Origin of the sequence: Nocardioides rubriscoriae (assembly GCF_008087085.1) — a bacterium.
Lineage (GTDB): Bacteria > Actinomycetota > Actinomycetes > Propionibacteriales > Nocardioidaceae > Nocardioides > Nocardioides rubriscoriae.
Genome location: NZ_VIYJ01000002.1, coordinates 343383 through 568456 on the forward strand (window position 1 = coordinate 343383; position 225074 = coordinate 568456).

Annotated in this window: 227 protein-coding genes and 1 tRNA gene (2 of these 228 cut by a window edge); 132 read left to right on the top strand and 96 right to left on the bottom strand. The window is 72.7% G+C overall.

The window, feature by feature from the left end; genetic code table 11:
* The 3 genes in view from FZC61_RS04945 to FZC61_RS04955 are tightly spaced (at most 40 nt apart) and all read left to right on the top strand, a layout consistent with a single transcriptional unit that may run on beyond the window.
* Positions 1-1332 carry the 3' portion of an MFS transporter gene (locus FZC61_RS04945; RefSeq protein ID WP_148613026.1) on the top strand. The gene continues 21 nt to the left of window position 1, outside the view, so the window shows 1332 of its 1353 coding nt (coding positions 22-1353); its start codon lies off the left edge, out of view; the stop codon is at positions 1330-1332.
* Positions 1329-1940 carry a hypothetical protein gene (locus tag FZC61_RS04950; protein ID WP_246142534.1) on the top strand — a complete coding sequence of 204 codons (612 nt, stop codon included), beginning with the start codon at positions 1329-1331 and terminating at the stop codon, positions 1938-1940. Before FZC61_RS04945 ends, FZC61_RS04950 begins: the two co-directional genes overlap by 4 nt.
* Positions 1941-1980: 40 nt before the next feature.
* The gene (locus FZC61_RS04955) at positions 1981-3213 is read left to right on the top strand and encodes a DUF480 domain-containing protein (protein ID WP_246142535.1); all 1233 of its coding nucleotides are present in this window, start codon (positions 1981-1983) and stop codon (positions 3211-3213) included.
* A 61-nt stretch (positions 3214-3274) separates the two neighbouring features.
* Here FZC61_RS04955 and FZC61_RS04960 read toward each other — a convergent pair whose 3' ends face one another.
* Positions 3275-3718 carry an OsmC family protein gene (locus tag FZC61_RS04960; protein ID WP_148613027.1) on the bottom strand — a complete coding sequence of 148 codons (444 nt, stop codon included), beginning with the start codon at positions 3716-3718 and terminating at the stop codon, positions 3275-3277.
* Between the two features lie 69 nt (positions 3719-3787).
* Here FZC61_RS04960 and FZC61_RS04965 point away from each other — a divergent pair, with 69 nt between their 5' ends.
* Positions 3788-4252 carry a MarR family winged helix-turn-helix transcriptional regulator gene (locus FZC61_RS04965; RefSeq protein WP_148613028.1) on the top strand — a complete coding sequence of 155 codons (465 nt, stop codon included), beginning with the start codon at positions 3788-3790 and terminating at the stop codon, positions 4250-4252.
* Positions 4253-4264: 12 nt separating this feature from the next.
* Here FZC61_RS04965 and FZC61_RS04970 read toward each other — a convergent pair whose 3' ends face one another.
* Positions 4265-5062: an aminoglycoside adenylyltransferase domain-containing protein gene (locus FZC61_RS04970; RefSeq protein ID WP_148613029.1), complete on the bottom strand. Its 798-nt coding sequence runs from the start codon at positions 5060-5062 to the stop codon at positions 4265-4267.
* Positions 5063-5166: 104 nt separating this feature from the next.
* On the opposite strand from FZC61_RS04970, the gene FZC61_RS04975 reads away from it, so the two are divergent.
* The 4 genes from FZC61_RS04975 (at position 5167) to cofC (ending at position 8839) form a co-directional block, all read left to right on the top strand.
* On the top strand, positions 5167-5901 hold the full coding sequence (locus tag FZC61_RS04975) for a response regulator (RefSeq protein WP_246142536.1): 735 nt from the start codon (positions 5167-5169) through the stop codon (positions 5899-5901).
* Positions 5898-7649 carry a sensor histidine kinase gene (locus FZC61_RS04980; RefSeq protein WP_211357096.1) on the top strand — a complete coding sequence of 584 codons (1752 nt, stop codon included), beginning with the start codon at positions 5898-5900 and terminating at the stop codon, positions 7647-7649. The genes FZC61_RS04975 and FZC61_RS04980 overlap by 4 nt, the downstream gene beginning before the upstream one ends.
* A gap of 85 nt (positions 7650-7734) precedes the next feature.
* The gene (locus tag FZC61_RS04985) at positions 7735-8049 is read left to right on the top strand and encodes an EthD family reductase (protein WP_148613030.1); all 315 of its coding nucleotides are present in this window, start codon (positions 7735-7737) and stop codon (positions 8047-8049) included.
* A 22-nt stretch (positions 8050-8071) separates the two neighbouring features.
* Complete coding sequence (cofC, locus tag FZC61_RS04990) at positions 8072-8839, top strand: 2-phospho-L-lactate guanylyltransferase (protein WP_211357097.1); 768 nt, start codon at positions 8072-8074, stop codon at positions 8837-8839.
* Here cofC and FZC61_RS04995 read toward each other — a convergent pair.
* Entirely contained in the window at positions 8799-9239 is a 441-nt protein-coding gene (locus tag FZC61_RS04995) for a PNPOx family protein (RefSeq protein WP_170285985.1), read from the bottom strand. The genes cofC and FZC61_RS04995 overlap by 41 nt on opposite strands.
* A gap of 138 nt (positions 9240-9377) precedes the next feature.
* Here FZC61_RS04995 and FZC61_RS05000 point away from each other — a divergent pair, with 138 nt between their 5' ends.
* Together FZC61_RS05000 and FZC61_RS05005 are read left to right on the top strand one after the other, a co-directional pair.
* Positions 9378-10916 (top strand): AMP-binding protein, encoded by a 1539-nt coding sequence (locus tag FZC61_RS05000; protein WP_148613031.1) that lies wholly within the window; start codon positions 9378-9380, stop codon positions 10914-10916.
* Positions 10917-11084: 168 nt separating this feature from the next.
* Complete coding sequence (locus FZC61_RS05005) at positions 11085-12071, top strand: LLM class flavin-dependent oxidoreductase (protein ID WP_148613032.1); 987 nt, start codon at positions 11085-11087, stop codon at positions 12069-12071.
* Between the two features lie 23 nt (positions 12072-12094).
* On the opposite strand, the gene FZC61_RS05010 is transcribed toward FZC61_RS05005, so the two are convergent.
* Positions 12095-13078, bottom strand: coding sequence for a TIGR03619 family F420-dependent LLM class oxidoreductase (locus FZC61_RS05010; protein WP_148613033.1), 984 nt, complete (start codon positions 13076-13078; stop codon positions 12095-12097).
* Between the two features lie 122 nt (positions 13079-13200).
* Between FZC61_RS05010 and FZC61_RS05015 the strand changes: the two genes are divergently transcribed.
* Positions 13201-13860: a Type 1 glutamine amidotransferase-like domain-containing protein gene (locus FZC61_RS05015; protein ID WP_148613034.1), complete on the top strand. Its 660-nt coding sequence runs from the start codon at positions 13201-13203 to the stop codon at positions 13858-13860.
* Between the two features lie 16 nt (positions 13861-13876).
* On the opposite strand, the gene FZC61_RS05020 is transcribed toward FZC61_RS05015, so the two are convergent.
* Both FZC61_RS05020 and kstD read right to left on the bottom strand, forming a co-directional pair.
* Positions 13877-14755: a MaoC/PaaZ C-terminal domain-containing protein gene (locus FZC61_RS05020; RefSeq protein WP_148613035.1), complete on the bottom strand. Its 879-nt coding sequence runs from the start codon at positions 14753-14755 to the stop codon at positions 13877-13879.
* Positions 14755-16461, bottom strand: a complete 1707-nt coding sequence (kstD, locus tag FZC61_RS05025) for a 3-oxosteroid 1-dehydrogenase (RefSeq protein WP_148613036.1) — start codon at positions 16459-16461, stop codon at positions 14755-14757. The genes FZC61_RS05020 and kstD overlap by 1 nt, the downstream gene beginning before the upstream one ends.
* Positions 16462-16495: 34 nt before the next feature.
* Here kstD and FZC61_RS05030 point away from each other — a divergent pair, with 34 nt between their 5' ends.
* Genes FZC61_RS05030 through dmpG form a run of 3 tightly spaced genes read left to right on the top strand, consistent with a single transcriptional unit; the run spans position 16496 to position 19313 of the window.
* A complete protein-coding gene (locus FZC61_RS05030) occupies positions 16496-17329 on the top strand; it encodes a 2-keto-4-pentenoate hydratase (protein ID WP_148613037.1) in 834 nt (277 codons plus the stop codon).
* A 2-nt stretch (positions 17330-17331) separates the two neighbouring features.
* Positions 17332-18237 carry an acetaldehyde dehydrogenase (acetylating) gene (locus FZC61_RS05035; protein WP_148613038.1) on the top strand — a complete coding sequence of 302 codons (906 nt, stop codon included), beginning with the start codon at positions 17332-17334 and terminating at the stop codon, positions 18235-18237.
* Positions 18234-19313 carry a 4-hydroxy-2-oxovalerate aldolase gene (gene dmpG / locus FZC61_RS05040; protein ID WP_148613039.1) on the top strand — a complete coding sequence of 360 codons (1080 nt, stop codon included), beginning with the start codon at positions 18234-18236 and terminating at the stop codon, positions 19311-19313. Before FZC61_RS05035 ends, dmpG begins: the two co-directional genes overlap by 4 nt.
* A gap of 9 nt (positions 19314-19322) precedes the next feature.
* On the opposite strand, the gene FZC61_RS05045 is transcribed toward dmpG, so the two are convergent.
* The gene (locus FZC61_RS05045; RefSeq protein ID WP_170285986.1) at positions 19323-20150 is read right to left on the bottom strand and encodes an alpha/beta fold hydrolase; all 828 of its coding nucleotides are present in this window, start codon (positions 20148-20150) and stop codon (positions 19323-19325) included.
* A gap of 20 nt (positions 20151-20170) precedes the next feature.
* On the bottom strand, positions 20171-21220 hold the full coding sequence (locus tag FZC61_RS05050; RefSeq protein WP_148613041.1) for a glycosyltransferase family 61 protein: 1050 nt from the start codon (positions 21218-21220) through the stop codon (positions 20171-20173).
* 93 nt (positions 21221-21313) lie between these two features.
* Here FZC61_RS05050 and FZC61_RS05055 point away from each other — a divergent pair, with 93 nt between their 5' ends.
* The 6 genes from FZC61_RS05055 (at position 21314) to FZC61_RS05080 (ending at position 26885) form a co-directional block, all read left to right on the top strand.
* Complete coding sequence (locus FZC61_RS05055) at positions 21314-22204, top strand: alpha/beta fold hydrolase (protein ID WP_148613042.1); 891 nt, start codon at positions 21314-21316, stop codon at positions 22202-22204.
* Between the two features lie 115 nt (positions 22205-22319).
* Positions 22320-23486, top strand: a complete 1167-nt coding sequence (gene hsaA / locus FZC61_RS05060) for a 3-hydroxy-9,10-secoandrosta-1,3,5(10)-triene-9,17-dione monooxygenase oxygenase subunit (protein WP_148613043.1) — start codon at positions 22320-22322, stop codon at positions 23484-23486.
* Between the two features lie 4 nt (positions 23487-23490).
* Positions 23491-24408 (top strand): 4,5:9,10-diseco-3-hydroxy-5,9,17-trioxoandrosta-1(10),2-diene-4-oate hydrolase, encoded by a 918-nt coding sequence (gene hsaD, locus FZC61_RS05065; RefSeq protein ID WP_148613044.1) that lies wholly within the window; start codon positions 23491-23493, stop codon positions 24406-24408.
* A complete protein-coding gene (gene hsaC / locus FZC61_RS05070) occupies positions 24405-25304 on the top strand; it encodes an iron-dependent extradiol dioxygenase HsaC (protein WP_148613045.1) in 900 nt (299 codons plus the stop codon). The genes hsaD and hsaC overlap by 4 nt, the downstream gene beginning before the upstream one ends.
* A gap of 17 nt (positions 25305-25321) precedes the next feature.
* A complete protein-coding gene (locus FZC61_RS05075; protein ID WP_246142537.1) occupies positions 25322-25966 on the top strand; it encodes a flavin reductase family protein in 645 nt (214 codons plus the stop codon).
* A gap of 1 nt (position 25967) precedes the next feature.
* A complete protein-coding gene (locus FZC61_RS05080) occupies positions 25968-26885 on the top strand; it encodes an alpha/beta hydrolase (protein ID WP_170285987.1) in 918 nt (305 codons plus the stop codon).
* A gap of 19 nt (positions 26886-26904) precedes the next feature.
* On the opposite strand, the gene FZC61_RS05085 is transcribed toward FZC61_RS05080, so the two are convergent.
* Positions 26905-28389 carry a methyl-accepting chemotaxis protein gene (locus FZC61_RS05085; protein WP_148613047.1) on the bottom strand — a complete coding sequence of 495 codons (1485 nt, stop codon included), beginning with the start codon at positions 28387-28389 and terminating at the stop codon, positions 26905-26907.
* Positions 28390-28524: 135 nt separating this feature from the next.
* Between FZC61_RS05085 and FZC61_RS05090 the strand changes: the two genes are divergently transcribed.
* From FZC61_RS05090 to FZC61_RS05105, 4 genes are all read left to right on the top strand, one after another.
* Complete coding sequence (locus FZC61_RS05090) at positions 28525-28911, top strand: cupin domain-containing protein (RefSeq protein ID WP_211357098.1); 387 nt, start codon at positions 28525-28527, stop codon at positions 28909-28911.
* Between the two features lie 673 nt (positions 28912-29584).
* Positions 29585-29908: a hypothetical protein gene (locus tag FZC61_RS05095; RefSeq protein ID WP_148613049.1), complete on the top strand. Its 324-nt coding sequence runs from the start codon at positions 29585-29587 to the stop codon at positions 29906-29908.
* Positions 29909-30928: 1020 nt separating this feature from the next.
* Positions 30929-32266, top strand: a complete 1338-nt coding sequence (locus tag FZC61_RS05100) for an HNH endonuclease (protein ID WP_148613050.1) — start codon at positions 30929-30931, stop codon at positions 32264-32266.
* A gap of 261 nt (positions 32267-32527) precedes the next feature.
* Positions 32528-32800, top strand: coding sequence for a hypothetical protein (locus FZC61_RS05105; RefSeq protein ID WP_211357099.1), 273 nt, complete (start codon positions 32528-32530; stop codon positions 32798-32800).
* On the opposite strand, the gene FZC61_RS05110 is transcribed toward FZC61_RS05105, so the two are convergent.
* Genes FZC61_RS05110 through FZC61_RS05125 form a run of 4 tightly spaced genes read right to left on the bottom strand, consistent with a single transcriptional unit; the run spans position 32797 to position 37366 of the window.
* Positions 32797-33798 carry an acyl-CoA dehydrogenase family protein gene (locus FZC61_RS05110; protein WP_148613051.1) on the bottom strand — a complete coding sequence of 334 codons (1002 nt, stop codon included), beginning with the start codon at positions 33796-33798 and terminating at the stop codon, positions 32797-32799. The genes FZC61_RS05105 and FZC61_RS05110 overlap by 4 nt on opposite strands.
* On the bottom strand, positions 33798-34685 hold the full coding sequence (locus FZC61_RS05115) for an acyl-CoA dehydrogenase family protein (protein ID WP_148613052.1): 888 nt from the start codon (positions 34683-34685) through the stop codon (positions 33798-33800). The genes FZC61_RS05110 and FZC61_RS05115 overlap by 1 nt, the downstream gene beginning before the upstream one ends.
* On the bottom strand, positions 34682-35842 hold the full coding sequence (locus FZC61_RS05120; protein ID WP_148613053.1) for an acyl-CoA dehydrogenase family protein: 1161 nt from the start codon (positions 35840-35842) through the stop codon (positions 34682-34684). Before FZC61_RS05120 ends, FZC61_RS05115 begins: the two co-directional genes overlap by 4 nt.
* A gap of 3 nt (positions 35843-35845) precedes the next feature.
* Positions 35846-37366: a FadD3 family acyl-CoA ligase gene (locus FZC61_RS05125; RefSeq protein ID WP_148613054.1), complete on the bottom strand. Its 1521-nt coding sequence runs from the start codon at positions 37364-37366 to the stop codon at positions 35846-35848.
* A gap of 21 nt (positions 37367-37387) precedes the next feature.
* Here FZC61_RS05125 and FZC61_RS05130 point away from each other — a divergent pair, with 21 nt between their 5' ends.
* Genes FZC61_RS05130 through FZC61_RS05145 form a run of 4 tightly spaced genes read left to right on the top strand, consistent with a single transcriptional unit; the run spans position 37388 to position 41170 of the window.
* Entirely contained in the window at positions 37388-38602 is a 1215-nt protein-coding gene (locus FZC61_RS05130) for an acyl-CoA dehydrogenase family protein (RefSeq protein WP_148613055.1), read from the top strand.
* Entirely contained in the window at positions 38603-39406 is an 804-nt protein-coding gene (locus FZC61_RS05135; RefSeq protein WP_148613056.1) for an SDR family oxidoreductase, read from the top strand.
* Positions 39406-40005: a TetR/AcrR family transcriptional regulator gene (locus FZC61_RS05140; RefSeq protein WP_148613057.1), complete on the top strand. Its 600-nt coding sequence runs from the start codon at positions 39406-39408 to the stop codon at positions 40003-40005. Before FZC61_RS05135 ends, FZC61_RS05140 begins: the two co-directional genes overlap by 1 nt.
* Before the next feature lies 1 nt (position 40006).
* A complete protein-coding gene (locus FZC61_RS05145; protein WP_148613058.1) occupies positions 40007-41170 on the top strand; it encodes an acetyl-CoA C-acetyltransferase in 1164 nt (387 codons plus the stop codon).
* 85 nt (positions 41171-41255) lie between these two features.
* On the opposite strand, the gene FZC61_RS05150 is transcribed toward FZC61_RS05145, so the two are convergent.
* Positions 41256-42590, bottom strand: a complete 1335-nt coding sequence (locus tag FZC61_RS05150) for a CehA/McbA family metallohydrolase (RefSeq protein ID WP_246142538.1) — start codon at positions 42588-42590, stop codon at positions 41256-41258.
* 75 nt (positions 42591-42665) lie between these two features.
* On the opposite strand from FZC61_RS05150, the gene FZC61_RS05155 reads away from it, so the two are divergent.
* On the top strand, positions 42666-43325 hold the full coding sequence (locus tag FZC61_RS05155; protein WP_148613059.1) for a sulfotransferase family protein: 660 nt from the start codon (positions 42666-42668) through the stop codon (positions 43323-43325).
* Positions 43326-43341: 16 nt separating this feature from the next.
* Here FZC61_RS05155 and FZC61_RS23615 read toward each other — a convergent pair whose 3' ends face one another.
* The 3 genes from FZC61_RS23615 to FZC61_RS05170 form a co-directional block, all read right to left on the bottom strand.
* Positions 43342-45078, bottom strand: a complete 1737-nt coding sequence (locus FZC61_RS23615) for a hypothetical protein (protein WP_246142539.1) — start codon at positions 45076-45078, stop codon at positions 43342-43344.
* Between the two features lie 165 nt (positions 45079-45243).
* Positions 45244-46314: a hypothetical protein gene (locus FZC61_RS05165; RefSeq protein WP_148613060.1), complete on the bottom strand. Its 1071-nt coding sequence runs from the start codon at positions 46312-46314 to the stop codon at positions 45244-45246.
* Positions 46315-46421: 107 nt separating this feature from the next.
* Positions 46422-46607: a hypothetical protein gene (locus FZC61_RS05170; RefSeq protein WP_148613061.1), complete on the bottom strand. Its 186-nt coding sequence runs from the start codon at positions 46605-46607 to the stop codon at positions 46422-46424.
* Positions 46608-46788: 181 nt separating this feature from the next.
* Here FZC61_RS05170 and FZC61_RS05175 point away from each other — a divergent pair, with 181 nt between their 5' ends.
* Positions 46789-47895: a hypothetical protein gene (locus FZC61_RS05175; RefSeq protein ID WP_148613062.1), complete on the top strand. Its 1107-nt coding sequence runs from the start codon at positions 46789-46791 to the stop codon at positions 47893-47895.
* Here the strand turns inward: FZC61_RS05175 and FZC61_RS05180 are convergent.
* Genes FZC61_RS05180 through FZC61_RS05195 form a run of 4 tightly spaced genes read right to left on the bottom strand, consistent with a single transcriptional unit; the run spans position 47892 to position 51389 of the window.
* Positions 47892-48995, bottom strand: a complete 1104-nt coding sequence (locus FZC61_RS05180; RefSeq protein WP_211357100.1) for an NAD(P)H-dependent flavin oxidoreductase — start codon at positions 48993-48995, stop codon at positions 47892-47894. The two genes, FZC61_RS05175 and FZC61_RS05180, sit on opposite strands and share 4 nt — an antisense overlap.
* Positions 48992-49759: a CoA-transferase subunit beta gene (locus tag FZC61_RS05185; RefSeq protein ID WP_148613063.1), complete on the bottom strand. Its 768-nt coding sequence runs from the start codon at positions 49757-49759 to the stop codon at positions 48992-48994. Before FZC61_RS05185 ends, FZC61_RS05180 begins: the two co-directional genes overlap by 4 nt.
* Positions 49756-50637: a CoA transferase subunit A gene (locus FZC61_RS05190; protein WP_246142540.1), complete on the bottom strand. Its 882-nt coding sequence runs from the start codon at positions 50635-50637 to the stop codon at positions 49756-49758. Before FZC61_RS05190 ends, FZC61_RS05185 begins: the two co-directional genes overlap by 4 nt.
* On the bottom strand, positions 50634-51389 hold the full coding sequence (locus FZC61_RS05195) for an enoyl-CoA hydratase family protein (protein ID WP_148613064.1): 756 nt from the start codon (positions 51387-51389) through the stop codon (positions 50634-50636). The genes FZC61_RS05190 and FZC61_RS05195 overlap by 4 nt, the downstream gene beginning before the upstream one ends.
* A 49-nt stretch (positions 51390-51438) precedes the next feature.
* Between FZC61_RS05195 and FZC61_RS05200 the strand changes: the two genes are divergently transcribed.
* The 3 genes from FZC61_RS05200 (at position 51439) to FZC61_RS05210 (ending at position 53540) form a co-directional block, all read left to right on the top strand.
* Positions 51439-52188, top strand: coding sequence for an SDR family oxidoreductase (locus tag FZC61_RS05200; RefSeq protein ID WP_148613065.1), 750 nt, complete (start codon positions 51439-51441; stop codon positions 52186-52188).
* A gap of 33 nt (positions 52189-52221) precedes the next feature.
* Positions 52222-53103 carry an SDR family oxidoreductase gene (locus FZC61_RS05205; protein WP_148613066.1) on the top strand — a complete coding sequence of 294 codons (882 nt, stop codon included), beginning with the start codon at positions 52222-52224 and terminating at the stop codon, positions 53101-53103.
* 119 nt (positions 53104-53222) lie between these two features.
* Positions 53223-53540 (top strand): hypothetical protein, encoded by a 318-nt coding sequence (locus FZC61_RS05210; protein WP_148613067.1) that lies wholly within the window; start codon positions 53223-53225, stop codon positions 53538-53540.
* Here the strand turns inward: FZC61_RS05210 and FZC61_RS05215 are convergent.
* Complete coding sequence (locus tag FZC61_RS05215; protein ID WP_148613068.1) at positions 53524-54687, bottom strand: steroid 3-ketoacyl-CoA thiolase; 1164 nt, start codon at positions 54685-54687, stop codon at positions 53524-53526. The two genes, FZC61_RS05210 and FZC61_RS05215, sit on opposite strands and share 17 nt — an antisense overlap.
* Before the next feature lie 165 nt (positions 54688-54852).
* Between FZC61_RS05215 and FZC61_RS05220 the strand changes: the two genes are divergently transcribed.
* Positions 54853-56088, top strand: coding sequence for a cytochrome P450 (locus tag FZC61_RS05220; protein WP_148613347.1), 1236 nt, complete (start codon positions 54853-54855; stop codon positions 56086-56088).
* A 29-nt stretch (positions 56089-56117) separates the two neighbouring features.
* Here the strand turns inward: FZC61_RS05220 and map are convergent, their stop codons facing one another.
* Positions 56118-56885, bottom strand: coding sequence for a type I methionyl aminopeptidase (map, locus tag FZC61_RS05225; protein WP_148613069.1), 768 nt, complete (start codon positions 56883-56885; stop codon positions 56118-56120).
* Positions 56886-56983: 98 nt separating this feature from the next.
* On the opposite strand from map, the gene FZC61_RS05230 reads away from it, so the two are divergent.
* Genes FZC61_RS05230 through FZC61_RS05240 form a run of 3 tightly spaced genes read left to right on the top strand, consistent with a single transcriptional unit; the run spans position 56984 to position 58971 of the window.
* On the top strand, positions 56984-57577 hold the full coding sequence (locus FZC61_RS05230; protein ID WP_148613070.1) for a ClpP family protease: 594 nt from the start codon (positions 56984-56986) through the stop codon (positions 57575-57577).
* On the top strand, positions 57577-58182 hold the full coding sequence (locus tag FZC61_RS05235; RefSeq protein WP_148613071.1) for a ClpP family protease: 606 nt from the start codon (positions 57577-57579) through the stop codon (positions 58180-58182). The genes FZC61_RS05230 and FZC61_RS05235 overlap by 1 nt, the downstream gene beginning before the upstream one ends.
* Before the next feature lie 9 nt (positions 58183-58191).
* Positions 58192-58971 (top strand): maleylpyruvate isomerase family mycothiol-dependent enzyme, encoded by a 780-nt coding sequence (locus FZC61_RS05240; protein WP_148613072.1) that lies wholly within the window; start codon positions 58192-58194, stop codon positions 58969-58971.
* A gap of 18 nt (positions 58972-58989) precedes the next feature.
* Here FZC61_RS05240 and FZC61_RS05245 read toward each other — a convergent pair whose 3' ends face one another.
* Positions 58990-59316: a helix-turn-helix domain-containing protein gene (locus tag FZC61_RS05245; RefSeq protein WP_148613073.1), complete on the bottom strand. Its 327-nt coding sequence runs from the start codon at positions 59314-59316 to the stop codon at positions 58990-58992.
* A 75-nt stretch (positions 59317-59391) separates the two neighbouring features.
* Between FZC61_RS05245 and FZC61_RS05250 the strand changes: the two genes are divergently transcribed.
* Together FZC61_RS05250 and FZC61_RS05255 are read left to right on the top strand one after the other, a co-directional pair.
* Entirely contained in the window at positions 59392-59814 is a 423-nt protein-coding gene (locus FZC61_RS05250) for a VOC family protein (protein WP_148613074.1), read from the top strand.
* A 43-nt stretch (positions 59815-59857) separates the two neighbouring features.
* Positions 59858-60268, top strand: a complete 411-nt coding sequence (locus tag FZC61_RS05255; protein ID WP_148613075.1) for a DUF4259 domain-containing protein — start codon at positions 59858-59860, stop codon at positions 60266-60268.
* Here the strand turns inward: FZC61_RS05255 and FZC61_RS05260 are convergent.
* The 3 genes from FZC61_RS05260 to FZC61_RS05270 are packed head-to-tail and all read right to left on the bottom strand — an operon-like array spanning position 60265 to position 63462.
* Positions 60265-61422 carry a thiolase domain-containing protein gene (locus tag FZC61_RS05260; protein WP_148613076.1) on the bottom strand — a complete coding sequence of 386 codons (1158 nt, stop codon included), beginning with the start codon at positions 61420-61422 and terminating at the stop codon, positions 60265-60267. The genes FZC61_RS05255 and FZC61_RS05260 overlap by 4 nt on opposite strands.
* Positions 61422-62486 (bottom strand): thiolase domain-containing protein, encoded by a 1065-nt coding sequence (locus FZC61_RS05265; protein ID WP_148613077.1) that lies wholly within the window; start codon positions 62484-62486, stop codon positions 61422-61424. The genes FZC61_RS05260 and FZC61_RS05265 overlap by 1 nt, the downstream gene beginning before the upstream one ends.
* A 10-nt stretch (positions 62487-62496) precedes the next feature.
* Entirely contained in the window at positions 62497-63462 is a 966-nt protein-coding gene (locus tag FZC61_RS05270; protein ID WP_148613078.1) for a Zn-ribbon domain-containing OB-fold protein, read from the bottom strand.
* 57 nt (positions 63463-63519) lie between these two features.
* Between FZC61_RS05270 and FZC61_RS05275 the strand changes: the two genes are divergently transcribed.
* Positions 63520-64563 carry an LLM class F420-dependent oxidoreductase gene (locus FZC61_RS05275; RefSeq protein ID WP_148613079.1) on the top strand — a complete coding sequence of 348 codons (1044 nt, stop codon included), beginning with the start codon at positions 63520-63522 and terminating at the stop codon, positions 64561-64563.
* Here FZC61_RS05275 and yidC read toward each other — a convergent pair.
* Both yidC and FZC61_RS05285 read right to left on the bottom strand, forming a co-directional pair.
* Positions 64560-65360, bottom strand: coding sequence for a membrane protein insertase YidC (yidC, locus tag FZC61_RS05280; RefSeq protein ID WP_148613080.1), 801 nt, complete (start codon positions 65358-65360; stop codon positions 64560-64562). The two genes, FZC61_RS05275 and yidC, sit on opposite strands and share 4 nt — an antisense overlap.
* Before the next feature lie 72 nt (positions 65361-65432).
* Positions 65433-65744 (bottom strand): hypothetical protein, encoded by a 312-nt coding sequence (locus tag FZC61_RS05285; RefSeq protein ID WP_148613081.1) that lies wholly within the window; start codon positions 65742-65744, stop codon positions 65433-65435.
* Between the two features lie 77 nt (positions 65745-65821).
* Here FZC61_RS05285 and fadD8 point away from each other — a divergent pair, with 77 nt between their 5' ends.
* Positions 65822-67426 (top strand): fatty-acid--CoA ligase FadD8, encoded by a 1605-nt coding sequence (fadD8, locus tag FZC61_RS05290; protein ID WP_148613082.1) that lies wholly within the window; start codon positions 65822-65824, stop codon positions 67424-67426.
* A 137-nt stretch (positions 67427-67563) separates the two neighbouring features.
* A complete protein-coding gene (locus tag FZC61_RS05295; protein WP_211357101.1) occupies positions 67564-69621 on the top strand; it encodes a hypothetical protein in 2058 nt (685 codons plus the stop codon).
* Positions 69622-69680: 59 nt separating this feature from the next.
* Here FZC61_RS05295 and FZC61_RS05300 read toward each other — a convergent pair whose 3' ends face one another.
* On the bottom strand, positions 69681-70082 hold the full coding sequence (locus tag FZC61_RS05300) for a lycopene cyclase domain-containing protein (RefSeq protein WP_148613083.1): 402 nt from the start codon (positions 70080-70082) through the stop codon (positions 69681-69683).
* Positions 70079-70441 carry a lycopene cyclase domain-containing protein gene (locus FZC61_RS05305; RefSeq protein ID WP_148613084.1) on the bottom strand — a complete coding sequence of 121 codons (363 nt, stop codon included), beginning with the start codon at positions 70439-70441 and terminating at the stop codon, positions 70079-70081. The genes FZC61_RS05300 and FZC61_RS05305 overlap by 4 nt, the downstream gene beginning before the upstream one ends.
* Positions 70442-70513: 72 nt before the next feature.
* Here FZC61_RS05305 and FZC61_RS05310 point away from each other — a divergent pair, with 72 nt between their 5' ends.
* The 4 genes from FZC61_RS05310 to FZC61_RS05325 are packed head-to-tail and all read left to right on the top strand — an operon-like array spanning position 70514 to position 74629.
* Entirely contained in the window at positions 70514-71200 is a 687-nt protein-coding gene (locus FZC61_RS05310; protein WP_148613085.1) for a monooxygenase, read from the top strand.
* Positions 71197-72033: a carotenoid biosynthesis protein gene (locus FZC61_RS05315; RefSeq protein WP_211357102.1), complete on the top strand. Its 837-nt coding sequence runs from the start codon at positions 71197-71199 to the stop codon at positions 72031-72033. Before FZC61_RS05310 ends, FZC61_RS05315 begins: the two co-directional genes overlap by 4 nt.
* Positions 72030-73148 carry a glycosyltransferase family 2 protein gene (locus FZC61_RS05320; RefSeq protein WP_148613086.1) on the top strand — a complete coding sequence of 373 codons (1119 nt, stop codon included), beginning with the start codon at positions 72030-72032 and terminating at the stop codon, positions 73146-73148. Before FZC61_RS05315 ends, FZC61_RS05320 begins: the two co-directional genes overlap by 4 nt.
* Positions 73145-74629, top strand: coding sequence for a phytoene desaturase family protein (locus FZC61_RS05325; protein WP_148613087.1), 1485 nt, complete (start codon positions 73145-73147; stop codon positions 74627-74629). Before FZC61_RS05320 ends, FZC61_RS05325 begins: the two co-directional genes overlap by 4 nt.
* Here the strand turns inward: FZC61_RS05325 and FZC61_RS05330 are convergent.
* The 3 genes from FZC61_RS05330 to FZC61_RS05340 are packed head-to-tail and all read right to left on the bottom strand — an operon-like array spanning position 74536 to position 77823.
* Entirely contained in the window at positions 74536-75303 is a 768-nt protein-coding gene (locus FZC61_RS05330) for a CDP-alcohol phosphatidyltransferase family protein (protein ID WP_211357103.1), read from the bottom strand. The two genes, FZC61_RS05325 and FZC61_RS05330, sit on opposite strands and share 94 nt — an antisense overlap.
* 1 nt (position 75304) lies before the next feature.
* On the bottom strand, positions 75305-76906 hold the full coding sequence (gene crtI, locus FZC61_RS05335; RefSeq protein WP_148613088.1) for a phytoene desaturase family protein: 1602 nt from the start codon (positions 76904-76906) through the stop codon (positions 75305-75307).
* On the bottom strand, positions 76903-77823 hold the full coding sequence (locus FZC61_RS05340) for a phytoene/squalene synthase family protein (RefSeq protein WP_148613089.1): 921 nt from the start codon (positions 77821-77823) through the stop codon (positions 76903-76905). Before FZC61_RS05340 ends, crtI begins: the two co-directional genes overlap by 4 nt.
* Positions 77824-77929: 106 nt before the next feature.
* Between FZC61_RS05340 and arr the strand changes: the two genes are divergently transcribed.
* Both arr and FZC61_RS05350 read left to right on the top strand, forming a co-directional pair.
* Positions 77930-78364, top strand: a complete 435-nt coding sequence (gene arr / locus FZC61_RS05345; RefSeq protein WP_148613090.1) for an NAD(+)--rifampin ADP-ribosyltransferase — start codon at positions 77930-77932, stop codon at positions 78362-78364.
* Between the two features lie 39 nt (positions 78365-78403).
* On the top strand, positions 78404-79408 hold the full coding sequence (locus FZC61_RS05350) for an alpha/beta fold hydrolase (RefSeq protein WP_148613091.1): 1005 nt from the start codon (positions 78404-78406) through the stop codon (positions 79406-79408).
* 19 nt (positions 79409-79427) lie between these two features.
* Here the strand turns inward: FZC61_RS05350 and FZC61_RS05355 are convergent, their stop codons facing one another.
* Together FZC61_RS05355 and FZC61_RS05360 are read right to left on the bottom strand one after the other, a co-directional pair.
* The gene (locus FZC61_RS05355; protein ID WP_148613092.1) at positions 79428-80129 is read right to left on the bottom strand and encodes a type III secretion system chaperone family protein; all 702 of its coding nucleotides are present in this window, start codon (positions 80127-80129) and stop codon (positions 79428-79430) included.
* A 61-nt stretch (positions 80130-80190) separates the two neighbouring features.
* Complete coding sequence (locus tag FZC61_RS05360) at positions 80191-81012, bottom strand: crotonase/enoyl-CoA hydratase family protein (protein WP_148613093.1); 822 nt, start codon at positions 81010-81012, stop codon at positions 80191-80193.
* A gap of 47 nt (positions 81013-81059) precedes the next feature.
* Here FZC61_RS05360 and FZC61_RS05365 point away from each other — a divergent pair, with 47 nt between their 5' ends.
* The 3 genes from FZC61_RS05365 (at position 81060) to FZC61_RS05375 (ending at position 84885) form a co-directional block, all read left to right on the top strand.
* On the top strand, positions 81060-82700 hold the full coding sequence (locus FZC61_RS05365; protein WP_148613094.1) for an acyl-CoA synthetase: 1641 nt from the start codon (positions 81060-81062) through the stop codon (positions 82698-82700).
* Positions 82700-83803 carry an NAD(P)H-dependent flavin oxidoreductase gene (locus FZC61_RS05370; protein WP_148613095.1) on the top strand — a complete coding sequence of 368 codons (1104 nt, stop codon included), beginning with the start codon at positions 82700-82702 and terminating at the stop codon, positions 83801-83803. Before FZC61_RS05365 ends, FZC61_RS05370 begins: the two co-directional genes overlap by 1 nt.
* An 86-nt stretch (positions 83804-83889) precedes the next feature.
* Entirely contained in the window at positions 83890-84885 is a 996-nt protein-coding gene (locus FZC61_RS05375) for a beta-carotene 15,15'-dioxygenase, Brp/Blh family (RefSeq protein ID WP_148613096.1), read from the top strand.
* Here the strand turns inward: FZC61_RS05375 and FZC61_RS05380 are convergent.
* From FZC61_RS05380 to FZC61_RS05395, 4 genes are all read right to left on the bottom strand, one after another.
* Complete coding sequence (locus FZC61_RS05380; protein WP_148613097.1) at positions 84838-85173, bottom strand: lycopene cyclase domain-containing protein; 336 nt, start codon at positions 85171-85173, stop codon at positions 84838-84840. The genes FZC61_RS05375 and FZC61_RS05380 overlap by 48 nt on opposite strands.
* Positions 85170-85568, bottom strand: a complete 399-nt coding sequence (locus FZC61_RS05385) for a lycopene cyclase domain-containing protein (RefSeq protein WP_211357104.1) — start codon at positions 85566-85568, stop codon at positions 85170-85172. Before FZC61_RS05385 ends, FZC61_RS05380 begins: the two co-directional genes overlap by 4 nt.
* Before the next feature lie 34 nt (positions 85569-85602).
* Positions 85603-86646 carry a polyprenyl synthetase family protein gene (locus FZC61_RS05390; protein ID WP_148613098.1) on the bottom strand — a complete coding sequence of 348 codons (1044 nt, stop codon included), beginning with the start codon at positions 86644-86646 and terminating at the stop codon, positions 85603-85605.
* A 124-nt stretch (positions 86647-86770) separates the two neighbouring features.
* Complete coding sequence (locus FZC61_RS05395) at positions 86771-87589, bottom strand: alpha/beta fold hydrolase (protein ID WP_246142541.1); 819 nt, start codon at positions 87587-87589, stop codon at positions 86771-86773.
* Between the two features lie 34 nt (positions 87590-87623).
* On the opposite strand from FZC61_RS05395, the gene FZC61_RS05400 reads away from it, so the two are divergent.
* On the top strand, positions 87624-88289 hold the full coding sequence (locus FZC61_RS05400; RefSeq protein ID WP_148613100.1) for an SDR family oxidoreductase: 666 nt from the start codon (positions 87624-87626) through the stop codon (positions 88287-88289).
* A complete protein-coding gene (locus FZC61_RS05405) occupies positions 88286-88849 on the top strand; it encodes a GNAT family N-acetyltransferase (RefSeq protein WP_211357105.1) in 564 nt (187 codons plus the stop codon). Before FZC61_RS05400 ends, FZC61_RS05405 begins: the two co-directional genes overlap by 4 nt.
* Positions 88850-89004: 155 nt before the next feature.
* On the opposite strand, the gene FZC61_RS05410 is transcribed toward FZC61_RS05405, so the two are convergent.
* Entirely contained in the window at positions 89005-90078 is a 1074-nt protein-coding gene (locus tag FZC61_RS05410) for an acyl-CoA dehydrogenase family protein (RefSeq protein ID WP_148613101.1), read from the bottom strand.
* 82 nt (positions 90079-90160) lie between these two features.
* Complete coding sequence (locus FZC61_RS05415; protein WP_148613102.1) at positions 90161-91357, bottom strand: acyl-CoA dehydrogenase family protein; 1197 nt, start codon at positions 91355-91357, stop codon at positions 90161-90163.
* Between the two features lie 46 nt (positions 91358-91403).
* On the opposite strand from FZC61_RS05415, the gene FZC61_RS05420 reads away from it, so the two are divergent.
* The 4 genes from FZC61_RS05420 (at position 91404) to FZC61_RS05435 (ending at position 94861) form a co-directional block, all read left to right on the top strand.
* Complete coding sequence (locus tag FZC61_RS05420) at positions 91404-92549, top strand: 3-ketosteroid-9-alpha-monooxygenase, oxygenase component (RefSeq protein ID WP_148613103.1); 1146 nt, start codon at positions 91404-91406, stop codon at positions 92547-92549.
* 2 nt (positions 92550-92551) lie between these two features.
* Positions 92552-92851 (top strand): hypothetical protein, encoded by a 300-nt coding sequence (locus FZC61_RS05425; RefSeq protein ID WP_148613104.1) that lies wholly within the window; start codon positions 92552-92554, stop codon positions 92849-92851.
* Positions 92852-92897: 46 nt separating this feature from the next.
* Complete coding sequence (locus FZC61_RS05430) at positions 92898-93998, top strand: ferredoxin--NADP reductase (RefSeq protein WP_148613105.1); 1101 nt, start codon at positions 92898-92900, stop codon at positions 93996-93998.
* Between the two features lie 293 nt (positions 93999-94291).
* Entirely contained in the window at positions 94292-94861 is a 570-nt protein-coding gene (locus FZC61_RS05435; protein ID WP_148613106.1) for a hypothetical protein, read from the top strand.
* A gap of 13 nt (positions 94862-94874) precedes the next feature.
* Here the strand turns inward: FZC61_RS05435 and FZC61_RS05440 are convergent, their stop codons facing one another.
* Entirely contained in the window at positions 94875-95558 is a 684-nt protein-coding gene (locus FZC61_RS05440) for an MBL fold metallo-hydrolase (RefSeq protein ID WP_148613107.1), read from the bottom strand.
* Positions 95552-96262 carry a maleylpyruvate isomerase family mycothiol-dependent enzyme gene (locus tag FZC61_RS05445; RefSeq protein ID WP_170285988.1) on the bottom strand — a complete coding sequence of 237 codons (711 nt, stop codon included), beginning with the start codon at positions 96260-96262 and terminating at the stop codon, positions 95552-95554. The genes FZC61_RS05440 and FZC61_RS05445 overlap by 7 nt, the downstream gene beginning before the upstream one ends.
* Positions 96263-96423: 161 nt before the next feature.
* Here FZC61_RS05445 and uvrA point away from each other — a divergent pair, with 161 nt between their 5' ends.
* The 5 genes from uvrA to FZC61_RS05470 all read left to right on the top strand — a co-directional run bounded on the left by uvrA (position 96424) and on the right by FZC61_RS05470 (position 103063).
* A complete protein-coding gene (gene uvrA, locus FZC61_RS05450) occupies positions 96424-99504 on the top strand; it encodes an excinuclease ABC subunit UvrA (protein ID WP_148613109.1) in 3081 nt (1026 codons plus the stop codon).
* A gap of 86 nt (positions 99505-99590) precedes the next feature.
* Positions 99591-100064: a Rieske (2Fe-2S) protein gene (locus tag FZC61_RS05455; protein ID WP_246142542.1), complete on the top strand. Its 474-nt coding sequence runs from the start codon at positions 99591-99593 to the stop codon at positions 100062-100064.
* Positions 100061-100489, top strand: a complete 429-nt coding sequence (locus FZC61_RS05460; RefSeq protein ID WP_148613111.1) for a Rieske (2Fe-2S) protein — start codon at positions 100061-100063, stop codon at positions 100487-100489. The genes FZC61_RS05455 and FZC61_RS05460 overlap by 4 nt, the downstream gene beginning before the upstream one ends.
* Before the next feature lie 72 nt (positions 100490-100561).
* Positions 100562-102031 carry an LVIVD repeat-containing protein gene (locus tag FZC61_RS05465; RefSeq protein WP_148613112.1) on the top strand — a complete coding sequence of 490 codons (1470 nt, stop codon included), beginning with the start codon at positions 100562-100564 and terminating at the stop codon, positions 102029-102031.
* Positions 102032-102040: 9 nt separating this feature from the next.
* Entirely contained in the window at positions 102041-103063 is a 1023-nt protein-coding gene (locus FZC61_RS05470; RefSeq protein ID WP_148613113.1) for a glycosyltransferase family 61 protein, read from the top strand.
* On the opposite strand, the gene FZC61_RS05475 is transcribed toward FZC61_RS05470, so the two are convergent.
* The gene (locus FZC61_RS05475) at positions 103018-104349 is read right to left on the bottom strand and encodes a tetratricopeptide repeat protein (protein WP_211357106.1); all 1332 of its coding nucleotides are present in this window, start codon (positions 104347-104349) and stop codon (positions 103018-103020) included. The two genes, FZC61_RS05470 and FZC61_RS05475, sit on opposite strands and share 46 nt — an antisense overlap.
* A 113-nt stretch (positions 104350-104462) precedes the next feature.
* On the opposite strand from FZC61_RS05475, the gene uvrC reads away from it, so the two are divergent.
* From uvrC to FZC61_RS22950, 11 genes are all read left to right on the top strand, one after another.
* Positions 104463-106484, top strand: a complete 2022-nt coding sequence (uvrC, locus tag FZC61_RS05480; RefSeq protein WP_148613114.1) for an excinuclease ABC subunit UvrC — start codon at positions 104463-104465, stop codon at positions 106482-106484.
* 2 nt (positions 106485-106486) lie between these two features.
* The gene (rapZ, locus tag FZC61_RS05485; protein ID WP_281289795.1) at positions 106487-107383 is read left to right on the top strand and encodes an RNase adapter RapZ; all 897 of its coding nucleotides are present in this window, start codon (positions 106487-106489) and stop codon (positions 107381-107383) included.
* A gap of 20 nt (positions 107384-107403) precedes the next feature.
* Positions 107404-108375 (top strand): gluconeogenesis factor YvcK family protein, encoded by a 972-nt coding sequence (locus tag FZC61_RS05490; protein ID WP_211357107.1) that lies wholly within the window; start codon positions 107404-107406, stop codon positions 108373-108375.
* 87 nt (positions 108376-108462) lie between these two features.
* A complete protein-coding gene (whiA, locus tag FZC61_RS05495) occupies positions 108463-109449 on the top strand; it encodes a DNA-binding protein WhiA (protein ID WP_148613115.1) in 987 nt (328 codons plus the stop codon).
* A gap of 262 nt (positions 109450-109711) precedes the next feature.
* Positions 109712-110290, top strand: a complete 579-nt coding sequence (locus tag FZC61_RS05500) for a putative glycolipid-binding domain-containing protein (RefSeq protein WP_170285989.1) — start codon at positions 109712-109714, stop codon at positions 110288-110290.
* A gap of 123 nt (positions 110291-110413) precedes the next feature.
* Positions 110414-111409 (top strand): type I glyceraldehyde-3-phosphate dehydrogenase, encoded by a 996-nt coding sequence (gap, locus tag FZC61_RS05505; RefSeq protein ID WP_148613117.1) that lies wholly within the window; start codon positions 110414-110416, stop codon positions 111407-111409.
* 2 nt (positions 111410-111411) lie between these two features.
* On the top strand, positions 111412-112620 hold the full coding sequence (locus FZC61_RS05510) for a phosphoglycerate kinase (RefSeq protein ID WP_148613118.1): 1209 nt from the start codon (positions 111412-111414) through the stop codon (positions 112618-112620).
* Between the two features lie 13 nt (positions 112621-112633).
* A complete protein-coding gene (gene tpiA, locus FZC61_RS05515; protein WP_148613119.1) occupies positions 112634-113431 on the top strand; it encodes a triose-phosphate isomerase in 798 nt (265 codons plus the stop codon).
* A gap of 50 nt (positions 113432-113481) precedes the next feature.
* Positions 113482-113718 carry a preprotein translocase subunit SecG gene (gene secG / locus FZC61_RS05520; RefSeq protein ID WP_281289796.1) on the top strand — a complete coding sequence of 79 codons (237 nt, stop codon included), beginning with the start codon at positions 113482-113484 and terminating at the stop codon, positions 113716-113718.
* Positions 113719-113770: 52 nt separating this feature from the next.
* Positions 113771-114130: an RNA polymerase-binding protein RbpA gene (locus FZC61_RS05525; RefSeq protein ID WP_148613120.1), complete on the top strand. Its 360-nt coding sequence runs from the start codon at positions 113771-113773 to the stop codon at positions 114128-114130.
* Between the two features lie 104 nt (positions 114131-114234).
* Positions 114235-114393 carry a hypothetical protein gene (locus FZC61_RS22950; protein WP_170285990.1) on the top strand — a complete coding sequence of 53 codons (159 nt, stop codon included), beginning with the start codon at positions 114235-114237 and terminating at the stop codon, positions 114391-114393.
* 17 nt (positions 114394-114410) lie between these two features.
* Here FZC61_RS22950 and pgl read toward each other — a convergent pair whose 3' ends face one another.
* The 6 genes from pgl to tkt are packed head-to-tail and all read right to left on the bottom strand — an operon-like array spanning position 114411 to position 122542.
* Positions 114411-115130, bottom strand: coding sequence for a 6-phosphogluconolactonase (gene pgl / locus FZC61_RS05530; protein ID WP_148613121.1), 720 nt, complete (start codon positions 115128-115130; stop codon positions 114411-114413).
* The gene (locus FZC61_RS05535; RefSeq protein ID WP_148613122.1) at positions 115127-116068 is read right to left on the bottom strand and encodes a glucose-6-phosphate dehydrogenase assembly protein OpcA; all 942 of its coding nucleotides are present in this window, start codon (positions 116066-116068) and stop codon (positions 115127-115129) included. The genes pgl and FZC61_RS05535 overlap by 4 nt, the downstream gene beginning before the upstream one ends.
* A 3-nt stretch (positions 116069-116071) precedes the next feature.
* Positions 116072-117610 carry a glucose-6-phosphate dehydrogenase gene (zwf, locus tag FZC61_RS05540; RefSeq protein ID WP_148613123.1) on the bottom strand — a complete coding sequence of 513 codons (1539 nt, stop codon included), beginning with the start codon at positions 117608-117610 and terminating at the stop codon, positions 116072-116074.
* Positions 117607-119283, bottom strand: a complete 1677-nt coding sequence (gene pgi / locus FZC61_RS05545) for a glucose-6-phosphate isomerase (RefSeq protein WP_148613124.1) — start codon at positions 119281-119283, stop codon at positions 117607-117609. Before pgi ends, zwf begins: the two co-directional genes overlap by 4 nt.
* Positions 119280-120386, bottom strand: coding sequence for a transaldolase (gene tal / locus FZC61_RS05550; protein ID WP_148613125.1), 1107 nt, complete (start codon positions 120384-120386; stop codon positions 119280-119282). Before tal ends, pgi begins: the two co-directional genes overlap by 4 nt.
* Positions 120387-120445: 59 nt before the next feature.
* Positions 120446-122542 carry a transketolase gene (gene tkt / locus FZC61_RS05555; protein ID WP_281289797.1) on the bottom strand — a complete coding sequence of 699 codons (2097 nt, stop codon included), beginning with the start codon at positions 122540-122542 and terminating at the stop codon, positions 120446-120448.
* Between the two features lie 190 nt (positions 122543-122732).
* Between tkt and FZC61_RS05560 the strand changes: the two genes are divergently transcribed.
* Entirely contained in the window at positions 122733-123680 is a 948-nt protein-coding gene (locus FZC61_RS05560; RefSeq protein ID WP_148613127.1) for a heme o synthase, read from the top strand.
* 134 nt (positions 123681-123814) lie between these two features.
* Entirely contained in the window at positions 123815-124570 is a 756-nt protein-coding gene (locus FZC61_RS05565; RefSeq protein ID WP_148613128.1) for an SDR family NAD(P)-dependent oxidoreductase, read from the top strand.
* An 18-nt stretch (positions 124571-124588) separates the two neighbouring features.
* Here FZC61_RS05565 and FZC61_RS05570 read toward each other — a convergent pair whose 3' ends face one another.
* From FZC61_RS05570 to FZC61_RS05585, 4 genes are read right to left on the bottom strand one after another with little or no spacing between them, the layout of a single operon-like run.
* Positions 124589-125431, bottom strand: a complete 843-nt coding sequence (locus FZC61_RS05570; RefSeq protein WP_148613129.1) for a helix-turn-helix transcriptional regulator — start codon at positions 125429-125431, stop codon at positions 124589-124591.
* Positions 125432-125477: 46 nt separating this feature from the next.
* Positions 125478-126398 carry a COX15/CtaA family protein gene (locus tag FZC61_RS05575; RefSeq protein ID WP_246142544.1) on the bottom strand — a complete coding sequence of 307 codons (921 nt, stop codon included), beginning with the start codon at positions 126396-126398 and terminating at the stop codon, positions 125478-125480.
* A complete protein-coding gene (locus FZC61_RS05580) occupies positions 126389-127141 on the bottom strand; it encodes an ABC transporter permease (protein ID WP_148613130.1) in 753 nt (250 codons plus the stop codon). Before FZC61_RS05580 ends, FZC61_RS05575 begins: the two co-directional genes overlap by 10 nt.
* Positions 127138-128094, bottom strand: a complete 957-nt coding sequence (locus FZC61_RS05585; RefSeq protein ID WP_148613131.1) for an ABC transporter ATP-binding protein — start codon at positions 128092-128094, stop codon at positions 127138-127140. Before FZC61_RS05585 ends, FZC61_RS05580 begins: the two co-directional genes overlap by 4 nt.
* A 23-nt stretch (positions 128095-128117) precedes the next feature.
* Between FZC61_RS05585 and FZC61_RS05590 the strand changes: the two genes are divergently transcribed.
* Together FZC61_RS05590 and FZC61_RS05595 are read left to right on the top strand one after the other, a co-directional pair.
* A complete protein-coding gene (locus tag FZC61_RS05590; protein WP_148613132.1) occupies positions 128118-128483 on the top strand; it encodes a hypothetical protein in 366 nt (121 codons plus the stop codon).
* Positions 128476-128931, top strand: coding sequence for a hypothetical protein (locus tag FZC61_RS05595; protein ID WP_246142545.1), 456 nt, complete (start codon positions 128476-128478; stop codon positions 128929-128931). The genes FZC61_RS05590 and FZC61_RS05595 overlap by 8 nt, the downstream gene beginning before the upstream one ends.
* Here the strand turns inward: FZC61_RS05595 and FZC61_RS05600 are convergent.
* Complete coding sequence (locus FZC61_RS05600) at positions 128916-130181, bottom strand: cytochrome P450 family protein (RefSeq protein WP_170285991.1); 1266 nt, start codon at positions 130179-130181, stop codon at positions 128916-128918. The two genes, FZC61_RS05595 and FZC61_RS05600, sit on opposite strands and share 16 nt — an antisense overlap.
* A 91-nt stretch (positions 130182-130272) precedes the next feature.
* Here FZC61_RS05600 and FZC61_RS05605 point away from each other — a divergent pair, with 91 nt between their 5' ends.
* From FZC61_RS05605 to FZC61_RS05655, 11 genes are all read left to right on the top strand, one after another.
* Positions 130273-130968 (top strand): helix-turn-helix transcriptional regulator, encoded by a 696-nt coding sequence (locus FZC61_RS05605; RefSeq protein ID WP_148613134.1) that lies wholly within the window; start codon positions 130273-130275, stop codon positions 130966-130968.
* Positions 130965-132383, top strand: coding sequence for a Fe-S cluster assembly protein SufB (gene sufB, locus FZC61_RS05610; protein ID WP_148613135.1), 1419 nt, complete (start codon positions 130965-130967; stop codon positions 132381-132383). The genes FZC61_RS05605 and sufB overlap by 4 nt, the downstream gene beginning before the upstream one ends.
* 49 nt (positions 132384-132432) lie before the next feature.
* Positions 132433-133617 carry a Fe-S cluster assembly protein SufD gene (gene sufD / locus FZC61_RS05615; protein ID WP_148613136.1) on the top strand — a complete coding sequence of 395 codons (1185 nt, stop codon included), beginning with the start codon at positions 132433-132435 and terminating at the stop codon, positions 133615-133617.
* Positions 133617-133964, top strand: coding sequence for a non-heme iron oxygenase ferredoxin subunit (locus FZC61_RS05620; protein ID WP_148613137.1), 348 nt, complete (start codon positions 133617-133619; stop codon positions 133962-133964). Before sufD ends, FZC61_RS05620 begins: the two co-directional genes overlap by 1 nt.
* On the top strand, positions 133961-134719 hold the full coding sequence (gene sufC / locus FZC61_RS05625) for a Fe-S cluster assembly ATPase SufC (RefSeq protein ID WP_148613138.1): 759 nt from the start codon (positions 133961-133963) through the stop codon (positions 134717-134719). The genes FZC61_RS05620 and sufC overlap by 4 nt, the downstream gene beginning before the upstream one ends.
* A 113-nt stretch (positions 134720-134832) precedes the next feature.
* Positions 134833-136098: a cysteine desulfurase gene (locus tag FZC61_RS05630; protein WP_148613139.1), complete on the top strand. Its 1266-nt coding sequence runs from the start codon at positions 134833-134835 to the stop codon at positions 136096-136098.
* Between the two features lie 4 nt (positions 136099-136102).
* Positions 136103-136549, top strand: a complete 447-nt coding sequence (gene sufU / locus FZC61_RS05635) for a Fe-S cluster assembly sulfur transfer protein SufU (RefSeq protein WP_148613140.1) — start codon at positions 136103-136105, stop codon at positions 136547-136549.
* On the top strand, positions 136546-136932 hold the full coding sequence (locus FZC61_RS05640; protein ID WP_148613141.1) for a metal-sulfur cluster assembly factor: 387 nt from the start codon (positions 136546-136548) through the stop codon (positions 136930-136932). The genes sufU and FZC61_RS05640 overlap by 4 nt, the downstream gene beginning before the upstream one ends.
* Positions 136933-137124: 192 nt before the next feature.
* Positions 137125-137742, top strand: coding sequence for an acVLRF1 family peptidyl-tRNA hydrolase (locus tag FZC61_RS05645; protein WP_148613142.1), 618 nt, complete (start codon positions 137125-137127; stop codon positions 137740-137742).
* Positions 137739-138248, top strand: a complete 510-nt coding sequence (locus FZC61_RS05650) for a metallophosphoesterase family protein (RefSeq protein ID WP_148613143.1) — start codon at positions 137739-137741, stop codon at positions 138246-138248. The genes FZC61_RS05645 and FZC61_RS05650 overlap by 4 nt, the downstream gene beginning before the upstream one ends.
* Positions 138249-138258: 10 nt before the next feature.
* Positions 138259-139167, top strand: coding sequence for a phosphotransferase (locus tag FZC61_RS05655; RefSeq protein WP_148613144.1), 909 nt, complete (start codon positions 138259-138261; stop codon positions 139165-139167).
* A gap of 15 nt (positions 139168-139182) precedes the next feature.
* Here the strand turns inward: FZC61_RS05655 and ypfJ are convergent, their stop codons facing one another.
* Positions 139183-140124 carry a KPN_02809 family neutral zinc metallopeptidase gene (gene ypfJ, locus FZC61_RS05660; protein WP_148613145.1) on the bottom strand — a complete coding sequence of 314 codons (942 nt, stop codon included), beginning with the start codon at positions 140122-140124 and terminating at the stop codon, positions 139183-139185.
* 83 nt (positions 140125-140207) lie between these two features.
* Between ypfJ and FZC61_RS05665 the strand changes: the two genes are divergently transcribed.
* Genes FZC61_RS05665 through FZC61_RS05675 form a run of 3 tightly spaced genes read left to right on the top strand, consistent with a single transcriptional unit; the run spans position 140208 to position 144593 of the window.
* Positions 140208-141806 carry an ABC-F family ATP-binding cassette domain-containing protein gene (locus tag FZC61_RS05665; protein WP_148613146.1) on the top strand — a complete coding sequence of 533 codons (1599 nt, stop codon included), beginning with the start codon at positions 140208-140210 and terminating at the stop codon, positions 141804-141806.
* Positions 141807-141844: 38 nt separating this feature from the next.
* The gene (locus FZC61_RS05670; RefSeq protein ID WP_148613147.1) at positions 141845-142669 is read left to right on the top strand and encodes an enoyl-CoA hydratase/isomerase family protein; all 825 of its coding nucleotides are present in this window, start codon (positions 141845-141847) and stop codon (positions 142667-142669) included.
* Positions 142670-142715: 46 nt separating this feature from the next.
* Positions 142716-144593: an ABC transporter ATP-binding protein gene (locus FZC61_RS05675; protein WP_148613357.1), complete on the top strand. Its 1878-nt coding sequence runs from the start codon at positions 142716-142718 to the stop codon at positions 144591-144593.
* On the opposite strand, the gene FZC61_RS05680 is transcribed toward FZC61_RS05675, so the two are convergent.
* Positions 144545-144925: a hypothetical protein gene (locus FZC61_RS05680; protein ID WP_148613148.1), complete on the bottom strand. Its 381-nt coding sequence runs from the start codon at positions 144923-144925 to the stop codon at positions 144545-144547. The two genes, FZC61_RS05675 and FZC61_RS05680, sit on opposite strands and share 49 nt — an antisense overlap.
* 189 nt (positions 144926-145114) lie before the next feature.
* Positions 145115-145942: an SURF1 family cytochrome oxidase biogenesis protein gene (locus tag FZC61_RS05685; protein ID WP_148613149.1), complete on the bottom strand. Its 828-nt coding sequence runs from the start codon at positions 145940-145942 to the stop codon at positions 145115-145117.
* 110 nt (positions 145943-146052) lie between these two features.
* Here FZC61_RS05685 and moaA point away from each other — a divergent pair, with 110 nt between their 5' ends.
* Positions 146053-147057, top strand: a complete 1005-nt coding sequence (moaA, locus tag FZC61_RS05690) for a GTP 3',8-cyclase MoaA (RefSeq protein ID WP_246142546.1) — start codon at positions 146053-146055, stop codon at positions 147055-147057.
* A gap of 2 nt (positions 147058-147059) precedes the next feature.
* Complete coding sequence (locus tag FZC61_RS05695; protein ID WP_148613150.1) at positions 147060-147272, top strand: acetone carboxylase; 213 nt, start codon at positions 147060-147062, stop codon at positions 147270-147272.
* A 4-nt stretch (positions 147273-147276) separates the two neighbouring features.
* Here FZC61_RS05695 and FZC61_RS05700 read toward each other — a convergent pair whose 3' ends face one another.
* Positions 147277-147594, bottom strand: coding sequence for a DUF3099 domain-containing protein (locus FZC61_RS05700; RefSeq protein ID WP_148613151.1), 318 nt, complete (start codon positions 147592-147594; stop codon positions 147277-147279).
* A 54-nt stretch (positions 147595-147648) separates the two neighbouring features.
* Here FZC61_RS05700 and FZC61_RS05705 point away from each other — a divergent pair, with 54 nt between their 5' ends.
* The 3 genes from FZC61_RS05705 to fabI are packed head-to-tail and all read left to right on the top strand — an operon-like array spanning position 147649 to position 149430.
* A complete protein-coding gene (locus tag FZC61_RS05705) occupies positions 147649-147864 on the top strand; it encodes a dodecin (RefSeq protein ID WP_148613152.1) in 216 nt (71 codons plus the stop codon).
* Between the two features lie 43 nt (positions 147865-147907).
* Positions 147908-148636: a beta-ketoacyl-ACP reductase gene (locus FZC61_RS05710; protein ID WP_148613153.1), complete on the top strand. Its 729-nt coding sequence runs from the start codon at positions 147908-147910 to the stop codon at positions 148634-148636.
* An 11-nt stretch (positions 148637-148647) separates the two neighbouring features.
* Positions 148648-149430 (top strand): enoyl-ACP reductase FabI, encoded by a 783-nt coding sequence (gene fabI / locus FZC61_RS05715; protein ID WP_148613154.1) that lies wholly within the window; start codon positions 148648-148650, stop codon positions 149428-149430.
* 26 nt (positions 149431-149456) lie between these two features.
* Here the strand turns inward: fabI and FZC61_RS05720 are convergent, their stop codons facing one another.
* The gene (locus tag FZC61_RS05720) at positions 149457-149954 is read right to left on the bottom strand and encodes a mycothiol transferase (protein WP_148613155.1); all 498 of its coding nucleotides are present in this window, start codon (positions 149952-149954) and stop codon (positions 149457-149459) included.
* Between the two features lie 60 nt (positions 149955-150014).
* Here FZC61_RS05720 and FZC61_RS05725 point away from each other — a divergent pair, with 60 nt between their 5' ends.
* On the top strand, positions 150015-151712 hold the full coding sequence (locus tag FZC61_RS05725) for a Mur ligase family protein (RefSeq protein ID WP_148613156.1): 1698 nt from the start codon (positions 150015-150017) through the stop codon (positions 151710-151712).
* Positions 151713-151722: 10 nt separating this feature from the next.
* On the opposite strand, the gene FZC61_RS05730 is transcribed toward FZC61_RS05725, so the two are convergent.
* The 4 genes from FZC61_RS05730 to FZC61_RS05745 are packed head-to-tail and all read right to left on the bottom strand — an operon-like array spanning position 151723 to position 156577.
* Positions 151723-152418 carry a YwaF family protein gene (locus tag FZC61_RS05730; protein ID WP_148613157.1) on the bottom strand — a complete coding sequence of 232 codons (696 nt, stop codon included), beginning with the start codon at positions 152416-152418 and terminating at the stop codon, positions 151723-151725.
* Between the two features lie 19 nt (positions 152419-152437).
* Positions 152438-152803 (bottom strand): cupin domain-containing protein, encoded by a 366-nt coding sequence (locus FZC61_RS05735; protein WP_148613158.1) that lies wholly within the window; start codon positions 152801-152803, stop codon positions 152438-152440.
* A gap of 1 nt (position 152804) precedes the next feature.
* Positions 152805-155579 (bottom strand): cyanophycin synthetase, encoded by a 2775-nt coding sequence (gene cphA / locus FZC61_RS05740; protein WP_148613159.1) that lies wholly within the window; start codon positions 155577-155579, stop codon positions 152805-152807.
* A complete protein-coding gene (locus FZC61_RS05745) occupies positions 155576-156577 on the bottom strand; it encodes a cyanophycinase (protein ID WP_148613160.1) in 1002 nt (333 codons plus the stop codon). Before FZC61_RS05745 ends, cphA begins: the two co-directional genes overlap by 4 nt.
* A 115-nt stretch (positions 156578-156692) precedes the next feature.
* On the opposite strand from FZC61_RS05745, the gene FZC61_RS05750 reads away from it, so the two are divergent.
* Together FZC61_RS05750 and FZC61_RS05755 are read left to right on the top strand one after the other, a co-directional pair.
* Complete coding sequence (locus FZC61_RS05750) at positions 156693-157193, top strand: SixA phosphatase family protein (protein WP_246142547.1); 501 nt, start codon at positions 156693-156695, stop codon at positions 157191-157193.
* Positions 157194-157235: 42 nt separating this feature from the next.
* Positions 157236-158018: an MBL fold metallo-hydrolase gene (locus FZC61_RS05755; protein ID WP_148613162.1), complete on the top strand. Its 783-nt coding sequence runs from the start codon at positions 157236-157238 to the stop codon at positions 158016-158018.
* Between the two features lie 4 nt (positions 158019-158022).
* On the opposite strand, the gene serB is transcribed toward FZC61_RS05755, so the two are convergent.
* Positions 158023-159255, bottom strand: a complete 1233-nt coding sequence (gene serB / locus FZC61_RS05760) for a phosphoserine phosphatase SerB (protein WP_148613163.1) — start codon at positions 159253-159255, stop codon at positions 158023-158025.
* A gap of 84 nt (positions 159256-159339) precedes the next feature.
* On the opposite strand from serB, the gene FZC61_RS05765 reads away from it, so the two are divergent.
* The gene (locus tag FZC61_RS05765) at positions 159340-159717 is read left to right on the top strand and encodes a VOC family protein (RefSeq protein ID WP_148613164.1); all 378 of its coding nucleotides are present in this window, start codon (positions 159340-159342) and stop codon (positions 159715-159717) included.
* Positions 159718-159771: 54 nt separating this feature from the next.
* Here FZC61_RS05765 and FZC61_RS05770 read toward each other — a convergent pair whose 3' ends face one another.
* The gene (locus tag FZC61_RS05770) at positions 159772-160503 is read right to left on the bottom strand and encodes a hypothetical protein (RefSeq protein WP_148613165.1); all 732 of its coding nucleotides are present in this window, start codon (positions 160501-160503) and stop codon (positions 159772-159774) included.
* 56 nt (positions 160504-160559) lie between these two features.
* Here FZC61_RS05770 and FZC61_RS05775 point away from each other — a divergent pair, with 56 nt between their 5' ends.
* The 4 genes from FZC61_RS05775 to FZC61_RS05790 are packed head-to-tail and all read left to right on the top strand — an operon-like array spanning position 160560 to position 163720.
* On the top strand, positions 160560-161354 hold the full coding sequence (locus tag FZC61_RS05775; RefSeq protein WP_148613166.1) for an ABC transporter ATP-binding protein: 795 nt from the start codon (positions 160560-160562) through the stop codon (positions 161352-161354).
* 30 nt (positions 161355-161384) lie between these two features.
* On the top strand, positions 161385-161846 hold the full coding sequence (locus tag FZC61_RS05780) for an NfeD family protein (RefSeq protein WP_148613167.1): 462 nt from the start codon (positions 161385-161387) through the stop codon (positions 161844-161846).
* A gap of 3 nt (positions 161847-161849) precedes the next feature.
* Positions 161850-162959: an SPFH domain-containing protein gene (locus FZC61_RS05785; protein ID WP_148613168.1), complete on the top strand. Its 1110-nt coding sequence runs from the start codon at positions 161850-161852 to the stop codon at positions 162957-162959.
* Complete coding sequence (locus tag FZC61_RS05790; protein WP_148613169.1) at positions 162956-163720, top strand: sulfite exporter TauE/SafE family protein; 765 nt, start codon at positions 162956-162958, stop codon at positions 163718-163720. Before FZC61_RS05785 ends, FZC61_RS05790 begins: the two co-directional genes overlap by 4 nt.
* Before the next feature lie 7 nt (positions 163721-163727).
* On the opposite strand, the gene FZC61_RS05795 is transcribed toward FZC61_RS05790, so the two are convergent.
* The gene (locus tag FZC61_RS05795; RefSeq protein ID WP_148613170.1) at positions 163728-164096 is read right to left on the bottom strand and encodes a hypothetical protein; all 369 of its coding nucleotides are present in this window, start codon (positions 164094-164096) and stop codon (positions 163728-163730) included.
* Positions 164097-164129: 33 nt separating this feature from the next.
* The gene (locus FZC61_RS05800; protein WP_148613171.1) at positions 164130-164777 is read right to left on the bottom strand and encodes a hypothetical protein; all 648 of its coding nucleotides are present in this window, start codon (positions 164775-164777) and stop codon (positions 164130-164132) included.
* A gap of 87 nt (positions 164778-164864) precedes the next feature.
* On the opposite strand from FZC61_RS05800, the gene FZC61_RS05805 reads away from it, so the two are divergent.
* Together FZC61_RS05805 and FZC61_RS05810 are read left to right on the top strand one after the other, a co-directional pair.
* On the top strand, positions 164865-165344 hold the full coding sequence (locus tag FZC61_RS05805) for a DUF4190 domain-containing protein (RefSeq protein WP_148613172.1): 480 nt from the start codon (positions 164865-164867) through the stop codon (positions 165342-165344).
* Positions 165345-165349: 5 nt separating this feature from the next.
* Positions 165350-166189, top strand: coding sequence for a phosphotransferase family protein (locus FZC61_RS05810; RefSeq protein WP_148613173.1), 840 nt, complete (start codon positions 165350-165352; stop codon positions 166187-166189).
* A gap of 25 nt (positions 166190-166214) precedes the next feature.
* On the opposite strand, the gene FZC61_RS05815 is transcribed toward FZC61_RS05810, so the two are convergent.
* Positions 166215-167183 (bottom strand): alpha/beta hydrolase, encoded by a 969-nt coding sequence (locus FZC61_RS05815; protein WP_148613174.1) that lies wholly within the window; start codon positions 167181-167183, stop codon positions 166215-166217.
* Between the two features lie 56 nt (positions 167184-167239).
* Here FZC61_RS05815 and FZC61_RS05820 point away from each other — a divergent pair, with 56 nt between their 5' ends.
* Complete coding sequence (locus FZC61_RS05820; RefSeq protein WP_148613175.1) at positions 167240-168322, top strand: PP2C family protein-serine/threonine phosphatase; 1083 nt, start codon at positions 167240-167242, stop codon at positions 168320-168322.
* Between the two features lie 5 nt (positions 168323-168327).
* Here FZC61_RS05820 and FZC61_RS05825 read toward each other — a convergent pair whose 3' ends face one another.
* From FZC61_RS05825 to FZC61_RS05835, 3 genes are read right to left on the bottom strand one after another with little or no spacing between them, the layout of a single operon-like run.
* Positions 168328-169266: an ABC transporter ATP-binding protein gene (locus FZC61_RS05825; RefSeq protein WP_148613176.1), complete on the bottom strand. Its 939-nt coding sequence runs from the start codon at positions 169264-169266 to the stop codon at positions 168328-168330.
* Between the two features lie 4 nt (positions 169267-169270).
* Positions 169271-170089: an ABC transporter permease gene (locus FZC61_RS05830; protein ID WP_246142548.1), complete on the bottom strand. Its 819-nt coding sequence runs from the start codon at positions 170087-170089 to the stop codon at positions 169271-169273.
* On the bottom strand, positions 170082-170879 hold the full coding sequence (locus FZC61_RS05835) for an ABC transporter permease (RefSeq protein ID WP_148613177.1): 798 nt from the start codon (positions 170877-170879) through the stop codon (positions 170082-170084). Before FZC61_RS05835 ends, FZC61_RS05830 begins: the two co-directional genes overlap by 8 nt.
* Before the next feature lie 159 nt (positions 170880-171038).
* Here FZC61_RS05835 and FZC61_RS05840 point away from each other — a divergent pair, with 159 nt between their 5' ends.
* From FZC61_RS05840 to FZC61_RS05855, 4 genes are all read left to right on the top strand, one after another.
* Positions 171039-174200 (top strand): hypothetical protein, encoded by a 3162-nt coding sequence (locus FZC61_RS05840; protein ID WP_148613178.1) that lies wholly within the window; start codon positions 171039-171041, stop codon positions 174198-174200.
* Positions 174197-178081 (top strand): hypothetical protein, encoded by a 3885-nt coding sequence (locus FZC61_RS22955; protein WP_170285992.1) that lies wholly within the window; start codon positions 174197-174199, stop codon positions 178079-178081. The genes FZC61_RS05840 and FZC61_RS22955 overlap by 4 nt, the downstream gene beginning before the upstream one ends.
* Before the next feature lie 95 nt (positions 178082-178176).
* Entirely contained in the window at positions 178177-179454 is a 1278-nt protein-coding gene (gene cobA, locus FZC61_RS05850; RefSeq protein WP_246142549.1) for a uroporphyrinogen-III C-methyltransferase, read from the top strand.
* Positions 179447-180262, top strand: a complete 816-nt coding sequence (locus FZC61_RS05855) for a TrmH family RNA methyltransferase (protein WP_148613180.1) — start codon at positions 179447-179449, stop codon at positions 180260-180262. Before cobA ends, FZC61_RS05855 begins: the two co-directional genes overlap by 8 nt.
* 109 nt (positions 180263-180371) lie before the next feature.
* On the opposite strand, the gene def is transcribed toward FZC61_RS05855, so the two are convergent.
* Complete coding sequence (gene def / locus FZC61_RS05860; RefSeq protein WP_148613181.1) at positions 180372-180977, bottom strand: peptide deformylase; 606 nt, start codon at positions 180975-180977, stop codon at positions 180372-180374.
* A gap of 85 nt (positions 180978-181062) precedes the next feature.
* On the opposite strand from def, the gene FZC61_RS05865 reads away from it, so the two are divergent.
* On the top strand, positions 181063-182445 hold the full coding sequence (locus FZC61_RS05865; RefSeq protein WP_148613182.1) for an acyl-CoA dehydrogenase family protein: 1383 nt from the start codon (positions 181063-181065) through the stop codon (positions 182443-182445).
* Positions 182445-183659: an acyl-CoA dehydrogenase family protein gene (locus FZC61_RS05870; protein WP_148613183.1), complete on the top strand. Its 1215-nt coding sequence runs from the start codon at positions 182445-182447 to the stop codon at positions 183657-183659. Before FZC61_RS05865 ends, FZC61_RS05870 begins: the two co-directional genes overlap by 1 nt.
* Positions 183660-183730: 71 nt before the next feature.
* Here the strand turns inward: FZC61_RS05870 and FZC61_RS23380 are convergent, their stop codons facing one another.
* The 3 genes from FZC61_RS23380 to FZC61_RS05885 form a co-directional block, all read right to left on the bottom strand.
* Positions 183731-184219, bottom strand: a complete 489-nt coding sequence (locus FZC61_RS23380) for a hypothetical protein (RefSeq protein WP_211357108.1) — start codon at positions 184217-184219, stop codon at positions 183731-183733.
* Between the two features lie 56 nt (positions 184220-184275).
* Entirely contained in the window at positions 184276-185757 is a 1482-nt protein-coding gene (locus FZC61_RS05880) for an LLM class flavin-dependent oxidoreductase (protein WP_148613184.1), read from the bottom strand.
* A 140-nt stretch (positions 185758-185897) separates the two neighbouring features.
* Complete coding sequence (locus FZC61_RS05885; protein ID WP_148613185.1) at positions 185898-186194, bottom strand: YiaA/YiaB family inner membrane protein; 297 nt, start codon at positions 186192-186194, stop codon at positions 185898-185900.
* A gap of 126 nt (positions 186195-186320) precedes the next feature.
* On the opposite strand from FZC61_RS05885, the gene FZC61_RS05890 reads away from it, so the two are divergent.
* Positions 186321-187670: a DUF2252 domain-containing protein gene (locus FZC61_RS05890; RefSeq protein ID WP_148613186.1), complete on the top strand. Its 1350-nt coding sequence runs from the start codon at positions 186321-186323 to the stop codon at positions 187668-187670.
* Here the strand turns inward: FZC61_RS05890 and galK are convergent.
* The gene (gene galK / locus FZC61_RS05895; protein ID WP_211357109.1) at positions 187654-188772 is read right to left on the bottom strand and encodes a galactokinase; all 1119 of its coding nucleotides are present in this window, start codon (positions 188770-188772) and stop codon (positions 187654-187656) included. The two genes, FZC61_RS05890 and galK, sit on opposite strands and share 17 nt — an antisense overlap.
* Before the next feature lie 24 nt (positions 188773-188796).
* Between galK and FZC61_RS05900 the strand changes: the two genes are divergently transcribed.
* Positions 188797-190230 (top strand): GuaB1 family IMP dehydrogenase-related protein, encoded by a 1434-nt coding sequence (locus FZC61_RS05900; RefSeq protein ID WP_148613188.1) that lies wholly within the window; start codon positions 188797-188799, stop codon positions 190228-190230.
* A gap of 24 nt (positions 190231-190254) precedes the next feature.
* Here the strand turns inward: FZC61_RS05900 and FZC61_RS05905 are convergent, their stop codons facing one another.
* Positions 190255-190842, bottom strand: coding sequence for a LysR family substrate-binding domain-containing protein (locus FZC61_RS05905; RefSeq protein ID WP_148613189.1), 588 nt, complete (start codon positions 190840-190842; stop codon positions 190255-190257).
* A gap of 41 nt (positions 190843-190883) precedes the next feature.
* On the opposite strand from FZC61_RS05905, the gene FZC61_RS05910 reads away from it, so the two are divergent.
* Positions 190884-191861 (top strand): NAD(P)H-binding protein, encoded by a 978-nt coding sequence (locus FZC61_RS05910; RefSeq protein ID WP_148613190.1) that lies wholly within the window; start codon positions 190884-190886, stop codon positions 191859-191861.
* A gap of 24 nt (positions 191862-191885) precedes the next feature.
* On the opposite strand, the gene FZC61_RS05915 is transcribed toward FZC61_RS05910, so the two are convergent.
* The gene (locus FZC61_RS05915) at positions 191886-192662 is read right to left on the bottom strand and encodes an isocitrate lyase/PEP mutase family protein (protein ID WP_148613191.1); all 777 of its coding nucleotides are present in this window, start codon (positions 192660-192662) and stop codon (positions 191886-191888) included.
* A 92-nt stretch (positions 192663-192754) separates the two neighbouring features.
* Here FZC61_RS05915 and FZC61_RS05920 point away from each other — a divergent pair, with 92 nt between their 5' ends.
* Positions 192755-194155 (top strand): helix-turn-helix domain-containing protein, encoded by a 1401-nt coding sequence (locus tag FZC61_RS05920; protein WP_170285993.1) that lies wholly within the window; start codon positions 192755-192757, stop codon positions 194153-194155.
* Positions 194156-194173: 18 nt separating this feature from the next.
* On the opposite strand, the gene FZC61_RS22960 is transcribed toward FZC61_RS05920, so the two are convergent.
* Positions 194174-194311, bottom strand: a complete 138-nt coding sequence (locus tag FZC61_RS22960; protein WP_170285994.1) for a hypothetical protein — start codon at positions 194309-194311, stop codon at positions 194174-194176.
* A gap of 387 nt (positions 194312-194698) precedes the next feature.
* Here FZC61_RS22960 and FZC61_RS05925 point away from each other — a divergent pair, with 387 nt between their 5' ends.
* Positions 194699-195262: a hypothetical protein gene (locus tag FZC61_RS05925; RefSeq protein ID WP_148613193.1), complete on the top strand. Its 564-nt coding sequence runs from the start codon at positions 194699-194701 to the stop codon at positions 195260-195262.
* A 78-nt stretch (positions 195263-195340) separates the two neighbouring features.
* On the opposite strand, the gene katG is transcribed toward FZC61_RS05925, so the two are convergent.
* The 9 genes from katG to FZC61_RS05970 form a co-directional block, all read right to left on the bottom strand.
* Positions 195341-197536: a catalase/peroxidase HPI gene (gene katG, locus FZC61_RS05930; RefSeq protein ID WP_211357136.1), complete on the bottom strand. Its 2196-nt coding sequence runs from the start codon at positions 197534-197536 to the stop codon at positions 195341-195343.
* Between the two features lie 56 nt (positions 197537-197592).
* The gene (locus FZC61_RS05935; protein ID WP_148613195.1) at positions 197593-198015 is read right to left on the bottom strand and encodes a Fur family transcriptional regulator; all 423 of its coding nucleotides are present in this window, start codon (positions 198013-198015) and stop codon (positions 197593-197595) included.
* A gap of 102 nt (positions 198016-198117) precedes the next feature.
* Positions 198118-199020 (bottom strand): universal stress protein, encoded by a 903-nt coding sequence (locus FZC61_RS05940; protein WP_148613196.1) that lies wholly within the window; start codon positions 199018-199020, stop codon positions 198118-198120.
* 100 nt (positions 199021-199120) lie between these two features.
* A complete protein-coding gene (locus FZC61_RS05945; protein WP_170285995.1) occupies positions 199121-200068 on the bottom strand; it encodes a phosphatase PAP2 family protein in 948 nt (315 codons plus the stop codon).
* The gene (locus FZC61_RS05950; protein ID WP_148613198.1) at positions 200065-200877 is read right to left on the bottom strand and encodes a polyphosphate polymerase domain-containing protein; all 813 of its coding nucleotides are present in this window, start codon (positions 200875-200877) and stop codon (positions 200065-200067) included. The genes FZC61_RS05945 and FZC61_RS05950 overlap by 4 nt, the downstream gene beginning before the upstream one ends.
* Positions 200867-201526: a DUF4956 domain-containing protein gene (locus tag FZC61_RS05955; RefSeq protein ID WP_211357110.1), complete on the bottom strand. Its 660-nt coding sequence runs from the start codon at positions 201524-201526 to the stop codon at positions 200867-200869. Before FZC61_RS05955 ends, FZC61_RS05950 begins: the two co-directional genes overlap by 11 nt.
* A gap of 71 nt (positions 201527-201597) precedes the next feature.
* Positions 201598-203052 (bottom strand): sensor histidine kinase, encoded by a 1455-nt coding sequence (locus tag FZC61_RS05960; protein WP_148613199.1) that lies wholly within the window; start codon positions 203050-203052, stop codon positions 201598-201600.
* The gene (locus tag FZC61_RS05965; RefSeq protein WP_148613200.1) at positions 203049-203723 is read right to left on the bottom strand and encodes a response regulator transcription factor; all 675 of its coding nucleotides are present in this window, start codon (positions 203721-203723) and stop codon (positions 203049-203051) included. The genes FZC61_RS05960 and FZC61_RS05965 overlap by 4 nt, the downstream gene beginning before the upstream one ends.
* A 131-nt stretch (positions 203724-203854) precedes the next feature.
* Positions 203855-203940, bottom strand: a tRNA-Leu gene (locus FZC61_RS05970).
* 78 nt (positions 203941-204018) lie between these two features.
* On the opposite strand from FZC61_RS05970, the gene FZC61_RS05975 reads away from it, so the two are divergent.
* Positions 204019-205359 (top strand): M20/M25/M40 family metallo-hydrolase, encoded by a 1341-nt coding sequence (locus FZC61_RS05975; RefSeq protein WP_148613201.1) that lies wholly within the window; start codon positions 204019-204021, stop codon positions 205357-205359.
* A gap of 32 nt (positions 205360-205391) precedes the next feature.
* Here FZC61_RS05975 and FZC61_RS05980 read toward each other — a convergent pair whose 3' ends face one another.
* Positions 205392-205610 (bottom strand): DUF5703 family protein, encoded by a 219-nt coding sequence (locus FZC61_RS05980; RefSeq protein ID WP_148613202.1) that lies wholly within the window; start codon positions 205608-205610, stop codon positions 205392-205394.
* On the bottom strand, positions 205610-206572 hold the full coding sequence (locus FZC61_RS05985; protein WP_148613203.1) for an aldo/keto reductase: 963 nt from the start codon (positions 206570-206572) through the stop codon (positions 205610-205612). Before FZC61_RS05985 ends, FZC61_RS05980 begins: the two co-directional genes overlap by 1 nt.
* Positions 206573-206643: 71 nt before the next feature.
* Between FZC61_RS05985 and FZC61_RS05990 the strand changes: the two genes are divergently transcribed.
* Positions 206644-207468, top strand: coding sequence for an undecaprenyl-diphosphate phosphatase (locus FZC61_RS05990; protein WP_211357111.1), 825 nt, complete (start codon positions 206644-206646; stop codon positions 207466-207468).
* A gap of 10 nt (positions 207469-207478) precedes the next feature.
* Here the strand turns inward: FZC61_RS05990 and corA are convergent, their stop codons facing one another.
* Positions 207479-208459: a magnesium/cobalt transporter CorA gene (gene corA / locus FZC61_RS05995; protein WP_148613204.1), complete on the bottom strand. Its 981-nt coding sequence runs from the start codon at positions 208457-208459 to the stop codon at positions 207479-207481.
* 32 nt (positions 208460-208491) lie between these two features.
* On the opposite strand from corA, the gene FZC61_RS06000 reads away from it, so the two are divergent.
* The 4 genes from FZC61_RS06000 to mshC all read left to right on the top strand — a co-directional run bounded on the left by FZC61_RS06000 (position 208492) and on the right by mshC (position 212069).
* Complete coding sequence (locus FZC61_RS06000; protein WP_148613205.1) at positions 208492-209223, top strand: histidine phosphatase family protein; 732 nt, start codon at positions 208492-208494, stop codon at positions 209221-209223.
* A 12-nt stretch (positions 209224-209235) separates the two neighbouring features.
* Positions 209236-209817: a DUF3090 domain-containing protein gene (locus FZC61_RS06005; RefSeq protein ID WP_148613206.1), complete on the top strand. Its 582-nt coding sequence runs from the start codon at positions 209236-209238 to the stop codon at positions 209815-209817.
* Positions 209818-209831: 14 nt separating this feature from the next.
* A complete protein-coding gene (locus FZC61_RS06010) occupies positions 209832-210575 on the top strand; it encodes an SCO1664 family protein (RefSeq protein WP_246142550.1) in 744 nt (247 codons plus the stop codon).
* A 249-nt stretch (positions 210576-210824) separates the two neighbouring features.
* A complete protein-coding gene (mshC, locus tag FZC61_RS06015) occupies positions 210825-212069 on the top strand; it encodes a cysteine--1-D-myo-inosityl 2-amino-2-deoxy-alpha-D-glucopyranoside ligase (protein ID WP_148613207.1) in 1245 nt (414 codons plus the stop codon).
* Positions 212070-212096: 27 nt separating this feature from the next.
* Here the strand turns inward: mshC and FZC61_RS06020 are convergent, their stop codons facing one another.
* Entirely contained in the window at positions 212097-212963 is an 867-nt protein-coding gene (locus tag FZC61_RS06020; RefSeq protein ID WP_148613208.1) for a PAC2 family protein, read from the bottom strand.
* 280 nt (positions 212964-213243) lie between these two features.
* On the opposite strand from FZC61_RS06020, the gene metH reads away from it, so the two are divergent.
* The 3 genes from metH to FZC61_RS06035 all read left to right on the top strand — a co-directional run bounded on the left by metH (position 213244) and on the right by FZC61_RS06035 (position 218347).
* The gene (gene metH / locus FZC61_RS06025) at positions 213244-216990 is read left to right on the top strand and encodes a methionine synthase (protein ID WP_148613209.1); all 3747 of its coding nucleotides are present in this window, start codon (positions 213244-213246) and stop codon (positions 216988-216990) included.
* A 274-nt stretch (positions 216991-217264) separates the two neighbouring features.
* A complete protein-coding gene (locus tag FZC61_RS23895; protein ID WP_281289798.1) occupies positions 217265-217393 on the top strand; it encodes a hypothetical protein in 129 nt (42 codons plus the stop codon).
* Between the two features lie 306 nt (positions 217394-217699).
* On the top strand, positions 217700-218347 hold the full coding sequence (locus tag FZC61_RS06035; RefSeq protein WP_246142551.1) for an HAD family hydrolase: 648 nt from the start codon (positions 217700-217702) through the stop codon (positions 218345-218347).
* Between the two features lie 84 nt (positions 218348-218431).
* On the opposite strand, the gene FZC61_RS06040 is transcribed toward FZC61_RS06035, so the two are convergent.
* Positions 218432-219346 (bottom strand): RecB family exonuclease, encoded by a 915-nt coding sequence (locus FZC61_RS06040; protein WP_246142552.1) that lies wholly within the window; start codon positions 219344-219346, stop codon positions 218432-218434.
* Positions 219347-219387: 41 nt separating this feature from the next.
* Here FZC61_RS06040 and FZC61_RS06045 point away from each other — a divergent pair, with 41 nt between their 5' ends.
* The 4 genes from FZC61_RS06045 (at position 219388) to arc (ending at position 224175) form a co-directional block, all read left to right on the top strand.
* On the top strand, positions 219388-220506 hold the full coding sequence (locus FZC61_RS06045) for a site-2 protease family protein (RefSeq protein WP_148613211.1): 1119 nt from the start codon (positions 219388-219390) through the stop codon (positions 220504-220506).
* A gap of 147 nt (positions 220507-220653) precedes the next feature.
* Positions 220654-221568: a tRNA (adenine-N1)-methyltransferase gene (locus FZC61_RS06050; protein WP_148613364.1), complete on the top strand. Its 915-nt coding sequence runs from the start codon at positions 220654-220656 to the stop codon at positions 221566-221568.
* A complete protein-coding gene (locus tag FZC61_RS06055; RefSeq protein WP_148613212.1) occupies positions 221565-222302 on the top strand; it encodes a glutamine amidotransferase in 738 nt (245 codons plus the stop codon). The genes FZC61_RS06050 and FZC61_RS06055 overlap by 4 nt, the downstream gene beginning before the upstream one ends.
* Positions 222303-222420: 118 nt before the next feature.
* The gene (gene arc / locus FZC61_RS06060) at positions 222421-224175 is read left to right on the top strand and encodes a proteasome ATPase (protein WP_148613213.1); all 1755 of its coding nucleotides are present in this window, start codon (positions 222421-222423) and stop codon (positions 224173-224175) included.
* Between the two features lie 156 nt (positions 224176-224331).
* Here arc and FZC61_RS06065 read toward each other — a convergent pair whose 3' ends face one another.
* Complete coding sequence (locus FZC61_RS06065; protein WP_246142553.1) at positions 224332-224952, bottom strand: class I SAM-dependent methyltransferase; 621 nt, start codon at positions 224950-224952, stop codon at positions 224332-224334.
* Between the two features lie 39 nt (positions 224953-224991).
* Between FZC61_RS06065 and FZC61_RS06070 the strand changes: the two genes are divergently transcribed.
* On the top strand, positions 224992-225074 hold the 5' portion of the coding sequence (locus FZC61_RS06070; protein ID WP_148613214.1) for a lysophospholipid acyltransferase family protein. Its footprint extends 505 nt past the window's final position; 83 of the gene's 588 nt are visible here — the first part of the coding sequence; its start codon is at positions 224992-224994; its stop codon lies beyond the right edge, outside the window.

Sequence of the window (225074 nt, forward strand, 5' to 3'; positions counted from 1 at the left end):
CTGCTCGCGGTGACGGTGGCGCTGGTGCTGGCCGACTCCGCGGTGGTCACGCTGGCCCTGCCCGACATCCTGCAGCACCTGGACGCCACGGTGACCCAGGTCGCCTGGGTGCTGATCGCCTTCAACCTCGTGCTCGGGCTCGCGGCCGTGCCGACCGCGATGAGCTTCACCCGGGCCCAGCCCCGCCTCCTGGCCGCGGCGGGCATCGCCGTCTTCGCCGCCGCCTCCGCGGCGTGTGCCGTGGCGGGCACGATCGAGGTGCTGATCGCGGCGCGCTGCCTGCAGGCCCTGGGCGGCGCGTTGGCCGTGGTCGGGTGCCTGGAGCTGCTGGTCGAGGAGCACGGCGAGCGGCGCGGGATCGCGACCTGGATCACCGCCGGCGTGGTCGGCACGGCGGTCGGGCCGTTCGCGGGCGGGCTGCTCACCCAGGTGTTCTCGTGGCAGGCCATCTTCGTGGTCCAGGTGCCCTTCGCCGTGTTGGCCGTGCCCGCCGCGCTCGCCGTACCTGTCCGGGCGGTCACCGCTCCTGACCGGCACCGCCCGGTCCTGCGTCCCCACCTCACCCTCGCCCTGCTGTCGGCCGCCCTGACCGCAGCGCTGTTCCTGCTGGTGCTGCTGCTGGTCGAGGGCTGGCGCCACGACCCCGGTACGGCGGCCCTCACGGTCTCGGTCGTGCCGATCGCCGCCCTGGCCGCGCGACCGCTCGCCCGGCTGCTGCGCCCACCGGCCGAGGTGGAGGTCGCGGTCGGCTGCTTCCTGGTCGCCGGCGGGCTGGTCGGGCTCGCCGTCCCACCGTCGGCCGACCTCGTGTGGACCGTCGCGCCCCAGGCGCTCGTGGGTCGCGGCCTCGGCCTCACCGTCGACCGCCTCACCGCACAGGCCATGGAGATGCGGCTCCCGAGGGCGAGGCACGCCGGGTGGAGCATCGGCGCCCGCCACCTCGGGGTGGTGGTCGGTCTGGCGATCCTCACCCCCGTGTTCACCGCCGACCTGCAGGACGCCCAGGTGCCCGCGCAGGAGGCGATCACGTCGTTGGTGATCGACGCGCCGCTGCAGCCGCAGGACAAGATCGCCGTCGCCGAGGCGCTGGGCGGTGCGCTCGCCGACCAGCAGGACCAGGTGCCCGACCTGCGCCCCGCCTTCGCCTCGCTCGACGTCGACCCCGGCGAGCAGGCCAACGTCGACGCGCTCGAGCGCGCCCTCGACGCCCAGCTCGAGCGCGCCGCCACCCGCGCCTTCCGTGACTCGTTCCTGATCGGCGCGGGCCTCGCGCTGCTGGCCTTGCTGACGCTGCTGGTGCCGCAACGACGCGTCGAGCAGGTGACCGCGTGAACCGGCTCGCTCGCGTCCTCGGCCTGCCGCTGGTCGCGCTCGCGATGGTGGCCGCCGTCCTCGGTGTGCAGGTCGCGCACGGAGGAGGCGACTTCGAGCCGCTGCGCCCGGCCGACGCCTGCGCCGAGCGTCGCGTCACCTCGCGGGCCGACGGCATCGAGGGCCTCACCGAGCGGCTCGTGCTGCTCGGGGTCAACGACGCCGCGTGCACCCTGCGGGTCAGTCGGGAGGCGCTGACCCTGCGGCTCGCGCAGCCCGGCGAGCGCACCGACGCCGAGGTCGACGCCCTGCGCCAGGGTCTGCTCTTGGCAGTCAGGCAGCTGGACGCCACCGGCACCCTGCCGCCCGTCTCCGACCTGCTCGACGAGGCGCTCGACCAGGCCGACCTCAACGGCTTCCTCGAGGCCGCGATCCGCGCCCTGCCCGACTCGGTGGTCGACGGCGCGCTCACGACCGACGACGTGCTGACCCGCGCCATCGAGGACCTCGACGTGCGCGCGCTGCTGGCCGACCTCGACGACCCCGACGAGCTCGACGCGCAGGTCCAGGCCGCCGTCACCCAGGCGGTCGAGGACGCTCTGCTCGACCGGCTGCGCGACCTGCTCTGAGCCCGCTGGGCCCCATGGGCGTCGACTAGGGTCATCGAACGTGAGCGAGACGAGCCGGCCGGCCGACCTGCCAGTGCTGACGCCCGAGGAGCAGCGGGTCCTCGGCAGCCTGCTCGAGAAGGAGGTCACGGTCCCGGCGAGCTACCCGATGACCGTCAACTCCGTGCGCACGGCGTGCAACCAGACGAGCAGCCGCGAACCCGTCGTCGACTACGACGAGGACCTCGTGCACCACACGCTGCGCGACCTCAAGCAGCGCGACCTGGTCGCGGTGACCTGGGACGACCGCGGGCGCCGCACGCTGAAGTACGTGCAGACCGTGTCGGTGCGCCTCGACCTCGCCGACGACGAGCGGGCGCTGCTCACGGTGCTGCTGCTGCGCGGGGCCCAGGCGCCGGGGGCGCTCAAGAGCCGCACCGAGCGGCTGCACGCCTTCGCCGACCGCGGCGCCGTCGAGGCGTGCCTGACCCGGCTCGCGCAGCGGGAGCGGCCCCTGGTCGAGCAGCTGCCGCGCCAGCCGCGCGAGCAGGACGCGCGGTGGATCCACCTGCTGGGCCCGGTCGACCTGCCCACCGCCGGGGCGCCGGCCGCAGGGCCTGCCGTCGACCGCGACGCGGTGCTGGCCGGAGGAGCCGAGGCCCGCGACGCCAAGGTGCGCGCAGCCTACGCCGCCGTCGCCGCGTCGTACGCCGAGGCGCTGACCGGCGAGCTGGCCGACCTGCCCTTCGAGCGCTGGCTGCTCGACCGGGTCGCCGCGCACGCCGGCACCGGTCCGGTGGTCGAGGTCGGCTGCGGACCCGGACACGTCACGGCCCACCTCGCCGAAGCCGGGGCCGACGCGACCGGCCTCGACCTGGTGCCCGAGATGGTCGAGCAGGCCCGCCGGCGCTACCCCGACGGGGTCTACGAGGTGGGCGACCTGCGCACCCTGATGCGGCCGGTCAACGGCCCGGGGTGGGCAGCGGTGCTGGGGTGGTACTCGCTGATCCACCTCGGCGCCTCCGAGCTGCCGGGGGCGATCGGGGCGCTGGTGCGACCGCTGGCTGCCGACGGCTGGTTGGTGCTGGCGCTGCACGCGGGCTCGCAGGTGCGCCACCACACCACGTGGTTCGACCACGAGGTGGACCTCGACGTCGTCCTCCACGAGCCGGCCGACGTGGTCGCGGTGGTCGAGGCGGCGGGTCTGGTCGACGTCGAGTGGTACCGCCGCGGACCGGTGGCCGGACGTGGGGAGACGTCGGAGCGGCTCTACGTGGTCGGTCGCAAGCCCTGATGCGAACGTGCTCCCGCCCCGGCGTGGTGGCCCCACGCCGGGGCGGACGAACGCGTCCGCCTCAGCTCTCGAGCGAGGCGTCCAGGGTGATCTCGACGCCGGTGAGCGCCTTGCTGACGGGGCAGCCCTGCTTGGCGGCCTCGGCGGCCTGCTGGAAGCCGGCCTCGTCGAGCCCGTCGACCTCACCGACGACGGTGATCTTGATGCCGGTGAGCTTGAAGCCGCCGTTGGCGGAGTCGGGGCCGAGGGAGACGTCGGCGGTCACGTCGAGCGACTGCGGGGTGCCGCCGGCCTCGGCGATGATCGCCGAGAGCTGCATCGCGTAGCACGACGAGTGGGCCGCGGCGATGAGCTCCTCGGGGCTGGTGGTGCCACCGGCCTCGTCGGCCGCGCGCTTGGGGAAGGAGACCTCGTAGGTGCCGACCTTCGAGCTGGTGAGCTCGACCTGACCGGACCCTTCCTGCAGCGAGCCGTTCCAGGCGGTACGAGCGGTACGAGTGGGCATGGGGAGCTCCTTGCGACGTAGGAAACTAACTTGTGCACAAGATACTAGCGGACGAAGTAGCATGGGTCCATGCCCGCCACCCTGCCCCCCACGGCGCAGGAGCTCGACGAGCTCCTCTGCTTCGACCTCTACGCCGCCCAGCGCGCCGTCACCGCGGCCTACCGCCCGGTGCTGGGTCCTCTCGGGCTCACCTACCCGCAGTATCTCGTGCTGGTCGTGCTGTGGGGCCGCGGTGAGTGCGCGGTGCGCGACGTGGCCGCCGCGCTGCGCCTCGACCACGGCACGCTGACGCCGCTGCTGCGGCGCATGGAGACCGCGGGGCTGATCACCCGCACCCGCGGCGCCGACGACGAGCGCACGGTGCTCCTGCGTCTCACCCCCGCCGGCGACGCCCTGCGCGTGCACCGCGACGACGTGCAGTGCCGGATCGCCGACGCGGTCGGCCTGCACGAGCGCGACTTCGTGACCCTGCAGCGGCTGCTGCGCCGGGTCACCGACGCGACCCACGCCGCCCTCGAGGACGACGACCTCTAGCCGGTCGCGCCGCTAGTCGCGCGCCTCCAGCGCCGCCTGCCCGGCCAGCCGTACGACGTCCCACACCAGCGCCCGCGTCGGTGCGGTCAGGGCGGGGTCGGCCTGCTGGTGCACGCGTTCCCACCGGTGCGCCCGGTCGGCCAGGGCCGCCTCGACGACCGGGTGGTGCACGGCGTCGAGCCGGTCGAGCGCCCAGCGCGCGGCTGCCGCCTTGCCGGTGACCTCGGCGACGGTGGCGGTGTAGAGGATCCGGCACGACGTGAGCACGTACTGGGGCTGCCACCACGCGTCGCCGTACGGGGCCGGGTCGTCCTCGAGCTCCTCGGCCCGGGCCCGGGCCAGGCCCAGGGCCTCGGCGCGCGGGGCGGCTGCGGTGACCTCCGCGACCAGGTCGCGCGGGTCGGGCCCGGCCAGCACCACGCCGTGCTCGCGCAGCAGCCACCGGGCGTGGGCCGTGTTGTCGTGGCTCGAGTCGACCAGCTCGCGCGACCCGTGGTCGACGTAGGGCCAGCGGCGGCCCAGGGTCATCGGGCTGCGCAGGTCGGCGAGGTCGGCGTAGGACCCCTCGAGGTGGGCCGCCCAGCCGCCGGCGTCGGGCAGCCGCGCGTGGAGCGTGCGCAGCGCAGCGGTGGTCGCGTCGTCGAGACGGCCGTCGGTCACGGCGAGGACGTCGACGTCGCTCCACTCGTGGGCGCAGCCCAGGGCGAAGGAGCCGACGAGATAGGCGCCGACCCACCGGTCGCCCAGCGCGGCGCGCGCTCCGGCGACCCACGGCTCGAGCGAAGCGGCGACATCGGTCGGCAGGTCCATGCCGTCACGCTAGAGGCCGCCCGAACCACGACGCTGCCACAACGCGACCTCAACGACGCCGCAGACCCGTGACCGGGCGACCACCGATGTGGTAGCCATCACACGTGAGCCAGATCGCGGCCGAGCATGCGTCGCACGCGAACGCACCGGTGGTGCTGGTCGTCGACGACGACGCCGCCGTGCGCACCGTGGTGCGCTGGCAGCTCGACGACGCGGGGTTCCGGGTCGTCGAGGCCGACGACGGACCGTCCGCGCTGCGCCGCATCCAGGAGCACCGCCCCACGCTGGTCGTGCTCGACCTGTCGCTGCCCGGTCTCGGTGGCCTCGACGTGCTGCGGTCGGTGCGCGGGGGGCAGACCGGCCGGTCCGACCTGCCCGTCATCGTGCTGTCGGGACGCAGCGGCGAGAGCGACCGCATCGTCGGGCTCGACCTGGGGGCCGACGACTACCTCGTCAAGCCGTTCTCGCCCGGCGAGCTGGCCGCGCGGGTCCGCTCGGTGCTGCGGCGCAGCAGCGCGGACGCCGGGGAGGAGGCCGTCGTCGTCGGCCCGCTGCGCATCGAGCCGGCCAGCCGGCGCGTGCTGCTCGACGGGACCGACGTCGACCTCACGCCCAAGGAGTTCGACCTGCTGTCCTTCCTGGCCACCCACCCCCGTCACGTCTTCACCCGCCCCCAGCTGCTCGACCGGGTGTGGCACTCGTCGTCGGACTGGCTGGGCGAGGCGACGGTCACCGAGCACGTGCACCGCCTGCGGCTCAAGCTCGAGCGCGAGCCGTCGCGCCCCCGGATCCTCCTCACCGTGCGGGGCGTGGGTTACCAGCTCTCGGACGAGGCGTGAGGGCCGTGCTGTCGCCGGCTCCCGCGGTGCCCGAGCCGGAGCTCTCGACCGACGACGCACGCGCTCTGCTCGACCGGCAGACGGCGGTGCTCGAGCTGATCGCCCGGGCCGCCCCGCTGCCCGAGGTGCTCGCCGAGATCCTGGTCTCGCTCGAGCAGCTGATGCCCGGCGCGCGGTGCTCGGTGTTGCTGCTGGACCGCGAGCGGGGCACCCTGCACCACGGCGCCGCGCCGAGCCTGCCCGTCGCCTACGTCGCCTCCATCGACGGGATGTCGATCGGCGACGGGGCCGGCTCGTGCGGCACGGCCGCGGCGCTCGACGCCGCCGTCGTGGCGACCGACGTCCTCACCGACCCCCGCTGGGTCGATTTCCGCGCCGCGGCCACCGCGGTGGGGCTGCGCAGCTGCTGGTCGACCCCGATCCGCGGCCGCGACGGGCAGCCGATCGGCACCTTCGCGGTCTACCACGACCAGCCGCACCACCCGACCCAGCGCGAGGAGCTGCTGGTCGACCGGTGCACCCACCTCGCGTCGGTGGCCATCGACCACGCCGGGCTCGTCGGCGACCTGGTCGAGAGCGAGGAGCGCTTCCGTCGCTCGTTCGACGACAACGCGCTGGGGATGGCGATCCTCGGTCTCGACCTGGCCGTCGTGCGCAGCAACCACGCGCTCGTGTCCCTGACCCGGGGGAGGTCCGACGTGGTCGGCCGGCCCCTCGACGACCTCCTCACGCCCCGGGGCCGGTCGCTGGCGTCGTGGGTCGACCAGCTCGACCGCACCGGTACGGCGCTCGTCGCGTTCGAGGCGACGGTGCACGTCGACGGGCCTGACCGCGCCGGCCGGACCGAGGAGACCCACGGGACCGACGTCGAGGTGGAGGTGACGCTGTCGCAGCTGCCGGGCCGCGACGGCCGCCCCGCGCAGTACGTCGTCAACGTCCTCGACCTGACCGAGCGTCGCGCCGCCGAGCGCGACCGACGGGCCCGCCTCGAGGCCGAGACCGCGCGTCGTACCGCCGAGGACCTCGCCCACGCCCGCTCGCAGCTGCTCGCGGCCGTCGGTCACGAGGCCCGCACACCGATCCAGGCGATCGTCGGCTTCGCCGAGCTGCTCGGCACGATCGACCTCGACGAGGCACGCCGCCACGAGGCGCTCGACCACATCGGCGCCGCCGCCGGGCACGTGATGGACCTGCTCACCGACGTGCTCGACCTCAGCCGCGTCGAGGCCAACGCCCTACCGCTGGTGCTCGAGCCCGTGGGCGTCGAGGAGGTGGTCGGCGACGTCCTCGGCCTGCTCTCGACCAAGGCGCAGCAGCGCCAGGTCACGCTGTCGTGCCGCGTCGGCGACGAGGTCGTCCACGCCGACCGACGGCGGCTGCGCCAGGTGCTCCTCAACCTCGTCGGCAACGCGATCCGGCACGGCGACGTCGGCGGTCGGGTGGTCGTGAGGTCGGCCCCGGGACCCGAACCGGCCGACCTGTGCGTGCTCGTCGAGGACGACGGCCCGGGCATCCCGCCCGAGCTGCTGCCCCGCATCTTCACGCCGTTCGCCCACGCCCACCCGGGCACGGCGTCGCGCCGCGCGACCGCGGACGAGCCCGGTGTCGAGGAGAGCGTCGGGCTCGGGCTCGGCCTGGCCCACGGGCTCGTCGGCGCCATGGCCGGGGAGCTGCGCGTGGGCTGCTCCACGAGCGCCGGCACCTGCATGGAGCTGCGCCTCCCGCGCGCGGGAGCCCCGCGACCGTGACACCCACAGACCTCGCGCGCGCCGACGTCGCGCCGAGCCCGGGCCGGACCGGCCGCGGGAACCCACCGAAGGGAAGCGACCACCCATGACCAGCACCCTCTACGCCGCCTACCGCCACCCCGAGGACCCCGAGGCCTTCGACCGCCACTACGCCGAGACCCACGCCCCGCTGGGCCTGGCCCTGCCGGGGCTGCGGTCATTCACCGGGACCCACCCCGGCCCCGGGCCCGACGGGGCGGCACCGGCCTACTACTTCGTCGCCGCCCTGGCCTTCGACGACGACGCGGCCATGAACGCCGCCCTCTCGGGCCCCGAGGGAGCCGCCGCCGTGGCCGACCTGGCCAACTTCGCCGGCGCCGGGGTCGACCTGATGACCGGGTCGACGACCAGCTACCTCTGAGGCCCACCGGCATCCCGGCGTCGTGACGACCCTGCCCCGCTGTGCCCCGGACGCGGCCCCGGACGCGGCCTGGGACGCGGCCTCGGAGCCGAGGCCGTACGCCGTGACCGCCGTCGTGCCCGTCAAGGCGCTCACCCGCGCCAAGACGCGGCTCGACCTGCCCGCCGAGCAGCGGCAGGCCCTCGCGCTGGCGTTCGCGCTCGACACCGTCACCGCGCTCCTGGGCAGCGCCGACGGGGCCGACGGGGCCGACGGGGCCGACGGGGCTCAGGGGTCCGGCGTGGCCGACGTCCTCGTGGTGACCTCCGACCCGGTCGTCACCGACCACCTGCGACGGCTCGCGGTCCGGATCGTCCCGGACGTGGGCGCCGGCCTGGGGGCGGCGGTCCACCGCGGCGTGCAGGTCGCGACGCGGTGGCGCCCGGCGGCCGGGGTGCTCGTGGTCCCGGCCGACCTGCCGTGCCTGCGGTCCGTCGACGTCGCGGCCGTGGTCGGCTCGGCCCACGGGGGCGCCTTCGTGCCGGACCGGTCGGCGACCGGCACGACCCTGCTGGTGCACCCGCCCGGCGGCGAGGTGCCCCTGCACTACGGACCAGGGTCGGCCGACAAGCACCGTGCCGCCGGGCTGGACCCGCTGCGCGGCGCCCCGGTCCGGGCCCGCCACGACGTCGACACCCTCGACGACCTGCGGGCCGCCACGATGCTGGGACTGGGCGCGCAGACCGCGGCCCGGGTGGCCGCGCTGGACCTCAGTCCACGCTGGAGTCCTCGCTCGCGGCCCACCCCGTGACGCGGACGATCCGGCAGACCAGCACGCGGTGGAACGGCTTGTCGGCGTACTGCGGGACGGTGGTGGCCAGCCGGTCGGCCAGCTCGTCGAGGAGCGCGGCCGGCGGGTCCTCGACGTGCTCGAGGTCGGCGCGCACCCACCACAGCCGCGACCAGTCCTCGGTCTCCCAGCGCTCGATGAGCAGGGAGCCGCGCGGGTCGGCGGCGAGGTTGTCCTCGCGTTGCAGCCGCGACGACGCCTTGGGCTTGACCCGGTCGATCGGCACCCCGACGTGCCCGTCGGAGCTGACGGCGTAGACGACCGGCTGGGGGTCGGGGCCCCGCTCGGGGTGCAGGGTGCAGAGCACGCCGTGCACGTGCTCGCCCAGGCGGGCCCGGGCCTTCTCCTCGTTCAACCTCATCGCGCTGCTCCCAGGGTCGTGGACGGTGGGCGGACAAGGTCCAGCCTCGCCGATGACACCACCCCGGACAATCATGCGTTCCTCAACGCTGACGCAGGTCCCTTGACCGGTCGGCGAGGAGCGGGCGAGGTTGTCGGGATGAACCTCGCCACGTGGGTCGAGCGTCACGGCCGACACCTCAGGGACCGACCGGCACTGGCCGAGGGGGACCGGGTCCACGCGACCTGGGCCGAGCTGGCGGCGCGGGTCGCGGGTGCCGCGGCGGGTCTGCGCGACCAGCTCGGCCTCGCGCCCGGCGACCGGGTCGCCATCGTGATGCGCAACCGGCCGGAGTACCTCGAGGTGCTCTACGCCGTGTGGCACGCCGGCCTGGTCGCCGTGCCCGTCAACGCGCGGCTCCACCGCGACGAGGTCGCCTACATCCTCGGCGACAGCGGCACCCGGGTGGTCGTCACCGACGACGAGCACGCCACCGACGTCGACGCCCTCGTCGCAACCGTCGCGTCGGTCGAGGCCTCGGTGCACGCCCCGGGGCCCGGGTGGGACCGGCTCACCGGTACGCCGCCGACGGGCCTGGTCGACCGCGCCCCCGACGACGCGGCGTGGTTGTTCTACACCAGCGGCACCACCGGGCGCCCCAAGGGCGCGACGCTCACGCACCGCAACCTGCTGATGGCCTCGTTGAGCTACTTCGCCGACATCGACCCGGTGTCGGCCCACGACAGCGTCCTGCACGCGGCGCCGCTCTCCCACGGCTCGGGCCTCTACGGGCTGCCGCACGTGGCGCGCGGCGCGGTCAGCGTCTTCCCGGCGTCGGGGGCCCTCGACGGCGCCGAGCTGCTGGCCCTGCTCGAGCGGTGGCCGGGCCTGTCGTTCTTCGCCGCGCCGATCATGGTGCGACGGCTCGCGGCCGACCCGGCGCTGCAGGGGGCCGACCTGTCCGGCCTGAAGACGATCATCTACGGCGGGGCGCCGATGTACCTCGCCGACCTCGAGGCCGCGCTCGACACGTTCGGGCCCCGCCTGGCCCAGATCTACGGGCAGGGCGAGACCCCCATGACGATCACCGGCCTGTCCAAGGCCGACCACGCCGACCGCGACCACCCGCGCTGGCGCGAGCGCGTGCAGGGCGTCGGCTTCCCCCGTACCGACGTCGAGGTGCGGGTCGTCGACGAGGATGACCGCGAGGTGCCGGCCGGGGAGGTCGGCGAGGTCGTCGTGCGCGGCGACGTCGTGATGGCCGGCTACTGGCAGCAGCCCGAGGCCACCGCGCAGACGCTGCGGGGCGGCTGGCTGCACACCGGCGACCTGGGCAGCGTCGACGACGACGGGTTCCTCACCCTGCGCGACCGTTCCAAGGACCTCATCATCAGCGGGGGGATGAACATCTACCCCCGCGAGGTCGAGGAGGTGCTGCTGCGCCACCCGGGGGTGCAGGCCGTCGCCGTGGTGGGACGCGAGGACCCCGAGTGGGGCGAGGCGGTGGTCGCCTTCGTCGTGCCCGCGGGGGACCCGCCGTCGGTCGAGGACCTCGACACGACCTGCACCGACCACATCGCGCGGTTCAAGCGCCCCAAGGACTACCGGTTCGTCGACGCGCTGCCCACCAACAACTACGGCAAGGTCCTCAAGCGTGAGCTGCGCGAGCGGCTCGCGCAGGAGACGGGCGCGCGCTGACCGGGGCCGCAGCCGGGGTCCGGGCAGCGTTGAGGAAACCATGATCCGAAGGACCCTTGCGGCGCCCTCCGCCCCGGTTGTTAGGTACGTCACAAAGGGCCGTGTCGAGGCTCACCGACGACCTCGCCCCACCCCAGGCCCCCGTCCGCCCGAGGAGATGTCGCCCAGATGAAGCTCGCCCTCTACCTACCCACCTTCCGCAACCACGTGACCGTCCAGGAGCTGGCCGACCTCACCGACCTGGCCGAGGAGCTCGAGTTCGACTCGGTCTGGACGCTCGACCGGATCATCGTCCCGGAGGCCTCCGACCGCGGGGAGATGAAGTACCCGTTCGGGATGATGGACCAGTTCCCGCTGCAGATGCCGGTGCAGTCGAAGGGCAAGTGGTTCCAGGGCTGGCCGATCCTGCCGTGGCTGGCCGCCCGTACCGAGAAGGTGCGTATCGGCATGAGCATCACCGACACCCCGTACCGCGCGCCGGCCGTCTTCGCCGCCGAGTGCGCGACCATCGACCACCTGTCCAACGGGCGGCTCAACGTCGGTGTCGGGGCCGGCTGGATGCCCGAGGAGTTCGCCGCCTCGAGCGCCACCCACCTCTTCCCTCGGCGGCACGCGCACGTGCGCGAGACCATCGAGATCTGCCAGGGCATCTGGCAGAACGAGATCTTCGAGTACCACGGCGAGTTCGCCGACTTCGAGCCCGCCGGGTTCGGCCACCAGCCGTTGCAGAAGCCTGGCCCGCCGATCTACTTCAGTGGTCTGAAGGACCCCAAGCGTTCGGCGCTGCGCATCTCGAAGTACGGACTCAAGGGCTGGATCGGCATCCAGGACACCCCCACCGAGCTGGCCAACTGGCGCAAGGCGATCAGCGACGAGCTCGAGCCGCTCGGCGGCAACATCGACGACGTCGAGATGTGCAGCATGATCTGGTTCACCATCACCGACACCGAGGTCGACCAGACCGACAACCTCAAGCTCACCAACCTGCTGGTCGGCACCGAGCAGCAGATCACCGACCGGCTCAAGGCCTACCAGGAGGCCGGCATGGCGATGCCGCTGATCTGGCCGCCGTTCGCCGACGTACCGGTGTCGAAGACGCTCGACGACCTCAAGCGCCTCAAGAACGACATCATGCCGAAGGTCGAGGCCGGCTAGGCCGGCTAGGCCGGCTAGGCCGGCTAGGCCGGCTGGGCCGGGGTGAGGGCGTCGAGCACCCACTCGGCGTACGCCGTCGCCTCGGCCGGGTCGACGTCGGGCGACCCGACGCGCGGGGAGAAGTTGAGGTCGACGAAGGCCTCGGTGACTCCCTGCGCGCCGAGGCGGCCCAGGTCGTCGAGCACCTGCTCGCGGGTGCCGTGGAAGGGCTGCCGTCCGGGCCCGGGGTCGGTGTCGACCAGGTCGACCACGGCCCGCACCAGGATCCGCAGCGCCGCCGGGTCGCGCCCGGCCTCCTTGGCGCCGGCGCGCACCAGCGCGACCTGGTCGCCGAGCCGGCCGACGTCCTCGCGGGTGCTGCTGATCCAGCCCTGGGCGAGCCGTCCGGCCCGTCGCAGCGCGGCGGGCGCAGACCCACCGAGCAGGACCGGCGGGTGAGGCTGCTGGACCGGTCGCAGGCCCGTGTGGGAGCGGGGGACGGTGTAGAACTCGCCGCTGTGCTCGACCGGGTCCTGGGTCCACAGCGCCGTCAGGCAGCGTAGGTAGTCCTCCATCCGCGCGCCGCGCCGCTCGTAGGGCACGCCCGCGGCGGCGTACTCGTGCGGCAGCCAGCCGATCCCGAGGCCGACCGTGAGCCGGCCCGCGCACAGGTGGTCCAGCGTGGTCATGGCCTTGGCCAGCACCGCGGGCGCGGTGAAGGGCGCGCACAGGGTCGCGGTGCCGAGGCCGATCCGCTCGGTGTGCCCTGCGACGTAGGCGAGCGGCAGCACTGCGTCGTGCACCGCGCGGTACGACGCGTCGTCGGCCGGGCGGGCCGTCGGGTTGTGCGCGGCGTCCCACGACGGGTCGAGCCCTCCGTCGGCGGGGTAGAGCACCCGCTGGAAGGTCCACAGCGACGCGTAGCCGAGCTCCTCGGCGCGGCGGGCGACCCGCAGCATCGTCGTCGGCGTCGCCCAGCTGCCCGACGCCGGCAGGCCGAACCCCAGCAGCGGCATGTCGTCGTTCACAGGGAAATCCTGCCACTACCCTCGCCTGGTGCCTACCTGCGAGCGCGCCCCGGCATCGCGATGAGTCCGGCCCTCCTCGCCGGTCTGCACGCCGTCAGCACCTCGAGACCCAGGAGTCACCGATGAAGCTGCTTCTCACGTCCGGGGGCGTCACCAACCCCAGCATCGAGACCGCCCTGGTCGACCTGCTGGGCAAGCCGGTCTCCGAGGCCGACGCGTTGTGCATCCCGACCGCGCAGTGGGGCCACCCGATGTGCTCGCCGGCCTCGGCGTTCCGGTTCGTGGCGGGGCGGGGGACCGGCACCATGTGCGACCTCGGATGGCGCTCGGTCGGCCTGCTCGAGCTCACCGCGCTGCCCTCGATGGACGCCGAGCGCTGGGTGCCGTGGGTGCGCGAGGCCGACGTGCTGCTGGTCGACGGGGGCGACGCGACCTACCTGTGTCACTGGTTGCGCGAGTGCGGCCTGGCCGACCTGCTGCCGTCGCTGACCGACACGACCTGGGTCGGCGTGAGCGCCGGCAGCATGGTCATGACGCCGCGGATCGGCGACGACTTCGTCCAGTGGGGCGGGGCGCAGGACGACCGCACCCTCGGCGTCGTCGACTTCTCGATCTTCCCCCACCTCGACGTCTTCCCGTCCAACACGATGGCGGCGGCCGAGAGCTGGGCCGCCGGGCTGGAGGGGCCGTCGTACGTCATGGACGACCAGAGCGCGATCCGGGTCGTGGACGGCGTCGTCGACGTCGTCTCGGAGGGGGAATGGCGACACCTCCCCGGCTAGTGCCCCGAGGGAGGGCCTAGGCCAGGTCGAGCACCACGTCGCCGAGCACGGGAGCGCCGTCGCGGTCGCCGCCGGACACCGTCGCGGTGCCGACGATGCGGCCGTCGTCGTGCCAGCCGCGCACCGCGATGGTCTCGCCGGGGAACACGACCCCCGCGAACTTCGCGGCGAACCCGCCGACCCGGGTGGCGTCACCGCCGAGCAGGGCGTCGGTGAGCTCGCGCAGCACGATGCCGTAGGAGCACAGCCCGTGCAGGATCGGCGCCGGGAAGCCGGCGGCCTTGGCGAAGTCGGGGTCGGCGTGCAGCGGGTTGCGGTCGCCGCACAGCCGGTAGAGCAGCGCCTGCTGCGGCGTCACGGCGTACGTCGTCTCGGCGTCGGGGGCGCGGTCGGGCACCTCGACCGGGGTCGACGAGCCGCGGTCGCCGCCCCAGCCGCCCTCGCCCTTGACGAAGATCGAGGAACGCGTGGTCCACAGGGCCTCGCCGGACCCCGACCGGGCGACGGCCTCCTGCCAGATGACCGCCGCCTTGCCCTTGTCCCAGACGTCGGTGAGCGTGGTCGAGACGGTCGCGGTGCCCGAGGTCGGCAGCGGTCCGTGCACGGTGACCGACTGGGAGCCGTGCACCACCTGCGCGAGGTTGATGTCGCACCCGGGCAGGTCGAGGGGCGGCGGGTCGGTCTCGTGGAAGGTCGGTGCCACGACGCCGAACGACGGCAGCACCTGCAACCCGGGGCCGTCGAGGGTGTAGGCCAGCGCCGCGGGGTCGAGGTTGTCACCGTCACGGGATCCCGCGCCGATCGCCAGGTGGTAGAGCAGCACGTCGCTGGCCGACCACGAGAAGGTGCGCTCGCCGAGGTCGGCGCCGATCGCGACCGAGGGATCGATGGGCATCAGGCGGTCTTCTTCTCGGCGACCGAGGGCACGGCGGTGCGCGCGATGTCCTCGGCGGCCAGGTAGCCGAAGACGATGGCGGGCCCGATCGTCGCGCCCGGCCCGGCGTAGGTGTGGCCCATCACGGCCGACGACACGTTGCCGGCGGCGTAGAGGCCCTCGATGACCGAGCCGTCGGCGCGCAGCACGCGCGCCCGCTCGTCGGTGAGCAGTCCGCCCTTGGTGCCGAGGTCGCCGGGCACGATCTTGACGGCGTAGAACGGCGCCTGGTCGATCACGTGCAACGAGGGGTTGGGCTTGACCGTCGGGTCGGAGTAGTACTTGTCGTAGCCGGAGACACCGCGGTGGAAGTCGGCGTCGTCGCCGGTGCGGGCGAACTCGTTGAAGCGCTCGAGCGTGGCCCGCAGGTTGTCGGCGGGCACGTCGATCTCGGCGGCGAGCGCCTCGATCGTGGCCGCCTTCTTGACGGTGCCGTGCTTGTACCAGCGGCCCGGGAAGGGCTGGCGCGGCATGAGGCCGGCGAAGAGGTAGCGGTTGCGGTAGCGCTGGTCGATGACCATCCACGACGGCACGTGACCGACCCCGGTGGCCTCGCCGTCGTACATCGCGTGCACGGCCTCGACGTAGGGCAGCGCCTCGTTCATGTAGCGCTTGCCGTCCTGGTTGACGATGATCGAGCCCGGCAGGTTGCGCTCGGCCAGGCAGAACCACGGGCCGCCGGGCAGCGGGATCGTCGGGCCCCACCAGGCGTCGTCGAGCAGGCCGGTCTGCGCGCCCGCGGCGATGCCGGCGAGGATGCCGCCGCCGGTGTTGAACTCCGAGCCCGTCGTCCAGTCGACCGAGGTGGGCTGCGGCTGGTACTTCTCGCGCATCTCGAGGTTGCGCTCGAAGCCGCCGCTGCCGAGGATCACCCCGCGCCGCGCGCGCACGACGTGCTCGACGCGGTCGTCGCCGGTGCCGCGCAGCACCTTGACGCCCGCGACGCGACCGTCCTCGATGAGCAGCCCGGTCAGCTCGGTCTCGTAGTGCACGGGCACGCCGGCGTCGATCAGGCCCTTGCGCAGGCCGATCGCGATGGCGTTGCCCATCGCGTACATCCGGCGCCGCAGCGCGAGGCTGACGATCCGCTTGAGCAGGACCTTGGCCATCGTCACCGGGCCGCGCAGGGTGCGGATGCCGAGGTTGATCTTCCGGAAGTCGGCCTGGGTGACGATCATGTTGGCCGGTGCCTTGGCGTACTGCGGGTGGAGCCGGTCGAGCTCGTCGCCCAGGAAGCGCGCGTCGATCGGGATCGGCTCGCAGCTGCGGCCCTTGAGCCGGCCGCCGGGGGCCTCCGGGTGGTAGTCGGCGTAGTCCTTGACCCACTCGAAGCGCAGCGGGGTGTGGGCCTTGACGAAGTCCATCACCTCGGCGCCACGCTCGATGAAGGTGTCGCGGCGCACCTTGGGCACCACGTCGCCGACGATCGAGTCGAGGTAGCGCTTGGACTCCTCGAGGCTGTCGGCCTGCCCGGCCTCGTGCAGCGCGTAGTTGCCGGGGATCCAGACGCCGCCGCCGCTGCGCGCCGTCGACCCGCCGAAGTAGGCCGACTTCTCCAGCAGGACGGTGTCGAGTCCCTGCTTCGACGCGGCCAGTGCTGCGCTCATACCGGCGCCACCGGCGCCCACGACGACGACGTCCACCTCAGCAGGCAGTGGGGTGCTCATGGCGCGAAACTGTAACAGGTTCTAGTATTGACCGGTGACCTCTCAGCCCACCCTCGCGGGCGACATCCAGGCCGCGGTCGAGCGGCTCGACGCGGCCCTGGCGACCCGCGTCCCGTGCGCCGCGGTGCGTGACCTCATCGGCACCGACGACCTCGAGGCGGCGTACGCCGTCCAGCAGGGCCTCGTCCAGCGCCGGCTCACCGGGGGAGCGACCGTGGTCGGCCGCAAGATCGGCGCGACCTCGAAGGCCGTGCAGGACCAGCTCGGCGTCGACCAGCCCGACTTCGGCTACCTGCTCGACGACATGGACGTCTCCTACGGCGCCCTGCCGGTCGGCGACGGCGGCAGGCCGATCTCGATGCGCACGCTGGTGCAGCCGCGCGTCGAGGCCGAGGTGGCCTTCGTCCTGGGCGCCGACATCGCACCCGACACCGAGGGCGAGATCACCCTCGAACGGGTGCGCGCCGCCGTCGACGTGGCGCTGCCGGCGCTCGAGATCGTCGACTCCCGCATCACCGGGTGGGACATCGGCTTCACCGACACCGTCGCCGACAACGCCTCCAGCGGCCTCTACGTGGTGGGCCGCGACGGCCTGCCGCTGTCGCAGGTCGAGCCGCGCGACGTCGAGATGTCGCTGACGATCAACGACGAGGTCCGCTCCACCGGCAACGGCGCCGCCTGCCTGGGCGACCCGCTCGAGGCGCTGCGCTGGCTCGCCGTCCAGGCCTTCCGGTTCGGTGACCCGCTGCGCGCCGGTCACCTGGTCCTGTCGGGGGCCCTGGGCCCCTTCGTGCCGTTCGCCCCGGGTGACCGGGTGACGGCGTCCATCAGCGGCTTCGCCCCGCTGACCGTGCAGTTCGAGGAGTAGACGTGTCCCACAAGCTCACCGCCGCGATCGTCGGGCCCGGCAACATCGGCACCGACCTGCTCTACAAGCTGCTGCGCTCCGACGTGATCGAGCCGCGCTGGATGATCGGCGTCGACGCCTCGTCCGAGGGTCTGCGCCTGGCCGCCGAGAAGGGCCTCGAGGCCAGCCACGAGGGCGTCGACTGGCTGCTCAAGCAGGACGTGCTGCCCGACCTGATCTTCGAGGCCACCTCCGCCTACGTGCACCGCGAGTACGCCCCGCGCTACGAGGAGGCCGGCATCGTCGCGATCGACCTGACGCCGGCGGCCGTGGGCCCTGCGGTCATCCCGCCGGTCAACGGCCAGGAGCACGTGGGCGCGCCCAACGTCAACATGATCACCTGCGGCGGGCAGGCCACGATCCCCATGGTGGCCGCGGTCTCGCGGGCAGCCACGGTCACCTACGCCGAGATCGTCGCGTCGGTCTCCTCGATGTCGGCCGGCCCCGGCACCCGCGCCAACATCGACGAGTTCACCCGCACCACCGCCGCCGGGGTCGAGACGATCGGCGGGGCCCAGCGGGGCAAGGCGATCATCATCCTCAACCCGGCCGAGCCGCCGATGATCATGCGCGACACCATCTTCTGCGCCGTGCCGCCCGACGCCGACCGCGACGCGATCGTGGCGTCGGTGTTCGCCATGGAGAAGGCCGTCCAGGAGTACGTCCCGGGCTACCGGCTGCTGCAGGAGCCGCAGATCGACGAGCCGTCGGCGGCCACCCGGGGCGACGTCAAGGTCTCGATCTTCGTCGAGGTCGAGGGCGCCGGCGACTACCTGCCGCCCTACGCCGGCAACCTCGACATCATGACCGCGGCCGCCACCCAGGTCGCCCAGAACATCGCCCGTCACAAGCTGGGAGCCTCCGCATGACCCACGACGCCGCCACCAGGGACACCCTGCCCCGCACCTGGTCCGACGACCTCGACCTGCGCCTGACCGACACCTGCCTGCGCGACGGGTCGCACCACAAGCGGCACCAGTTCACCGCCCAGGAGGTGCACGACATCGTCGAGGCGCTCGACGACTCCGGCGTGCCGGTGATCGAGGTGACCCACGGCGACGGCCTCGGCGGCTCGTCGTTCAACTACGGCTTCTCGCGCACCCCCGAGCAGGAGCTCATCAAGATCGCGGCCGAGACGGCCAAGCGCGCCAAGATCGCGTTCCTGATGCTCCCGGGGGTCGGCACCAAGGACGACATCCGCGCCGCGCAGGACAACGGCGGCCAGATCTGTCGGATCGCCACGCACTGCACCGAGGCCGACACCTCGATCCAGCACTTCGGCCTGGCGCGCGAGCTGGGGCTCGAGACCGTCGGCTTCCTGATGATGAGCCACACCCAGCCGCCCGAGGTGCTCGCCAAGCAGGCGCGGATCATGGTCGACGCCGGCACCCAGTGCGTCTACGTCGTCGACTCCGCGGGTGCCCTGGTCATGGAGCAGACCGCCGACCGCGTCGCCGCCGTCGTCGCCGAGATCGGCCACGAGGCCACCGTCGGCTTCCACGGCCACGAGAACCTCGGCCTGGGCGTCGCCAACACCGTCATCGCCGCCCGCGCCGGCGCGACCCAGATCGACGGCTCGGTGCGGCGCTTCGGCGCCGGCGCCGGCAACACGCCGCTCGAGGCGTTCGTCGGGGTCTGCGACAAGCTCGGCTGGCGCACCGGCATCGACTTTCTCACCATCGTCGACGCTTCCGAGGACGTCATCAAGCCGGCCATGCCCGAGGAGTGCCAGCTCGACCGGATGACGCTGATGATGGGCTACGCCGGGGTCTACTCCAGCTTCCTCAAACACGCGGGCAACGCCGCCGAGCGCTACGGCGTGTCCGGCGCCAAGATCCTGCTCGAGGCCGGGCGCCGCAAGCTCATCGGCGGCCAGGAGGACCAGCTCATCGACATCGCGCTGATGCTGAAGGCCGAGCAGGACAAGGCCGCCGCCAACAGCTGACAGCGCCGGTCAGCCGCGTAGCCACCCCATCGCCGCGGCGACGTCGTCCTCGGGGCTGCGGTCGCCCGCGTCCTCGTCGTACGACGTCACGGCGCCGCGCAGACGTGCGGCCAGCCACCGCGTGTGCGACGGGGGAGCGGCGGCGTCGGCGGTGCGGTGGGTCAGCAGCACGGGGACGTCGACCGTCGACAGGTTGAAGCCCCACGGCCGGGTCAGGGCGAAGGTGTCGTCGACCGCCCCGGAGACGCCCTGCAGCGCCTGCTCGCGCACGATCTCGCGGAACCGCTCGGCGACGCGGGGGTCGAGCGAGCCGAGGTCCTGGCCGAGGGTGTCGACCAGCTCGTCCTGCTGGGCCTGGCGCTCGCGCACGACCCGGATCTCGCTCTCGGCGACCCATTGCAGCATCGCCTCGCCGTCGGGCAGGTCGGCCACCCAGTCGCGGCGCTGCAGGCCCCCGGGCCCGACGGGCGCCGGGCCGGACCGGCTCTCGACGCGGACGACGCGGTCGGGCAGCAGGGCCGCGCAGGCCAGGGCGTGGGGTCCGCCGCCGGAGGTGCCGGTGACCGCGAACCGGTCGAGCCCGAGGTGCTCGGCGACCGCGAGCACCGCGGTCGTCGCGGAGGCGACGGAGCGACCACGCTGACGCGACGACTGCCCGTAGCCCGGGCGGTCGAGCGTGACGTAGCGGACGCCGGCTCGCGCGTAGACGTCGTCGTCGGGCCAGCGCGAGAGCCGGCACCCCGGGGTGCCGTGCAGGCCGAGCACCGGGAAGCCGGCCGGGTCGCCGCCGTCGAGGAACGTGACCACGCCCCCGTCGGGGGTCGGTGCCGACGCCACGGGCCCCGTCGTCGACCCGGTCACCGGTCGAGCCCCACGAGCAGCCGGTCGAGCGTCTCGTGATCGCCGTCGGCGACGAACGCGGTCTCGTGGCCGCACGCCGCGTCGACCACCACCTGGGCCTTGGTCGGGCGGGTGGGGGAGCGGCGGTCGCCGAGGGTGAGCACCCGGGTGCCGGGGGCGGCGAAGACCGAGAGGTGCAGCGCCGACCCGGACAGCCCGGCGAGGACCTCGGCGCCGCGGACGGCGGCCACCTGCTCGGCGATCGACAGGGTCTCGGGGTGGACGACGGCGAAGCCGGCGGCCGCGAACCGCGCGTCGAGGCGGGCGTCGTCCTCGGCCTCGGTGCGGGCCCGCTCGGCGCTGTCCTCGGCGTGGAAGCGGGTGCGCGACAGGTAGACGCGTCGGTCGGGGCCACGGGTGCCGACGGCCCCCGAGACCCGCTGCCACAGGCGGACGGCCTCCTCGTGGGCCCAGCGCTTGAGGAGCACCGGCCGTGACGGCACGACGAGGCGCTCGACGCGCAGGTCGCGGCCGTGGACGACGCGCAGCCCGGCCGGGTCGTAGCCCGCCAGGGTCATCAGGTCGTGCTGCCAAGGCGCCAGCCGCGGCGTCTGGAGACGACGGTGCGGGTCGGTGAGCGGGCCGCGGGCCGGGCGGTGGGCCAGGACCCCGGCCAGCGGCGGCAGGTCGGCGGGGTCGGGCCACAGGTTGGTCAGGTGCTCGAGCAGGAAGTGCCCGAAGTGCCCGGCGACGTGGCCGGCGTAGAGCCACGTGCCCTCGAGACGGCGTACGTCGGTGGGCGGGTCGACCTGCTCGGGGTCGGCGGCGATCGGGTTGAGCCGGTCGCCGTGCCAGCGCCGTTGCGAGGCGCGCACCAGGGTGCCGTCGGCGTCGTGGACGGCGCCGCGGATCCAGCGCTGCGGCCCGTCCTCGGTGCGCAGCGGCCCCTGGGCGAACCCGGTCACGACGGCCTCGTCGACCGTGACCAGCTCGACCGGGTCACCCGTGGGCTCGTACGCCGTCTCGGCAGGGCTCCATCCAGCACTCCACCCTGTGCTCGCCTCCATGCGCCGGACCCTACGGCCCCGGCCCGAGGGGCGCGCGGCAGCCGGGCGCCGCAGGTGCTGGACGGGCGCTAGCACGCTTGCTAGCGTCACACCGTGTCGCAGACAACCAGGCAACGTCGCCTCGCCCTCTCCCGCCGCCTCGCCCTGCCCGTGCCGGCCCCCACCGTGCGCGTCGGCCGCGGGGAGCCGCTGCTGCTGCTCCACCCGTTCACCACCTCGCACGACGTGTGGGCCGAGGTGGTCCCCACCCTCGCACACGAGCACGAGGTCGTCGCCGCGACGCTCCCGGGCCACTGGGGCGGACCCGCCCTGCGGCGCCGCGACGTCTCGCTCACGGCGTACGCCGACGGGGTCGAGGCGCTGCTCGACGAGCTCGGCTGGGAGGCGGCGCACCTGGTCGGCAACTCGATCGGCGGGTGGCTGGCCTTCGAGCTGGCCCGCCGCGGTCGCGCGCTCTCGGTCACCGCGATCGCCCCGGCCGGCAGCTGGACGCGCTGGTCGCGCGAGGAGATCGTGGTGGGGGTCAAGTTCCTCGGCCTCTACGGCGCCTCGCTGCTCGGCAACGCGCTCGGCGAGCACGTCACCCGACTGCCGCTGCGCCCGGTCGTGCTCAAGGCCGTGAGCCACCGACCCGGTCGCGTCTCGCGCGAGCGGGCCGACAACCTGCTGCGCGCCGCTACCCGGTGCCCGTCGTTCTTCGCGTTCATCCTGTCCGAGCTGCGCGGCGCGGTGACGACCGACGTGACCGGCCTCGACGCCGAGGTCCCGGTCCGCCTGGTCCTGTGCGAGAAGGACCTCCTGCTGCCTCCCGACCGCTACGGCACGCCGTACGTCGAGGCGATGCCGGCGGCCGACGTCGTCGTGCTCGAGGGGCTCGGCCACATCCCGATGTTCGAGGACCCCGACCGCGTGGCCGCCACGATCCTCGAGCACGTGCGCGTCCACCGGCTGTCAGACGGGGCCGACCGGGCCGACACGGCCTAGCGCCGCCTGGTGCAACGCGGTCGCCGGGCGCCTGTGCCGCGGGGCGCGCTGGACCAATACTAGAACGTGTTCTAGTCTTGTCCCAGAACCCGCCCATGCCACAGGAGGCACCACCATGTCCCAGGCCGTCCTCGATGGCGTTCGAGACCTGCTCCCCAGCCTGCGCGAGCGCGCGGACGAGACCGAGCGACTGCGCGTGGTGCCCGATGCCTCCATCAAGGAGCTCGAGGAGACCGGGTTCTTCAAGCTGCTGCAGCCCCGGCGCTTCGACGGGTTCGAGGCCGACCCGATCGACTTCTACACCGCGGTGCGCGACATCGCCGGCGCGTGCGGGTCGACCGGCTGGGTCTCCAGCGTGGTCGGGGTCCACCCCTGGCAGGTGGCGCTGTTCTCCGACGAGGCCCAGCAGGCCGTGTGGGGCCAGGACACCCACACCCGCCTGAGCTCCTCCTACGCGCCGACCGGCAAGGCCACGGTCGCCGAGGGCGGCTACCAGCTGTCGGGCAAGTGGAGCTTCTCGTCGGGCGCCGACCACTGCTCGTGGGTGCTGCTCGGCGGCCTGGTGTTCAACGCCGAGGGCCAGGTCGTCGACTTCAAGACCTTCATGGTGCCGCGCGACAAGTACACGATCATCGACGTCTGGCACATGGTCGGGCTCGCCGGCACCGGTTCCAACGACATCGTCGTCGACGACGTGTTCGTCCCCGAGGCGTTCACGCTGAGCATGGGCGAGACCGGCCAGTGCCGCGGCCCGGGTCAGCAGCAGAACACCTCCGACCTCTACAAGCTGCCGTTCCACTCGATCTTCACCGGCACCATCACCACCCCGATCATCGGCCTGGCCATGGGGGCCTACGCCGAGCACGTCGAGATGCAGCGCAAGCGCAGCCGCGCCGCCTACCTCGGCGAGAAGGCCTCGCTCGACCCGTTCGCCGCCGTCCGCATCGCCAAGGCGTCCTCCGAGATCGACGCCGCGTGGGCGCTGCTGGTGGGCAACATCCGCGAGGCGCAGTCCTACGTCGCCAAGGGCGAGCAGATCCCGCTGCGCACCCGGCTCAAGGTGCGCCGCGACCAGGTGCTCGGCAGCCAGCGCGCGATCGACGCCATCGACGCGCTCTTCGAGGCCTCCGGCGGTCGGGCCCTGGCCAACGGCACCTACCTGCAGCGCGCCTGGCGCGACGCCCACGCCGGTCGGGTGCACGCCGCCAACGACCCCGAGCGGGCCCTGCAGATGTTCGGCGCCCACGAGTTCGGCCACAAGGTCGACCCCGGGATGTACTGATCCGATGGCCGACGTGACCCCTCTCAGCAAGCAAGCCACCCGTCGTTCCGCCAAGGCGGGCGACCTCACCCTCAACTACCACGAGGCGGGCGAGCCCACCGGTGTCGGCGGCGACCTGCCGCTGGTGATGCTGCACGGCGGCGGCCCCGGTGCCAGCGCCTGGAGCAACTTCGGACCGGCGCTGCCCCACTTCGCCGCGACGTTCCGCACCCTGCTGGTCGACCAGCCGGGCTTCGGCGGCTCCGACAAGCCGCCTGTCGTCGGCAACTTCTACCGCCACGCGGCCGACCACGTCGTACGCCTGCTCGACGAGCTCGGCATCGCCAAGGTGCACCTGCTCGGCAACAGCCTCGGCGGCGGCACCGCGATGCGCCTGGCGCTGACCCACCCCGACCGCGTCGGTCGGCTGGTGCTCATGGGGCCGGGCGGGCTGAGCCTCAACCTCTTCCACGCCGACCCCACCGAGGGCGTGCAGCGGCTGATGGAGTTCGGGGCCGACCCCACGCGCGAGCGGCTGCGGGCCTTCATCTCCACGATGGTCGTCGACCAGTCGCTGGTCACCGACGAGCTGGTCGAGGAGCGTTTTGCCGACGCGACCGCGCCCGGCGCCCAGGAGGCGATGCGCTCGATGGGCATGAGCTTCTTCAACCCGGAGACCGCCGAGGACGGGATGCTGTGGCGCGAGGCCCACCGGCTGCGCAAGCACACCCTGCTCACCTGGGGCCGCGAGGACCGCGTCAACCCGCTCGATGGCGCGATGGTGGCGCTCAAGCTGATCCCCAAGGCGTCGCTGCACGTCTTCCCCAACTGCGGTCACTGGGCGCAGATCGAGGCGGCCTCAGAGTTCGCCGAGATCACCACCGCTTTCCTGGCCCGCCACGTCGAGCGGGTCTCGACGAGCTCGACCACCGGAGCACCATGACCATCGACATCCGCTCCATGGGCTACGTCCGCGTCGCCGCCACCGACCTCGGCGCGTGGGCGACGTTCGCCGGCAAGGTGCTCGGGCTCGCTGCGGGCCGCGGCCCTCACCCCGACCACCAGTACTGGCGCATCGACGAGGTCTCGGCTCGACTGGTCGTCTTCCCCTCCGACGTCGACCAGCTCGACTGCGTCGGCTGGGAGGTCGCCGACCCCCGCGCCCTGCAGGAGGCCCGCGAGCACCTGCAGAAGGCCGGCGTCGCCTTCGAGGAGGGCACCCCCGACGAGCTCGCGGAGCGTCGCGTGCAGGACCTCGTCCGCTTCCGCGACCCGTGGGACAACGTCTTCGAGCTCTTCCACGGCATCACCTACGAGTCCCACCCGCTGGTGACGCCGTACGCCGCCACGTTCGTCACCGGCGAACAGGGGATGGGCCACATCGTGCTGCCCGTGCTCGACGACGTCGAGGCGCTGCGGTTCTACACCGACGTCCTGGGCTTCCGACTGCGCGACTCGATGAGCATGCCCGGCGAGTTCGTCGGCAAGGAGCCCGGCTCCAAGGTCTGGCTGCGCTTCCTGGGGGTCAACCCGCGCCACCACTCCCTGGCGTTCCTGCCGATGCCCAACCAGAGCAAGTGCGTCCACGTGATGCTCGAGGTCGACACCCTCGACCACGTCGGCCGCGCGCTGCAGCGGGTCAAGAAGCACAAGGCCCCGCTGTCGGCCACGCTCGGGCGCCACATGAACGACGAGATGGTGTCGTTCTACGTCCGCTCGCCCGGCGGTTTCGACGTCGAGCTCGGCACCGAGGGACTGACCGTCGACGACGCCCGGTGGGTCGCGCGCGAGTCGACGGCCGTCTCGTACTGGGGTCACGACTTCGGCGGCGGGCAGTAGTCATTACCCTGAGCGCGATGCCCGACCTCCCTGAGCCCGAGATCCCCGAGGGGATGAGCGACGACGCGCGCGAGACCTGGCCGAGCCCCCACCTGATCAGCTCGTGGCTCGGTGACCTCGACCAGGACCTTGAGTGGCGCCCGGGCGAGGCCACGACGATCGCTTCCGACGACCCCGAGGTCGTCGCCGCCGCACGCCACTTCCGTGACGTGCTCGGCCGCTTCGCCTCCGGCGTCACCGTGGTGACCACCATGAGCGGCGATCAGCCGGTCGGGCTGACGTGCCAGTCGTTCTCCAGCGTGTCCCTCGACCCGCCGCTGGTGCTCTTCGTGCCCGCCCGCACCTCGCGGGCGTGGCCGCTGATCCAGCGGGCCGGCCGGTTCTGCGTCAACTTCCTGGCCCACGACCAGACCGACCTCAGCAACACGATGGCCAGCCGCGGCATCGACAAGTTCGCCGGGGTCGACTGGACACCGTCGGCGGTGACCGGGTCGCCGACGTTCGCCGGATCCCTGGGCCACGTCGACTGCACGATCCACGCCGTCCACGAGGCCGGCGACCACTACGTCGTCATCGGCAGGGTCGTCGACCTGGTCGCCGGCGACGAGGGTGTCAGCGACCCGCTGCTGTACTTCCAGGGCTCCTACCGCACGACGACCTGACGTGCAGACCGTCACGTTCCCCAGCCACGGCTCGCGTTGCGAGGCGTGGTGGGTCGAGGCCGCCGTCGACGACCTCACGACCGCCGCGGGCGCGCCCTGCGTGGTGATGGCCCACGGCTTCGGCACGACCCGCGACAGCGGCCTGCTGCCCTTCGCCGAGCGGTTCGCGGCCGTCGGCTGCCACGTGCTCGTCCTCGACTACCGCGGGTTCGGCGGCTCCGAGGCCCCGCGCGGGCGGCCGCGCCAGGACGTCGACCACCGGCGCCACCGCGAGGACTACCACGCGGCTGTCGCGTTCGCGCGTGCCCGCGACGACGTCGACGCCGCCCGGATCGCGCTGTGGGGCACGTCGTACTCCGGCGGTCACGTGGTCGCGGTCGCCGCGCAGGACCCGTCGATCGCCGCCGTCGTGAGCCAGGGTGCGGCGATGGACGGGCTCGCGGTCCTGACCGGCAAGGGCCGGGTGCGCGACCCGGCGACCCGTGACCCCGCGAAGGCCCGACGGGTGCTGCGCGCCGTCGCGGCCGACGCGGTGCGGGCGGTCACGCGCCGCGACCCGGTGATGATCCCGTTGCTCGGCGAGGTCGGTTCCGGAGCGCTCATGTCGGGGCCCGGCGCCGTGGAGTTCACGGCGCTGACCGGGCCGTCGTTCCGCAACGAGATGTGCGCGCGCGGGGTGGCCCGGATCGCCCGCAACCGGCCGGTGCGCCTGGCCGGCAACGTGCGCTGCCCGACCCTGCTGGTGGTCGCCGAGCACGACGAGATCGCCCCGCCCGGGGTGATGCTCGAGGTCGCCCGCCGGATCGGTCCGGCGGCCGAGGTGGCGTCCTACGACTGCGCGCACTTCGCGCTCTACCGCGGGGTCGGCGACAGCCTGGACCGGCAGGCGGCGTTCCTGGCGCGGGTCCTCGCGCCCTGACCCTGCCCTTGCCGGGTGCTCAGGCCGGGTGCCGGTCGGTCGCGGCCAGCTCCCGGGTGATGGCGTCGGCCGCGGACGCGGCCCCGGCGAGGCTGTCGGCGATGCTGCGGGTCGTGGCCGTCTGCTCCTCGACGGCGGCCGCGATCGTCGTCTGGCTGCGGTCGATGGTGTCGATGATGTCGGCGATCTCCGAGATGGCCTGGACCGCGGCGGCGGTGCCGAGCTGGATCGCGTCGATCTTCGCGGTGATCTCGGTGGTCGCCGACGCGGTCTCCCGGGCCAGCTCCTTGACCTCGTTGGCCACGACCGCGAAGCCCTTGCCGGACTCACCGGCGCGCGCGGCCTCGATGGTGGCGTTGAGGGCGAGCAGGTTGGTCTGCTGGGCGATCCCGGTGATGGTGCCGATCACCTGCCCGATCTCGCCCGAGGCCTCCCCGAGGCTCTCGACCGACGAGCGTGCGCGGTCGGCCGCGGTGACCGCCGTACCGGCCACGGTCGCGGCGCCGGTCGCGTTGACCGCGATCTCCTGGATGCTGCTGCGCATCTCCTCGACCGCCCGGGCGAGCACCTGCAGGTCGAGCGCGGCGGCGGCCTGGCGCAGGGCCTCCTCGCGAGCGAGCCGCTCCAGCGCGGCCGAGACGAGACGGCCGACGTTGCGCAGCGCGTCGAGGCGCTGGCGGCTGAGCTCGAGGGTCTCGGTGGCGAAGAAGTCCATGGTGCCGACGACCTCGCCGCGCACCAGGATGGGGAAGCAGACGCCGGACCGCACCCCGCACCGCTGGGCCGCGGGCGCCCGCACGCAGTCGGTCATCTCGCCGATGTCGGGGGTGAAGACCAGGTCGCGGGCCGCCCAGGCCCGGCCCGAGAGGCCGACGCCCTCGCGGAACGACGCCTCGAGGGTGACTGCGCGGAACTCGGGGCTCACCTCGCCCGACTCCAGCACGAAGCGCAGGGTGCGGTCCGCACCGACCGACCAGTACGACGCGTAGGCCCAGCCGAAGGCGCGGCGTACGGCGTCGACGGCGAGTTGGGCCGCCTCCTGCACGCCCCGCGCCGTCGACAGGGCGATCATCACCTCGGTCACCGCCCCGAGGTCGGCCTCGGCGTCGAGGCGCGCCGCGCTGGCCGTCTCGGGGGAGCGGACGTCCTCCCAGACCAGCACCCGGCTCCGGGAGCGTCGCTGTCCCGGGACGCCGGTCTCGCGCAGCAGCAGCACCTCGTCGCCGCGCGAGACCCGCGCCCCGTCGAGCCCGACCCCCAAGCTGTCCTCCATGACGCGCTCGCTGGTCGCCGGCAGGAGCCGGGCGAGGGCGAGGTCGCGCACCCCGTCACCCGCCTGGACACCGAACCGGCCCCGGACCGCGGGGTTCGCGTACTCGACGCGACCGTCGCGGTCGACCACCACGACGCAGCACGACGATCCCTCCCACTGCTCCCGCACCCCGCGCAGAGCTCGGGGGAGCGGCTCGACGACATCGCGGGACGGGGGCAGGACAAGGGTCATCGTGTCTCCTCTTGGTGGCGGCCCGTGGGGCTGTGAGCTGATGATCGGCAATCTCCACAGGCAGTTGAGGAAATGTGGAAAAACTTCGACATGCGGTCGAGGTGCCCGTCCTGTGACCTGTGGCACCCTGGGCCCGTGAGCACTGAGCTGCCGCGGCCGGTCCGCGTCTTCACCCCGGCCGACCTGATGCCGGCCGACCCGACGTCCGGCATGCACCGTGCCCTGGCCTTCGAGCTGCCGCTGCTGTGGGCCGGTCAGGTTGAGACCGAGCCCGGTGCGGTCTCGGGCTGGCACCACCACGACCGCAACGAGTCGAGCCTCTACGTCGTGCGCGGCGTGCTGCGCTTGGAGTTCGAGGGCCTCGAGGGCTACCTCGAGGCCGGCCCGGGCGACTTCGTCCACGTGCCCGCCTGGACCGTGCACCGCGAGTCCAACCCCGGACGCCAGCCGTCGCTGGCCGTGATCGCCCGGGTCGGCGGCGGGGTCCCGACCGTCAACGTCGACGCCCCGGACGGTCGTTGAGCGGTGGCGGGGTGCTGGATGTCGGTGTGGGTCCGTCGGTGTCACGAAGGATCGGTGACGACGGCGCGAGAGTCGCCGTCGCAGCCGCGCGGGCTTCGTCGCAGTCGCTGTCTCCAGCGTCCTGGCCGTTGCCGCGTGTGGTGACGCCTCGGACTCACCTCCGTCGAACGCGGTCGAGTGGAAGCCGTGCTCGGACGGCACCGTCCAGGCCGGCACGTGGTTCAACCGTCTGGCCAGTCTCAGGGCGTTGCGGGCCGCCCCCGTGAGGCGCGCGGTCACGTGCACCTTCGAGGGTTCCCGCACTGACCCGGTGAGCCAGGTGAGCCTCCCGCGGTCGACCGCGACGCAGCTGCAACCTCTGCTCGAAGAAGCCGTGGCGGCTCCGAGCCGGTGCGAGCTCACCGTCTCCGCAGCCACCGCTGTGAGCCTGGTGGTCGCGCAGCTGGAGGACGACTCCGTCGTTGCTTTCGTCATTCCCTCACGCGGCGACCGCTGCGGGTTGCAGCTCTCGGAAGGCAGCTACCTCGTGCCGGGGCTCATCGAGCAGTTGGACTCTGCTCCGCGCGGTTGGCCCGCGGGGCGACCTCGGTCGGGCGCAGCCCTCCTGGCGGCATGGTCGGGCGGAGCCCGGGGTGCGGGACGAGCCAATTGTCCCACATGACAGGGTGTGACCGTGATCAGCGTCGACGTGGATACGACCTACGACGACTCGGGCGAGGAGATTCTGGCGAAGTTCTCCGACGAGAATTGGGAGGTCAACGTCCGCGCCCGAGCATCCGAGTTTCTGACTCTGAGCGACATCCGATCGTTCGATTGGAACGAGCGTCGCGCCACTAAGGTCGGTCGCTGCGCCGGAACCAACGTATTTTGGTGCTCGGACGGTAAGACCGCAACGATCATGCTCGGTCACGACGACGAGACCTGGGATGTCGCGTTCTCCTTACCTGTCGAGGTCATCGACGACCTCGTGCGTCAGGTGCGGTCTCCCACTGCCTAGAAACCGACCGCATATCGGTAGTTCAGCACACTGGACGCGGCATGGTCGGGCGGAGCCCGTTGTGCGGCAGACTCGGGCGGCCTCTAGTCCTTCGAGTTGGCCTCACAGATGAGTGCCGCGGTTCGGAAGTCCACGCTGTCACGCAATCCGCCTCTGGCTTGCTCGATCGGGGTTCCGGTCCTGGCCCAGTAGGTGTCAACGTAGGTCCGCATCGTGCGATCCCCGCACGGCAGTGTCAGTGAGTCATCAGGTCCGTTCGCGTCCTGACAACCGCTGTAGTCGGCTGGCAGCTTCTTGCCCGTGCGCCACACCGTGTCGCAACTGGGGAGAGATGGTGCCGCCCTCCCATCCGTCTCGGCGGGTCGCTCACTCACCTGTTCTCGTGGGGTCGCTGTTTCCTGGGTGCCGGGGTCACCGCAGCCCACCAGTACGAAGAAGGCCACGAGCAGGCGTGCGGTGTTAGCCCGTCGAACAAGACTGAGGTTTCGCGGCACCAGCGCCCCATCACTCACAAGCACGATTGGAGCACAGCCGCAGTGGCGTTAGACCGTCGGCACGAGTGCACCGGTTGCGGCATGGTCGGGCGGAGCCCGCTGTGCGGCATGGTCGGACGGTGCGTTACTTCCCCTCCGCAAGTTCAGATAGCCGTTTGGCACAATCCTCGCAGTCTCGACTCCCGTCGCCGTGGAACGGATTTCGCACGACCACCACTGCACTCGCTGCGAGCCCACACAAGGTTCCCTGGTTGTAGACGCCGTGCTGTGTCCCGGCGAACTCGGAGTCGCTGAGGAGATAGCAGGCCGCAGTCCAGGGGCCGTCCTCGTCGAGAACAATGCCGTTCCGTCTCTCTGTCACTCCGGGACGGTATCGCCGAGCTCAGGTCGTCAACAGCCGGTACAGAACTCCGCCCGACTCTCGGCATGATCGGGCGGTCTCGGGATCTGCTGCGAACCCGAGGAGCGCACGAGAACCCTTCGGATTCGACTAGTAATCGAACACATCATCGACTACAATGTTGTCATGACCACGCCGAGCAGCACCATCGACGACTTCCGTCGACACCTGCTCGCGAACGACCGCGACGTCGACCGCACGCTCGAGGCCGACCAGCGGCGCGTCGAGACGTTGCGCGCGTTGGAGGAGCTCAAGGCTGCGGCGTGCGCGTTGCAGGCCGAGCTGGCGGTCGACCTCGACGCGTCGCGGAGGTCCCAGCGGTCGGCGGCCGGCGAGCGCGCCGAGCGACAGGGTCGGGGCGTCACCCACGAGGTCGCGTTGGCGCGTCGGGAGTCGCCCCACCGCGGACAGGTGCTGCTCGGGATGGCCAAGGACCTCGTCGCCGAGCTGCCCCACACCCTGGCGGCGATGCGCGAGGGGCGCCTGAGCGAGTACCGCGCCCAGCTGATCGTCACCGAGACCTCGGGCCTCGCCTCCGACCTGCGCTCGGCGGTCGACGAGCAGCTGTGCGCCGACCCCCGCACCCTCGACGGGGTCGGCACCCGCCGGCTCGCCGGGATGGCACGCCGTGCCGCGCAGCAGCTCGACCCCGCGGCCGCGGTGCGGCGCAACCGACGAGCGGTCGGTGACCGCCACGTGTCCACCCGTCCCGCTCCGGACGGGATGGTCTACTTCTCCGCGCTGGTCCCGCTCGTGCAGGGCGTCGCCATGTACGCCGCGCTCAAGAAGGCCGCCGACCAGGTCGTCGGCGCCGGCGACCCGCTCGGTCGCACCCGCAGCCAGGTGATGGCCGACGTGCTCGTCGAGCGCGTCACCGGTCAGACCGCAGCCGACGACGTCGCCGTGCAGGTCGACCTCGTGCTGTCCGACACCACCCTGCTCGGCGGAGGCACCGATCCGGCGCTGGTCCCCGGTCACGGCGACATACCTGCTGAGATCGCGCGGCACCTGGTCGCCCACGCGGTCGACGTCGGCGCCGCGTGGGTCCGGCGGTTCTACGCCGACCCGTCCGGCCGGCTGGTCGCCATGGCCACCAACCAGCGGCTGACCACCGACGGGTTGTCGACGTTCCTCCGCATCCGTGACCAAGGGATCTGCCGCACCCCTTGGTGCGACGCGCCCATCCGTCACGACGACCACGTCCGGTCCGCCGCCGCGGGCGGGCCGACCACGGAGGCCAACACCCAAGGACTGTGCGAGGCCTGCGACTACGCCAAGCAGGCCACCGGCTGGCAGCAGGTCGTCGTCGACGACCCCAGCGGCCGCCACCGGGTCGACACCGTCACGCCCACCGGGCACCGCCACGTGTCCATCGCGCCGTCTCCGCCGCGACCGGCGCGGGCGAGCACGACAACGGCGGCGTCAGCAGGCGAGCAACGGTTCCGCGCGGCCCTCGCCGCCTGACGAAGCAGGGTCAGAGCCGGGTGCGGGTGGGGCTCGCGAGCATCCCGGTGGGGTAGCTGTCGCCGTCGGCCTCGACGGTCTCGGTGGTGTCGGCGGCGTCGGTGCGGTTCTGGGCGTCGTCGAGAGTCATGGCCCCACCCTAGGAAGCGCACGTGTCCGGCGACGACTCGAAACGGCTACAACCGGGCAACATCGCCTGTCGTCTTGGTCACACCGCGCGCGACGACGCTGCGCCGACCCCCTGGTGGCTAGGATCGCGACGTGACCCAGGCCCCTGTCCGCCCGCTCCGTCCGGAGCCCGAGGTGGACCCGACGTTCCTGATGTTCGCGAGCCGCTCGGTGGCCGTCCACCTGGTCCGTGGCCTGCTGGGCCTCGTCGCGCTGGTCACCGGCATCGCGTTGGCCTCCCAGTCGGGCTGGTGGCTGCTGCTGCTGCCGCTGACCGTCGTGCTGTGGCGCGGCTGCCCGACCTGCTGGGTGATGGGGCTGATCGCGACGCGTGGGCGCGCCGCGTCCTGCGCGATCAAGCGTTAGAGCTCGACCAGCGCCCGGTGCTGGTGCGGCTGGCCGAAGAGCTGGCCGACCGCGTGGGCGCGCTTGAACACCAGGTGGGCGTCGTGCTCCCAGGTGATGGCGATCCCGCCGTGGAGCTGGACCGTCTCACCGGCCACGTGGGCCGCGGCCTCGCCGCAGTAGGACCCGGCCACGTGGGCCAGCTCGCCCTGGTCGTCGTGACGCGAGGACACGGCGTACGACGCCGCCCACGACGCCGAGCGCGCCATCTCGACCCGCACGAGCATGTCGGCCATCCGGTGCTTGAGCGCCTGGAACGACCCGATCGGTCGCCCGAACTGCACGCGCGTCTTGCTGTAGGCCACGGTCATCTCGAGCCCGCGGGCGGCGACGCCGGTGGCCAGCGCGGCCGCTCCGACGGTGCCGACGAGCGTGGCCCGCTCGCGGGCGGCACGGGAGGCGTCGGCGTCGCCGATGGGCGTCGTGGTCGCGCCGTCGAGGTCGACCTGGGCCAGGCGGAGGGTCTGGTCGACCGAGCCCAGTCGCATACACCGCGCGCTGGCGGGGTCGACCTCGACCAGCCCGGCGTCGGTGGCGGCGACCAGCACGGTCGCGAGGTCGCCGTCGAGGACGGCGGCGCCCGACCCGTCGACGAAGGCGGCGACCTCGCCGGCCGCGATGCGGGGGAGCAGTCGCGCCCTGGCGTCGGCGTCGGCCCCGGCCAGCAGGGCCTCGGCGGTGATCAGCGAGGACAGCAGCGGGCTGGGCGCGAGGGAGCGCCCGACCTCCTCGAGCACCAGCAGAGACTCGAAGAGCGAGAAGCCGGCGCCGTCGTAGGCCTCGGGGATCGCCAGGGCGGCCGCGCCGATCTGCTCGACGAGCGTCTGCCACAGCGCCTCGTCGTGACCGGCGTCCGACGCGATCGCCGCGCGCACCGCGCGGGGGTCGGCGCGCTTGGCCAGCAGCCCGCGGACGGTGGTCACGAGCTCCTGCTGCTCCTCGGACAGGCCGAACTCCATCAGCGGGTCCCTCCCGCCACGAGGTCCTGCAGCAGCCGCTCGCGGTGGAAGGCGGGGGTGCCCCACGCGGTGACCAGGGCGCGGATCTTGGTGATCCACAGGCTCAGGTCGAACTCGGCGGTGTAGCCGATCGCGCCGTGCACCTGCAGGCCGGTGCGCGATGCGAGGTAGGCCGCGTCGGCGCAGGCGACCTTGGCCGCGCTCGGCGACACCTCGCCCAGGGCGGCGGCGAAGACCAGGGGCCGGGCGAAGTCGAGGGCGATGCGCACGTCCGCGAGGGCGTGCTTGATCGCCTGGTAGCTGCCGATCTCGCGACCGAACTGCTTGCGCTGCTTGACGTAGGTCACCGCGTCGGCGAGCACCCGCTCGCCGGCCCCCAGCAGCTGTGCGGAGGTGGCCAGCACGGCGGCGTCGAACGCCGCCGGGTCGGTCTCGCCCGTGCCCGACACCTCGAAGAGCCGGCGGGTCCGGTCGACGGAGACGTGCCGCGGGCCCACGGCGTCGGCCGCGACGGGGGTGGTGCCGACGTAGACGTGGTCGGCGACGTCGGCGTCGAGCGCGAGGGGCACGTGGGGCGGCAGGGCCAGCGTCGCGACGCCCTCGACCTCGTGGCCCAGCGCGACCGGGAGGTACGCCGCCGACTCGACCCACGGGCCGGGCACGGCGTGGCGGCCCAAGGCCTCGAACGCGACCGCCACCTCGACCAGCGAGGCCTCCGTGGCGAGCATCGTGACCCCGAGATCGGCCACGCGCTTCCAGAGCCCGAGCCCGGGACCGGTGTCGTCGTCGGCCCAGGCACGGGCGACCGCGACGGTGTCGCTGGAGGCCAGGAGGCCCTCGAGGGCCCGGGCCAGGTCGTGCTGGTCGTCGGTGAGCTCGAACCTCACTTCTGGACCCCCTTCGGCTCGCGGGGAAGGCCGAGGATGCGCTCGGCGACGATGTTGCGCTGCACCTCGTTGGTGCCGGCGTAGATCGGGCCCGAGAGCGAGAACGTGTAGCCGTCGAGCCAGCGCGACTCGAGCTCGGCGTCGGCGCCGAGCACGTCGAGGGCCGTCTCGTGCAGGGCGATGTCGAGCTCGGACCAGAACACCTTGTTGGCCGAGCCGGCCGCACCGATGTCGCCACCGGCGGCCAGGCGGGTCACGGTGCCCCACGTGTAGAAGCGGTAGGCCTGTGCCTTGACCCAGGCGTCGACCACGCCCGCCTGCGTGACCGCGCGGCTCGTGGCGTCGTCGGACGCGCGCCACAGGTCGACGAGCCGGTCGGCAGCCGCGCAGAACCGGCCGGGGGAGCGCAGCGAGAGGCCGCGCTCGTTGCCGGCGGTGCTCATGGCGACGTTCCAGCCCGCACCGACCCCGCCGAGCACGTCGGCGTCGGGCACGAAGACCTCGTCGAAGAAGATCTCGGCGAAACCGGCCTCCCCGTCGAGCTGGGCGATCGGCCGCACCGTGACCCCGTCGGCGTCGAGCGGGAAGAGGAAGTAGGTCAGCCCGGCGTGGCGCTGGGCCTCGGGGTCGGAGCGGAACAGGCCGAAGCCCCAGTGGGCCAGCGCGGCCCGCGACGACCAGGTCTTCTGGCCGTTGAGCACCCAGCCGCCGCGGACGTCGTCACGACGGGCCGTCGAGCGCAGGCTCGCGAGGTCGGACCCGGCCTCGGGCTCCGACCAGCACTGCGCCCACACCTGCTCGCCGGTCGCCATGCTCGGCAGGAAGCGGTCCTGCTGCTCCTGGGTGCCGTGGTCGAAGAGGATCGGTGCGAGCAGGAAGATGCCGTTCTGGCTGACCCGCAGCGGTGCGCCGGCGCGGTAGTACTCCTCCTCGAAGATCACCCACTCGACCAACGAGGCCTCGCGGCCGTGGTACTCCCGCGGCCAGGAGACGACCGACCACCGTGCGGCGGCCAACCGGGCCTCCCACTCCTGGTGGAGCACCCACCCCTCGGGGGTGTCGAGCGAGGGCAGCGGCTCAGCCGGCACGTTGGCCGCCAGCCACGCACGCGCCTCGGCCTGGAACGCCAGCTCGGACTCGGACAGCTGCAGGTCCACGGTTCAGGACTCCTGGGCTTCTCGAAGGGCGGTCTTGAGAACTTTGCCGGACAGGTTGCGCGGCAGGACGTCGACGTGGGCGACCGACCGCGGGACCTTGAAGTTGGCCAGCCGCTCGCGGGCGAACGCGACGACGTCGTCGGCGGTGGCGGTGCCGACCACGAAGGCCTTGCCGACCTCGCCGAGCCGCTCGTCGGGCACCCCGACCACGGCCACGTCGTCGACGCCGTCCAGGCGCATCAGCACCTGCTCGACCTCGGCGGGGTAGACGTTGAAGCCGCCAGAGATGTACATGTCCTTGAGCCGGTCGGTGATGCGCAGGTTGCCGGCCTCGTCGAGGACGCCGACGTCGCCGGTGTGCAGCCAGCCGTCGGCGTCGATCGCGGCCGCGGTGGCCTCGGGGTCGTCGAGGTAGCCGAGCATCACGTGCTCGCCGCGCACCAGCAGCTCGCCGGTCGCCTCGTCGGTGCGCGTCTCCATGCCGGGGATGGCGCGGCCGCAGGTGGTCGCGACCGTCTCGGCCGGGTCGCCCTCGCGGCACATGGTGACGACCACGGCCTCGGTCATGCCGAACGCCGTGACGACCTGGTCGATGCCCAGCCCCTCGGGCTCCGGAGCGCGCATCCGCTCGATGAGCACGACCGGGACGACGGCGGCGCCGGTGACGGCCAGCCGCAGCGAGGAGAGGTCGAGGTCGGCGCGCTCGGGTGCGGTCAGCATCGACTGGTAAATGGTCGGCGCCCCGGGCAGCACGGTGATCTGCTCGTCCTGGACCAGCCGCATCGTGGCCGCGACGTCGAAGGTCGCGACGGGGTAGAGCGTGCACCCGGTCAGCAGCCCGACGACGATGCCGATCTTGTAGCCGAAGGAGTGGAAGAACGGGTTGACCACCAGGTAGCGGTCGTCGGCGCGGACGCCGCCCAGCTCGGCCCAGGCCCGCGCCACGCCGATGGTCTGGCGGTGGGCGCTCATCGCGCCCTTGGACCGGCCGGTGGTGCCGGAGGTGAAGAGCACGTCGGCGACGTCGTCGGGGCCGACGGCGTCGGCGCGGCGCCGGGCCTCGGCCAGGTCGGTGTCGCTGGCCGGCCCGCCGTCGGGCCGGGCGAGGTCGGCCAGGTCGACCACCTGCGCGGACGTGCCGAGCGCGGCGAGGTCGGCGACCTGCGAGCGGCCCAGGAAGCCGTCGGCCACCACGACGAGCGCGGCGTCGGTGCGCGCGAGCACGTCGGCGACCTCGTGGGCGGTGTAGCGGCTGTTGAGCGGGACCAGCACGCCTCCGGCGTAGGTGACGGCCAGGGCCGCCACCGCCCAGGCCGTGCTGTTGGGGGCCCACACGCCGACCGCGCGGCCGGGCTCGAGCCCGCGCGCGACGTACGACGCCGCGACCGCCTCGACGCGGGTCAGCAGGTCGGCGTAGGACAGGCGGGCCGACCCCTCGACGTAGGCCGGGTGGTCGGCGAAGTGCTCCGCGGCGTTGCGGAGCAGGGCGGGCAGCGCCGTGGGCGTCGACAGCAAACCAAGCATTTGCTTGGTAGAGTAGCACCCGTGGACCTGGCCTACTCCGACGACGACGTCGCGTTCCGTTCCGAGATCCGCACCTGGCTCGAGGACCAGCTCGCCTCCGCCGAGTGGGCCGGGCTCAAGGGGCTGGGGGGTCCGGGGCGCGACCACGAGGCCATCGACGAGCGCCTCGCCTGGAACCGCCACCTCGCCGCGCACGGCTGGACCTGCGTCGGATGGCCGACCGAGCACGGCGGTCGCGGCCTGAGCCTGTGGCAGCAGGTGATCTTCCACGAGGAGTACGCGCGCGCCGACGCACCGCACGGCGTCAACCACCTCGGCGAGACCCTCGTCGGCCCGACCCTGATGGCCTTCGGCACCCCCGAGCAGCAGGCGCGCTTCCTCCCGCCGATCCTGGCCGTCGACGAGCTGTGGGCCCAGGGCTACTCCGAGCCGGGGGCCGGCTCCGACCTCGCCAACGTGCAGACCAAGGCGGTCCTCGACGAGAGCACGGGCGAGTGGGTGGTCGACGGTCAGAAGGTGTGGACGTCCAACGCCCACTTCTCGCAGTGGGTCTTCGTGATCGCGCGCAGCGAGCCCGGCTCGCGGCGCCACCAGGGCCTGTCGTTCCTGCTGGTGCCCCTCGACCAGGAGGGCGTCGAGGTCCGCCCGATCGAGCAGCTGACCGGCGGCTCGGAGTTCAACGAGGTCTTCCTCACCGGCGCGCGCACCGCGGCGGCCCACGTCGTCGGCGCGCCGGGCCAGGGCTGGGGCGTGGCGATGGGCCTGCTCGGTTTCGAGCGCGGCGTGTCGACCCTCGCCCAGACCGTCGACTACGCCCGCGAGCTCGCCGGCGTCGTCGAGCGGGCCCGTGCCAACGGCGCGATCGACGACCCCGTGGTGCGCGACCGGTTGGCCGCGCTCAAGGTCGAGCTGTCGGTCATCCGCTCCCAGGGCCTGCGCGGGCTCTCGCAGCTGGCCGGCGGCGAGGACTCCGCCGCCGGTGGTGGTGCGGGGTCGATCTTCAAGCTGGTGTGGGCCGGGTGGCACCGGCGCCTGGGCGAGGTGGCCATGCAGGTCGCCGGTGCCGACGGGCTGCTCACCCAGGGCGCCGACCCCGCGGCGTACGACCTCGACGAGCACCAACGGCTCTTCCTCTTCTCGCGCGCCGACACCATCTACGGCGGCAGCGACGAGGTGCAGAAGAACATCCTGGCCGAGCGGGTGCTCGGTCTCCCACGCGAACCGAAGGGCGCCTGAATGAGCACGCACCGACCCGAGCAGCCCGCCCCCGACTACGTGCCCGGCCACGACCTGCTGCGCGGCAAGGTCGTGGTCGTCACCGCTGCGGCGGGCGCGGGCATCGGTGCGGCCGTCGTACGCCGCGCGCTCGAGGAGGGCGCCCAGGCCGTCGTCTTCTCCGACACCCACGCGCGCCGCCTGGCCGAGGCCGAGGAGGCGCTGGCCGCGGAGTTCGGCGCCGAGCGCGTGCGCCAGCTGGTCTGCGACGTGACCGACGAGAGCCAGGTCGCGGCGCTCCTCGACGTGGCCGACGAGCTCGGCGGCGTCGACGTCATGGTCAACAACGCCGGCCTGGGCGGCACCGCCTCGGTGCTGGAGATGACCGACGAGCAGTGGCTCAAGGTCCTCGACATCACCCTCACCGGCACCTTCCGCTGCGTGCGGGCCGCCGGTCAGCGGTTCGTCGCCTCGGGCAAGCGGGGCGTCATCGTCAACAACGCCTCGGTCATCGGCTGGCGGGCCCAGGAGGGCCAGGCCCACTACGCCGCCGCCAAGGCCGGCGTCATGGCGCTCACCCGGTGCGCGGCGATCGACCTGGCCCCGCACGGCATCCGCGTCAACGCGGTCAGCCCGAGCCTGGCGATGCACCCGTTCCTGGCCAAGGTGACCAGCGACGAGCTGCTCGCCGAGCTCAAGCAGCGCGAGGCCTTCGGGCGGGCGGCCGAGCCGTGGGAGGTGGCCAACGTGATGATCATGCTGGCCAGCGACTACGCGTCCTACATGACCGGCGAGGTCGTCGCCGTCAGCAGCCAGCAGGCGTGATGAGCGCCCAGCCGGATGCCGGCCCCACGCGGCGCGAGGAGCTGCTCGCGATCGCCGCGGGCCTTTTCGCCCAGAAGGGCTTCCGCAACACCACCGTGCGCGACATCGCCGACGCCGCCGGCATCCTGTCGGGCAGCCTCTACCACCACTTCGACTCCAAGGAGTCGATGGTCGACGAGATCCTGCGAACCTTCCAGGACGAGCTCTTCGGCCAGTACGACGCCATCCTGCGCTCCGACGACGACGCCCGCAGCAGGCTCGAACGGGCCGTCGAGGTGTCGTTCGCCGCGATCGACCAGCACCCTCACGAGGTGGCGATCTTCCAGAACGAGGCGGCCTACCTCGGCGACTTCGAGCGCTTCGCCTACCTCGCCGAGCGCAACGCCCAGTCGCGGTCGGTCTGGATCACCCTGCTCCGCGACGGCGTGGCCACCGGTGCGCTGCGCACCGACCTCGACGTCGAGCTCACCTACCGCTTCATCCGCGACACCGTCTGGGTCGCGGTCGGGTGGTACCGCCCCGGAGGCAAGCTCACCCACGACGTCATCGCCCGCCAGTACCTGACCATCCTCCTCGACGGAATCGCAAAGGACACCTGACATGCCCGAGGCCTACATCGTCGACGCCGTCCGCACCCCGGTCGGCAAGCGCGGGGGCGCGCTGGCCGGCGTCCACTCCGCCGACCTCGCCGCCCACTCGATCGCTGCGCTGGTGCGTCGTACGGGCGTGGACCCCGGTGCCGTCGACGACGTCATCCTCGGCTGCTGCGACACCATCGGCTCGCAGGCCGGCGACGTCGCCCGCACCGCATGGCTGGTCGCGGGGCTGCCCGACCACGTGCCGGGCGTGACCATCGACCGCCAGTGCGGCTCGTCGCAGCAGGCCGTGCACTTCGCGGCCCAGGGCGTGCTGTCCGGCACCCAGGACCTCGTCGTCGCGGGCGGCGTGCAGAACATGAGCGCCATCCCGATCTCCGCCGCGATGCTCGTGGGCCAGCAGTACGGCTTCACCACGCCGTTCGCCGAGTCGCCGGGCTGGCTGGCCCGCTTCGGCGACGTCGAGGTCTCGCAGTTCGGCAGCGCCGAGATGATCGCCGAGAAGTGGGACATCTCGCGCGAGGACATGGAGGCCTTCGCCCTGGCCTCCCACGACCGCGCCCGCGCCGCCATCGCCGAGGGTCGCTTCACCAACGAGATCGAGCCGGTGACGCTGCCCGACGGCACCGTGTTCGACACCGACCAGTGCCCGCGCGAGACGTCGCTGGAGAAGATGGCCGGCCTGCAGCCGCTCGCGCCGGGCGGGCGCATCACCGCCGCGGTGTCGTCGCAGATCTGCGACGCCTCGACCGCGATGCTCATCGCCTCCGAGGCCGCGGTCGCCGCGCACGGCCTGACCCCGCGCGCCCGCGTCCACCACCTCTCGGTGCGCGGCGACGACCCGGTCTGGATGCTCACCGGACCGATCCGCGCCACGCGTCACGCGCTGGAGAGGACCGGGCTGTCGGTCGACGACATCGACCTCTTCGAGTGCAACGAGGCCTTCGCCTCCGTCGTCCTGGCCTGGATGAAGGAGCTCGACGTGCCGCACGAGAAGGTCAACGTCAACGGCGGCGGCATCGCGCTCGGTCACCCCATCGGCGCCACCGGTACCCGCCTGATGACCACGATGCTCAACGAGCTCGAGCGCACCGGCGGCCGCTACGCCCTGCAGACCATGTGCGAGGGCGGCGGCCAGGCCAACGTCACCATCATCGAGCGCCTGTAGACCTCGGCGGCACCACCACCGCGGATAGTCGTGGACGTTCCGCACCTGTGCAGAAGGTCCACGACTATCGGGGTGGTGTCGGGACCTAGGTGGCTGGGGTCAGCCAGATCGGGCTGGTGTAGGCGATCGCGAAGTTGTTGGCCGGGTGTCCCTCGGGTCCAGGGGTCGCGTTGCGCTGGGTGGGGTCGGCGATGCGCAGCACGAACCAGTCGTCGCCGCCGCGCTTCATCGCCATCCGGAGGTCGAGGACGTCGCCGACACGGAGCTCCTCGACCTCCATGACCCGCGGCACGTCCGGCCCGGGCCGCAGCACCTGCACCTCCAGCCGGCGCCCGCGCCAGGCCCGGTCGCGGGCGACGTCGAGGCGGATCTCCACCCGGCCCCGGTCGTGGCGCAGCGGTGAGCCCATCCGCGCGTGGTGCCCGGACGTCGCCGAGCGGGCGACAGCGTCGACGCGCAGCCCCGACGTACGGGTGGCGAAGAACCGGCGGGCCCGCATGGCCTCCTTGACGCCGCGGCGGTTGTGCTCCTTGACCCACAGGCCGGTGCGGCCCTTGCCCTCGGGGAAGCCCCAGTCGGTGCCGTGCTCGTCGGTGACGCCGGCGATGCCGGTGCGCCAGCCGGCGCCGAGGCAGGCGACCAGCGGCGAGGTGAGCCCGTCGGCGTAGCCCTCGAAGAGGTAGTCGTCGCCGCGGTTGAACAGCTCGAGCGACACCACGCGGTCGTGGACGCGGGCGTCGTAGGTGAACTCCTGGAAGCGTCCCGGCTCGCGGCCGGGGTGGTTGAAGCCGGCCAGTCCACCCGCTCCGCCGTCGAGCACCAGGCCCGGCTCGCGTCGCAGCCAGTCGAGCAGTGGCTGCATCACCCCGGCCTGCACGACGTCGATGTAGTGCTCGGTGAACCAGACGTTGACGTGGCCCAGCAGCGGCTCGGACCACTCGAAGCCACGGATCGCGGTGAACCGGCCGTCGCGGTTGGCGGCGTCGGCCAGGCGACCGGTGCGGGCGAAGTCGGACGGCGTGATGCCGGCGACCTGCTTGTACTCCGGGGGCAGCAGCCCGTCGAGCACCTCGCCCAGCACGTTGTCGGAGAGCGTCGCGTGGTCGGTGAGCGCGGCCACGTCGAGACCGGCGCTGCGCATCGAGGCGAACGCCAGGGCGGGGTCGCCGTCGCCGTCGGAGAGCAGGGTGTGGTTGTGCAGGTCGGCGTGCACCAACCTCGTGCCGCGGCTGATCCGTGAGGTCCGGCTGGCGCCGGCCCGCGGCGCGGTGGTGGCGCCGTAACCGACCCCCGGGGCGATCGCGCCGACGACCGGCCCGAGGGCTCCGGCGATGAGCAGACCGGGTCCGGCCGCGGCTACCGCACGACGCGACAGGCCCGCGGGAGGCTCCGGATGGGCGTGGGTGAGGTCATCGCACACGCCCCGATCCCACCACGTCCGCGCGACAGGGAGGTGAACGCGAAAGGTTGGTCCGGTGGCCCCTAGGCTGGGTGGGTGATCATCGCACCGTCGCACGGCTTCGTGCTGCTCTCGGTGCCCAAGGTCGCCTCGACCTCGCTCGACGAGGCCCTCGCGGGCTACCACGAGCCGGTGCCGGGCAAGGCCCCGGCCAAGCACCAGAACGTGCTGAACTTCCACCGCCACACGGTGCCCAGGATCCGCAGGCTGGGGTTCGAGCGGGACGCCTACGAGGTCGTCGCGCTCTTCCGCGACCCGGTGTCGTGGCTCGAGTCGTGGTGGCGCTACCGGCAGCGGCCCGACGTGCGTGACCACAAGGCCGAGCGGTTCACCGGCGACCTGACCTTCGCCGAGTTCGCCCGGCTGTTCCTCGACGACAAGGACGCGACCGGCATCAAGGGGCGCCCGGCGAAGTTCGTCGCGGGCGACGTCGACCGCGGCGCCCGGATCGACCGCATCTTCGCCGTCGACCGGCCCGAGGTGTGGACGGCGTGGTTCGCCGAGCGTGTCGGAGCGCCGGTCGAGGTGCCGCGCCGCAACCGGGCCTCGGCCCGGCAGCCCGTCGACCTGCCCGACGCGTTGAAGGACGAGCTGCGCGCCTGGTTCGCCCCCGAGTACGACGTGCTCGACCAGTTGGCCGACGACGGCTGGTGGGCACCGCCCTTCGGCTACCGGCCGGCCGGGCTCGAGGGCTGAGGACCCCTCGCCGGGTTCAGCCGAGGATCAAGACCAGTCCTACGACGGTCGGCACGAACCCGAGCAGCAGCCACGGGCTCGCGAACGACCGGCGGTGGATGGCGAACGCCGCGGCGATCGCCACGACCCCGAAGGCCCCACCCAACAGGCACAACCCGACCTGGGCGACCCGCTCGGAGTCGTCGATGAGCACCGCGGCGATCACGAGCCCGACGGAGAGGTGGAAGATCGTGGTGCCGACCAGCACCGACATGACCGTGCGCTGCACCCGCTCCAGGCGAGCGACGTCCTCCGGGGTCGCGCGCTGACGGGGGACGGACGGGTCGATGAGGTGCTTGGCCCGGCGCGGCACCGGTTCCTGGGTCATGCCTCCAGGGTAGGGCGGTCCCGTCCTGGGTCCCCAGGGCCGGACGGTCCTACGGCCGTGACCCCCGACACGCCGGTGGCCCCGCCCGGGTGGGCGGGGTGTCGGGGCGGGGTGGTCAGGGTTCGGTGGTGCGGTCGACGAGGTAGGTCGCGCCGGCGGGGCTGCGCCACAGGTAGACGCCGGGGGCTGGTGAGTCGTAGGTCCACAGGCTGAAGGTCTTGGCGCGGTGGTGTCCGCGGCACAGGCGGGCGAGGTTTCTGGAGCGGGTTTGTGCGTCGGCTTCGAGGTCGCCGGCGTCGTCATCCCCGCGTCATCATCCCCGTCGTCGTCATCGGTGTCGTGGTCGTAGGGCTCTATGTGGTCGCGGTCGGTGCGGTGGCGGGTGCAGAACGGGAACACGCAGCGTCGGTCGCGCAGGTCGACCTGTTCGGCCAGCCGGGCGTCGGGCACGTAGCCGTCGGTGGTCAGGTCGGCGTTGAGGTCGACCACGGGTTTGATGGTGACCTTGACCCCGGGCCGGGTGCACCAGGTGATGAGCTGGTCGACCAGGACCGGGGTGCCGTTGACGGTCGCGACGTCGCTGCCGTCGACGTGGGCGTAGAGCGTGACCCCGCGCCCGGGGCCAGTCCCGGCGCTGGTGCCGGTGTCGGGGTGGAGGTCGAGGGCGAGCTGGCCGCGGGCGATCTCGCCGGCGGCTGCGGCGCGGCGTACGTCCAGCGGGTCGTTGTTGCCGAGGTCGGCGAGCTGGGTGGCGGTCGCGGTGATGGCGGCGTCGAGGTCGAGGGCGTCGGCGAGGTCGAGGACGCCGTGGACCTCGACGGTCCCGCCGAGCAGGATCGGGTTGTCGGTGAGGTCGATGTCGAAGCAGCGGGCTTCGTCGGCGCGCTTGCGCCGGTCCTCGGCTGCGGCCGGGTTGTGGGTGGCCAGGGCGACGGCGATGGTGCGGTCGACCTGGCCCAGGGTGACGGCGTGGGCGCAGTGGGCCAGGGCCCGGTCGACGTCAGCCGCACCGGCCTGGGGTAGGCACTGGGTGCGGGCAGTGATCCGGAACGCCCGCCACACCGGAACCTGCAGGTCGAGGACGCGTTGCCACAGCCGGGGCAGGCGGTGCCTCAGCTCCAACGCGTTGCCGACGTAGGTGGTGCAGGAGTCAGCGGACTGGCCCAGCACGGCGGACAGGTCCCAGGTGTCGAACTCGCTGATGACCGGGCACCCGACCCCACCCAGCCGCAGCCCCGGGGTCGCGACCAGCGCATCGCCGACCTGGTGGGCGCCTGTCCAGTCGAGGACCGCGACCAGCTCGGCGACCTCAGATTGACGCTTCCAGTCCCGGGCCTGCGCGACCGCGGCCAGGGCCGGGTCGAGGAGGGTCTGGGTGCCGGTCATGTCTTCGACCCTAGACGCGACCACCGACAGTTCTCGGGCGGTTGAGGCCGGGCAGTGGAGAGGGATCACGCCCTTCTCGTTCGAGCTTCGCATGGCGGTACCGCAGCCACTGTCGGGGCTGCGAAGACGGGGCTGACATCCGCGCCGTGTCGTGGCGATGACCCGTCACCCGGGTCCTGCCAGACCTACGGCCTCCAGGAAGGCGTCGAGATGGAGGTAGGCCGGGCGGTCCAGCTCGCGGGGCGAGAACAGGACACGGAGACGGGCGGGGTCCGGCTCGATGCCGGCGGTGCTGGCCCATTTCGTGGCTCCCGCGGCAGCGTCATCAGCGGGGGCGTACACGGGAATCACGTCGTCGTAGCCGTCCGCCAGTCCGTCCTCACGCAAGCGTGCGGCCGCCTCCGGGTCCACAGCCCCACTCCATCGACGGCCGTCTGGGCAGAGGCCGACGAAGCCGAGGAACTCGCCCGTGATGGTCTGGCCGAGGATGACAGGGCGTTCGGTCTGCTCGACGAGGCGCTCGAGCACGGCGTGATGCTGCCAGAACACGTCATGGTCGAAGGTGGCGACGAGCCAGCGACGGCCGGACGCGCGACGCATGACGACATCGGTGGGCTCCCCGATCCAGGTCACATCAGCCGTGTCGTCCACAGCCGCGACAACGATGGTGGCAGACGGCTCGACGTTCACCGACCGACCGAGATCATGTGTTGCGAGAGCACCGTCCACGGTGGACGCCTCCCCGTCTGATCTGATGAAGGTGACGACATCGCTGATCAGCTCGAGGGCGGGGTGGTCCGGGTCCACCTCTTCGAGCGCCCGCAACTCCGCGTCGAGGTCGCGCGAGCGGCCGTGGGTGGACATGAGAAGGACCTTCACGATGCGCTTTCCCATGCTGAAGGAGACGTGCGTCGGCCCCACGTAGGGGAGAGCGGAACCTTCCAGAGCGGCCAGCAGGACGTCCGGATCGAGCATCGAGAAGATGGTGGACAGTCCGTCGGCGATCCTGTGGCTGAGGCGTGCGCCGGCGACCTCGTCGTCGACGTCGAGCCCCCAGGAGCGGACGTAGTCGCCCGGACGTCGATCGGGAGCGATCGTGCACTGCAGCAGGAATCCGTCGTCGTCGGAGCCGTCGCGCCACCTGCAGAACCGGAGGTGGACGGCGGGCGACACCAGCACCTCGATGTCGAACTCCGCGTCGTGCCTACCCAACGAGAACGATCGTGCCGTGATCACGATCTGTCCCCGAGGTCCTTCGTGGACGAACCGGCGGCCCCTTCGCCGGAAGCCCGCGGGGACGAGGACCGGAGCGATCCGGTCCCGCACGACCTGATCAAGCACCTTCACGATGCGGAGGACCGGCGGAGCACCAGGGTGCGAAGGACGAGCAGCGCGGCGAGCAGGACGAACCCGGCAACGGGCCCGGCGGCGGAGAAGGCCATGACGACGACGAGGCCCGCCAGGCTGACGGGGAGCAGTGTCGTCGCGATCACCAGCGTCTTGTCGTCCCGGGCGGCCTGGTCCTTCATGCGAGGAGTATGCGGCACCGTCGGGCGGCGGCACCGGCGAGTGGCGAGCCCCCCACGCGCGAGGCAGTCACCCCCTGGGCTGGCGTGGCACCCCTGGCCAACCCGGCCGGCGTCGTCCTAGGTTGACCGGACCAGCCGGCTCGGGCCGCGCGCGGCCCGGTCCACGACCAAGGAGATCCGTGTGACCAGATTGTCCCGAGGGTTCGTGGCGCTCAGCGCCGCCGCCCTCCTCTCGGTGGGCCTGACGACCCCGACCGCCGTGGCCTCGACCTCGCCCCGCCCTGCGGCTGCGCAGACCGAGCGCCAGCTGGTCGACGTACCGGCCCAGGCGGCGCTGCGCGACGCCGTCGATCCCAGCCCGTGCGGCACCACGCTGCTCGACCAGTACCTCGACGGCGTGTTCGCCTCCCTCACCGACGAGCAGTTCAGCTTCCTGGTGGACCACCAGGACACCCTGCTCAACGTCCCGACCTACGACGCGCTCTTCTTCGGCACCGTCGGCGATCCCGACTTCGCGCTCGACGCGCACGCGGCGCAGCTGCAGCACACCTTCCGCGACGTCAAGGGCTTCTGGTCCGACGTGAAGTCCGACGACATCCAGCTCATCGCCATGCACGGCGAGTCGTTGCTCAGCGTCAGCCGGATCACCCGCACCCTGACCGCGATGCAGGCCGCCGGCGTCATCGCGCCGACGTCGCCGGCGGCGATCCAGGCCGAGGCCGAGACCGTCGCGGGCTTCATGGCCACCCAGGGCGACTTCGTCGACAACCCGCTGTGGACCTTCAACGCTTTCGCATTCAGCGGGGCGGGTGACCCCGACCCGGTCGTGGCCGCGCTGCCCGACAAGCTGGTCTTCGGCGACGGCATCCTCGACGCCTACGACGCCATCGGCCTGGGCGACGTCGGACCGAGGGTCATCATGGCCCACGAGTTCGGGCACCACGTCCAGTTCGAGATCGGCACCTTCGGCAGCGGACCGGCCGACCCCGCCGAGGCCACCCGCCGCACCGAGCTGATGGCCGACGCCTACGCGTCCTACTACGGCGTGCACAAGTTGGGCCTTGCGCTCAACAAGAAGCGCGTCGTCGACGCCCTGCTCAGCTTCTACACCGTGGGTGACTGCCAGTTCGCCAGCCCGGGCCACCACGGCACGCCGCTGCAGCGTCAGCGCGCCGCCCAGTGGGGGGCCGACCAGGCGGCGGCCGCCAAGCCGCAGAGCTACGTGCTGCCGGCCCGGACCTTCCAGGACCGCTTCGACGCGGCCCTCGCCGGGATCGTCGCGGGCTAGTCGACCGGCTGGTCGACCGGCTGGTCGACCGGCTGCACGACGTACGACGACCCGCGCCGCAGCTCGTCCGCGGCGCGGGTCACGACCCGGTCGATGAGCTCCTCGCAGGTCGGCAGGTCGTCGATGACACCGACGACCTGCCCCGAGGCGAGCACGCCCGCACCGGTGTCGCCGTCGACGAGGCCCGCCTTGAGCATCACCGGGGTGTTGGCGGCCAGGGCCATCTGCCCGAGGGTGCGGCCCTGGGTCTTCTTCATCGCCCGGCCGTCCTTGGCCAGCTGGACCCAGCTCATCTGGCTGTCGCGCTTGAAGTCGAGGGTGCGGCGCACCGTCGGGCCCAGGCGCTTGGCGGCGCTGGTGCCCTCGAGCGACTCGACCAGGTCGGTGCGCAGCATGCGGTGGGGCATGCCGTCGACCTTGGCGGTCACGACGGTGCCGGTGAGGTCGTAGGACAGGTAGAGCTCCTTGACGGCCTGGGGCACGGCGCTGTCCTGGGTCAGCAGGAAGCGCGTGCCCATGCCGACCCCGGCGGCGCCGTACGACAGCGCGGCGGCGAGGCCGCGCCCGTCGAAGAACCCGCCGGCGGCGATCACCGGGATGTCGACTGCGTCGAGCACGGTCGGCAGCAGCAGCGTGGTCGGGACGGCGCCGGTGTGACCGCCGCCCTCGCCGCCCTGCACCATCACGGCGTCGGCGCCCCACGAGGCGACCTTGACGGCGTGCTTGGCGGCGCCGATCGACGGCATCACCACGATGCCGTGGTCCTTGAGCTTGGCGATGAGCTCCTTCTTGGGCGCAAGCGCGAACGACGCGACCTTGACGCCGTGCTTGATCAGCAGGTCGCAGCGGTCGCCGGCGTCGCCCGCGTCGGCGCGCAGGTTGACGCCGAACGGCTGGTCGGTGCGGCTCTTGGTCTCGAGGATCGCCTTCTCGAGCTCCTCGTAGGTCATCGTGGCCGAGGCGAGGATGCCGAGCCCGCCGGCGTTGGCGGTGCCGGAGACCAGGCGCGGCCCGGACACCCAGCCCATGCCGGTCTGCACGACCGGGTGGCGTACGCCGACCAGGTCGGTGAACGGGGTGCGGATCAGCTGCTCGATCATGCGGGGACCTCCTTGAAACGGAAGCCCTGGGGGTCGAGGACCTCGCTGATGATGACCTGCTCCTCGGCGGTGGGCAGGCGGGTCTCGGGGACGTCGGTCAGGTCGCCGAGGTCGAAGCCGGTGGCCTCCTGCACCTCGGCGGTGGTGACGCCCGGGTGCACCGACACGAGCCGGACGGTGCGGTCGGGGCCGTTGACGTCGAGGACCCCGAGGTTGGTGACGATGCGGTGGATGTCGTTGAACCGTTCGGCGGCCGGACCGGCCGCCGCCGCCCGCTTGGGTCCGACGCCGGAGACGATGTCGACGGCCTCGACGAAGACGCGGGTCGAGTGCTTGGGCACCCAGTAGGACGTGCGGTTGTTGACCGTGTTGCCCGGGGCGCCGCGCGACCCGAGCAGCTGCCGTTTCGGCTGCGCGAAGGGGCCGATGGCGGAGATGTTCTGGTTGCCGTCGCGGTCGACCTGGGTGGCGCCCATCATCACGTGGCGCTTGCCGTGGGCCACGACGTCGAAGACCTTGCGAAAGGGGATCCACCCCTCGACGACGTCCGCCTTGGCGAACAGCGGGGGAGTCCCGGCCAGGAAGAGCGACTCGCCGTCGCTGATGACCAGGTCGGTGTTGGAGGTCAGCTTGGCCAGCCGCACCCCCAGCATCGGCATCGTGCCCATGGGGCTGGCGAAGATCTCGCCGTCGTCCTTGAAGGCGTCGGCGACGGCCGCCGCGCAGACGTCGGCGCGCGTCGGTGTGGTCTGGGTCCCGCTCATGCCTGCTCCTCGGTGAAGGCCTGCACGGCCGCCTGGTACGCCGCCTCGTCGCCGGCCAGGAAGCGCTCCTCGAACGCCGCCCAGTCGTCGTCGCTGCCGCCGGCCGCGGCAGCGTAGGCCCGCTGGAACTTCTCGTCGCGGGCGTAGTCGGGGCGGCAGTCGGTGAAGTGGGCGCCGTGGGGGGTCTCGACGACGCCGGTGACCAGCATCCGGCTCAGCAGCAGGCGCTGCACCGGGGTGTCCACGGTGAGGCCCGCGGTGTCGATGACCTGCTCGACCGAGAGGTAGGTGCGCTCGGCGGCCATCGCGAAGAGGTCGTCGAAGTAGGGGTCGGGCCCCAGGTAGGTCGCGTTGCCGTGCACATCGGCGCGGTTGAGGTGGACCAGCGCGACGTCGAGGGTGAGGGCCGGCACGGCCACGAGCACCTCCCCGTCGTCGTACGGCGAGGCGACGGTCTTGATCCACGGGTTGTTGACCAGCACGTCGGAGCCGAGGCCGGCGCGCATCGGCAGGAACGGCAGCCGCTCGGAGGCCGCCTTGAGGCCGGTCTGGAACATCCCCTCGTCGAGCTCGACGACCTCGGGGATCGTGCCCTCCTGACGGGCCTTCTGGAAGTTGGGCTCGAGCGGCACGGTGTCGAGGGAGACGAACGCGTAGACCAGCCTGCGGATCTTGCCGGCGCGGGCGAGGAGCCCGACGTCGGCGCCGCCCCAGCTCACGATCGTGAGGTCCTTGAGATCGCTGTTGTAGATCGCGCGGACCAGCGCCATCGGCTTGCGCCGCGGGCCCCAGCCGCCGATGCCGATGGTCATGCCGTCCTCGAGGGAGGCGACGACCTCGTCGATGCTCATCTGCTTGTCGCGGGGTCCCTTGCTCACTTCTTCGCCTTGTCCGTTCCCGCGAACCCGTCGCGCAGCTCGTCGCTGACCCCCATCAGGTTCAGCTCCATGGTGAAGCCCTGCTCGAAGCGGTAGGACTTGTTGACGTCGATCGGGTCGATGCCGTTGAGGCACTCCTTGGCGGCACGCACCACGCGGGTGTCCTGGGCGGCGATGTCGGCGGCGACGCGCAGCGCGGCGTCGTCGAGCTCGCCGCGCGGCACGACCTCGAGCACCGAGCCGAACTGCACCAGGTCGGCGGCCTTGATCGTGCGGGAGGTGAAGTAGAGGGTGCGCATCATGTGCTGCGGCACCAGCCGCGCCATGTGGGTCGCGGCGCCCAGGGCGCCCTGCTTGACCTCGGGGACGCCGAAGAACGCGTCGTCGCTGGCCACGATGCAGTCGGCGTTGCCGACCAGGCCGACCCCACCGCCGAGGCAGAACCCGTTGACCGCGGCGATCACCGGCACCGCGCACTCGTAGACCGCCTTGAACGCCGCGAAACAGCCCTTGTTGGCGCCGAGGAGGGCGTCGAACCCGGTCGTGCTCTGCATCTCCTTGATGTCCACGCCCGCGTTGAAGCCGCGACCCTCGGCGCGCAGCACGACGACCAAGGTGTCGAGGTCGCCGGCGGCCTCGTCCATCGCGGCAGCGACGTCGTACCAGCCCTGGACGGTGAGGGCGTTGACCGGGGGGTGCTCCATCGTGACGATGCGGATCCCGTCGTCGCGCAGGGTCGAGGTGATCGTCATGGGGCTCCTGTCGTGACCAACCAAGCAAGTGCTTGGTAGGGTACCAGCCATGCCGCTCGCCCTCGACCTCACCGGACGCGTCGTCCTCGTCACCGGGGGCGCCAAGGGCATCGGCCGCGGCATCTCCGAGGCCTTCCAGGCCGCCGGCGCGACCGTCGTGACCTGCGCACGCTCGGCCGCGCCGACCCTCGACGGCGCCGCCCACCACGTCTGCGACGTGCGCGACCCCGAGGCCGTCGAGGCGCTCGTCGCGACGGTCGTCGAGACCCACGGCCGGCTCGACGTGCTGGTCAACAACGCCGGCGGGGCGCCAGCGACCGAGGCGGCCACCGCCTCGCCGCGCTTCCACGACCGGATCGTCGGGCTCAACCTGCTCAGCCCGCTGCTGGTCGCCCAGGCCGCCAACCGCGTGATGCAGCAGCAGGACGGCGGCGGCGTGATCGTCAACATCTCCTCGATCTCGGCGCACCGTCCGGCCCCGACGATCGCGGCGTACGCCGCCGCGAAGGCCGGCCTCGACTCGCTGACGACCTCGCTGGCGATGGAGTGGGGGCCCGCGGTGCGGGTCAACGCCATCGACGTCGGCCTGTGCCGCACCGAGCAGACCGACGACCACTACGGCGGCGACGACCGCGTCGCGGCCATCGAGCGCACCATCCCGCTGGGCCGGATGGCCGACCCGCTCGAGGTCGGTCACGTCGCGGTGTTCCTCGCCAGCGACCTGGCCTCCTACGTCTCCGGGGCCCGGGTCGCCTGCGACGGCGGCGGCGAGCCCCCCGTCTTCCTGCACATCACCTAGACACCCCTGGACCCACCGAGAAGGAGCACCACCTTGTCCGCACTGCTGGAGGGTCGCGTCGCGATCGTCACCGGAGCCGGCCGCGGCATCGGCCGCGCCCACGCGCTCGAGCTCGCCCGCCACGGCGCCAAGGTCGTCGTCAACGACTACGGCGTCTCGCTGTCGGGCGAAGGCACGGGCGAGTCGCCCGCCGACGAGGTCGTCGCGCTGATCCGTGAGGCCGGGGGAGAGGCCGTGGCCAACGGTGCCGACGTGGCCGACTTCGCCCAGGCCGAGGCGATGGTCCGCCAGGCGATCGACACCTACGGCGGTCTCGACGTGCTGGTCAACAACGCGGGGTTCGTGCGCGACCGGATGCTGGTCAACACGTCCGAGGAGGAGTGGGACGCCGTCGTCCGCGTCCACCTCAAGGGCCACTTCGCGCCGCTGCGCCACGCCGGTGCTTACTGGCGCGCCGAGGCCAAGGAGGGCCGCCAGCGCGCCGCCCGGGTGATCAACACGTCGTCCGGCGCGGGCCTGCAGGGCTCGGTCGGGCAGGCGACCTACTCGGCGGCCAAGGCCGGCATCGCCGGGCTCACCCTGGTCGCCGCGCAGGAGATGGGGCGCTACGGCGTCACCGTCAACGCGATCGCCCCGGTCGCTCGTACCCGGATGACCGAGGGTGCCTTCGACACCTCGGCGATGGCGCTGCCCGAGGACAACTCACCGGTCGTCGCGTGGCTGGCCTCGGTCGAGGCCGGCGACGTCACCGGTCGCGTCATCGAGATCGACGGCAGCACGATCACCGTCGAGAACGGCTGGGCCCACGGCCCCTCGCGCGACCACGGCTCACGCTGGGACGTCGCCGCCGTCGGCCCCGCGCTGCGCGAGCTGCTCGCCGAGGCCCCGACCCCGGAGCCCGTCTACGGCGCCTGAGCGCAGCGCCGGAGGTTCGTCGCACCCCCCGCCGAGGCACAGGGTCGTCGTGCCGACCGAACCCGCCGCCCGGCCGCCTGGACGCCGTACGACGAGCCGACAGTGGTCCGACCCGAACGTTGCGGACCCCCGCCGAGCAGCGCCCCGCACTGTGGGAGCTCCCGATCGTCTGGACGGTCGCGGCCTGGATCGCGGTGACCGAGGTCGCCTCGGGTGTGGTGCGCGCCCTCGGGCGTGCGCTCCTCGCCCCGTTGCGGGTCGCCGGGCGCCTGGTCCGACGCGCCGGCGTCCTGCTCGCCCGCGCCGTGGGTGCGCCGCTACGACTGGCGGCTCGCGTCGGGTCCGGGCCACCCGAGAGCGGGTTCGCGCGTGCCTGGCCCGGGTCCGGCGGGCCGGCCGACGTCGCTGACGCGCCCGGGGTCAGATCCGCTCGATGACCGTGCCGGTCGCCATCGCCCCGCCGGCGCACATCGAGATGAGAGCGGTGCTCTGGTCGCGGCGCTCGAGCTCGTGCAGCGCGGTGGTGATCAGGCGGACGCCGGTCGCGCCGACCGGGTGGCCCAGGGCGATCGCGCCGCCGTTGACGTTGACCTTGTCCATGTCGACGCGGTGCTCGCCGGCCCACGACAGCACGACGCTGGCGAAGGCCTCGTTGACCTCGAACAGGTCGAAGTCGGAGATGGCCATGCCGGTGCGGTCGAGGATCCGCTGGGTCGCCTGGACGGGTCCGTCGAGGTGGAAGTAGGGGTCGGACCCGACCAGGCACTGGCTGACGATGCGGGCGCGCGGGGTCAGGCCGAGCGAGCGGGCCTTGTCCTCGTCCATGATCAGCACCGCAGCAGCACCGTCGGAGATCTGTGACGACGTGCCGGCGGTGTGCAGGCCGTCGGGCAGCACGGTGCGCAGCTGGGCGAGGCCCTCGAGGGTCGTCTCGCGCAGGCCCTGGTCGGTGTCGACCAGGCGGGTCTCGCCGGTGAGGTTGCCGTCGGTGTCGCGGACCGGGGCGTCGATGCCGAAGACCTCGCGCTTGAAGCGGCCCTCGTCGACCGCGACGCGGGCCTTGCGCTGCGAGGCGAGGCCGAAGGCCTCGAGGTCGGCGCGGGTGAGGCCCCGGTGGCGGGCGATCCGGTCGGCCGCCTCGAACTGGTTGGGCATGTCGATCGACCAGTCGTCGGGGCGCGGGTCGCCCAGGCCGGACGGGACGTTGCCGCCCAGCGGGATGCGCGACATCGCCTCGACGCCACAGGCCACGCCGACGTCGATGGTGCCCGAGGCGATCATGTCGTGGACCAGGTGCGCCGACTGCTGGCCGGAGCCGCACTGCGCGTCGACCACGGTGCCGCCGGTGTGCTGGGGGAGCCCGGCGTGCAGCCAGGCGCGCCGCACCATCCCGTTGGACTGCTCACCGGCCTGGGTCACCACGCCACCGACGACCTGCTCGACCAGCTCGGGGTCGAGGCCGGCGCGGCTGAGCACCTCACGCTGGGTCAGGCCGAGCAGGACGGCGGGGTGGAGGCCGGCGAGCCAGCCGTTGCGCTTGCCGAGGGGAGTCCGGACGGCGTCGACGATCACTGGGGTACCCATGCGGCAAAGTAGAACGTGTTCTCGTTGTACGCACAAGCGTCCGGCCCTCGATGTGACCGCGGTCTCGCTACGCGGAACGAAACACTTTCGTCTTCGGCAGAGACTATGTAGTGTCCGACTAGAACAGGTTCCAGATCCGCTCGCGAGGGAGACCCACCCGTGACCATGAACGACGTCCTCCCCGAGGGGTTCGACTTCACCGATCCCGACACCAATCAGGCGGCCATCCCGCACGAGGAGTTCGCGCGGCTGCGCACGACCTCGCCGATCCACTGGGTGCCCCAGGCGGCCGGCACCCACGACGGCATGGCCGAGGAGTCCGGGCACGGCTACTGGGCCGTGACGCGCCACGCCGACGTCATGGCGATCTCGAAGAACTCCAAGGACTGGTCGACCGAGGAGAACGGCGCGATCATCCGGTTCTCCGAGGGGATGACGCGCGAGCAGGTCGAGATGCAGCGGGTGATCCTGATCAACCAGGACCCGCCCCACCACACCTCCCACCGCGCGATCATCAGCCGCGGCTTCACCCCGCGCTCGATCAACGCGCTCGAGGAGGTGATGACGCTGCGGGCCGAGCAGATCGTCAAGGCCGCCCTGGCCAAGGGCGAGGGCGACTTCGTCGAGGACATCGCCGCCGAGCTGCCGCTGCAGGCGATCGCCGAGCTGATCGGCGTCCCGCAGGAGGACCGCTCCAAGATCTTCGACTGGTCCAACCAGATGCTCGCCAGCGACGACCCCGACATCGTGGGCGAGCCCGACATCGCCGCCGCCGAGATCCTCGGCTACGCGATGATGATGGCCGCCGACCGCAAGGCCACCCCGCGCGACGACATCCTCACCAAGCTCATCAACGCCGACAAGGACGGCCGGGGGCTCACCGACGACGAGTTCGGCTTCTTCGTCATCCTGCTCGCCGTCGCCGGCAACGAGACCACCCGCAACGCCATCACCCACGGCATGAACGCCTTCTTCGAGAACCCCGACCAGTGGGACCTGTGGGTCAAGGAGCGCCCGGCCGAGATGGTCGACGAGGTGGTCCGGTGGGCCACCCCCGTCACCGTGTTCCAGCGCACGGCGCTCAACGACGTCGAGATCGGCGGCGTGACGATCAAGAAGGGCGAGCGTGCCGCGCTCTTCTACGCCAGCGCCAACAACGACGAGAGCGTCTTCACCGACCCGTTCACCTTCGACATCACGCGCTCGCCCAACCCGCAGGTCGGCTTCGGCGGCAACGGTGCGCACTTCTGCGTCGGCGCCAACCTGGCCCGCCAGGAGATCCGGCTGATCTTCAACGCCCTGGCCGACCACTGCCCGAACATCACCAAGCTCGGCGAGCCGGCCCGGCTGCGCCACGCCTGGATCAACGGCCTGAAGACCCTGCCGGTCAAGTACGCCTAGAGCAGGGATTCAGCGCGACGGCCGGCAGGTCAGTCGCGGGCGGTCAGGACGATCGGGCCGTCGTCGGTGATCGCGATGGTGTGCTCCATGTGCGCACCGCGAGAGCCGTCCTGGCTGCGCAGGGTCCAGCCGTCGGGGTCGGTGAAGATCTGGTCGGTGGTGTGCATGAACCACGGCTCGATCGCGATGACCAGGCCGGCCTTGAGCTTGAAGCCGCGCCCGGGACGGCCGTCGTTGGCCACATGAGGGTCGCCGTGCATGGTGCGGCCCACCCCGTGGCCGCCGAACTGCAGGTTGACCGAGAGGCCGGCGGCGCGGGCCACCTCGCCGATGGCGTGGGAGATGTCGCCCATCCGGTTGCCCGCCCGGGCCTGCTCGATGCCGGCCTCGAGGGCGCGGCCGGTCACCTCGATCAGCCGCAGGTCCTCCTCGCGGGGGGTGCCGACGACCAGCGAGAGGGCCGAGTCGCTGACCCAGCCGTCGACCGAGGCCGCGAAGTCGACCGACAGCAGGTCGCCGTCCTGGAGCACGTAGTCGTGGGGCAACCCGTGCAGGACCGCGTCGTTGACCGAGGTGCAGAGCACCTTGCCGAACTTCGAGCCGCCGAACGACGGGTGGTAGTCGATGTAGCAGGACTCGGCGCCGCGCTCGCGGATCATGTCGTGGGCCAGCGCGTCGAGCTCGAGCAGGTTGACCCCGACGTCGGCCTTGTCCGCCAGGGCGGAGAGCACCGAGGCCACGAAGCGTCCGGCAGGGCGCATCTCCTCGATCTGGGCGGGAGTCCTGAGCTCGATCACGGGCCTCACGGTAGCCGCCGCGGACCAGTCCGCCGTGAGCGGATCCGCCCCGGGCGGAATCGCTGGAGCCCGGCACCGTCGCGACGCACGCTGGCGCCATGACCACCACCAACCTCAGCGCCGCCGACCGGCTCCTCCACCAACGCATCATCGTGCTCGGCCAGCAGGTCGACGACGAGATCGCCAACCGGATCTGTGCCGAGCTGCTGCTGCTCTCGGCCGAGGACCCCCACCGCGACATCAGCCTCTACGTCAACAGCCCCGGCGGCTCGGTGTCGGCGGGCCTGGCGATCTACGACACCATGCGGCTGATCCCCAACGACGTCGCCACCCTGGCCATGGGGATGGCGGCGAGCATGGGCCAGTTCCTGCTCACCGCCGGTACGCCGGGCAAGCGGTTCGCGCTGCCGCACAGCCGGATCCTGCTCCACCAGGGCTCCGCGGGCATCGGCGGCACCGCCGTCGACATCGAGATCCAGGCCGAGAACCTCGAGCACATGAAGAACGTGATGATGTCGATCACCGCCGAGCACACCGGCCAGCCGGTCGAGAAGGTCGAGCGCGACGCGTTGCGCGACCGGTGGTTCACCGCCGAGGAGGCGCGCGACTACGGGTTCGTCGACCACGTGCTCACCGAGGTGGCCTCGGTGGTGCCGTCGCGCCAGGGCATCGCGTTCGGAGCAGTGCTCTGATGTCGTCGTACACGATCCCCAGCGTCGTGGAGAAGACGATCCGCGGCGAGCGGGCCGTCGACGTCTACAGCCGCCTGCTCACCGACCGCATCGTCTACCTCGGCACCGAGGTCGACGACGGCGTGGCCAACGTCGTCATCGCCCAGCTGCTGCACCTGGAGTCCGAGGAGCCCGACCGACCGATCAGCCTCTACCTCAACTCGCCGGGCGGCAACGTCACCTCCGTGCTCGCCGTCTACGACACCCTGCAGTTCATCCGCTGCGAGGTCGCCACGACGTGCGTCGGCCAGGTCGGGTCGTCGTCGGCGCTGCTCCTCGCGGCCGGGGCGCCCGGGCGCCGTACGCTCCTGCCGCACGCCCGGGTCGTGCTCGACCAGCCGGCCGGCGGCGGCCAAGGCACGCTGCCCGACCTCGCCGTGCAGGCCAAGGAGATCGTCCGGCTGCGCGCGGCCATGGAGTCCCTGCTCAGCCACCACACGGGCGTGCCCGTCGAGCGGCTGCGCGCCGACACCGACCGTGACCTGGTGCTGACCGCGCAGGCGGCCGTCGACTACGGCGTGGCCGACGCGGTGCTGGGCAGTCGCAAGGCGCCGCCCGCCGCGTAGGTTGACCGCATGAACCTCGTCGACCGCGTGATCCACTCGCTGCGCGCCCACCACGACCAGCTCGCCACGCTGGTCACCACCCTCGACGAGGCGGGCCTGACCAGGCCCAGCGCCGCGACCGAGTGGCGCGTGTGCGACGTGCTCTCCCACCTGGGCAGCGGCGCAGAGATCATGCTGCGTCCGCTGGCGGCGGCCGTCGCCGGCACCCCGGTGCCCGAGGGCGCCAACCAGGAGGTCTGGGACCGGTGGAACGCGCTGTCGCCCGTCGACCAGGCGCTCGGCTTCGTCGAGCACGACCGTCGGCTCGTCGAGACGCTCGAGGGGCTCGACCACGACGTCCGCGCCTCGCTGCTCGTCGACCTGGGCTTCCTGCCGACGCCGGTCCCGCTCGTGGTCGCCGCCGGCATGCGGCTCAACGAGGTGGCCCTGCACCACTGGGACGTGGTCGCCGGCCTCGACGCCACGGCGACGCTCGACCGGGACGCCGCCGAGGTGCTGCTCGAGCTCTTCTGCGGCCCGCTGGCGGTGCTGCTCGGCTGGGTCGGCAGGCCCGAGGCGCTCGACGAGGTCGCGGTCGTCGCCTTCGAGCACCACGGTCTGACCATCGCCGAGGACGTGGCGCTCGTGGCCGAGCCGCCGATGGCGCCGACGGCGTTCTTCACCGGGCCCGTCGAGGCCGCCGTCCGCCTGATCGCCGGTCGGTTGGGGCCCGCGCACACGCCCGAGGAGGTCGCGGTGTCGGGCAACGTCACCCTCGACGACCTGCGGCGGGTGTTCGCGGGCTACTGAGCCGACCGCCCCAGCGCGTCAGCGCGCCAGGGCCAGCGGCCCCGTCACGTGTCCGAGCTCGCGCGAGACCCGCAGCGTCAGGTCGACCAGGCGCAGACCGAGCGCGCCGTGCACCGCGCCGAGCACCTCCGAGCTCGGCTCCTTGAGGCCACGCTCCACCTCGGACAGGTACTGCACCGAGATGCCCGCCTCGCCCGCCACGTCGGCCAGGGTGCGCGCCTGCCGGGTGCGCTCCTGGCGCAGCTCGCGGCCGACCAGCTCGCGCCACAACGGCTCGGGCTCGCGCGTGGCCGGTCCGAGCCAGTGCTGCTGCGGAGACTTCGGGAACGCGACGACCTCACCCATGTCCGGACCCTAGGCGCCGCCGTACGCCGGGCGCGAGGGGTGTTCGCGACCGGCGAACGGGGTTAGCGTGCGCGGGTGCGAGGACGGACGAGCGGGAGTGCCGACCAGGACCGGTGGTCGCGCAAGGACTGGTGGGGCGTCGTGCTCGACAGCCCCGACCCGCACGCGCTGGCGGCGTTCTACTCCGCGTTGCTGGGCTGGCCGGTGTGGGTGCCCGACGACGGTCGGCCCGAGGACCCGGTTGGCGCGGCCCTCGACCTGGGTGAGGGAGTGGGCTACCTGTCCTTCCAGCGCAACGACGCCTACGTCCGCCCCACCTGGCCGGCGGCAGCGGGGCAGCAGCAGATGATGCTGCACCTCGACTTCGAGGTCGAGGACCTGCCGGCCGCGGTGGAGCACGCGCTCGAGCTCGGCGCGGTGCTGCCCGACCACCAGCCGCAGGACGACGTCCGGGTGCTGCTCGACCCCGACGGCCACCCGTTCTGCCTCTACACCTGACCCAGGTGTGGCGCTCGCGGTCGGCTGCGGGTTGACTCCGCACATGGGCGCATGGGGAACCGGGATCTGGGACAACGACGACGCGGGTGACTGGGCCGGCGACCTGCGCGACAGCGACGACCCGACCGCGTTCGCGATGCAGGCGTTCGCCGCGATCTCGTTGGCGATGCGCGAGGACGCCTACGTCGACGCCGACGTGGCCGGTGCGGCCATCGCCGCGGCGGCCTGGCTCGCCTCGGGCGTGGGTGGGCCGCCCCTCGACGAGGTGCTCGACATGCCACCGGCCGGACCGGTGACCGCGACGCAGGCGACCGCGGCCCTCGCCGCGGTCTCCTTGGCCACCGGCACGTCGTCGGAGTGGCGCGAGCTGTGGGACGAGGCCGGCACGACCGACGAGGCCCGCGCGCCCGTCGACGAGGTCGTCCGGGCGCTGCGGGTGGTCACCGGCGCCTAGGGCTTGTCGGCCCCCACGACCCACATCGCGAAGAACTGCGACCCGCCGCCGTAGGCGTGGCCCAGGGCCTTGCGGGCGCCGTCGACCTGGTGCTCGCCGGCGAGCCCCCGCACCTGCAGGGCCGCCTCGCCGAAGCGCAGCATGCCGGAGGCGCCGATCGGGTTGGACGACAGCACGCCGCCCGAGGCGTTGACCGGGAGCCTGCCGTCGAGGGCGGTGGCGCCCGACTCGGTGAGCTTCCAGCCCTCGCCCTCGGCAGCGAAGCCCAGCGACTCCAGCCACATCGGCTCGAACCACGAGAACGGCACGTAGATCTCGGCCGCGTCGATCTCGTCGATCGGCGAGGTGATGCCGGCCTGCTTCCACAGCGCCGCGGCGGCGTCACGGGAGGCCTGCGGGTTGACCTGGTCGCGCTCGGCGGCCGAGGTGGCCTCCGAGCGCATGATCGTGCCGTGGATCCACGCGGGGTTGGGGGAGGCGTCGGCGACGTCCTCGCTGGCGATGACCAGGGCGCAGGCGCCGTCGGACGACGGGCAGGTCTCGTCGTAGCGGATCGGGTCCCACAGCATCTGCGAGGCCAGCACCGACTCGACGGTGGTGCCCTCGTTGTGCAGGTGGGCGTAGGGGTTCTTCAGCGCGTTGTTGCGGTCCTTGGCGGCCACGATGGCGCCGACGTGGGTCGGGGCGCCGGAGCGGCGGATGTAGGAGCGCACGTGAGGCGCGAAGTAGCCGCCGGCGCCGGCGTGCACCGGCATGTTGAACGGCACGGGCACCGAGAGCGCCCACATCGCGTTGGACTCCGACTGCTTCTCGTAGGCGACGGTCAGCACCTTGCGGTGGATGCCGGCCTGCACCAGGGACGCCGCCACGATCGCGGTCGAGCCACCGACCGAGCCGGCGGTGTGCACCCGCAGCAGCGGTTTGCCGGCCGCGCCGAGCGACTCGGCCAGGAACAGCTCGGGCATCATCACGCCCTCGAACAGGTCGGGGGCCTTGCCGACGACGATCGCGTCGATCTCGTCGAGGGTCATCCCCGCGTCCTCGAGGGCCCGGTCGATGGCCTCGCGGCACAGCCCCGCCATCGACACGTCGAGGCGCTTGGCGCGGTGGTGGGTCTGGCCGATGCCGATGACGGCGGCGGGCTTCTTGCCCATCAGATCGTCCCTTCGGGAGTGCTCGAGAGGGTGCAGACGAGGTTCTGCTGCAGGGCCGGGCCGGACGTCGCGTGGGCCAGGGCCTTCGACGTGTCGCCCGACCAGATCCGGCGGGCGGCCTCGCCCACGCGGATGCCGCCGGCGGAGAACATCGGGTTGGAGACCAGGGCCCCGCCCGAGGGGTTGACCACCACGTCGTCGGCCAGGCCGAGCTCGCGGCGCAGCACCAGCTCCTGGTGGCTGAACGGCGCGTGCAGCTCGGCCACCTCGACCCCGGTGAGGTCGAGCGCCGCGCCCGAGCGCTGGGCGCTGGGGGAGCGGGTCAGGTCGCGGGTGCCCATGCTGAGCGGGTCGACGTGGTGGCTGATCCCGGTCAACCAGGCGGGGTTGTCGCGCACCGCGCGGGCCTTGTCGCCGGCGGCCAGCACGATCGCGGCCGCACCGTCGGTGACCGGCGCGCAGTCGTGCTTGCGCAACGGGTCGGCGTACATCGGGCGGGCGAGGAGGTCGTCGACCGACGAGCCGCCCTTGCGGACGGCGTAGTCGTTGGACTCGGCGGCGGTCAGCGAGCGCTGCGCGACCTCGGCCATCGCGCGCTCGTCCCACAGCCCGGCGTCGATGCCGGCGCGGGCCTGCAGGCCGGCCAGCGACACGGTGTCGGGCCAGATCGGCGTCATCGTGTAGGGGTCGAGCTGCAGCGCGAGCGTGCGGCGCAGCACGCCGGCCGAGCTCTTGCCGAACGCGTAGACCAGAGCGGTGTCGACCTCGCCGGTCTGGATCTTGAGCCAGGCCTCGTACATCGCCCAGGCCAGGTCCATCTCGACGTGCGACTCGTTGACCGGCGGGATCACGCCGATGGCGTCGACGGCCTGCACGAACGAGAACGACCGCCCGGCGAGGTAGTCCGACGAGCCCGAGCACCAGAACCCCACGTCGTGGCGGGTCCAGCCCGTCTGCTCGTAGCACTCCTTGAACAGCGGGACCAGCAGCTCGACGCAGGTCGGCGACCCGTCGAAGTCCTTCATCTGTCGCTGGGCGAAGCCCACGACTGCAACGTCTCTCACAGCTCGCCCCTCACAGGTACTTCTTGTAGGTCTCGTAGTCCGCGTCGGGCTCGTCGATCGGCGCGAAGTGGCTGATGTTCTCGATGGTGGTGCCCCACTCGTCGCGGGGCTTCCAGACGGCCTTGACCCGCATCCCCATGTGCACGTCCTCGGCCGCGCAGTCGAGGATGAGGTGGAGGAAGGCGATGTCGGCGCCGTCGAGCAGGACGTAGGCCGACACGTAGGGCGGGGTGATCTTCTGGCCCAGGAACGGCACGTTGACGATGCAGAACGTCGTCACGGTGCCGGTCTCGGGCAGCTCGACCTCCTCGACCGTCGGGCTCCCGTCGGCGGGGCAGGCGCTGCGCGGCGGGATGTAGACCTTCTCGCAGGTGGGGCACCGCTGGCCGACGAGCTTGCCCTCGGCGAGGCTGCGGTAGAACAGCGACTCCTCGGGGCTCGCGGCGTAGACGTAGTCGAGCCCGACGGGGGTGATGACGCCGGTGACGGGGTCGTCCGACGGGGCCTCGAGGCTCGCTCCGCTCGCACCTCGACCGCCGTCGTGGACCGGCTCGAAGCCGGCGATGTCGGTGATCGCGCCGACCCGCTCGTCGGCCCAGCGGACCTGCACCCGCATGCCGGTCGACACGTCGGCCGGGGACGCCACGTCGAGCGCGTGCAGCAGCGGCACGTCGGCGCCGTCGAGGGTGACCAGGGCCCAGGCGAACGGCCGGTCGAAGGGCTGGCCCTTGACGGGCTCGGGCACCCAGACCCACGAGGTGACGGTCCCGGTGGAGGCGACCTGGACGAAGTCGGTCGTGGCCTGGTGGGTGACCGGGTCGAACTCCGGCGGCGGGACGACGACCCGACCGTCCGACGTACGGGCGCCGACGACGACCCCGTCGCGCAGGCCGGTCAGGAAGCGGCCGAGGACCGGTCCCGTCGAACGTGTGTAGTCGAACGCGACGGCGACCGGCGCGGACAGGGTGCGAGGCATGGCACGAAACTAGAACACGTTCTAGGCGCACGGCAACTGCCGTGCCACGATGTCGCCATGAAACTTGGACTGCAGCTGGGTTACTGGGGCGCGCAGCCGCCCTCGGGCGTCGAGGAGCTCGTCGCGGCCGCCGAGGAGTCGGGCTTCGACGCGATCTTCACCGCCGAGGCGTGGGGCTCCGACGCGTTCACGCCGCTCACGTGGTGGGGCCGCGGCACCTCGCGCGTGCGGCTCGGCACCTCGATCGTGCAGATGTCGGGTCGCGCCCCGACCTCGATCGCCATGCACGCCCTGACCCTCGACCACCTCACCGGCGGACGGGTCATCCTCGGCATGGGCGTCTCGGGCCCGCAGGTCGTCGAGGGGTGGTACGGGCAGCCCTTCCAGAAGCCGCTGGCCCGCACCCGCGAGGTCGTCGACATCATCCGCCAGGTGCTGGCCCGCGAGGCCCCGGTGACCAACGACGGGCCGCACTACTCGCTGCCCTACACCGGGCCCGGCGCCGTCGGCCTGGGCAAGCCGCTCAAGCCGATCGTGCACCCGTTGCGCTCCGACATCCCGATCTGGCTGGGCGCCGAGGGCCCCAAGAACGTCGCCCAGACCGCCGAGATCGCCGACGGCTGGATCCCGATCTTCTACACCCCCAAGTCGGCTGCGATGTACCAGCCGTGGCTCGACGAGGGCTTCGCGCGGCCGGGGGCCCGGCGTACGCGGGCCGACTTCGAGATCGCCGCGACCTGCCACCTGCAGATCTGCGACACCCCGGAGATCACGCAGCTGGTCGTCGACGCGCTCAAGCCGTCGGTCTCGCTCTACATGGGCGGCATGGGGGCGGCCGAGGCCAACTTCCACAACCAGGTCTTCGTGCGGATGGGCTTCGAGGACCTCGCCGCCCAGGTGCAGAAGCTCTACCTCGAGGGACGCAAGGACGAGGCGACCGCGCTGATCCCCGACGACCTGGTCCACGACCTCCACATCATCGGCTCGCCCGAGGAGGTCAAGGACAAGGTCGCCGCCTGGGAGGCCACCGGCGTCACGACGTTGCTGCTCTCCTTCCGCGACGCCGCCGAGCTGCGCCGGGTCGCCGAGCTGCTGGCCTAGGCGTCGGGCGCCCACCGCGCCGCGGCGGGGGAGCCCGGCGTCGGGAAGAAGCGCCACACGACGGCCGACTGGCTGAACGTCCACACCGCCCCGCAGGCCCAGTAGAACAGCAGTGCGACGGGCACGACGGTGCCGGCCAGGAGCATGCCCCCGGCCGACATGAACGGCACGATGCGCTGGGCGCTGGCCATCGCCTCGGGCAGGTCGGTCGCCGCGGAGTTGGGCTGCACCAGGAAGCGCTGGGTGGCGAAGGACAGCACGGCGGCGGTGCCGGCGAGGCCGAGGACGACGGCCAGGTGCGCCGCGCCGGCACCGGTGTAGCCGTGGCTGGTGAGGTGCACGCCGGCGATGGTCGCGCGGGCCAGTGACTCGACCTGCCCGGCGTCGAGGGCGCCGACGGCCTGGCCGTCGGCGACGTTGCGCAGCAGGTGGTAGAGCGCGATCCAGATCGGGATCTGCAGCAGCACCGGCAGGCAGCCGAGCCGCGAGACGCCGTGCTCGGCGGAGACCGCGCGGCGCTCCTCCATCATGGCGCGGATGCTCTCGGCGTCGGTCCTGCCCTTGTAGCGCTCGGCGAGCTCCTTGAGGTGGGGTCGGGCGCGCGACGACGCGTGCGCCATCTTCACCGTGTGGACCGTCAGTGGCAGCAGCAGCGTGCGCACCACCACGACGACGGCCGCGATCGACAGGCACCAGGTGGCGCCCGACGACGCGTCCGCGCCGAGGCTGGTCAGGCCGGTGTGGACGCCGGCCACGACGGCGGCGAGGGCGTGCTGGACGGGTTCGAGCAGGGACACGACAGGGGCTCCTGGGGTCGGGCGGGGCGGACGTCATCTGCCCACCGCTGACCCCTCGGGGCCGGGTGGGCGTCAGCGAGTCCCAGGAGCCCGGGGGCGCAGCGGGTGGTGCGTGGGGTCGGTGGCCCGGGTGGCGAGCACGATCGGCACCGGCCGGCGCGTCGAGAGCCGTGCCGACGCCGTGAGGACACCCAGCCGCCCGCCCTCGTGGGCGGTGCGCAGCAGGGCGGCCAGGGCCACGGCGAGCACGGCTCCGGTGAGGGTCGCGGTGCCGTCGAGCCCGGCGGCCAGGGTCGGCAGCAGGAAGGCGAGGCTGCCGGTCAGGACGGCCACGGCCGCGAGCAGGGCGTCGCGCGCACGCGTCGTACCCCCGGTCCCGGCCATGGCCAGAGCGTACGGGGTGGGCGCGCGGACACGGACCCTCCGTGACAGGAACTGGAACACGTTCTAGTCTCGCCCTCATGCCCGCTACCTCGGCCGACCACGACCTGCGCACCCCGACCCACAACGGCAACCTCATGGTCGCCGCGCTCAAGCGCCACCGCGACAAGCCGGTGATGTACCTCGGCGACACGACCCTCACCGGGGGCGAGGTCGCGCAGCGCATCAGCCAGTACGTGCAGGCCTTCGAGGCGCTCGGCGCCGGCGCCGGCACCGCCGGGGCGCTGCTGGCCCTCAACCGGCCCGAGGTGCTGTTCATCATCGGCGCCGGGCAGACCCAGGGCTACCGGCGCACGTCGCTGCACCCCCTCGGCAGCGCTGACGACCACGCCTACGTCATCAACGACGCCGGCATCACCACGCTGACCATCGACCCCTACTTCACCGAGCGCGCCCTCGCGCTGCTCGACAAGTGCCCCGGGCTGACCGACGTCTTCACCATCGGGCCCGTGCCGCCCGAGCTCGAGGGCCGTGCCACCGACCTCACCGCCAAGGCCGCCGAGTTCGAGCCGCAGCCCCTGACGGCCGCGACGCTGCCGCCCGACCACATCGTGTCGATCACCTACACCGGCGGCACGACCGGCAAGCCCAAGGGCGTCATCGGCACGTCGCAGGCGATGGCCACCATGACCCAGGTGATGCTCAGCGAGTGGGAGTGGCCCGAGGAGCCGCGCTTCTTGATGTGCACCCCGCTGTCGCACGCGGGCGCTGCGTTCTTCACCCCGACCGTCATCAAGGGCGGGTCGCTCTACGTGCTCGCGCGCTTCGACCCGGCCGAGGTGCTGCGCACCATCGAGGAGCAGAAGATCACCGCGACGATGCTCGTGCCGTCGATGCTCTACGCGCTGATGGACCACCCCGACTCGCACACGCGTGACCTGTCGAGCCTCGAGACCGTCTACTACGGCGCCTCGGCGATCAACCCGGTCCGCCTCAAGGAGGCGATCGAGCGCTTCGGCCCGATCTTCGCCCAGTACTACGGTCAGTCCGAGGCCCCGATGGCGATCACCTACCTCGCCAAGAAGGACCACGTGACGGGCGGCGACGCCCGCCTCGCCTCCTGCGGCCGTCCCTCGGCGTTCGTGCGTACGGCGCTGCTCGGCGAGGACGGGCAGCCCGTCCCGGTCGGCGAGCCGGGCGAGATCTGCGTGTCGGGATCACTGCTCTCGGGCGGCTACTGGAACCTGCCCGACGAGACGGCCGAGACCTACCGGGCCGACGGGTGGATGCACACCGGCGACGTGGCCCGCGAGGACGAGGACGGCTTCTGGTACATCGTCGACCGCACCAAGGACATGATCGTCACCGGTGGCTTCAACGTCTTCCCGCGCGAGGTCGAGGACGTCGTCGCCGAGCACCCTGCGGTCGCCCAGGTCGGCGTCATCGGAACCCCGCACGAGAAGTTCGGCGAGGCCGTCACCGCCATCGTCGTGCTGCGCGAGGGCCACGAGCTGACCGACGAGGTGGTCGCGGAGATCCAGGAGATGGTCAAGGAGCGCAAGGGATCGGTGCAGGTGCCCAAGCAGGTCATCGCCACCGAGGCGCTGCCGCTCACCGGTCTGGGCAAGCCCGACAAGAAGGCGTTGCGCGCGCAGTACTGGACGGGGGAGCGCTCGGTCGGCTGAGCGACCCACGGTCTGTCGCGTGTGGCAGTCTGTGCCTGCACCTTGACAACAGGTGACGGGCAGCAATCTCGGGAGGAACGCACATGCGACCACGACACGGTTCGTCACGCCCCGCAGGGGACTGGTCGCCGGGGGTGATGGGGCGCCGTCGAGGCCTGCTGGCCGACGCGCTCGTGCTGCTCACCGTCGTGCTCGGTGGCGTCGGTGTCGGCGCCGTCACCGGACCCGCCACCGCGGCGGCTGCGGCCGTGCCCGTCGCCGGCGTGGCGGCGCAGCCGACGCAGCCCACGCAGCCGGTGAGGAGGACCCCGCCGGCCCCGGACCTCGGGTCCCACGTCACGGTCTTCGACCCCAGCATGCCGACCGCGCAGATCCAGGCGAAGGCCGACGCCATCTGGGCGGCTCAGGTCGACGACGAGATGGGCAGCAACCGCTACGCCCTGTTGTTCGCGCCGGGGACCTACGGCACCGACGCACAACCCCTGCAGATCAAGGTCGGGTACTACACCGAGGTCGCCGGACTGGGCGCGTCCCCGGGCGACGTCACCATCAACGGCAAGGTCGAGGTCCGCAACCGCTGCTTCGACGACGACCCGGAGTTCACCGGTTGCTTCGCGCTCAACAACTTCTGGCGCGGCCTGTCCAACCTGACGATCAAGGTCAACGGCGCCGGCCAGGACGGCTGCAGCGCCTCGGCCAACTTCTGGGCCGTCTCCCAGGCGGTCTCGATGCGCCGGGTGGACGTCACCGGCGGCAACCTCTCGCTGATGGACTACTGCACCAGCCCCTCGTTCGCGAGCGGCGGCTTCATGGCGGACTCCCGGGCCGGCCTGGTCATCAACGGCTCCCAGCAGCAGTGGTACGCGCGGAACTCCGACGTGGGTGTCTGGACGAACGCCGTGTGGAACCAGGTGTTCTCCGGCATGTCCTTCGCCGACCCCGGGGCCGCACCCCAGGATGCCGACTACCCCGATCCTCCCTACACCGTGCTCGAGAAGACACCGCTCAGCCGGGAGAAGCCCTACCTCTTCGTCGACGCCCGGGGCGCCTGGCAGGTGCGGGTCCCCTCGGCGCGCACCAACACCAGCGGTGTCAGCTGGGCCAACGGGACGACGCCCGGCCGGACGATCGCGCTGCGCGACTTCTTCGTCGCACGACCGGGCGACTCGGTCCGCGAGATCAACACGCAGCTGGCCCGCGGCAAGAACCTCCTGCTGACCCCGGGTCTCTACGACACGGCCCGCAGTATCGAGGTCAAACGGGCCGGCACCGTCGTGCTCGGCATCGGGTTGCCGACGTTGACCGCGGTCGGCGGTGCCACCCCGATGACGATCGCCGACAAGCCGGGGATCGTCGTGGCCGGTGTGACCATCGACGCCGGTCGCGTCGAGTCGCCGGCGCTCCTGCGGGTCGGCAAGCGCAACCACGACAGGCGCGGGTCCCGCCACGCACCGGGCCGATCGAACGACCCGATCACGCTCTCCGACGTCTACTTCCGCGTCGGCGGACCCCACGTCGGCAAGGTCGACGTGGCGCTGGTGGTCAACAGCGACGACGTGCTGATCGACCACACCTGGGTGTGGCGCGCCGACCACGGCGTCGAGGGCTTCCCCACCGTCCCCACCGACGTCGCCGACAGCGACTTCGGTGACACTGCTCGGTGGGCGACCAACACGGGCCGCAACGGCCTGGTCGTCAACGGTGACGACGTCACCGCGACGGGGCTGTTCGTGGAGCACTTCCAGGAGTACAACACGATCTGGAACGGCGAGAACGGCCGCGTGCTGCTCTACCAGAACGAGCTCCCCTACGACCCGCCGACGCAGGCCGACTGGACGCAGCCCGACGGAACGCTCGGCTGGGCCGGCTACAAGGTCGCCGACGACGTCGAGGTCCACCACCTGTGGGGTGGAGGGGTCTACGTCTTCAACCGACTCGACCCCACCGTCGTCACCGAGAACGGCTTCGAGGTCCCCGACGCGCCAGGGGTGGTCCTCACCCACGTCATGACGAAGAACCTCAGCGGACCGGGCACCATCAACCACGTCGTCAACGGGGCCGGGGACGCGGTCGACGGGATCCTGCCGTGCGCCACCCCGCCCGACGACCCCGCCAACTGTGGTCCGGACAAGGCGCAGTTCGAGCCGCCGAGCTACGTCATCAGCTATCGGGACGGGGTCGCGGTCCTGCCGTGAGCTCCCGCACGGTGGTCTTGCGCGCACGCAACGGGTGAGGCGACCGGCGCGCGGCTCCTCTAACGTCGAGCCGTGCCTGATCTGCTCGTGGTGCCTGCCGGCCAGCGGCGCCTGCGCGTGGCGAGCCGCACGACCGCGGGGCGCGGTCCCCGCGGCGCGGAGCGCTGGACGCCGCGACGCCCCCACCACACCCACCACGCCATCGACCAGGTGACCAGGGCGAACCCGAAGAGGAAGTCCTCGACCGGTGCCGTGCCGATGCGCCAGCCGATGATCGCGTCGGGGTCGTACACGAAGACCCCGCGTGCGGTCAGCCACTGGTTGGTCACCAGCTGGAAGAACAGCACGATCGCGTACGCCGTCCAGAACGAGCGTCGGGTCAGCAGCCGCGTGCGCAGCACGACCAAGTCGAGCACGACGGTCGCGACGACGCCGAGCAGCACCGCCGTGGTGTGGGTCACGGGAGGTCCCGGTGGTGCTCCGGGGCCTCGACCTCGTCACCGACCGGCCACGACGGGCGGGTCGATCGCACGGCCTCGAGAGTCATGACCGAGGCCAGCGGCACCACGACGAAGAACAGCACCTCCTCGAGCGGCAGCCCCGCGGGCAGCACCAGCCCGAGCGTCTGGGAGGTGTCGAACCGCCAGTGCCCGGCTCGCGTCGCCGCGGCGTCCCACACCACGAACGGCACCCCGGCGCACAGCACGACCAGGCCGAGGCGACGCAGCCGGGCGTACACGCCCACGCGCAGCACCGACTCGAGCGGCAGCGTGGCGACGATGACGAAGACCAGCATGGCGACGTACGTCAGGTGCTGCATGGCGCGATTCAACCGCGCCCGCTCCCGTGGCGGTATCGCCCTTTGGCGTGCGGCCGCGACGGTGGTTGCGCCGTGAGCCCGGTCGTCGACCTGCGGCTGTGGCACGTCGACCGGGTCGCCCCCGCGTTGGCCAGGATGGCCTCGGGGCGTCGCCACCTCCACGGCCGGCCCGGTCTGCGCTTCGCCAAGCTGCTGGGCACCGGCCGGGGCCGCACCTTCACCGTCGGCGACGCCGACCCGCACCACTGGGCCCTGCTGACGGTCTGGGACGACACCGCCTCGGCCGACGGCGGCCCCGACCCGCGGCTGCTCGGCCCCTGGGACGACGCCGCCACCGAGAGCCTGCGCGTGCGGATGACGCCGCTCACCTCGCGCGGGCGGTGGTCGGGACAGGCCCCGTTCGACGCACCACCCGGCAGCACGCGGAGCCACACCGGACCCGTGGCGGCGATCACCCGCGCGCGGCTGCGCCCCACGCGCGCGGTGTCGTTCTGGCGGGCCGTGCCGCCGGTCGTCGCCGACGTGGCCCGGGCGCCGGGCCTGCGGCTCGCAATCGGCGTCGGCGAGGCGCCGGTGCTGCTCCAGGGCACCTTCACCCTGTGGGACTCCGACCGGGCCCTGACCGACTTCGCCTACCGCACCGCCGCGCACCGCGACGTGGTGGCCCGCACCGAGCCGGCCCGCTGGTACGCCGAGGACCTCTTCGCCCGGCTGGCCGTGCACGAGGTCACCGGCACCTACCGAGGAGGTCGGCCGTGAGCGCCACCCGGTCGGCCCCCACCGCTGCGCCGACACGGGTCGACGCCGGCCGGTCGTGGCCACGCGCCGTGGTCGTCGCCCTCGCCGCGGCGGCGGTGCTCGTGCAGATGGCGTTCCCCTTCACCGACGGCGGGACGCTCGCGATGACCGCGGCCAGCGTGCTGCTCCTGGCCGGCGCCGCGATCGGCCACGCCCTGGTGACCCACGGGGTCCGGGCTGCGGCCGCCCTGGTGCTCGTCGCCGGTGGCGGCGGCCTGCTCGTCGAGGTGGTCGGCGTGCGCACCGGGGTGCCCTTCGGGGCCTACTCCTACGCCGGGACGCTCGGGCCGCAAGTCGCCGGCGTACCCGTCCTGGTGCCGTTGGCGTGGGTGATGATGACCTGGCCGGCCCTGCACGTCGGCCGGCTGCTGGGTGGTGGCCACCGGGTCCGGACCGCGGTGGTCGGGGCGTGGGCGCTGGTCTCGTGGGACGTGTTCCTCGACCCGCAGATGGTCGACGACGGCCACTGGACCTGGGCCGACCCGCACCCGGCACTGCCGGGGGTCGAGGGCATCCCGCTCACCAACTTCGCCGGCTGGCTGCTCGTGTCGCTGCTCCTGTGCGCGGTGCTCGACCGGGTGGTCGGCCGTGCGCGACCGGTCCCGGTGGGCCTGGCCCGGCTGCCGCTGGCGGTCTACCTGTGGACCTACGCCAGCTCGGTGCTCGCGCACGCGGCGTTCTTCGGGCGCCCGTCGGTGGCGGTGGTCGGGTCCGTGGTCATGGGGGTGGTGGCGGTGCCGGTGGCCCTGCGGCGGGCCCTGCGACCCGCACCTCGGTCAGGCCGGCGTCCGTGAGGCACCTGGCCACCGCCGGGACCGCGCTCGCCGTGGCCTCGCTCGGGCTCACGGTCGACAACCTGCGGCGCGTCCGCACGCCCGACCCGGGGGCCGTCGCACGGCCCGAGCCGCTCGCCGTGCTGCTGCCCGTGCGCGACGAGGTCGACGTCGTCGAGCGCTGCGTACGCCGTCTGCTCGCCGCCGCCGCCCGCTGGCCCGGCCCGGTGCGGGTCGTCGTCCTCGACGACGGCTCCACCGACGGCACCGCCGAGGTCCTGCGCCGGCTGCCCGACGTGACCACCGTCGCCGGCCGGACGCCGCCGCCGGGCTGGCTGGGCAAGCCGTGGGCCTGCCACCAGCTGGCCGAGGCCGCCGGTGACGCCTCGGTGCTGGTCTTCGTCGACGCCGACGTCGCCGTCGAGCCCCACGCGCTGACCTCGACGGTCGCGCTCCTGCGCTCAGCCGGGCTCGACCTGCTGTGCCCCTACCCGCGCCAGGAGGTCGGCGGGCTCACCGAGCGACTCGTGCAGCCGCTGCTGCAGTGGTCGTGGATGAGCACCCTGCCGCTCGGGCTCGCCGAGACCTCCTCCCGCCCGTCGCTGGGTGCGGCCAACGGGCAGCTGCTCGCGGTCGACGCCGCGGCGTACCGCCGTGCCGGCGGCCACGCGGCCGTGCGCGGCGAGGTGCTCGAGGACCTCGCGCTGCTGCGCGCCGTCAAGGCCTCGGGCGGTCGCGGGGTCGTGGCCGAGGGCAGCGGCGTCGCCTCCTGCCGGATGTACGACGGCCCAACGGCCCTGCGCGCCGGCTACACCAAGTCGCTGTGGGCGGCGTTCGGGTCGCCGGCCGGCGCGATCGGGGTCGGTCTGCTGCTCGGAGTGACCCACGTCGTGCCGGCCGCCGCCGCGCTGCGCGGCTCGCGCACGGGCCTGCTGGGCTACGCCGCCTCGGTCGCGTCGCGGGCCCTGGTCGCCCGGCGTACGGGCGGGGTCGTCGGCGACGCCTGGACCCACCCGGCCTCGGTGCTGGCCCTGCTCGCGCTCACCGCCGACTCCTGGCGCCAGCGCCGGCGCGGCACCCTGCGCTGGAAGGGCCGACCCGTCGAGGTCTCCGGGGTGCGCGGGGTGGCCCGGTGAGCCGGGTCGTCGTCGTCGGTGCCGGGGTCGGGGGACTGGCCGCGACCGCGCGGCTGTGCGCCCTGGGCCACGAGGTGACCCTGGTCGAGCAGGCCGGGGAGGTCGGCGGCAAGCTCGGCACGCTGCGCCGCGACGGGTTCGTCTTCGACACCGGCCCGTCGCTGCTGACCCTGCCCGACGTGCTCGAGGAGCTGTACGCCGCCACCGGGGCGCCGCTGTCGCAGGCGCTGCCCCTGCAACGCCTCGAGACGGCCTGCCACTACCGCTTCGCCGACGGCACGCTGCTCGACCTGCCCGGCGACCCCGCCCGCATCCCCGACGCCCTCGACGCCGCCCTGGGCACCGGTCGCGGGGAGCAGTGGGCCGGGCTGATGGCCCGCGCCGGGCGCATCTGGGACATCACCCGCGAGCCGTTCCTCGAGTCGCCGCTCACCACCCGCCAGATGCTCCGGCTGTCCTACCGGCTCGGCGACGTCGCCACGGTCGCGCCCTGGCGCACCCTGCGGGGCCTGGCCGCCGACCACCTCCACGACCCGCGACTGCGGGCCCTGCTCGATCGCTACGCCACCTACACCGGGTCCGACCCGCGGCGCGCGCCCGCCGCGCTCGTGACCGTGCCGTACGCCGAGCAGACCTTCGGGTCCTGGTACGTCCCCGGCGGGCTCGGTCGCCTGGCGACCTCGCTGCTCGAGCGGGTCCGCGCCCAGGGCGCGCAGGTGCTGCTCGACACCGAGGTCGTCGAGGTCCTGGTCCATGACGGCCGGGCGGCGGGTGTGCGCCTGGCCGACGACTCGGTGCTCGAGGCCGACGTCGTGGTGGCCAACGCCGACGCGGCGAGCGTCTACGGCCGGTTGCTCCCGGGGCGCGTCGCGCGCCGATCGGCGCGCCGTATCCGTCGTACGACGCCGTCGCTGTCGGGGCTGGCCCTGCTCCTCGCGGTCGACGACCCGCCCGAGGTCGCCCACCACCAGGTGCTGTTCGCCGAGGACTACGACGCGGAGTTCGACGCCGTGTTCGGGCGCCACGGGCCGCCGCGCCCGGTGGAGCGCCCGACGGTCTACGTCAGCGCCCCCCGCGACCCCGCCGTGGTGCCCGAGGCCGGCACCGGCGCGTGGTTCGTGCTGGTCAACGCCCCGCGCCACGATCCCCGGCACGGCGTCGACTGGGACGAGCCCGGGCTGGCCGAGGACCAGGCCGACCGGGTGCTCGACCTGATGGCCGAGCGCGGGCTCGACGTGCGCAGCCGGGTGCGGCACCGCACCCTGGTCTCGCCCGCCGACCTCGAGCGCCGCACGCTGACCCCGGGCGGCTCGATCTACGGCACGTCGTCCAACGGTGCCCGCGCGGCGTTCCAGCGGCCGGCCAACCGCTCGCCGCTGCCCGGTCTCTACCTCGTGGGCGGCTCGTCGCACCCCGGCGGCGGGCTGCCGCTGGTGGTGCTGTCGGCGCGCATCGTCGCGGGGCTCGTCGGGCCCGCCTGAGCTCTCGGGGCGAGCAGCTGTCGGCGGACGGCCACGGTGAGGTGGACCAGCCCCACCACGGCCAGCGCGAGCCCCACGGCGACCGCGACCTTCGCCGGCACCGCCGCGTCCACCGCGGGCACCAGGCCGACCGACGCGGTGGCGGCGAGGGCGAGGACCGTGACGATGACCCGCGAGGGACGCTCCCACACCGTGATCGCGCCCGCGCCAGCCAGACCGGCGGCCTGGGCGGTGGCGCGCACCGACTCGAGCAGCAGCGTCAGCACGGCGAGCGCGGCGCCGAGCCAGAGCGGTGCCCCGAGCACCACCAGGGTCACGACCAGCACCACGTCGACCGCGCGGTCGGCCAGCGGGTCGAGCACCCGCCCCCACGCCGTGTCGGTCCCGGTCTGGGCCGCGACGGCGCCGTCGACCCCGTCGAGCACCGCGCTCACCGCCACGAGGAGCAGCGCGGCGAGGGGCCAGGCGTGCCCCAGACCGGCCAGCACCGGCACCGGGGCCACCACCGCCGCGGAGGCAGTGGTGACCGCGCCAGGCCGTACGCCGCGGCGCGCAAGCGGTCGCGCGCACGCGTGCGAGAGCCGCACCCACGCCGAGATCCAGACCGAGCCGCTCGGGTCGATCCCGCCGTGCAGGCGCGACCAGTGGGCCAGGGCCTCGGCCCGGCGGTCCACCTCAGGCCCGCGCCGGCACCGGTTCGACCGACGGTCCGACCGACCGGTCGCCGCGCAGCCGCTTGAGCACCAGCTCGGCGCTGATCAGGCACATCGGCAGCCCGATGCCCGGCACCGTGCCGTAGCCGGCGTAGTAGAGGCCGTCGACCTTGCGCGAGACGTTGCTCGCCCGGAAGAACGCGCTCTGCTTGAGCACGTGGGCCGGGCCGAGGGCCCCACCCGACCACGAGTTGAGGTCGGCCTCGAAGTCACCGGGCCCCACGGTGCGGCGTACGACGACCCGCTCGGCGAGGTCGGGCACGCCCGCCCAGTCGGCGACCATCGCCACAGCGCGGTCGGCGATCGCCTCGATCGTGGCGTCACCGGCCCCGTCGACGCCGCCGCGCCCCAGGGAGGGGTCGGGCGGCACCGGCACCAGCACGAACAGGTTGTCGTGGCCGGCCGGCGCGACCGACGCGTCGGTGGCCGAGGGCCGGCACACGTAGATCGACGCTGGGTCGGGCACCCGCGTCGGGGTGCCGAAGATGGCGTCGAAGTTGGTGTGCCAGTCGGCGGTGAAGAACAGCGAGTGGTGGGCCAGCTCGGGCAGCTCGCCGCGCACGCCGAGCTGGACCAGGACGGCGCCCGGCCCCGAGACCGCCTTGTCCCACCACGGCTCGGGGTAGGTCTGGAGGTCGGGGGGGAGCAGCCGGGTCTCGACGTGGTGGAGGTCGGCGGCCCCGACGACCACGTCGGCGGCCACGGTGTGCGTGGCGCCGGCGGCGTCGCGGTAGGTGACGCCGGTGACGCGCGCCCGGGGCCCGCGCAGCCGGCGACGACGGGTCGTGGTGTCGAGCGGCGCGGTCTGCACCGCGGTGACGGTGCAGCCGGTCGACAGCTCGGCGCCGGCGCCGCGGGCGAGTCCGGCCATCGCGTCGACGAGCACCCGGAAGCCGCCCATCGGGTAGCGGACCCCGTCGGCGAGGTCGAGGTGGCTCATCAGGTGGTACATCGCGGGGGCCCGGTCGGGCGACGAGCCGAGGAACACCGCGGGGTAGCCGAGCACCTGGCGCAGGCGCCGGTCGCGGAAGCGGCTGTCGACGAAGGACTCCAGGGAGCGCGACAGCAGCCCCGCCAGACGGGGGCCGTTGACCAGGACCTGCCGCCCGGCGTACGCCGCGACGGAGTCGAAGCTGGTGTAGAGGAACTGGCGCACCGCCAGGTCGTAGACCTCGCGGGCGGAGTCGAGGTAGGCGGCCAGGGCCGCACCGGCCCCCGGCTCGACGGACTCGAACAGCGCCTTGTTGCCGGCCTCGTCGAGGACCACGTCGAGCGGCTCGGGATAGCCCTCGCTCCACACCCGGTAGCCCGGGTCGAGCGTCACCAGGTCGAGCTGCTCGGCGGTCGTGGTGCCCATCATGGCGAAGAAGTGGTCGAACACCTCGGGCATCAGCCACCACGACGGCCCGGTGTCGAAGCGGAAGCCGTCGCGCTCCCACAGGCCGGCGCGACCGCCGAGCAGCTCACCCCGCTCGAGCAGGCGTACGTCGTGCCCGTCGCGGGCGAGCAGGGCGGCGGTGGCGAGCCCGGAGACTCCTCCACCGATGACGACGACGCGACTCATCGCGTGACCTCCTGGTGCGGTGGCTGGGGCTGGGGCTGGTGCGGCCGGCCGCGGCGAGCCACGGCGCCGCTGACGATCCGGGCCTTGACGACCCCCGGCACGCGCACCCGACGGCGGCGCAGCTCGGCCGCCGGGGTGGCCCGCAGCCGCACCGACAGCTCGGCGAACAGGTCGTGGGCGGCGCAGACCGCGACCCGGCTGCCGCGCGGCAGCAGCGGCACGACCGCCGCCGCGGCGGCGAGGTCGGCGTCGACGTCGTCGAGCAGCCGGTCCCGGTCGGCGTCGGTGAGCCGGTCGGGGTCGATGCCGGGGAAGTAGCGGCGCCCGAGCACGTCGGCGTCGTCGCCGAGGTCGCGCAGGAAGTTGACCTTCTGGAACGCCGCCCCGAGCCGGCGCGCGCCCGGTGCGCAGCGCTCGTAGCGGCGGTCACGGTCGGGGAGGTCCGCGACGAACGCGCGCAGGCACATCAGCCCGACGACCTCGGCCGACCCGTAGACGTAGCGCGCGAAGCTCTCGTCGTCGTGGACGCGGGTCTCGAGGTCGGCGCGCATCGAGTCGAAGAAGGGCCGCACGAGCGCCTCGTCGACCCCGCACGCACGCGCCGTACGGGCGAAGGCGTGCACCACCAGGTTGCTGCTGTGACCGACCGCGAGGGCGTCGAGCGTCTCCTGCTCGAGGGTGTCGAGCACGGCGGCCCGCGACGCCGGGGTCGCGCCGGGGCGGGGGGCGTCGACGATCTCGTCGGCGACGCGCACCAGGGCGTAGAGGTTGCGCACGTGGGTGCGCACCGGCTCGCTGAGCAGGCGCGACGCCGCCCCGAACGACGAGGAGTAGGCCCCGATGACCACGGCCGCGCTGGCGTCGGCGACGGCGTCGTACTGGGCGTGCGCACCCGGGCGGGCGCGGCGCGCGGACATCACCGTCCGTCTCGGTGTCACCAGGTCGACCACGCGGCGATTATCGACGGTGTGGCCTCCGGCCGGGTCACCCCCTCGGCGCTGCGGCGGAAACTACTGTCGCGCCATGAGCACACCACGTGAGCCGGTGCCGTTCGAGGTGCACGAGGAAGGGGTCTACCTGCACGGGACCAGGGCCGACCTGCGACCCGGTGACCTGCTGACGGCCGGGCGGGAGTCCAACTTCGAGGACGGCCGGGTGATGAACCACGTCTACTTCACCGCCACCCTCGACGCCGCGACCTGGGGCGCCGAGCTCGCGTCCGGCGACGGCCGCGAGCGCATCTACGTCGTCGAGCCGACCGGCGAGTTCGAGGACGACCCCAACGTCACGGACAAGAAGTTCCCCGGCAACCCGACCCGCTCCTACCGCACCCGGGAGCCGTTGCGGGTCGTCGGGGAGCTCACCGACTGGGTCGGCCACCCGCCCGAGAGACTCCAGGCGATGAAGGACGGGCTCGCCGAGCTGCGGCGGCAGGGCAGGGCCCAGATCCTCGACTAGGTGGTCCCGGGCCGACCGGGCAGGTGCCATAGTCGCCTCATGCGCAGCTGGCCGGTCACCGAAGGCGTCCTCGAGCTCGGCGACCTGGAGGTCGAGCGGGGCGGCGTGATCCGCGACGCGCGGCTCGCGTGGCAGGCCCACGGCACGCTCAACGCCGCCAAGGACAACGTGATCGTCCACCCGTGCAGCTACACCGCGACCCACGACGACCTTGCCGAGCTGATCGGCCCCGACCTGGTCCTCGACCCGGAGCGGTGGTTCATCGTCGTGCCCGACATGTTCTCCAACGGGCTGTCGTCCAGCGCCGCGGACATCGAGGACTTCCCGGCGCTGGTCACCGCCGGTGACAACGTGCGCGCCCAGCGCCGGCTGCTCGACGAGCAGTGGGGGATCGACCAGGTCGCCGCCGTCCACGGCTTCTCCATGGGCGCGATCCAGGCCTACCACTGGGCCTCGCTGTTCCCCGACACGGTCGAGCGCGCGATCGTGGTGTGCGGCAGCGCGCGCACCGCACCCCACAACAAGGTGTTCCTGTCCGGGCTGCTGCGCATCCTGGAGGCCGCGCCCGAGCACCTCGGCGGTGGCCGGTTCTCGGCCGAGCCGGTGGCGGCCCTGCGCGCCTTCGGCCACGTCTACGCCGGCTGGGGGCTGAGCCAGGACTTCTACCGCGAGGAGCTGTGGCGCACGGTGCTCGGGGCGCCCGACCTCGAGACCTACCTGCGCGACGACTGGGAGGCCGGCTTCGCGGACTGCCGGGCGGCCAACCTGTACGCCCAGGCGATGACGTGGTCCGAGGCCGACATCAGCCTCGGTGGTGACCTGCCGGCCGCCCTGGCCGCGATCCGTGCCCGGGTGCTGCTGATGCCGAGCGAGACCGACCTCTACTTCCGCGTCGCTGACAATGCCGCCGAGCTGCCGCACCTGGCCTCGGCCGAGCTGCTGCCGATCCCGGGCATCTGGGGGCACCGGGCCGGCAGCCCCGCCGGTCTGCCCGACGAGCTCGACTTCGTGCGCACCGCCGTACGCCGCTGGCTCGACGCCTGACCGGCCGCCGCCACCGAGCTCAGCGCGGCGCCTCGCCACCGCCCAGCCGCTGCCAGACGACGGGCGGGACCCGGTCGAGGATCGCCTTCATCGAGGCCAGCACGGCGTCGATCTCACCGGGGGAGTGCTGGCCGCTGCGGAACATCAGCAGCGAGTCGCCCTGCAACCGCCAGGCGCGGTCCTGGTAGGCCGCGAGCATGGCCCGCAGGTCGGGGTGCAGGACGTCGCGGGCCAGCTCCGGACTGTCGGTGCGCACCAGGAACAGGTCGTCGAAGACGGGGTCGCCGATCGCGAGGTCGTGGCCGAGGAGCCCGTGGAAGAACTTCGCGAGACCGCGCGTGGGGGCGACCTGCAACATCGGCACCGGCTGTCGCAGGCCGCCGAGGTGCATGGTCACCACCGAGCAGCCGTGCCTGGTCGAGTCGTCGCCCGAGCCCGTCGTGTAGTGGTAGTCGAACGCCAGGAAGGCCCGACCCTCGTAGGTGCCCTCGACGACGTTGGTCGCGCTGCGGGCGTGGCCGCGGCCGAACGGGTCGCCGGGGAAACGGTCCTCCAGCCCGGTGCCGTCGGGGCGGTAGCGCCACTCGCGCTGGGCGGCGTACGACGCCAGGGTGTCCATCCGCCGTTGCCGGGCACGCACCGAGGCCACGATCGCGACCACCACCAGGGCGATGAAGGCGAGCGGGACGAGCAGGCACGCCGCGCCGACGAGCAGGTCCATGTCAGTCTCGCTCCCTCGGGCCGGGTCCCGGGGACAGCCTAGGTCGGCGGCGGGCCGTCGGTCAGCGCCCCTTGAACTCCGGCTTGCGCTTCTCCAGGAACGCGCGCGGGCCCTCCTTGGCGTCGTCGGAGGCGAAGACCGCGGCCCCCACGCGGGCATCGTCGGCCCAGCAGTCCTCCTCGTGCTTGCCCTCGGAGTCACGCATGGTCTTGAGGATCGCCTGCACGGCCAGGGGGCCGTTGGCGCTGATGGCGTCGGCGATCTCGCGCGCCTTGGCCAGCGCCTGGCCGTCGGGGACGACGTGGCCGATGAGGCCGAGCTCCTTGGCCTCGGGGGCCAGCAGGGTGCGTCCGGTGAGCAGCAGCTCGGCGGCCACGGTGTAGGGGATCTGGCGGGGGAGTCGGACCGCGGAGCCGCCCATCGGGTAGAGCGACCAGCGCGCCTCGGCGACGCCGAACTTGGCCGACTCGCCGGCGACGCGGATGTCGGTGCCCTGCAGGATCTCGGTGCCGCCGGCGATCGCCGGACCCTCGACCGCGGCGATGAGGGGCTTGGTGAGCCGGAAGCCCTTGAGCAGGCCCTTGATGACGCTGGGGTCGAACTCGCCGGACTCGAAGCTCTCCGAGGGCGGCTTGGCGTCGGCGGTCCTGAGGTCCATCCCGGCGCAGAAGTAGCCGCCCGCGCCGGTGAGGATGCAGACCCGGATCTCGGGGTCGTCGTTGACCCGGTCCCAGGCGTCCTCCATGATCCGCAGCATCTCGCTCGAGAGCGCGTTGCGGCGCTCGGGACGGTTCATCGTCACGACGAGCGTGTGCCCGTCCTGCTCGACGAGGCAGTCGGGAGTGGTCCGCTCGACGGTCGGTGCGCCGGTTGCTTCAGCCATGGCGCGGACGCTAGCGAAAAAGTGGAACGTGTTCTAGTCTCGCCGCTGTGGCCAAGAACATCGCAGACCTCTTCGAGCACGCCGTCGACGCCGTCCCGGACAACCCTGCGGTCAAGGTCGGCGACCGCGTCGCGACGTACGCCGACCTCGAGCGCGACGCCAACCGGCTGGCCCACTACCTGACCTCCCAGGGGGTCGGGCCGGGCGACCACGTCGCGGTCTACGCCAAGAACAGCATCGAGCACGTGGTCGCCGTGCTGGCCGTGGTCAAGATCCGCGCGGTCAACATCAACGTCAACTACCGCTACGTCGAGGGCGAGCTCAACTACCTGTTCGACAACGCCGACGTCGTGGCCCTGATCCACGAGCGCACCTACGCGCCGCTGGTCGCCGCCTGCGCGCCGCAGCACGCCAAGCTCAAGACCTTCGTCGTGGTGCCCGACGTCGTGGAGCCCGACGACGAGTCCGACGTCTCGTCCTACGGCGGCGTGCTGTACGCCGACGCGCTCGCGGGGCAGAGCGCGGAGCGCGACTTCGGCCCGCGCAGCGCCGACGACGTCCACATCATCTACACCGGCGGCACCACCGGCTTCCCCAAGGGCGTCATGTGGCGCCACGAGGACTTCTGGCGCGTGCTGGGTGGTGGCATCGACTTCCACTCCGGAGTGGCGCTCGACGAGATGGACCAGTCCCGGCAGGCCGTCGAGCCGCGGATGGTCACCTTCCCGATGAGCCCGCTGATGCACGGCGGCGCGCAGGCCGGCCTGCTCATGCACCTGTTCGCCGGCCACCTGACCGTGCTCGAGCCCAAGTTCGACGCCCAGCGGGTGTGGGAGGTCATCGAGCGCGACAAGGTGCAGCTGATCTTCATGACCGGGGACGCGATGGCGCGGCCGCTGATCGAGGAGTACGAGCGGGCCCTCGCCACCGACCGCCCCTACGACGCCTCGAGCCTGTTCGTGATCAGCAGCAGCGCCGCCATCTTCAGCGCGTCGGTCAAGCAGCGCTGGATGGCGGCCTTCCCGAACGGCATCTTCACCGATTCCGTCGGCGCGTCCGAGACCGGCTTCCAGGGCATGGGCATGCAGGACAAGGACAACATCAGCACCGACGGCCCCGTCGTCGGGCTCGGCCCCAACAGCGTCGTGCTCGACGACGACAACCGTCCGATGGACCTCGCCACCAGCGTCGGCAGGGTCGGCCGCCTGGGCCGCGGCGGGTCGGTGCCGATCGGCTACTACAAGGACCCCGAGAAGTCGGCCCAGACCTTCCTCGAGGTCGACGGCGAGCGCTACTCCGTGCCCGGTGACTTCGCCCGTGTGGAGACCGAGGGCCGGGTGACCCTGCTGGGCCGCGGGTCCAACTGCATCAACACCGGCGGCGAGAAGGTCTACCCCGAGGAGGTCGAGATGGCCATCAAGGCTCACCCGGCCGTCTACGACTGCCTGGTCGTCGGGCTGCCCGACGACACCTACGGCCAGACCGTCGCCGCCGTCGTCCAGCCCCGCGAGGGGGCGAGCGTCGAGCTCGAGGAGCTGCGCACCTTCCTGCGCACGTCGTTGTCCGGCTACAAGCTGCCTCGCCAGCTCACCCTGGTGCCCGAGATCCCGCGCAACGCGACGGGCAAGGCGCAGTACCCGCGGGCCAAGGAGCTGGCCCTGCAGTCCAAAGAAGGAGCACCTGCCTGATGCGTACGCCGATCTGTGACGAGTTCGGGATCGAGTACCCGATCCTCGCCTTCACCCCCTCCGAGCACGTCGCCGCGGCCGTGTCGCGCGCCGGCGGCCTCGGGGTGCTGGGGTGCGTCCGGTTCAACGACACCGAGGAGCTCGAGCGGGTCCTGACCTGGCTCGACGACAACACCGACGGCAAGCCGTACGGCGTCGACATCGTGATGCCGATGAAGGTCCCGACCGAGGGCACCTCGACGGACCTGTCGGCCTACATCCCCGACGAGCACCGCAGGTTCGTCGACGAGACCCTGCTCAAGCTCGGCGTCCCGCCGCTGCCCGAGGGCGAGGGGCGCGACGGCGTGCTCGGCTGGCTGCACTCGGTGGCCCGCTCCCACCTCGACGTCGCCCTGCAGCACCGTCCGGTCTTCATCGCCAACGCGCTGGGCTCACCGCCGGTCGACGTCATCGAGAAGTGCCACGAGCACGGCATCAAGATCGGTGCTCTCGCGGGTGCGGCCAAGCACGCGCTGAGCCACGTCGCCAACGGCGTCGACATCATCATCGCCCAGGGCTACGAGGCCGGTGGCCACACCGGCGAGGTCGCCTCGATGGTGCTCACCCCCGACGTCGTCGACGCCGTGGGCCCCGACGTCCCGGTGCTCGGCGCCGGCGGCATCGGCTCGGGGCGCCAGATCGCCGCCTCGCTGGCGCTGGGCGCGCAGGGCGTCTGGATGGGCTCGCTGTGGCTCGGCACCGAGGAGTACCGCCAGATGGGCACCGGCAACAGCGAGGCCTGGGAGACCGCCTTCACCCGCGCCACCTCCAGCGACACCGTGCGCACCCGCGTCTACACCGGCAAGCCCGCGCGGCTGCTCAAGACCAAGTGGACCGAGGCCTGGGCCGAGGAGGGTGCTCCGTCCCCGCTGCCGATGCCGCTGCAGAACCTCCTGGTCGCCGACGCCCACAACCGGATCTCGGCGTCCAACGACCCCGACGTCATCTCGATGCCCGTGGGCCAGGTCGTCGGTCGGATGAACGAGGTGCGGCCGGTCGCCGAGGTGATGGCCGACCTGGTGCGCGAGTTCGAGGAGACCGTCAGCCGCCTGGAGAAGTACTAGTCGTCCCCGTGCGCGGACCCGGGCCCGCCCCCGAAGGGGTGTGCGAGCCCGGGTCCCGTGCGTCTGGGTCTCGGTAGGATCGGGTCGTGGTGGTCACGGCGCAGACGGGTCAGGTGCGGGCTGCGGCCCGCGACCTCGACGTCGCTGCCTGGGTGTCGTGGGGAGTGGTCGCCGCGGTCGCTGCGAGCAGCGTCGTCCTGCGCGTGCTCGACGTCGACTGGTCGGGCGCGCAGACCGCGCTCGTCGTCGGCGGGCTGCTCGTCGCGCTGCCGCACGGCGCCGTCGACCACCTCGCCCCGCGCTGGCGCGAGTCCCGGCGCACGGTCCCGCTGGTCCCGTTGATGCTGGGGTACGCCGCCCTGGCGGCCGTGGCGTGGGCGGTCCTGCGCACCTGGCCCCTGTTCGGGCTCGTGGTGCTGCTGGTGCTCTCGGTGGTGCACTTCGGCTTCGGTGAGGCGACGTTCCACACCCTGCGCAGCGGACCCGCCCCGGGGTCCGCCCTCCGCGCGGCCGGGCTCGGGGTCGGGCTCGTGGCGGTGCTGCTGCCGATCCTGACGCACGCCCGCGAGGCGGCGCCCTACCTCCACGTTATGGCGCCGGGCTGGGACGGCCGGCTGGGCCCGGCGTGGGAGGCCGCCCTCGTCGCGGCCGTGCTGGCCGTCGCACTGCTCACCGCGCTCGCGGCCCTGCTGTGCGGGCACCGCGTCGTGGCCGCCGAGGTCGTCCTGCTGGTCGTCCTGGCCGTGGCGGCACCCCCGGCTGTGGCCGTCGCGACCTACGTCGGCTGGTGGCACGCGGTGCGCCATACGGCCGTGCTGGTCACCGAGGAGCGCGCCGTCACCGGGTCCCGCGCGCTGCGGTCGCTGGCCGTGCGGGCCGCGGCGCCCACCCTCGCGGCCGCGCTGACCCTCGCCGGGCTGTGGTGGTGGGCGGGCGGCGACGCGCTGAGCTTCGTGTCGGAGCAGATCTGGCTGCTGGCGGCGCTGACCGTCCCCCACGGGCTCGTCGTCGCCTGGCTCGACCGGACCCGGGCCTCAGACCTCGTCGGCGTCGCGACGCCGGCCCAGCCAGACCCACACTGAGCAGCTGGTCAGCACCAGCGCGAACCCGAACGCGAGGTCCTCGACGGGCGCGTAGAAGAGCCGGCCGTTGCCGATGAAGCTCACCTGCGCGTCGCCGAGGATCGCTCCGGGGTCGTAGCGGACGATGCCACGGCCGGTGAGCCACCCGTTGGTCAGCAGCTGGAAGAACACCACGATGCCGTACGCCGTCCACCACGCCGCCGTGGCGGTCAGCCGGGTCCGGACCAGCATCTGATCGAGCACGACGGCCAGCAGGACCATCACCACGGCGACCGCGGTGTAGGTCATCGGGCCACCTCGCGGTCCGGACGCCGGTCCCGGCGCTGGTCATGACCGCCGACGTCACGCGGGGCACGACGGGCGTCACGGGCGCGGCGCACCACGCGGACGGACTCGTAGGTGAGCACCGAGACCAGCGGGATGACGACGAAGAAGGCGACCTCCTCGAGCGGGAGGCCGGCGACGCGCCAGGGCAGGGTCTGTGCCGGGTCGAAGCTCCAGTGCCCCAGGTCGGTCGCACGCACGTCCCACAGCAGGAACGGCGACCCCGCGAGGAGGATCGTCAGCACCAGGCGGCGTGGCTGCTGGAGCACCTTGACCCGGAAGGCGGGCACCAGCGGGAGCGTGCCGGCCAGGCAGAAGGCCAGCATCGCGACGTAGGACCAGTGCGGCAGGGAGCTCATGTCGGCCGCACCGGCTGGCTCGCCGCGTCGGGGCTCACACCGCGACCTCGTGGCTGTCGGCCAGGCCCACGGGGAGCATCGTGACGGCCTCGAGCAGGTCGGCGGAGATGCCGAGCTCCTCGACGACCGCCCGGGCCGCCTCGCGGTGGGCGGCGGCGAGGTCCTCGACGAAGCGCCGCGAACCCGAGTCGGTGAGCAGCCGCCGGGCCTCGGACAGCTCGTCCTGGGTCAGCTCGCGCCCGACGTACGACGCGATGTGCACCCACTCGGGGGTGGAGCGCGCGTGGGCGAGCAGGGGGGTCTGCTTGCCGGCCCGCAGGTCACTCGTGGCGCTCTTGCCGGTGCGGACCGGGTCGCCGAACACGCCGAGGAGGTCGTCGACCAGCTGGAAGGCGACGCCCAGCATCCGGCCTGCCTCACCCAGGCGCTCGACGGTGGTGTCGTCGGCGCCCGCGAGCACGGCTCCGGCCTGCAGCGGCAGGGCGAAGGAGTAGGCGCTGGTCTTCTGCTCCTCCATCGCCAGGCTCTCGGCCAGCGACGCGGCCCCGCTGCGCAGCGAGAGCCGCACGTCGGCGAGCTCGCCCGCCGCGGTGGTGTGCAGGGCGGCGTCGAAGAGGTCGAGGAGCCGGTGGGTCACCGCGGGGGAGGCCCCGCAGGTGGCGACGGCGCGGATCGCCGCGGCGAGCGCCAGATCGCCGGCCAGGATACCGGCGGTGCGGCCCAGGTGGAGGGCTTGGTCGAGCGTCGCCCCGCCGGCGAGCGCCCCGGCGCAGACGGTGCCGTTGACGTTGGGCCGCCCGCGGCGCACGTCGTCGCCGTCGATGACGTCGTCGTGGACGACCAGCGCCGTGTGGAGGAGCTCGACGGCCGCCCCGGTGACAGCAGCCGCCGACCCTGCGCCGCCGCCCAGGGCGTCGTGGGTGGCGACGACCAGTGCGGGACGGAAGCGCTTGCCGCCCTCGGTCGCCGAGATGAGGGCGTCCCACAGGCGGGCGTGGTCGGGGTCGGTGGCCCGCGCGCGCGCCCGGCCCTGCGCCAGCAGCCTCTGCAGGGCCTGGTCGGTGGTGGGTGAGCTCACTGGTACTCCAACCTGAAGGCAGGCGCGGCATCAAAGTTGTGCAAGTTGGACCTTACCGCAGCGTGCCCTGCACCAGGGGGCCCCGAGCACACCCCGAGGGGGAGGGGCCCGCACCCGCTGCGGGTCAGCCCGAGCGCGGTCCGAGGAAGACCCGCAGCGCGGAGACGAACGCCGCCGGCTGCTCGGAGTGGACCCAGTGCCCGGCGTCTTTGATGGTCACCAGGGTGGTGCGGGGGAAGTAGCGGCGCATGGTCGCGGCGTGCTCGGGCCGGACGTACGGCGACCGCGCGCCCGCCAGCCACAGCACCGGGTGGTCGAAGGTCGCCTCGCCCAGCGCGGCGTCGGGGAACGCGGCGATCGTCGGCAGGTCGCGGCGCAGCAGCGCGAGGTGGGCCTGCCAGCGCCAGCCGGCGTCGGCCGCCGGGTCGGAGCGGAGGTTCTGCAGCAGGAACCCGCGCACGCGCTCGTCGGGGATCGGGCCGGCCAGCAGGCGGTCGGCGTCGTCGCGGCGGTGCACCTGCGTCAGGTCGAGGCCGGCCAGGCTGTCGAGCAGGTGGCCGAACTCGCTCTCACCGTCGCTGAGCACGGGGGAGATGTCGACGACGACCAGACGGCGCACGAGGTCGGGGTGGCGCAGCGCGAGCACCATCGCCACCTTGCCCCCCATCGAGTGGCCGACCAGGTGCACCGGCCCGCCGGACCGCGGGTCGGCGTACCCCGCCCGCAGGGCCTCGGCGACGGCGTCGGCCATCGCGAGGTAGTCGACGCGCTCGGTCCACCCGGAGCGGCCGTGGTCGGGCAGGTCGACGAGCAGCGAGCGCAGGTCGGGCTCGAGGGCCTTGGCGACCTGCGTGAAGTTGCGGCCCTGGCCGAACAGGCCGTGGAGGAAGACCACGCGCTCCCCGGTGGTGCCGACCTCGGTGGTGTGCAGCGCGACGGTCACGCTGACCAGGCTAGGAGATCGCTACGGTGGGCCCATGACTGGCAGCGCGATCATCACCGGGGCCGGACCCGGCGTCAGTGGCTCGTTCGCCCGGCTGCTCGCCGCCGAGGGGCGTCCCGTCGGGCTGCTGGGCGTCGACCGTGCGCAGGTCCAGGCGCTCGCCGACGAGCTGCGCGCCGGTGGCGCGACCGTCGCCACGGCGTACGCCGACCTCACCGACGTCGACGCGGCCACCGCCGCGGTGCAGGAGCTCGCGAGCGGCCTGGGTGGCGTGGTCGACCTGCTCCACTTCAACCCCAGCGCCTTCCGCGAGAAGGACCCGCTGGAGCTGAGCGTCGCCGAGCTGCTCGACGACATAGCGCTCGGGGTCGGGGCGCTGCTCACCGTCGTGCAGGCGGCGCGGCCGTTCCTGCGCGAGGGCAGCCGGGTCACCGTGACCGGCAGCATGGCCGCCGACCAGCCCTGGAACCGGGCCGCGTCGCTCGGCGTGCAGAAGGCCGGGGTGCGCAACCTCGTGCACAGCCTCGACGCGACCCTGAAGGGCGACGGCATCCGGGCGGTCTCGGTCACGGTGCGCGGCAGCCTGTCGCGCGAGGGCGCCTTCACCCCCGACCGGGTCGCGCAGGCCCTGAGGACGGCGCTCGACCAGCCGGCCGACACCTGGCGCACCGAGATCCCCTACGACGGCACGCTCGCGTGACCACCTGGCCGGTGGCCAGCGAGCGCCTCGCCCTGCGCCCGGCGACCCCGGACGACGCCCACGACCTGTGGCGGATCCGCAGCACCCCGGGCGTCTCCGACTGGCTCACCCGGGTCCCCGGGTCCGAGGCGGAGGAGACCGCACGTCTCGCGGAGCCCGACCGGCTCGCGCGCACGGTCGTGCTCGAGCGCGACGGCCGGGCCGTGGGCGATCTGATGCTCCTGGTGCACGACGCCTACGCCCAGGCCGAGGTGGCCGACCTGGCCGTCGACCGCCAGGCCGAGATCGGCTGGGTGCTCGACCCGGCCCACCGCGGCGAGGGCCTGGCCACCGAGGCGGTCCGCGCGCTGCTCGGTGTCTGCTTCGACGGCCTCGGGCTGCACCGCGTCACGGCCGGGTGCATGGCGGCCAACACCGCGTCGTGGCGGCTGATGGAGCGCGTCGGCATGCGCCGCGAGGCCCACACCGTGCGCTCCGGCCTGCACCGCGACGGCACCTGGCAGGACGGCTACACCTACGCCCTGCTCGCCGACGAGTGGCGCGCGTCGCGATCGTTGTAGGACTCACCCGACCGCAGCGGCAGCGCGAGGTGACCCGTGCCTGCGGCCGGAAGGTCTCGTGACGGTTGCCAGGGCAACCTCCTCGACCGACGTGGGGTGACGTCGGTCGGGGAACTCCCGGCTGGGCGAGAACCTCCGCGACCGACCTGTGATGCTCAGACCGGCTCGCTCGCCAGCACCCGCCCGACGGCCAGGGCCTGCTCGGTGGCGCCGCCGAGGAGGAACTCGAAGCGCTTGGCCGAGGTGAAGTAGCGGTGGGCCTCGCCGTCGAGGTCGATGCCGACGCCGCCGTGCACGTGCACGGTGGTGTGGGCCAGACGGTGCCCGGCGTCGGCGGCCCAGAGCTTGGCGGTCGCGACCTCGGTCTCCGCGGGCAGGCCCTCGCTGAGGCGCCACACGGCCTGCCACAGCGTGAGGCGCTGGGCCAGGACGTCGATGTAGCCGTCGGCCAGGCGCTGCGAGACGGCCTGGAACGTGCCGATCGGGCGTCCGAACTGCTCGCGGGTCTTGGCGTACGACGCGGTCAGGTGCAGCGCGCCCTCGGTGACGCCGAGCTGCTCGGCGGCCGCGCAGACGGTGAGCAGCTGGCCCAGGCGGGTGACGGCGGCCGGGCCGCCGACCTGCTCGGCCGGGGCGCCGTCGAGGTCGAGACGCACGACCAGGTCGCGGTCGCTGCTGTGGCCCTCGACCACGACCACGCCCTCGGCCGCGGCGTCGAGCAGGAAGACGCCCGTGCCCTCGTCGAGGGAGGCGGTGACGAGGAAGGCCCCGGCCACGCTGCCCGCGCGCACGAGCACCTTGGTGCCGGTGAGGCGGCCGTCGCGGGCGACCACCGTGGGGCGGGCGGGCAGGTGGGAGCGCTCCTCGGCCACGGCGGCGGTGAGGATCGTGCCGGCGCCCAGCCAGCGCTGCTTCTGCTCGTCGGTGCCGAGCTCGGCCAGCAGCAGCGACGCGGGTCCGTGCACGGCGAGCGGCACGGGCGCGACGGTGCGGCCGACCTCGACGAGCACGCGGGCGAGCTCGACCAGGCCGAGCCCGGCGCCGCCGTGGGCCTCGGGCAGGGCCAGCGAGGTGAGCCCGGCCTCGTCGAGCTCGCGCCACAGGTCGGCGTCGAAGCGCGACCCGCCGGCCTCGACGGCCTTCTGCCGGTCGTTGGTGGCGCGGTCGCCGAGGATCTGGGCCGCGAGCTGCGCGGCCTCGTCCTGCTCGGGGGTGAAGGAGAAGTCCATGGTGCGTCTCGATTTCTGCTCGTGGTCTCGAGACGGTTGCCAGCGCAACCTCCTCGACCACCGGGTGGTCAGGTCGGATGTGTCAGCGCTTGGCGGCGGGCAGGCCGAGGCCCACGTAGCCGATGATGTCGCGCTGGATCTCGTTGGTGCCGCCGCCGAAGGTCATCACCAGCGACGAGCGGAACATCCGCTCCAGCCGGCCGGCCAGGACGGCGCCCTCGGAGTCGGCGGTCAGCCCGGACATCGGGCCGACGATCTCCATCAGCGAGCGGTAGACCTCGGTGTTGAGCTCGGAGCCGTAGACCTTGATCGCGGAGGCCTCGGCGGGCGAGAGGCCGACACCCGCGTCGGCGTCGGCGGCGAGCTTCCAGTTGAGCAGGGTGAGCGCCTCGACCCGGGCGTGCGCGCGGCCCAGCGCGATCTGCACCCACTCGCTGTCGATGACGCGCTGGCCGTCGGGGTTCTTGGTGTGCTGGGCCCACTCGCGCACGAGCTTGAGGGAGTGGATGGTCGGCGCGGCCGAGGTGAGCGAGACGCGCTCGGCGTTGAGCTGGTCGGTCATCAGGTGCCAGCCGCCGTTGACCTCGCCGACGACGTTGGTGACGGGCACCCGGACGTCCTCGTAGTAGGTGGCGCTGGTGCCGACGCCGGCGACGGTGTGGACCGGTGTGTAGGACACGCCGGGGGCGTCGGCCGGCACCAGGATCATCGACAGGCCCTTGTGGCGGGGCAGGTCGGGGTCGGTGCGGCAGGCCAGCCAGATCCAGTCGGCGTACTGGATCAGCGAGGTCCACATCTTCTGGCCGTTGATGACCCACTCGTCGCCCTCGCGGACGGCCTTGGTCTTCAACGACGCCAGGTCGGTGCCCGAGCCCGGCTCGGAGTAGCCGATCGAGAAGTGCAGCTCGCCGGCGAGGATCTTGGGCAGGAAGAACTCCTTCTGCTCGTCGGTGCCGTAGCGCATGATCGTCGGCCCGACGGTGTTGAGCGTCAGGTAGGGGATCGGCACCCCGGCGACCGCGGCCGCGTCGGTGAAGATCAGCTGCTCGACGACCGAGCGGGCCTGGCCGCCGTACTCCTTCGGCCAGCCGATGCCGAGCCAGCCGTCGCGGCCGACCTGGCGGATGACGTCCTTGTAGACGCTTGCTTCGCCGAACTCACCGAACTCCCCGGTGGCCGAGGCCAGGCCGGCCTTGACCTCGGGGGTGACGAGCTGGGCGAAGTAGTCAGCGAGCTCGGCACGCAGCGCGTGGTGCTCGGGTGCGAGGGCGAGGTGCATGGGCGCCAGACTAGAACGTGTTCTCGTTTTCGGCTAGCCTCTCCCCATGAGCGACGTCCGCACTCTCGACCAGGGCACCGCCCCGGAGCGCTTCGCCCGGGGGTGGCACTGCCTCGGGCTGGCCACCGCGTTCGACGACGGCAAGCCGCACGGCATCGAGGCCTTCGGCACCAAGCTCGTGGTGTGGGCCGATTCCCAGGGCGAGCTGCAGGTCCTCGACGGCTACTGCCGCCACATGGGCGGCGACCTCACCCAGGGCTCGGTCAAGGGTGACGAGGTCGCCTGCCCCTTCCACGACTGGCGCTGGGGCGGCGACGGCCGCTGCAAGGCGATCCCCTACGCGCGCCGCGTCCCGCTGCGCGCGCGCACGCAGAAGTACCCCACCGCCATCCGCAACGGCCAGCTGCTGATCTGGCACGACGTCGAGGGCTCGCCGGCCGACCACGACCTGCTGCCCCCCGAGCTGCCCGGCGTGATGACCGACGCCTACACCGCCTGGGACTGGAACGTCGTCCCGATCGAGGGCTCGCACTGCCGCGAGCTGATCGACAACGTGGTCGACATGGCGCACTTCTACTACGTGCACTTCTCGTTCCCCACGAGCTTCCGCAACGTCTTCGAGGGTCACGTCGCGACCCAGTTCATGGAGTCCAAGGGCCGCCCCGACATGTCGGGCGGCTACGGCGACTCTGACCTGTTCCTGAAGTCCGAGGCGACCTACTACGGGCCGTCGTACATGATCAACTGGCTCGACGTCGACTACAAGGGATTCCAGACCGAGGTCATCCTCATCAACTGCCACATCCCGACCGGCCCCGACTCCTTCACGCTCCAGTACGGTCTGACGGTCAAGAAGCCCGAGGGCCTCGACGACGCCACCGCGCAGTTCATCGCCGACAAGTACGCCGAGATGTTCGGCGGCGGGTTCCTGCAGGACGTGCACATCTGGAAGAACAAGGTCCCCGTCCAGAACCCCCTGCTCTGCGAGGAGGACGGCCCCGTCTACCAGCTGCGCCGCTGGTACGAGCAGTTCTACGTCGACCGCGCCGACGTCACCCCCGAGATGGTCGACCGGTTCGAGTTCGAGGTCGACACGACCAAGGCCAACGAGTTCTGGCAGGACGAGGTCGCCGAGAACCTCCGGCTCAAGGCCGAGGCCGACGAGGCCGCCGGGGTCACGGCGGGGCACTGAGCGTGGCCTCCTTCGTCCCGACCCGCCCCGACACCCTCGTCGACCAGCAGCTCTACACCCAGGCCCGGCAGACCGAGGTCTCCTGCCTGGACTGCCTGGCCCGCGTGGGCGTGAAGAAGAACAGCGAGCACCACACCTCCGTGCAGTGGACGGCCGAGGCCGCCGCGCACTGCCCTGACCTCGCCCGACGCAGCCGGGCCGACGGCCGCAGCGCCCACCCGGCCTGTCCACGCCTCGTCGCCAGCATCGAGGCGGCCGTGCGGGACGGCAGGATCCCGATCGGCGCCGAGGACGGCTACTGAGCCGGGTGCGCCCACCCCGCCCCGTTCCCCACCCTGAGAGAGAACCGTGACGACGCAGTCCTTCGAGCTCGAGGTCGTCGACGTCGTCGAGGAGACGGCCGACGCCCACTCGATCACCTTCCGGGTGCCCGCGGGCGCCGAGGCCGACTTCGCCTTCCGGCCCGGCCAGTTCCTCACCGTGGCCGTGCCCAGCGACGTCACCGGGCTCGCCGCGCGCTGCTACTCGCTGTGCAGCAGCCCCGCCGACGAGAGCGGCACGCTGACGATCGCGGTCAAGCGCACCGCCGACGGCTACGCGTCCAACTGGCTGTGCGACCACCTGCGCGAGGGCGACACCCTGCGGGTGCTGCCCCCGTCGGGCATCTTCACCCCGGCCTCCCTCGACGCCGACCTGCTGCTGTTCGCCGGCGGCAGCGGCGTCACCCCGATCATGTCGATCGCCCGCACCGCGCTGGCCCGGGGGACCGGTCGCATCGTGGTCTTCTACGCCAACCGCGACGAGCGCTCGGTGATCTTCGCCCGCGAGCTCACCGCCCTGGCCGCCGCGCACCCCGACCGGCTGCAGGTCGTGCACTGGCTCGAGTCGGTGCAGGGCCTGCCGACCCCGGAGCAGGTGCGGGCCTTCGCGGCCGACCGGACGTCGTACGACGCCTTCGTGTGCGGGCCGGGCCCGTTCATGAAGATGACCGTCGCGGTGCTCAAGGAGCTCGGGTTCCCCCGCGAGCGCCGCCACCAGGAGAAGTTCGTCTCCCTGGGGGGCAACCCCTTCGGCGACCTGCCGCAGGCCGAGCAGGCGGCCGAGGAGATCGCGGCCGCCGAGGGCGAGGCTCCCGAGCCCGACGGCCGCCCTGACGCTGCCGGCCTCGTGGGCCCGGTGCGGCTCGAGGTCGAGCTCGACGGGGAGACCCACGTCCTCGACGACTGGGACCCCGCCACCCGGATGCTCGACCACCTCGAGGCCCGCGGCATCAAGGCGCCCTCCTCGTGTCGCGAGGGGGAATGCTCGGCGTGCGCTGTGCGGCTGCTCGAGGGCGACGTGACCATGGCGCACAACGACGTGCTCGACGACGAGGACCTCGCCGAGGGCATCCGGCTGGCCTGCCAGGCCACGCCGACCACCCCCGTGGTGCGCGCGACCTACTCCTGATCGGCGACAAAGTCCGGCGAAGTCCTCAAGTCAGACCTTTCGGTCACCGAGGACTAGACCGAGCGGTTCAACGACGCTCGACGAACGGACTAGATCAACAATTCAGTAACATCCAGACGCCGGTCTAGACCGAAAGATCCAAATTCGGGTAACGCTAGGTCAACCTCCGCGCGGTGGGTTTGACTTTGCCCACCGGCCGGTCGGACGGCCCCTCGCCGGGGCCGACGCCGTCCGCCCCCCGTCTCCCTCACGCCCGGGCAGCTGCGCGGCCCACCCACCGGAAAGGAACGCCCATGATCACCACGTTCCTCGTGATCGGACTGGTCGGCGCGGTCGTCCTGGTGGCCTGCGCGGCCGCGCAGCCGGCCGGCGACCGCGGGCTCCAGCGCGGTGCAGCGCGTCGCCGACGCTTCGTCGAGCAGAACCCCACGCACGTCAACTCCCACGACATCCGCACCCAGCTGGTGCGCGACGGGGTCGCACTGTCGCAGGCCCGCTTCATCACCGAGAAGGCCGCCGAGCACGGCATCAAGCCCTTCACGATGTGGCTCTGGGTCCAGCAGTTCGACGCCGAGGCCCTCGGCATCGTCGTGGCCGCCGACCTGTCCCACCGCGACCTGCTCACCCACATCAGCAACGGCACCGTGCCCGACCTCGAGGAGCTCAAGGTCTTCGCGGCGGCCAACGGCCTCCACATCGCCGGACCGCCGGTGCGGACCCCGCGTCGCCGGGTCCTGGTCGACTCGGGGCTCACCGCGCCGCGACGCGTCCCGCTGCCCGCGATCCACGAGCCCGGCAGCTGGCCGGGCGAGCCGCCGACGCCGCCGCGCACCCGCCTCGGTCAGGGTGGCGTCGCGGCCTGAGCCGCCGTCCGTGTCAGAAGCCGCGCTCGCGCCACTCGCCGAGGTGCGGCCGCTCGGCGCCGATCGTCGAGTCGTCGCCGTGGCCGGGGTAGAACCAGGTGTCGTCGGGCAGCCGGCCGAAGACCTTGGTCTCGACCTCGTCGATGAGCTGGGCGAACGCCGCGGCGTCGCCGAAGGTCGCTCCGACCCCGCCGGGGAACAGCGAGTCGCCGGTGAAGAGGTGAGCGTGGCCGTCGGGGTCGTCGTACAGCAGCGCGACCGAGCCCGGCGTGTGCCCGGCCAGGGCGATCACCTGCAGCGTGCACGACCCGACCGAGACCGTGTCGTCGTGGGTGAGGCGACGCGCGACCGGTACGCCGGTCTGCTCGGTGATCGCGTCGGCGTCGGGCGCGCCGGCCGCGACCTCGGCCCCCGTCGCGCCGATGACGTCGGCGAGCGCCCGGTGGTGGTCCCAGTGCTGGTGGGTGGTGATGACCGTCGACAACCCGTCGGCGACCAGGGGGAGCAGCGTGTCGGGCTCGGCCGCCGCGTCGATGAGGACCCGGTCGCCGGTGTCGCGGCAGGTGAGCAGGTAGCAGTTGTTGCTCATCTTCGGGTCGACCGCGACCTTCGTGATGCTCAGGTGGGTCAGCTCGCGCGTCGCGGCGCCACCGCCGACGGTGACCTTCCCCGTGTAACCGTCGTTCCCGCTCACCATGCCTCGATCCCCGGCAGCTCGCCGTCGCTCGTCAGTCCGTCGCCCTCGCCACGTCCGGTGAGCCACCAGCCGAGGGCTGCGGCGGTCCCGGAGACGGTGGGCGCTGCGGTGCCACCCTCCCACGTGCGCCCGGCGTCGGTCGCGACGAGGGTGGCACGGACCTGGGGGGCGAACCGGTCGACCACGCGGACCGCGAAGTCCGGGGACCAGTCAGCCGCGGTGTAGCCGATCGCGAGGTCGGCGTGGTGGATCTCGACCTCGTGCAGGCGCATCGACCCGACCGCCCCGGCGGGGAAGGTCCGGTCGCTGCCGGGCGTGCGCTCGACCACGGTCCCGAGCCGGTCCTCGGGCACCGTGGTGACCGCGTCGGCGAACGCGGCGGTGGCGGCGTGCAGGCGGAAGCGCAGCGCACCGGGGGTCGCCGCCGCGAGCACGTCGATGTCGTGGTCGCGGGCCTCGGCCCCGGGGTACATCGCAACAGGCCGACCCTCGATCACGCCGTGCAGCACGCCTGCGAGGGCCTCGGCGTTGAGCGCGAGGTGGGCCACGACGTGGGCGCGCGACCACCCGGGCAGCAGCGAGGGGCCGGCGTACGCCGCGTCGTCGAGCGCGTCGACCGCGCGCAGCAGGCGGTCGGTGGCGACTTGCAGCGGGTCGGGCCGGGTGCCGGGCTGGGCGTCGGTCTGGGCGTCGGGCGGTGCCATGGGTCCCATCCTCAGGGGTGGCGCAACCCTTCTGGGTAGCCGCCGGAAACAGAACTGTCGGCGGCGGCGCCTAGGCTGGCCCGGTCGGCGCGGCAGGTTGCCGTGCCGGCGCCCATGACGAACACTTGTTCGAACACCCACCGGTCGATCCAGGGGACTCAGTGACTGACCAGCTCATCATCCGCGGAGCGCGCGAGCACAACCTCAAGGACGTGTCGCTCGACCTGCCGCGCGACTCCCTCATCGTCTTCACGGGGCTCTCCGGGTCGGGCAAGTCGTCCCTGGCGTTCGACACGATCTTCGCCGAGGGCCAGCGCCGCTACGTCGAGTCGCTGTCGGCCTACGCCCGTCAGTTCCTGGGCCAGATGGACAAGCCCGACGTCGACTTCATCGAGGGCCTGTCGCCCGCGGTCTCGATCGACCAGAAGTCGACGTCGAAGAACCCCCGCTCCACCGTCGGCACCATCACCGAGGTCTACGACTACCTCCGGCTGCTGTTCGCCCGCGCCGGCCGCCCGCACTGCCCGACCTGCGGGGCGCCGATCGAGCGCCAGACCCCCCAGCAGATCGTCGACCGGGTGCTCGGGCTCGAGGACGGCGCCCGCTTCCAGGTGCTGGCGCCGGTGATCCGCGGCCGCAAGGGCGAGTACGTCGAGCTCTTCAAGCAGCTGCAGACCCAGGGCTTCGGTCGCGTGCGCGTCAACGGGGAGACCCACACGCTCGACGACCCGCCCAAGCTCGACAAGCAGAAGAAGCACTCCATCGAGGTCGTGGTCGACCGCCTCGCAGTCAAGGAGTCGTCCAAGAGACGGCTCACCGACTCGGTCGAGACCGCGCTCAACCTCGCCTCGGGCCTGGTGGTCTTCGACTTCGTCGACCGCGACGCGAAGGACCCCGAGCGCGAGCTGAAGTTCAGCGAGAAGATGTCGTGCCCCAACGACCACCCGATCGACACCGACGACCTCGAGCCCCGGTCGTTCTCGTTCAACTCGCCCTTCGGCGCCTGCCCGGCCTGCAGCGGCCTCGGCACCCGCATGGAGGTCGACCCCGAGCTGGTCGTGCCCGACAGCCGCGCGACCCTGGCCGAGGGCGCCATCCAGCCGTGGAACAACGTCAGCGTCGGCGAATACTTCCGCAAGCTCCTCGGTGCCCTCGGCGACAAGCTCGGCTTCGACCTCGACACCCCGTGGGACGACCTGCCCGCGAGTGCCCGCAGCGCGATCCTCGACGGCCACGCGGCCAAGGTCCACGTCGTCACCCGCAACCGCTACGGCCGCGAGCGGTCCTACGACGCCCGCTTCGAGGGCGTGCGCCCCTACATCGAGCGCCGGCACCGCGAGGCCGAGTCCGACACCAGCCGCGAGCGGTTCGAGGGCTACATGCGCGAGGTGCCCTGCCCCACGTGCCGCGGCAGCCGGCTCAAGCCGGTCTCGATGTCGGTCACCCTGGGTGGCAAGAACATCGCTGAGATCTGCGCCCTGCCCATCAACGAGGCCGCCGAGTTCCTCGAGACCCTCGACCTCACCGCCCGCGAGCGCCAGATCGGTGAGCGGGTGCTCAAGGAGATCCAGGAGCGCCTGCGCTTCCTGCTCGACGTCGGCCTCGACTACCTCTCGCTCGACCGGCCGTCGGGCTCGCTGTCGGGCGGCGAGGCCCAGCGCATCCGGCTCGCGACCCAGATCGGGGCCGGCCTCGTGGGCGTCCTCTACGTGCTCGACGAGCCGTCGATCGGCCTGCACCAGCGCGACAACCAGCGTCTGATCGAGACCCTGGTCCGGCTCAAGGACCTCGGCAACACCCTCATCGTCGTCGAGCACGACGAGGACACGATCAAGGTGGCCGACTGGGTCGTCGACATCGGCCCCGGTGCCGGCGAGCACGGTGGCCAGGTCGTCCACTCCGGCTCGGTGGCCGACCTGCTGACCCACCGCGACTCGCTGACCGGCCAGTACCTCTCCGGTCGCCGCGAGATCCCCGTGCCCGCCGTACGCCGCCCGCGCACCGTGGGCCGCGAGCTGCGGGTCCACGGCGCCTACGAGAACAACCTCAAGAACGTCGACGTCTCGTTCCCGCTCGGCCTGTTCGTCGCGGTCACCGGCGTTTCGGGCTCGGGCAAGTCCACGCTGGTCAACGACATCCTCTACACCTCGCTGGCCAAGCAGATCTACCACGCGCGTGCGGTCCCCGGTCGCCACCAGAAGATCACCGGCCTCGAGCACGTCGACAAGGTGATCCACGTCGACCAGTCGCCGATCGGCCGCACCCCACGGTCCAACCCGGCCACCTACACCGGCGTCTTCGACCACGTCCGCAAGCTCTTCGCCTCGACCCCCGAGGCCAAGATGCGCGGCTACCTGCAGGGCCGGTTCTCCTTCAACGTCAAGGGCGGTCGCTGCGAGGCGTGCGCCGGCGACGGCACCCTCAAGATCGAGATGAACTTCCTGCCCGACGTCTACGTGCCGTGCGAGGTCTGCCACGGCGCCCGCTACAACCGCGAGACCCTCGAGGTCCACTACAAGGGCAAGACGATCGCCGAGGTCCTCGACATGCCGATCGAGGAGGCCGTCGAGTTCTTCGCGGCGGTCCCGCCGATCGCGCGCCACATGAAGACCCTGGTCGAGGTCGGCCTCGGCTACGTCCGACTCGGTCAGCCGGCGACCACCCTCTCCGGCGGTGAGGCCCAGCGCGTCAAGCTGTCGGCCGAGCTGCAGAAGCGCTCCACCGGACGCACCGTCTACGTGCTCGACGAGCCGACCACCGGCCTGCACTTCGAGGACATCCGCAAGCTGCTGCTGGTGCTCGGCAAGCTCGTCGACGCCGGCAACAGCGTGCTGGTCATCGAGCACAACCTCGACGTGATCAAGACCGCCGACTGGCTGGTCGACATGGGTCCCGAGGGCGGCTCTCGCGGTGGCACGGTCCTGGCCGAGGGCACGCCCGAGGAGGTCGCCGCCGTGCCCGAGAGCTACACCGGCCACTACCTCGCTCCGCTGCTCGCGGGTCGCGAGGCCCAGCAGCCGGCCCGCAAGAAGGCCGCGTCCACGGCCCCGGCGGGTCGGGGAGCCGTCGCCAAGACGCCGGCCACGACGTCGAAGAAGGCGGCCGCCAAGAAGTCGACGAGCAAGAAGGCAGCGACCAAGAAGGCAGCGACCAAGAAGGCGGCCACCAAGACCTCGGCGGCGCGCACGTCGGCGGCCTCGACCACCGCCCGCACCAGCACGCGTCCTGGCCGCGGGGCCTGAGCGATCTCTCTCATGCTCGTCTCATCACCGCGGACTAGTGTCGGATTCAACGACCGTCCCGTCCCCGGTTGCTCGAGGAGTCCGTCGTGACCGTCCCCCGTTCCGCCCTCACCCGTCGCAGCGCGCTCGCCGGGGTCACCGGCGCGGGTCTGGCGCTGCCGGTCCTGGCCGCGTGCGGCGGTGAGGGCGTGGCGACGGGTGGCGCCTCCCCGACTTCCACCACTGCGTCCACGACCCAGCCGACCAGCCAGCCCACGACCGAGCCGCCCGGCGCAGACGGGTCGATCCCGGTCGCCGACGTCCCGGTCGGCAGCGGCGTGGTCGTGCTCGACCCCCAGGTCGTCGTCACCCAACCGACAGAAGGCGAGATCAAGGTGTTCAGCTCGATCTGCACCCACTCCGGGTGCCCCGTCTCCGACATCGAGGGCAGCGTGATCACCTGCCGCTGCCACGGCAGCACCTTCGACGCCGCGACCGGCGCCGTGCTGGGCGGGCCGGCGCCCGCGCCGCTGGCCCCGGTCGACTTCACCGTCCAGGGCGACCGGGTCGTGGTGTCGTGAGCGCCGCCGACTTCCGGCCGACCCGGCGCATCGTCTTCCAGGGCCTCGGCGCCCTCGGCGTGGCCGCGGCGCTCGCCGGCTGCAGTGGCGCCGCGACCGGCGGCGACGGCGGCGGCGGGGGAGCGGTCCCCGAGGCCGGCTCCGTGCTGGCCACCACGTCCGAGGTGCCCGTCGGCGGCGGCATCGTCCTGCCCGACGCCAACCTCGTGCTCACGCAGCCGACCGCGGGCGACTTCAAGGCCTTCTCGGCGACCTGCACCCACACCGGCACCCAGGTCAACGCCATCGACGGCACCGACATCGTCTGCCCCAACCACGGCAGCCGGTTCTCGATCACCGACGGCTCGGTGACCAACCCGCCGGCGAGCTCGCCGCTCGAGCCCATCGCGATCAAGGTCGACGGCGACAACATCCTCACGGCCTAGGGCCTGCCAGACCGGCGGCGTCGGGCCGACGACGTGACGTGACGTCGGTCACGCCGCGTCGTTGTCCCGGGCATGTCGGTCTCCGAGTCGCGCGCCCCCGCCGTCCGTCAGCTGGTCGTAGCCCTGGTCGCCACGATCGCAACGTTGCTCACGGTGGCCACCGACCTCGGCTTCGCCGAGGGCGCGAGCTTCCCGTCGGCGACGCCGCGAGCGCAGTGCGGTCCGGGGTCGCTGCCCGAGGGCAAGGTGCAGGGGCGCGTGCCGGCGGCCGACTACGACTCCGGACGGGCGGCCCGCGGCTACCGGTGCAACGCCCGCCAGGTCGCACACCGCCCGGGCACCGGGGGCTACAAGGTGCTGCGCTACACCGACCGGGCCGGGCACCGCTGCGTCTACTACGACTCCACCCGCACCTTCCCGACCGACGTCTTCGAGCAGGCCCAGAGCGGGTTCGGCGTCGTGGTCGTCGACGTGACCCGCGCCGACCGCCCCCGGGTGACCACCACCCTGACCACGCCGACGATGCTCAGCCCCCACGAGTCGCTGCTGCTCCACCACCGTCGGGGCCTGCTCGCCGCCGTCCTGGGCAACGCCTACGCCGGACCGGGCGTCCTCGAGCTCTACGACGTCCGCACCGACTGCCGCCGTCCGAGGCTGGTGTCGCGCACGACCGAGGCGGTGCTGGGCCACGAGAGCGGGTGGTCGCCCGACGGACGCACGTTCTACGTCGCGAGCTCGGGTGGCCAGACGTTCGTGGCGCTCGACGTCAGCGACCCGGCCCGCCCGAGCATCCTGTTCAGCCAGCGGGGCGTCAACTACCACGGGCTGCGGCTCAGCGACGACGGTCGCACGCTGTACGCCGCCCACATCGGCAACGACCTGTCGGGAGCGACGCTGCCCGGTGAGGGCCTGCGCATCCTCGACGTCGGCGACATCCAGGACCGCCGCCCCGACCCGCAGGTCGAGGTCCTGGCCGACCTGACCTGGCGCGAGGGCTCGATCCCGCAGGTCGCCCAGCCCTTCACCCGCGACGGGCGCGACTACGTCCTCGAGGTCGACGAGTTCTCCACCGCCGGCCTCAACCACGGCAGCGTGAAGCCCCAGGACGCCACGGTCGGGGCGGCCCGCATCATCGACGTGACCGACCCGCGCCGTCCGAGCGTCGTGTCCCACCTGCGGCTCGGCGTCCAGCAGCCGGCCGCCCGCGCGGCGTCGATCGGCGACCCCGGTGCCGGCACCCCGCTCGGCGGCTACACCGCCCACTACTGCTCGGTGCCCTACCGCGAGGGTCCACGCATCGCGGCCTGCTCGATGATCGGCTCGGGGCTGCGGATCTTCGACCTCACCGACCTGCGCCGTCCCCGCGAGGCGGCCTACTTCAACATGCCGTCGTCCGACGGAGCCGCCGCCTTCTCCCAGCCCGCCTGGGACGTCCGCCGCCGTCTCGTCTACTACTCCGACGCGAGCTCAGGGCTCTACGCCGTGCGGTTGACCAACGGCGTCGAGGACCTGCTGCGCCCCGGTCGGGGCGACGCGCCCTAGGGTCGGGGCATGACCTGGGCGCCGGCGACCTCTCCCCGCGAGGCGCCGCAGCAGTGCGACCTGGTCACCGTCGACGACGCGGTGCTGACGCCGTTCGTGCGGGCCCGGCTGCGCTCGTCGTCGGGCCCGGCCACGGTGATGACCGGGGCGGTCCACGACGTGCAGGGCCTGCTGGTGCCGGCGTCCCAGCGCTGGTGGGAAGGCGACCGGTCGACCCCGGCGGCCGGTGACCCCGACGCGGTGCGGGTGCCCGACCGCGCCCCGCGCCTCGAGGGCACCTGGCTCTACGCCGGCCACTGGGCGCTGCACTTCGGGCACTTCCTCGTGGAGGTGCTCACCAACCTGTGGCCCGACCCGCAGCACGCCGGCCCGGTCGGGATCGTGGCGCACCGCTCCTTCCGCGGCCCGGTCGTGCCGCCGCCGGCCGGCCCGGGGTCGCAGCCGATGACCCTGCGCCCGTGGCAGGCCGACCTGGTCGCCCTCGCCGGGTACGCCGGCCTCGAGGTCCAGGTCGTCCGGCACCGCGCGGTCCGCGTGGAGCACCTGGTCGTCCCCGAGCGACCCGTGGTGATCAAGAGCTGGGCCGCCGCGCCCGCGGTGGCGCTGTGGCGCCGGGTGAGCGAGGCGGTGGGCGAGCGCGGTGGCCACGAGCGTGTCTTCTTCTCCCGGGCCGCCTTCCACCGCGCCACCGACAACCCGCGCCGCGACCGCTCCGACGACGCCTGGGACGCCCACCTCGACCAGACCTTCGAGGCCGCGGGCTTCCTGGTCGTGCACCCGGAGACGCTGCCCGTCGCCGAGCAGGTCGCGCTGGTGCGCGGCGCCGCCGTGCTCGCGGGCTCCTCGGGCTCGGCCCTGCACCTGTCGGCCTTCGCCGCACCCGGCACCCGGGTGCTCGAGGTCGGCGACGAGCGCTCGCCCGCGCAGCCCATGGCCTCGCAGCGGATGATCGACGCCGCCTGCGGGCACCTCGCCGCGTTCGTGGGCTACCGGGACCGCGCCGGCCTGGCTGCGGTGCTCGGCTCGCTCTGAGCCCGCCCCGGGTTCCCGCACCGCCGGCGCCAGGCGGCGTCGCGCGGCGACGGCCTCCGGTCGAGCCGGCGGTCGAGCAGGTCGCGGGCCTCGTCGAGTCTCCCGGCGCGCAGCAGGGTCGCGACGTGGATCTCCTCGACCAGCTCGCGCTGGGCGTCCGAGCCGCCCACCCGGCGTACCGAGGCGGTCAGCGCGGCCAGGGCGTCGGCGGACGCCGAGGCCCGGCCGGTGTGCAGCTGGTGCAGCGCCCGGGCGAGCGGGGCGACCACCTCGCGGTGCGTGGCGTGGCCGTGGGCGCCGGCCCAGGTGGCCAGCGAGACCAGCCCGGGACCGTCGCCCAGCGCCAGCAGCGCTGCCGCGGAGTGCATGCCGAGGAACGGCGTCGCGGGACGCTCGAGCACGTCGCGTCCGACCGCCCTCGCCACCCGCTCGAGGCCGGGGACGTCCGCGGCGTCGGGGGTCAGCGCCCAGCGCACGAGCAGCGATCCGGAGTCGACCAGGGCCCGACACCCCGCAGCGCGCTCGGGACACAGCTGGGCGTCGTAGCGGCGGCGTACGGCGTCGAGGTCGCCGAGCGAGAGCTCGTGAAGCGCGGCGTGCCACGAGAAGTGGCTGAGGCTCTCGATCGCCGCGCCGTCGCCGGTGACCCAGGCGTCCATCCAGCCGAGGCCCCCCGTGTGGTCGCCGGTCTCGTAGTGGACGTGGGCGCGTGCGTGCGCGGCGTGGCCCGCGTCGGGCTGCTCGGCGAGCGAGGTGCACGCGAGGTCCATGGCCTCGTCGAAGCGCCCCTGCTCCTGACGGACGAAGGCGAGCAGCCCGGCGTACCACCAGTCGTTGCCGTAGGCCGGCCCGGCCGACTCGACGATCGACCAGGCCTGCTCGGGGACCTCGGTCACCCCCGCGAACGCGATCGTGGGGACCGCCGCGGAGAGCAGCAGCGCGTCGACGGGGTAGCGCGCCAGGTGGTCGATCACGAGGCTCGGGTCGCCGCGCAGGTGTGCCAGCACGGCGGCGACGTGGCTCTGCTCGCGCTCGGTGCCCCGGTGCGCCCACCGCTCGGCGTCGCGCATCCGCCCGACCACGTCGACCTCGACGCACAGGTCGTGGCCCACCAGGGCGAGCCCGGCGTGGCCCAGGGCGAACGTGGGGTCCAGGACGACCGCGGTGGCGAAGCCGTGCGCCGATCCGGAGCGTAGGGCGAGCAGGTCGTCGAGGCCGCGAGCGTAGGCGGCCGCGGCGTCGTGTCCGGTGGTGAGGGTGAGTCCGTAGCGGTCGCGGGGGAGCATAAAAGTAGAGTAAGGCACGCGACTTGATGGGCGTGCGTTCCCGCGCCGGCGGGAGCGTCGAGCGGGGGTGACCTCCGACCGGTCCTGTCGGTGCCCGCTCGTAGGGTGGAGGGGTGCCTCCGACCCGTCCCAGCCGCCCCGCCCGGGGCCCGTTGTCCTACCGGCCGGAGCCCGGGACGATCCCGACCCAGCCCGGCGTCTACCGCTTCCGTGACGCCCGCGACCGGGTGATCTACGTCGGCAAGGCCAACAACCTGCGCGCCCGCCTGTCGTCCTACTTCCAGGACATCGCCAACCTCCACCAGCGCACCGCCACCATGGTGACCACGGCGACCCGCGTGGAGTGGACGGTCGTCAACACCGAGGTCGAGGCGCTGCAGCTCGAGTACTCCTGGATCAAGGAGTTCGACCCCCGCTTCAACGTCAAGTACCGCGACGACAAGTCCTACCCCTGGCTCGCGGTCACCGTCGGCGACGACTTCCCGCGGGTGATGGTCGGCCGCGGGGCCAAGCGCAAGGGCACCCGCTACTTCGGTCCCTACAGCCACGCCTGGGCGATCCGCGAGACCGTCGACATCCTGCTGCGCGTCTTCCCGATGCGCTCGTGCAGCAACGGCGTGTTCAAGCGCTCGGCCCAGATCGGGCGCCCGTGCCTGCTCGGCTACATCGGCAAGTGCTCGGCGCCGTGCGTCGGCCAGGTCAGCGAGGACGAGCACCGCGCGATCGTCGAGGACTTCTGCGACTTCATGGCCGGGCAGACCCGGCCGTTCGTCAAGCGCATCGAGCGCGAGATGTACGCCGCCTCCGACGCCATGGAGTTCGAGAAGGCCGCACGCCTGCGCGACGACCTCGGGGCCCTGCAGCGGGCCCTCGAGAAGCAGGCAGTGGTGCTCGGTGACGGCGCCGACGCCGACGTGATCGCCGTGGCCGAGGACCCCCTCGAGGTCGCCGTCCAGATCTTCTACGTCCGGGGCGGTCGCATCCGCGGCCAGCGCGGCTGGGTGGCCGACCGGGTCACCGACGCCGAGACCCCCGAGCTGGTCGAGGACTTCCTGCTCCAGCTCTACGCCGGCTCCGACGGCCCCGACGGCCCCGACGGCTCCGACGGCGACTCCGTGCCGCGCGAGATCCTGGTGCCGACGCTGCCTCCCGACGTCGCGACGTTCGAGACGCTGCTGAGCGACCGCAAGGGCAGCCGGGTGCAGATCCGGGTGCCCCAGCGCGGCGACAAGAAGACCCTGCAGGAGACCGTCGCGCAGAACGCGCAGCAGGCCCTGGCCCTGCACAAGACCAAGCGCGCCAGCGACCTCACCACCCGCAACCGCGCCCTCGACGAGATCCGTGAGGCCCTCGACCTCGAGGAGGCCCCGCTGCGCATCGAGTGCTACGACGTCTCCAACCTCCAGGGCACCGAGGTCGTGGCGTCGATGGTCGTCTTCGAGGACGGCCTGTCGCGCAAGAGCGAGTACCGCCGCTTCGTGATCAAGGGCGTCGACGGCCAGAACGACGTGGCCTCGATGCACGAGGTCATCACCCGGCGCTTCAAGCGCCTGCTCGACGAGCAGACCCGCTCCGAGACCCGCGACACCGACCAGGGGCCGATGCTGGTCGACCCCGAGACCGGTCGCCCCCGCAAGTTCGCCTACGCGCCCGGCCTCGTCGTCGTCGACGGCGGTCCCCCCCAGGTCGCCGCCGCCCAGCAGGCCCTCGTCGAGCTCGGCATCACCGACATCCCGGTCTGCGGGCTGGCCAAGCGCCTCGAGGAGGTCTGGCTGCCGGGGGAGGACGACCCGGTGATCCTGGCCCGCTCCTCCGAGGGCCTCTACCTCCTGCAGCGCATCCGCGACGAGGCCCACCGCTTCGCGATCAACCACCACCGCGGACGCCGGTCCAAGACGATGGTCGAGAGCACGCTCGACGACGTCCCGGGGCTGGGCGAGGTGCGCCGCAAGACCCTGCTCAAGCACTTCGGCTCCCTCAAGAAGCTGCGCGAGGCCGACGTCGCCGAGATCGCCCAGGTCCCCGGCATCGGCCCCCGCACCGCCGAGTCGATCAAGGCTGCGGTGGAGGCCGCGGCCGCGAGCCGCAAGACTGTCTCCGTGAACACCGCCACCGGCGAGATCGAGGAGTCGTGAGCGTGCCCGAGCCCGACGCCGCGCCCGTGCGCGGCGAGCTCGTCGTGGTCACCGGGATGACCGGCGCCGGCCGCAGCACCGCCGCTAAGGAGCTCGAGGACCTCGGCTACTTCGTCGTCGACAACCTGCCCCCGAGCCTGTTGCCCGACGTGGTGCGGCTGGTCGACGAGGGCCACGGGCCCCGCCAGAAGATGGCGGTGGTGGTCGACGTGCGCTCGGGCTCGTTCTTCGCCAGCCTGCGCACCCACCTCGCCCACCGCCGCGAGGTCGCCGAGGCGGGCGGCCGCCGTACGACGCTGCTGTTCCTCGACGCCACCGACGACGTGCTCGTGCGCCGCCAGGAGGCGGCCCGGCGTCCCCACCCGCTGCAGGCCTCGGGCCGGCTGCTCGACGGCCTGCACCGCGAGCGGCGCGTCCTCGCGGAGCTGCGCGCCGAGGCCGACCTCACCATCGACACCAGCAGCCTCAACGTGCACCAGCTCACCGAGCGGGTCGCCGAGGCGTTCGGCACCCCCGAGACCACGGCGCTGAAGGTCACCGTCATCAGCTTCGGCTTCAAGTACGGCATCCCCGTCGACGCCGACTTCGTGGCCGACATGCGGTTCCTGCCCAACCCCTACTGGATCCCCGAGCTGCGCCACCACACCGGACGCGACTCCGACGTGGCTGCCTACGTGATGTCGCAACCCGGCGCCGCGGAGTTCCTCGACGCCTACCTGCCGGTGCTGACCGGCGTCGGCGACGGCTACCTCAGCCAGAACAAGCGCTTCATGCGGGTCGCGATCGGCTGCACCGGCGGCAAGCACCGCAGCGTCGCCATGACCGAGGAGATCACGGCCCGCCTGCGAGCCGCCGGCTTCGACGCCAAGCCCGTCCACCGCGACCTCGGACGCGAGTGAGCACCCCGGGTGACCGGGCCGTGACGCGTGCCCAGGCGGTCGTGGCCTTCGGCGGGGGTCACGGCCTGCACGCCTCCCTGTCGGCCCTGCGCCTGCTCGTCGACGACCTCACCGTCGACGACCTCACCGCGATCGTCACGGTCGCCGACAACGGCGGCAGCTCCGGACGCCTGCGCGGCGAGTTCGGGGTGCTCCCGCCCGGTGACCTGCGGATGGCCCTGGCCGCGCTCTGCGCCTCCGACACCTGGGGCGACACCTGGGCGCGCGTCCTGCAGCACCGGTTCGAGGGCAACGGCGACATGCGGGGCCACGTCGTCGGCAACCTGCTCATCGTGAGCCTCTGGGAGCTCCTCGGCGACCACGTCGACGCCCTCGACTGGATCGGGCGCCTGCTGGGGGCCAAGGGGCGGGTGCTGCCGATGGCGCTGACCCCCATGGACATCCGTGCCGAGGTGCGCGGGCTGGTCGACGGCGACCCCGACGCACTGACCACCGTGCGGGGGCAGGTCGAGGTCGCCACCACCGAGGGCGTCATCGCCTCCCTCGACCTCGAGCCGCCCGACCCCGAGGTCAGCCCGGTCGCGCTGGCCAAGATCGCCGAGGCCGACTGGGCGTTCATCGGACCCGGCTCGTGGTTCTCCTCGGTCATCCCGCACGTCCGGGTGCCCGCCCTGCGCAAGGCGATCGCCGCCACCGACGCGCGACTGGTCGTCGTGCTCAACCTCGAGGAGCAGGCCGGCGAGACCGGCGGGTTCGCCCCGGCCGACCACCTCGCGGTGCTGTTCGAGCACGCTCCCGACCTCAAGGTCCACACCGTCCTGGCCGACGCCTCCAACCTCACCGACGAGCAGGCCCACGAGCTGCGTCAGGTGGTCAACGCCACCGGCGCACGTCTCGTGCTCGACGACGTCGCACGCGACGACGGCACCCCGCGCCACGACCCCGACAAGCTCGCGGCCGTCTACGCCCGCATCATGGACGACGACGCCTAAGGGTCGGTTTGCCCAACCAGGGCAGGACATTGCGGCACCCCACGGGCGCCTGCGAGGGTTGTTGACGCCCGTGGGAGGATCGCCACCATGGCGATGACGGCTCAGGTGAAGGCGGAGCTCGCCAACACCCAGACCACCAAGACCTGCTGCCGCAAGGCCGAGGTCGCCACCACCCTCCGGTTCGCCGGTGGCCTTCACATCGTCAGCGGCAAGATCGTCGTCGAGGCCGAGCTCGACACCGGAGCGGCCGCCCGCCGGCTGCGCCGCGACATCGACGAGGTCTACGGGCACAAGTCCGACGTCGTCATGGTCCAGGGCAACGGCCTGCGCAAGGGCAGCCGCTACATCGTGCGCGTGGTCAAGGACGGCGAGTCGCTGGCCCGCCAGACCGGCCTTCTCGACCAGCGCGGCCGCCCCGTGCGAGGTCTGCCGCCCGCCGTGGTCTCCGGCGGTGGGTGCGACTCCGTCGCGGCCTGGCGCGGCGCCTTCCTGGCCCACGGCTCGCTCACCGAGCCCGGCCGCTCCTCCTCCCTCGAGGTCACCTGCCCCGGCCCCGAGGCCGCGCTCGCCCTGGTCGGGGTCGCCCGCCGTCTCGGCATCCAGGCCAAGGCCCGCGAGGTGCGCGGCATCGACCGTGTCGTCATCCGTGACGGCGACGCCATCGGTCAGCTCCTCACCCGGCTCGGGGCCCACGAGACCCTGATGGCCTGGGAGGAGCGCCGGATGCGCCGCGAGGTCCGCGCCACCGCCAACCGGCTGGCCAACTTCGACGACGCCAACCTGCGACGCTCCGCCCGCGCCGCCGTCGCCGCCGGCGCCCGCGTCGAGCGGGCCATGGAGATCCTCGGCGAGGAGGTCCCCGACCACCTCCGCCTGGCCGGCACCCTGCGCCTGGAGCACAAGCAGGCGTCCCTCGAGGAGCTCGGGCAGCTCCACGAGCCCCAGCTCACCAAGGACGCCATCGCCGGACGCATCCGCCGGCTGCTCGCCATGGCCGACAAGCGGGCCGAGGAGCTCGGCGTCCCCGACACCGAGGCGTCGCTGACGCCGGAGATGCTCGCCGACGACGACTGATGCATTGGTCGCTGTGGTGGCGGCTCGAGCCGCCGTCCCGCGCTTCCTGGTAGCGCTGCCGCCGGCTTGGTACCGCGAGCCGGGCCGGCTCGGCGGCCGCCACCACGCGACGTGCGCCGTGTGGTCGTCTCGGTCCCGGGCCCGGGCGCCTTTGCCCGCTTCCTTCCTTCCATCCAGGTCTCTGGTTGCCCTGGTCTGGTGCGGTCTGATGCGGTCTGGTGCGGTCTGGTGCCGCCCTGCTGCCCTGCGGGAGGATCTCCTCGTGCGTCTTGGTGCTCTTCCCTCCCAGGCCTGCTGGCGTCTCGAGGGCTCGCGTGACGGGTTCGAGGTGTGCTGGCCCGTGTCGATCGGGGCCATCCACCGCCTGCGCGGTGCGTCCACGGGCGTGCAGGACGGCGACGGGTGGACGATTTCGTACGACGTCGAGGTCGGCCCCGACTGGCGCACGCGGGTGGCGCAGGTGCAGGTCGCGGGGCGCGACGGGTCCGGTGAGCTGCTGCTCGAGCGCGACACCGACCACCGGTGGTCGCTCGACGGGGTCCACCGCGGCGACCTCGACGGCGTGCTCGACGTCCACCTCGACGCGTCCGCGGTGAGCCACACGCTGCCGGTGCGCCGTCTCGACCTGGCGCCCGGGGCTCGGATGCAGGTCGACGTCGCACACGTCCGTCGCGACCTGCGGGTCCAGCGGGTGACCTGGACCTACGAGCTCGTCACGCAGACCGACGACGTGGTCGTCGTCTCGTGCGCGGCGCCCGACCTCGGCGTCGACGGCACCCTCACCCTCGACGCAGCCGGCCTGGTCACCGACCACCCGGACCGCGCGACCCGCGTCGGCTGAGACACCCGCTCGGACAGCCACGGGGGTTACCGGCACGTACCCCGGGACGCGCGACCGTGCCCGGGGTCGCGTGACGGTAGGGTCGTCCACGGCCTCAGACCGACGATTTTCAGGAGCATCGCAGTGACCGTTCGCGTAGGGATCAACGGCTTCGGCCGCATCGGCCGCAACTTCTTCCGGGCCGTCCGTGCGTCCGGTCTCGACATCGAGATCGTGGGCGTCAACGACCTGACCGACAACGCCGTCCTCGCCCACCTGCTCAAGTACGACTCGATCCTGGGGCGCCTCGACGCCGACGTGTCGTCGACCGACGACGCGATCGTCGTCGGCGGCACCGAGATCAAGGCGTTCTCCGAGCGTGACCCCGCCGCCCTCGGCTGGGGTGCCCTCGGCGTCGACGTGGTCGTCGAGTCCACCGGCTTCTTCACCGACGCGACCAAGGCCAAGGCCCACCTCGACGCCGGTGCCAAGAAGGTCATCATCTCCGCGCCCGCCTCCAACGAGGACATCACCGTCGTGATGGGCGTCAACCACACCGACTACGACGGCACGCAGCACCACGTCATCTCCAACGCCTCGTGCACCACCAACTGCCTGGGCCCCATGGCCAAGGCGCTCAACGACGACCTCGGCATCGTCAAGGGCCTGATGACGACCATCCACGCCTACACCGCCGACCAGAACCTCCAGGACAACATCCACAAGGACCTGCGCCGCGCCCGCGCCGCCGCGCTCAACGTCGTCCCGACCTCGACCGGTGCCGCCAAGGCCATCGGCCTGGTGCTGCCCGAGCTCAAGGGCAAGCTCGACGGCTATGCGCTGCGCGTGCCTGTCCCGACCGGCTCGGCCACCGACCTCACCTTCGAGGCCGGCCGCGAGACCACCGTCGAGGAGGTCAACGCGATCATCGAGAAGGCCGCCGACGGCCGCTTCCTGAAGTACTCCACCGACCCGATCGTGTCGTCCGACATCGTCACCGACCCGGCGTCGTGCATCTTCGACGCCCCGCTGACCAAGGTCATCGGCAACCAGGTCAAGGTCGTCGGCTGGTACGACAACGAGTGGGGCTACTCCAACCGCCTCGCCGACCTGATCGACTACATCGGCAAGACCCTCTGACCGTGGGCGACTACGCCGGGCTCGGCGAGGTCGGGGGCAAGCGCGTCCTGGTCCGCAGCGACCTCAACGTGCCGCTCGACGGCTCCCGCATCACCGACGACGGCCGCATCCGTGCGTCCGTGCCGACCATCAAGGCCCTCGCGGACGCGGGGGCCAGGGTGGTCGTCACCGCCCACCTCGGCCGCCCCAAGGGCGCGCCCGAGGACCGTTACTCCCTGGCCCCGGTGGCCGCACGCCTCGGTGAGCTCCTCGGCGCCGACGTGGCGTTCGCCACCGACACGGTGGGGGAGTCGGCCAAGGCGACGGTCGACGGCCTCGCCGACGGCCAGGTCGCGCTGCTCGAGAACGTCCGCTTCAACGTCGGTGAGACCAGCAAGGACGCCGCCGAGCGCGGCGCCTTCGCCGACCAGCTCGCCGCGCTCGCCGACGCCTTCGTCTCCGACGGCTTCGGCGTCGTCCACCGCAAGCAGGCCAGCGTCTACGACGTCGCCGAGCGCCTGCCGCACGCCATGGGCGGGCTGGTCTCGACCGAGATCGACGTGCTGCGACGGCTCACGGTCGACCCTGAGCGGCCCTATGTCGTCGTCCTCGGCGGCTCCAAGGTCTCCGACAAGCTCGGCGTCATCGACAACCTGCTCGGCAAGGCCGACAAGCTGCTGATCGGCGGCGGCATGGTCTTCACCTTCCTCGCGGCCCAGGGCCACGAGGTGGGCAAGAGCCTGCTCGAGGACGACCAGCTCGACGTGTGCCGCGCCTACCTGCAGCGCGCCGAGGAGTCCGGCGTGCAGATCCTGCTGCCGGGCGACGTCGTCGTCGACACGGCCTTCCCGTCCGGCGACACCACGCCCGACCCACGCGTGGTGCCCGCCGACCAGATCCCGGCCGACGCCCTCGGCCTCGACATCGGGCCGGCCTCCGGCGCCGACTTCGCGGCCGCCCTGGCCGACGCCCGCACGGTCTTCTGGAACGGGCCGATGGGGGTCTTCGAGGTGCCGCAGTTCTCCGACGGCACCCGTGCGGTGGCCCAGGCACTCACCCAGGTCACCGCGGCCGGCGGCCTGACCGTCGTCGGCGGCGGCGACTCGGCGTCCGCCGTCCGGGCCCTCGGGTTCGCCGACGAGGCGTTCGGCCACATCTCCACCGGGGGCGGTGCCAGCCTCGAGTACCTCGAGGGCAAGGAGCTCCCCGGCATCACCGTCCTCGAGAGCTAGGAAGCAACCACGCATGGCCAAGCACAGCCGCGTCCCGCTCATGGCGGGCAACTGGAAGATGAACCTCAACCACCAGGAAGCCGTGGTGCTGGTCCAGAAGCTCGCCTGGACCCTCAGCGACAAGCGCCACGACTACGGCAAGGTCGAGGTCGTCGTCGTCCCGCCCTTCACCGACCTGCGCTCGGTGCAGACCCTGGTCGACGGCGACCGCCTGTCGGTCAAGTACGCCGCCCAGGACGTGTCGGTCCACGAGTCCGGCGCCTACACCGGTGAGATCTCGGCGGCGATGCTCGCCAAGCTCGGGTGCTCCTACGTCGTCGTCGGGCACTCCGAGCGCCGCGAGCACCACGGCGAGACCGACCAGGTCGTCAACGCCAAGGCGCACGCCGCGCTGAAGGCCGGGATGACCCCCATCGTGTGCGTCGGCGAGGGCCTCGAGGTCCGTCAGGCCGGCGAGCACGTGCCCCACACGATGGCGCAGGTCGAGGGCTCGCTGGCGGGCTTCACCGCCGAGCAGGTCGCGGGCCTCGTGGTGGCCTACGAACCGGTCTGGGCGATCGGCACCGGTGAGGTCGCGACCCCCGACGACGCGCAGGAGGTCTGCCAGGCCATCCGCTCCCAGATCGAGGAGGCCCACGGTGAGGCGGCGGCTGCCGCCGTCCGCGTGCTCTACGGCGGCTCGGTCAAGGCTAACAACGTCGCTGGCATCATGGCCAAGCCCGACGTCGACGGTGCGCTGGTCGGAGGCGCGAGCCTGCAGGTCGACGAGTTCAGCGGCATCTGCCGCTTCTACGACATGCCCACGCTCTGATCGGGTCGCCGATCACTGAGCTCTCACCCCTTTGACGTAGGATTCCCCCTGTGAACGCGGAACTGATCCTCACTGTCCTTCTCCTGATGGCCAGCATCCTGATGATCCTGCTGGTGCTCCTCCACAAGGGTCGCGGTGGTGGTCTCTCCGACATGTTCGGCGGTGGCGTGTCGAGCTCTCTCGGTGGCTCGTCCGTGGCTGAGCGCAACCTGGACCGCTTCACGGTCGGCACGGGCGTCATCTGGTTCGCCTGTGTCATCGCCCTGGGACTGCTCAAGGCCTACTGAGGCCGCACCACCGTCCCGCAACCCCCCGAGAAAACACTGAGGAGTCACACCCATGGCTGGTGGAGGAAACGCCATACGCGGAAGTCGCGTCGGCGCCGGACCGATGGGGGAGGCCGAGCGCGGGGAGTCCGCGCCCCGGCAGGCCGTCACCTACTTCTGCTCCCACGAGCACCGGTCGGTCATCACCTTCTCGGTCGAGGCGACCGTCCCCGACCACTGGGACTGCCCCAAGTGCGGTCTTCCGGCGTCGCTCGACTCCGACAACCCGCCCCCGGCGCCCAAGATCGAGCCCTACAAGACGCACCTGGCCTACGTGAAGGAGCGCCGCTCCGACAAGGAGGCCGAGGTGATCCTCGACGAGGCGATCCAGCTGCTCCGCACCCGTCGCAAGTCGGGCGAGGTCATCTTCTGACCTGATCGGTCCCTCGGCCCGCGCCGGCGCCCCAGGGGTGTCGGCGCGGTCTTTTCTCGGTTAACATGACTGAGTCAGTTAATTTTATTGAGAAGAGGTGCCCCGTGGCCGGCCAGCGTCTGCAGCCCGTCGACATCGCGACCGGTGTCATCAGCGGCACTCTCGCCGCCCTGTTCTTCACCCTCGCGGTCGTCGTCGCCCTCCCGGACGACGAGCCGACCGCCCCCGTGCTCGACTCGGCGGTCACCTCGACCCAGCGCTGACCTGGCCCGGGGTCGGGTCAGAGGCGGGAGGCGGAGTCGCGGTCGAGCCACCAGAGGGTCTCGGTGGTGCCGACGACGCCTCGGGCGGGGGTCTCGTCGACGGTGCCCTCGTCCGCGAGCGCACGAGCGACGGCTTCGGACTTGCCCTCGCCGCTGGCGAAGAACCAGACCGCGTCGGCGCGTTCCATCGCCTCGAAGGTCAGGCTGACCCGTTGCGGTGGCGGCTTGGGCGAGTCGGGCACGCCGACCGCGATCGCGTCGGTGGCGTGCAGGGCGGCGTGGCCGGGGAACAGCGAGGCGACGTGGCCGTCGGGTCCGACGCCGAGCATCAGGATGTCGAAGCCCCCCGCGCCGTGCTCGCGGATGCTGCGGCCGTAGTGCTCGGCGGCGTCGGCGACGGTGGCGACGTCGTCGGTCGACGGTGCCTCGTGGACCTGGGTGGCGCCGACGGCGTCGAGGAACGCGGCACGGGCCTGGCCGGCGTTGCGGTCGGGGGAGTCGGCGGGCACGAACCGCTCGTCGCCGAACCAGATGCTGACCCTGGTCCAGTCGACCTCGAAGCCGGCCGACAGTCGGGCGACCTCGTGGTGGATCGCGTCGGCGATCGTGCCACCGGTCAGCCCGATGGTGGGCTCCTGGCCGGCGGACTGCAGGTCGGCCAGGCGCGACAGCAGCTCGCCGGCCGCCGCGCTCGCCAGCGCCGCGGCGGACTCGTGGACCTCGACCAGCGCGCTCATCTCGTCGCCGACTTCTTGGCAGCGCGGGCGCGCTTGGGTGCGGGCCCCGACAAGGAGGTGATGGTGGCGGCGTAGACGTCGTCCTCGTCGAGGCGGCGCAGCTCCTCGGCGAGCAGCTCGGGGAGCTTGCGGCGCTTGAGCGCGATCGGTCGGTCGGGCCGGTCGGGGGAGGTGAACGTCGCCAGGCGGCCGTCGGTGCGGGAGATGCGGATCGGACCCTCGCGGGTCTCCATCACGACCTCGGTGATGCCTGGCCCGGCCGAGACCCGACGGGTGACCTCGATCCGGAGCCGGTGGCGCAGCCAGGCGGCCAGCAGGTCGGCGCTCGGGCTGATGCGCTCGGAGGTGACGGTCGCCGAGGTGACCTTGAGCGGGTGCTGGTCGAGGCTGGCAGCCAGCAGCGCCCGCCACGGCGTGAGCCGGGTCCAGGCCAGGTCGGTGTTGCCGGCGACGTACGACGCGCACTGGGTCTCGAGGGCCTTGGTCTTGTGGCGGTGCACCTCGACCGCGTCGGTGATGCGGCGCTTGGCCAGCGCCCCGAGGGGGTCGGCGGCCGGGTCGGCCGGCGGGTCGTGCGGCCACCAGATGGCGACGGGGGAGTCGGGCAGCAGCAGGGGGAGCACGACCGAGTCGGCGTGCTTGACGACCTCGCCGGACAGGCGGATCACCGCGGCCTCGCCGCCCCAGCCGGCGCCGGTGCCGACCTGCGCGTTGACCACGCCCTGGCCGCGGGCGTCGCCGAGCACGACCCCGAGCACCCGGGCGGGGTGCTCGTGGGTGGCCTTGCGGGCGTTGGCCATGGCCTCCTCGGACGAATCCTCGTCGACGACGACGATCAGCGTCATGACCATGCCCATGGCCGGGGAGCCGGCGCGGGTCCGGGCGCGGACGAACTCGGCCGCGATCGCGGACGAGGTGGTGTCGGTGAGCTCGATCATGGGTTAGGGCCTCCTCCAGACACGACCGTCGCGGGCGAGCATGGCGTCGGCCGACGCCGGGCCCCAGGTGCCGGGCGGGTAGGCCTCGGGGGCGCCCTTGGCCTCCCAGCGCTCGAGGATCGGGTCGAGGATCTTCCAGGACAGCTCGACCTCCTCGTGGCGCGGGAAGAGCGGCGGGTCGCCGAGCAGCACGTCGAGGATCAGCCGCTCGTAGGCCTCGGGCGACGACTCGGTGAAGGTGCCGCCGTAGGCGAAGTCCATGTTGACGTCGCGAATCTCCATCTGGGTGCCGGGCACCTTTGCGCCGAAGCGCAGGGTCATCCCCTCGTCGGGCTGCACCCGGATGACCAGCGCGTTCTGGGTGAGGTCCTCGACCGAGGTGGCGTTGAACGGCTGGTGCGGCGAGCGCTTGAAGACCACGGCCACCTCGGTGACCCGGCGACCCAGGCGCTTGCCGGTGCGCAGGTAGAACGGGACGCCGGCCCACCGACGGTTGTCGACGTGCAGGGTGACCGCGGCGAAGGTCTCGGTGCGCGAGGTCGCGGCGATGCCGTCCTCGTCGTGGAAGCCGAGCACCTTGGCGCCGCCCGCCCACCCCGCGGCGTACTGGCCCCGGGCGGTGGCGGTGTCGAGGCGCGGCGGGAGGCTGATCGACGACAGCAGCTTCTGCTTCTCGCGCCGCAGGGCCTCGGCGTCGAACGACGTCGGCTCCTCCATCGCGACCAGGGCCATCAGCTGCAGCAGGTGGTTCTGGATGACGTCGCGGGCGGCGCCGATGCCGTCGTAGTAGCCGGCCCGGCCGCCGATGCCGCCGTCCTCGGCCATGGTGATCTGGACGTGGTCGACGTAGTTGTTGTTCCACAGCGGCTCGAACATCGTGTTGGCGAAGCGCGTCGCCAGGATGTTCTGGACCGTCTCCTTGCCGAGGTAGTGGTCGATGCGGAAGATCGAGCCGGGCGGGAACACCGCGTCGAGCTGGTCGTTGAGCACGCGCGCCGAGGCGAGGTCGTGGCCGAACGGCTTCTCGACGACCACGCGCCGCCACGGCGTCGGGCCGGCGGACGGCTCCGGGGCCTCGGCCAGGCCGTGCTCGCGCAGCTGCTGGGCGACGGTGCCGAAGGCGCCGGGCGGGATCGCGAGGTAGAAGGCGTGGTTGCCGCCGGTGCCGCGGACCTCGTCGAGCTCCTCGATCGTACGGCGCAGCCGGTCGAAGGCCTCGTCGTCGTCGAAGGCACCCGGGACGAAGCGGAACCCCTCGGCCAGCTGGTTCCAGACCTCCTCGCGGAACTCGGTGCGGGCGTGGGCCTTGACCGAGTCGTGCACGATCTGGGCGAAGTCCTGGTCGGCCCAGTCACGCCGGGCGAAGCCGACGAGGCTGAAGCCCGGGGGCAGCAGCCCGCGGTTGGCCAGGTCGTAGATCGCCGGCATCACCTTCTTGCGCGACAGGTCGCCGGTGACCCCGAAGAGCACCATGCCGCAGGGACCGGCGATGCGCGGCAGGCGGCGGTCCTGCTCCTGGCGCAGCGGGTTGGTGGGACTCATCGGCGGCGGTGCTCCTGGTAGTAGGCGAGCAGGGCCCGGGTGCTGGCGTCCTGGGCGCTGAGGGCGGTCTCGTCGCCCGCGACGGCCGGGCCGACCTGCTGGGCCAGCTTCTTGCCGAGCTCGACGCCCCACTGGTCGAAGCTGTCGATGCCCCAGACCACACCCTGGGTGAAGGTGATGTGCTCGTAGAGGGCGACCAGCTGACCGAGCACCGACGGCGTCAGCTCGGGCGCCATGATCGAGGTCGTGGGCCGGTTGCCGGTGAACACCCGCGCGGCGACGATGCGCTCGGGGGTGCCGTCGGCGCGCACCTCGTCGGCGGTCCTGCCGAAGGCGAGCGCGCGGGTCTGGGCCAGGAAGTTGGCCAGGAACAGCTCGTGGACGTCCTGGCGGCGGCCGTCGACCTCGTCGGCGAGCGGGTACGCCGGGGTGGCGAAGGCGATGAAGTCGGCCGGCACCAGCCGCGTGCCCTGGTGGATCAGCTGGTAGAACGCGTGCTGGCCGTTGGTGCCGGGCTCGCCCCAGAAGATCTCGCCGGTTCCCGCGGTGACGGGGGTGCCGTCCCAGCGCACGCCCTTGCCGTTGGACTCCATCGTCAGCTGTTGCAAGTAGGCCGGGAACCGGTGCAGCAGCTGGGAGTAGGGGAGCACCGCGTGGGTCTGCGAGCCGAGGAAGTCGGCGTACCAGACGTTGAGCAGGCCCATCAGCACGGGCACGTTGTGCGCGAGGTCGGTGGTGCGGAAGTGCTCGTCGACGGCGTGCATGCCGGCCAGCAGCTCGGCGAACCGCTCGGGTCCGATCGCCACGACCAGGGAGGTGCCGATGGCGGAGTCGAAGCTGTAGCGGCCACCGACCCAGTCCCAGAAGCCGAAGGCGTTGTCGGGGTCGATGCCGAACTCGGCGACCTTGTCGAGCGCGGTCGAGACGGCCACGAAGTGCTGGGCCACCGCGGTGTCGGCGTCGGCGTCGGGCAGCCCGTCGAGCAGCCACGCCTTGCAGAGCCGGGCGTTGGTCAGCGTCTCGAGGGTGCCGAAGGTCTTGCTGGAGACGATGAAGAGCGTCGAGGCCGGGTCGAGTCCGGCCAGGGTGGTCGCGGCGTCGGTCGGGTCGATGTTGCTGATGAAGCGGCACTCGAGACCGGGCTGGCGGTAGGGGGCGAGCGCCTCGTAGGCCATCACCGGCCCCAGGTCGGAGCCCCCGATGCCGATGTTGACCACCGTGCGGATGCGCTCGCCCGTCGCGCCGGTCCACTCGCCGCTGCGGACCTTGTCGGCGAAGGCGTAGACCCGGGCCAGCACCGCGTGGACGTCGGCGACGACGTCCTGGCCGTCGACGTGGAGCCGACGGGCGCCGGTGGTGTCGGCGGGCAGCCGCAGGGCGGTGTGGAGCACCGCGCGGTCCTCGGTGGCGTTGACGTGGTCGCCGCGCAGCATGGCGTCGCGACGCTCGACCAGCCCGACCTCGTCGGCCAGGGCCAGCAGCGCGTGCAGGACGTCGTCGTCGAAGAGTCCCTTCGACAGGTCGACGTGCAGGTCGGCCGCGGTGAAAGTCAGCCGGTCGACGCGACCGGGGTCGGCGTCGAACCAGGCCCGCAGGTCGGGTGCGAACCCGTCGGCCAGTGCGCGGAGCCGCCCCCACGCGTCGGTGGTGGTGGCGTCCACGGGCGGGTTCACGCGGAGGCCTTCTCCATCTGGGCCTCGACGGTCTCGAGGAGCTCGGTCCACGACGTCTTGAACTTGTCGACCCCCTCGGCCTCGAGGGCCAGGAAGACGTCGTCGAGGTCGACGCCGACGGCGGTGAGCCGGTCGAAGACCGCCTGCGCCTCGGGGCCCTTGCCGGTGACCTGGTCGCCGACCACCTCGCCGTGGTCCGCGAACGCCTCGAGGGTCTTCTCGGGCATCGTGTTGACCGTGTCGGCGACCACGAGGTCGGCGACGTAGAGGGTGTCGGGGTAGTCGGGGTTCTTGACCCCGGTCGAGGCCCACAGCGGTCGCTGCGCGTGGGCGCCCGCGTCACTGAGCTGCTTCCAGCGGTCGCTGGCCAGCACCTCCTCGTAGGCGGCGTAGGCCAGCCGTGCGTTGGCGACAGCGGCCTTGCCCTTGAGCTCGGTGGCCTCGGCCGACCCGATCGCGTCGAGACGCTTGTCGATCTCGGTGTCGACCCGGGAGACGAAGAACGACGCGACGGACTGGATGCGGCCGAGGTCGAGCCCGTTGTCCCGGGCGGCCTCGAGGCCGCTGAGGTAGGCGTCCATGACCTCGCGGTAGCGCTGGGTCGAGAAGATCAGGGTCACGTTGACGCTGATGCCCTGGGAGATGGCCGCGGTGATCGCCGGCAGACCCTCCTTGGTGGCCGGGATCTTGATCAGCACGTTGGACTTGTCGACCGCGGCCCACAGGGCCTGGGCCGAGGCGATGGTGCCCGCGGTGTCGTTGGCCAGGGTGGGCTCGACCTCGATGGAGACGCGGCCGTCCTGCCCGGTCGAGTCGGCGACGGGGGCCAGGATGTCGCAGGCGTTGCGGACGTCCTGGGTGGTGAGCTCGAAGACGACCCGGTCGACCCCGTGGCCGTCGGCGACGAGCGTGCGGACCTGCTCGTCGTAGCGCTCGCCGTCGGCGATCGCGGCGGCGAAGATCGTGGGGTTGGTCGTCACGCCCACGACCGACTTCTCCCGCACCAGGTCGGCGAGGTTGCCGCTCTCGATGCGCTCGCGCGACAGGTCGTCGAGCCAGATGCTGACACCCGCGTCGGCGAGCGCCTTGAGTCGATCGGTCATGGTTCCTCCTGGGAGTCGGGGACGAGATCGTGCGGGGTGGGCGGTCGCCGGACCGGGTCTCAGCCGGCGGCCGCGATGCTGTCCTTGGCGGCTTGCGCCACTGCCTCACCAGTGATGCCGAACTCCTGATAGATGCGCTGGTATTCCGCCGAGGCGCCGTAGTGGTCGATCGACACGATCCGGCCGGCGTCGCCGACGTAGTCGCGCCAGCCCTGCTTGACCCCGGCCTCGACCGAGACGCGGGCCTTGACGGTCGGGGGCAGGACGCTGTCGCGGTAGGACTGGTCCTGGGCCTCGAACCACTCGAAGCACGGCATCGACACGACACGGGCGCTGATGCCGTCGGCCGCGAGCAGCTCGCGGGCCGCCACCGCGACCTGGACCTCCGAGCCGGTGGCCAGCAGGACGACGTCGGGGGTGCCCTCGGCGCCGACGAGCACGTAGGCACCGCGGTGGACGTCGGTCGTGTCGGCGTAGCCGTCGACGCCGCGCGGGAAGACCGGCACGTTCTGGCGCGTCAGGGCCAGGGCGGCGGGCCGGTCGGTGTGGCCGAGGATCGCGTGCCAGCAGGCGGCGGTCTCGTTGGCGTCGGCGGGGCGTACGACGTCGAGCCCGGGCATCGCCCGTAGCGCGGCGAGGTGCTCGATCGGTTGGTGGGTCGGGCCGTCCTCGCCGAGACCGATGGAGTCGTGGGTCCACACGTAGGTGACGGGCAGGCCGCTGAGGGCTGCGACCCGGACCGCGCCGCGCATGTAGTCGGAGAAGGTCAGGAAGGTGCCGCCGAAGACGCGGGTGAGGTGGTCGACGGCGATGCCGTTCATGATCGCGCCCATGCCGTGCTCGCGGATGCCGAAGTGGAGCACCCGGCCCTGGTAGGGGTCGGCCGACCACTGCTCGGTGGTGCGCGACGCGGGCACGAAGGACGGCGCCGAGGTGATGGTCGTGTTGTTGGAGCCGGCGAGGTCGGCCGAGCCGCCCCACAGCTCGGGCATCAGGGGGGCCAGGGCGTTGATGACCTTGCCCGAGGCCGACCGCGTGGCGACGCCCTTGGTGTCGGCGTCGAAGGTCGGCAGGGCCTCGGCGAGCCCGTCGGGCAGCGCGCGGGCCTTGAGCCGGTGGAGGAGCTTCTCCTTGTCGGGGTTGGCGGCCGCCCACGCGGCGTACTTCTCGTCCCAGGCGGCGCCGGCCGCGGCACCGCGCTCGCCGAGGCTGCGGGTGTGGGCGAGCACCTCGGGGGAGACCGGGAACCTCTCCTTCGGGTCGAAGCCCATGATGACCTTGGTGGCCTCGACCTCGGCGTCGCCCAGGGCGCTGCCGTGGGCCTGCTCGGTGCCCTGGGCGTTGGGGGAGGGCCAGGCGATGATCGTGTCGAGCACGATGATCGACGGCTGGTCGGTGACCTCGCCGGCCGCCACGATCGCGGCATGCAGGGCGGGGACGTCCTCGACGTAGTCGGTGCCGCCGTTGGTCCAGTCGACGGTCTGGACGTGCCAGCCGTAGGCCTCGTAGCGCTTCGCGACGTCCTCGGTGAAGGCGACGTCGGTGTCACCCTCGATCGAGATGCGGTTGCGGTCGTAGATGACGGTGAGGTTGCCGAGCTCCTGGGTGCCGGCGATCGACGACGCCTCGCCGCTGACGCCCTCCTCGAGGTCGCCGTCGGAGCAGATGACGTAGACGTGGTGGTCGAACAGGCTCTCGCCGGGAGCGGCGTCGGGGTCGAGCAGCCCGTGGACCCGGCGCGCCGACATCGCCATGCCGACGGCGTTGGCGATGCCCTGGCCCAGGGGGCCGGTCGTGACCTCCACGCCGGCGGTGTGGCCGAGCTCGGGGTGGCCGGGGGTCTTGGAGCCCCAGGTGCGCAGCGCCTGGATGTCACTGAGCTCGAGGCCGAAGCCGCCCAGGAACAGCTGCGTGTAGAGCGTGATGCTGGAGTGACCGCACGACAGCACGAAGCGGTCGCGGGCGATCCAGTCGGGGTGCGCCGGGTCGTGCCGCATCACCTTCTGGAAGAGCAGGGTGGCCACCGGGGCCAGGCTCATGGCGGTGCCGGGGTGGCCGTTGCCGACCTTCTGCACGGCGTCCATGGCCAGCACGCGAGCGGTGTCGACGGCCTTCTCGTCGAGCTCGGTCCAGTCGAGGGCGGGGGTGGTGCTCACAGGTCTCCTAGGCGGATTGGAACGGTCCAACGGGTCGGGCGTCGGGCGATGCCGAGCCTACCCATGCCGAGCGATAGGCTGATACCGCCTCCGCGGGGGGAACCCGCGGCCGGCGAAATCTGATCTGATCGAGGCATCCACGCTCCAGGTCGGGCCCGGGCCCGGCCGTCCCTAGCCCCTGAGGACTTCCGTGACGTACGTCGGCGAGTCACGACCTGCCGTTCAGCAGCCCGATCCCGCGACGGGCGAGGCCACGTTCAAGGACGTCGTGTCGGCCTACGTCGGTCTCACCAAGCCGCGCGTGATCGAGCTGCTCCTGCTCACCACCGTGCCGGTGATGTTCTTCGCGCAGCGCGGGGTGCCGGGGCTCGGCCTGGTCGTCGCCACCGTGGTCGGTGGGGCGCTGTCGGCGGGCTCCGCCTCGGCCTACAACTGCGTCTACGACCGCGACATCGACGAGCAGATGCGCCGTACCCGCCGCCGGGCGCTGCCGCGCCACGTGGTCACCCCCACCTCGGCGCTGGTCTTCGCGACCGTGCTGATGCTGGTGTCGACCGCGGTGCTGTGGGTCTTCGTCAACCCGCTCTCGGCCGCGCTGTCGGTGGGCGCCAACGCCTTCTACGTCTTCGGCTACACCATGCTGCTCAAGCGTCGTACGACGCAGAACATCGTCTGGGGCGGAATCGCCGGGTGCTTCCCGGCCCTCATCGGCTGGACCGCCGTCACCGGCGAGCTGTCGTGGGTGCCGGTCGTCCTCTTCGCCGTCGTCTTCTTCTGGACCCCGCCCCACACCTGGGCGCTCGCCCTGCGCTACCGCGAGGACTACGCCAACGTCGACGTGCCGATGCTGCCCGTGGTGCGCCCCGCCGCCGAGGTGGGCCGCCAGATCGTGCTCTACAGCTGGGTGATGGTCGCCACGTCGCTGCTGCTGTGGCCGGTCGCCGGCACCGGCCTGGTCTACCCCGCGGTCGCCGCCGTGCTCGGCGGTGTCTTCCTGGTACAGGCCCACAAGATGTGGGCCCGCGCCCGCGGCACCGAGGACCTCAGCGTCATCCAGCCGATGCGGCTGTTCCACCACAGCAACCTCTACCTCTCGCTGCTGTTCGTCGCGGTCGCCCTCGACCCGCTGCTGTTCTGATCTGTCGCTGACCGGCGGCCTCGCGCCGCCGCCCCGCGTTGCCTGGTCCTGCTGCCGCCGGTGTGGGCGTGCGTTGCCTGGCCCTGGCGTTCCTAGGTGTTGCCGGGCCACCCTCAGCGGGAGGAGCCAGCGCCATGTCGCCGTTGGGACGGACACCACCCGTCCCGACCCGAAGGGCCCCGCCATGGACCGCATCACCACACCGTTCGGCTTCGCCTCCACCACCGCAGACGTCACCGAGGGGCATCCACGACTTCGTCGGCTCCTGGCGCGGTCCGCTCCACGTCCTGGTCAACAACGCCGGGATCATGGCCGTGCCCACGCTCGAGCGCACCCCCGACGGCTGGGAGCGGCAGCTGGCGACCAACTACCTGGGGCACTTCGAGCTCACTGTGAAGCTGCGCCCCGCGCTGGCGGCCGCGTCCGGGGCGCGGATCGTGTCGGTGAGCTCGAGCGGGCACCTGTTCTCGCCCGTGCTGTTCGACGACCCGCACTTCCGGTTCACGCCCTACGACCCGATCGTGGCCTACGGGCAGTCCAAGACCGCGACGACGCTCCTCGCGGTCGGGGTCACCGACCGGTGGGCGGGCGACGGCATCACCGCCAACGCCGTGATGCCCGGCGCCATCGCGACCAACCTGCAGCGCCACACCGGCGGACTCCGCACGCCCGTCGAGCGCCGCAAGACCCCCGAGCAGGGCGCCTCGACCACGCTGCTGGCCGCCACCTCACCGCTGCTGGAAGGGGTCGGGGGCCGCTACCTGGAGGACAACAACGAGGCCGTCGTGGTGACCCGCCGCAGCGACGACCTGGTCGGGGTGGCGTCGTACGCCGTCGACGCCGCCAACACCGAGCGGTTGTGGGACCTGTCGGTCGACCTGCTGTCCTGAGTCGTCCTGCCGGCCCTGCTAGCCGGCGTCGTCGGGCGCCGCGCGCAGACGGGCGAACGCCGTGGCCGAGGCGGTGCCGGGCTCGGCGTGGTGGATCACGAGCAGCAGCCCGCTCGTGCCGGTGATCGCCAGCTTCTCGTGGAGCAGGTCCATCGCCCCGGCCCGCGGGTGGGTGACCCGCCGTGCGCCGCCGACCTTCGGCAGGACGTCGTGACGCGCCCACAGGCGCGCGAACTCGGGGCTGCGCGCCGACACCCGCTCCACGAGCTCCTCCAACCGGGGGTCGTCCCGCCGGGCCCCGACCGAGGCCCGTAGACCGGCGACAGCCTCACGTGCGACGACGTCCCAGTCGTCGTAGAGGTCGCGGATCGCGGGGTCGAGGAAGGCGGCCTCGAGCAGGTTGGAGCCCGGGGCGAAGGCGGGAGACAGGGCGGTGGCCGTGCGGTTGGCGACGAGGACGTCCATGAAGCGGCCCTGCACGAACGCCGAGACACTCGCGTCGAGCGTCTCCAGCAGGTGCATGACGCCTAGCGGCACCTGCTCGGCGCGGACCCGTGTCGTCGTCGCGGTGGCGCCGGTGCCCGTGGCACTGGCGAGGCGGTGCAGGTGCGCCCGCGTCGGGCCGTCGAGCTGCAGGGCTCGCGCGAGGGCGTCCAGCACCTGGGGGGACGGGCGGTGACCACGGCCCTGCTCCAGGCGCACGTAGTAGTCGGCGCTGATCCCGGCGAGCGCGGCGACCTCCTCGCGTCGCAGCCCCGCGACCCGTCGTCGGGCCCCGGACACCACCCCGACCTCGTCGGGCCGGGTCAGGGAACGCCGGGCCTTCAGGAAGCTCCCCAGCGCCTCGGCGTTCCGGTCCACAGGCCCACGCTAGCGCCGACGTGGCCGGTGCCGACCGGCGTCGGCGTCAGCCGGCGGGGACGAGGTCACGTGACTCCGTGCGTGTGTCGACGGGCATGAGCACCACGGCCAGCACGGCGTACGTCGCGGCCGCCGAGGTGAGGGCAGCGCCGAGCAGGTGGAAGCCGACCAGCAGCTCGGGCAGGCCGGTGAAGTACTGGACGAAGCCGATCAGTCCCTGGCCGAGCTCGACCGCGAGCAGGACGGCGACCGCGCGCCGCGCCGTACCGGCCGCCATCAGCAGCCCCACGGTGAGACCGACGAGCAGGAACACCGAGTCGGCGTGCAGCTGGCTGACCTGCACGGTGTCGAGGCCGTTGCGCTTGGTCTGGGCGTCGCCGGCGTGCGGCCCGGCGCCGGTGACCACGGTGCCGAGGTAGAGCACCACCCAGGTGGCGCCGAACGTCAGCCACGCCAGGGTCGGGACGGACCCGCGGGTCCAGGCGTCGGGGGTGGCGTCGGGCTCGTCGACGCGGCGCAGGAACAGCACGGCGACGCCGACCATCGCCATCGACAGCAGCAGGTGGAGCGAGACGAGCCACGAGTTGAGGTCGGTCAGCACGGTGATGCCGCCGATCACCGCCTGGGCGGGTACGCCGAGCGCGAGGACGAGCGCGAGGCGGCGCAGCGAGCGACGACCGGTCTGCCAGGCGGCCACGAAGGTCGCGACGGCGACGGCCACGAGCACGAAGGTCAGCATCCGGTTGCCGAACTCGATCGCGGCGTGGAAGCCGAGGTCGCCGTGCGGGGTCAGCGACTCCTCGGTGCAGCGCGGCCAGGTCGGGCAGCCGAGGCCCGAGCCGGTGAGCCGCACCGCGCCGCCGGTGACGACGATGGCGATGTTGGCGACCAGGGACGCGACACCGAGCGGCCGCACGTAGCGGGCCAACCGGGCGGGCCGGTGGGTCGGGGCTGAGGTCACTCCCACGTGAAGGTCCTTGCGGTCAGGGCGGCGCCGACGGCGGTCCAGCCGGCGAGGACGAGGAGGTCGTGCCAGGGGACCGAGGCGGCGCCCAGCGCGGCGCGGACGGCCTCGCCGAGGGCTCCCGAAGGCAGCCAGGTCACCACGTCGCCGAACGAGCCGTAGGCGGTCGCGGGCAGCACGACCGCGCCACCGGCCATGAGCAGCAGGTAGACCAGGTTGGCGGCGGCGAGGGTCGCCTCGGCGCGCAGCGCCCCGGCGACGAACAGGCCGAGCGAGGCGAACGCCGAGGTGCCGAGCACCAGGGTCAGCAGGGCGCCGACCGCGTCGACCGAAGGCTCCCAGCCCAGGGCCAGGGCGACCGCGCCGATCACCACGACCTGGAGCGCCTCGACGGCCAGCAGGGCCAGCACCTTGCCGCACAGCAGCCCCGTGCGCGACAGCGGCGAGGTGCCCAGGCGCTTGATGACGCCGTAGCGGCGCTCGAAGCCGGTCGAGATCGCGAGCGCGGTGAACGACGTCGACATCACCGCCAGGGCCAGCACCCCCGGGGCGAAGGTGTCGACGCCGTAGGACAGGTTGACGCGCTCGGCGCCGCGCACGCCCCCGATCAGCACCATCACCGGGACCACCACGGCGAGCAGCAGCTGCTCGCCGTTGCGCAGCATCAGGCGGGCCTCCATCGAGGCCTGCGTCAGCACCTGGCGCGCCACCGGGGCGGCTCCGGGCGCGGGGGCGAAGGTGCTCATGCGCTGACCTCGGGCTGGGCGGACGGCTGGGCGGAGGCGGTCAGCTCGAGGAAGACGTCCTCGAGGTTGCGCTGGCCGAGGGTCAGCGACTCGGGCAGCACCCCGTGGTGCTCGCACCAGCGCGACACCTTGGCCAGCGTCGAGGCGTCGGCCGGGCCGGTGACCAGCAGGCTCACGGCGTCGAGCTGGCGCACTTCGGTGCCGGGGCCGAGCTCGACGGCCAGCGAGTCGGGGGAGCCGGGCGGGAAGGGTTGGGTGACGACGAGCCGGATCGTGGCGACCGAGCCGCCGCGGGTCAGCTCCAGGGGGCTGCCCGAGGCGACGAGGGTGCCCTTGTCGAGGATGTGCACCCGGTCGGCGAGCCGCTCGGCCTCGTCCATGTAGTGGGTCGTGAGCACGACGGTCACCCCGTCGGTGCGCAGCTCCTCGAGCAGCTCCCAGACGTCGCGTCGTACGGCGGGGTCGAGCCCGGCGGTGGGCTCGTCGACGAAGACCAGCTCGGGTCGCCCGACGATCGCCATGGCGAGGCCCAGGCGCTGCTGCTGGCCGCCGGACAGCCGGCGGTAGGTCGTGCGGCCGCAGTCGCCGAGGCCGAGGCGCTCGACCAGCAGGTCGACGTCGACCGGGTGCGCGTGCAGGCGCGAGACGTGGCGCAGCATCTCGACCGCGCGGACGCCGCCCCAGGCGCCTCCGCTCTGCAGCATCACCCCGATGCGCGGCAGCAGCTGCCTGCGGTCGCGGACCGGGTCGAGGCCGAGGACCCGGACGGTGCCCTGCTGCGGGCGTCGGTAGCCCTCGCAGGTCTCGAGGGTCGTGGTCTTGCCGGCGCCGTTGGGTCCGAGCACGGCGGTGATGGTGTGGGGCTCCACCGTCAGGCTCAAGGAGTCGACCGCGACCTTGTCGGCGTAGCGCATCACCAGCGCGTCGACGAGGACAGCTGGCTGGTCGGACACGACCCGAGTCTAGGGTTCGTGGTGTGAACCAATGGGTGACGGGTGCGGTGATCGTGCTCAGCCTCGTGGCAGGCGGATCGCTCGCGGTGCTGATGATCCGTGACGTCGCGGCGCAGGACCGCACGTTCGGCTTCCTGGCCGTGATCGAGCTCGTGCTCGTGGCCCAGCTGGTCGGCGGGTGCATCGCCCTCGGGCGCACCGACCGTGACGTCGAGGGAGTGCTGTTCGTGAGCTACCTCGTCGGCATCGTCCTGGCGCTGCCGATCGGCGTGTTCTGGTCGCTGGCCGAGCGCACGCGCGCCGGCACCGCGGTGCTGCTCGTCGCGGTGCTCACCGTCGTGGCGCTGCAGCTGCGGCTCGAGACGATCTGGGGTGGTGTCGGTGCCTGAGCAGACCCGGGCCACCGAGCCCGCCGGCGACCCCGCAGCGCCCCGCCACGAGCTGTCGTCGGGCCCGGGACGCGTCCTGGTCTTCGTCTACGGCGTCTTCGCCGTCGCCGCCACGGGCCGCTCGCTGGTGCAGCTCGGCACCGACGCCGGCCGGGCGCCGTTCGCCTACTCACTGTCGCTGGTCGCGGCGATCATCTACCTGGTCGCCACCACCTGCCTGCTGCTCGGCGGGCGACGCGCCTGGCGCGTGGCCGTCGTCTCCTGCGTGGTCGAGCTCGTGGGGGTGCTCACGATCGGCGTGCTGTCCTACGTCGACACCGCGCTGTTCCCCGACAAGACCGTCTGGTCCCACTTCGGCCAGGGCTACGGCTTCCTGCCGCTGGTCCTGCCGTTCCTCGGCCTCGCCTGGCTGCGCAGCACCCGTCCCGGGGCTCAGCGGGCGGCGTAGGCCACCGGCACGGGCCCCGCGGCCCGCGCGACCCCACCGATCTGGGCCGGCACCGGGGCGGGGTGCGAGCCCCACAGCGGCGTCAGGTCGTAGGCCTCTACGAGGCGCACCATCGCCGTCGACATCGCGGCCAGCGAGAACGGCTGGGCCGGGCAGGTGTGGCGCCCGTGGCCGAACGCGGTCACGAGCCGGGGGGAGGCGAGACCCTCGACGTCGCGCAGCCGGTGGCGGTCCCAGCGGTCGGGGTCCCAGCCCTCGAGGCCGGGAGCGGCCGAGGTGTTCAGCAGGGGCAGCAGGGTGGCGATCGTCCAGCCGGGCGGCACGGCGTACGTCGTGGTGCCGTCGTCTAACGACACCGGCGCCAGGACCGTGCGCGCCATGATCGAGCGCTGGGCCAGCCGGGTCGACTCCAGCGCGCAGCGCGACGCGTGGTCGGTGTCGCCGGCCCGCAGCCGGGCGAGCGACGCGGGGTGCGACAGCAGGTCGACCAGCGCCCAGCCGAGGGCGGCGTGCAGGTTGGACATCGAGGCGACGTGCAGGAGCGCGACGTCGAGCGCGATGCCGCGGCGCCGCGCGGCGTCGTCCGGCTCGTCGGCCCAGGCCGCGTGCACCCGGCCGGACAGCCCGTCGTCGGGCGCGAGCGGGACGAGCACCTCGACGACCTCCTCGAGCGCGGCGAGCTCGGCGGCCTTGCCCGAGGCCGCGACCGCGGCCATCGCATCGGGGTGCACGAACGCGTCGGAGCCGTCGAGCACGTCGAAGGCGACCACGAGCCGCTCGAAGGCCTCGCCGCGGGCGGCTGCCGTCCCGGCCCAGGACGCGAGGCCGAGCCGGTGGCCCAGACGGCGTGTGAGGTCGAACACGTCGACCTCCCCGCGCTCGCCCATCTCGGCCAGGGTCACGTCGAGCGCTGCGTCGAGGTGGGCCAGGTAGTCGGCCACGTCGTCGCGCCGGAACAGCGTGCCGGGCAGGGTCCGCCGGCCCTCGAAGAGGCTGTCGGGCAGCTTGCGGCGCAGCATCAGGTAGTCGGCGACCCCCTTGCTCGCGACGTCCTCGGGGAGGGCGTAGAACGCCTCGACCCCGGACGCCGAGAAGGTGAAGAGGTAGTGGTCGCGGTCGTGGGAGATTGCGAAGGTGTCCCCGTGCTCGCGCCGCGCCTCGGCGACCGTCGCGACGGCGTCGGCGACCTCGCGGTGCCACGGCAGGGCCTGCGCGGCGAGCGGGGGGACGGGGACGATGGGTGTCGGCACCCCGGCATCCAACCGCATGCCGGATCGCCGCGGGGGCGACTTAGGCAGACCTTGCTTGAAGTGCCGTCGGCAATATAGGCACACTGGCGTTGTGGAATTCACCGGGACCGACGAGACGACGCGTGAGCGCGTCGCGCGGTCGATCCTGGTCAACGGTGCCTCCACGGCCGCCGCGCTCGCCGTGCGGCTCGACCTGACGCCCGCCGCCGTCCGCCGTCACCTCGACCAGCTGGTCGACGAGGGCCACGTCGTGGCCCGCGACGCCCGGCCGTCCGGCACTCGCGGTCGCGGCCGTCCGGCCAAGGAGTTCGCGCTGACCGTCACCGGTCGCGACCTCTTCGACCAGCAGTACGACGACCTGGCCGTCGCCGCCCTGCGGTTCCTCGACGAGACCGGTGGCGACGAGGCCGTCCGGGCGTTCGCCAAGCGCCGCGCCGCGTTCGTCGAGGAGCGCTTCGGCGAGGTCTCGGCGGCCGCCCCCGACCTGGGGCCGGCCCAGGTGCTGGCGCAGGTGTTCTCCGACCAGGGCTACGCCGCCTCGGTCCGCGACTCGCCGGTGGGCGAGCAGCTGTGCCAGCAGCACTGCCCGGTCTCCCACGTCGCCCACGAGTTCCCCCAGCTGTGCGAGGAGGAGACCGCGGCGATCAGCCGCGTGCTCGGCCGCCACGTCCAACGTCTTGCCACCATCGCCCACGGCGACGGTGTCTGCACCACGTGCATCCCCGACCTGCCGGTCTCGACAGGCTCGACCACCGAATCGACGACGAAGGAGAAGGTCACCACATGACCTCCATCGAGGACCTCAACCCCGAGCTCAAGGGCATCGGTCGCTACGAGTTCGGCTGGGCCGACACCGACGTGGCCGGCGCGACCGCCCAGCGCGGTCTCAGCGAGGACGTGGTGCGCAACATCTCCGCGCTCAAGAACGAGCCGCAGTGGATGCTCGACCAGCGCCTCAAGGGCCTCAAGCTCTTCCACCGCAAGCCCATGCCCACCTGGGGCTCCGACCTCGGTGGCATCGACTTCGACAACATCAAGTACTTCGTCCGCTCCTCCGAGAAGCAGGCGGCCACGTGGGAGGACCTCCCCGAGGAGATCAAGAACACCTACGACAAGCTCGGCATCCCCGAGGCCGAGAAGCAGCGCCTGGTCTCCGGCGTCGCGGCCCAGTACGAGTCCGAGGTCGTCTACCACTCGATCCGCGAGGACCTCGAGCAGCAGGGCGTGCTCTTCCTCGACACCGACACCGCCCTGCGCGAGCAGCCCGAGCTGTTCCAGCAGTACTTCGGCACCGTCATCCCCGTCGGTGACAACAAGTTCTCGGCCCTCAACACCTCGGTGTGGTCGGGCGGCTCGTTCATCTACGTGCCCAAGGGCGTCCACGTCGACATCCCGCTGCAGGCCTACTTCCGCATCAACACCGAGAACATGGGCCAGTTCGAGCGCACGCTGATCATCGTCGACGAGGACGCCTACGTGCACTACGTCGAGGGCTGCACCGCGCCGATCTACTCGTCGGACTCGCTGCACTCCGCGGTCGTCGAGATCATCGTCAAGAAGGGCGGCCGCTGCCGCTACACGACCATCCAGAACTGGTCCAACAACGTCTACAACCTCGTCACCAAGCGCGCGACGTGCGAGGCCGGCGCGACCATGGAGTGGGTCGACGGCAACATCGGCTCCAAGGTGACGATGAAGTACCCCGCGATCTACCTCATGGGCGAGCACGCCAAGGGCGAGACCCTGTCGATCGCCTTCGCGGGCGAGGGCCAGCACCAGGACGCCGGCGCCAAGATGGTCCACGCCGCGCCGCACACGTCGTCCTCGATCCTGTCCAAGTCGGTGGCCCGCGGCGGTGGCCGCACCTCCTACCGCGGCCTGATCCAGGTCAACGAGGGGGCTCACGGCTCCAAGTCCAACGTGCTGTGCGACGCGCTGCTGGTCGACCAGATCAGCCGCTCCGACACCTACCCCTACGTCGACATCCGCGAGGACGACGTCTCGATGGGTCACGAGGCCAGCGTCTCCAAGGTCTCCGACGACCAGCTCTTCTACCTGATGTCGCGCGGCATGGAGCAGGACGAGGCCATGGCGATGATCGTGCGCGGCTTCGTCGAGCCGATCGCCAAGGAGCTCCCCATGGAGTACGCCCTCGAGCTCAACCGCCTGATCGAGCTGCAGATGGAGGGTGCGGTCGGCTGACGCCGCCCCACCCGCACCCGCACAGCACCGACCGTAGAGAGACCCACACGTGACCCTGACCGACTCTGCCCGCGAGAACCTCGAGGCGGGCCTCGAGGTGAAGCACCAGATCACCTCCCACCTCAACCCGCCGCCGTCCTACGACCTCGCCGACCACCCGGCACCCACCGGCCGCGAGGAGATCTGGCGCTTCACCCCGCTCAAGCGGCTGCGCGGGCTCCTCGACGGCGAGGCCTCCGACGCCTCGCTGACGTGGGACACCACGCTTCCCGACGGGGTGACGCTGAGCGACATCTCGGTCGACGAGGCCCGTGAGCTCGGCGAGCTGGCCCCGGGCGACCGGCCCTCGGCCCTCGCGGTCGCGCTGGCCGGGGGAGCCACGCTGCTCGACGTGCCCGCCGACACCGAGCTCGACGAGCCGGTCGTGCTGCGTCTGCACGGTGAGAACGTCGACGACCTCGTCTACGGCCACCTCGTGCTGCGCGTGGGCCGCTTCTCGCGAGCCACGATCGTGCTGGTCCACACCGGCAGCGCGCGCTACGCCGCCACCACCTCGGTGCTCGTCGGCGACGGGGCCCAGGTCAACGTCGTGTCGCTGCAGGACTGGGACGACGACGCCGTCCACCTGGGTCGCGACGCGGTCCTCGTCGGCCGCGACGCGAGCGTGCGGCACACCTCGGTCTCCTTCGGCGGCGACGTCGTGCGCATGCACGCCAACGTCGAGTACGCCGCCCCCGGCGGCGAGGCCGAGCTGCTCGGCCTCTACTTCGCCGACGCCGGCCAGCACCTCGAGCACCGGCTCTTCGCCGACCACAACCAGCCGCGCACCAAGAGCAAGGTCCTCTACAAGGGTGCGCTGCAGGGCCAGGGCGCCCACACCGTCTGGATCGGCAACGTCTTGATTCGCAAGGTCGCCGAGGGCATCGAGACCTACGAGGAGAACCGCAACCTCGTGCTCACCGACGGCTGCCAGGCCGACTCGGTGCCCAACCTCGAGATCGAGACCGGCGAGATCGAGGGAGCCGGCCACGCGTCGGCCACCGCCCGCTTCGACGACGAGCAGCTGTTCTACCTGCGCTCGCGCGGCGTCTCCGACAAGGAGGCGCGCCGGCTGGTGCTCCACGGCTTCTTCCAGGACCTCATCCGCAAGGTCGGGGTCCCCGAGATCGAGGAGCGCCTCACCGCGACCGTGGAGGCCGAGCTGGCCAAGAACGTCCTGAGGGAGCTCGACTGATGACGTTCCTGCTGGCCTGCGCGACGTCCGACGTGCCGACCGACGAGGCCCTCGGCGTCACGATCGGCGACGTCGACGTGGCCATCGCGCGGCACGCCACCGACCAGGGCGACGAGTTCTTCGCCCTGCAGGACCTCTGCAGCCACGCCGCTGTCTCCCTGAGCGAGGGCGAGGTGGACGCCTGCACCGTCGAGTGCTGGTTGCACGGCTCGCGCTTCGACCTCCGCACGGGCAAGCCGACCGGCCTGCCCGCCACTGAACCCGTCGCGACCTTCCCTGTCGAGGTCCGCGACGACGGTGTCTACGTCGACACCGCCACCACCCTGAACGGAGTTGTTCCCACATGAGCACGCTGGAGATCAAGGACCTGCACGTCTCGGTCAAGACCGACGACGGCCCCAAGGAGATCCTCAAGGGCGTGACGCTGACCATCAAGGACGGTGAGACGCACGCGATCATGGGGCCCAACGGCTCCGGCAAGTCGACCCTGGCCTACTCGATCGCCGGTCACCCCAAGTACGACATCACCGGCGGCACCGTTACCCTCGACGGCGCCGACGTGCTCGCCATGACCGTCGACGAGCGGGCGCGTGCCGGGCTGTTCCTGGCCATGCAGTACCCCGTGGAGGTGCCCGGCGTCTCGGTGTCCAACTTCCTGCGCACCGCCAAGACCGCCCTCGACGGCGAGGCCCCCAAGCTGCGCACCTGGGTCAAGGACGTCAACGCCGCCCTCGAGAAGCTCAACCTCGACCCGACCTTCGGGCAGCGCTCGGTCAACGAGGGCTTCTCCGGCGGTGAGAAGAAGCGCCACGAGATCGCCCAGCTCGAGCTGCTCGACCCCCAGGTCGCGATCCTCGACGAGACCGACTCCGGTCTCGACATCGACGCGCTCAAGATCGTCTCCGAGGGCGTCAACCGCTTCCGCGCGCAAGAGGGCAAGGGTGTCCTGCTGATCACCCACTACACCCGCATCCTGCGCTACATCGAGCCCGACCACGTCCACGTGTTCGTCGACGGCAGGATCGCCGACCAGGGTGGCCCCGAGCTCGCCGAGGCCCTAGAGGCCGAGGGCTACGACAAGTACCTCTCGGCGGTGCGATAAGCGGCACTGGGCGGCGTTGTCGTCGCTCGACGGCCCGCTTCGCTCCAAGGCCGCCTTCGCTCCTCCGCCTTGCCCAGCACCACTTCTCGCAACGCCGACCAGGGATGTGAAACATGAAGGGTCTGCTTCCTGAGCTGGAGGTCATCCGCAAGGACTTCCCCATCCTCGAGCGCACCGTCTCGGGCGGGTTGCCGCTGATCTACCTCGACAGCGCCAACACCTCGCAGAAGCCGCAGGTCGTCATCGACGCGATGGTCGACCACCTCGAGCACCACAACGCCAACATCGCGCGCGCCATGCACACCCTCGGGGCCGAGTCGACCGAGGCGTTCGAGGCGGCGCGCGACAAGGTGGCGGCCTTTCTCGGCGCTCCGAGCCGCGACGAGGTGATCTTCACCAAGAACGCCTCGGAGGCGCTCAACCTGATCGCCGGCACGCTGGCCTGGAAGGGTCCGCGCCAGGTCGGCGAGGGCGACGAGGTGGTCATCACCGAGATGGAGCACCACTCCAACATCGTGCCCTGGCAGCTGCTCACCGAGCGGACCGGCGCGACGCTGCGGTGGTTCGGTCTCACCGACGACGGTCAGCTCGACCTGGCCGACATCGACACGCTGGTGACCGAGCGCACCAAGGTCGTCGCGTTCACGTGGGTCTCCAACATGCTCGGCACGATCAACCCCGTCGCCGAGCTGACGCGCCGCGCCCACGAGGTGGGCGCGATCGTGGTCGTCGACGCCTCGCAGGCCGCGCCGCAGCTGCCGATCGACCTGGCGGCGATGGCGCCCGAGGAGCGTCCCGACGTCGTGGTCTTCACCGGTCACAAGGTGGTCGGGCCCACCGGCATCGGCGTGCTGTGGGGCCGGGCCGGGCTGCTCGGTGAGCTGCCCCCGTTCCTCGGTGGGGGCGAGATGATCGAGACCGTGCGCATGGAGCGTTCGACGTACGCCCCGATCCCGCACAAGTTCGAGGCCGGCACCCCGCCGATCACCGAGGCGATCGGCCTCGGTGCCGCTGTCGACTACCTCGGCCACCTGGGCCTGGCCGCGGTGCGCGACCACGAGCACGCGATCACCGCCTACGCCCTCGACGGCCTGGCCACGATCCCCGGCCTGCGGGTGCTGGGCCCGCTCGACCCGACCCGGCGCGGGGGAGCGATCTCCTTCGAGATCGACGGGGTGCACCCCCACGACGTCGCGCAGGTGCTGGACTCGCGCGGCATCGCCGTGCGCGCCGGCCACCACTGCGCCAGGCCGGCCCACGCGCGCTTCGGCGTGCAGAGCTCGACGCGCATGTCGTCGTACCTCTACACCACCCCCAGCGAGATCGACGCCCTCGTGGAGGCGCTGGAATACACCCGCTCCTACTTCAAGTTGGATTGATGTCATGAGCGAACTCGATGCGCTGTACCAGGAGATCATCCTGGACCACTACAAGAACCCCCACCACGCAGGCCTGCGCGACCCCTTCGAGGCCGAGGTGCACCACGTCAACCCGACCTGCGGCGACGAGGTGACGCTGCGCGTCCACGTCGCCGACGGCCTGGTCTCCGACGTGTCCTACGACGCCGTCGGCTGCTCGATCTCGCAGGCGTCGGCCTCGGTGATGGCCGACCTCGTCATCGGCAAGCCGGTCGACGAGGCCATGGCGATCCACGAGTCGTTCCTCACCCTGATGCAGGGCAAGGGCCAGGTCGAGCCCGACGAGGACGTCCTCGAGGACGGCATCGCGTTCGCCGGCGTCGCCAAGTTCCCGGCGCGCGTCAAGTGCGCACTACTGTCGTGGATGGCCTGGAAAGACGCCACCGCCCAATCCCTGGAGACCCAGTCATGACTGCAGCCGCACCCGACCACAGCGACCTGCCCGACGTCCCCGAGGCCGTCACCGGCTCCGGCGGTGGCACCACCACCGTGAGCAAGGACGACGTCTACGAGGCCATGAAGGACGTCGTCGACCCCGAGCTGGGCATCAACGTCGTCGACCTCGGCCTCGTCTACGACCTGCACCTCGACGACTCGACCAACCTGGTCATCGACATGACCCTCACGTCCGCGGCCTGCCCGCTGACCGACGTCATCCAGGACCAGACCAACGCCGCCCTCGAGGGTCTGGTCAACGACGTAGCGATCAACTGGGTATGGATGCCACCCTGGGGCCCCGACAAGATCACCGACGACGGCCGCGAGCAGCTGCGCGCCCTCGGCTTCAACGTCTGAGGCGTAGCGGCGCGAGGAACGAGCGCCGCCACCGACCCGAAGAGGTCGAGGGAGCGCTGCGCCTGAGGTCGCGCAGGCGCAAGGCGCGGCTCGAGACCCCCGCAGGCACAGGTCGACCTCAGCAGGTCGGCTGCCGTGGTCTCGACTCGGGCTCGCCCGGCTCGACCAGCGTGGATTGAATAGATTCGCACCGTGCCCCTCGTCCTCGTCCCGACCGCCCGCTGGGCGCGCTGGGTCGACAACTTCGAGCGCAGCCACGGCGCGACGTCGTACGCCGTGGTCGACGGTGCGTTGGCCGGAGCCGCCCAGGACGGGTCGACCGTCACTGTCCGGCTGCCCTTCGCCGCGTCGTACGACGGTCCGGCCACGCCCGACGCGCTGGGCGCGGCGGTGGCGGTGCCCGACGACTGGGGCGTGCTGCTGGTGCGCAAGGGCGGCTTCGCGGTGGCGCGGATGCGTGGCGCGACGATGGGGGAGTCCAAGACCGGGCAGCGCCACGTCCAGGGCCGCACCAAGGCCGGTGGGCAGTCGCAGCAGCGCTTCGCGCGGCGCCGCGACAACCAGGCGCGCCAGGCCTACGAGGCCGCGGCCGACCACGCGGCCCGGATCCTCGGCAGCCTCGCCGGCAGGCACGCTCCGGTCGTGACCGGCGGCGACCACGGCGCGGTCGACGAGGTGCTGGAGGACCTGCGGCTGCGTGGCTTCGTCGTCGTCGCCCCGTGGTTGGCGGTCCCCGACCCACGGCGCGGGGTGCTCGAGCAGGCGGTGGCCGACGCGACCGCGCTGCAGGTCGAGGTGGTCAACGCGTGACCCGGGTCCTCCTCCTCGCCGACACCCACCTACCGAAGCGGGCCCGCGACCTGCCGGCGGCGGTCTGGGACCGCGTCGACGAGGCCGACGTCGTCGTCCACGCCGGCGACTGGGTCGACCTGGCCACGCTCGACCGTCTCGAGGCCCGGGCGCGGCGGCTCGTCGGGGTGTTCGGCAACAACGACGGCCCCGACCTGCGGGCCCGGCTGCCCGAGGTCGCGACCGCCGAGCTGGGCGGCGTCCGGTTCGCTGTCGTGCACGAGACCGGCGGCACGCAAGGTCGCGAGGCGCGCTGCGAGGCGGCCTACCCCGACGTCGACGTGCTGGTCTTCGGCCACAGTCACATCCCCTGGGACACCACCACGCCGCGCGGGTTGCGGCTGCTCAACCCCGGCTCACCGACCGACCGCCGGCGCCAGCCCCACTGCACCTACGTGACACTCACGGCGCGCCACGGCGCGCTCGAGGACGTCGTTGTCCACCGTCTGGCCCCTCGGTTCCAGTAGCGTCCCAGGCATGTGGGAGCCCGACCCGGGGTGGCACGCCCTGCCCCGTGGCGCCGGTGCGTCCACGGTGGGCCTGTGGCGCACGGCCTACGGCGAGCAGCCGGTCGTCATCAAGCGGCTCGGCGCTCCCGCGCACGACGACCCGGCCGAGATGTCGGACCGCAGCCACTTCGCCTACTGGCGGCGTGAGGCCGACGTGCTCGACACCGGCATCGCCCTGGCGACCCGCGGCCTGCGCGCCGTGGTCGCCGCGGTCGACGAGGACGACACCGGCATCACGATCACCCGCGAGTGGGTCGAGGACGCCGCACTGAGCGGGCTGTTCGTCGCGGTCGCCCTCGGGCGCTTCGCCGGCAGCGACCTGGCCCGCCCCCGCTTCCTGACCGTCGGGCAGTTGCGGCAGCGGCTGGCGCGTACCGACCACCGTGCCGGCGGCTGGCCCACGCTGGCGCGCACGACCGCGGCCGACGTCGCCGACCACCTGTGGAAGCGCCGCGGCGAGTTCCTCTCGGTGCTCGACTCCCTCCCGCAGGTGCCGCAGCACGGTGATCCCTCGCACGACAACATCCCCGGGCGCGTGGGCGACGACGCCGTGGCCATCGACTGGGCCACGCTCGGGGTCGGTCCGGTCGGCGGCGACCTCGGCTACTTCTCGCTGACCGCCCGCGAGGAGTTCGAGCCGCTGCTCGACGCCTACCTGATGGGCCTGCCCGACGAGGTGGCCGCGCCCGACGACGTCCTGCTGGGCGCGCGCATCACGGCCGTCTACACGGCGTTCGGTCGCGCCGAGTGGGCGCTCGCGCGGGTCGCGGGCGGCGAGGGCGCTCTCGCCGGCAAGTACCGGCACCCGTCCGTGGCGCCCTACTTGCGCGCACTGCAGCGGCAGTCGCCCCACGTGGAGGCGCTGCTCGGCTGGTGAGGCGGGTGGGCCCGGTCAGACCCGCGGGACCGAGAAGGTGTCGCAGGCGTCGATCGAGCCCTGGCTGAAGCCGATGCCGAACCACTTCTGCCGGTTGGCCGCCGAGCCGTGGGTCCAGGTCTCGGGGTCGACCTGCCCGGTGGTCTTCTTCTGGATCCGGTCGTCGCCGACCGACGCCGCCGCCTCGAGCGCCAGGTCGATGTCGTCCTGGGTCAGCTCGGCGAACAGCACGTTGCCGTCGGCGTCCTGGGTCTGCGTGGCGGCCTTGGCCCACATGCCGGCGAAGCAGTCGGCCTGCAGCTCCAGGCGTACGCCGGTGCTCTGCGGGCCGGTGTCACCGGTGACCTGGCCCATGGTGCCGAGCAGGTTGGAGATGTGGTGGCCGTACTCGTGGGCCAGCACGTAGGGCTCGACGAAGCCGCCGTCGGGGCCGCCGAGCTGCCTCTCCAGCACGTCGTCGAAGAAGCCGGTGTCGAGGTAGATGGTCTGGTCCGACGGGCAGTAGAACGGCCCGACCGCCGAGTCGGCGCCGCCGCAGCCGGTGGACACGCTCCCGGTGAAGGTGACGACCTTCTCCTCGGGCCGGAAGTCGCTGCCGAGCTCGTCGCCCCAGAAGTCGCGCAGGGAGTTCTCGACCGCGACCCGGGCGCAGTCGCTGCTGCGGTTGGCGTCGGCCCCGGTCTTGCAGGAGGTGTAGCGGCCGGTGTCGTTGAACCGGCTCGCGTCGAGACCGGTGCCCCCGCCGCCCAGCCCGCCGCCGGCGTTGCTGCCGGAGAAGAGCTGGATGGCGATGAACACGACCACCACGATCACCCCGACCACGCCACCGCCGCCGGCCATCCCACCGGGGATCGGGAGCCGACCACCGCCGCCGCGCCCGAGCCCACCGCCGCCGGAGCCACGGCCGGCGTCGCCGACCCGGCTGGTGTCGAGACGGGCCTTGGGGTTGAAGCGCATGGCGGCAATCTAGGCCATGTGGGCGCCGGCACCCTCGCCGCGATGGGGGGAGACAGGCGCTGCCTCCCTAGAATCGGACCACCATGATCAGCGCACACCAGCTCGAGGTCCGGGCCGGTGCCCGGCTCCTGATGCAGGACGTCACGTTCCGCGTCGCCGCCGGCGACAAGGTGGGCCTCGTCGGGCGCAACGGCGCCGGCAAGACCACGCTCACCAAGATCCTCGCGGGCGAGGCCCAGCCCGCCGGCGGCTCGGTCACGCGCACCGGCGAGGTGGGCTACCTGCCCCAGGACCCCCGCACCGGCGACCCCGAGGTCCTCGCGCGCGACCGCATCTTGTCGGCCCGCGGCCTCGACGACGTCGTACGACGCATGCGCGAGGCCGAGGAGATGATGGGCTCCGACGACCCGAAGCTGCGCGAGAAGGGCATGAAGCGCTACACCCGGGCCACCGACGAGATGCAGGCCGGCGGGGGATACGCCGCCGAGTCCGAGGCCGCGACGATCGCTGCGTCCCTCGGCATCGCCGACCGGATCCTCGGCCAGCCGCTCAAGACCCTGTCGGGTGGTCAGCGGCGCCGCGTCGAGCTGGCCCGCATCCTGTTCTCCGACGCCGAGGTGCTGATCCTCGACGAACCCACCAACCACCTCGACGCCGACTCGATCGTGTGGCTGCGCGACTTCCTCAAGAGCCACAGCGGCGGGTTCATCGTGATCAGCCACGACAACGCGCTGCTCGAGCAGACCGTCAACAAGGTCTTCCACCTCGACGCCAACCGCGGGGTCATCGACCTCTACAACATGGGCTGGCGCCACTACCTCACCCAGCGCGAGACCGACGAGAAGCGCCGCAAGCGCGAGCGGATGAACGCCGAGAACAAGGCCAAGACCCTCACCGACCAGGCCAACCGGATGCGCGCCAAGGCCTCCAAGGCCCAGGCCGCGCAGTCGATGCTCAAGCGCGCCGAGAAGATCATGTCGGGCCTCGAGGGCGAGCGCGCCGCCGACAAGGTCGCCAAGATCAAGTTCCCGGCCCCGGCGCCGTGCGGCAAGACGCCGCTCACCGCCACCGAGCTGTCGAAGTCCTACGGCTCGCTGGAGGTCTTCACCGACGTCGACCTCGCCATCGACCGCGGCTCGCGCGTGGTCATCCTCGGCCTCAACGGGGCCGGCAAGACGACGCTGCTGCGGATCCTGGGCGGGGTCGACCAGTCCGACACCGGTGCGGTCATCCCCGGCCACGGGCTCAAGCTCGGCTACTACGCCCAGGAGCACGAGACGCTCGACACCTCGCGCACCGTGCTCGAGAACATGCAGTCCGCCGCGCCCCAGCTCACCGACACCGAGGCGCGCTCCGTGCTCGGCTCGTTCCTGTTCTCCGGCGACGACGCCTCCAAGCCGGCCTCCGTGCTCTCCGGCGGCGAGAAGACCCGCCTGGCCCTCGCGTCGCTGGTGGTCTCGAGCGCCAACGTGCTGCTGCTCGACGAGCCCACCAACAACCTCGACCCGGCCTCGCGCGAGGAGGTGCTCGCCGCCATCCGCACCTACGAGGGCGCCATCATCCTGGTCACCCACGACGAGGGCGCCGTCCGCGCGCTCGAGCCCGACCGGGTGCTCCTGCTGCCCGACGGCGACGAGGACCTGTGGACCGAGGACTACGCCGACCTGGTCTCGCTGGCCTGAGCCCGCAGGCGGTCGGTGCTCGTCCCTAGACTCGCGGCATGACCAGCACCGTCACCAGCACCGTCACCAGCACCCTCACTCCCGAGCAGCTCGCTGCCGCCCGCCTGCGCTACGAGGTCGAGGGCGCCGTCGCCACCATCACCCTCGACAAGCCCGAGGCGCGCAACGCCCAGACGCCGACGATGTGGCGCACCCTGGCCGCGATCGGCGCCCAGCTGCCCGACGAGGTGCGCGTGGTGGTGCTGCGCGGTGCCGGCGCGACGTTCTCGGCCGGTCTCGACCGCACGCTCCTCACCCCGGGCGGCGGCGACGGCCAGGAGAGCGTCGCCGACCTGCTCGCCCAGTCCGACGACGACATCTCCGCGACCATCGACGCCTATCAGCAGGGCTTCACCTGGCTGCGCGACCCGCGCTTCGTCTCCATCGCGGTGGTCCACGGCTACGCGATCGGGGCAGGCTTCCAGCTCGCGCTGTCGTGCGACCTGGTGCTCGCCGCCGACGACGCCTACTTCTGCATGAAGGAGGCGGCGCTGGGTCTGGTCCCCGACCTCACGGGAACAAAACCGCTGGTCGACGCGGTTGGCTACCCGAGGGCGCTGGAGATCTGCGCCACCGCCCGCAACGTGGGCGCAGACGAGGCGGTGCGCATCGGCTTCGCGCTCGACGCCGTACCCGCCGACCAGCTCGACACCCGCCTCGCCGACCTCGTCACCGCCCTCACCGCACCGATGGTCGGTGCGGTCCGCGAGACCAAGGCACTCGTGCTCGGTGCCGCCCACCACGACCTCGACACCCAACGCCGCCTCGAGCGCGAGGCGCAGTCCCGCCGCTTCCGCGAGCTCGCCGCGCTGATGGCCACCTGACCCCAGCGAGCACCCCAGCCTCACAGGAGGTGGACCCGTGTCCCTCATGTCCCCCAACGCCGCCGCGTGGCGGTCGCTGCGCTCCGACCGCAGCGTCGTCGACCAGCGCGTCTCGCGCGAGACCGTACGCCGCGTCCTCGCCTTCGCGCGGCCGCACCGGCGGTTGATCGCGATCTTCCTGGCGATCACCGTGGTCGACTCCTCGATGGTCATCGTGACCCCGCTGCTCGTGCAGCGCATCGTCGACGACGGCATCATCGCGGGCGACACCGGCCTGGTGACCCTCCTGGCCCTCGCGATGGCCGCGGCCGCCGTGCTCAGCGCCGTCCTGGCCGTCTTCGGCGGGTGGTTCTCGTCGCGGATCGGCGAGGGACTGATCTTCGACCTGCGCACCAAGGTGTTCGGCCACGTCCAGCGCCAGTCGCTGGCGTTCTTCACGCGCACCCAGACCGGTGCCCTCGTCTCGCGTCTCAACAACGACGTCATCGGCGCCCAGCGGGCCTTCACCTCGACCCTGTCGAGCACGGTCTCCAACTCGATCGCCGTCGTCGTCGTCGGCATCGCGATGCTCGCCCTGAGCTGGCAGGTCACCCTGCTGTGCCTGGTGATGTTCCCGATCCTCTTCTTCGTCTCCCGCTGGGTCGGCTCCCGCCTGGCCGGGCTGACCCGCGAGCAGATGAACGGCAACGCCGACCTCGGCAACGTGATGACCGAGCGCTTCAACGTCGGCGGCGCCATGCTGCTCAAGCTCTTCGGTCGTCGGGGCGACGAGGACGAGCTGTTCGCCGCCAAGGCCGCCCGGGTCCGCGACCTCGGCATCCGGATCTCGCTGATCACCCGCGTCTTCGGCGCCTCGATGATGCTCGTGCCCGCCCTCGCGACCGCACTGGTCTACGGCGTCGGCGGCCACCTGGCCGTTGACGGCACCCTCACCGTCGGGACCCTCCTGGCCCTGGCGACCCTGCTGCTGCGCCTGCTGGGCCCGCTCCAGGGCCTGTCCAACGTCCGCATCGACGTCATGACCGCCCTGGTGAGCTTCGAGCGGGTCTTCGAGGTCCTCGACCTCCCCTCGCTGATCACCCAGAAGCACGACGCGATCGTGCTGCCGCGCGACGCCGGCCGCCTCGAGTTCGAGCACGTCTCCTTCAGCTACCCCGGAGCCGACGAGGTCTCCCTCGGGTCGCTCGAGAACCTCGCCCGCACCGAGTCGCGCGAGCGGCCGCAGGTCCTCACCGACGTCGGTTTCGTCGCCGAGCCCGGCGAGATGATCGCCCTGGTCGGACCGTCCGGCGCCGGCAAGAGCACCGTCACCCACCTCGTCGCGCGCCTCTACGACGTCGGGGGCGGTGCCGTGCGGGTCGGGGGCCACGACGTGCGCGACGTGACGCTGGAGTCCCTCGAGGACGTCGTCGGCTACGTCACCCAGGACGCCCACATGTTCCACGACACCATCGGGGCCAACCTGCGCTACGCCCGCCCCGACGCGACCGACGAGCAGATCTGGGAGGCCCTCGAGGCCGCCCAGATCGCCCAGCTCGTGCGCTCGCTGGCCGACGGCCTCGACACGGTCGTCGGCGACCGCGGCTACCGGCTCTCCGGTGGCGAGCGCCAGCGGCTCGCCATTGCGCGCCTGCTGCTCAAGTCGCCCGCGATCGTCGTCCTCGACGAGGCCACCGCCCACCTCGACTCCGAGTCCGAGGCCGCCGTGCAGCGCGCCCTCGACGCCGCGCTCGAGGGGCGCACGTCCCTGGTCATCGCCCACCGGCTCTCCACGGTGCGCAACGCCGACCAGATCCTCGTCCTCGAGGGCGGCCGGATCGTCGAGTTCGGCACCCACGCCGAGCTCCTAGAGCGCGAGGGCCTCTACGCCGACCTCTACCGCACGCAGTTCTTCACCGACGACGTGGTCGTCCCGGTCGACTGAACGTGTGGCCTGCCGGGCGGTGAGCAGGCCACCTTTCCGGCGATCGGAAACGCTGGGTCCGGTGGCTCACGCACCGCCTGAGGGGCGTGCGGGCTGCCGGGCGCGAGAGGGTGCTCGTGGAGCTCCCATGCGAGGTACTTGTTGTAGGGGCGCACACGTCCCTCCATGACGAACACGGTGTCGAGCAGCCAGGCGACCGCCTCGGCGGAGTCGAGCCGGCGCTCCAGGGGTCGACCGTCACGGTCGGAGTTCAAAGCGCGATAGGCGAAGTTCACGAAGCCGTCGAGCCGGTCACCGCTGGTCAGGATCGAGCGGGCCTCGCGGGGGTCCACCGTGGCCTGGGCGGCCAGCGCAGCCTGCAGCCGGCCTGCAGTGTGGTCGCGCAGGACCTGCGCCCACGCGAAGGACCAGCGAGACCACCAGGCCTCGGTGCCGAAGGCGCCGACGTCCTCGAGGTCGTCGAGCGTCGTGACGATCTCGTCGATGGCCTCGATGTCGATCCTCGACCTCGACGTACGACGTCAGCGTCGCTGGTACTGCGCCGGGACGTTGGTCTGCTTGACCTTGGCGACCTTGTCGGTCCTCTTGCGGTCCTGCTCGCGCTCGCCGCGCGGGCCGCGCTTGCGCTCGTCGTAGGCGAGGTAGCCGAAGCCGAAGACGGCCAGCACGCCGAAGAACCACCACTGCAGCCCGTAGAAGAAGTGCGGTCCGTTGTCGAGCTCGGGCAGCTCGCGGTCGGCCAGGTCGGGGACCGGCTGGCCGTTCTCGGTGACGGCGTCGACGAACCCGTCGTAGACGGGCCTGCCGATCGCCGCGCCGATGGCGTCGGAGGAGACGGCCCGTGTCGACAGGGCCCCGCTGGTGTCGATCTCGGTGCTGTCGCCGGTGCCGTTGACGCGCGCCCACCCGACCACGGTGACCACGCCGGTCGGCGGCGGCGGCACGTCGCCGATGTCGGGGGAGCGGGCGTCGGTCTGCAGGAAGCCCCGGTCGACGATGAGCGACGCGCCGGAGTCGGTGACCAGGGGGACGACGACGTCGACGCCGGGTGCGCCCTCGTCGTTGCTGCGGTAGCGCACGATCACGGTGTGGTCGACGTCGTAGGTGCCGGTGGCCTCGACCCGACGCCACTCGTCGGACATGGCGAGGCCACGGTCGGTCGACAGCACCGCGTCGACCGGGGCGGGCGGACGGGCCTCGTTGGTGCGGATGACCTCGTTGCGGCCCTGGCGGTCGTGGAGCCGACCGAACTGCCACTCGCCCAGCCACCACGCCAGACCGGCCAGCAGCACCACCACGACCGCGAACGACACCCAGCGCCGGCTGAGCAGGAAGCGGTAGGAACCCACGCCCCGAGGTTATCGGGTGGGCCTCGGGCCGTGGGCGGGTGAGGGCCCAGGAGGGTGGGCCCTCCCCAGGGAGGGGCCGAGGCCCAGGGGCCGGTCCGTACACTCAGACTGTGACGGGACCCATACTGCCTCTGGCTGACGGCTACGGACGCGTGGCCACCGACCTGCGCGTCTCGCTGACCGACAAGTGCAACCTGCGGTGCACCTACTGCATGCCCGCCGAGGGGCTCGACTGGATGCCCACCAGCCAGCAGCTCACCGACGACGAGGTCGTGCGGCTGATCGGCGTGGCCGTCGAGCGGCTGGGGGTCCGTGAGGTGCGGTTCACCGGCGGTGAGCCCCTCGTACGCCGTGGGCTCGTCGACATCGTCGCGCGCACCAAGCGCATCGACCCCACGGTCGAGACGTCGTTGACCACCAACGGCCTGGGGCTGGCCCGCACCGCCGCGGCCCTGGCCGAGGCCGGGCTCGACCGGGTCAACGTGAGCCTCGACTCGGTGCGCGCCGAGACCTTCCTGCAGCTGACCCGACGTGACCGTCTCGACGACGTGATCGCCGGGCTCGAGGGCGCGGCGGCCGCCGGGCTCGGCCCGGTCAAGGTCAACGCGGTGCTGATGCGGGGCATCAACGACGACCAGGCGGCCGAGCTGCTCGGGTGGTGCCTCGAGCGCGGCTACGACCTGCGCTTCATCGAGCAGATGCCGCTCGACGCCCAGCACGGCTGGTCGCGCGACGGCATGATCGTGGCCGACGAGATCCTGGCCTCCCTCGAGGCGGCCTTCGACCTGACGCCCGCGACCGAGCCGCGGGGCAGCGCACCCGCCGAGCTGTTCCTCGTCGACGGCGGTCCGGCCACCGTCGGTGTGATCGCCTCGGTGACGCGGCCGTTCTGCGGCGACTGCGACCGCGTCCGGCTCACGGCCGACGGGCAGGTTCGCACCTGCCTGTTCTCCCGCGAGGAGTCCGACCTGCGCGGCGCGATGCGCGCCGGCGCGAGCGACGCCGACCTGGCCGAGCGGTGGCTGGTGGCCATGCGCGGCAAGCTCGCCGGCCACGGCATCGACGACCCGTCGTTCCTGCAGCCGTCGCGGCCGATGTCGGCCATCGGCGGCTAGAGGTGCAGCCCGACGTCTGCTCGGCCAAGGGCTGCCAGGCCCCCGCGACCTGGCAGCTGCTGTGGAACAACCCCAAGCTGCACACGCCCGAGCGGCGCAAGGTGTGGCTGGCCTGCGACGAGCACCGCGTGTCGCTGGGCGACTTCCTCACGGCGCGTCAGTTCCTCAAGGACGTCGTGCCGCACGAGAGCGGCGTACCGACCGCGGAGGTGTGAGACCTCAGAGCTCGCGGCGCCGGCCCGACTCGATCTCGCGGTGGCTGAAGTCGGCCTCGCGCAGCTGGAAGCCGTCGGAGAGGTTGGCGGCCGCGTTGGCCATCACGACCGCGATGTAGGGCAGCACCAGCGCGCCAGCGATGAGGATCGGCCACAGCCAGCCGATGCCGGCCATCGAGGCGATGATCGCGCCGACGAAGCACAGGGTGCGCAGGCTCATCGAGAGCAGGTAGCGCTTCTGGCGAGCCCGGATGTCGTCGGCACGGTTGCCGGCTGCTGTGGTGATGCGGACGACGTCGTCGACTGCTTCCTTGCGGGCCATGCATTCAGCCTACGTCGCGCGCGCCGCTGGGACGGACACCCCTATGGTGACCTCATGACGAACCGCACCTACCGCCTCACCGAGATCGTCGGGACCTCGCCCGAGAGCATCGAGCAGGCCATCAGCAACGGCATCGAGCGCGCCAGCAAGACCCTGCGTCACCTCGACTGGTTCGAGGTCACCCAGGTGCGCGGCCAGATCCAGGACGGTGGGGTCCAGCACTACCAGGTCGGCCTGAAGATCGGCTTCCGCCTCGAGGACGACGAGTAGGTCGGTTTTCGCCTACCCCCGGGTAATCACTAGCGTCGCCGGGGTGACGCAAACCCCCGAGGCACCCACCGGCCGCGTCGTGCTGGTCACCGGCGGCAACCGCGGCATCGGTCGTGCGATCGCCGAGGCGTTCGTAGCCCAGGGTGACCGCGTGGCGGTGACGACCCGGGGTGGCGGCGCTCCCGAGGGCACGCTCGACGTGCGGTGCGACGTCACCGACCCGGCCGCGGTCGACGCGGCCTTCGCGACCGTCGAGGCCGAGCTGGGCCCGGTCGAGGTGCTCGTGGCCAACGCCGGCGTCACCGCCGACACCCTGGTGCTGCGCATGTCGGAGGACGACTGGTCGCGGGTCATCGACACCAACCTGACCGGCTCGTTCCGCCTCGCCAAGCGCGCGGCGAAGGGCATGCTGCGCCTGCGGCGCGGCCGGATCATCTTCATCTCCTCGGTCGTCGGCCTGCTCGGCTCGCCCGGGCAGGTCAACTACGCGGCCTCGAAGGCCGGCCTGGTCGGCATGGCCCGGTCGCTGGCCCGCGAGCTGGGCTCGCGCGCTATCACCGCCAACGTCGTGGCCCCCGGGTTCGTCGACACCGACATGACCGACGTCCTCACCGACGACCAGAAGACCGCCATCAAGGCGCAGGTCCCGCTGGGCCGGTACGCCGACCCGACCGAGGTCGCGGCGGCGGTCACCTGGCTGGCCGGCGACGGCGCGGCGTACGTCACCGGAGCCGTGATCCCCGTCGACGGCGGACTCGGCATGGGCCACTAGGAAGGACGGACATGAGCGGCATCCTCGACGGCAAGACGATCCTCGTGGCGGGCGTGACGATGGACAAGTCCATCGGTTTCGCGACCGCCAAGGTCGCCCAGGAGCAGGGCGCGACCGTGCTGATCTCCAACTTCGGCCGCGCGCTCGGCATCACCCGCCGCATCGCCGGGCGGCTGCCGCACCCGGCCCCGGTGCTCGAGCTCGACGTCACCGACGACGACCACCTCGCGGGCCTGGCCGACCAGGTGCGCGAGCACCTCGGCGTCGACGCCCACCTCGACGGCGTCGTCCACTCGATCGCCTACGGCAACCCCGAGACGCTGCTGGGCGGCAAGTTCCTCACCGGGCCCTGGCCCGACGTGGCGCAGGCCGTGCAGGTCTCGGCGTACTCCCTGAAGTCGCTCGCCATGGCGGCGCGCCCGCTGATGGGCCACGGCGGCTCGGTGGTCGGCCTGACCTTCGACGCCACCACCGCCTGGCCGGTCTACGACTGGATGGGCGTGGCCAAGGCCGCGCTCGAGTCGACCTCGCGCTACCTCGCCCGGGACCTCGGCCCCGACGGCATCCGGGTCAACCTCGTCTCCGCCGGTCCGCTCAAGACCCTGGCCGCCAAGGCCATTCCCGGCTTCGAGGAGCTCGACGCGCTGTGGGAGACCAGGGCCCCGCTCGGTTGGGACAACGCCGACCACGAGCCCACCGCCAAGGCGGTGTGCGCCCTGCTGTCCGACTTCTTCCCCGCCACGACCGGCGAGATCGTGCACGTCGACGGCGGCTTCCACGCCATGGGTGCCTGAGACCCCCACCACGACCGCGCCGACGGTCACAGCACGAGGTGCTGGCGCCCGTCGATCAGCTCGCGCACGGCGTCGAGGTGCCCAGCATGGATGGCGGTCTCCACGATCAGGTGCAGCAGCACGGACCGCAGGTCGGGGAACGCCAGGCCGGCCTCGGCCCACCACGCCTCCGGGGCCGCCGGCTGGTCGTCGAGCGAGCGCTCGGCGATGATCGCGTCGGCTGCGGCGATCGCGGTCCGGTAGGCGTCGAGGACCGCGTCGCTCGACTCCTCGGGCGCCACGACCCAGTCGGCGCGGTCGCCGTCGGGCCAGAAGTCGAGCGGTCGCCCGGCGACCACGACCTCGAGCCAGTAGCGCTCGTCGGACAACGTCAGGTGACGCACCAGTCCCAGGCAGGACCACCCCGAGGGCAGGACCGGTCGGCGCAGCTGCTCGTCGTCGAGGCCCTCGAGCTGGGCGAGCACGTGACGGCGCTGCGAGGCGAGGCGGGACAGCAGCAGGGTGCGCTCGTCGGAGGGGGCCACGCCCTCCACCACACACGACCGGGCCGCGTGTGTACAGCCGACACTCGGTAACGTGCGCGGGTGCCGTCCTCCCTCCTCGAGCTCCGGGTCCTCGAAGGGCCCAACCTCTACTTCCCACGGGCCGCCATCAAGCTCACGCTCGACGTCAGCGGCCTCAGCGTCGCCTCGGAGGAGACCGCACGCCGGTTCGCCACGCGCATCGGGCTCAAGAACCCCCGCCCCGGCGCCCCCGACACCGGCTTCCGGCAGCGCTTCGCGCTGCGGGCGGTCGGACGGCTGGTCCGCGCGGTCGCCCAGGAGTCCGGCACGTCGCGCCTGGGCGTGCGTGTGCGCTCGACCAGCGACCCGCACCAGGTGGTGGTCGCCTTCCCGTGGCGCAACCGCACCCGCGCCCAGGAGATGGGACGCGCGGTCGGCGACGTCCTCGACGCGGTGCCCGGCGCCGACATCGAGGCCGCGGTCAGCGCCGCGGCGCAGCGGGTCGCCGCGGCGGAGGGCGGCCCGGCGCCGACCACGATCCTGCCGCGCGTACCGGTGGTGGCCGTGACCGGCACCAACGGCAAGACCACGACCTCGCGCATGGTCGCCCACATCGCACGCACCCACGGGCTCCACGTCGGCTGGTCCAACACCGACGGCGTCTACGTCGACGGCGTCATGGTCGAGTCCGGCGACTACTCCGGCCCCAGCGGCGCCGGTCGCGTGCTGTCGTTCCCCGAGGTCGAGCTCGCCGTCACCGAGACGGCCCGCGGCGGCATCCTGCTCAAGGGCATCGGCCTGGTGCGCAACGACGTCTCCGTGGTCACCAACGTGACCGCCGACCACCTCGGGCTGCAGGGCATCGACACCGTCGACCAGCTCGCCGAGGTCAAGGCCGTCGTGCCGCGGATCACCCGCCGCTCGGGGTGGGCGGTGCTCAACGCCGACGACCCGCGGGTCTACGCCATGCGCTCGATGATCAAGGCCCGGCCGTGGGTGTTCTCCCGCGACGTCGACTCACCGGGCGTGCGCGACACCCTCACCGACGGCGGCCGCGCCACCGTGGTGATCGACGGCTGGGTGTCGGTGCTGCTGCCCGACGCCGACCCCGACCCGCTCGTGGAGCTGCTCGACGTCCCGATGACGCTGGCCGGATTGTCGCGGTTCAACGTCGAGAACACCCTCGCGGCGGCCTCGGCCGCCCTCGCGGTCGGCATCCCGCGCGACGTCGTGGTGGAGGGGCTGCGGACCTTCCGGCCCGACGCCGAGCACAACCCGGGCCGGATGAACTTCTTCACGATGCCCCGGGACGTCTCGGTCGTCATGGACCTCGCCCACAACGAGGCCGGGCTCGAGGCCATGGTCGAGATCATGAACGGCGTCCGCGCCCCCGGCCGGCGCATCCTGCTGGGGCTGGGGGTGGTCGGCGACCGCACCGACGAGCTGATCGAGAAGCTCGGCGAGATCGCCGCGCGCGACAGCGACGTGGTCGCGATCGGCCACAAGGAGCACTACCTGCGCGGGCGCACCACCGACGAGCTCGAGGTGCTGATGCGCGCCGGGGCCGAGCGGGTCGGGGTGACCGGGGTGCCGGCGTACCCCACGGAGGTCGCCGTGCTCGCCGCCCTGGTGGGTCAGGCGCTGCCCGGCGACGTCGTCGGGCTCATGTGCCACGCCGAGCGCCAGGAGTGCTACGACTGGATCGCCGAGCACGGGGGCGCGCCCGACACCAGCGACGACCTGGCGCTGAAGGTCCGAAGGGCCGCCGCGACGCCCTGAACACCCGTGACTAGGCCGGGCTCCGGTCGCGGTCCCGGTGCCGCACACCGCTGCGGACCCAGGGCCAGGTCATCAGCGCCCACACGCCGGCCACGATGGCGATCTCGGCCACGACGTACCACGGCCAGGGGCCGAGCAGGTCGAGGAGCGACCCGCCGCTGGGCTTGCGCTGCAGGTAGCCGTAGTTGGTGCCGGCGACCTCGTTGAAGGTGTAGGCCGCCACCGCCCAGACCAGCGTCACGACCATGGTGAAGCGGTAGTCGTTCCAGGTCAGGGTGATCCGGTGCCCCCAGACCAGGAACACCGCGGCCCACACGACGAGCAGGTGGATGAACCAGAAGGCCAGGAACCGCACGTCGGGGAAGTTCTCGCCCAGCGACGGGGTGACGACGGCCTGGCTGCTCAGCACCAGCCCCCAGAAGTAGGTGAGCGCGACGGCGTAGCGGTGGTGGGTCCACAGTGCGACCGCGGCCGCGATCCAGGCCAGGTCGCTGAGGTGGAACGGCAGCGACACGTCGACGTCGAAGCGCACCAGCACGTCGTAGGCCTGCGTCGGCACGTGCACCACCGGGATGGCGATCGCCGCCGCCCGGCTGAGGCGTCGGGAGCCCGAGAGCCGCTCGTGGCGCCCCAGCAGCCAGGCGCCCGGCAGCCCGACGACGCACAGCGCCAGCATGAGCTGGTGGGCGACGCCGAACTGGTCCATCGCCTCAGGATGGCACCTTTCAGACGTCGCCTGGGTCGACGTGGTGGCCGGGGGCCCCGAGGTCGACGTCACCCTCGACCACGAGCGCCAGCAGGCCTGACGTCGTGCGGGTCTGGTGGAGCTCGTTGGGTTCCCAGACGGCGGCCTGGCCCGGGCCGATGACGACGGGGTCGCCGTTGCTCCCGGAGACCTCGGCGTCGCCGTCGAGCACGACCAGCAGCTGCCGGCCGGCGGCGGGGTGCCGCCCGACGGCACCACCGGGTCGCAGCGCCAGGGTCACCAGGTGGGCCTCGGCGGTGATCCCGATGGCCCCGATGCTGACCCCGAGGCTCCCGTGGGCCTCGACGGGTCGTCGGGGGGCCGCGGACAGCTCGAGGATGCGCACCTCAGGCCTCGGGGGGCGTGGGGACGAAGTCGGGGTCGGCGGCCGGGGCGTCGGCGCTCGCGCCGGAGCCGGCCTGGGCGACCGAGGACCAGTTCTCGAGCTCGCCCATCACCTGGGCGTGCTTGTCGACGCAGATGACGAGCAGGTCGCCGCGGTTGGCGCGGGCCATGGCGTGGCGCACCGCCTCGATCTCGTCGAGCACCTCCTCGACCTGCTTGCAGCGCGAGCCCGCGGCCATGGCGGTGCGGACGCCCTCGGCGACCAGCCCGGCGACCTCGCCGCGCTGCCGTCCGCGCAGGCTCTCGTCCTCGCGCACGACCACGACGTCGAAGTGCTGGGCGGCGATCTCGCCGAGCTCACGCATGTCCTGGTCGCGGCGGTCGCCGGCGGTCGCGATCACGCCGATGCGCGAGGGGCGCGCGAGGTCGTGGGACGACGCCATCGAGTCGCCGGTGCGGTCGACGAAGTCGCCGAGCATCTTCATGCCGGGCGCGTTGTGGCAGTAGTCGACGATCACGTTGACGCCGTTGACCTCGACCTCGTTGAGGCGTCCGGGGGACAGGTAGTAGCTGGTGGAGAAGGTGCGCAGACCCTGGCGGATGTCGTGCAGGGGCGCGCCGGCGGCGAAGGCGGCCGCGGCGGCGGCCAGCGTGTTCTGCACGTTCATCCGAGCCCGGCCGTTGAAGGTCGCCGGCAGCAGGTGGGTCCAGGCCAGCTGCATCTCGCGCGGGCCGTGCTTGACCACGATCATCTCGCCGCGCTCGCTGGGGTTGAGCACCAGCGCCTTGCCGCCACGACGGCAGTGGGCGTCGATCATGTCGCGGGTCTCGGTGCCGGGCTCCTCCATCGAGAACCACACGACCTGGCCCGAGCACCGACGGCGCATGTCGCGCACCAACGGGTCGTCGGCGTTGAGCACGGCGTGCCCGTCGCGCGGCACGGCCTCGACCAGGACCGCCTTGACGTCGGCGAGCTGCTCGACGGTGTCGATGCCGCGCAGGCCGAGGTGGTCGGGCTGCACGTTGAGGACGACGGCGACGTCGTTGCGCTCGTAGCCCAGGCCCTCGCGCAGGATGCCGCCGCGGGCGACCTCGAAGACCGCGAAGTCGACGCGGGGGTTCTGCAGCACCATCCGCGCCGAGCGCGGGCCGGAGGCGTCGGAGCGGATCAGCAGGCGCTCGTCGATGACGACGCCGTCGGTCGAGGTCATGCCGACCTTGCGGCCCATGCCCTTGAAGATGTGGCTGATCATCCGCGACGTCGTGGTCTTGCCGTTGGTGCCGGTGACGGCGACGATCGGGATCCGGCTGGTCGCGCCCGGCGGGAACAGCATGTCGACGACCGGCTTGGCGATGAACTGCGGCTCGCCGATCGTCGGGTGGGTGTGCATCCGGAAGCCGGGGGCGGCGTTGACCTCGCAGATCGCGCCGCCGGTCTCGCGCACCGGCTCGGTGATGTCGGGGCAGATGAAGTCGATGCCCGCGATGTCGAGCCCGACCATGCGGGCCGCCTCCTCGGCGATCTCGACGTTCTCGGGGTGGGCCTCGAACGTGCGGTCGATCGAGATGCCGCCGGTCGACATGTTGCCGGTCAGGGCGAGCTTGACGTGGGCGCCCTCGGGCGGCACGTCGGTCATCTCGTAGCCCTGCTCGCGCACCAGCTGGACGGCGGCCTCGTCGACCTTGATCCGGGTGAGGACCTTCTCGTGCCCGACCCCACGACGCGGGTCGGCGTTGGCGGTGTCGACCAGCTGCTCGACGGTGGCGGTGCCGTCACCGGTCACCGACGCGGGCACGCGTTCAGCGATCGCGGCGACCCGGCCGTCGATGATCAGGCAGCGGTAGTCCTTGCCCACGATCTGCGACTCGACCAGCACGACGCCGCGCCGGGACTCGGCCTGGGCGACCTCGAACGCAGCGCGTACGTCGGCCTCGTTCTCGTTGTCGAGGATGACGCCGCGGCCGTGGTTGCCGTCGAGGGGCTTGAGCACCACCGGGTAGCCGATCCGCTCCGCGGCGCGGACCGCCTGGTCGGCGGTGCGCATGACCTCCTGCTTGGGCACCGGCAGGCCGGCCGCACCGAGCAACGAGGTGGTCCGGTCCTTGTCGGAGGCGATGTCGACCGCGATCGCGCTGGTGGCCGAGGTCATCGTGGCGCGGATCCGCTTGGCGTGGACGCCCTGGCCGAGCTGGACCAGCGAGTACTGGTTGAGCCGGATCCAGGGGATGTCGCGGGAAACGGCCTCGTCGAGGATCGCCTGGGTCGAGGGGCCGAACGCGGTGCGCTGCGCGCGCTTGATGAACTCCTCCAGCGAGGCGTCCCAGTCGAACTCGGGGTCGGCCTCGACCAGGTGGTTGACCAGGCGCACGGCCAGGCGGGCCGCGGCGAGCCCGACCTGCTCGTCGGCGTACCCGAAGATGACGTTGTAGAGGCCCTTGTGGCCCTTGACGCCACGGGTCTTGCCGCGCCGGATGTCGTGGCCGACGACCTGCTGCAGGGCCAGGGCGGCGTGCTCGGCGACGTGGCCGAGCCAGGTGCCCTCGTTGAGCCGCTCGACGAAGCCGCCGCGCTTGCCGCGCGAGCAGGAGTGCTCGCGCAGGCCGGGCAGCATGGAGAGGAGGTGGTCGGTGAACCCGGGGAGGGTGTTGGTGGGGTGGTCCTCGAGGGAGCCGAGGTCGACGACGAGGTGGATGGCCTTGTCGTAGGACCAGATGTTGGCCCCGCGGTAGACGCGGGTCTCGACGATCGTCAGGTCGGGGGTGGGACGCTCGCTCATGTGCTTGCTCCGTCCTTCTTCTTGCCGCGGCTGCGCGCCAGGCGGCGCTTGAGGGTGGTCGGGTCGGCGTCCGCGGCGGCGATGTCGCGGGCGAGCTGACGCAGGTCCTGGCCGGCCTCGGCCAGGTCGGCCGCCTCGGTCGCGTCGACCGTGGCCGTGTGGGGGACCAGGGTGCGCGTCGTGAGGTCGAAGGCCGCACCGTCGGGCAGCACGTGGAGCACCACCCCGCTGGCGAGGATCGCCGTGGACCGCTTGGCCTCGAAGGCGTTGGTGGTGATGCGCGAGGGGTCCATGATCGTGACCGCACCGCGCCCCAGGACCCGCAGGACCTCGTGGTCGGCGTCCCCGGGCCCGGCGCCGGCGCCGGCGACGGTGTCGACGATGGCCGCGGTGTCCTCGTCGACGCCGATCCCGAGCAGCTGGGGCGACTGGGCCACGATCATCAGCAGCCGTCCGTAGCGGTTGCGCTGGTCGAAGTGCTGGTCGATCACCGACGACCGGAGCAGTCCCAGACCCGCCGCGACCTGCGTCATCCGCTGCTTGGGCGTCGAACCCGGGCCGCCGAAGGCCACCATGTGGCTCGACTGGATGCTCGCACCCGCCGAGGTGCCGGCGACCACGACGCCACGCTCGCGGGCCGCGAGGATCTCGTCGCCGAGGGGGGTGCCGCACACGATGGCCGACAGCTTGAGCTGGTTGCCCCCGGTCATGAAGATGCCGGTGACGTCGCCGAGCCGGGCGACCAGCCCGGGGTCGTGGGCGTCCTCGCGCGACTCCGGACGGACGGCCACGACGTCGGCGGCGCCCTCACGACGGAAGAGGGCGTCGTAGACCTCGACGACCTCGGGGCCGAGCGAGGAGGCCGTCGGCACGACCGCGATGCGAGCCTGCGGTCCGCCGCACGCGGCGACGAACTCCTTGAGGATGGTCCGGCGCCGCAGCTTGTCCTCGGCACCCCCGATGATCATGAGAGGGCCGGGCCGCGGGGCAGGGAGCATGCCGACAACCCTAGGGCGTGCCCGCCGGCCACCCGCGGACGCCGCCGCCGAGCGCCGGTCCGCCGTCTCTCCTAGGCTGTGGGCCATGGCACACGGGACTCGCACTCTGGTCGTGATGAGGCACGCGAAGGCCGAGCAGGCCGGCCCCACCGACGTCGAGCGGGCGCTGGCCGAGCGGGGCCACCGCGACGCCGCCGCGCTGGGGGCCTGGTTGGGGGCCTGGTTGCGCGACGCCGGCATCGCGCCCGACAAGGCGCTGGTCTCGGCCGCGCGGCGCACTGCCGAGACCTGGGAGCACGTGTGCCGCGGTGCGGGCTGGGACCTCGCGCCCGAGCTCGACCGTGGTCTGTACGCCGCCGACGTCGACACCGCGCTCGACCTGGTGCGCCTGCTCGACGACGACCTGCGCACCGTCGTCGTCGTGGGTCACAACCCCACCATGGCCTCCCTGGCGCACAGCCTCGACGACGGCGAGGGCGACGTCGGGGCGACCAACGCGATGGCGGCCGACACCTTCCCGACCAGCGCCACCGCGGTCCTCGCCGTGCCCGGCTCCTGGGCCGACCTGGGTCCCGGCACCGCCAGCCTGCTGGCCTACCACGTCGGCCGCGCCTGACCGTCGGCCGCCGGCGCACCCCTGCTGGCCTAGGGTGCGCCCGTGGGTGCAGCGCGATCGGCCGCCGTGACGTGGTGGGGCCACGCGTCGATGACGGTCGAGCTCGGCCGCGCCCGGGTCGCGACCGACCCGCTGATGACCCGCCGGCTCTACCACCTGCGGCGGGCCGTGCCCGAGCCACCGCAGGCGGCGACGCGGGCCGACCTGGTGCTCATCTCCCACCTGCACCACGACCACCTGCACCTGCCCTCGTTGCGGCGCTTCGCCGTCGACGTGCCGGTGGTCGTGCCCCGTGGTGCGGCCGCCGCCGTGCGCGGCCTGGCGGGGCGTGAGCTGGTGGAGGTCGCACCCGGCGACGTGGTCGAGGTCGCCGGCGTCCGCGTCGAGGCGCTGCCGGCCACCCACGACGGCCGGCGCGACACCTTCCCCTGGCACCACCACGACGTCCCTGCCCTGGGCTTCCGCTTCGACGACGGGGAGACCAGCGTGTGGTACCCCGGCGACACCGGGGTCCGCGCCGACTTCGCCGACGTCGAGCCGGTCGACCTGGCCGCGGTGCCCATCGGGGGCTGGGGCCCGACGCTCGGCGACGAGCACCTCGACCCCGAGGAGGCCGTGGCGGCCGTGGCGGCGGTGGGCGCGCGCTGGGCGGTCGCCGTCCACTACGGGACCTACTGGCCACTGGCCCTGCGGCGGCTCAAGCCGGCCAACCACCACCGGCTCTTCGTCACCCCGCCGCAACGCTTCCACCGGGCGGTGCTCGAGTCGGGCCTGACGGCCGTCGCGCTCACCCCGGCGTTCGGGGAGCGCGTCGTCCTGGCGTGAGCCGTCAGACCGGGGGAGCGGGCGTGACGATGCCGGCCGCGGCGTCGGCCGCCTCGATCTCCTCGCGGGAGATGCCGAGCAGGTAGAGGATCGAGTCGAGGTAGGGCACGTTGACGGTCGTGTCAGCGGCCTCCTGCACGATCTTGCGGGCGTTGTAGGCGACACCGAGGCCCGCGGCGTTGAGCATGTCGAGGTCGTTGGCGCCGTCGCCGATGGCGATCGTGGCCTCGATCGGCACCCCGACCTCGGCGGCGAACTCGCGCAACGCGCGCGCCTTGCCGGCCCGGTCGACCACGTCGCCGACGATCTCGCCGGTGATGCGACCGTCGACGACCTCGAGCTCGTTGGCGCGCGAGAAGTGGATGCCGAGGTCGACGGCCAGCCGGTCGGTGATCTGGCTGAAGCCGCCGCTGACGATCGCGAAGCGGTAGCCCAGGCGGCGCAGCGTGCGCACCATGGTGCGGGCGCCGGGGGTGACCACGATGTCGTCGTAGACCCGGTCCAGGGCGCCGGCGTCGAGCCCGGCCAGCAGCCGGACCCGGCGGCGCAGCGACTCCTCGAAGTCGAGCTCGCCGCGCATCGCCGCTTCCGTCACCGCGGCGACCTCGGCCTCGTGGCCCGCGTGAGCGGCGAGCATCTCGATGACCTCGCCCTGGATGAGCGTGCTGTCGACGTCCATCACGATCAGGCGTACGCCGCGGCGCAGCAGGGTCGCGGGCTGCACGGCGATGTCGATGCCCTGCGCCGACGCCTCGGTGGCCAGCAGGGCGCGCAGGTGGTCGGGGTCGGCCCCGGAGACGTGCAGGTCGATCGCGGTCACGGGGTAGCGCGCCATCCGCTCGATGCGGTCGATGTTGCCGCCGGTGTCGGCGATCCGGCCCGCGACCGCTGCCATGTGACCGGCCTTCAGCGGGCTGCCGATGACGGTCACGTGGGAGCGCCCTGCCGCGCGGGAGCGGTTGTCGCCGGTGCCGCGCTCGATCTCGACCTGCATGCCCAGGCCGGCCGCGGTCTCCTCGACGGCGTGCGCGACCTTCTTCCAGTCGCGCGGGGCGGTCACGAGCACGCCCAGGATCAGCCGGCCGCGCAGGATGATCTGCTCGACGTCGACCACCTCCACCCCGACGGCGGTCAGGGCCGCGAAGACCGACGAGGTCACGCCCGGCCGGTCCTTGCCGGTCAGCGTGACGAGGAGGGTGTCGGGCGTGCCGTCCGCTGCTCCTGGTCGCGTGCTCATCGGGGCAGACGCTATCGGGTGCCGTCGCGGTGTCGGTGCCGACGTCCATGCTGGTCCGACGACCCCCGAGTTCCAGGAGACCCCATGAGCGACGACGAGGCCCACGTCCACCACGCGATCGACTACGTCGAAATCACCGTCACCGACCTCGACCGCGCCAAGGCGTTCTACGCCGCGGCCTTCGGCTGGCAGTTCCGCGACTACGGCCCCGACTACGCCGGTATCCGCTGGCTCGACGGTGACGGGGGGGTCGGCGGGCTGGCCGTCGGTGCCGCCCCGGCCGTCGGGGGCTCCAGCGGTGTCACGGTGCTGCTCTGGTCGGGTGACCTCGACGCGACCGTGGCCGCCGTCGAGTCCGCGGGCGGCACGGTCGTCGAAACGCCCTACGCGTTCCCCGGCGGGCGGCGGTTCTTCTTCCACGACCCCGACGGCAACCGGCTGGGCGTGTGGGCGTCGTCGTGACCGACGGAGCCCAGGGTGCGACCGGCCCGTGGTCAGCCCGTGGTCACTCCGTGGTCAGCCCGGGGGCCAGACCTCGGGGGAGCAGGCCGCGACGAGGGCCCGGCGGCCGGCGCGAGCCAGGGGGGCGAGGGCGCCCCGGCGCTGCTCGGCCTCGTGGACGGTGATCGCGCCGCCGTCGTCCTCCAGGGCCAGCTCGGCGATGCCAAGCGCCTGGAGGCCGCGCGAGGCCAGGTCGACGCACCGCGCCGGGATGCCCGGGGGAGCGACCACCGCGGGCCGGTGACGCAGGTTCATCAGCCGGTCGGCCACCTCGGGGCGCCAGCGCGCCACGTCGAGCGCGGCCAGCCGCTCGGCCGACTCGAGCAGCACCCCGCGCAGCTCGCGGTCGGCCTCGCCGACGTCGGGCAGCGGCCGGCGCCGGCCCGGCAGGAGCGTCCACTCGATGGTCGGCCCCACCCGGGCCGGCACCAGCGCGGCCTCGGCGCCGACCGCGACGACGGCCTCGCCGGCGTCGAGGGCGGCGGCGTTGAGCTCGCGCGGGCCGCCGAGCCCGACCAGGTCGCCCTCGGCCGGGAAGGCGGCCCCGAAGCCGGTGGCGCCCGCCGCGCGCAGGGCGGCCAGCGTCGACACCAGGCCGGGGTCCGGTCCGAGCACGACGTGGGTGACGTCGCCGTCGAGGACGCCGTCGAGCAGGTCGTCGGGGCCGACGTGACCGCGCAGCCAGGCCGTGGCCCACCATGCCAGACGACCCGAGACGGGCAGGGGGCTCGTGGTGTCCGTGGGCACACGCCGACGGTAGCCGCTGCCCGGGTGGACTGCGCACACGTCCTAGGGTGGGCGGCATGGCCCCCGTCCTCGAGCTCGCCGACGTCACGGTGCGGCGCGGGTCCTCGACGCTGCTCGACCGGGTCACCTGGGTGGTCCGCGAGGGTGAGCGCTGGGTGGTTCTGGGGCCCAACGGCGCCGGCAAGACGACGCTGCTGCAGATCGCCTCGGCCCAGCTCTACCCGACCACCGGTCTGGTCGGGGTGCTCGGCGAGCTGCTCGGCACCGTCGACGTGTTCGAGCTGCGTCCGCGCATCGGCCTGACGAGCGCCGCCCTCGCCGACCGGCTCCCACGACAGGAGCTCGTGCGCGACGTCGTCGTCTCGGCGGCCTACGGCGTGCTCGGGCGGTGGCGCGAGCACTACGACGACCTCGACCACGAGCGCGCCGCCGACCTGCTGCGCGAGGTCGGGGTGGCCCACCTGGCCGAGCGGACCTTCGGCACCCTCAGCGAGGGCGAGCGCAAGCGGGTGCAGGTCGCCCGCGCGCTGATGACCGACCCCGAGCTGCTGCTGCTCGACGAGCCCGCCGCCGGGCTCGACCTGGGCGGGCGCGAGGACCTGGTCTCGACCCTGTCGACCCTGGCCTACGACCCCGACGCGCCCGCGACCGTCCTGGTCTCGCACCACGTCGAGGAGATCCCGCCCGGCTTCACGCACGCCCTGCTGCTGCGGCGCGGCGCCGTCGTGGCCGAGGGGCCCGTCGACGACGTCCTGACCGAGCAGGCGCTGTCGGCGACCTTCGGCATGCCGTTGCGCCTCGAGCACGCCGACGGACGCTGGGCCGCGCGGCGCGACGTGCGCCACCGCTGACCGACCGCGCCGCCGACTAGGGTTGCGTCCATGGACTGGCTCTCGGACAACGTGTGGAGCGTGTGGCTCGCCGCGGCCGCCGTCCTGGGCGTCGCCGAGCTGCTGAGCCTCGACCTGGTGCTGATCATGCTCGCCGTCGGCGCGCTCGTCGGCGCCGTCGTGGCGCTCGCGGGTGCCCCGCTGGTGCTGCAGCTGCTCCTGGCCGGCGGCAGCGCCGCGGCGATGCTCCTGCTGGTGCGCCCGTCGGTCGTCAAGCGCCTGCACGCGGGCCCCGACCTGCGGCTGGGCCACGGCAAGCTCGTGGGCCAGCAGGCCATTGTGACCGAGGCGATCAGCGCCCACGAGACCGGCCGCATCCGCATCGGCGGCGAGATCTGGTCGGCCGCGCCGTACGACGAGACGTCGAGCATCGAGGCGGGCCGGACCGTCGAGGTGCTGCAGATCCGCGGGGCGACCGCCCTGGTCCACCCGATCCCCAGCCTGGAGGCCTGACCGATGGCATTTCTGATAGTCGCGGGCGTCCTGTTCGCGTTCCTGGTGGTCCTGCTCGCCAAGACGATCCGCATCGTCCCGCAGGCGCGGGGCGGGATCGTCGAGCGGTTCGGCAAGTACAAGGAGACGCTGCCCGCGGGTCTCAACACCGTGGTGCCGTTCGTCGACAAGGTGCGCTACCTCATCGACCTGCGCGAGCAGGTCGTGAGCTTCCCGCCGCAGCCGGTGATCACCGAGGACAACCTCGTGGTGTCCATCGACACCGTCATCTACTTCCAGGTCACCGACCCGGTCGCGGCGACCTACGAGATCGCCAACTACATCCAGGCCGTCGAGCAGCTGACCATGACGACGCTGCGCAACATCGTCGGCGGCATGACGCTGGAGGAGACGCTGACCAGCCGCGAGTCGATCAACTCCGGGCTGCGCGGGGTGCTCGACGAGGCCACCGGCAAGTGGGGCATCCGCGTCAACCGCGTCGAGATCAAGGGCATCGACCCGCCGCCCTCGATCAAGGACTCGATGGAGAAGCAGATGCGCGCCGACCGCGACAAGCGCGCGCAGATCCTCACCGCCGAGGGTGGCCGGCAGGCCGCGATCCTCACCGCGGAGGGGCAGAAGCAGTCGGCCATCCTCACCGCCGAGGGCGAGCGCGAGTCGCAGATCCTGCGCGCCCAGGCCGAGCGCGAGTCTCAGATCCTGCGTGCCCAGGGCGAGGGGCAGGCGATCCAGACGGTGTTCCAGGCGATCCACGACGGGCGCCCCGACCAGTCGCTGCTGGCCTACCAGTACCTCCAGATGATGCCCAAGATCGCCGAGGGCGACGCCAACAAGGTCTGGATCGTGCCCAGCGAGATCGGCAAGGCCCTTGAGGGCCTCGGCTCGACGATGAACCAGCTGCGCGGGATCCCCCAGGACGTCGACGGGCCGCGCACGCGCGTCGACATGGGACCGACCGAGCCGCGGGTGCGCACCGCCGGGTCGTCGGACCCCGAGCTGAGCAAGGCCAACGACGCGGTCGCGCAGGCCATCGCCGCCGCCGAGGTCGCGGCCAACCCCGCCATGACCGACCCTGCCCTCAGCGACCCGCCGCCTGGACCTCCGCAGGAGTGAGCCCGCTCGAGTCCGTCCTGGTCGCCCTCGCCGGCACGGCCGCCGGCACGATCAACACGGTGGTGGGGTCCGGCACCCTCATCACGTTCCCGACCCTGCTGGCCTTCGGCGTGCCCCCGGTCACGGCCAACGTGTCCAACAACATCGGCCTGGTGCCCGGGTCGGTGACCGGCGCGATCGGCTACCGCGACGAGCTGGTCGGGCAGCGCAGCCGGGTGCTCCGGCTGCTCAGCGCGTCGTTGCTCGGCGGTGCGGTCGGCGCGGTGCTGCTGCTGCAGCTGCCGCCGGGCGCGTTCGAGGCCGTCGTGCCCGTGCTGATCATGCTCGGCGTGGTCCTGGTCGTCGTGCAGCCGCGGCTGTCGTCCTGGGTACGCCGGCGCGCCGAGGCCCGCGGGGTCGAGCAGGTCGACCGCGCCTGGTGGGTGTGGCCGGCCGTGCTGCTCACCGGCGTCTACGGCGGCTACTTCGGTGCGGCGCAGGGGGTGCTGCTGATGGGCGTGCTCGGCATCGGGGTCGCCCAGTCGCTCCAGCGCAGCAACGCGGTCAAGAACGTCCTGGCCGCGGGGGTCAACGGCGTCGCCGGCCTTATCTTCGTGTTCGTCGCCGACGTCGACTGGCGCGTCGTCGCGCTGATCGGGGCCGGCTCCGTCGTGGGCGGCCTGATCGGCGCCCGCATCGGCAAGCGGCTGCCCCCGCTCGCGCTGCGGGCGGTGATCGTCGTCGTCGGCCTGACGGCGTTCGTCGCGATCCTCGCGACGTAGGGGGCCCTCAGACCGTCGTGAGCGCGGTGGACTTCTTGACCCGCAGCCCGAGCAGCCCGGACACGACCGCGACGGCGGCGACCCCGGTGAGGGCCAGGCCGAGCTGGCGCGGGAGCTTCTCGGCCTCGACCCCGGCGTACGACGTCACGGCGTCGGCACCGTCGACCGCCATCCCGATGAGCACCAGGTTGCGACGTGCCGACCCGGAGGCGAGCAGGGTGGCGGTGCCGAGGGCGACCTCGCGGGTGCCGAACCACTGGGTGAGCAGCGGGTGGCTGGACGGGACCCCCATCGTGGCGGCGACGAGCTCGGGCTTGGCGAGCGAGGCGATGCCGATGCCGATACGGCCGAGGGACAGGCTGGTCACGGTGTTCATGGCCGCCAACCTAGGGCATGCGGCCCGACGACCTCAGCGCCTCGCCCCGGCGTAGACCCGGCGGCCGACCACCGCGGTGGTGACGTCGCCGTCGTCCGCGCCGGCCGGCCTCCACCCGTCGGAGGACCCGTGACCCCGCCCGCAGTAGACCGAGGCCCCGGCCCGGACCCAGCGCGGGGTGCCCAGGCACCGGCGCGGTACCGACACCGTGATGCGGCCGCCCCTGACGTCGATGGTTCCGACGGCTCCCCGGCAGGTGCGCGGACGGACGGCGTAGGCGTACGACCCGCACTCGCCCACCTGGTCCTGCCTGATCCGCGGCGTGCGGAAGTAGTCGACCTCCGTCCGACCCTGGTAGTGCGAGACGTCGACGGTCCACTCCCGATCGGGGGTCACCACGTCGAACATCGTCGAGGTCCGGTAGCGGTTGACCAGGCCGGTGACGTCGACCGACACGACGACCAGGTCCGGCGTGTGACGCACCCGCAGTCTCCGGACGTCACCCTCGGTGCTCGGCGTCCGGGTGACCGTGCCGCACGGCTCGGGTTGCGGGTCGAACGAGTAGACCGTCGCGTCGCCCGCCGGGTCGGGACCGGTCCAGCTGTCGGCCCACGCCGAGGCGGGTACGACGAGCAGGAGGGTCAGGAAGAGGGTGGTCAGGGATCCGAGACGTCGTCGCACCCGGACATCATCGGTCACGGAGCGACGCGGCACAGCGAATATCGCAGCCTGCTCCCGCCGCGGGCTCCGACCCCCGACAATGGTCCGGTGACGACGCCTCCCGGTGCCGAAGAGCCCGGCAACCCCTACCTCGACAAGCCGACCGTCGCGCCCGGCGCCGGCGACCCTGGCTACCAGCCCTACCCGCCGACGCCCTACGGGCAGCAGCCGCCGCACGGCCAACCGGCCTACGGCCAGCAGCCCTACGGCCAGCCGCCCTACGGCCAGCAGCCCTACGGCCAGCAGCCCTACGGCCAGCCGCCCTACGGCTACGCCCAGCCCCAGGGCACTAACGGGCTGGCCATCGCCTCGCTCGTGACGTCGCTGGTCTGGGTGTGCGGCCTGGGCAGCATCGCCGCGGTGATCCTGGGCCACATCGCGCGCGGCCAGATCAAGCGCACCGGCGAGCAGGGTGGCGGCATGGCCCTGGCCGGGCTGATCATCGGCTACCTCGGGCTCGCCGTGGTGCTGGGCTACATCGTGATCGTGATCATCGTCGCAGCGACCGACCCGAACGCCTTCGACTGACCCTCGTGCCGCACGACCTGCTGCTCGACTGGGCCGGCGATCGGGTCGGGTCCGCCGTCGTTGGCGAACGCCCGCTCACCGGTGGACGGACCTCGACGATGCGGGTGCTGACCCACGCCGACGGCACCGACACGGTGCTCCGCGTGATCGACCGCGAGCCGTGGGCTACGCACCGGGCCGCACTGGCCACGCGTGAGCACGAGACCCAGCGGGCCCTGGTCGGGTCGGGCGTCGCGGCGCCACGCTCGGTGGCCCTGGACGCGGCTCGCGGGGCCCACCTGATGACGCTGCTACCCGGCACCGCCGACGAGCACCGGGCCGACGACGCGTCGCTGCGCCTGCTCGCGCAGACCCTCGCGGCCGTCCACGACGTACGACCCGAGGTGCCGCCGCGCGGCTACCAGTCGTGGGCCTGGGAGGCCAAGTACGTCGTGCCGGCCTGGGCCGCGCGGCCCGCCGCGTGGCGGGTGGCGTTCGACCTGCTGCGGGGTGAGCCCCCGGCCCACGAGCCGACGTTCCTGCACCGCGACTACGGCCCCCACAACGTGCTGTGGGCCGGGGAGGTGCTCACCGGGGTCGTCGACTGGGTGGAGACCTCCACGGGCCCCGCCTGGCTCGACGTCGCGCACGCGGCGAGCAACGTCGCGGTCCGCGCCGGGGTCGAGCGGGCGCGCACGTTCACCGCGGCGTACGCCGCCCACACCGGCCGGGCCCGCGAGCCCTACTGGGAGGTGATGGACGTGGTGGGCTTCCTGCCCCCGCCGGGGCGGCCCGCCTTCTTCACCGCGCCCGCGCAGCAGCAGGCCCTCGAGGCGCTCCTGGTCGACGCGCTCGCCCGGCTGTGACGGCGCCGGGACCGATCAGGCGGTCTCACCGCTCGACGTAGGCCGTCACCCAGCGTTCGAGCTCGTCGTAGACGACCTCGCGCACGTGCGGCAGCGACAGGACGACGTCGTGCCGGGCGCCGTCGACGGCGACGTAGGTGACGTGGGGGCCCAGGGAGGTCGCCCACTGCCGGATCTGCGGCACGTCGAGGACGATGTCGTGGGTGTGCACGTCGTCGTGCATCTGCGGGGGGCGCTTGGTCGCGGCCGACGACAGCACCAGGACCGGCGCCAGCACCGAGAGCCCGGTGTGCACCTGCGCGTGCGCCCGGCGCACCGCACGCAGCCACCCGTAGCGCACGGGGAACGACTCGATCGGCTTCCAGGTCAGGTCGTAGTCCCACTCGCCGTCGTGGTCACGGTGCAGGCTACGCCCGTAGATGCCGGACACGTCGCGGCTGAGCTCCTTGAGCGGGTGGCGCCGGCCGCGCCGGTCGAGCACCCGTCCCGCGGCGGCGCTGCGCAGCCACGCCGCCCCCTGCAGGTCGAGCCACGGGGAGTTGAGCACCACGCCGCCCAGGGTGGCGGGCTGGCGGGCGTCGGCCCACAGCGACGCGGTCAGGCCGCCGGTGGAGTGGGCGCTCAGGACGACGCTGCCGGGCTGATCGTGCCCGTCGCGCTCGGTGATCCGCCACCACGCGAGGTCGAGCTCGGCGAAGTAGGCGGTGAGGTCGTCGACGTAGGTCGCGGTCTGGTGGGGCCGCAGCGAGCGGCCGTACTTGCGCAGGTCGACGGCGTAGAAGTCGTAGCCCCGCGCCAGCCACCACGCGGCGTACTCGGTGTGGAAGAAGTAGTCGGCGAACCCGTGCACGTGCAGCACCGCACGCCCGGTGGACCGCTCGGCCCGGCGCGACACGAGGGTCGCGACGACCGGGCCCTCCTCGTCGGGCGGCAGGCCGATGGTCTCGGCCACCCACGGCGCGCCGAGCACGTCGACGGTCTGGTCGGCTCTCACGGCCCGATCCTCCCAGGTGCCCGCGACCGCGGCCCTGCGGGCACTACGGTTCCGGGGTGACCGCTCGAGTGGTGAAGGACGCGATCGCGGGCTGGCGCAGCGGCACGCGACGCAGCCAGCAGCTCGTGCTCGCGATCCTCGTGCTCGCAGTGCTGGTCTCGATGGCCGTCTCGCTCGCCAGCTACGACCTGTTCCCGCTCGCCGGCTTCTTCGTCTGGCTGCTGCTGGGGCTGCTCCTGCTGCGCTTCCGCGAGCTCGTCGCGCTCGCCGTGGTGATCACCGTCGCCGGTGCCGTCGCCCGCCTCGACCACGGTGACGCCGCGGGAGGTCGGATCGCCGGCGTCGTGCTGCTCGTGTTGGCGGCCGTGCTGGTCCTCTACGCCTCCGGTCGCCAACGCAGCGGGCTGCCCGGCCCCCTCAGCGCGGCGCTGCTCTCCGACCTGCGCGACCGGCTCAACGCCCAGGGCCGGGTGCCCGAGCTGCCTGGGCCGTGGACGTGCGAGACCGCGATGATCGCGGCCCACGGCGTGGGCTACGCCGGCGACTTCATGGTCGCCGACCTCGACCACGAGGCCCAGCGCCTCGACCTGGTGCTGGTCGACGTCGTCGGCAAGGGGGTCAAGGCCGCGCCGTCGGCGCTGCTGCTGGCCGGGGCTCTCGGCGGGATGGTCGGAGCGCTGCGCGGACCCGCGCTGTTCGAGGCCGCCAACGCGTTCCTGCTGCGCCAGGACGAGCGCTACACCGAGGAGACCTTCGCCACCGCGGTGCACGTCAGCATCGATCTGGCCGACGGCTCCTACACGATCCTCAGCGCCGGGCACCCGCCCGCGCTGCGCTGGGAGCCGGCCGAGGGCGCCTGGGTCGTCGACGGCGCCCGGGGCACCGCGCTCGGGGTGCTCCCGCACGCCGACCTGGAGGCCAGCACCGGCGTCCTGGGACCCGGCCAGGCGCTGATGTTCTACACCGACGGGGTCGTCGAGTCGCGCGACACCGACATCGACGACGGGATCCGCTGGCTGCAGCAGACCGCGGCGGCGGCCATGGTCCACGGGTCGACCGGCGTCGCCCGCCGGGTCGTGCGCCAGGTGGCGGCCGGGGACGACGACCGCGCCGTGCTGGTGCTGACTCGTTCAGCCTGAGACGTTCAACCTGAGCCGTAGAGGCTGCGGATGACGTCCTCGATGGCCGGCTCCTGGATCGACAGGTCCGCCACGTCGTACGCCGCCGCGACCGCCGCCACGACCGGCGCGGCGCTCGCCTCGGCGGGGAAGCGCAACCACTGCCGCGGGCCCTCGACCCGCACGGTGTCGGCGCCGGGCACCGCGATGGGCGGGGCGGCGTCGGCCAGGTCGACCACCAGGGTGCGCGTGGACCCGCCGACCTCGTGCAGGCCCGGCAGCGAGCCGTCGTAGACGAGGGTGCCGTGGTCGATGACCACGACCCGGTCGCACAGGGCCTCGATGTCCTGCAGGTCGTGGGTGGTCAGCAGCAGCGTCACGCCGCGGGTCGCGTTCAGCGCGCGCAGGAACTCGCGCAGCCGCCCCTTGCTGACGACGTCGAGCCCGATGGTGGGCTCGTCGAGGTAGAGGATCGCCGGGTCGTGCAGCAGGGCGGCCGCGATGTCGCCGCGCATCCGCTGACCGAGGCTGAGCTGGCGCACCGGGGTGTCGAGCAGGTCGCCGAGCGCGAGCAGCTCGACGAACTCCGCGAGGTTGGCCCGGTGGCGGGCCGGGTCGGTGCGGTAGATCCGGTGCAGCAGGTCGAAGGAGTCGCGCAGCGGCAGGTCCCACCACAGCGAGGTGCGCTGACCGAAGACGACGCCGATCTGCCGGGCCAGCCGCCGGCGGTCGCGGCTCGGCTCGACCCCGGCGACGCGCAGGTGGCCCGAGGTCGGCACGAGGATGCCGGTGAGCATCTTGATGGTGGTCGACTTGCCGGCGCCGTTGGGCCCGATGTAGCCGACCATCTCGCCGGGCTCGACGTCGAAGGTCACGTCGCGCACGGCCACGACGTCACGGCGTCCGGCGCCGCGGCGGCGTACGGAGAAGGTGCGGTTGAGGTCGCGGGCCTCGATCAGCGCCATGGGGTCACGATCCTGTCGAGGTGTAGTGGCGCACGCCGCTGCGCCAGGCGAGCGCGCACGCGCCGAGGCAGACGACGGCGGCCAGGGGAGAAGCGTGCTGCAGCCACGACGGCAGCCCGAAGGGGTCGTCGCGGCCGAGCACGTAGAGCGCGGGGTACCAGTTGACGAAGGCGATCGGCAGCACGAACGTCAGCGCCTTGACGACCTCCACGGGGAAGACCGTCAACGGGTACTGGGTCGCGGTGTTGCCGCCGTAGGTGAAGCCGTTGGCGACCTCGGCGGTGTCGGTGGTCCAGAACTGCAGGCACGACATCCCGACGAAGAGCGCGGCGAAGATCAGCGACCCCGACACCAGCATGGCGCCCGTGGTGGCCACCCGCGCCGGGCTCCAGTCGACGTAGGTCGCGGCCCAGGCGAGGACGGCGCCGCTCTGCAGCACCCGCGCCAGCCGACGCAGGGCGAACCCGTCGGCGCAGACCTGCACGAGCAGCGGCACGGGCTTGGTCATCATCGTGTCGAGCCGGCCGGTGCGCACGAGCTCGCCGAGGTTGCCGACCCGGCCGACCACGAGGTCGGCGACGCCGATGCCGACCCCGGTGGCGCCGTAGAGGAACCCGATCTCGGTGAGGCTGAAGCCGCCGAGGTCATCGACGTTGCCGAAGATGATGACGAGGGCGACGAAGTCGAGCCCGGTCGTCAGTGGGCTGCTCACCGCGAGCATCCAGAACGAGGCGGGGTAGGCCATCGTGGCGCGCATCCAGAGGCGGGCGATGCGACCGAAGTCGACCACGGGCTCCAGCACCCGCGCGGCGAGGTCAGCCACCCTGCACCACCACCCGTCGCTCGGCACGCCGCAGCACGGCGGCACACGCGAGCAGCAGCACGGCTGCCCACGCCGCGGCCAGTCCGAACCCGGCCACGGCGTCGAGACCGGTGCGCTTGCTGAGGAACAGGTCGGCCGGCAGCTGGACGAACGACTGCCACGGCAGCACCAGCGCGACGTGGCGCAGCCCGTCGGGGAAGAGCACGAGCGGCAGGGTGAGGCCGCTGAAGAAGAGCGCGACGAAGCCCAGCAGGCTGCGCGGGCCGGTGTCGTCGAGCAGCCAGAAAGCGCTCAGGGCCGCGAGCAGGCGCAGCGCGAAGCTGACCACCACGGCCAGGGGCAGGGCGAGCAGGAACAGCGCCGCCCCGGACGGACTCGGCCGGTGCAGGTCGAAGAGCAGCGCGCCCAGCACGAACGGCACGACCCCGCGCGAGAGCAGGTGGTACGCCGCCCGCCCCAGGTCGGCGGCGAGGTACCAGGCCAGGATCGACACGGGCCGGTAGAAGTCGATCGCCACGTCGCCCGACCTGATGCGCGCGGCCAGGTCGTCGGGGCTGCCGCCGCCCCAGATGGCGACCACCATGATCAGGCCCTGCCCGATCCACACGTAGGTGAGCGCGTCCGCGACGTCGTACCCGCCGGCCTCGGGGTTGGCGCGCCACACGGCGGTGTAGACGAAGCAGAGGACCAGCCCGAAGACGGTGTTGGCGAAGGTGCCGGCGACGGTCGCACCGAGGTAGGTCGCGTAGCGGCGGAACGATCCCCTCGCCACCGCCACGTACAACCGCACCGCGGCACCCTACGTGAGCCCCGGGCTGCGACCTCACACCCGGCGACCGAGATCAAGATGGGGATCCGTACTAATCCCGGGCCGATCTCGGTCCTGCCGCGCCGAACATGGCCCGTTGTGACCATGTCGGCGCCCGTGGTCGCGTCCTAGCGTCACCGCGTGACCGATGCTCCCGGCCCGTCCAGCGACCCGCTATCCCCGATCCCCGCCGGCAGGTTCCGTCGTCGCAGCGTGGTCGCGGGCGGTGGGGTCGTGCTCACCGGGGCGATGCTGCAGAGCACCGCGGTCGGCCGGCAGGTCCTGCAGGCGCTGGGGTTCGACGACCCGGCGCCGGCCGGGTCCCTCGGCAAGCCGTTCGTGGGCGGCGTCCGCGTCGAGCAGGTACGCCGCCCCGAGGACCTCCTGGTCGTCGACCTGGTCCTGGTCAACCTGGCCACCAAGAAGTCCGGCAGCACCCTGTTCCTCGAGATCGCCGACCCGGGCAAGCGGGCCTACCTGGCGGTCGTGCTGCCCGGCCAGAACGTGGGGGAGACCCTGGGCCGCTCGGCGGGCACGCCCCTGTCGCAGACCAGGCTCGCCCTCCCCTCGGTGCTCGCCTTCCGGCTGCCCCGCGGGTGGCGCGCACCCTACGACCTGCCCCGGCTGCTCGACTGGAGCGGCCTGACCCCCGTCTGGTCCGCGCCGGGCCAGGAGCCCCAGAGCAGGATCGAGGCGCCGTACCGGTTGCGGTTGCAGCCCGACAGCCGCACGGTCTGGCAGCACGCGGTCGACCCCGTGAGGCGCAGCGTCGGGGCCGGCACGACCGAGGTCTGGCACACCCGGCTGACCGGGCGCACCCCGGGATCGGGCAAGCCCGACCAGCGGTCCACGACCTTCCGCACGGTCCGCGTCACCACGGCGCTCACGACGTCGCTGGTCATGCCGCTGACCTCCGGCCACCGTGCCCAGATCGTCGCGAAGTCGAAGGCCACCCCCGTCAGCGCCGACCGGCTCATCCTGTCGTCGCTGGGCTCGACCCTGGAGCTGCACGGGCGGTGGCCCGACACCGACGGGCTGCTCGCCTGGGACCACCGCAGCACCCTGGGCCGCGACCAGTACGTCAAGACCGTCGAGTCGGGCTTCCTCGCACCGTGGGGCCACCGCGCCGCGAAGGTCACCGAGACCTGGCGCACGATGACCAGCCGCGACGGCCGGGCCGTGGCGGTGCAGCAGGGCTTCATGACGATCGTGCTGCTCGACCCGGTGGTCGACACCTCGCTCGTCAAGCTGCGCACCGGTGGCGCCGGCGGTGCGACCACCGGGTGCGCGCTGCCCTTCCAGCGGGTGCGCTCGACCGTCGCCGTGACCGGACGGCTCACGCCCTTCGGCTCCGGCCAGGTGCCCCTGCTCTACGGCACGGCCTCCTCGCTGACGCTGCCCTTCGTCGGCACCGACTGGTCGGGAGGCGAGGTGCCGTTCGTCTCCCGCGTGATGTGGGTCGAGTCGATCGACGACGACCTGGCCTGGAACCAGCTCAACAGCTCCACCCGCACCGTAGACCTGCTCGGGCAGCGTACGGCGGTCGCACCGGGCAGCAACGGCTCGACCACGCTCCCGGTGAGCCGGGTGGTCGTCTCGGTCCAGGGGCTCACGACGGGCCAGGTCATCGCTGTCGACCCGAGGCGAGCCCGCTTCCGACCCCAGGTCGACACCCTCGACGCGCAGCTGCCCGGCCTCGGCGCGCTGGCCGGCCCCGGCACCGAGACCGGTGCGGTCCCGCACACCTACCACCCGGCCTACCTGACCAACCAGGACAACGTCGGCGGCATCGTGCTCGCCGTCTCGACCGGTGGTGCCGCACGCCGTACCGCCGCGGCCCGGCGGGCGCCGACCGGCATCCTGCCGATCAGCCGTACCGGCGGGATGTTCTCGCTGCCGCCCTACCAGGGATTCAGCCGTCTCGGCGGCGCGCTGCTGGCGCAGGACCCCGCGGCGGTCACCGGGGCGGCCAGCGGCCTGTTGGACCCGAGCGCGGTCTTCTCGGGGCTCACCCTGCTCGGTGGGATCCCGCTCAGAGCGATCATCCCCGAGATCAGCGACGGCCTCGACGTCCTCCCCGCGGCCCTGCCGCAGGTGCGCCACGAGACCGTCGACGGGCGCCAGAGCGTGCGGATGACGATCACCCCGCCGCTGATGGATGCCTCCATCGCCCTGGCCGGCGGCGTCGAGCTGCGTTTCGTCGCCGGGGCCCTCAGCGTCGACGTCAGCGTCCTCAGCGGCGGCCCCGGACCGGCCGAGGAGCGCTTCGAGGCCCGGCTCACCGGCTGTGCGCTCCAGCTCGGCGGGGTCGTCGTGCTCCCGATCGACGAGCTGCGCCTGGCCTCGAGCAGCGGTCACCCGCTCGACGTCATGTTCCGGCCCGGTGACGTCTCGTTCCTGGGCCCGCTCGCGTTCGTCCAGCAGCTCGCGGCCCTGGTGGCGAGGCTGCTCAGGCCCGAGGGCGCCGCCCGCCCCGCGCCGACGCAGCGCGTGATCGCCCTGCCCGGTCCGGCGGCCAGGACGCTCGACCCCGACGTCGACGTCAGCCTCAGTGGCATCCACCTCGGCCTCGGCCTGGCCCTGTCCGACGTCGCGGTCGGGGTCTTCACCCTCGGCGGCCTGCGCTTCGGGCTCGGCGTCGAGATCCCGTTCAGCCAGCCCCAGCTGGTCGTCGACCTCGCCTTCGCCACCCACGACGACCCGTTCGTGGTCACCTTCGGCCCGTTCGGGGGCGGTGGCTACCTCGCGCTGCGGCTGCGCGGGGGAGAGGTCGACAACCTCGAGGTGTCGCTGCTGGTCGCCGGCGGCGTCGGGGTCAACCTCGGGGTGGCGGCCGGCGCGATCGCGGTCCAGGCGGGGTTCGTGCTCGCGCTGCCCGCGGGCCAGCCGGTCGCCGTCACCGCGTTCTTCCGGGCCAGCGGGTCGCTGGAGGTGCTCGGCCTGGTCTCGCTCAGCGTCGTCTTCGAGATCGCCCTGCAGTTCGTCGACACCTCGCCCAGCACCCTGACCGGCACGGCCACGCTCCAGCTCAAGGTCAAGGTGCTGTGCTGCAGCAAGACGGTCAAGGCGTCGGTGTCACGCACCTTCGCGGGCGGCAACCCCGGCACGCCGATCGGGCAGCCGCCACCGGCATCCCGCGGCGTCGGTGGTGCCGAGCGGGCGGCCATCGCCGCGCCCCCGGACCGTCGGGTCGGGTTCCTCGACACCTACCCCCAGGCCGCGCCCTGGCAGGCCTACGCCGCGGCGTTCGCCCCCACCACCGGCATCATCCTCGCCCCGCCGAGCCGGGCAGGCCGCTCATGAGCGCCACCAGCCTGCGCCAGACGGTCCTGGTCACCGCCGTGCCCCGGGGCGTCGTCCAGCAGCGCAACGGTTCGCGGCTCCGGGTCGGCGCGCACGTCTCGCCGCGCCTGTCCTACGCAGGAGACGGGGGCACGCTCGCGTCCTTCCCGGACTGGGTCGCGTGGCCCGAGCAGTCGATCTCGTGGCAGGTGCTCGTCAACGGGCAGGCGCTGACCCCGACCGTGGTCAGCGCAGCGCCCGACCCCGCGCTGTGGCGCGCCCTGTTCCGACCGACGCTCCGGGTCGACTCCTTCACCGGCGACCCCGGCCCCGCCCGCACGGTCCAGGGCTACTCCTACGCCGCCCTGGCGGGCTACCTGCGCCAGGCCTACGTCGACCCTGCGGGCTTCGGACGCTCCGCGTTCGCCTCCGCCGCGGTCCAGGCTCTCACCCGGACGCGGTGGCAGGCCGGGAGCGACACCGCCGCCACCGTCGACGAGGCCCTCGAGCACTACCTCGGCTTCTGGAGCCCCGCGGCGGGCGGCCGCACCGGTGGTGAGCGGGGCGCGCTCGACGACGACTTCCACGACCGGCTCACGCTCGTCGGCGACCACGCGCCGCTGCTCGAGCGGCTCGGCCTGGTCGTCGTGCTCGACATCCCGATGATCACCGCACCGCGCGAGAGCACGGTGCAGGTCGTCCCGACCTGGACCCCCGGGAGCGACGTGCAGACCCAGGTCGTCACGCCGCGGACCCAGGCGGTCTACGACCCCGCCGCGTCGGCGTTCGTGGCGCGCCGGCGCAGCACCACCTCGTCGGAGCACACCGAGCTGCTGCACCTGGCCACCGGCAGCCGGGTCTTCAGCACGCACTCGCTGCACGTCGACGCCGCCACCGCCGGCAACGTCGGCGTCGCGGTCGGTGGCTCCAGCGACACCGGCGCCGCGCCCACCAGCGGCGGACTCACCCTCGCGCTCGCGGGCCGCATGCGGCGGGTCCAGGACGACCTCACCGCCGCCGAGGAGACCGCCCGCGGCACCGTCGCCGACCCGGCCGCCCCGCCGGACCGCTACGCCGAGGACCTCGTCGTCGGGCACCACGTGCAGGTCGGTGTCGGGCCCGACCAGCGCTGGCACGGCCTCGGCCACCGCCAGGTGCGCTACGTCGTGGCGCGCGACGGCCAGGAACCGCTGGAGTTCACCGCCGTCGACGAGGCCGCGGTGACCGTCGCCGCGCGCCAGGCCGACCCCTCCGACGCGTCGACCCTGCTGGTCAGCGACGTCGTGATGCGCTGGGACGGCTGGAGCCTGGCCGTGCCGCGACCGGGGGTCCACCTGCTCCAGGACGACCCCGCCAACGCCTCGGTCGACGCCGTCCAGGGCCGACCGCCCGAGACACCGCTCACCCTCGAGACCACGCTCCCCGTCACCAGCGCCGACGGCGACGACGCCCGGCTGCCCGTGCTGCGCTACGGGCAGACCTACGCCGTGCGGGGCCGCGCCGTCGACGTCACCGGCGGCTACCCGGCCTGGGACGGCGCCCCGTCGACCTCGGCCACGACCTACTGGCGCTACGACCCCGCGCCCACCCCGCTGGTGCTGCCTCCGCCCGACGAGTCACTGACCCGCGGCGAGAGCGCCCGCACGGTGGTCGTGCGCAGCGACCCGCGCAGCGGGGTGCTGCCGACCGTGAAGTCGTCGCGCACGCTCGCGCCGCCGCGCGCGAGCGTCGACACCGGCCTGCTTCACGGGTGGTTCGACGACGCCGGCGCGCCGGACCCCGCGGCGTACCCGCTGATCGGCGCCCTGGACAGCGCGACGGTCCCGGCGGTCGGGCCCGCCCCGGACGGGCCGACCCGCGAGCCGCGAGCCCGGGTGGTCGACTGGCTGCCCGACCCGATGCTCACCGACGTCCGCATCGGCCTGCTGGGCGCCGACGGCACCGAGGTCGACGGCCGCAGCCCGGGGTTCCTGCCTCCGGCCGACCCCGACGGGACCGGACGTGCCAGCCTCGGCTCCTGGCAGTCGGTCGCCCTGCTCGTCGAGGGCGTCGCCACGGGCGCCTACCCCACGATCTCGCAGGCCGAGACAGCGACGCCGCACCGGATCGTCACGATCGGCCTTCCGCCGGCGCGAGCCGCGCGGGTCGCGCTGCGGGCGCTGCCCCACGACGAGACCCTGGCGTTGCACGGCCTGGTCGACTGGCACGACTCCGACAGCTTCGCCACGACGGTCGCCGCGGTGCGTGCCGGCCAGCTCCCGCAGCTCACGCCCACGACGTACGTCGACATGGTGCACGCGGTGCGCCAGCCGTTGAGCGACCCGGTGGTGCACGCCCCGGACGTCATCGTGACCCGTGCCCAGGGGACCAAGGACCCCCGCCTGCTGGTCCCGGTCGACGTGCACGCCGACAGCTCCGCGCGGATCACGTTGTTCGCCTCGTGGACCGAGCGGATCGACGACGGGCCGCGACTGGTGGCCGAGGGGATCGTGAAGCCGTCGCTGCGCACGGTGCCACGCACCCGCGTCGTCGAGGCCATCATCGACGTCGACCCCACCAGCCCGCTGCGCTCGCTGAGCCTCGAGGGCGTCGTGCCCCTCGACGACCTGCGCCGGCGCGACCTCACCCTCACGGCCGTCGCGACCAGCCGCTTCGTCGAGGAGTTCCGCACCCAGATCCCGTTCAAGGGCACCACCGGCCTGCTGCCGGTCGGGGTCGACCCCGAGAGCGTCGTCGTGCTCGGCGCGGGCGACCGCTCGCCGCTGACCCTGGACCGCGACTACCGAATCACTGCCGAGGGCTCCGCCTGGCGGCTGACCCTGGTCGGCCTGCTGGGGTCGGCCGTCGTCGTCGAGGGCGTGGTCGGCACCGTGCTGGCCACCTCGGCGCCCAGCGCGACCAAGGTGGTCGTCCCGGCCGCCGTGCGCCCGACACCGCCGAAGGTGCTCTACGCCGTCCCGGCCTTCGCCGTGGCCGCTCCCGAGCGCGACGACGGGGGCGACTGGCACGCCGGGCGCGGCGCGAGCCGGCTGCGCCTCTACCTCGAGCGGCCGTGGTGGAGCAGCGGCGACGGCGAGCAGCTCGCCGTCATCGTGCGGACCAGCATCGACCCGTCCGCCGACCCCGGCGGCACCGCGCCGACCACGCGCCTGACCAGTCTCTACGGTGCCGACCCGGCCCTCGACCCGGGCGCGAGCCCCGTGCTCCAGCAGGACCTCACCTCGGGCACCACGGTGACCGGGGTGCTCGACGAGCTCGCCGTGCCCGTGGGGGCGACCTACACCGCCCGCGTCCACGACGTGCTCTACGACGCCACCCGCGACCTCTACTACACCGAGGTCCAGCTGCGCCCGCAGCCCGCGGGGACCTTCGTGCGCCTCGCGGTCGCGCGCTACCAGCCGAAGGTCGCGAAGGGGCTGTCGAACCTGTCGCGGATCATCGCCATGGACCCCGTCCAGCTGTTGCCCCCGCGCGAGCTCACCGTCAGCAGGCGCCGGATCACCAAGCAGGACGTCGTGGTCGTGGCGGCCACCGGCCCGTCCCACCGGGGCCCGCTCAGCACCTCGCCGCCGGTGCTCAAGGTGTCGTTGCAGGTCAAGGCCGTGCGCGGCGCCGGCGACGACCTCGGCTGGGACACCGTCAGCACAGCCACCAAGCGGGCCCTGGCCAACGGCAAGGGGTTCGAGAAGGTCATGGTCGTCGTCCCCGACGTGGCCGACGGCAGGCACGGCGACGTCCGGGTGCTGGTCGAGGAGCTCGAGACCTGGCTCAGCGAGGACGAGCGTGGTGAGCAGACCGACCCGTGGCCGGTCGGCAAGCAGCCGCGCTCGTACGCCGACGCCTTCCGGCACCTGCAGAACAGGCGGGTGACCTGGGTCGCGACCACCCCCATGCCGCGCTGAGGGGACGCGGCCCGACGGCCGATGAGGAGTCGGGGTCGAGGCACGTGACGGGGCTCTCGAGGACCACGGGAGCGCCGTGCGGGAGGATGCCTGGCGTGGACGACGCTCTCCCGGACGACCGGCTCTACCCGACCGGCCTGAAGCTCACCGACCGACGCGTGGTGGTCGTGGGCGGTGGCCACGTGGCCCAGCGACGCGTCCCGACCCTGATCGCGGCCGGCGCCCGGGTCGTGGTCGTCTCGCCGACCGTGACCCCGGCGCTCGAGGGCATCATCGCCGCGGGGGAGGCCACCTGGCATGAGCGCGGCTTCGTCGAGTCCGACCTCGACGACACCTGGTACGTCGTGGCCGCCACCGACGACGTGGCCGTCAACGCAGCCGTCGGCGACGCCGCGGAGGCGCGGCGGGTCTTCTGCGTGCGCTCCGACGACGCCGCGCTCGCCACGGCCTGGACACCGGCCGTGGGTCATGCGGCCGGGGTCACCGTCGCGGTCCACGGCGTCCGCGACCCGCGTCGCTCGGTCGCCGTGCGCGACGAGATCCTCGACGCGCTCCGCGAGGGCCGGATCAGCGCCGAGCACCACCGCGAGCGCACCACGACCCCCGGCGTCACCCTCGTCGGTGGGGGCCCCGGCGACCCGCAGCTGATCTCGCTCGCCGGGCGCCGTGCGCTGATGGAGGCCGACGTCGTCATCGCCGACCGGCTCGCCCCGCGCGAGCTGCTGGGCGAGCTGCCGAGCGACGTCGAGCTCGTCGACGTCGCCAAGCTGCCGCGCGGGCGATCGGCGCTGCAGGAGGAGATCAACCGGATGATCGTCGAGCGCGCCCTCGCCGGCCACCGCGTCGTGCGCTTCAAGGGCGGTGACAGCTTCGTCTTCGGCCGCGGCTACGAGGAGGTCATCGCCTGCCGCGAGGCGGGTGTGCCCGTCACCGTCATCCCGGGGCTCAGCAGCCCGATCGCCGTCCCCGCGATCGCCGGCATCCCGGTCACCCACCGGGGAGTGGCCCACGAGTTCGCGATCGTCTCGGGCCACCTGCCGCCCGGGCACCCGAAGTCCCTGACCGACTGGGACGCCCTCGCACGCCTGCGCGGCACCCTGCTGCTGATGATGGCCGTCGAGCACGGCCCGCAGATCGCCGCCGCCCTGCTGGCCGGCGGCCGCCCGGCGGCCACGCCGGTCGCGGTCGTCTCCGACGGAACCATGGAGATCCAGCGCACCGTGCTCACCACGCTCGGTGAGCTCACCCACGACCTCGACGCCCAGCAGGTCCGGCCGCCGGCGATCATCGTGGTCGGCGAGGTCGTCGCCGTGGCCCACCCCGAGCGCTACCCCGCCCCCGTCGGGCTGGGGGAGGACTCCGCCGGTGGCTGAGGTCGTCGAGGTCAGCGACCCCGACGACCCGCGCCTGGCCGACTACCGCGACCTGCGCGACGTCCAGCTGCGCCAGCACCTCGAGGCCGAGCACGGCCTGTTCCTCGCCGAGGGCGAGAAGGTCGTGCGCCGCGCCGTCGACGCCGGCTACACCCCGCGCTCGTTCCTGATGGCGCCGCGCTGGCTCGACGGCCTTGCCGACGTCCTGGCCACGACCGACGCCCCGTGCTTCGTGCTCGCCGAGGCCCTGGCCGAGCAGGTGACCGGCTTCCACGTGCACCGCGGTGCGCTGGCGTCCCTCGAGCGCGTGCCGCTGCGCCCGGTCGCCGAGGTCATCGCCGACGCCCGCTCGGTGCTGGTGCTCGAGGACCTCGTCGACCACACCAACGTCGGTGCCGTCTTCCGCTCCGGCGCCGCGCTGGGGTTCGACGCCGTCCTGCTCTCGCCGCGCTGCGCCGACCCTCTCTACCGCCGCTCGGTCAAGGTCGCGATGGGCGCGGTCTTCTCGGTGCCGTGGACCCGCCTGCCCGACTGGCGCACGGCGCTGCCCGACCTCTCGACCGCGGGCTTCACCACCGTTGCGCTCACCCTCGCCGACGACGCCGTGCCGATCGAGGACGCCGTCGCCGGTCTCGACCGCGTCGCCCTGGTGCTGGGCTCCGAGGGCCACGGCCTGTCGCCCCTGTGGCAGCGCACGGCCGACCGCCGGGCGATCGTGCCGATGACCCGCGGCTCCGAGCACGGCATCGACTCCCTCAACGTCGCCGCCGCCAGCGCCATCGCCTGCTACCTCACCGCCCGCCGCTGAGCCGACCCGTCGCGTCTACGCGACGGGTCGACCTGGATCTGTGGACAACCTCGCCGACCCGTCGCGTCTACGCGACGGGTCGGCGTGGTCCTGTGGAGAATGGGGGGAGTCAGTCCTCGGCGGCTGCGGCGCCGACGGGCCAGTCGGGCGGGAACTCGTCGGCGACCTCGTCGTGCTTCTTCTGCAGCCTCTTGCGGGCCTTGGTCGGGATCCGGTCGCCGAACACGGTGCCGAGGGTGTGGTCGGTCTCGTGCTGCAGGCAGCGCGCCAGCAGGCCGGTGCCCTCGAACGAGACCGGCTCGCCGTCGAGCCCGAACCCGGTGACCGAGGCGCGGTCGGGTCGCGCGCAGTCGACGAACGCTCCGGGGAAGGACAAGCAGCCCTCGTCGTCCTCCTCGAGGTGACGGTCCTTGCCCTCGGGCAGCGTCAGCACGGGGTTGCAGACCAGGCCGACGGTGCGCACGTGGTCGTCGTCGGGGCAGTCGAAGACGAACATCGCCACGTCCTCACCGATCTGGCAGGCGGCCAGGCCGACCCCGTCGGCGGCGTACATCGTGGCGACCATGTCGGCGGCCAGGGCTCGCAGGTCGTCGTCGTACGACGTGACGCGGGCCTGCGGGCGGTGCATCACCGGGGTGCCCCAGCGGGTGATCGGGCGGACCGTGCCGCCGGTCGGGAGGGGGCCGTGGGGCGCGCGGGGAGCGTCGTCGGACATGGCGACGATCCTAGGGAGGCGGTTGTGACCCCGCGCACCCCAGGTTGCTGTAGCGCACTGTGTAACTCTCAGTTACAGTTTCCGCATGTCCTTCATCTCCAGCCTCAGGCTCGACGGGCTGCGCCCGGGAGGCCGCTACGGCATCCCGACCTCCGAGTCCCGCGACCCGATCGGCTACCTCGTCGCCGGTCTCAACCGCCTCGCCCAGAGCGACCTCATCGACCGCGTCGGTCTGCGCAAGCCGGCCGAGCACGCCGTCTTCTCCGTGACCCGTGACGGCTTCAAGGTGCTCACCTCGGCCAGCCGCACGTTCGCCAAGGCCGGCCGGGTCGGCGTCCCCGGCGCCCGACCGGTGCCGGCCTCGACGCCCAAGGGCGTCTTCGACCTCACCCCGACCGACGACGAGCAGATGCTCGTCGACGTCGTCACCGAGTACGCCGACGAGGTCGTGCGCCCGGCGGCGTCGGAGTCCAACGAGACGTGCGAGGCCCCCGAGGGGGTCCTCAAGGCCGGCCTCGAGCTCGGCTTGCCGATCCTGGGGGTCCCCGAGGCGCTCGGCGGCATCTCCGAGGAGCGCTCGGCGGTGGCCGGCACCCTGGTCGCCGAGGCCCTGGCCCGCGGTGACATGGGTCTGGCCGTCGCCAACCTCGCGCCCGGCTCGGTCGCCACGGCCCTGGGCCTGTGGGGCACCGACGCGCAGCAGCAGACCTACCTGCCCGCCTTCACCGGCGGCGACGTCCCCGCCGCGGCGCTCGCGCTGGTCGAGCCGACCGTCCTGTTCGACGTGCTCAGCCCGTCGACGACCGCCCGCCGCACCGCCGACGGCTTCGTGCTCGACGGCGTCAAGACCCTGGTGCCCCGCGGCGCGCAGGCCGAGCTCTTCGTCGTCGGCGCCTCGCTCGAGGGCAGGCCCGTCCTGTTCCTGGTCGAGTCCGGCGCCGCCGGCCTCGAGGTCGAGGGCGACCCGTCGATGGGCGTGCGCGCCGCCTCGCTGACCCGGCTGACGCTCACCGGCGTCACCGTCCCCGCCGACGCCGTGCTCGGCGAGACCGACGGCTCGACCTACACCGAGTGCGTCCGGCTCTCCCGGCTCGCCTGGTGCGCCTTGGCCGTCGGCACGGCCCAGGCCGTGCTCGACTACGTGACGCCCTACGTCAAGGAGCGCCAGGCCTTCGGCGAGCCGATCGCCCACCGCCAGTCGGTGGCGTTCATGGTCGCCAACATCGCGATCGAGCTGCAGGCCATGCGGCTGCTGACCTACAAGGCCGCCTCCCGGGCGGCCGCCGGCAAGGACTTCTCCCGCGAGGTCGCGCTGGCTCGCAAGGCGTGCACCGACAAGGGCATGCAGATCGGCCTCGACGGCGTCCAGCTGCTCGGCGGCCACGGCTTCGTCAAGGAACACCCCGTCGAGCGCTGGTACCGCGACCTGCGGGCCATCGGCATCATGGAAGGTTCGGTGCTTGTGTAATGGCCATCAACCTGGACGACCCCAAGAAGTTCAAGCCGCTGGTGGGCCAGGCCCACCAGGTCGCGATGAACATGCTGCGCCCGATCTCCCGCAAGTACGACCGTGCCGAGCACGCGTACCCCCAGGAGCTCGACATGCTCGCCGCCATGATCGACGGGCTGTCGGAGTCCGGCGCCGGCGAGGGCGCCGGTGCGGCCGGCGTACGCCGTGAGGAGAAGGACGGCGACACCACCGTCAAGAACGGCGCCAACCTCGCCTCGGTGATGTCGATCGCCGAGATGTGCTGGGGCGACGTCGGCCTGCTGCTGTCGATGCCGCGCCAGGGCTTGGGCAACTCCGCGATCGCCTCGGTCGCCAACGAGGAGCAGCTGAAGCGACTCGACGGTGTGTGGGCCGGCATGGCGATCACCGAGCCCGGCGTGGGCTCCGACTCGGCCAACATCAAGACCACCGCGGTCCTCGACGGTGACGAGTACGTCATCAACGGCGAGAAGATCTACGTCACCTCCGGCGACCGCGCCGACCACATCGTCGTGTGGGCCACCCTCGACCGCGACCTGGGTCGCGCTGCGATCAAGTCGTTCGTGGTCGAGAAGGGCACGCCCGGCATGCGGGTCGACCGGCTCGAGCACAAGCTCGGCATCCGCGCGTCCGACACCGCGACGATCATCTTCGAGAACTGCCGCGTTCCCAAGGACAACCTCCTCGGCTCGCCCGAGGTCGACGTCAAGCAGGGGTTCGCCGGCGCCATGGCGACCTTCGACAACACCCGGCCGTTGGTCGCCGCGATGGCGGTCGGCTGCGCCCGTGCCTCGCTCGACCTGACCCGCGACCTGCTCAAGGACGCCGGCATCGAGGTCGACTACGACCGCCCGGCGGTGCTGCAGAGCGCGGCCGCGGCCAAGTTCCTGCAGATGGAGTCCGACTGGGAGGGCGCCTACCTGCTCACCCTCCAGGCGGCCTGGATGGCCGACAACCGCGAGCCCAACTCGCTCGAGGCCTCGATGGCCAAGGCCAAGGCCGGCCGCGTCGGGTCCGACATCACGCTCTCGTGCGTCGAGCTGGCCGGCTCGATCGGCTACAGCGAGGCCGAGCTGCTCGAGAAGTGGGCGCGCGACTCCAAGATCCTCGACATCTTCGAGGGCACCCAGCAGATCCAGCAGCTCATCGTGGCCCGGCGCGTGCTGGGACTGTCGAGCAGCGAGCTGAAGTAGCCCGGCCCGACCCGCGACAACGACGACGGCCCCGCGCGAGTGCGCGGGGCCGTCGTCATACGTCGGGGTGGTCAGGAGGAGCTGGTGGACTCCTCGTCGAGCGCGGTGCCCATCGTGGCGGCGATGTCGGCCGGGGTGACCGTGACGACCTCGTCGGCCGCCTTGGCGTCGATGTCGGTCACCGGGGCGGGCTCGGGCTCGACGACCGGCGGCGGGAGCGTGGCGGCGGGCGCCGCGGCGGGCTTGGCGGCGGCGGGCTTCTTGACCGCGGCCTTCTTCGCCGCGGCCTTCTTGGCGGGGGCCTTCTTGGCGGGGGCCTTCGTCGCCGCGGCGGACGGCGCCGCCGGAGCCGCCGGGTCAGGGGTCGGTCCCGTGGCCGCCGGCGCGGTGGCCCTCGCGGCCGGGACCGGCGTGGCCGGCGCGACGGGCGCCGCGTCCGTGGGCGAGGGAGTCGGGGCGCTCGTGTGCCCGGGCAGGAGGGAGACGGCCGTGGAGACGACCGTCCCGACCGCGCGCAGCGGGAGTCGGACGACGGAGCTGATCGTGTGGAGGAGAGCCATGGGCCCACCCTCGCACCCCCTGCCCGCGAGCACGCCGCCCGCCGGGGTGGCCGGGGTCACCGGGCGAGCGGCGCCACACGGGCCAGGTCGTCGGGACCCTCGAGGTCGGCGAGGGCGACGAACACGGTGTCCACGCCACGCTCGGCGAGCCCGGCGTAGCGGTCACGGTGCTGGGCGGGGGTACCTGCGTGCGTCCGGCCGGCGTAGGCCGCCGCGGCCGACCGCCCGCGCAGGCGCTCGACGCGCGCCCAGGTGTCGTCGCGGTCGGTGCCGATGGTCGGCAGGTCGAGGACCGTGACGGCGACGTCGCGCCGATGCCCGCGCAGCACGGCCAGGTGGTCGTCCAGGGCGGGCAGCGTCGAGGGCACGTTGGCGGCGTCCCCGAGGGTCGCGGCGACCCGCAGCGAGCGGGTACCGGTGCCGCCGACGACGACCGGGATCGGCGCGACCGGTCTCGGGTAGCAGGTGGTCTCGGGCAACGAGACCCGCTCGCCGTCGTAGGGCCTGGTGCCCGCGCCCCACAGGGCCCGCACCGTCTCGATCGTGGCCTCGAGGGCGTCGAGCCGATCGCGCGCCGGCGGGAAGGGCACGCCGTACGCCGCGTGCTCGCGCTCCCACCAGCCCGCGCCGAGCCCGAGGAAGGTGCGGCCGCCCGTCAGCGCGCTCAGGGTGGCGGCTGCCTTGGCGGTCACGCCGGCGGGCCGCAGCGTCACGGGAGTCACCAACGTGCCGAGGTCGAGGCCGGTGCCGAGCCCGGCCATCAGCCCAAGCGTGACCCACGGTTCGGGGATCGGTGACCAGGCCCGGTCGACCTGGGGGATCTGGATCAGGTGGTCCATCACGGCGATGCCGGCGAGCCCGGCGTCGTCGGCGGCCAGCGCGACGTCGCGCAGCCAGGTGCGGGGGTCCTCGCCCCAGGGGAACCGCGAGAGCTGCAGCACGATCCGAAGGCCCTGCGAGCTGCGTCGTTCGCCGGACGCCGGGGAGGACGGCGGGTCGGCACCCGTGGAGAGGCTGTCCCCGCTCGACGTGCTCGACCCGCCGGACCCGACGTCGCCTCCGGAGCCCGGCACCGTGACCACGAGGTCCCATCCCTCGTCGGCGAGCGCGGGTACGACCTGGGCGTGGCGGCGGTGCTGCTGCGCCAGCACCGCCGCGGGCACGGATCGGTCCCGCAGGCCGTTGCGCCTGCGGGCCTCGGCGACCGGGGTGTCCACCACGACGACCACGCACGCCAGGCCGGCGTCCCGGGCCAGACCGAGCCACCGGCGGCGCCGGTCGGCGTCGGTGCCCAACGTGTCCACGACCGTGGTGAGCCTGCGCGACAGTCGGGCGGTCACGATGCGTTCGAGGAGGTCGAAGGCGTCGATGGAGGCATCGAGGTCCGCGGGGCCGCTGCCGACGAGCGCGCGCAGCGCGTCGGACGACACGATCTCCTCGGCTCGGAACCGGGCCGCGGCCCAGGTCGACTTGCCGGCGCCGCTGGGCCCGACCAGCACCACCAGCGCGGGGTCCGGAAGGGCGGGCGAGGGGGCCACGGGGCTGCTCCTGGGGACACGGGCCGGGGTCACCGATCCAAGCACACCTGGCTGGTCTTCGCGGGCGTCGAAGGCAAGGACGACGACGGGCCCGCACCGGAGAGGTGCGGGCCCGTCGGGGGTGGGTCGGGGGATCGGGGTCAGGAGACGGCGCGGAAGGGGTCGTGCTCGGCGAGCAGGCGGTCGACGCGGGCCTGGTCGAGGCGGTGGACCACCGACTGGGTCTCCTGGTTGTCGCGCACGCACTTGGCGAGGGTGAACGCCGAGGTCGTGAGGAACAGGGTGCCGAGGGCCAAGAAGGCCTTGGCCCACGGCTCGGCGTCGAGGTAGAGGACCGCCATCAGCAGCGAGAGCAGGGCGACGGCGAAGGAGATGCCGGCCATGGCGAAGAAGGCGGCGGTGTTCTTGGCGGGGGCGGCGGGGCCGGGGTTCGTCATGCCGAGAACCCTGGCGGCGCGGGCGGCGGCCCGGGCCGGCCGGCGTACTCGACCCCGACTGAGTACGCAGGCCCGGTCGCACCGGTCACACCGGTCGTGTCCGGCGCGGTCTGGCACGGTGGGGGCATGAGTGCCGCCACCGAGAAGGCCGCGAAGGCCCGCACCGACGTCATCGTCTCCGTCCTGACCGACGCCTTCGCACCGCTGATGAAGGCCGACCCGACCGCGTTCCGCGCCAAGTTCCGCACGATGGCCAGCGACCCCCACGCGTTCTACCGCGGCACGGCCTGCCTGTTCTTCCACGACGTGGCGGGCGACCGGGGACAGGGGGCGGTCGACGACCCGTTCGCCACCGGTGACGCGGCGCGCATCTGGGTGCACGGCGACCTGCACGTCGAGAACTTCGGCACCTACCTCAACTCCGACGGGCGGCTGGTCTTCGACGTCAACGACTTCGACGAGGCCTACCTGGGCCGGTTCACCTGGGACCTGCTGCGCTTCGCCGCCTCGCTGGCGCTCATGGGGTGGCAGAAGGCGCTGCCCGAGGACGACGTCACCGCGCTGACCGAGGCCTACGTGCGGGCCTACCTCGCACAGGTGCGCTCCTACGTCGAGAGCGAGACCGACGACGACTTCTCGTTGCACCTCGACAACACCGACGGCCCCGTCCGCGAGGCGTTGGTGGCCGCGCGGCTGCAGCGGCGTGCCGACCTGCTCGACGCCAACACCGAGCTGGTCGACGGGGTGCGTCGCTTCGCCGACCACCCGTCCGTACGCCGTCTCGGCGTGACCGAGCAGGCGCGGGTGGTGGCGGCGTTCGAGGCCTACCTCGACACGATCCCGCCGCGCCGGCGCTCCGAGCGCGACCTGTTCTACGAGCTGCGCGACGTCGTCGGCACGTCGGGCTTCGGCATCGGCAGCGCCGGGCTGCCGGCGTACAACGTGCTGGTCGAGGGGTTCAGCCAGGCCCTCGACAACGACGTCCTGCTGTCGATGAAGCAGGCCAACGTGCCGGCGATCAGCCGGTTCGTCGACGCCGCCGAGGTCGACCGCTACTTCGACCACGAGGGGCACCGCACGGTCGTCAGCCAGCGGGCCCTGCAGGTGCACACCGACCCGCTGCTCGGCTACACCGAGCTCGACGGCGTGGGCTACGTCGTCGCCGAGGTGTCTCCCTACGAGGTCGACCTCGACTGGTCCGGCCTGACCGAGCCCGACGACATCGCCCAAGTGGTCGCGCTGCTGGGCCGTGCGACGGCCAAGATCCACTGCGCCTCCGACGAGGACAGCGACGAGGACCTCGTCGAGTTCCAGGTCGAGGACGCGATCACCGAGGCCGTGGGGGACCGCGAGGACGAGCTGGTCGACTGGGTGACGCGGTTCGGGGCGTCGTACGCCGCCCGCGTGCGTGAGGACCACGCGTACTTCGTGCAGGCCTTCCGCGAGGGGCGGATCGGGGTCACCGCGACGGGGTGACCGGGTCCACCGGGCCAGCGCCCGCCGACGGGGTGCCGTCGAGGTGGCCAGGGGCGGCGAGGCCGGCGCGGGCGAAGGCGGTGTCGACCGCGCGACGCACGGCCTCGGCACGTGTCGCCGGCACCAGCGCGATCGCGGAGCCGCCGAACCCGCCGCCGGTCATCCGGGCACCCAGGGCCCCGGCCTCCAGGGCGGTGTCGACGACCAGGTCGAGCTCGGCGCAGCTGACCTCGAAGTCGTCGCGCAGCGAGACGTGGGAGGCGGTGAACAGCCCGCCGACCCGGTCCCAGTCGCCCGCGCGCAGCGCCTCGACGGCCTGCTCGACCCGCACGATCTCGCTGACGACGTGGGTCGCGCGCCGGCCCAGCACCTCGTCGGCGAGGGTCGCTGCGTCCGCGAGCGTGGCCTCGCGCAGCGTGGTGAGGCCGAGGAGTCCCGCAGCCTGCTCGCACTGGGCGCGGCGCGACCCGTAGCCGCCGTCGGTCAGGGCGTGCGAGACGCGCGTGTCGACGACGAGGACCTCCAGCCCGGCGGCCCGCACGTCGACGGGGACGTGGACCGCGGAGCCGTCGGCGAAGTCGAGGAGCAGCGCCCGACCGGGTCGTGCCAGCAGGATCGCGGACTGGTCGAGCCCCCCGGTCGGTGCGCCGGCGACCTCGGTCTCGGCCTGCCGGCACACAGCGATCAGGCTGCGGCGCAGGGTGTCGTCGAGGGTCAGGCCGGCAGCGGTCACGGCCGCGACCGCCACGGCGGCCTCGAGCGCCGCCGAGCTCGACAGGCCCGACCCGAGCGGCACCGTGCTGTCGACGTGCAGCTCCAACGGCGGCACGGCGTACCCGGCCTGCTCGAGGGCCCACAGCACGCCCGCGGCGTACGCCGCCCAGCCGGAGACGAGCCCGGGCGCGGCGTCGGACGCGGTGCCCTCCCACGTCTGGTCCTGCTGGGCGCTGGTCAGGCGCGAGGGTCCGGCGGGGAGCACGGTCGCGGTCGCGGTGGTCGAGGCCGCGATCGCGACCGGCAGGCACAGCCCTGCGTTGTAGTCGGTGTGCTCGCCGATCAGGTTGACGCGTCCGGGAGCCCGCACCACCACCGTGTGTTCCACGGCCGACAGCCTAGAGTCGGGTCGGTGGAGTTCCTCGACGGCCCGCCCGCGCACGACCTGACCTACGACGACGTCTTCATGGTCCCGCGCCACTCGACGGTCGCCAGTCGCTACGACGTCGACCTCACGACGACCGACGGCACCGGCGCCACGCTGCCGGTCGTGGTGTCCAACATGACGGCGATCGCCGGCAAGCGGATGGCCGAGACCGTCGCGCGGCGCGGGGCGATCACGGTCGTCCCGCAGGACATCCCCGCCTCCGTCGTCGCCGGGGTCGTCACGTCGGTCAAGTCGCGCCACCTGGTCTTCGACACCCCGATCACGCTGCGGCCCGACCAGACCGTCGCCGAGGCCCTGTCGCTGATCCCCAAGCGCTCGCACGGTGCCGCGGTCGTGGTCGAGGACGGGCGGCCGGTCGGCGTGGTCGCCGAGGCGGACTGCCGCGACGTCGACCGCTTCGCCCAGGCCGGGCAGGTGATGCGCCCGCCCGCCGTCGTGGTCGACGACGACACCGACCCGCGCACCGTCTTCGACCGCCTCGACGCGGCCCGGGCCCGGCTCGCGGTCGCGGTCGCCGACGACGGCTCGCTGGTGGGGGTGCTCACCCGCACCGGCGCGCTGCGCGCGACGCTCTACACCCCGGCCACCGACGCCCGCGGTGGTCTGCGCATCGCCGCCGCGGTGGGCGTCAACGGCGACGTCGCCACCACCGCGGAGGCGCTGCTCGAGGCCGGCGTCGACTGCCTGGTCGTCGACACCGCCCACGGCCACCAGGACCGGATGGTCGAGGCGCTGCGCGCCGTACGCGCCCTCGACCCGCAGGTGCCCGTCGCCGCGGGCAACGTGGTCTCGGCCGAGGGCACCCGGGCTCTGGTCGACGCCGGCGCCGACATCGTCAAGGTCGGCGTGGGTCCCGGCGCGATGTGCACGACGCGGATGATGACCGGCGTGGGCCGCCCGCAGTTCTCCGCGGTCCTCGAGTGCGCCGCCGCCGCACGCGACCTCGGCGCGCACGTGTGGGCCGACGGCGGGGTGCGCCACCCCCGCGACGTGGCCCTCGCGCTGGCCGCCGGGGCGTCGTCGGTGATGGTGGGCTCGTGGTTCGCCGGCACCCACGAGTCACCGGGCGACCTGATGCTCGACGCCGACGGCCGCGCCTTCAAGGTGTCGTTCGGGATGGCGTCGGCGCGCGCGGTGGCCTCCCGGACCGCCACCGAGTCGTCGTACGACCGGGCCCGCAAGGGCCTGTACGAGGAGGGCATCTCGTCGTCGCGGATGTACCTCGACCCGGCCCGGCCCGGCGTCGAGGACCTCATCGACCAGATCTGCTCCGGGGTCCGCTCCGCCTGCACCTACGCAGGCGCCGCGTCGCTGGCCGAGCTGCACGAGCGGGCGGTGGTCGGCGTGCAGTCGGCAGCCGGGTTCCACGAGGGCCGGCCCCTCACCACCAGCTGGTAGCCGGCGCCGCCCGGGTGATGGGAGTCAGCCGCGCGAGGAGTTGGCCGAGCGGCCCTTGACCACGCCGACGAACGCCTGGGTGCGCTCGGAGTCGCGGTCGATGCGCCAGACCAGGGCGACGGTCGTGGGCTCCAGGTCGGTCACCGGGCGGCTCACGACGTCCTTGCGCGCGTGCAGCCGGGCGACCGACATCGGCAGGATCGCGATGCCGGTGCCCGCGGCGACCGTCTCGACGGCCTCGGCCGGCGTCATCGGGGGCCAGTCGAGCTGGGCGGCCGCGGGCGTCCAGCCCGACGGGTGGGGCAGGACCAGCTGCTCGTCGGCGAGGTCGGCCAGGCTCACGCCCTCGGGGTCGGCCGCGGCCACCAGGTGCTCGTGGCCCGCCACGACGACCGGCACCTCGTCGTAGAGACGCACGCAGTGCAGGACGTCTCCGACCGAGCCGACCGGCAGGCGCACCAGCGCCATGTCGAGCTCGCCGTCGCGCACCCCGTCGACCTGCTCGGCCTCGGTCAGCGGGACCAGCTCGATCGGCTCACGGCTGCGCTCGCGCCAGGCCCGGGCCCACCTGTCGGGGGTGGCACCGACCACGAAACCGAGCCGAAGCGTCATGCGTGCAGTATCGCCGTGGGTCCCTCCCGTAGTTTCACCGCATGCGTGTTCTCGTCACCGGAGCCAGCGGCTACGTCGGTTCCCGCCTGGTCCCGGCCCTGCTGGCAGCCGGCCACGAGGTGGTGGCGGCGGCCCGCGACACCGGTGGGCTCGACCGGTTCGCCTGGGCCGACCAGGTCGAGCGGCGCCACCTCGACGTCGAGGACACCGTCTCGGTCCACCTCGCCGTCCGTGACCTCGACGCCGTGTTCTACCTCGTGCACTCGATGGGCGCGGGGGAGTTCCTCAAGCGTGACCGCGAGGCCGCCGAGAGCCTGGTCGCGGCCTGTGCCTACGCCGGCACCGAGCGCGTGGTCTACCTGTCCGGGCTCGTCCCCGACGTGCCGGCCGACGACCTCTCCGACCACCTCCGGTCGCGCCTGGAGGTGGAGGAGATCCTGCTGGCCGGCCCGACGCCCGCGACCGTGCTGCGCGCCTCGATGGTCATCGGGGGCGGGTCGATGTCGTTCGAGGTGATGCGGCGGATGTCGGAGCGGCTCCCGGTGCTGACGCTGCCGCTCTGGATGTCGAGCCGGATCCAGCCGATCGCCGTCGAGGACGTCGTCCGGCTGCTCGTGGCGGCCCTGACCGGGGAGCCCCGCAACCGGGCCTTCGACGTCGGCGGCAACGAGGTGCTCACCTACGGCGAGCTGCTGACCCGCTTCGCCGCGGCCGCCGGCCTCGTGCGACCGCAGGTCCCGCTGCTGTTCGCCCCGATGTCGCTGGTCGGTGAGGGGGTCGCGCTGCTGACGGGGATCCCACGTTCGACGATCCGGGCCCTGGTCAGGAGCCTGACCCACGACATGGTGTGCCGCGAGGACGACGTACGCCGCACGCTGGCGCCGGGCGTGCCCTACCTGCCCCTCGACGAGGCGCTGGTCCGCTCGCTGGCCGGCGACACGGCGGCCACGTCCCTGGACGGTGACGTCCAGGGCGAGGCCTCCAGCGATCCCGACTGGGTCGGTACGACGCTCGGGTGAGCCGTCGACCTGGCCCGTGGCGGGTCAGTTGAGGGGGCGCATCGAGGCGGGCACGCCGCCGCCGGCGTGCACCGCCTCCACGAGCTCGGCCAGCGCCGTCAGCGCGACCCGCTGCGACATCGGCCCGTAGGACACGCGCGCGACGCCCAGCTCCTCCAGGCGCGCCAGCGACGGCGTCCCGGGCAGTCCGATCGTCGTGAGGCGCTGCGGGCCGAAGGCCTCGACGAGCGTCGAGATCTGCTCCTCGTCGAGCTTGGCGGGCACGAAGACGACCGGAGCGCCGGCGTCGAGGAACGCCTTGCCGCGGGTGAGGGCCTCGGCGAGGGGGTCGGGCGCGCCCTTGACGAAGGCGTCGGTGCGGGCGTTGAGCACGAAGTCGGGCACGCCTTCGGCGGCCGCAGCCGCCATGATCGCCTCGACCTGCGCCGCGGCCTCGGACAGCGGCTTCATCTGGTCCTCGACGTTGGCGCCGACGACGCCCACGCCGATCGCCCTGCGGACCGCCTCGGCGGCGTCGCCGTAGCCACCCTCGAGGTCGGCGGTGACCGGCAGGCTCGTGGCGACGACGATGCGGCGGACCTCCTCGATCATCTCGTCGAGCGGGATGTTCTCGCCGTCCTCGTAGCCGCGCGAGGCTGCGATCGAGTGGCTGGCCGTGGCCAGGGCGCGGGTGCCGGGCAGGTCGCTGACGACCGTGGCGCTGATGGAGTCCCACACGTTGACCACGCTGAGCAGGTCGGGGTCGCGGTGCAGGGCGAGCAGCTGGGAGGCACGGTCGGGAGCGCTGGTGTCGGAGGTCATGCCAGGAGCATGCCAGCACCCTTGTGACACCCCGGATGACTGATCTGAACAGATTGCGCATACCTGATGTCATATTCGGGCACACTGATCTGGTGGAACAAACACGAGAGCCAGCCCAGGTCACGCCCGACCTCCGGGTGAGGGCCAAGAACATCGATGCCGCCCTGGTCGGCGCCCGGATCAAGCTCGCACGTCAACGAGCCGGGCTGACCCAGGGTGAGGCTGCGGGCGACGAGATGTCGACGGCGTACATCTCCCGGATCGAGGCCGGCCAGCGACGCGCGAGCGCCGACCTGCTGGTCGCACTGGCCAACCGGATGGGGTGTGATCCCGAGGAGCTGCTGGCCCCCGACGAGAACACCGCCGAGCGCGAGCGCCTCGACCGGTTGCGGCTCGACCTCGACTACGCCGAGCTCGACCTGCGGACCGGGCAGGCGGCATCGGCCCTGGCGCGGGTCGAGGCCCTGCTCGGGGAGCCCGAGCTGCCGACGGCCCTGTCGGTCAAGGCCCGCTACCTGCGCGGGCAGGCCCTGGAGTCGACCGGCGACCTCACCGCGGCCATCAAGACCTTCGAGGACCTGCTCTCCCTCAGCACCGATGCCCTGTTCCGCATCCGGGCGCTGCTCGCGCTGAGCCGGTGCTACCGCGAGGAGGGCGACCTGACGCGTGCGTGCGACATCGGGGAGCGCGCGGCCGAGCTGGTCAGCGCGTCCGACCTCGAGGGCAGCGCCGAGGGCATCCAGCTGGCCGTGACGGTCGCCGCCGCCCACTTCGAGCGCGGCGACGTCAACTTCGCCCTGCGCATGTGTGAGCGCGCCGTCGCCAGCGCCGAGAAGATCGAGTCGCCCAGCGCCCGTGCCTCGGCCTACTGGAACAGCAGCATCGTGCACCAGCGCCAGGGCAACATCACCGACGCGTTGCCGCTGGCGCAGAAGGCGGTCGTGCTTCTCGAGCAGACCCACGACGCGCGCAGCATGGCGCGCCTGCGTAGCCAGCTGGGACTGCTCCAGCTGGCTCAGAATCCGCCTGAGGTCGAGGGGGCGTCGCTCAACCTGGAGCGAGCGCGGCAGGAGATGGAGTTCAACGAGGCCAGCACCTACGACTTCGGACGCAACGAGCTCGGGCGTGCTCGTTGCCGGCTGCTCCTGGGAGACGCCGAGGAAGCTGAGAGGCTGGCCGAGGACTGCTTCGAGACCATGCGCGAGAGCAACCTCATGCTCAGTGCTCAGGCGTTGACCGTCATGGGGCAGGTCGCGGCGACACGAGGCGAGGTCGACGAGGCGGTGCGTCGATTCCGGCGCGCGCTCGTCGTACTGGACGGTGTCGGCGCCGATCGCGAAGCGGCACAACTCTGGTTTGAGCTGGCCAACCTGCTGCGTGATTACGGCGCGGTAGACGAGGCCATGGAGGCGTTCCGGCGTGCCGGGGCTTCTTCCGGTCTGACGACGTCCTCGATCCCGACCACAGCGCGGGTCGCGCCACGGTCGGGCTAGACAAGTATCAGCTCGTGGTCAGCAGCACCACTGCGAGCCGTCGCGCAGCGTCTGCGTCGGGGCCTTGGCCTCGGTGGCAGCACCGGTGGTCGCCACGGAGCCGAGCAGGGCGGTGGCGAGCAGCGAGGAGACGAGGAGGGCGCGGAACTTCGACATGATTTTCTCCTTGGGATGGCCGGCTGGTGGTCAGCCCGCCTTGCGGTGGGGATAATTCTGTCAAAGAAAGAGGCAAACGTCCCCGATCGCAACGACTAATTGAGGATTTTCGTGGAAATGACGTCCCGACGTCGATGCGACGACGCCTCATCAGCTTCATCCGCCTCAGCAGTCCCACCGGCCCCACCGGGCGTCGGGTCCGGAGGGGCTGCTGGGGCCGCCCGCGGTGCGATCGAGGGGCCGGAAGGGCCCCTCGGAGCCCCCTCCACGGCTTCCTCCGGGGTCTTGCGGGCCTTCGAGGTGGCGGTCGTGCAGCACCCCGGACGCCTGCTCCGACCAAGCCCCCGGCGCTGGCTGCGACACCCCCGCCGCGCGTCCCTCGCACGGATGGCCGTCCTCGGTGTGGCCGCGGTCGTGACCACGGCGAGCGCGGCGTCCCTGGTCGGGTACCGCGACGCCGGCGACGGACCCCGTGCGGTGATGATCAGCCCCGTGGTCCCGCCCTCCGGCGGGTTCGCGGTGGCGGCCCGTGACATGGACGAGACGCTGCGTGACCTGGTCGCCGCGACCGGGAGCCGCACGGCCCGGCCGGCCCCGGGCGGTGAGCAGGTGCTCGTCGATGGCGCGGCCGGCTCGCTGCACCGTGCCGTGCAGACCGGCGCGGTGATGCTCGAGACCCGCCGGGGCCCCGCGCTGGTGCGCGTCGACGTACGCCGCTCGTCGACCCCGTGTGCGCCAGCCTCGTGCGTCCGGGTCGTGCACAGCCCCGGCGGCGGCGGTCGTCCGCCGTCGACCCTGGCCGTCGTCGTCGATGACGGCGTCGAGGTGCGGGCCGAGGCCTGGGCCGGCAGCGGGGGCCGGGCGACCTCGCCCGCGAGCGGTCCGCCGCTGACCATGCTGGCCCTGGTGAGCCTGGCGGGCGACCCCGTGTGGCGTGAGCCGGACCGATGACTCGCGGCGGACCCGGCTGACGCAGGACGGCCCGGCCCCGAGGGGCCGGGCCGTCCTGTGGTGTCGGACGTGCAGGAGTCAGCTCACGTCGTAGCGGTCGAGCTCCATGACCTTGGTCCAGGCACCGACGAAGTCGTGCACGAACTTCTCGGCGGCGTCGGCGCTCGCGTAGACCTCGGCGACCGCACGCAGCTCGGAGTTGGAACCGAAGACCAGGTCGACCCGGCTGCCGGTCCAGCGCAGCTCGCCGGTCTTGCGGTCGCGCGCCTCGAAGCCGTCGTCGTCACCGTCGATCCCGTGCCACTCGACCCCCATGTCGAGAAGGTGGGTGAAGAAGTCGTTGGACAGCGTCCCGACCCGGTCGGTGAGCACGCCCTTGGGGTTGTCGCCGGTGTTGGCGCCCAGGACCCGCAGGCCACCCACGAGGACGGTCATCTCGGGGGCGGTGAGACCGAGCAGGTTGGCCCGGTCGACCAGGCGGTACTCGCCCGGCAGGTGGCCCTCCTTGCCCAGGACGTTGCGGAACCCGTCGGTGGTCGGCTCCAGGTAGCTGAACGACTCGACGTCGGTCTGCTCCTGGGTGGCGTCGGTCCGACCGGGCGTGAAGGGCACCGTGACGGCGTAACCACCGTCAGCGGCCGCCTTCTCGACGGCTGCGACGCCACCGAGGACCACGAGGTCGGCGAACGAGACCCGCTTGCCACCGGTGGCGGCGGCGTTGAAGTCGGCCTGGACGCGCTCGAGCGTGGTCAGGACCTGCGCGAGCTCGTCGGGGTCGTTGACCGGCCAGCCGCGCTGCGGCTCCAGGCGGATCCGACCACCGTTGGCGCCACCGCGCTTGTCGCTGACGCGGTGGGTCGAGGCCGAGGCCCAGGCGGCCTTGACCAGCTGCGGGACGGTGAGGCCGGAGGACAGGATCGTCTGCTTGAGCGAGGCGATGTCGGCGTCGTCGACCAGCGGGTGGTCGACGGCCGGCACGGGGTCCTGCCACAGCAGCTCCTCCTGCGGCACGAGCGGGCCGAGGTAGCGCTGGATCGGACCCATGTCACGGTGCGTGAGCTTGAACCAGGCGCGGGCGAACGCGTCGGCGAACTCCTCGGGGTTCTCGTGGAAGCGTCGCGAGATCGGCTCGTAGACCGGGTCCATGCGCAGCGCCAGGTCGGTGGTGAGCATCGTGGGCTTGCGGTTGAGCTCGCCGGTCTCGGGGTCCGGGATGATGTCGTCGGCGTCCTTGGCCACCCACTGCCACGCGCCCGCGGGGCTCTTGGTGAGCTCCCACTCGTAGCCGAAGAGGTGGTCGAAGTAGTCGTTGCTCCACTGCACCGGGGTGCGGGTCCAGGTGACCTCGAGGCCGCTGGTGATGGTGTCGCGGCCCCCACCCTTGCCGAAGCCCTGCTTCCAGCCGAAGCCCTGCTCCTCCAGGGGAGCACCCTCAGGCTCGGCGCCGACGTACTGGTCGGGGTCGGCCGCGCCGTGGGTCTTGCCGAAGGTGTGGCCACCGGCGATGAGCGCGACCGTCTCCTCGTCATTCATGGCCATCCGGGCGAAGGTCTCGCGGATGTCGCGGGCCGAGGCCACCGGGTCGGGGTTGGCGTTGGGACCCTCGGGGTTGACGTAGATCAGCCCCATCTGGACGGCGCCCAGCGGCTTCTCGAGCTCGCGGTCGCCGGTGTAGCGCTCGTCGCCGAGCCAGGTGCGCTCCGGACCCCAGTAGACGTCCTCGTCGGGCTCCCACACGTCGGGGCGGCCGCCGCCGAAGCCGAAGGTCTTGAAGCCCATGGTCTCGAGCGCGCGGTTGCCGGCGAACACGATGAGGTCGGCCCACGAGACCTTGGCGCCCCACTTCTGCTTGACCGGCCACAGCAGCCGGCGGGCCTTGTCGAGGTTGCCGTTGTCGGGCCAGCTGTTGAGCGGCGCGAAGCGCTGCATGCCGGCGCCCGCGCCCCCGCGGCCGTCCTCGACGCGGTAGGTGCCGGCGCTGTGCCAGGCCATGCGCACCATGAAGCCGCCGTAGTGCCCGAAGTCGGCCGGCCACCAGTCCTGCGAGTCGGTCATGATCGCGTCGACGTCGCGGGCCAGCTCGTCGAGGTCGACGGTCTTGAACGCCTCGGTGTAGTCGAAGTCGGTGCCCATCGGGTTGGCGACGGGGGTGTGCTTGCGCAGGATCTTCAGGTTGAGCTGGTTGGGCCACCAGTCGGTGTTGCTGGCGCCCTCGGTGGGGTGCGCCATCCGGCCGGCGTGCACAGGGCACCCGGCGGCGCCCTCGGTGTTCATGTCGGCTTCGACGGTCTCGTGATCGGACACGGGAGTCCTTCCGGTTGGGGTCGGTTTCAGCGGGACGTGCAGGCGGGGCAGGAGCCCCAGTAGGTGACCTCGGCCTCGTCGATGACGAAGCCCGAGTCGTCGGAGGCGGTGAGGCAGGGTGCCTCGCCGACCGCGCAGTCGACGTCGGCGACGGCGCCGCAGGAGCGGCAGACGACGTGGTGGTGGTTGTCGCCGACGCGCGCCTCGTAGCGCGCGACCGAGCCGGTGGGCTGGATCCGGCGCAGCAGCCCGGCGTCGGTGAGCGCGCGCAGGACGTCGTAGACGGCCTGGTGGGACACGACGCCGATGTCGGCGCGCACGGCCTCGATCACCGCGTCGGTGTCGACGTGGGGACGCGCGTGGACCGCCTCCAGCACCGCCAGGCGCGGGCGGGTGACGCGCAGCCCGGCCGTCCGCAGGACGGCGGCAGGATCGGTGGGGACGGGCACGTCACGACCTTCCCTCGTTTTCTTGAACGAGTCAAGAATATCGGCCCGAGTCGCGCTGACCGTCGGTCGTCGTCGGCCCACGTCAGCCCACGTCAGCCCACGTCAGCCCGGCACCGGGACGACGGCGATCGTCCCGGAGGCGTGCTCGACGAGCGGTCCGGCCACCGCCGGGTGGAGCAGTGAGAGCACCCCGTGGTGCCGGGTGCGGCCGACGACGACGAGGTCGGCGGTCCGGGTACGGCGCGGCAGCACGCTGCGGACCCGGCCGTGCTCGAGCTCGAGGGTGAGGTCGACGTCGGGGAACTTCTGCGCCAGGTCGCCCACGACCTCGCCCACGAGCCGGCGGATCTCGGCGATGCCCCGGTCGTCGTCGGTGGGCACGTCGGCCCTGACCGCCACCAGGTCGGGCGACGAGCCGTCGCTGCTCGCGTGGCAGCGCAGCACGGCCAGCGGTAGCCGGTGCAGCGAGGCGTAGCGCAGGCCGAACTCGACGACCTGGTGGGCGTCGCCGGTTCCCTCGACGGCGCACACGACCCCGGTGCCCCGGTCGTCCGGGGACCGGACAACGACGACCGGACACTCGGCCCTCGAGGCGACCGCAGCCCCCACCGACCCGTCGAGCATCGCCACGATCGCGCTGCGCCCCCGCGACCCGAGCACCACCATGGCGGCGTCGTGCGACATCCGGACCAGGTCGCGCGCGGGGTGGTCGTGCAGGTGCATGGTCGTGACCCACAACGTCGGGTGGTGCCGCGTGACCCACCCCACGGCCGCGTCCAGCACCCGCTCGCCCTGCTCCTCGGCGGCCTCGCTCAGCTCGACCAGCTCCGACTCGGCCGCGGTCCACGGGACGTGGGCCCGGGTCGAGTGCGCCAGGCGCAGCTGGCGGGCCTCCAGCGAGGCCTCCCGAGCCGCCCACGCGAGCGCCGCGGAGGAGCCGTCGGAGGAGTCGGGCCCGTCGAGCCCCACGGTGATCGAGCCGGGGCGCGGCGGGGTGATCGTCATGCGACCACGCTGCGGTGGGGCTCGCGTGGCCGCCACGGCCGCAGGCCCCGCCGCGGGTGGGACCAACGGCACCCGTTCGCCGTGCCGGTCACCGATCCGCTCAGTGCGGTCGCGCTGCGACCCCGGTGCCGGTAACCGGTGCGCGGGCCGGTGCGGGTGCCGGTGCGGGGACGGGCACCGGCTCGTGGCCGCGGGTGACCAGGAAGTACTCGCCGATCATGTCGCCGAGCAGCGTCCCGCCGGTGATGTCGCTGGTGACGTGGCCGGCCATGTAGAGGCGCGACCAGTCGATCTCGTCCTGCATCCACCGGTACTCCTCGGCCCGGTGCGGCGCCGTCGCGCTGAGGTACGTCGCCGACGCCGCGCTCGAGGTGGCGTGTCGCGACGGGTAGGAGCACGGGCAGACGTCGCCGGGTGCGACCACGTGGTCGGGGCGCAACGAGGGGTCCACGACGTAGGGCGCGGACTGCTGGTAGCGCGCTCCGAGGGCGTCGGCCACGGTCTTCGACATCGACAGCATGGCGTCGACGTCGGACTTGAGCGCGACACCGGCGGCGGCGGGCAACAGCTCGGCCTGGTCGTGCGCGGCGAGCTTCCAGACGTCCTTCTTGCCGTAGGCCTCCAGCCAGCTCGCGGCCGCGACGCCGGCGGTGTCGCGCGTGAGGGCGATCCGCCGCTCCTGGTCGATCTCCGCGGCCCGGGCCGTGGCCGACGGTGGTCCCGGCAGCGTGTCCTCCAGCCAGGCCACGAACGCCGTGTCGTCGGCCTCGGCGCCGTGGTCGGCCCACCAGCTGGCCAGGTAGTGCCGGGCCGCCGACTGCTGGAGCGCGACCTGGTCGCCGATCGGGGCGATGTCGCGGTCGGGGAAGAGCGGCGGCGGCGGGTCGGCCGCGATCCGGTCCTTCGCCGACGTGCCGGCGAACGCCGCGTGGAGCGACGGGGCGATGCCCCCCGCCACGACGGCGAGCACCGCCAGCACGGTCACGACGCGGAACGCCCGCGACCGGGCCGTGCGTGGTGCGCGCGGCGGCCTCGACGTGGGCGTCATGCGACGGCCTCCCGGGCGTGCAGCTGGCGCCCGCGCAGCTGGCGCACGTCGTTGTCGGGGATGTCGGCACGCAGCAGCGAGGCTGCGGACACGTACTTGGAGAACGACCGTGGGCGGGCCCCCAGGGAGCCGAGCAGGACGTCGGCCGGCGACGGGCGACGTCCGCCCTTGGTCTCCACGAGCACCCATGCCTCGTCGACCCAGACCCGTCCGCCCTCGAGCGTGCACTGGACCCCGAGGTCGAGAGTCACGCGCAGGTGGTCGTCGGTGTCGGCGAGGGTGAGCCTGCGGTAGTCGACGCGCATCGTCGCGCCGAGGGAGGCGACGTCGACGTCGAGCCCGCGGTCGTCGAGGGTCCTCGTCACGAAGGCGGCCTCGACCGGGCCCAGCCGGCCGTGGCGCGCCGGCTCGCTGGGGGTGACCGTCTTGTGGGTGACCCCGCGTCCGTCGCGCGTCTTGACCTCGAAGCGGCACAGCTGGTCCTCGACGTACAGCCGGCTGCGGACCTTCCACCGCCGGCGACGCTGCTGGACGTGGTCGCGGCAGGCGTCGAGCCGTGCGGTGTCGAAGTAGACCGACGAGTACGCGGTGCTGTCCCGTCCGCCGATCGAGAGCACCCGGAACGACGACGCGAGCCGCTCCAGGAAGCTCTCGGCGACCGCTCGGGACACGAGGTACTTGCGGTCGACCCGGGTCATCCGGGCGGCTTCCTCGACGACCTCCTCGAGGCCGACCCGTCCGCGACCGCGAAGGGCGAGCGGGTCGGGGAGGGGCACGCCGAGCAGCGGGGGAGCCGGGTCAGCGCGCACCGGTGGCCTCGCTCTCGGCCACGTCGGCCCGGTCGCTGGCCCGCTGGGCGTCCGACCAGCTCCACCAGCCGTCGTCGACCACGTAGCGCACCGCGATCCGCGTGGTCTCGCGCACGTAGTCGACCTCGTCGACCGTCACGCTGACGGGCTCGACCGAGATGCGCTCGCGCACCAGCGCGCCGATCGACTCGGAGTCGGTGAGGACCCGGTCGAGGGTCACCCGCATGATGCGTGTCGGTGGGGCGGACCGGGACTCGTCGGTGAGCCAGATGGCCACCAGGAGCACGGCGTCCAGGCCGACCACCAGCGCCAGGTTGCGCTCGGGCAGTCCGTTGATCAGGGCCAGGACCAGGGCGACGAAGGTGTAGGCGACGTCCTTGAGCGTGAAGGCCGTGCTGCGCAGCCGCACCAGGCTGAGCAGGCCGAAGAGCCCGAACCCGATGCCGGTCGGGAAGCTGCCCGAGCCGATCGCGGAGACGGCGGCGAACAGCCCGATGTTGAGCGCGGTGAAGACGAGGATCATCTCGGGCGCCGCGACCCGTCGGCGGTAGAGGACCCCGACGAGCAGCAGCATCGACAGCACGTCGAGGCCGAGCCGGGCGGGTCCGTTGAGGTGGTCGAGCACACCCGTCATCACGGTCTGGAGCATCAAGGTCCTTTCGCAGGGAACGCGAGAGGGACACTACGAACGCAACGTGAAGCCTGGATGAATCATCTGCGTCAGGGCTTGACGTCGGGCGTCGCGAGGGGGATCAGCACCGTCACCGTCATGGTGTCGGCGTGGTCGCAGGCCACGTCGTCGAGACGTCCGGACCCACCGTCGTGCCGGGTGTGGTGCCCGGAGCAGCACAGTCGCAGCTGCCCGCCGGCGCCGACCACGAGGCGCTCGACCAGCGAGAGACCGAGGCCGAACCCGTCGCGCGAGCGTGCGCCCGCGGCCCGGGTGAAGCGCCGGGTCGCCGTGGCGAGCAGGTCGGGATCCATGCCCTCGCCGCTGTCGACCACGCGCATGCGGGCGACGGCGTCGACATGGTCGACCGTGACCCGCACCGGTGGCCTGCCGTGCTTGGCCGCGTTGTCGAGCAGGTTGCCGATCAGCTGCTCGGCCGCGGCGTCGGAGAGCGGCACCCGTACGGGCCCGGCCGCCGTCGTCGAGGCCCGGCACGGCCCGGGCTGCCGGTCGAGCGCGTTGCGGCGACTGACGGCCTCGGTGGCGAGCGCCGCGAGGTCGGCGCTGCGGTCCGCGGTGTCCTGGGCCCCTCCGACGTCGAGGAGGTGCTCGGCCAGGGCGACCAGCCGGGTCACGTCGGTCTCGATCTCGGCCAGCACGACCTCGTGCTCGGCCACCGTGCGCGGCCGGCGGCGGGCCAGCTGGACGCGGGTGGTGAGCAGGGTGAGCGGGGTCCTCAGCTCGTGGCTCGCGTCGTTGACGAACTGGCGCTCCCGCTCGAGCGCACCCTCGAGCGCGGCGAGCATCGTGTTGAGCGTGTCGCCGAGGCGGGTGACCTCGTCGTGGCGCTCCGCGGGCACCTCCAGCCGCACGCTCGTGTCACCGGCGATGATCTCCTCGGCTCGGGCGCGGTAGCGCTCCACCGGCTGCAGGGCGAACCGCGCCAATCGGTCGCCGACGAACGCCGTCGCGAGGAGGGCCCCGAAGCCGGCGACGCTGAGCTGCACGAGGAGCTCGAGCAGGGCCTCGTCGCGATGGTTGCGACGGATCGCCACCACCAGGAAGGCGGCGTCCTGCCCCCCGGGAGCGGGCAGCGCGGTGACGTAGACGCGCAGCGGGTCGCGGGTGGTGGGCAGCAGGGCCCCCACGTCGCGCAGCACCGGGCCCCGCAGCGCCGCGGCGGCGGTCGCGGGCAGGACGAGCGCGCCGGACGGGAGCCCGGGGCTTGCCGCCAGGACGTCTCCGTCGCGGTCCAGCACCTGGTAGAGGTCGCCCTCGACGGCACCCCTGACCCCTGACGACACCTGGCCGTCCGGCCCGACCAGCGGAGCCAGCGCGCGGGTCTGCGAGGTCAGGTCGCCGTCGAGCTGGCGGTCGAGGGCGAACTGCACGCGCCAGTAGACGACGGCGCCCATCGCGGTGAGGACGAGCAGCATCGTCGCCGAGAAGCCGGCCACCAGCCGGACCCGCAGTGGCAGCCGTGCCAGGCGGCGGCGCAGCGTCATCCCGGGTCGATCCGGTAGCCCGAACCCCGCAGCGTGGTGATCGTGCTGGTGCCGAAGGGACGATCGATCTTGGCGCGCACCGACGCGACGTGGACGTCGATCACGTTGCTCCGCACGTCGGTGTCGCCGTCCCACACCTCGTCGAGGATGGCCAGGCGGGTGACCAGTCGCCCGGCGCGCGACATCAGCAGGCGCAGGATGTCGAACTCGCGGGCCGACAGGTCGATCGCGGTGCTGCCGCGCCGTACCCGCCGGGAGCCGGGGTCCAGGACCAGGTCACCGACGGCCAGCGGCTCGTCGTACTCGTCGCGCGCCCGGCGGTGCAACGCCTGCAGCCGGGCGACCAGCTCGTCGAGGTCGAACGGCTTGGGCAGGTAGTCGTCGGCACCGGCTCGCAGGCCGGCGACCCGGTCCGGCACGGTGGTCCGGGCGGTCAGCACGAGGATCGGGGTGCGGACCCCGGCCTCACGCAGCCGGCGGCACACGGTGATGCCCTCCATGCCCGGCAGCATCCAGTCGAGGAGCAGCACGTCGTAGCCCGCGTCGCCGAGCCCCGCGAGGTAGGCGGAGCGGCCGTCGGCCACGACGTCGACCGTCCAGCCCAGCTCGACCAGCGACTGCTCGAGGAGGCTCGCCAGGCGGGGCTCGTCGTCGGCGACGAGGACCTTCACGACCCCACGACCCTCGGCTGCGCCACTCCTCGACGGTACCGCTGGTCCGTGAAGGCCCGATGAAGCCCGGTGGGAGCCGCTGTCATTGGACGAAATGAACAAAAGGCCCCGTGGAGCCGGGGCCTTCTGAGTGTCCGAGGGGGGACTTGAACCCCCACGCCCTAATACGGGCACTAGCACCTCAAGCTAGCGCGTCTGCCAATTCCGCCACCCGGACGAGTGCGGTCGAACGTTAGCAAAGACGCGGCCCGGGGACCTCATCGGGGGTCACGACGGCCAGTGCCAGGATGGGGGCATGGAACCCGATCTCGCCGCCCCGTCGTACGACCCGGCCGCGGAGGTCGTCGAGCTGTGCCGTGACCTGATCCGGATCGACACCACCAACTACGGCGAGCGCGACGGCTCGGGCGGCCCGGGGGAGCGCGAGGCCGCCGAGCACGTCGCCGCTCTCCTCGACGAGGTCGGCATCGAGTCGCGCCTGTACGAGAGGACCCCAGGTCGGACCTCGGTCGTCGCCCACTGGGGCGGCGGCTCGGGGGCCGACGCCCGCACCGACCGGCTGCTCCTGCACGGCCACCTCGACGTCGTACCGGCGGCGGCCGAGGACTGGAAGGTCGACCCGTTCAGCGGCGAGGTCCAGGACGGCTACGTCTGGGGTCGCGGTGCGGTCGACATGAAGGACTTCGACGCGATGCTGCTGTCGGTGGTGCGGGCCCGCCAGCGCGCCGGTGCCGTGCCCGACCGGCCGATCGTGCTGTGCTTCACCGCCGACGAGGAGGCCGGTGGCCACCACGGTGCCGAGCAGCTGGTCGAGCACCACCGCGACGAGCTGGAGGGCTGCACCGAGGCGGTCGGCGAGGTCGGCGGCTTCTCGACCACGGTGCGCGGTCGTCGGCTCTACCTCATCGAGGCCGCCGAGAAGGGCATGGCCTGGATGCGGCTCACCGCCCGGGGCACCGCGGGGCACGGGTCGATGATGAACCGCGACAACGCGGTGACCTGCCTGGCCGCGGCCGTGGCGCGCATCGGCGCCCACGAGTGGCCCGTGCGACTGACCCCGACCATGGAGGTGCTGCTCGCGACCGTGGCCGACCTGGCCGGCACCGAGGCCACCCCCGAGAACGCGCCGGCGCTGGTCGAGGAGTTCGGGGGAGCGGCGCGGATGCTCGGCGCGGTGATCCGCAACACCGTCAACCCCACCCAGCTCAGCGCCGGCTACAAGGTCAACGTGGTGCCGACCGACGCGACGGCCCACCTCGACGGCCGCTTCCTGCCGGGCTACGAGGACGAGTTCTTCGCCACGCTGCGCGAGCTGTGCGGCGACGGCATCGAGTGGGACTACTTGTCGCACCAGCAGCCCTGGGAGACGCCGTACGACGGCGACCTGGTGGGGGCGATGACGCGCTCCATCCTGGCCGAGGACCCCGAGGGCCTCGTGGCGCCGTACACGATGAGCGGCGGTACCGACGCCAAGCACTTCCGCCGGCTCGGCCTGCGCTCCTACGGCTTCGCGCCCCTGCGCCTGCCCGCCGACCTCGACTTCACCGCGCTGTTCCACGGCGTCGACGAGCGGGTGCCGGTCGACGCGCTGGAGTTCGGGGCGCGGGTTTTCGACCGGTTCCTGGGCGACCTCTAGGACTGGTCGGCCAGGACGAGGCGGGGGCTGGCTCAGGCCGTGCGGACCGCGCGGATGATCTTGCGGCGCAGGATCACCCGGCGCACGCCGTCGTTGCCGATGCGCACCCGGTCAAGCTCCCAGCCGCCGTGCTCGGCACGCTCGACGAGCAGCTTGGTGACCACGCCGCGCGGGAACTCGCGCGAGAACGAGACCTTGTCGAACTCCCACTCGACGCCCGGGCGGGGTGCTCGGCGTTCTTGACGGGGCATCAGGTGGCTCCTCTCGAGGCGCTGGACACGTCGTCGAGGGCGGCGACGAGCTCGGGGGGCAGCTCCTTGTCGTCGACGTCGAGCGAGCCGCGCAGCTGCTGGGCGGTGCGGGCGCCGACGATCGGGGCGGTGACGCCGGGGCGGTCGCGCACCCAGACCAGGGCGACCTCGAGCGGCGTCCACCCCAGGCCCTCGGAGGCGCGGACGACGGCCTCGACCACGCGGGCGCTCTCGTCGTCGAGGTAGGGCTCGACGAACCCGGCGAAGACCCGGGACGCGCCGCGGGAGTCCGACGGCGTGCCCCCGCGGTACTTGCCCGTGAGCACGCCCCGGCCCAGCGGCGACCACGGCAGGACGCCGAGGCCGAGCGCGTGGCTCGCGGGCAGGACCTCGCGCTCGACGGCGCGGTTGAGCAGGGAGTACTCGACCTGCGTCGAGGCCAGCGTGGCCCGCCCGGGCACGGCGCGCTGCCAGGTCGCGGCCTGGGCGGTCTGCCAGCCGTGGTAGTTGCTGATGCCGACGTACGACGCGCGGCCGGAGGTCACGGCGACGTCGAGGGCCGTCAGGGTCTCCTCGAGCGGCGTGCGGTCGGACCACACGTGGACCTGCCACAGGTCGACGTGGTCGACCCCGAGCCGGCGCAGGGAGGCGTCGAGGGTGGGGAGCAGGCCCCCGCGGGAGGTGTCGGTCACGCGCTCGCCGCCGCGCCGCGAGATGCCGGCCTTGGTCGCCAGCACGATCTCGTCACGCGACACCACGTCACCGATCAGGGTGCCGATCAGCCGCTCGGAGTCTCCGTCGGTGTAGCCCGCGGCGGTGTCGACCAGCGTGCCGCCGGCCTCGGCGAAGGCGATCAGCTGGTCACGGGCCTCGTGCTCGTCGGTGTCGCGGCCCCACGTCATCGTGCCGAGACCCAGGCGCGACACCCGCAGACCGGTGCTGCCCAGGGATCGCTGCTGCATGGCGAAAACCTAGACGACCGGCCCCGGCGCGGATGCGGGGGCACGCGGACCGGTGCCCTAGCGTTCGTCTCGTGGTGGACGTGCTGCAGGCTGTCGTGCTGGGCCTGATCCAGGGTTTGACGGAGTTCCTGCCGATCTCGAGCAGCGCTCACCTACGGATCTTCCCCGAGCTGTTCGGGTGGGGCGACCCAGGTGCCGCGTTCACCGCGGTGATCCAGATCGGCACCGAGCTGGCCGTGCTCATCTACTTCCGCAAGGACATCCTGCGGATCGCGTCGATGTGGTTGCGCTCGCTGGTCAAGCCCGAGCTGCGCGGCCACCTCGACGCCCGGATGGGCTGGTTCATCATCGTCGGGTCGCTGCCGATCGTCGTGCTCGGCGTGCTGCTCAAGGACGTCATCGAGCAGGACTTCCGCAACCTCTACGTCATCGGTGTCCTGCTGATCGTGATGGGCGTCGTGCTCGGCGTCGCCGACCGTTTCGGCGAGACGGACAAGGAGATCAAGCAGATCACCCTGCGCGACGCGCTGCTCATGGGCGGCGCCCAGGCCCTCGCGCTCGTGCCCGGTGTCTCCCGGTCCGGCGCGACGCTCTCGATGGGTCGTGCCCTCGGCTACAACCGCGAGGCGGCCACCCGCTACGCCTTCCTGCTGGCCATCCCCGCCGTCGTCGGGGCCGGGCTGTTCGAGCTCAAGGACATCGGCGGCCAGGCCAACAGCTACGGCGCCGTCCCCACCGCGGTGGCCACGGTCGTGTCCTTCGTCGTCGGGTACGCCGCCATCGCGTGGCTGCTGCGCTACGTCTCGACCCGCTCCTACACGCCGTTCGTGGTCTACCGCATCGCCCTCGGTACGGCGACCCTGCTGCTGCTCGGCGCGGGCGTGCTCACCGCCTGAACCGGCCTGGCTACAGCCACCCCGACCGCTTGAAGAACCAGAACAGCAGGCCCGAGCTGCCGAACATCAGCAGCAACGCGTAGCCGTAGCCGAACTGCCAGGAGAGCTCGGGCATGTGCTCGAAGTTCATGCCGTAGACCCCGGCGATGAGGGTCGGGACCACGACGATGGCGGCGCCGGCCGAGATCTTGCGCATGTCGTCGTTCTGCTGCACCGAGATCGACGCGAGGTGGGCGTCGAAGGCGGTCGAGAGCAGCGTGTCGAGGCTGTCGACGATCTCGGCGGCCTGGGTGAGGTGGTCGACCACGTCGCGGTAGAACGGCGCGGCCTGGCCGTCGACCCCCGGCACCAGGCCCGACGCGAACCGCCGCATGGGCTCGCGCAGGGGCAGCACCGCGCGGCGTACCTCGGCGATCTCACGCTTGAGCGTGTAGATGCGGGCGGAGTCCTGGGTGCGCTGGTCGGAGAAGACCGACTCCTCGACCTCGTCGACGTCGACCTGCAGCTCCTCGACGACGGCGAGGTAGGCGTCGACGACGGTGTCGCACACGGCGTAGACGACCGCGGACGGCCCGTGGGTCAGGACCTCCTCGGACCCCTCGAGGAACTTGCGGGCGTCCTGCAGCTGCGACCCACGGCCGTGACGCACCGTGATGACGAAGTCGTGACCGACGAACATGTTGATCTCGCCGGTCTCGACGGCGTCGTCCTCGTCGACGTACCAGAGCGTCTTGAGCACCAGGAACAGGCTGTCGTCGAACAGCTCGAGCTTGGGGCGCTGGTGGGCCTTGAAGGCGTCCTCGACGGCCAGGCGGTGCAGCCCGAAGGCCTCCGCGACCTCGTTGAGCTCCATCTGGCTGGGCTGGTAGAGCCCGACCCACACGAACCCGTCGCGGTCGGCGGCCGCTCCCCGCAGCGTGGCGTAGTCGTGGACGTGGCAGTCGAGCGACACCCGGGCCCCGCCCTTGTACACGGCGCTGTCCACGATCACGCCGTCACGGTAGTGCCTCTACAGTCCGTTTCATGGCAACCGTGATCCTCGTCCGACACGGCCGGACGACGGCCAACGCGTCGGGCACCCTGGCCGGGCGGCTCCCCGGCGTCCGGCTCGACGACGTCGGCACCGGTCAGGCGCAGCGCACGGGCGAGCGGCTCGCCCCCGTGCCGCTGGCCGCGATCGTCAGCAGCCCGCTCGAGCGCTGCCGGCAGACCGCGAAGGCACTGGTGGCGGCCCGCGAGACCGCGCCGCGGGTGACGACCGACAAGGGCATCAGCGAGTGCGACTACGGCGAGTGGCAGGGCCGGCTCCTGCGCGACCTGGCCAAGGAGCCGCTGTGGAAGACCGTCCAGACCCAGCCGTCGGCCGCGGCCTTCCCCGGCGGGGAGTCGATGCAGACGATGCAGGCCCGGTCGGTGGCCGCCGTACGACGCCACGACGCCGCCATCGAGGCCGAGCACGGGGCCGGCGCGGTGTGGGTGGCGGTCAGCCACGGCGACATCATCAAGTCGGTGCTGGCCGACGCGCTCGGCATGCACCTCGACCTGTTCCAGCGACTCAACGTCGACCCCGCGTCGGTGTCGATCATCCGCTACACCGGGACCCGTCCCTACGTGCTGGCCACCAACACCCACGCCGGCGACCTGTCGTGGCTCGTGCCGCCGCCACCGAAGAAGAAGTCGCGCTCACGTCGTAGCACGGCCACGACCGACGACGCCCCCGTCGGGGGTGGCGCGGGCCCCTCGACCGCGCCCTAGGCTAGGGGAGACATGCCGATCATCCACGCCTTCGACCCGCCGGAACGCTTCGTCGCCGGCACCGTCGGCGAGCCCGGCGCCCGCACGTTCTTCCTCCAGGCCCGCACCGGCGTGCGCGTCACCTCGGTGTCGCTGGAGAAGCAGCAGGTGGCCGCCCTCGCCGAACGCATCGACGAGCTCCTCGACGAGGTGATGTCGACGCAGACCTCGTCCGTGGTCCCCGCGGTCGCGCCGCTCGGCCTCGAGGACAGCGCCCCACTCGAGCAGCCCATCCAGGAGGAGTTCCGCGCCGGCACCATGACGCTGTCGTGGGACCCCGCCGACGAGCGGGTGGTGATCGAGGTCTTCCCCTTCACCGAGGCGGCCGTGGTCTCGCCCGACCAGGTCGACGAGGACTTCGAGGAGCCGGAGCCCGAGGAGCTGTTCCTGGTCCGCATCACCCCGGCGGCGGCCCGCTCCTTCGTGCAGCGCACCGAGCAGGTGCTCGAGGCCGGACGGCCCAGCTGCCCGTTCTGCGGCAACCCGATCGACCCCGACGGCCACCTCTGCGTGCGCGCCAACGGCTTCCGGCGACGCGACCCGCAGGCTCCCTGAGGCCGGTCGACGGCGTGGGAGAGCTGGAGCTGCGCGGGCGCATCATGCCCGCGTCCAACGCGACGTTCCTCGGCGAGCTCGACGGGGTCAAGGTCGTCTACAAGCCGGTCCGCGGCGAGCGCCCGCTGTGGGACTTTCCCGACGGCACCCTCGCCGACCGCGAGGTGGCGGCGTACGCCGTCTCGCAGGCGATCGGATGGGACGTCGTCCCGCGCACGTGGCTGGGGGACGGTCCGCACGGCCCCGGCATGGTGCAGGAGTGGCAGGAGCCCGACCCCGACCAGGAGGCGGTCACCCTGATCCGCACCGGCACCGTCCCCGAGGGGATGCTGCCGGTCTTCGAGGGCCTCGACGACCACGACCGCGACGTCACGCTGGTGCACGAGGACTCCGCGGCCCTGCGACGCATGGCGGTCTTCGACGTGATCACCAACAACGCCGACCGCAAGGGCGGCCACGTCCTGGAGATGTCCGACGGCCACCGCTACGGCGTCGACCACGGCCTGACCTTCCACCACGAGCCCAAGCTGCGCACGGTGCTGTGGGGCTGGCACGGCTACGCCCTCGAGGACGAGCACGTCGCGGGCGTCGAGCGGGTGCTCACCGCGCTGGCCGGCGAGCTCGGCGACACCCTGGCCGACCACCTGACCGATCTCGAGATCGACACGTTCTCGCGGCGCTGCCGCCGGTTGCTCGACCGGGCGGTCATGCCGGCACCCCGCGGCGAGTGGCCCCAGATCCCCTGGCCGCCATTCTGAGTCAATTGGGTCTCCTGACGGCGGTCTCGAGCCGCACGCCCGCACTGCCTGGAGGCGCTGCCGCCGGTCTGGTCCGGCGGGCGTGACCGGCTCGGCGGACCGCCGTCGTCGACGTGCGCCGTGTGGTCGGCTCTTCGTGTGGCCCGGGCGCCTGTGCCATGTGGGGGTCGCACGCCACTTCGTGCCGGGCCCGTCGGCGACGCACCCCGCGCCTGGGTCGGGAGTCGAGCCACGCCCTAGAGTTCCCTCATGCGTTCCTGGTCGGCTCCTGAGGTCCCCACCCTGCCCGTGACAGGCCCGCCGGTGGTCCTCCACGACACCGCGAGCGGGGGCCCGGTCACCGTGACGCCGGCCCACGGCGGCCCGGCCCGCCTCTACGTCTGCGGCATCACCCCCTACGACGCGACCCACCTCGGCCACGCGGCGACCTACGTCGGATTCGACCTGCTCCTGCGGGCCTGGCGCAACGCGGGCCACCAGGTGCGCTACGTCCAGAACGTCACCGACGTCGACGACCCGCTCCTCGAGCGCGCGACCAAGGTGAAGGTCGACTGGGTCGAGCTCGCCGAGCGCGAGACCGAGCTCTTCCGCCAGGACATGCAGGCCCTGCGGGTGCTCCCGCCCGACCACTACATCGGCGCCGTCGAGTCGATCCCGCTGGCCATCGAGATGATCGAGGCGCTCGACGAGGCGGGGGCGATCTACCGGGTCGAGAGCGACCTCTACTACGCCGTCAACGCCGACCCGGCCTTCGGCGCCGAGTCCGGCTACGACCGCGAGACGATGCTCCGGTTCTTCGGCGAGCGCGGCGGCGACCCGGGTCGCCCGGGCAAGCAGGACCCCCTCGACTGCGTCGTGTGGCGCGGTGAGCGCGAGGGCGAGCCGTCGTGGCCCAGCCCGTTCGGCGCCGGACGGCCCGGCTGGCACATCGAGTGCGCCGCCATCGCCCGCCACCACCTCGGCGGCGAGTTCGAGGTGCAGGGCGGCGGCAGCGACCTGGTCTTCCCGCACCACGAGATGTGCGCCGGCCACGCCCAGGTCGTCGAGCCGGGCACCCGCTTCGCGCAGGTCTACAGCCACGCCGGGATGGTCGGCTACGACGGCGAGAAGATGTCGAAGTCGCGCGGCAACCTGGTCTTCGTCTCCGCGCTGCGCAACAGCGACATCGACCCGATGGCCATCCGCCTGGCCCTGCTGCGCCACCACTTCCGCAGCGACTGGGAGTGGGTCGACGCCGAGCTCTTCGAGGCCGTCGACGACGTCACCCGGTGGCGCAAGGCCGTCGCGCTCGGGGCCGGCGCCCCCGCGGCCCCCGTCGTCCAGGAGGTCCTCGCGGCCCTCGCCGACGACCTCGACGCCCCCCGGGCCGTCGCCGCGGTCGACGCGTGGGTCGACGCGACCCTCGGCACCGCCGGGCTCGCCGACACCTCCGACCCCGAGGCCGCCGTGGCGATCCACGCGGTCGTCGACGCCGCCCTCGGCCTGAGCCTCTGACCGGACGCCTCGCGCGTACGGCGTCGGTCAGGCCCCGGTGGGCGGCGGCTGGTCGTCGCCTCGGCGCTTGAGGTAGCGCTCGAACTCGCGCGCGATCGCCTCGCCGGAGGCCTCGGGGAGGTCGGCGGTGTCGCGGGTCTCCTCGAGCGAGCGCACGTAGTCGGCGACGTCCTCGTCCTCCTCGGCGAGCTCGTCGACCCCGCGCTCCCAGGCCCTTGAGTCCTCGGGGAGGTCACCCAGCGGGATCGAGACCTCGAGCAGGTCCTCGAGCTGGCCCAGCAGCGCCAGCGTCGCCTTGGGGCACGGGGGCTGGGCGACGTAGTGGGGGACCGCGGCCCAGTAGGAGACTGCGGGCACGTCGAGGCGCACGCAGGCGTCCTGGAACACCCCGACGATGCCCGTCGGACCCTCGTACGTCGACTGCTCGAGCTTGAGCCGGTCGACGAGCTCCGGCTCGGTCGCCGTGCCGGTGACGGGGATCGGCCGGGTGTGGGGGGTGTCGGCCAGCAGGGCCCCCAGGGTGACGACCAGCTCGCCCCCCAGCTCGTCGCACGCGGCGAGGAGCTCGGCGCAGAACTGCCGCCAGCGCATGTTGGGCTCGATGCCGCGGATGAGGATCACGTCACGGTCGAGGTCGGGCGGCGAGGCCACGGCGATCTGTGTCGTCGGCCACGTGAGGCGCCGGTGGCCGAGGTCGTCGGTGCCGACCATCGGACGGTTGACCTGGAAGTCGTAGAACTCCTCCGGGTCGATCGCGCCCACGACCCGGGCGTTCCACACGACCATGAGGTGGTCGATGACCGAGGACGCGGCGTCGGCGGCGTCGTTCCACCCCTCGAACGCGGCGATGACCAGGGGGTCGACCAGGTCGGGTGTCTCGTCGATCTCGATCACGCGGTCAATCTACTTCGGTCCGCTGCGCCCGCGTCGACGGCGTCGAGAGGCGCGTCGTGCCCGCGTCCGTGCCCGCGTCCACCGCCACCCGCAGGGGTGGCCGGGCGCCGCGCCGGCGCGGAATCATCTCGGGTAGCCGTTGCGTTCACGCCATCCGACCACCCGACCCGTGCCGGGCCGCGATTTCGCGGCGCCAGCGGGCGGTGTCACGATTTGGGAACACTGTCCGCGTCGTGGACGCAGGTTCCTACGCTGTGACGCGGACCGACAAGGAGTCACGTTGCCCGACCTGCGCCCCGACGCCACTGCTGAGCTGACCGCGCTCCTCACCGAGCGGATCGTCGTGCTCGACGGAGCCATGGGCACGGCCATCCAACGCGACCGGCCCTCCGAGGCCGGCTACCGCGGCGAGCGGTTCGCCGACTGGCCCAGCGACCTGCAGGGCAACAACGACCTGCTCACGCTGACCCGGCCCGACATCATCGCCGGCATCCACCGCGAGTACCTCCAGGCCGGCGCCGACATCATCGAGACCAACACCTTCAACGCCAACCGGGTCTCGTTGGCCGACTACGGCATGGAGGAGCTGGCCTACGAGCTCAACGTCGAGGCGGCCAGGCTGGCCAGGTCGGTGGCCGACGAGGTCGCGGCCGAGACCGGCACCAAGCGCTACGTCGGTGGCGCCCTGGGCCCGACGACGCGCACCGCGAGCATCAGCCCCGACGTCAACGACCCCGGCGCCCGCAACGTCTCGTGGGACCAGCTGGTGGCGGCCTACCTCGAGGCGGCGAACGGGCTCGTCGACGGCGGCAGCGACCTGATCTTCATCGAGACGATCTTCGACACCCTCAACGCCAAGGCGGCCATCTTCGCGGTCGAGACGCTCTTCGAGGAGCGCGGACGGCGCTGGCCGGTCATCATCTCCGGCACCATCACCGACGCCTCGGGACGCACGCTCTCGGGCCAGGTCACCGAGGCGTTCTGGAGCTCGGTGCGCCACGCCCGCCCGCTCGCGGTCGGGCTCAACTGCGCCCTGGGCGCCAAGGAGATGCGCCCCTACATCGCCGAGATGAGCCGCATCGCCGACACCTTCGTGTCGTGCTACCCCAACGCCGGTCTGCCCAACGCGTTCGGCGAGTACGACGAGGCCCCCGACGAGACCGCGGCGATGCTCGCCGAGTTCGCCGGTGCCGGCTTCGTCAACCTGGCCGGTGGGTGCTGCGGCACCACCCCCGACCACATCAAGGCGATCGCCGCCGCCGTGGCCGAGCAGCCCCACCGCCCGGTGCCGCACGTCGACCCCGCGATGCGCCTGTCGGGCCTCGAGCCGTTCACGATCGACGGGAGCAGCCTGTTCGTCAACGTCGGGGAGCGCACCAACATCACCGGCTCGGCCAAGTTCCGCAACCTGATCAAGGACGGCGACTACGACACCGCCCTCGCGGTCGCGCTGCAGCAGGTCGAGAACGGCGCGCAGGTCATCGACGTCAACATGGACGAGGGGATGATCGACGGCGTCGCGGCGATGGACCGCTTCACCAAGCTCATCGCCAGCGAGCCCGACATCAGCCGGGTGCCGATCATGGTCGACTCCTCCAAGTGGGAGGTGATCGAGGCCGGGCTCAAGAACGTCCAGGGCAAGGCCATCGTCAACTCGATCTCCATGAAGGAGGGCGAGGAGAAGTTCCGTGAACAGGCGACGCTGGTCAAGAAGTACGGCGCCGCGGCGGTCGTCATGGCCTTCGACGAGGACGGTCAGGCCGACAACCTCGAGCGTCGCAAGACGATCTGCGAGCGCGCCTACCGGATCCTGGTCGACGAGGTCGGCTTCCCGCCCGAGGACATCATCTTCGACCCCAACGTCTTCGCGGTCGCCACCGGCATCGAGGAGCACGCGTCCTACGGCCTCGACTTCATCGAGGCCACGCGATGGATCAAGGCCAACCTGCCGGGCGCCAAGGTCTCCGGCGGCATCTCCAACGTCAGCTTCTCGTTCCGTGGCAACAACCCGGTGCGCGAGGCGATCCACGCGGTCTTCCTGTTCCACGCCATCAAGGCGGGGCTCGACATGGGCATCGTCAACGCCGGCGCGCTCATGATCTACGACGAGGTCGAGCCCGAGCTGCGCGAGCGCATCGAGGACGTCGTGCTCAACCGCCGGCCCGACGCCGCCGAGCGACTGCTCGAGATCGCCGAGGCGCACAACAAGAAGGGCGAGGCCGTCGAGGCCGCGACCGAGGAGTGGCGCGAGCTGCCCGTCGGCGAGCGGATCACCCACGCCCTGGTCAAGGGGATCGACGCCCACGTCGAGTCCGACACCGAGGAGCTGCGCCAGCTCATCGCCGACCGCGGCGGCCGTCCGATCGAGGTCATCGAGGGGCCCCTCATGGACGGCATGAACGTCGTCGGCGACCTCTTCGGCGCGGGCAAGATGTTCCTGCCGCAGGTGGTGAAGTCCGCGCGCGTGATGAAGCGGGCCGTGGCCTACCTGATCCCGTTCATCGAGCAGGAGAAGGCCGACTTCGTCGCCGCCGGGGGCGTCGCCTCCAGCGACAAGGAGACCAACGGCACGATCGTGATGGCGACCGTCAAGGGCGACGTCCACGACATCGGCAAGAACATCGTCGGGGTCGTGCTGCAGTGCAACAACTACGAGGTCATCGACCTCGGCGTGATGGTGCCCGCCCAGAAGATCCTCGACACCGCCGCCGAGGTCGGCGCCGACATCATCGGCCTGTCCGGCCTGATCACCCCGTCGCTCGACGAGATGGTCACGCTCGCCTCCGAGATGCAGCGCCAGGGCCTCACGATCCCGCTGCTGATCGGTGGGGCCACCACGTCGCGCGCCCACACGGCCGTCAAGGTCGACCCCAGGTACGACGGGCCGGTCGTCTGGGTCAAGGACGCGTCACGCTCGGTGCCGACGGCCGCCGCGCTGCTGCACGAGACCAAGCGCGAGACCCTGCTGGCCGACCTCAAGACCGACTACGACGCCCTGCGCGCCCGCCACGCCAACAAGGGCGACCGCAAGCTGGTCTCCTACGACAAGGCCCGGGCTGACGCGACCGTGGTCGACTGGTCGTCGTACACCCCGCCGGCGCCCGCCCAGCCGGGCATCCACGTGCTCGACGACTACGACCTCGCCGAGCTGCGCGACTACATCGACTGGCAGCCGTTCTTCAACGCGTGGGAGATGAAGGGCAAGTTCCCCGACATCCTCAACAGCCCCACCCACGGCGAGGCCGCCCGCAAGCTCTACGACGACGCCCAGGCGATGCTCGACCAGGTGATCGCCGAGAAGTGGATCACCGCCAAGGGCGTCTACGGCTTCCTGCCGGCCGCGGGCGACCCCGACCACGTCGACGACACGCTCGTCTACACCGACGACAGCCGCACCGAGGTCCGCGCGACCCTGCACCACCTGCGCCAGCAGGGCGAGCACCGTGAGGGCGTGCCCCACAAGTCGCTGGCCGACTACGTCGCCCCCGCCGACACCGGCCTCGCCGACCACGTCGGAGGGTTCGCCGTCACCGCCGGCATCGGGCTCCCCGAGCGGGTCCAGGCGTTCAAGGACGACCTCGACGACTACAACGCCATCCTGCTCGAGTCGCTGGCCGACCGGCTCGCCGAGGCCTTCGCCGAGCGCCTGCACCAGCGGGTGCGCACCGAGTTCTGGGGCCACGTCACCGACGAGCAGCTGACCGCCGCCGACCTCATCGCCGAGCGCTACGAGGGCATCCGCCCGGCCCCCGGCTACCCCGCCTGCCCCGACCACACCGAGAAGCTCACCTTGTGGGAGCTCCTCGACGTCGAGGCCGCCACCGGCATCACGCTCACCGAGTCGATGGCGATGTGGCCTGGCGCCTCGGTCTCCGGCTGGTACTTCAGCCACCCGCGGTCGCAGTACTTCGTCGTGGGCCGCCTCGGTCGCGACCAGGTCGCGTCGTACGCCGAGCGCAAGGGCTGGACCCTCGCCGAGGCCGAGCGGTGGCTGTCGCCCAACCTGGGCTACGAGCCCGAGGACTGACGCGGCTGGTCGGGACACCGCCGTCGGCCGGCGGGTCCTTGGCCCTGCGCCCGTGGTCCCGCGGCTGGAATACGTGGAGTCGTAGACCCCCGACCCCGCCCGCACCCTCGCCCGGAGCACCTCGAATCGTCGTGGAGTTCCCCGCGCAGAAGTTCCACGGCACGATCGCCCCTGCCCTGCGGGACCTCGTCGACCGCGAGCTGTTCCAGGTCCTGGACCTGATCTCCTGACCCGGGACCTGACCCGTGGCTACGAGGTCTTCGAGGCCTCCGACATGGACGACAGCGACATCGGGGAGCTGCGGTCCTTCGAGACCGAGCTGGCGATGCTGCTCAGCGAGCAGGACGTCACCGACCTGGTCGAGACCCTGGAGCCGGGCAGCTCGGCCGCCGTGCTCGTGTAGGAGAACCTCTGGGCAGCGCCCTTCGGATCGGCGGTACGCCACGCCGGGGGCCAGCTGGCCGCCAGCGGCCGGATCCCGGTCCAGGCCGCGGTCGGCGCCGCTCTGCCGGCCCCCCGGCGCGCCCGACGAGGACGGGTGACCCACCTCACCTTGGCCGGGCGCCAGCGACCGCAGGAGCGAGCCCCTTCGGTAGCGTGACCGCGACGACGCACACCCGCGTCGCGGTACACGTGGCGGAGGGACATCGTGACGACCGTCTTCTCCAGCGGCGCTGCCGGTCGGCGCCCTCAGGGCGGGGCACGACCGATGAATGCGGTCCTGTGGGACATGGACGGCACCCTCGTCGACACCGAGCCCTACTGGATCGCCACCGAGCACGCGCTCGCCGCCGAGTACGGCGGCACCTGGAGCCACGAGCTCGCGCTGCAGCTGGTCGGCAACGACCTGCTCGAGTCGGGCCGATTCATCCGCGAGCACATGCCCCTGCCGCTGAGCCCCGAGGAGATCGTCGAGCGGCTGCTCGACGGCGTGGTGGCCCTGGTCGAGCAGGAGGTGCCGTGGCGCCCCGGCGCCCGCGAGCTGCTGGCCGACCTGGGTCGGGCCGGGGTGCCGTGCGCGCTGGTGACGATGTCGTACGAGCGGTTCGTCGCGCCGATCCTCCAGGCCCTGCCGGCCGGGTCGTTCCAGGTCGTGGTGACCGGTGACCAGGTCGAGCGCGGCAAGCCCCACCCCGAGCCCTACCTCCACGCCGCCCGGCTGCTCGGGGTCGACGCCACCGACTGCCTCGCGATCGAGGACTCCGACACCGGGTGCCGCTCGGCCGAGGCCGCGGGCTGCACGGTACTCGCGGTGCCCCACCACGTGGCCGTCGAGCCGGGGGAGCGCCGGGTGTTCGCCGACACGCTGGTCGGGCTCGGGCCGGCCGACCTCGCGGGTTTGTTGCTGCCGGTGTGACCTCGGGGGGTCGAGCACGCGTGCGCGGTGCGGCCGGTGTGGTCTCGAGACGGTCGCGGGCGACCTCCTCGACCACCGTGGCTCCTAGGGAGCGGCCACGTCGACCGCGAGGTCGGACACCACGGTCTCGACCCGCTCCGGCAGTGGCGGAGGGGTGCCGCCCCAGGCCGGGCAGAGCGCCTGGTGCGCGCACCAGGCGCACAGCGGACCCCGCTGCGGCTGCCAGTCACCGGTCTGCTCGGCGAGCCGGATGGCCCGCCAGATGGCCTCGACCTTGCGCTCGGTGGCGAGCAGGTCGGCCTCGTCGGGCTCGTAGGTGATCAGCTCGCCGCTGCCGAGGTAGACGAGCTGGAGCAGGCGCGGCACGACGCCGCGGGTGCGCCAGATTGCCAGCGCGTAGAAGCGCAGCTGGAAGAGCGGCTTGCCCTCGAAACCCTCGCGGGGTCCCTTGCCGCTCTTGTAGTCGACCACCCGCAGCGCGCCGTCGGGCGCCTGGTCGACCCGGTCGACGTAGCCCCGCAGCAGCAGCTTGGAGTCGAGCAGCGCCTCGACGTAGAGCTCGCGCTCGGCCGGCTCGAGGCGCGTGGGGTCCTCGAGGTCGAACCAGCGCCGCACGGAGCGGCGGCACGACAGCAGCCACTCGAGCACGTCGGGGGCGTCGCCGTCGGGGAACAGCAGGCCGGCCTCGGGCTCCTGGTCGAGCAGCCGTTGCCACGCGGTCTGCACCAGTGCCTCGGCCCGCTCGGGGGTGCGCTCGGCGGCGGGCAGGTCGAAGACGTCCTCGAGGACCTGGTGGACGACGGTGCCGCGCAGGGCGTCGACCGACGGTGGCTCGGGCAGCCGGTCGACGGTGCGGAAGCGGTAGAGCAGCGGGCAGCTGAGGAAGTCGGCGGCGCGGCTGGGCGACAGCGCGCCGAGGACGTCGACGCCGTCGACCCTGGTCGAGACGCGCTCGGCCGGGGACGGCCGGCCGCCGCGGGTCTGCTGGTCGCTCGTCACGCCGCCCAGCGTAGAGCGGTGCACCGACATAGGCTGGGCCCATGGATCCGGACGTGGCGCGAGCCCGCGGAGCCGTGCGCGTCGGCCGCCTCGGATCGACCGAGGTCCTCGTGTCGGGCTCGTGCCTGGCGGTGGTCGGCCTGATCGCCGTCGCCTTCGCACCCCGGGCCGAGCGCCTGGTGCCCGGGCTGGGCGCGACCGCCTACGTCGTCGGCGCCCTGGTCGGGGTTCTCGTCTACGCCGCCGCGCTCGCGCACGAGGCCGCCCACGCGGCCGTGGCCCGCCGCCACGGGCACCCCGTGCCGGCGATCGTGCTCAGCATGGCCGGCGGCCGCACCCGGGTCGACGGTGAGTCGGCCACCCCCGTCGAGGAGGCCGTGACCGCGGTGGTCGGGCCGCTGGCGTCGCTCGCCCTGGGCCTCGTGGGCCTCGGTGCGCGGCTGACGGTCGACGACGGCGTCCTGGCCCTCACGCTCGAGGCGCTGGTGCTGGCCAACCTCGTCATCGGGGTCCTCGACCTGGTGCCGGCGCCGCCGCTCGACGGCGGTCGGGTCGTCAAGGCCGTCGCCTGGCAGCTGGCCGGGTCGCCGCGTCGTGGCGCGATCGCCGCTGCGTGGGTGGGCCGGGGCGTGGCCGGCGTCCTGCTGCTCGTGCCGTTGCTGGTCGTCGCGCCGCTCGCCGGCCGGGAGCCCCGGGTCGTCGACTACGTCGTGTGCGTGGGGCTGGCGCTGCTGCTGTGGACGACGGCGACCAACGACCTCACGGTCAACCGGATGCGCCTGCGCCTGGCCGGCATCGACCTGGCCTCGGTGGCCCGCCCGCCGCTCACGGTCGCCCCCGAGACGTCGCTGGCCGAGGCGCTGAGCCTCGCCGACGCGCAGGACGCCGGGGGCATCGTCGTCGTCGACCCCGCGGGTCGCGCGCTCGGGCTCGTCGAGACGCCGACGGCCGACGACGTCGCCCGCGGTGCGGTCCGCTCGGTCGCCTCCCACCTCGACGACGGGCTGAGCCTGCCGGTCGACGTCACCGGCGACGAGCTGCTCGCCGCCGTACGCCGCCGGCCCGCGCCCGCCTACCTGCTGGTCGACCCGGCGGGAGCCCCCCTGGGCGTGCTGTCGCTGCGCGACCTCGACCACGTGGTCCGGCTGCGCCGCCGGTGACCACGCGCGTGACCACGCGGGTGAGCACGCGGGTGAGCACGGATTGGGGAGGGACCCCGTCGGGGCCGGTAGGGTTCCGCGGTGCCCGAGAGTCCTGCTGACCGCCCGTCCGACCACCAGGACGTCACGCCCGAGGCCTGGTCGGGGGTGCACCGCGGTCCGCTGCGCGAGGGTGAGTGGGTGCGCCTGGTCGACGGCAAGGGGCGGCGCCACAACATCGCGCTCGAGGCGGGCAAGCGGTTCTTCTCCAACCGCGGCCACGTCGAGCACGACGAGATGATCGGGCGCGAGGAGGGGTTCACCGTGACGGCCTCGACCGGTGGCGAGTACCTCGTCTTCCGGCCGCTGCTCTCGGAGTTCGTCGTGTCGATGCCGCGCGGCGCCGCGGTGGTCTACCCGAAGGACGCCGCCCAGATCGTGGCGATGGCCGACATCTTCCCCGGTGCCGACGTGGTCGAGGCCGGCGTCGGGTCGGGGGCGCTGACCTGCTCGCTGCTGCGCGCGGTCGGCCCGCACGGCACGGTGACGTCCTACGAGCGGCGCGAGGAGTTCGCCGACGTCGCCCGCCAGAACGTGCGCCAGTTCTTCGGCGGTGACCACCCCGCCTGGCAGCTGCGGCTCGGCGACCTGGCCGAGGAGCTGCCCGCCTCCGGTGCCCGCTGCGACCGGATCATCCTCGACATGCTCGCCCCCTGGGAGTGCCTCGACGCCGCCGCCGACGCGCTGCGCCCGGGTGGCATCGTCTGCGCCTACGTCGCGACCACCACCCAGCTGTCGCGCTTCACCGAGACCGTCCGGGTGCACGGCGGCTTCACCGACCCGCAGGCGTGGGAGTCGCTGGTGCGTGACTGGCACGTCGAGGGCCTCGCGGTCCGGCCGGGCCACAAGATGATCGGGCACACCGCGTTCCTGGTCACCGCGCGCCGGATGGCCCCGGGCCAGAAGGCGCCGATGAAGAAGCGTCGGCCGGCGCCCGGCGCCTACGGCGCCGACTACACCGGCCCGCGGCCCGCCGACGTCCCGCTGGACCTGCCACCGGACGTCTACGTCGACGAGCCGTGAGGCCGTTCCTGCTGCTCTCGATCCGCGCCGAGCAGGCGGCCGCCGACGACGAGCACGCGGCGTTCGCCCGGTTCCTCGAGGTCGAGCCGCACGAGGTGGAGCGCCGGCACCTGGGCGTCGACGACGTCGGTGACGTCGCCGGGCGGCTCGACGACTGGTCGGGCGTCCTGCTCGGTGGCGGGTCGTTCACCTGGTCCGACGCGCCGGAGACCAAGTCCGCCGTCCAGCACCGCGCCGAGCGCGACCTGACGCCGGTCCTGGACGCCGTGGTCGAGGCCGACCACCCCTTCCTCGGCGCCTGCTACGGCATCGGCACCCTCGGCAGCCACCAGGGCGGGCTGGTCGACCGCAGCCACCCCGAGCCCGTCGGCCCGCTGACGGTCACCCTGACCGACGTCGGGCTCGCCGACCCGCTGATGGCCGGGGTGCCCCGCCGCTTCACGGCGTACGGCGGGCACAAGGAGGCGCTGACCCGCCCGCCCGCCCACGTCGTCGTGCTCGCCACCTCGCCCGCGTGCCCGGTGCAGGCCTTCCGGGTCGGCCGCCACGTCTACGCCACCCAGTTCCACCCCGAGCTCGACCTGGCCGGGCTGCACACGCGCATCGACACCTACGCGACGTTCGGCTACTTCGACCCCTCCGAGGCCGCCACCCTGCGCGCGGCCGGGGCCGAGGTCGACGTCACCCACCCGATGACGATGCTTCGCAACTTCGCCCGCCGCTACGGCCGCTGACCCTTCGGTTTACCCGCCCTGACCCGGACGGTGACGAGAATGTGACCCACCGGGGTGGGATTGCTCCCTCGGGGCGACGTCGGCGCGGGTATGGTCAGAAGGACAGGAGGTGGACCGAATGTCGAGCACGGGTGACGGTTCCAGCACGGGTGGACGCAACGCGGACGAGCTGGTGGCTCAGGTGCGGTTCCTCGAGGCCGAGGTGGGTGAGCTGCGTCGTCGGCTCTCCGACGGCCCGGTGTCCGCACGAGGCCTCGAGCTGCGTCTGGCAGACACGCAGCGGTCGCTGGCGGCGGTGACGTCGCAGAACGAGCGGCTCGCCCAGACGCTGCGCGAGGCGCGCGACCAGATCACCAAGCTCAAGGAGGAGGTCGACCGCCTGGCCCAGCCGCCTGCCGGCTTCGGCACCTTCTTGGCCCGCAACGACGACGACTCGGTCGACGTCTTCACCGGTGGTCGCAAGCTGCGCGTCAACGTCAGCCCCGGCGTCGACCTCGACACGCTCCAGCGTGGCCAGGAGGTCATGCTCAACGAGGCCCTCAACGTCGTCGGCGCCATGGAGTTCGAGCAGGTCGGCGAGGTCGTGATGTTCAAGGAGGTGCTCGCCGACGGCGACCGCGTCCTGGTCATCGCCAACGCCGACGAGGAGCGCGTCGTGCGCATCGCTGAGCCGCTGCGCGCGACCAAGCTGCGCGCCGGTGACTCGCTGCTGCTCGACTCCCGGGCCGGCTACGTCTACGAGCGGGTCCCCAAGTCCGAGGTCGAGGAGCTCGTGCTCGAGGAGGTGCCCGACATCGACTACTCCGACATCGGCGGCCTCTTCAGCCAGATCGAGACCATCCGCGACGCGGTCGAGCTGCCCTACCTGCACCCCGAGCTCTTCATCGAGCACGAGCTCAAGCCGCCCAAGGGCGTGCTCCTCTACGGCCCTCCCGGCTGCGGCAAGACCCTCATCGCCAAGGCGGTGGCCAACAGCCTGGCCAAGAAGGTCGCGGCCAAGACCGGCCAGGAGGGCAAGTCCTACTTCCTCAACATCAAGGGCCCCGAGCTGCTCAACAAGTACGTCGGCGAGACCGAGCGGCACATCCGCCTGGTCTTCCAGCGTGCCCGTGAGAAGGCCAGCGAGGGCACCCCGGTCATCGTGTTCTTCGACGAGATGGACTCGCTGTTCCGCACCCGAGGCTCCGGGGTCTCCTCCGACGTCGAGAACACCATCGTCCCGCAGCTGCTCAGCGAGATCGACGGCGTCGAGACCCTCGAGAACGTCCTGGTCATCGGCGCCTCCAACCGCGAGGACATGATCGACCCCGCGATCCTGCGCCCCGGCCGCCTCGACGTGAAGATCAAGATCGAGCGCCCCGACGCCGAGTCGGCCCGCGACATCTTCAGCAAGTACCTCACCGCGTCCTTGCCGCTGCACGCCGACGACCTCGCCGAGTTCGGTGGCGACCGCGACGCCTGCGTCGCCGGGATGATCCAGGCGACCGTCGAGCGGATGTACACCGAGACCGAGGAGAACCGCTTCCTCGAGGTGACCTACGCCAACGGCGACAAGGAGGTCCTGTACTTCAAGGACTTCAACTCCGGCGCCATGATCCAGAACATCGTCGACCGGTCCAAGAAGATGGCCATCAAGGACCTCCTCGACCACGACCAGCGCGGCCTGCGCGTCTCGCACCTGCTCCAGGCGTGCGTCGACGAGTTCAAGGAGAACGAGGACCTCCCCAACACGACCAACCCCGACGACTGGGCCCGCATCTCCGGCAAGAAGGGCGAGCGGATCGTCTTCATCCGCACGCTCATCACCGGCAAGCAGGGCACCGAGCCGGGCCGGTCGATCGACACCGTCGCCAACACGGGTCAATACCTCTGACCCCACGTTGGTCGAGGAGGTCGCGCTAGCAACCGTCACGAGACCACCCACCGCAGGTACGGACCGGCTTGACCCACAGGCTGCGGTCGGGGCTCTCGTGGCGGCCGCGGGCGGCCTCCTCGACCACCGTGTGGTCAGGACGGCCTCCTCGTGGGGTCAGGCTGGGCTAATGGCCATCAGGCGGGTCGCCCAGCCCCAGGGACGGCTGAGGCGCGGGCCGGGCAGGTAGAACTGATCGACGGCGGTGACCTCGAACCCGGCCGCGGTCACCAGGGCCGGTACGTCGCGGGTGAGGTGGCAGCCGGCGAAGACGCGGCGCTGAGCCGGCTCGAGGCGGCGCTGCCAGCGCGCGACCCCGGCGTCGGGGGAGCGGCCGTGCTCGAGCACGTGCAGCGACCCGCCCGGGGCGAGCACGCGGCGTACCTCGGCCAGGGCCAGGGCCGGGTCGGGGATCGTGCAGAGCGAGAAGGTGCACAGCGCGGCGTCGTACGACGCGTCCGCGGCCGCGAGGTGCTGGCCGTCGAGGCCGACGCGCTGCACGGGGACCGGCGCGGCCGCGCGTCGCTGCGCGGAGAGGTCCCACCCGGCCTCGGACGGCTCGACCGCGTCGAGGGACACGACCGCGGCGGGCAGCTTCTCCAGGTTGAGGCCGCTGCCGAAGCCGATCTCGAGGACCCGTCCGGCCAGCCCGGCACAGACCAGCTGCCGCTGCTTCATCACCTGCCCCACCGAGAGGGCGCGGTCGGTGAGGCGGGGGACCACGCGTTCGTTCCACACGGTCTCACCGTAGGCCCGACCGCCCGGTAGGTTCGCCGGATGCGCCGTCACTTCCTGCTCCGCCGCACCCTCGCGCGCACCCTGCTCCGGCTGGCCCGGTGGCGAACGGCCGGAGAGGTGCC

Coding starts and splice junctions, on each gene's coding strand:
- FZC61_RS05470 (WP_148613113.1), top strand. CDS start 102,041: ATGACCTGGGCGCCGGCGACCTCTCCCCGCGAGGCGCCGCAGCAGTGC.
- sufU (WP_148613140.1), top strand. CDS start 136,103: ATGAGCGAACTCGATGCGCTGTACCAGGAGATCATCCTGGACCACTAC.
- FZC61_RS05915 (WP_148613191.1), bottom strand. CDS start 192,662: ATGACCTCCGACACCAGCGCTCCCGACCGTGCCTCCCAGCTGCTCGCC.
- FZC61_RS05260 (WP_148613076.1), bottom strand. CDS start 61,422: ATGGGCAAGAAGCCCGCCGCCGTCATCGGCATCGGCCAGACCCACCAC.
- FZC61_RS05135 (WP_148613056.1), top strand. CDS start 38,603: ATGAGCACGCACCGACCCGAGCAGCCCGCCCCCGACTACGTGCCCGGC.
- FZC61_RS05445 (WP_170285988.1), bottom strand. CDS start 96,262: ATGGCACCGCCCGACGCCCAGACCGACGCCCAGCCCGGCACCCGGCCC.
- crtI (WP_148613088.1), bottom strand. CDS start 76,906: ATGAGTCGCGTCGTCGTCATCGGTGGAGGAGTCTCCGGGCTCGCCACC.
- FZC61_RS05535 (WP_148613122.1), bottom strand. CDS start 116,068: ATGATCGAGCTCACCGACACCACCTCGTCCGCGATCGCGGCCGAGTTC.
- FZC61_RS05435 (WP_148613106.1), top strand. CDS start 94,292: ATGATCACCACGTTCCTCGTGATCGGACTGGTCGGCGCGGTCGTCCTG.
- FZC61_RS22960 (WP_170285994.1), bottom strand. CDS start 194,311: ATGTCGAAGTTCCGCGCCCTCCTCGTCTCCTCGCTGCTCGCCACCGCC.
- FZC61_RS05905 (WP_148613189.1), bottom strand. CDS start 190,842: ATGACGCTTCGGCTCGGTTTCGTGGTCGGTGCCACCCCCGACAGGTGG.
- FZC61_RS05780 (WP_148613167.1), top strand. CDS start 161,385: ATGGACTGGCTCTCGGACAACGTGTGGAGCGTGTGGCTCGCCGCGGCC.
- FZC61_RS05415 (WP_148613102.1), bottom strand. CDS start 91,357: ATGCACCTCGCCCTCGCACCCGAGCACCACGCGCTGCGTGCCGAGCTC.
- FZC61_RS05750 (WP_246142547.1), top strand. CDS start 156,693: ATGAGGCACGCGAAGGCCGAGCAGGCCGGCCCCACCGACGTCGAGCGG.
- FZC61_RS05370 (WP_148613095.1), top strand. CDS start 82,700: ATGCGTACGCCGATCTGTGACGAGTTCGGGATCGAGTACCCGATCCTC.
- FZC61_RS05565 (WP_148613128.1), top strand. CDS start 123,815: ATGTCGCCGTTGGGACGGACACCACCCGTCCCGACCCGAAGGGCCCCG.
- FZC61_RS05125 (WP_148613054.1), bottom strand. CDS start 37,366: ATGCTTGGTTTGCTGTCGACGCCCACGGCGCTGCCCGCCCTGCTCCGC.
- FZC61_RS05200 (WP_148613065.1), top strand. CDS start 51,439: ATGCCGCTCGCCCTCGACCTCACCGGACGCGTCGTCCTCGTCACCGGG.
- FZC61_RS05305 (WP_148613084.1), bottom strand. CDS start 70,441: ATGCAGCACCTGACGTACGTCGCCATGCTGGTCTTCGTCATCGTCGCC.
- FZC61_RS05870 (WP_148613183.1), top strand. CDS start 182,445: ATGGCCATCAACCTGGACGACCCCAAGAAGTTCAAGCCGCTGGTGGGC.
- FZC61_RS05385 (WP_211357104.1), bottom strand. CDS start 85,568: ATGAGCTCCCTGCCGCACTGGTCCTACGTCGCGATGCTGGCCTTCTGC.
- FZC61_RS05255 (WP_148613075.1), top strand. CDS start 59,858: ATGGGCGCATGGGGAACCGGGATCTGGGACAACGACGACGCGGGTGAC.
- FZC61_RS05050 (WP_148613041.1), bottom strand. CDS start 21,220: ATGGAGGCGAGCACAGGGTGGAGTGCTGGATGGAGCCCTGCCGAGACG.
- FZC61_RS05785 (WP_148613168.1), top strand. CDS start 161,850: ATGGCATTTCTGATAGTCGCGGGCGTCCTGTTCGCGTTCCTGGTGGTC.
- FZC61_RS06035 (WP_246142551.1), top strand. CDS start 217,700: ATGAATGCGGTCCTGTGGGACATGGACGGCACCCTCGTCGACACCGAG.
- FZC61_RS05380 (WP_148613097.1), bottom strand. CDS start 85,173: ATGACCTACACCGCGGTCGCCGTGGTGATGGTCCTGCTGGCCGTCGTG.
- hsaD (WP_148613044.1), top strand. CDS start 23,491: ATGGCCGACGTGACCCCTCTCAGCAAGCAAGCCACCCGTCGTTCCGCC.
- pgl (WP_148613121.1), bottom strand. CDS start 115,130: ATGAGCGCGCTGGTCGAGGTCCACGAGTCCGCCGCGGCGCTGGCGAGC.
- FZC61_RS05730 (WP_148613157.1), bottom strand. CDS start 152,418: ATGGACCAGTTCGGCGTCGCCCACCAGCTCATGCTGGCGCTGTGCGTC.
- hsaC (WP_148613045.1), top strand. CDS start 24,405: ATGACCATCGACATCCGCTCCATGGGCTACGTCCGCGTCGCCGCCACC.
- arr (WP_148613090.1), top strand. CDS start 77,930: ATGAGCACACCACGTGAGCCGGTGCCGTTCGAGGTGCACGAGGAAGGG.
- FZC61_RS05885 (WP_148613185.1), bottom strand. CDS start 186,194: ATGACGAACCCCGGCCCCGCCGCCCCCGCCAAGAACACCGCCGCCTTC.
- cphA (WP_148613159.1), bottom strand. CDS start 155,579: ATGAGCGAGCGTCCCACCCCCGACCTGACGATCGTCGAGACCCGCGTC.
- FZC61_RS05910 (WP_148613190.1), top strand. CDS start 190,884: ATGCGTGTTCTCGTCACCGGAGCCAGCGGCTACGTCGGTTCCCGCCTG.
- FZC61_RS05075 (WP_246142537.1), top strand. CDS start 25,322: ATGCCCGACCTCCCTGAGCCCGAGATCCCCGAGGGGATGAGCGACGAC.
- FZC61_RS05185 (WP_148613063.1), bottom strand. CDS start 49,759: ATGAGCGGGACCCAGACCACACCGACGCGCGCCGACGTCTGCGCGGCG.
- FZC61_RS05020 (WP_148613035.1), bottom strand. CDS start 14,755: ATGCCCATCGATCCCTCGGTCGCGATCGGCGCCGACCTCGGCGAGCGC.
- FZC61_RS05795 (WP_148613170.1), bottom strand. CDS start 164,096: ATGAACACCGTGACCAGCCTGTCCCTCGGCCGTATCGGCATCGGCATC.
- FZC61_RS05670 (WP_148613147.1), top strand. CDS start 141,845: ATGACCAGCACCGTCACCAGCACCGTCACCAGCACCCTCACTCCCGAG.
- FZC61_RS04965 (WP_148613028.1), top strand. CDS start 3,788: ATGCCCGCCACCCTGCCCCCCACGGCGCAGGAGCTCGACGAGCTCCTC.
- FZC61_RS05295 (WP_211357101.1), top strand. CDS start 67,564: ATGGGGCGCCGTCGAGGCCTGCTGGCCGACGCGCTCGTGCTGCTCACC.
- fabI (WP_148613154.1), top strand. CDS start 148,648: ATGAGCGGCATCCTCGACGGCAAGACGATCCTCGTGGCGGGCGTGACG.
- FZC61_RS05240 (WP_148613072.1), top strand. CDS start 58,192: ATGAACCTCGTCGACCGCGTGATCCACTCGCTGCGCGCCCACCACGAC.
- FZC61_RS05865 (WP_148613182.1), top strand. CDS start 181,063: ATGTCCTTCATCTCCAGCCTCAGGCTCGACGGGCTGCGCCCGGGAGGC.
- FZC61_RS05340 (WP_148613089.1), bottom strand. CDS start 77,823: ATGTCCGCGCGCCGCGCCCGCCCGGGTGCGCACGCCCAGTACGACGCC.
- FZC61_RS06045 (WP_148613211.1), top strand. CDS start 219,388: ATGGATCCGGACGTGGCGCGAGCCCGCGGAGCCGTGCGCGTCGGCCGC.
- whiA (WP_148613115.1), top strand. CDS start 108,463: ATGGCGATGACGGCTCAGGTGAAGGCGGAGCTCGCCAACACCCAGACC.
- kstD (WP_148613036.1), bottom strand. CDS start 16,461: ATGAGCACCCCACTGCCTGCTGAGGTGGACGTCGTCGTCGTGGGCGCC.
- FZC61_RS05245 (WP_148613073.1), bottom strand. CDS start 59,316: ATGGGTGAGGTCGTCGCGTTCCCGAAGTCTCCGCAGCAGCACTGGCTC.
- FZC61_RS05525 (WP_148613120.1), top strand. CDS start 113,771: ATGGCTGGTGGAGGAAACGCCATACGCGGAAGTCGCGTCGGCGCCGGA.
- arc (WP_148613213.1), top strand. CDS start 222,421: ATGTCGAGCACGGGTGACGGTTCCAGCACGGGTGGACGCAACGCGGAC.
- def (WP_148613181.1), bottom strand. CDS start 180,977: ATGTCCGACGACGCTCCCCGCGCGCCCCACGGCCCCCTCCCGACCGGC.
- FZC61_RS05085 (WP_148613047.1), bottom strand. CDS start 28,389: ATGACCCTTGTCCTGCCCCCGTCCCGCGATGTCGTCGAGCCGCTCCCC.
- FZC61_RS05745 (WP_148613160.1), bottom strand. CDS start 156,577: ATGCTCCCTGCCCCGCGGCCCGGCCCTCTCATGATCATCGGGGGTGCC.
- FZC61_RS05410 (WP_148613101.1), bottom strand. CDS start 90,078: ATGGACTTCTCCTTCACCCCCGAGCAGGACGAGGCCGCGCAGCTCGCG.
- FZC61_RS05765 (WP_148613164.1), top strand. CDS start 159,340: ATGAGCGACGACGAGGCCCACGTCCACCACGCGATCGACTACGTCGAA.
- FZC61_RS05400 (WP_148613100.1), top strand. CDS start 87,624: ATGACTGGCAGCGCGATCATCACCGGGGCCGGACCCGGCGTCAGTGGC.
- FZC61_RS05220 (WP_148613347.1), top strand. CDS start 54,853: ATGAACGACGTCCTCCCCGAGGGGTTCGACTTCACCGATCCCGACACC.
- FZC61_RS05940 (WP_148613196.1), bottom strand. CDS start 199,020: ATGACGATCACCCCGCCGCGCCCCGGCTCGATCACCGTGGGGCTCGAC.
- sufC (WP_148613138.1), top strand. CDS start 133,961: ATGAGCACGCTGGAGATCAAGGACCTGCACGTCTCGGTCAAGACCGAC.
- FZC61_RS06005 (WP_148613206.1), top strand. CDS start 209,236: ATGCCGATCATCCACGCCTTCGACCCGCCGGAACGCTTCGTCGCCGGC.
- mshC (WP_148613207.1), top strand. CDS start 210,825: ATGCGTTCCTGGTCGGCTCCTGAGGTCCCCACCCTGCCCGTGACAGGC.
- FZC61_RS05825 (WP_148613176.1), bottom strand. CDS start 169,266: ATGGCGCTGATCGAGGCCCGCGACCTCAACCGCACCTTCTCCGTACGC.
- FZC61_RS05005 (WP_148613032.1), top strand. CDS start 11,085: ATGAAGCTCGCCCTCTACCTACCCACCTTCCGCAACCACGTGACCGTC.
- serB (WP_148613163.1), bottom strand. CDS start 159,255: ATGAGCACGCGACCAGGAGCAGCGGACGGCACGCCCGACACCCTCCTC.
- FZC61_RS05925 (WP_148613193.1), top strand. CDS start 194,699: ATGGCCGTCCTCGGTGTGGCCGCGGTCGTGACCACGGCGAGCGCGGCG.
- FZC61_RS04985 (WP_148613030.1), top strand. CDS start 7,735: ATGACCAGCACCCTCTACGCCGCCTACCGCCACCCCGAGGACCCCGAG.
- FZC61_RS05140 (WP_148613057.1), top strand. CDS start 39,406: ATGAGCGCCCAGCCGGATGCCGGCCCCACGCGGCGCGAGGAGCTGCTC.
- zwf (WP_148613123.1), bottom strand. CDS start 117,610: ATGAGTCCCACCAACCCGCTGCGCCAGGAGCAGGACCGCCGCCTGCCG.
- FZC61_RS05945 (WP_170285995.1), bottom strand. CDS start 200,068: ATGACGCCCACGTCGAGGCCGCCGCGCGCACCACGCACGGCCCGGTCG.
- FZC61_RS05215 (WP_148613068.1), bottom strand. CDS start 54,687: ATGGGTACCCCAGTGATCGTCGACGCCGTCCGGACTCCCCTCGGCAAG.
- FZC61_RS05350 (WP_148613091.1), top strand. CDS start 78,404: ATGCGCAGCTGGCCGGTCACCGAAGGCGTCCTCGAGCTCGGCGACCTG.
- dmpG (WP_148613039.1), top strand. CDS start 18,234: ATGACCCACGACGCCGCCACCAGGGACACCCTGCCCCGCACCTGGTCC.
- FZC61_RS05775 (WP_148613166.1), top strand. CDS start 160,560: ATGGCCCCCGTCCTCGAGCTCGCCGACGTCACGGTGCGGCGCGGGTCC.
- FZC61_RS22955 (WP_170285992.1), top strand. CDS start 174,197: ATGAGCGCCACCAGCCTGCGCCAGACGGTCCTGGTCACCGCCGTGCCC.
- FZC61_RS04995 (WP_170285985.1), bottom strand. CDS start 9,239: ATGAGGTTGAACGAGGAGAAGGCCCGGGCCCGCCTGGGCGAGCACGTG.
- FZC61_RS05465 (WP_148613112.1), top strand. CDS start 100,562: ATGTCGGTCTCCGAGTCGCGCGCCCCCGCCGTCCGTCAGCTGGTCGTA.
- ypfJ (WP_148613145.1), bottom strand. CDS start 140,124: ATGCGCTTCAACCCCAAGGCCCGTCTCGACACCAGCCGGGTCGGCGAC.
- FZC61_RS05655 (WP_148613144.1), top strand. CDS start 138,259: ATGTGGGAGCCCGACCCGGGGTGGCACGCCCTGCCCCGTGGCGCCGGT.
- FZC61_RS05360 (WP_148613093.1), bottom strand. CDS start 81,012: ATGGCTGAAGCAACCGGCGCACCGACCGTCGAGCGGACCACTCCCGAC.
- FZC61_RS05195 (WP_148613064.1), bottom strand. CDS start 51,389: ATGACGATCACCTCGACCCTGCGCGACGACGGGATCCGCATCGTCACG.
- FZC61_RS05640 (WP_148613141.1), top strand. CDS start 136,546: ATGACTGCAGCCGCACCCGACCACAGCGACCTGCCCGACGTCCCCGAG.
- FZC61_RS05235 (WP_148613071.1), top strand. CDS start 57,577: ATGTCGTCGTACACGATCCCCAGCGTCGTGGAGAAGACGATCCGCGGC.
- FZC61_RS05890 (WP_148613186.1), top strand. CDS start 186,321: ATGAGTGCCGCCACCGAGAAGGCCGCGAAGGCCCGCACCGACGTCATC.
- FZC61_RS05620 (WP_148613137.1), top strand. CDS start 133,617: ATGACGTTCCTGCTGGCCTGCGCGACGTCCGACGTGCCGACCGACGAG.
- FZC61_RS05355 (WP_148613092.1), bottom strand. CDS start 80,129: ATGGACCTGCTCGTCGGCGCGGCGTGCCTGCTCGTCCCGCTCGCCTTC.
- sufB (WP_148613135.1), top strand. CDS start 130,965: ATGACCTCCATCGAGGACCTCAACCCCGAGCTCAAGGGCATCGGTCGC.
- FZC61_RS05270 (WP_148613078.1), bottom strand. CDS start 63,462: ATGCCTCGCACCCTGTCCGCGCCGGTCGCCGTCGCGTTCGACTACACA.
- hsaA (WP_148613043.1), top strand. CDS start 22,320: ATGTCCCAGGCCGTCCTCGATGGCGTTCGAGACCTGCTCCCCAGCCTG.
- FZC61_RS05630 (WP_148613139.1), top strand. CDS start 134,833: ATGAAGGGTCTGCTTCCTGAGCTGGAGGTCATCCGCAAGGACTTCCCC.
- FZC61_RS05440 (WP_148613107.1), bottom strand. CDS start 95,558: ATGGTGAGCGGGAACGACGGTTACACGGGGAAGGTCACCGTCGGCGGT.
- FZC61_RS05420 (WP_148613103.1), top strand. CDS start 91,404: ATGAGCGACGTCCGCACTCTCGACCAGGGCACCGCCCCGGAGCGCTTC.
- fadD8 (WP_148613082.1), top strand. CDS start 65,822: ATGCCCGCTACCTCGGCCGACCACGACCTGCGCACCCCGACCCACAAC.
- FZC61_RS04970 (WP_148613029.1), bottom strand. CDS start 5,062: ATGGACCTGCCGACCGATGTCGCCGCTTCGCTCGAGCCGTGGGTCGCC.
- FZC61_RS05275 (WP_148613079.1), top strand. CDS start 63,520: ATGAAACTTGGACTGCAGCTGGGTTACTGGGGCGCGCAGCCGCCCTCG.
- FZC61_RS04960 (WP_148613027.1), bottom strand. CDS start 3,718: ATGCCCACTCGTACCGCTCGTACCGCCTGGAACGGCTCGCTGCAGGAA.
- FZC61_RS06000 (WP_148613205.1), top strand. CDS start 208,492: ATGGCAACCGTGATCCTCGTCCGACACGGCCGGACGACGGCCAACGCG.
- FZC61_RS05100 (WP_148613050.1), top strand. CDS start 30,929: ATGACCACGCCGAGCAGCACCATCGACGACTTCCGTCGACACCTGCTC.
- FZC61_RS05000 (WP_148613031.1), top strand. CDS start 9,378: ATGAACCTCGCCACGTGGGTCGAGCGTCACGGCCGACACCTCAGGGAC.
- FZC61_RS23380 (WP_211357108.1), bottom strand. CDS start 184,219: ATGGCTCTCCTCCACACGATCAGCTCCGTCGTCCGACTCCCGCTGCGC.
- FZC61_RS05475 (WP_211357106.1), bottom strand. CDS start 104,349: ATGCTCCCCCGCGACCGCTACGGACTCACCCTCACCACCGGACACGAC.
- FZC61_RS05980 (WP_148613202.1), bottom strand. CDS start 205,610: ATGCCCCGTCAAGAACGCCGAGCACCCCGCCCGGGCGTCGAGTGGGAG.
- tpiA (WP_148613119.1), top strand. CDS start 112,634: ATGGCCAAGCACAGCCGCGTCCCGCTCATGGCGGGCAACTGGAAGATG.
- FZC61_RS05285 (WP_148613081.1), bottom strand. CDS start 65,744: ATGGCCGGGACCGGGGGTACGACGCGTGCGCGCGACGCCCTGCTCGCG.
- FZC61_RS05955 (WP_211357110.1), bottom strand. CDS start 201,526: ATGCTCCAGACCGTGATGACGGGTGTGCTCGACCACCTCAACGGACCC.
- FZC61_RS05170 (WP_148613061.1), bottom strand. CDS start 46,607: ATGAAGGACCAGGCCGCCCGGGACGACAAGACGCTGGTGATCGCGACG.
- FZC61_RS23615 (WP_246142539.1), bottom strand. CDS start 45,078: ATGACCGGCACCCAGACCCTCCTCGACCCGGCCCTGGCCGCGGTCGCG.
- FZC61_RS05705 (WP_148613152.1), top strand. CDS start 147,649: ATGACGAACCGCACCTACCGCCTCACCGAGATCGTCGGGACCTCGCCC.
- FZC61_RS05975 (WP_148613201.1), top strand. CDS start 204,019: ATGGAACCCGATCTCGCCGCCCCGTCGTACGACCCGGCCGCGGAGGTC.
- FZC61_RS05015 (WP_148613034.1), top strand. CDS start 13,201: ATGAAGCTGCTTCTCACGTCCGGGGGCGTCACCAACCCCAGCATCGAG.
- FZC61_RS05580 (WP_148613130.1), bottom strand. CDS start 127,141: ATGAGCACCTTCGCCCCCGCGCCCGGAGCCGCCCCGGTGGCGCGCCAG.
- FZC61_RS05230 (WP_148613070.1), top strand. CDS start 56,984: ATGACCACCACCAACCTCAGCGCCGCCGACCGGCTCCTCCACCAACGC.
- FZC61_RS23895 (WP_281289798.1), top strand. CDS start 217,265: ATGGACGACAGCGACATCGGGGAGCTGCGGTCCTTCGAGACCGAGCTG.
- FZC61_RS05110 (WP_148613051.1), bottom strand. CDS start 33,798: ATGGAGTTCGGCCTGTCCGAGGAGCAGCAGGAGCTCGTGACCACCGTC.
- FZC61_RS05960 (WP_148613199.1), bottom strand. CDS start 203,052: ATGACGCTGCGCCGCCGCCTGGCACGGCTGCCACTGCGGGTCCGGCTG.
- FZC61_RS05675 (WP_148613357.1), top strand. CDS start 142,716: ATGTCCCCCAACGCCGCCGCGTGGCGGTCGCTGCGCTCCGACCGCAGC.
- FZC61_RS05700 (WP_148613151.1), bottom strand. CDS start 147,594: ATGGCCCGCAAGGAAGCAGTCGACGACGTCGTCCGCATCACCACAGCA.
- FZC61_RS05180 (WP_211357100.1), bottom strand. CDS start 48,995: ATGATCGAGCAGCTGATCCGCACCCCGTTCACCGACCTGGTCGGCGTA.
- katG (WP_211357136.1), bottom strand. CDS start 197,536: ATGAACACCGAGGGCGCCGCCGGGTGCCCTGTGCACGCCGGCCGGATG.
- FZC61_RS05985 (WP_148613203.1), bottom strand. CDS start 206,572: ATGCAGCAGCGATCCCTGGGCAGCACCGGTCTGCGGGTGTCGCGCCTG.
- FZC61_RS05145 (WP_148613058.1), top strand. CDS start 40,007: ATGCCCGAGGCCTACATCGTCGACGCCGTCCGCACCCCGGTCGGCAAG.
- tal (WP_148613125.1), bottom strand. CDS start 120,386: ATGACCGATCGACTCAAGGCGCTCGCCGACGCGGGTGTCAGCATCTGG.
- FZC61_RS05665 (WP_148613146.1), top strand. CDS start 140,208: ATGATCAGCGCACACCAGCTCGAGGTCCGGGCCGGTGCCCGGCTCCTG.